This is a genomic window from Polaromonas sp., from assembly GCF_036676035.1.
In the GTDB taxonomy this organism is placed as follows: Bacteria; Pseudomonadota; Gammaproteobacteria; order Burkholderiales; family Burkholderiaceae_C; genus Polaromonas.
Genome location: NZ_JAKFDR010000011.1, coordinates 57,340 through 244,385 on the forward strand (window position 1 = coordinate 57,340; position 187,046 = coordinate 244,385).

At 63.0% G+C, this 187,046-nt stretch carries 186 protein-coding genes, 3 tRNA genes and 1 pseudogene (1 of these 190 running past the window's edge); 125 read left to right on the forward strand and 65 right to left on the reverse strand.

The window, feature by feature from the left end:
- The 11 genes from hisB to tatC form a co-directional block, all read left to right on the forward strand.
- Positions 1-493 carry the 3' portion of an imidazoleglycerol-phosphate dehydratase HisB gene (hisB, locus tag V6M61_RS02825; RefSeq protein WP_332775043.1) on the forward strand. 134 nt of this gene lie to the left of the window's left edge, so 493 of the gene's 627 nt are visible here — the last part of the coding sequence; its start codon lies off the left edge, out of view; its stop codon occupies positions 491-493.
- A 103-nt stretch (positions 494-596) separates the two neighbouring features.
- Complete coding sequence (gene hisH / locus V6M61_RS02830) at positions 597-1,277, forward strand: imidazole glycerol phosphate synthase subunit HisH (RefSeq protein WP_332775044.1); 681 nt, start codon at positions 597-599, stop codon at positions 1,275-1,277.
- 132 nt (positions 1,278-1,409) lie between these two features.
- Positions 1,410-2,150, forward strand: coding sequence for a 1-(5-phosphoribosyl)-5-[(5-phosphoribosylamino)methylideneamino]imidazole-4-carboxamide isomerase (hisA, locus tag V6M61_RS02835; RefSeq protein WP_332775045.1), 741 nt, complete (start codon positions 1,410-1,412; stop codon positions 2,148-2,150).
- Between the two features lie 108 nt (positions 2,151-2,258).
- Complete coding sequence (gene hisF / locus V6M61_RS02840; RefSeq protein ID WP_332775046.1) at positions 2,259-3,059, forward strand: imidazole glycerol phosphate synthase subunit HisF; 801 nt, start codon at positions 2,259-2,261, stop codon at positions 3,057-3,059.
- 303 nt (positions 3,060-3,362) lie between these two features.
- On the forward strand, positions 3,363-3,755 hold the full coding sequence (hisI, locus tag V6M61_RS02845) for a phosphoribosyl-AMP cyclohydrolase (protein WP_332775047.1): 393 nt from the start codon (positions 3,363-3,365) through the stop codon (positions 3,753-3,755).
- A gap of 4 nt (positions 3,756-3,759) precedes the next feature.
- Positions 3,760-4,128 (forward strand): phosphoribosyl-ATP diphosphatase, encoded by a 369-nt coding sequence (locus tag V6M61_RS02850; protein ID WP_332775048.1) that lies wholly within the window; start codon positions 3,760-3,762, stop codon positions 4,126-4,128.
- 50 nt (positions 4,129-4,178) lie between these two features.
- On the forward strand, positions 4,179-4,541 hold the full coding sequence (locus tag V6M61_RS02855; protein WP_332775049.1) for a DUF4870 family protein: 363 nt from the start codon (positions 4,179-4,181) through the stop codon (positions 4,539-4,541).
- A gap of 31 nt (positions 4,542-4,572) precedes the next feature.
- A complete protein-coding gene (locus tag V6M61_RS02860; RefSeq protein ID WP_332775050.1) occupies positions 4,573-4,932 on the forward strand; it encodes a histidine triad nucleotide-binding protein in 360 nt (119 codons plus the stop codon).
- Positions 4,933-5,119: 187 nt separating this feature from the next.
- Positions 5,120-5,365, forward strand: a complete 246-nt coding sequence (gene tatA, locus V6M61_RS02865) for a Sec-independent protein translocase subunit TatA (protein WP_332775051.1) — start codon at positions 5,120-5,122, stop codon at positions 5,363-5,365.
- A 125-nt stretch (positions 5,366-5,490) separates the two neighbouring features.
- Positions 5,491-5,943 carry a Sec-independent protein translocase protein TatB gene (gene tatB / locus V6M61_RS02870; RefSeq protein WP_332775052.1) on the forward strand — a complete coding sequence of 151 codons (453 nt, stop codon included), beginning with the start codon at positions 5,491-5,493 and terminating at the stop codon, positions 5,941-5,943.
- 113 nt (positions 5,944-6,056) lie between these two features.
- Positions 6,057-6,860, forward strand: coding sequence for a twin-arginine translocase subunit TatC (tatC, locus tag V6M61_RS02875; RefSeq protein WP_332775053.1), 804 nt, complete (start codon positions 6,057-6,059; stop codon positions 6,858-6,860).
- An 89-nt stretch (positions 6,861-6,949) separates the two neighbouring features.
- Here the strand turns inward: tatC and V6M61_RS02880 are convergent, their stop codons facing one another.
- Entirely contained in the window at positions 6,950-8,095 is a 1,146-nt protein-coding gene (locus V6M61_RS02880) for a S1C family serine protease (RefSeq protein WP_332775054.1), read from the reverse strand.
- 269 nt (positions 8,096-8,364) lie between these two features.
- Between V6M61_RS02880 and V6M61_RS02885 the strand changes: the two genes are divergently transcribed.
- Both V6M61_RS02885 and pdxA read left to right on the forward strand, forming a co-directional pair.
- Positions 8,365-9,159, forward strand: coding sequence for a Nif3-like dinuclear metal center hexameric protein (locus V6M61_RS02885; RefSeq protein ID WP_332775055.1), 795 nt, complete (start codon positions 8,365-8,367; stop codon positions 9,157-9,159).
- 151 nt (positions 9,160-9,310) lie between these two features.
- Positions 9,311-10,342, forward strand: a complete 1,032-nt coding sequence (gene pdxA / locus V6M61_RS02890; protein WP_332775056.1) for a 4-hydroxythreonine-4-phosphate dehydrogenase PdxA — start codon at positions 9,311-9,313, stop codon at positions 10,340-10,342.
- Positions 10,343-10,418: 76 nt separating this feature from the next.
- Here the strand turns inward: pdxA and mscL are convergent, their stop codons facing one another.
- Positions 10,419-10,841: a large conductance mechanosensitive channel protein MscL gene (gene mscL / locus V6M61_RS02895; protein WP_332775057.1), complete on the reverse strand. Its 423-nt coding sequence runs from the start codon at positions 10,839-10,841 to the stop codon at positions 10,419-10,421.
- A 305-nt stretch (positions 10,842-11,146) separates the two neighbouring features.
- On the opposite strand from mscL, the gene petA reads away from it, so the two are divergent.
- The 6 genes from petA to V6M61_RS02925 all read left to right on the forward strand — a co-directional run bounded on the left by petA (position 11,147) and on the right by V6M61_RS02925 (position 15,540).
- On the forward strand, positions 11,147-11,770 hold the full coding sequence (gene petA, locus V6M61_RS02900; RefSeq protein WP_332775058.1) for a ubiquinol-cytochrome c reductase iron-sulfur subunit: 624 nt from the start codon (positions 11,147-11,149) through the stop codon (positions 11,768-11,770).
- Positions 11,771-11,863: 93 nt separating this feature from the next.
- Positions 11,864-13,273, forward strand: a complete 1,410-nt coding sequence (locus V6M61_RS02905; protein WP_332775059.1) for a cytochrome b — start codon at positions 11,864-11,866, stop codon at positions 13,271-13,273.
- Positions 13,274-13,290: 17 nt separating this feature from the next.
- Entirely contained in the window at positions 13,291-14,058 is a 768-nt protein-coding gene (locus V6M61_RS02910; protein ID WP_332775060.1) for a cytochrome c1, read from the forward strand.
- Positions 14,059-14,142: 84 nt separating this feature from the next.
- Positions 14,143-14,754, forward strand: coding sequence for a glutathione S-transferase N-terminal domain-containing protein (locus V6M61_RS02915; RefSeq protein ID WP_332775061.1), 612 nt, complete (start codon positions 14,143-14,145; stop codon positions 14,752-14,754).
- A 141-nt stretch (positions 14,755-14,895) separates the two neighbouring features.
- Positions 14,896-15,435 carry a ClpXP protease specificity-enhancing factor gene (locus V6M61_RS02920; protein WP_332775062.1) on the forward strand — a complete coding sequence of 180 codons (540 nt, stop codon included), beginning with the start codon at positions 14,896-14,898 and terminating at the stop codon, positions 15,433-15,435.
- Between the two features lie 29 nt (positions 15,436-15,464).
- Positions 15,465-15,540: transfer RNA gene (locus tag V6M61_RS02925), tRNA-Thr, on the forward strand.
- 125 nt (positions 15,541-15,665) lie between these two features.
- Here V6M61_RS02925 and V6M61_RS02930 read toward each other — a convergent pair.
- Positions 15,666-15,983 carry a hypothetical protein gene (locus V6M61_RS02930; RefSeq protein ID WP_332775063.1) on the reverse strand — a complete coding sequence of 106 codons (318 nt, stop codon included), beginning with the start codon at positions 15,981-15,983 and terminating at the stop codon, positions 15,666-15,668.
- Between the two features lie 50 nt (positions 15,984-16,033).
- Between V6M61_RS02930 and V6M61_RS02935 the strand changes: the two genes are divergently transcribed.
- The 5 genes from V6M61_RS02935 to V6M61_RS02955 all read left to right on the forward strand — a co-directional run bounded on the left by V6M61_RS02935 (position 16,034) and on the right by V6M61_RS02955 (position 22,648).
- Positions 16,034-17,002 (forward strand): M23 family metallopeptidase, encoded by a 969-nt coding sequence (locus tag V6M61_RS02935; RefSeq protein ID WP_332775064.1) that lies wholly within the window; start codon positions 16,034-16,036, stop codon positions 17,000-17,002.
- A 144-nt stretch (positions 17,003-17,146) separates the two neighbouring features.
- Positions 17,147-19,921 carry a preprotein translocase subunit SecA gene (gene secA, locus V6M61_RS02940; protein ID WP_332775065.1) on the forward strand — a complete coding sequence of 925 codons (2,775 nt, stop codon included), beginning with the start codon at positions 17,147-17,149 and terminating at the stop codon, positions 19,919-19,921.
- A gap of 44 nt (positions 19,922-19,965) precedes the next feature.
- A complete protein-coding gene (gene argJ / locus V6M61_RS02945; protein WP_332775066.1) occupies positions 19,966-21,195 on the forward strand; it encodes a bifunctional glutamate N-acetyltransferase/amino-acid acetyltransferase ArgJ in 1,230 nt (409 codons plus the stop codon).
- Positions 21,196-21,206: 11 nt separating this feature from the next.
- Complete coding sequence (locus V6M61_RS02950) at positions 21,207-22,190, forward strand: ATP-binding protein (RefSeq protein ID WP_332775067.1); 984 nt, start codon at positions 21,207-21,209, stop codon at positions 22,188-22,190.
- Positions 22,187-22,648 (forward strand): NUDIX domain-containing protein, encoded by a 462-nt coding sequence (locus tag V6M61_RS02955; protein WP_332775068.1) that lies wholly within the window; start codon positions 22,187-22,189, stop codon positions 22,646-22,648. The genes V6M61_RS02950 and V6M61_RS02955 overlap by 4 nt, the downstream gene beginning before the upstream one ends.
- 93 nt (positions 22,649-22,741) lie before the next feature.
- Here V6M61_RS02955 and V6M61_RS02960 read toward each other — a convergent pair whose 3' ends face one another.
- On the reverse strand, positions 22,742-23,398 hold the full coding sequence (locus tag V6M61_RS02960) for a lytic transglycosylase domain-containing protein (RefSeq protein ID WP_332775069.1): 657 nt from the start codon (positions 23,396-23,398) through the stop codon (positions 22,742-22,744).
- On the reverse strand, positions 23,395-25,140 hold the full coding sequence (locus V6M61_RS02965) for a proline--tRNA ligase (protein WP_332775070.1): 1,746 nt from the start codon (positions 25,138-25,140) through the stop codon (positions 23,395-23,397). The genes V6M61_RS02960 and V6M61_RS02965 overlap by 4 nt, the downstream gene beginning before the upstream one ends.
- Positions 25,141-25,242: 102 nt before the next feature.
- Between V6M61_RS02965 and V6M61_RS02970 the strand changes: the two genes are divergently transcribed.
- Both V6M61_RS02970 and V6M61_RS02975 read left to right on the forward strand, forming a co-directional pair.
- Entirely contained in the window at positions 25,243-25,956 is a 714-nt protein-coding gene (locus tag V6M61_RS02970; RefSeq protein WP_332775071.1) for an RNA pyrophosphohydrolase, read from the forward strand.
- Entirely contained in the window at positions 25,949-26,455 is a 507-nt protein-coding gene (locus tag V6M61_RS02975; RefSeq protein WP_332775072.1) for a CNP1-like family protein, read from the forward strand. Before V6M61_RS02970 ends, V6M61_RS02975 begins: the two co-directional genes overlap by 8 nt.
- 42 nt (positions 26,456-26,497) lie before the next feature.
- Here the strand turns inward: V6M61_RS02975 and proB are convergent, their stop codons facing one another.
- The 4 genes from proB to rplU all read right to left on the reverse strand — a co-directional run bounded on the left by proB (position 26,498) and on the right by rplU (position 29,526).
- A complete protein-coding gene (proB, locus tag V6M61_RS02980) occupies positions 26,498-27,634 on the reverse strand; it encodes a glutamate 5-kinase (RefSeq protein ID WP_332775073.1) in 1,137 nt (378 codons plus the stop codon).
- Between the two features lie 97 nt (positions 27,635-27,731).
- The gene (gene cgtA / locus V6M61_RS02985) at positions 27,732-28,817 is read right to left on the reverse strand and encodes an Obg family GTPase CgtA (protein ID WP_332775074.1); all 1,086 of its coding nucleotides are present in this window, start codon (positions 28,815-28,817) and stop codon (positions 27,732-27,734) included.
- A 103-nt stretch (positions 28,818-28,920) separates the two neighbouring features.
- Positions 28,921-29,178 (reverse strand): 50S ribosomal protein L27, encoded by a 258-nt coding sequence (gene rpmA, locus V6M61_RS02990; protein WP_332775075.1) that lies wholly within the window; start codon positions 29,176-29,178, stop codon positions 28,921-28,923.
- A gap of 36 nt (positions 29,179-29,214) precedes the next feature.
- On the reverse strand, positions 29,215-29,526 hold the full coding sequence (gene rplU, locus V6M61_RS02995; RefSeq protein WP_332775076.1) for a 50S ribosomal protein L21: 312 nt from the start codon (positions 29,524-29,526) through the stop codon (positions 29,215-29,217).
- A gap of 161 nt (positions 29,527-29,687) precedes the next feature.
- Between rplU and V6M61_RS03000 the strand changes: the two genes are divergently transcribed.
- From V6M61_RS03000 to V6M61_RS03040, 9 genes are all read left to right on the forward strand, one after another.
- Complete coding sequence (locus V6M61_RS03000; protein ID WP_332775077.1) at positions 29,688-30,671, forward strand: polyprenyl synthetase family protein; 984 nt, start codon at positions 29,688-29,690, stop codon at positions 30,669-30,671.
- Positions 30,672-30,687: 16 nt separating this feature from the next.
- Positions 30,688-30,764: transfer RNA gene (locus tag V6M61_RS03005), tRNA-Pro, on the forward strand.
- Between the two features lie 155 nt (positions 30,765-30,919).
- Positions 30,920-32,656 carry a type IV-A pilus assembly ATPase PilB gene (pilB, locus tag V6M61_RS03010; RefSeq protein WP_332775078.1) on the forward strand — a complete coding sequence of 579 codons (1,737 nt, stop codon included), beginning with the start codon at positions 30,920-30,922 and terminating at the stop codon, positions 32,654-32,656.
- Positions 32,657-32,732: 76 nt separating this feature from the next.
- The gene (locus V6M61_RS03015; protein WP_332775079.1) at positions 32,733-33,947 is read left to right on the forward strand and encodes a type II secretion system F family protein; all 1,215 of its coding nucleotides are present in this window, start codon (positions 32,733-32,735) and stop codon (positions 33,945-33,947) included.
- Positions 33,947-34,804, forward strand: a complete 858-nt coding sequence (locus V6M61_RS03020; protein WP_332775080.1) for a prepilin peptidase — start codon at positions 33,947-33,949, stop codon at positions 34,802-34,804. The genes V6M61_RS03015 and V6M61_RS03020 overlap by 1 nt, the downstream gene beginning before the upstream one ends.
- A gap of 4 nt (positions 34,805-34,808) precedes the next feature.
- Positions 34,809-35,426, forward strand: coding sequence for a dephospho-CoA kinase (gene coaE, locus V6M61_RS03025; protein WP_332775081.1), 618 nt, complete (start codon positions 34,809-34,811; stop codon positions 35,424-35,426).
- Between the two features lie 42 nt (positions 35,427-35,468).
- Positions 35,469-36,224 (forward strand): cell division protein ZapD, encoded by a 756-nt coding sequence (gene zapD / locus V6M61_RS03030; protein ID WP_332775082.1) that lies wholly within the window; start codon positions 35,469-35,471, stop codon positions 36,222-36,224.
- 55 nt (positions 36,225-36,279) lie between these two features.
- Positions 36,280-36,486 (forward strand): DNA gyrase inhibitor YacG, encoded by a 207-nt coding sequence (locus V6M61_RS03035; RefSeq protein WP_442957717.1) that lies wholly within the window; start codon positions 36,280-36,282, stop codon positions 36,484-36,486.
- A 51-nt stretch (positions 36,487-36,537) separates the two neighbouring features.
- A complete protein-coding gene (locus V6M61_RS03040) occupies positions 36,538-36,804 on the forward strand; it encodes a hypothetical protein (protein ID WP_332775084.1) in 267 nt (88 codons plus the stop codon).
- An 89-nt stretch (positions 36,805-36,893) separates the two neighbouring features.
- On the opposite strand, the gene grxD is transcribed toward V6M61_RS03040, so the two are convergent.
- The 4 genes from grxD to hemA form a co-directional block, all read right to left on the reverse strand.
- Positions 36,894-37,214, reverse strand: coding sequence for a Grx4 family monothiol glutaredoxin (gene grxD, locus V6M61_RS03045; RefSeq protein WP_332775085.1), 321 nt, complete (start codon positions 37,212-37,214; stop codon positions 36,894-36,896).
- Between the two features lie 396 nt (positions 37,215-37,610).
- Positions 37,611-38,450 (reverse strand): peptide chain release factor N(5)-glutamine methyltransferase, encoded by an 840-nt coding sequence (gene prmC / locus V6M61_RS03050; RefSeq protein ID WP_332775222.1) that lies wholly within the window; start codon positions 38,448-38,450, stop codon positions 37,611-37,613.
- Between the two features lie 120 nt (positions 38,451-38,570).
- The gene (gene prfA, locus V6M61_RS03055) at positions 38,571-39,713 is read right to left on the reverse strand and encodes a peptide chain release factor 1 (RefSeq protein WP_332775086.1); all 1,143 of its coding nucleotides are present in this window, start codon (positions 39,711-39,713) and stop codon (positions 38,571-38,573) included.
- Positions 39,714-39,836: 123 nt separating this feature from the next.
- Positions 39,837-41,126, reverse strand: a complete 1,290-nt coding sequence (gene hemA / locus V6M61_RS03060) for a glutamyl-tRNA reductase (protein ID WP_332775087.1) — start codon at positions 41,124-41,126, stop codon at positions 39,837-39,839.
- A 126-nt stretch (positions 41,127-41,252) separates the two neighbouring features.
- Between hemA and V6M61_RS03065 the strand changes: the two genes are divergently transcribed.
- Positions 41,253-41,543 carry a hypothetical protein gene (locus V6M61_RS03065; protein WP_332775088.1) on the forward strand — a complete coding sequence of 97 codons (291 nt, stop codon included), beginning with the start codon at positions 41,253-41,255 and terminating at the stop codon, positions 41,541-41,543.
- A 168-nt stretch (positions 41,544-41,711) separates the two neighbouring features.
- Here the strand turns inward: V6M61_RS03065 and V6M61_RS03070 are convergent, their stop codons facing one another.
- Complete coding sequence (locus tag V6M61_RS03070; protein ID WP_332775089.1) at positions 41,712-42,617, reverse strand: LysR substrate-binding domain-containing protein; 906 nt, start codon at positions 42,615-42,617, stop codon at positions 41,712-41,714.
- A gap of 112 nt (positions 42,618-42,729) precedes the next feature.
- Here V6M61_RS03070 and V6M61_RS03075 point away from each other — a divergent pair, with 112 nt between their 5' ends.
- Together V6M61_RS03075 and V6M61_RS03080 are read left to right on the forward strand one after the other, a co-directional pair.
- Entirely contained in the window at positions 42,730-43,704 is a 975-nt protein-coding gene (locus tag V6M61_RS03075) for a tripartite tricarboxylate transporter substrate binding protein BugE (RefSeq protein ID WP_332775090.1), read from the forward strand.
- Positions 43,704-44,579 carry an N-formylglutamate amidohydrolase gene (locus V6M61_RS03080; RefSeq protein WP_332775091.1) on the forward strand — a complete coding sequence of 292 codons (876 nt, stop codon included), beginning with the start codon at positions 43,704-43,706 and terminating at the stop codon, positions 44,577-44,579. Before V6M61_RS03075 ends, V6M61_RS03080 begins: the two co-directional genes overlap by 1 nt.
- Here V6M61_RS03080 and ugpQ read toward each other — a convergent pair.
- The 5 genes from ugpQ to ugpB all read right to left on the reverse strand — a co-directional run bounded on the left by ugpQ (position 44,563) and on the right by ugpB (position 49,638).
- Positions 44,563-45,303, reverse strand: a complete 741-nt coding sequence (ugpQ, locus tag V6M61_RS03085) for a glycerophosphodiester phosphodiesterase (RefSeq protein ID WP_332775092.1) — start codon at positions 45,301-45,303, stop codon at positions 44,563-44,565. The genes V6M61_RS03080 and ugpQ overlap by 17 nt on opposite strands.
- Positions 45,304-46,308 carry a sn-glycerol-3-phosphate import ATP-binding protein UgpC gene (locus tag V6M61_RS03090; RefSeq protein WP_332775093.1) on the reverse strand — a complete coding sequence of 335 codons (1,005 nt, stop codon included), beginning with the start codon at positions 46,306-46,308 and terminating at the stop codon, positions 45,304-45,306. It lies immediately after the preceding gene.
- The gene (gene ugpE, locus V6M61_RS03095) at positions 46,308-47,162 is read right to left on the reverse strand and encodes a sn-glycerol-3-phosphate ABC transporter permease UgpE (RefSeq protein ID WP_332775094.1); all 855 of its coding nucleotides are present in this window, start codon (positions 47,160-47,162) and stop codon (positions 46,308-46,310) included. Before ugpE ends, V6M61_RS03090 begins: the two co-directional genes overlap by 1 nt.
- A 193-nt stretch (positions 47,163-47,355) precedes the next feature.
- Positions 47,356-48,237 carry a sn-glycerol-3-phosphate ABC transporter permease UgpA gene (gene ugpA, locus V6M61_RS03100; protein ID WP_332775095.1) on the reverse strand — a complete coding sequence of 294 codons (882 nt, stop codon included), beginning with the start codon at positions 48,235-48,237 and terminating at the stop codon, positions 47,356-47,358.
- Positions 48,238-48,333: 96 nt separating this feature from the next.
- Positions 48,334-49,638, reverse strand: a complete 1,305-nt coding sequence (ugpB, locus tag V6M61_RS03105) for a sn-glycerol-3-phosphate ABC transporter substrate-binding protein UgpB (protein WP_332775096.1) — start codon at positions 49,636-49,638, stop codon at positions 48,334-48,336.
- A 430-nt stretch (positions 49,639-50,068) separates the two neighbouring features.
- Here ugpB and V6M61_RS03110 point away from each other — a divergent pair, with 430 nt between their 5' ends.
- The 17 genes from V6M61_RS03110 to V6M61_RS03190 all read left to right on the forward strand — a co-directional run bounded on the left by V6M61_RS03110 (position 50,069) and on the right by V6M61_RS03190 (position 67,540).
- On the forward strand, positions 50,069-53,947 hold the full coding sequence (locus tag V6M61_RS03110) for an FAD/FMN-binding oxidoreductase (protein ID WP_332775097.1): 3,879 nt from the start codon (positions 50,069-50,071) through the stop codon (positions 53,945-53,947).
- Positions 53,948-53,982: 35 nt separating this feature from the next.
- A complete protein-coding gene (locus V6M61_RS03115) occupies positions 53,983-54,411 on the forward strand; it encodes an HIT family protein (protein ID WP_332775098.1) in 429 nt (142 codons plus the stop codon).
- 78 nt (positions 54,412-54,489) lie between these two features.
- Complete coding sequence (locus V6M61_RS03120; RefSeq protein ID WP_332775099.1) at positions 54,490-54,903, forward strand: DUF971 domain-containing protein; 414 nt, start codon at positions 54,490-54,492, stop codon at positions 54,901-54,903.
- A gap of 128 nt (positions 54,904-55,031) precedes the next feature.
- Entirely contained in the window at positions 55,032-55,763 is a 732-nt protein-coding gene (ubiE, locus tag V6M61_RS03125) for a bifunctional demethylmenaquinone methyltransferase/2-methoxy-6-polyprenyl-1,4-benzoquinol methylase UbiE (protein WP_332775100.1), read from the forward strand.
- Between the two features lie 25 nt (positions 55,764-55,788).
- A complete protein-coding gene (locus V6M61_RS03130; protein WP_332775101.1) occupies positions 55,789-56,742 on the forward strand; it encodes a Tim44 domain-containing protein in 954 nt (317 codons plus the stop codon).
- Between the two features lie 157 nt (positions 56,743-56,899).
- Positions 56,900-57,496 (forward strand): hypothetical protein, encoded by a 597-nt coding sequence (locus V6M61_RS03135; protein ID WP_332775102.1) that lies wholly within the window; start codon positions 56,900-56,902, stop codon positions 57,494-57,496.
- Positions 57,493-59,046, forward strand: coding sequence for a ubiquinone biosynthesis regulatory protein kinase UbiB (gene ubiB, locus V6M61_RS03140; protein WP_332775103.1), 1,554 nt, complete (start codon positions 57,493-57,495; stop codon positions 59,044-59,046). The genes V6M61_RS03135 and ubiB overlap by 4 nt, the downstream gene beginning before the upstream one ends.
- A gap of 318 nt (positions 59,047-59,364) precedes the next feature.
- Positions 59,365-59,724, forward strand: coding sequence for an FmdB family zinc ribbon protein (locus V6M61_RS03145; protein WP_332775104.1), 360 nt, complete (start codon positions 59,365-59,367; stop codon positions 59,722-59,724).
- Positions 59,724-60,344 carry a DUF502 domain-containing protein gene (locus tag V6M61_RS03150; protein ID WP_332775105.1) on the forward strand — a complete coding sequence of 207 codons (621 nt, stop codon included), beginning with the start codon at positions 59,724-59,726 and terminating at the stop codon, positions 60,342-60,344. The genes V6M61_RS03145 and V6M61_RS03150 overlap by 1 nt, the downstream gene beginning before the upstream one ends.
- 47 nt (positions 60,345-60,391) lie before the next feature.
- Positions 60,392-62,221: an aspartate--tRNA ligase gene (gene aspS / locus V6M61_RS03155; RefSeq protein WP_332775106.1), complete on the forward strand. Its 1,830-nt coding sequence runs from the start codon at positions 60,392-60,394 to the stop codon at positions 62,219-62,221.
- Positions 62,222-62,281: 60 nt separating this feature from the next.
- Positions 62,282-62,731, forward strand: a complete 450-nt coding sequence (nudB, locus tag V6M61_RS03160; RefSeq protein ID WP_332775107.1) for a dihydroneopterin triphosphate diphosphatase — start codon at positions 62,282-62,284, stop codon at positions 62,729-62,731.
- 137 nt (positions 62,732-62,868) lie between these two features.
- Complete coding sequence (clsB, locus tag V6M61_RS03165; protein ID WP_332775108.1) at positions 62,869-64,092, forward strand: cardiolipin synthase ClsB; 1,224 nt, start codon at positions 62,869-62,871, stop codon at positions 64,090-64,092.
- A gap of 133 nt (positions 64,093-64,225) precedes the next feature.
- Positions 64,226-64,951, forward strand: coding sequence for a GTP cyclohydrolase I (gene folE, locus V6M61_RS03170; RefSeq protein ID WP_332775109.1), 726 nt, complete (start codon positions 64,226-64,228; stop codon positions 64,949-64,951).
- A 2-nt stretch (positions 64,952-64,953) separates the two neighbouring features.
- Positions 64,954-65,376 (forward strand): BLUF domain-containing protein, encoded by a 423-nt coding sequence (locus V6M61_RS03175; protein WP_332775110.1) that lies wholly within the window; start codon positions 64,954-64,956, stop codon positions 65,374-65,376.
- A 3-nt stretch (positions 65,377-65,379) separates the two neighbouring features.
- Entirely contained in the window at positions 65,380-66,261 is an 882-nt protein-coding gene (locus V6M61_RS03180) for a DMT family transporter (RefSeq protein ID WP_332775111.1), read from the forward strand.
- Positions 66,262-66,268: 7 nt separating this feature from the next.
- Positions 66,269-67,087 carry a DUF429 domain-containing protein gene (locus tag V6M61_RS03185; protein WP_332775112.1) on the forward strand — a complete coding sequence of 273 codons (819 nt, stop codon included), beginning with the start codon at positions 66,269-66,271 and terminating at the stop codon, positions 67,085-67,087.
- Between the two features lie 84 nt (positions 67,088-67,171).
- Positions 67,172-67,540 carry a DUF2784 domain-containing protein gene (locus tag V6M61_RS03190; protein ID WP_332775113.1) on the forward strand — a complete coding sequence of 123 codons (369 nt, stop codon included), beginning with the start codon at positions 67,172-67,174 and terminating at the stop codon, positions 67,538-67,540.
- Here the strand turns inward: V6M61_RS03190 and V6M61_RS03195 are convergent.
- The 3 genes from V6M61_RS03195 to V6M61_RS03205 form a co-directional block, all read right to left on the reverse strand.
- Positions 67,533-69,200 carry a SulP family inorganic anion transporter gene (locus tag V6M61_RS03195; protein WP_332775114.1) on the reverse strand — a complete coding sequence of 556 codons (1,668 nt, stop codon included), beginning with the start codon at positions 69,198-69,200 and terminating at the stop codon, positions 67,533-67,535. The two genes, V6M61_RS03190 and V6M61_RS03195, sit on opposite strands and share 8 nt — an antisense overlap.
- Before the next feature lie 189 nt (positions 69,201-69,389).
- Positions 69,390-70,712, reverse strand: coding sequence for a sulfatase family protein (locus tag V6M61_RS03200; protein WP_332775115.1), 1,323 nt, complete (start codon positions 70,710-70,712; stop codon positions 69,390-69,392).
- A gap of 16 nt (positions 70,713-70,728) precedes the next feature.
- Complete coding sequence (locus tag V6M61_RS03205) at positions 70,729-71,736, reverse strand: tripartite tricarboxylate transporter substrate-binding protein (RefSeq protein WP_332775116.1); 1,008 nt, start codon at positions 71,734-71,736, stop codon at positions 70,729-70,731.
- Positions 71,737-71,817: 81 nt separating this feature from the next.
- Here V6M61_RS03205 and V6M61_RS03210 point away from each other — a divergent pair, with 81 nt between their 5' ends.
- On the forward strand, positions 71,818-72,357 hold the full coding sequence (locus V6M61_RS03210; RefSeq protein WP_332775117.1) for a MarR family winged helix-turn-helix transcriptional regulator: 540 nt from the start codon (positions 71,818-71,820) through the stop codon (positions 72,355-72,357).
- Positions 72,358-72,404: 47 nt separating this feature from the next.
- On the opposite strand, the gene V6M61_RS03215 is transcribed toward V6M61_RS03210, so the two are convergent.
- Entirely contained in the window at positions 72,405-73,673 is a 1,269-nt protein-coding gene (locus V6M61_RS03215) for a Y-family DNA polymerase (RefSeq protein WP_332775118.1), read from the reverse strand.
- A 117-nt stretch (positions 73,674-73,790) separates the two neighbouring features.
- Here V6M61_RS03215 and V6M61_RS03220 point away from each other — a divergent pair, with 117 nt between their 5' ends.
- Positions 73,791-74,456, forward strand: a complete 666-nt coding sequence (locus tag V6M61_RS03220) for a thermonuclease family protein (protein WP_332775119.1) — start codon at positions 73,791-73,793, stop codon at positions 74,454-74,456.
- 51 nt (positions 74,457-74,507) lie between these two features.
- On the opposite strand, the gene V6M61_RS03225 is transcribed toward V6M61_RS03220, so the two are convergent.
- Together V6M61_RS03225 and V6M61_RS03230 are read right to left on the reverse strand one after the other, a co-directional pair.
- A complete protein-coding gene (locus V6M61_RS03225) occupies positions 74,508-74,822 on the reverse strand; it encodes a BON domain-containing protein (protein WP_332775120.1) in 315 nt (104 codons plus the stop codon).
- Between the two features lie 349 nt (positions 74,823-75,171).
- Positions 75,172-76,530 (reverse strand): sensor histidine kinase, encoded by a 1,359-nt coding sequence (locus V6M61_RS03230; RefSeq protein ID WP_442957718.1) that lies wholly within the window; start codon positions 76,528-76,530, stop codon positions 75,172-75,174.
- Between the two features lie 140 nt (positions 76,531-76,670).
- Here V6M61_RS03230 and V6M61_RS03235 point away from each other — a divergent pair, with 140 nt between their 5' ends.
- Positions 76,671-77,303 carry a response regulator transcription factor gene (locus V6M61_RS03235; protein ID WP_332775121.1) on the forward strand — a complete coding sequence of 211 codons (633 nt, stop codon included), beginning with the start codon at positions 76,671-76,673 and terminating at the stop codon, positions 77,301-77,303.
- 17 nt (positions 77,304-77,320) lie between these two features.
- Here V6M61_RS03235 and V6M61_RS03240 read toward each other — a convergent pair whose 3' ends face one another.
- The 4 genes from V6M61_RS03240 to gpmA form a co-directional block, all read right to left on the reverse strand.
- Positions 77,321-77,701 carry a response regulator gene (locus V6M61_RS03240; protein ID WP_332775122.1) on the reverse strand — a complete coding sequence of 127 codons (381 nt, stop codon included), beginning with the start codon at positions 77,699-77,701 and terminating at the stop codon, positions 77,321-77,323.
- A gap of 198 nt (positions 77,702-77,899) precedes the next feature.
- Positions 77,900-78,649 carry a HesA/MoeB/ThiF family protein gene (locus tag V6M61_RS03245; RefSeq protein WP_332775123.1) on the reverse strand — a complete coding sequence of 250 codons (750 nt, stop codon included), beginning with the start codon at positions 78,647-78,649 and terminating at the stop codon, positions 77,900-77,902.
- A 78-nt stretch (positions 78,650-78,727) separates the two neighbouring features.
- Positions 78,728-80,164 (reverse strand): S41 family peptidase, encoded by a 1,437-nt coding sequence (locus V6M61_RS03250; protein WP_332775124.1) that lies wholly within the window; start codon positions 80,162-80,164, stop codon positions 78,728-78,730.
- 195 nt (positions 80,165-80,359) lie between these two features.
- The gene (gene gpmA, locus V6M61_RS03255; protein ID WP_332775125.1) at positions 80,360-81,103 is read right to left on the reverse strand and encodes a 2,3-diphosphoglycerate-dependent phosphoglycerate mutase; all 744 of its coding nucleotides are present in this window, start codon (positions 81,101-81,103) and stop codon (positions 80,360-80,362) included.
- 146 nt (positions 81,104-81,249) lie between these two features.
- Here gpmA and V6M61_RS03260 point away from each other — a divergent pair, with 146 nt between their 5' ends.
- From V6M61_RS03260 to V6M61_RS03295, 8 genes are all read left to right on the forward strand, one after another.
- The gene (locus V6M61_RS03260) at positions 81,250-81,660 is read left to right on the forward strand and encodes a rhodanese-like domain-containing protein (protein WP_332775126.1); all 411 of its coding nucleotides are present in this window, start codon (positions 81,250-81,252) and stop codon (positions 81,658-81,660) included.
- Positions 81,661-81,686: 26 nt separating this feature from the next.
- A complete protein-coding gene (gene grxC, locus V6M61_RS03265) occupies positions 81,687-81,947 on the forward strand; it encodes a glutaredoxin 3 (RefSeq protein WP_332775127.1) in 261 nt (86 codons plus the stop codon).
- A 138-nt stretch (positions 81,948-82,085) separates the two neighbouring features.
- The gene (gene secB / locus V6M61_RS03270; protein WP_332775128.1) at positions 82,086-82,553 is read left to right on the forward strand and encodes a protein-export chaperone SecB; all 468 of its coding nucleotides are present in this window, start codon (positions 82,086-82,088) and stop codon (positions 82,551-82,553) included.
- A gap of 37 nt (positions 82,554-82,590) precedes the next feature.
- Positions 82,591-83,640 carry an NAD(P)H-dependent glycerol-3-phosphate dehydrogenase gene (locus V6M61_RS03275; protein ID WP_332775129.1) on the forward strand — a complete coding sequence of 350 codons (1,050 nt, stop codon included), beginning with the start codon at positions 82,591-82,593 and terminating at the stop codon, positions 83,638-83,640.
- Positions 83,641-83,899: 259 nt separating this feature from the next.
- Positions 83,900-84,202 (forward strand): DUF883 family protein, encoded by a 303-nt coding sequence (locus V6M61_RS03280; RefSeq protein ID WP_332775130.1) that lies wholly within the window; start codon positions 83,900-83,902, stop codon positions 84,200-84,202.
- Between the two features lie 33 nt (positions 84,203-84,235).
- Positions 84,236-84,688 carry a phage holin family protein gene (locus V6M61_RS03285; RefSeq protein ID WP_332775131.1) on the forward strand — a complete coding sequence of 151 codons (453 nt, stop codon included), beginning with the start codon at positions 84,236-84,238 and terminating at the stop codon, positions 84,686-84,688.
- The gene (locus V6M61_RS03290; RefSeq protein ID WP_332775132.1) at positions 84,685-85,080 is read left to right on the forward strand and encodes a hypothetical protein; all 396 of its coding nucleotides are present in this window, start codon (positions 84,685-84,687) and stop codon (positions 85,078-85,080) included. The genes V6M61_RS03285 and V6M61_RS03290 overlap by 4 nt, the downstream gene beginning before the upstream one ends.
- Before the next feature lie 1,255 nt (positions 85,081-86,335).
- Positions 86,336-91,207 carry an NAD-glutamate dehydrogenase gene (locus V6M61_RS03295; protein WP_332775133.1) on the forward strand — a complete coding sequence of 1,624 codons (4,872 nt, stop codon included), beginning with the start codon at positions 86,336-86,338 and terminating at the stop codon, positions 91,205-91,207.
- Positions 91,208-91,307: 100 nt separating this feature from the next.
- Here V6M61_RS03295 and V6M61_RS03300 read toward each other — a convergent pair whose 3' ends face one another.
- Positions 91,308-91,529, reverse strand: coding sequence for a hypothetical protein (locus V6M61_RS03300; RefSeq protein WP_442957719.1), 222 nt, complete (start codon positions 91,527-91,529; stop codon positions 91,308-91,310).
- 137 nt (positions 91,530-91,666) lie between these two features.
- On the opposite strand from V6M61_RS03300, the gene V6M61_RS03305 reads away from it, so the two are divergent.
- Positions 91,667-92,710: a fatty acid desaturase gene (locus tag V6M61_RS03305; RefSeq protein WP_332775134.1), complete on the forward strand. Its 1,044-nt coding sequence runs from the start codon at positions 91,667-91,669 to the stop codon at positions 92,708-92,710.
- A gap of 6 nt (positions 92,711-92,716) precedes the next feature.
- Here V6M61_RS03305 and V6M61_RS03310 read toward each other — a convergent pair whose 3' ends face one another.
- Positions 92,717-92,917 carry a hypothetical protein gene (locus V6M61_RS03310; RefSeq protein WP_332775135.1) on the reverse strand — a complete coding sequence of 67 codons (201 nt, stop codon included), beginning with the start codon at positions 92,915-92,917 and terminating at the stop codon, positions 92,717-92,719.
- Between V6M61_RS03310 and V6M61_RS03315 the strand changes: the two genes are divergently transcribed.
- From V6M61_RS03315 to V6M61_RS03355, 9 genes are all read left to right on the forward strand, one after another.
- Positions 92,916-95,270: a heavy metal translocating P-type ATPase gene (locus V6M61_RS03315; protein ID WP_332775136.1), complete on the forward strand. Its 2,355-nt coding sequence runs from the start codon at positions 92,916-92,918 to the stop codon at positions 95,268-95,270. The two genes, V6M61_RS03310 and V6M61_RS03315, sit on opposite strands and share 2 nt — an antisense overlap.
- 6 nt (positions 95,271-95,276) lie before the next feature.
- Positions 95,277-95,456, forward strand: a complete 180-nt coding sequence (gene ccoS, locus V6M61_RS03320) for a cbb3-type cytochrome oxidase assembly protein CcoS (protein WP_332775137.1) — start codon at positions 95,277-95,279, stop codon at positions 95,454-95,456.
- 119 nt (positions 95,457-95,575) lie between these two features.
- Positions 95,576-97,027: a cytochrome-c oxidase, cbb3-type subunit I gene (ccoN, locus tag V6M61_RS03325; protein ID WP_332775138.1), complete on the forward strand. Its 1,452-nt coding sequence runs from the start codon at positions 95,576-95,578 to the stop codon at positions 97,025-97,027.
- 12 nt (positions 97,028-97,039) lie between these two features.
- Positions 97,040-97,645, forward strand: coding sequence for a cytochrome-c oxidase, cbb3-type subunit II (gene ccoO / locus V6M61_RS03330; protein WP_332775139.1), 606 nt, complete (start codon positions 97,040-97,042; stop codon positions 97,643-97,645).
- A 12-nt stretch (positions 97,646-97,657) separates the two neighbouring features.
- Complete coding sequence (locus V6M61_RS03335) at positions 97,658-97,795, forward strand: cbb3-type cytochrome oxidase subunit 3 (protein ID WP_332775140.1); 138 nt, start codon at positions 97,658-97,660, stop codon at positions 97,793-97,795.
- A gap of 11 nt (positions 97,796-97,806) precedes the next feature.
- Complete coding sequence (gene ccoP / locus V6M61_RS03340; RefSeq protein WP_332775141.1) at positions 97,807-98,751, forward strand: cytochrome-c oxidase, cbb3-type subunit III; 945 nt, start codon at positions 97,807-97,809, stop codon at positions 98,749-98,751.
- A 90-nt stretch (positions 98,752-98,841) separates the two neighbouring features.
- On the forward strand, positions 98,842-100,242 hold the full coding sequence (gene ccoG, locus V6M61_RS03345) for a cytochrome c oxidase accessory protein CcoG (RefSeq protein ID WP_332775224.1): 1,401 nt from the start codon (positions 98,842-98,844) through the stop codon (positions 100,240-100,242).
- A gap of 24 nt (positions 100,243-100,266) precedes the next feature.
- Entirely contained in the window at positions 100,267-100,560 is a 294-nt protein-coding gene (locus tag V6M61_RS03350) for a FixH family protein (RefSeq protein WP_332775142.1), read from the forward strand.
- Positions 100,547-100,801, forward strand: a complete 255-nt coding sequence (locus V6M61_RS03355) for a hypothetical protein (RefSeq protein WP_332775143.1) — start codon at positions 100,547-100,549, stop codon at positions 100,799-100,801. The genes V6M61_RS03350 and V6M61_RS03355 overlap by 14 nt, the downstream gene beginning before the upstream one ends.
- 8 nt (positions 100,802-100,809) lie before the next feature.
- On the opposite strand, the gene fnr is transcribed toward V6M61_RS03355, so the two are convergent.
- Positions 100,810-101,613, reverse strand: a complete 804-nt coding sequence (fnr, locus tag V6M61_RS03360) for a fumarate/nitrate reduction transcriptional regulator Fnr (RefSeq protein WP_332775144.1) — start codon at positions 101,611-101,613, stop codon at positions 100,810-100,812.
- A gap of 118 nt (positions 101,614-101,731) precedes the next feature.
- Between fnr and hemN the strand changes: the two genes are divergently transcribed.
- Positions 101,732-103,114, forward strand: coding sequence for an oxygen-independent coproporphyrinogen III oxidase (gene hemN, locus V6M61_RS03365; RefSeq protein ID WP_332775145.1), 1,383 nt, complete (start codon positions 101,732-101,734; stop codon positions 103,112-103,114).
- Positions 103,114-103,803, forward strand: coding sequence for a sulfite exporter TauE/SafE family protein (locus V6M61_RS03370; RefSeq protein ID WP_332775146.1), 690 nt, complete (start codon positions 103,114-103,116; stop codon positions 103,801-103,803). The genes hemN and V6M61_RS03370 overlap by 1 nt, the downstream gene beginning before the upstream one ends.
- A gap of 374 nt (positions 103,804-104,177) precedes the next feature.
- Here V6M61_RS03370 and V6M61_RS03375 read toward each other — a convergent pair whose 3' ends face one another.
- From V6M61_RS03375 to panD, 9 genes are all read right to left on the reverse strand, one after another.
- On the reverse strand, positions 104,178-104,753 hold the full coding sequence (locus V6M61_RS03375) for a GNAT family N-acetyltransferase (RefSeq protein ID WP_332775147.1): 576 nt from the start codon (positions 104,751-104,753) through the stop codon (positions 104,178-104,180).
- Between the two features lie 85 nt (positions 104,754-104,838).
- Complete coding sequence (locus tag V6M61_RS03380; protein WP_332775148.1) at positions 104,839-105,228, reverse strand: GNAT family N-acetyltransferase; 390 nt, start codon at positions 105,226-105,228, stop codon at positions 104,839-104,841.
- A 263-nt stretch (positions 105,229-105,491) separates the two neighbouring features.
- Positions 105,492-106,343 (reverse strand): pantoate--beta-alanine ligase, encoded by an 852-nt coding sequence (gene panC / locus V6M61_RS03385; RefSeq protein ID WP_332775149.1) that lies wholly within the window; start codon positions 106,341-106,343, stop codon positions 105,492-105,494.
- A gap of 177 nt (positions 106,344-106,520) precedes the next feature.
- Entirely contained in the window at positions 106,521-107,417 is an 897-nt protein-coding gene (gene panB / locus V6M61_RS03390; protein WP_332775150.1) for a 3-methyl-2-oxobutanoate hydroxymethyltransferase, read from the reverse strand.
- A gap of 58 nt (positions 107,418-107,475) precedes the next feature.
- Positions 107,476-108,546, reverse strand: a complete 1,071-nt coding sequence (gene bioB / locus V6M61_RS03395; RefSeq protein ID WP_442957720.1) for a biotin synthase BioB — start codon at positions 108,544-108,546, stop codon at positions 107,476-107,478.
- Positions 108,547-108,755: 209 nt separating this feature from the next.
- Positions 108,756-109,970, reverse strand: a complete 1,215-nt coding sequence (gene bioF, locus V6M61_RS03400; protein ID WP_332775152.1) for an 8-amino-7-oxononanoate synthase — start codon at positions 109,968-109,970, stop codon at positions 108,756-108,758.
- The gene (gene bioD, locus V6M61_RS03405) at positions 109,949-110,647 is read right to left on the reverse strand and encodes a dethiobiotin synthase (protein ID WP_332775153.1); all 699 of its coding nucleotides are present in this window, start codon (positions 110,645-110,647) and stop codon (positions 109,949-109,951) included. Before bioD ends, bioF begins: the two co-directional genes overlap by 22 nt.
- Positions 110,640-111,968: an adenosylmethionine--8-amino-7-oxononanoate transaminase gene (locus V6M61_RS03410; protein WP_332775154.1), complete on the reverse strand. Its 1,329-nt coding sequence runs from the start codon at positions 111,966-111,968 to the stop codon at positions 110,640-110,642. The genes bioD and V6M61_RS03410 overlap by 8 nt, the downstream gene beginning before the upstream one ends.
- 89 nt (positions 111,969-112,057) lie before the next feature.
- Positions 112,058-112,438, reverse strand: coding sequence for an aspartate 1-decarboxylase (gene panD / locus V6M61_RS03415; protein ID WP_068833101.1), 381 nt, complete (start codon positions 112,436-112,438; stop codon positions 112,058-112,060).
- A 137-nt stretch (positions 112,439-112,575) separates the two neighbouring features.
- Between panD and nadC the strand changes: the two genes are divergently transcribed.
- From nadC to pabB, 3 genes are read left to right on the forward strand one after another with little or no spacing between them, the layout of a single operon-like run.
- Positions 112,576-113,439, forward strand: a complete 864-nt coding sequence (nadC, locus tag V6M61_RS03420) for a carboxylating nicotinate-nucleotide diphosphorylase (protein WP_332775155.1) — start codon at positions 112,576-112,578, stop codon at positions 113,437-113,439.
- Complete coding sequence (gene nadA / locus V6M61_RS03425) at positions 113,439-114,563, forward strand: quinolinate synthase NadA (protein WP_332775156.1); 1,125 nt, start codon at positions 113,439-113,441, stop codon at positions 114,561-114,563. The genes nadC and nadA overlap by 1 nt, the downstream gene beginning before the upstream one ends.
- Positions 114,563-116,323, forward strand: coding sequence for an aminodeoxychorismate synthase component I (pabB, locus tag V6M61_RS03430; protein WP_332775157.1), 1,761 nt, complete (start codon positions 114,563-114,565; stop codon positions 116,321-116,323). Before nadA ends, pabB begins: the two co-directional genes overlap by 1 nt.
- 188 nt (positions 116,324-116,511) lie before the next feature.
- Here the strand turns inward: pabB and nadB are convergent, their stop codons facing one another.
- The 4 genes from nadB to V6M61_RS03450 all read right to left on the reverse strand — a co-directional run bounded on the left by nadB (position 116,512) and on the right by V6M61_RS03450 (position 119,997).
- Complete coding sequence (nadB, locus tag V6M61_RS03435; protein ID WP_332775158.1) at positions 116,512-118,128, reverse strand: L-aspartate oxidase; 1,617 nt, start codon at positions 118,126-118,128, stop codon at positions 116,512-116,514.
- Positions 118,129-118,140: 12 nt separating this feature from the next.
- The gene (locus V6M61_RS03440) at positions 118,141-119,013 is read right to left on the reverse strand and encodes a segregation and condensation protein A (RefSeq protein WP_442957721.1); all 873 of its coding nucleotides are present in this window, start codon (positions 119,011-119,013) and stop codon (positions 118,141-118,143) included.
- Between the two features lie 95 nt (positions 119,014-119,108).
- Positions 119,109-119,327, reverse strand: a complete 219-nt coding sequence (locus V6M61_RS03445; RefSeq protein ID WP_332775159.1) for a DUF3460 family protein — start codon at positions 119,325-119,327, stop codon at positions 119,109-119,111.
- 472 nt (positions 119,328-119,799) lie between these two features.
- Entirely contained in the window at positions 119,800-119,997 is a 198-nt protein-coding gene (locus V6M61_RS03450) for a CopG family transcriptional regulator (protein WP_332775226.1), read from the reverse strand.
- A 93-nt stretch (positions 119,998-120,090) separates the two neighbouring features.
- Between V6M61_RS03450 and V6M61_RS03455 the strand changes: the two genes are divergently transcribed.
- The 9 genes from V6M61_RS03455 (at position 120,091) to V6M61_RS03495 (ending at position 129,452) form a co-directional block, all read left to right on the forward strand.
- Positions 120,091-120,903, forward strand: a complete 813-nt coding sequence (locus V6M61_RS03455) for a YoaK family protein (protein WP_332775160.1) — start codon at positions 120,091-120,093, stop codon at positions 120,901-120,903.
- Between the two features lie 271 nt (positions 120,904-121,174).
- Complete coding sequence (locus tag V6M61_RS03460; RefSeq protein WP_332775161.1) at positions 121,175-121,930, forward strand: transferase; 756 nt, start codon at positions 121,175-121,177, stop codon at positions 121,928-121,930.
- 72 nt (positions 121,931-122,002) lie between these two features.
- A complete protein-coding gene (locus V6M61_RS03465; protein WP_332775227.1) occupies positions 122,003-122,137 on the forward strand; it encodes a hypothetical protein in 135 nt (44 codons plus the stop codon).
- A complete protein-coding gene (hyfB, locus tag V6M61_RS03470; protein WP_332775162.1) occupies positions 122,134-124,158 on the forward strand; it encodes a hydrogenase 4 subunit B in 2,025 nt (674 codons plus the stop codon). The genes V6M61_RS03465 and hyfB overlap by 4 nt, the downstream gene beginning before the upstream one ends.
- Positions 124,159-124,165: 7 nt before the next feature.
- On the forward strand, positions 124,166-125,113 hold the full coding sequence (locus V6M61_RS03475) for a respiratory chain complex I subunit 1 family protein (protein ID WP_332775163.1): 948 nt from the start codon (positions 124,166-124,168) through the stop codon (positions 125,111-125,113).
- Positions 125,114-125,215: 102 nt separating this feature from the next.
- Entirely contained in the window at positions 125,216-125,875 is a 660-nt protein-coding gene (locus V6M61_RS03480; protein WP_332775164.1) for a formate hydrogenlyase, read from the forward strand.
- 1 nt (position 125,876) lies between these two features.
- Entirely contained in the window at positions 125,877-127,331 is a 1,455-nt protein-coding gene (locus V6M61_RS03485) for a hydrogenase 4 subunit F (RefSeq protein WP_332775165.1), read from the forward strand.
- A gap of 4 nt (positions 127,332-127,335) precedes the next feature.
- Complete coding sequence (locus tag V6M61_RS03490; protein ID WP_332775166.1) at positions 127,336-128,892, forward strand: hydrogenase large subunit; 1,557 nt, start codon at positions 127,336-127,338, stop codon at positions 128,890-128,892.
- An 11-nt stretch (positions 128,893-128,903) separates the two neighbouring features.
- The gene (locus V6M61_RS03495; RefSeq protein WP_332775167.1) at positions 128,904-129,452 is read left to right on the forward strand and encodes an NADH-quinone oxidoreductase subunit B family protein; all 549 of its coding nucleotides are present in this window, start codon (positions 128,904-128,906) and stop codon (positions 129,450-129,452) included.
- 170 nt (positions 129,453-129,622) lie between these two features.
- Here the strand turns inward: V6M61_RS03495 and V6M61_RS03500 are convergent.
- Positions 129,623-129,805: pseudogene (locus V6M61_RS03500) on the reverse strand (SulP family inorganic anion transporter); the annotation flags it as partial.
- A gap of 241 nt (positions 129,806-130,046) precedes the next feature.
- Here V6M61_RS03500 and V6M61_RS03505 point away from each other — a divergent pair.
- Positions 130,047-131,792, forward strand: a complete 1,746-nt coding sequence (locus tag V6M61_RS03505) for a 7TM diverse intracellular signaling domain-containing protein (RefSeq protein WP_332775168.1) — start codon at positions 130,047-130,049, stop codon at positions 131,790-131,792.
- A gap of 5 nt (positions 131,793-131,797) precedes the next feature.
- On the opposite strand, the gene metG is transcribed toward V6M61_RS03505, so the two are convergent.
- Together metG and V6M61_RS03515 are read right to left on the reverse strand one after the other, a co-directional pair.
- Positions 131,798-133,891 (reverse strand): methionine--tRNA ligase, encoded by a 2,094-nt coding sequence (gene metG / locus V6M61_RS03510; protein ID WP_332775169.1) that lies wholly within the window; start codon positions 133,889-133,891, stop codon positions 131,798-131,800.
- A 39-nt stretch (positions 133,892-133,930) separates the two neighbouring features.
- Positions 133,931-135,193 (reverse strand): patatin-like phospholipase family protein, encoded by a 1,263-nt coding sequence (locus tag V6M61_RS03515; protein ID WP_332775170.1) that lies wholly within the window; start codon positions 135,191-135,193, stop codon positions 133,931-133,933.
- A gap of 156 nt (positions 135,194-135,349) precedes the next feature.
- On the opposite strand from V6M61_RS03515, the gene apbC reads away from it, so the two are divergent.
- From apbC to V6M61_RS03590, 15 genes are all read left to right on the forward strand, one after another.
- Positions 135,350-136,441 carry an iron-sulfur cluster carrier protein ApbC gene (gene apbC / locus V6M61_RS03520; protein ID WP_332775171.1) on the forward strand — a complete coding sequence of 364 codons (1,092 nt, stop codon included), beginning with the start codon at positions 135,350-135,352 and terminating at the stop codon, positions 136,439-136,441.
- A 62-nt stretch (positions 136,442-136,503) separates the two neighbouring features.
- A complete protein-coding gene (locus tag V6M61_RS03525; protein WP_332775172.1) occupies positions 136,504-137,091 on the forward strand; it encodes a DUF3305 domain-containing protein in 588 nt (195 codons plus the stop codon).
- Complete coding sequence (locus tag V6M61_RS03530) at positions 137,084-137,779, forward strand: DUF3306 domain-containing protein (protein WP_332775173.1); 696 nt, start codon at positions 137,084-137,086, stop codon at positions 137,777-137,779. The genes V6M61_RS03525 and V6M61_RS03530 overlap by 8 nt, the downstream gene beginning before the upstream one ends.
- Complete coding sequence (locus tag V6M61_RS03535) at positions 137,709-139,850, forward strand: 4Fe-4S binding protein (RefSeq protein ID WP_332775174.1); 2,142 nt, start codon at positions 137,709-137,711, stop codon at positions 139,848-139,850. The genes V6M61_RS03530 and V6M61_RS03535 overlap by 71 nt, the downstream gene beginning before the upstream one ends.
- 16 nt (positions 139,851-139,866) lie before the next feature.
- Positions 139,867-140,481: a TorD/DmsD family molecular chaperone gene (locus V6M61_RS03540; RefSeq protein WP_332775175.1), complete on the forward strand. Its 615-nt coding sequence runs from the start codon at positions 139,867-139,869 to the stop codon at positions 140,479-140,481.
- A 184-nt stretch (positions 140,482-140,665) separates the two neighbouring features.
- Positions 140,666-140,872 (forward strand): formate dehydrogenase, encoded by a 207-nt coding sequence (locus V6M61_RS03545; protein WP_332775228.1) that lies wholly within the window; start codon positions 140,666-140,668, stop codon positions 140,870-140,872.
- 33 nt (positions 140,873-140,905) lie between these two features.
- Positions 140,906-143,881: a formate dehydrogenase subunit alpha gene (locus V6M61_RS03550; RefSeq protein ID WP_332775176.1), complete on the forward strand. Its 2,976-nt coding sequence runs from the start codon at positions 140,906-140,908 to the stop codon at positions 143,879-143,881.
- Between the two features lie 4 nt (positions 143,882-143,885).
- Complete coding sequence (fdh3B, locus tag V6M61_RS03555; RefSeq protein ID WP_332775177.1) at positions 143,886-144,503, forward strand: formate dehydrogenase FDH3 subunit beta; 618 nt, start codon at positions 143,886-143,888, stop codon at positions 144,501-144,503.
- Positions 144,500-144,730, forward strand: a complete 231-nt coding sequence (locus V6M61_RS03560; RefSeq protein WP_332775178.1) for a hypothetical protein — start codon at positions 144,500-144,502, stop codon at positions 144,728-144,730. Before fdh3B ends, V6M61_RS03560 begins: the two co-directional genes overlap by 4 nt.
- Before the next feature lie 11 nt (positions 144,731-144,741).
- Complete coding sequence (locus tag V6M61_RS03565) at positions 144,742-145,929, forward strand: formate dehydrogenase subunit gamma (protein WP_332775179.1); 1,188 nt, start codon at positions 144,742-144,744, stop codon at positions 145,927-145,929.
- Between the two features lie 25 nt (positions 145,930-145,954).
- Positions 145,955-146,284, forward strand: a complete 330-nt coding sequence (locus V6M61_RS03570) for a hypothetical protein (RefSeq protein ID WP_332775180.1) — start codon at positions 145,955-145,957, stop codon at positions 146,282-146,284.
- Positions 146,285-146,455: 171 nt separating this feature from the next.
- Complete coding sequence (locus V6M61_RS03575) at positions 146,456-147,451, forward strand: formate dehydrogenase accessory sulfurtransferase FdhD (RefSeq protein ID WP_332775181.1); 996 nt, start codon at positions 146,456-146,458, stop codon at positions 147,449-147,451.
- 23 nt (positions 147,452-147,474) lie between these two features.
- Positions 147,475-148,998 carry a C13 family peptidase gene (locus tag V6M61_RS03580; protein ID WP_332775182.1) on the forward strand — a complete coding sequence of 508 codons (1,524 nt, stop codon included), beginning with the start codon at positions 147,475-147,477 and terminating at the stop codon, positions 148,996-148,998.
- Between the two features lie 34 nt (positions 148,999-149,032).
- Positions 149,033-151,579: an ABC transporter permease gene (locus tag V6M61_RS03585; protein WP_332775183.1), complete on the forward strand. Its 2,547-nt coding sequence runs from the start codon at positions 149,033-149,035 to the stop codon at positions 151,577-151,579.
- A 51-nt stretch (positions 151,580-151,630) separates the two neighbouring features.
- Positions 151,631-152,062 carry a group II truncated hemoglobin gene (locus V6M61_RS03590; RefSeq protein WP_332775184.1) on the forward strand — a complete coding sequence of 144 codons (432 nt, stop codon included), beginning with the start codon at positions 151,631-151,633 and terminating at the stop codon, positions 152,060-152,062.
- A 123-nt stretch (positions 152,063-152,185) separates the two neighbouring features.
- Here V6M61_RS03590 and V6M61_RS03595 read toward each other — a convergent pair whose 3' ends face one another.
- Positions 152,186-152,851 carry a Smr/MutS family protein gene (locus tag V6M61_RS03595; protein ID WP_332775185.1) on the reverse strand — a complete coding sequence of 222 codons (666 nt, stop codon included), beginning with the start codon at positions 152,849-152,851 and terminating at the stop codon, positions 152,186-152,188.
- Between the two features lie 10 nt (positions 152,852-152,861).
- Positions 152,862-153,536, reverse strand: coding sequence for a RadC family protein (gene radC, locus V6M61_RS03600; protein ID WP_332775186.1), 675 nt, complete (start codon positions 153,534-153,536; stop codon positions 152,862-152,864).
- Between the two features lie 177 nt (positions 153,537-153,713).
- Here radC and V6M61_RS03605 point away from each other — a divergent pair, with 177 nt between their 5' ends.
- The 5 genes from V6M61_RS03605 (at position 153,714) to V6M61_RS03625 (ending at position 157,702) form a co-directional block, all read left to right on the forward strand.
- On the forward strand, positions 153,714-154,196 hold the full coding sequence (locus V6M61_RS03605) for an FKBP-type peptidyl-prolyl cis-trans isomerase (RefSeq protein WP_332775187.1): 483 nt from the start codon (positions 153,714-153,716) through the stop codon (positions 154,194-154,196).
- Positions 154,193-155,194, forward strand: coding sequence for a 4-hydroxy-3-methylbut-2-enyl diphosphate reductase (gene ispH, locus V6M61_RS03610; RefSeq protein ID WP_332775188.1), 1,002 nt, complete (start codon positions 154,193-154,195; stop codon positions 155,192-155,194). The genes V6M61_RS03605 and ispH overlap by 4 nt, the downstream gene beginning before the upstream one ends.
- Before the next feature lie 10 nt (positions 155,195-155,204).
- Positions 155,205-156,146 carry a threonine/serine dehydratase gene (locus V6M61_RS03615; RefSeq protein WP_332775189.1) on the forward strand — a complete coding sequence of 314 codons (942 nt, stop codon included), beginning with the start codon at positions 155,205-155,207 and terminating at the stop codon, positions 156,144-156,146.
- A gap of 39 nt (positions 156,147-156,185) precedes the next feature.
- Positions 156,186-157,511, forward strand: a complete 1,326-nt coding sequence (serS, locus tag V6M61_RS03620; protein ID WP_332775190.1) for a serine--tRNA ligase — start codon at positions 156,186-156,188, stop codon at positions 157,509-157,511.
- A gap of 100 nt (positions 157,512-157,611) precedes the next feature.
- Positions 157,612-157,702: transfer RNA gene (locus tag V6M61_RS03625), tRNA-Ser, on the forward strand.
- Between the two features lie 53 nt (positions 157,703-157,755).
- Here the strand turns inward: V6M61_RS03625 and V6M61_RS03630 are convergent.
- From V6M61_RS03630 to V6M61_RS03640, 3 genes are read right to left on the reverse strand one after another with little or no spacing between them, the layout of a single operon-like run.
- Positions 157,756-157,929, reverse strand: a complete 174-nt coding sequence (locus V6M61_RS03630; RefSeq protein ID WP_332775191.1) for a hypothetical protein — start codon at positions 157,927-157,929, stop codon at positions 157,756-157,758.
- Between the two features lie 58 nt (positions 157,930-157,987).
- Positions 157,988-158,323, reverse strand: coding sequence for a hypothetical protein (locus V6M61_RS03635; RefSeq protein ID WP_332775192.1), 336 nt, complete (start codon positions 158,321-158,323; stop codon positions 157,988-157,990).
- A gap of 5 nt (positions 158,324-158,328) precedes the next feature.
- The gene (locus tag V6M61_RS03640) at positions 158,329-158,703 is read right to left on the reverse strand and encodes a helix-turn-helix domain-containing protein (protein ID WP_332775193.1); all 375 of its coding nucleotides are present in this window, start codon (positions 158,701-158,703) and stop codon (positions 158,329-158,331) included.
- Between the two features lie 94 nt (positions 158,704-158,797).
- Between V6M61_RS03640 and V6M61_RS03645 the strand changes: the two genes are divergently transcribed.
- Complete coding sequence (locus tag V6M61_RS03645; RefSeq protein ID WP_332775194.1) at positions 158,798-159,700, forward strand: XRE family transcriptional regulator; 903 nt, start codon at positions 158,798-158,800, stop codon at positions 159,698-159,700.
- A gap of 89 nt (positions 159,701-159,789) precedes the next feature.
- The gene (locus tag V6M61_RS03650) at positions 159,790-161,199 is read left to right on the forward strand and encodes a sensor histidine kinase (RefSeq protein WP_332775195.1); all 1,410 of its coding nucleotides are present in this window, start codon (positions 159,790-159,792) and stop codon (positions 161,197-161,199) included.
- Positions 161,200-161,247: 48 nt separating this feature from the next.
- On the opposite strand, the gene V6M61_RS03655 is transcribed toward V6M61_RS03650, so the two are convergent.
- From V6M61_RS03655 to V6M61_RS03690, 8 genes are all read right to left on the reverse strand, one after another.
- On the reverse strand, positions 161,248-161,835 hold the full coding sequence (locus tag V6M61_RS03655) for a response regulator transcription factor (RefSeq protein WP_332775196.1): 588 nt from the start codon (positions 161,833-161,835) through the stop codon (positions 161,248-161,250).
- A gap of 344 nt (positions 161,836-162,179) precedes the next feature.
- Positions 162,180-163,502 (reverse strand): tryptophan--tRNA ligase, encoded by a 1,323-nt coding sequence (locus V6M61_RS03660; protein ID WP_332775197.1) that lies wholly within the window; start codon positions 163,500-163,502, stop codon positions 162,180-162,182.
- A gap of 22 nt (positions 163,503-163,524) precedes the next feature.
- On the reverse strand, positions 163,525-164,193 hold the full coding sequence (locus V6M61_RS03665) for a site-2 protease family protein (protein WP_332775198.1): 669 nt from the start codon (positions 164,191-164,193) through the stop codon (positions 163,525-163,527).
- A 50-nt stretch (positions 164,194-164,243) separates the two neighbouring features.
- Entirely contained in the window at positions 164,244-164,879 is a 636-nt protein-coding gene (locus tag V6M61_RS03670; protein WP_332775199.1) for an L-threonylcarbamoyladenylate synthase, read from the reverse strand.
- A gap of 19 nt (positions 164,880-164,898) precedes the next feature.
- On the reverse strand, positions 164,899-165,804 hold the full coding sequence (locus V6M61_RS03675) for a DMT family transporter (RefSeq protein ID WP_332775200.1): 906 nt from the start codon (positions 165,802-165,804) through the stop codon (positions 164,899-164,901).
- Entirely contained in the window at positions 165,804-166,664 is an 861-nt protein-coding gene (locus V6M61_RS03680) for a 3',5'-nucleoside bisphosphate phosphatase (protein ID WP_332775201.1), read from the reverse strand. The genes V6M61_RS03675 and V6M61_RS03680 overlap by 1 nt, the downstream gene beginning before the upstream one ends.
- A 251-nt stretch (positions 166,665-166,915) precedes the next feature.
- Positions 166,916-168,682: a single-stranded-DNA-specific exonuclease RecJ gene (recJ, locus tag V6M61_RS03685; RefSeq protein WP_332775202.1), complete on the reverse strand. Its 1,767-nt coding sequence runs from the start codon at positions 168,680-168,682 to the stop codon at positions 166,916-166,918.
- A gap of 37 nt (positions 168,683-168,719) precedes the next feature.
- Positions 168,720-169,838 carry a hypothetical protein gene (locus V6M61_RS03690; RefSeq protein ID WP_332775203.1) on the reverse strand — a complete coding sequence of 373 codons (1,119 nt, stop codon included), beginning with the start codon at positions 169,836-169,838 and terminating at the stop codon, positions 168,720-168,722.
- Positions 169,839-169,871: 33 nt separating this feature from the next.
- Between V6M61_RS03690 and V6M61_RS03695 the strand changes: the two genes are divergently transcribed.
- The 3 genes from V6M61_RS03695 to V6M61_RS03705 are packed head-to-tail and all read left to right on the forward strand — an operon-like array spanning position 169,872 to position 172,806.
- Complete coding sequence (locus V6M61_RS03695; RefSeq protein ID WP_332775204.1) at positions 169,872-171,128, forward strand: lipoprotein-releasing ABC transporter permease subunit; 1,257 nt, start codon at positions 169,872-169,874, stop codon at positions 171,126-171,128.
- Positions 171,121-171,918, forward strand: coding sequence for a lipoprotein-releasing ABC transporter ATP-binding protein LolD (gene lolD, locus V6M61_RS03700; RefSeq protein ID WP_332775205.1), 798 nt, complete (start codon positions 171,121-171,123; stop codon positions 171,916-171,918). The genes V6M61_RS03695 and lolD overlap by 8 nt, the downstream gene beginning before the upstream one ends.
- Positions 171,919-171,951: 33 nt before the next feature.
- A complete protein-coding gene (locus tag V6M61_RS03705) occupies positions 171,952-172,806 on the forward strand; it encodes a DMT family transporter (protein ID WP_332775206.1) in 855 nt (284 codons plus the stop codon).
- A 54-nt stretch (positions 172,807-172,860) separates the two neighbouring features.
- Here the strand turns inward: V6M61_RS03705 and V6M61_RS03710 are convergent, their stop codons facing one another.
- On the reverse strand, positions 172,861-173,607 hold the full coding sequence (locus V6M61_RS03710; protein ID WP_332775207.1) for a TetR/AcrR family transcriptional regulator: 747 nt from the start codon (positions 173,605-173,607) through the stop codon (positions 172,861-172,863).
- 235 nt (positions 173,608-173,842) lie between these two features.
- Here V6M61_RS03710 and V6M61_RS03715 point away from each other — a divergent pair, with 235 nt between their 5' ends.
- The 8 genes from V6M61_RS03715 (at position 173,843) to V6M61_RS03750 (ending at position 182,847) form a co-directional block, all read left to right on the forward strand.
- Positions 173,843-174,712, forward strand: a complete 870-nt coding sequence (locus V6M61_RS03715) for an ABC transporter ATP-binding protein (protein ID WP_332775208.1) — start codon at positions 173,843-173,845, stop codon at positions 174,710-174,712.
- Positions 174,712-175,590 carry a branched-chain amino acid ABC transporter permease gene (locus V6M61_RS03720; RefSeq protein ID WP_332775209.1) on the forward strand — a complete coding sequence of 293 codons (879 nt, stop codon included), beginning with the start codon at positions 174,712-174,714 and terminating at the stop codon, positions 175,588-175,590. The genes V6M61_RS03715 and V6M61_RS03720 overlap by 1 nt, the downstream gene beginning before the upstream one ends.
- Complete coding sequence (locus V6M61_RS03725; protein ID WP_332775210.1) at positions 175,590-176,627, forward strand: branched-chain amino acid ABC transporter permease; 1,038 nt, start codon at positions 175,590-175,592, stop codon at positions 176,625-176,627. Before V6M61_RS03720 ends, V6M61_RS03725 begins: the two co-directional genes overlap by 1 nt.
- 49 nt (positions 176,628-176,676) lie before the next feature.
- Complete coding sequence (locus tag V6M61_RS03730; RefSeq protein WP_332775211.1) at positions 176,677-177,852, forward strand: ABC transporter substrate-binding protein; 1,176 nt, start codon at positions 176,677-176,679, stop codon at positions 177,850-177,852.
- Positions 177,853-178,038: 186 nt separating this feature from the next.
- Positions 178,039-178,857, forward strand: coding sequence for an ABC transporter ATP-binding protein (locus tag V6M61_RS03735; protein ID WP_332775229.1), 819 nt, complete (start codon positions 178,039-178,041; stop codon positions 178,855-178,857).
- Positions 178,858-178,997: 140 nt separating this feature from the next.
- The gene (locus V6M61_RS03740) at positions 178,998-180,809 is read left to right on the forward strand and encodes an AMP-dependent synthetase/ligase (protein WP_332775212.1); all 1,812 of its coding nucleotides are present in this window, start codon (positions 178,998-179,000) and stop codon (positions 180,807-180,809) included.
- 24 nt (positions 180,810-180,833) lie between these two features.
- Positions 180,834-181,637 carry an enoyl-CoA hydratase/isomerase family protein gene (locus V6M61_RS03745; protein WP_332775213.1) on the forward strand — a complete coding sequence of 268 codons (804 nt, stop codon included), beginning with the start codon at positions 180,834-180,836 and terminating at the stop codon, positions 181,635-181,637.
- A gap of 25 nt (positions 181,638-181,662) precedes the next feature.
- Entirely contained in the window at positions 181,663-182,847 is a 1,185-nt protein-coding gene (locus V6M61_RS03750; protein ID WP_332775214.1) for an acetyl-CoA C-acyltransferase family protein, read from the forward strand.
- A gap of 138 nt (positions 182,848-182,985) precedes the next feature.
- Here V6M61_RS03750 and V6M61_RS03755 read toward each other — a convergent pair whose 3' ends face one another.
- Positions 182,986-183,861 carry an EamA family transporter gene (locus V6M61_RS03755; RefSeq protein WP_332775215.1) on the reverse strand — a complete coding sequence of 292 codons (876 nt, stop codon included), beginning with the start codon at positions 183,859-183,861 and terminating at the stop codon, positions 182,986-182,988.
- Between the two features lie 104 nt (positions 183,862-183,965).
- Between V6M61_RS03755 and V6M61_RS03760 the strand changes: the two genes are divergently transcribed.
- Positions 183,966-184,472, forward strand: coding sequence for an Lrp/AsnC family transcriptional regulator (locus V6M61_RS03760; protein ID WP_332775216.1), 507 nt, complete (start codon positions 183,966-183,968; stop codon positions 184,470-184,472).
- 83 nt (positions 184,473-184,555) lie between these two features.
- On the opposite strand, the gene V6M61_RS03765 is transcribed toward V6M61_RS03760, so the two are convergent.
- Both V6M61_RS03765 and V6M61_RS03770 read right to left on the reverse strand, forming a co-directional pair.
- The gene (locus tag V6M61_RS03765; protein ID WP_332775217.1) at positions 184,556-185,608 is read right to left on the reverse strand and encodes a VWA domain-containing protein; all 1,053 of its coding nucleotides are present in this window, start codon (positions 185,606-185,608) and stop codon (positions 184,556-184,558) included.
- 18 nt (positions 185,609-185,626) lie between these two features.
- Entirely contained in the window at positions 185,627-186,577 is a 951-nt protein-coding gene (locus V6M61_RS03770; protein ID WP_332775218.1) for a DUF58 domain-containing protein, read from the reverse strand.
- Between the last annotated feature and the right edge of the window lie 469 nt (positions 186,578-187,046).

Consider the following 187,046-nt stretch of genomic DNA (forward strand, 5'->3'; position numbering starts at 1 on the left):
CATCGGTTTTTTTGACCACATGCTGGACCAGATTGCGCGCCACGGCCTGATTGACCTGGAGATCGACTGCCAGGGCGACCTGCACATCGACGGCCACCACACGGTGGAAGACGTGGGTATCACGCTGGGGCAGGCGGTGGCCAAGGCCGTGGGCGACAAAAAAGGCCTGCGCCGCTACGGCCATGCCTATGTGCCGCTCGACGAAGCCCTCTCGCGCGTGGTGGTCGACTTCTCCGGCCGGCCCGGCCTGGAGATGCACGTGCCGTTTACCAGCGGCATGATAGGCACCTTTGACAGCCAGCTCACCTACGAGTTTTTCCAGGGCTTTGCCAACCATGCCTTTGTGACGCTGCACATCGACAACCTCAAGGGCGTCAATGCGCACCACCAGTGCGAGACGGTGTTCAAGGCCTTTGCCCGCGCGCTGCGCATGGCGCTGGAAATCGATCCCCGCATGGGCGGCGTGATTCCATCGACCAAGGGCTCGCTGTGAGCCGCGCCGCGGCCTCATGACCCAAGCTTGAGCATGTTTTGCCCCTTCACCCTTGTTGCATGTGCGCAAGTAGCTATTAAATTTGTAGCAAATAGTCACTCAGATGGCAATCCTTAAAAAAGTCGCGGTGGTCGATTACGGCTCGGGCAATCTGCGCTCGGTCTCGCAGGCGGTCGCGCATGTGGCGCAGGACAGCGGCTTTGAGGTGCTGGTCACCTCGCGCGCGCAGGATGTGTTCGATGCCGACCGCGTCGTGCTGCCCGGCCAGGGCGCCATGCCCGACTGCATGCGCGAGCTGGCCGCCTCGGGTCTGCAGGAGGCGGTGCTGCATGCGGCCGCCCACAAGCCCCTGTTTGGCGTGTGCGTGGGCATGCAGATGCTGCTCGACCGCAGCCACGAAGGCGTGGCGGGGGCGAGCACGCCCGGGCTGGGGCTGATTGCCGGCGAGGTCGTCAAGTTTGAGCTGGCCGGGCAACTCCAGCCGGACGGCAGCCGCTACAAGGTGCCGCAGATGGGTTGGAACCAGGTTTACCAGGCGCTGGCGGATGACTCAAAGCCGCACCCGATCTGGGCCGGCGTGCCCGATGGCGCCTACTTTTACTTCGTGCACAGCTTTTACGCCCGTCCGTCGGATGCGCGCCACACTGCGGGCTTTGCCGATTACGGCGGGCGCTTTACCGCGGCCATTGCACGCGATAATATTTTTGCAACGCAATTCCACCCCGAAAAAAGCGCCGACCATGGCCTGGCCCTGTACCGCAACTTTCTGCACTGGAACCCATGACGCCATGATGGCTGCCGCGACTGGCATGGCATGGCATGGCATGGCTTGCCTGGCCTGACAACTGCACGCTAACTGCCTTCGCCCCTTTATCCTTTCCCCTTCTTCCATCCACTGCTTTTTCCCCACTGCAACATGCTACTCATCCCTGCGATTGACTTGAAAGACGGCCATTGCGTGCGCCTCAAACAGGGCGACATGGATCAATCCACAATTTTCAGTGAAGACCCGGCAGCCATGGCGCGCAGCTGGGTGGACAAGGGCGCACGCCGCCTGCACCTGGTGGATTTGAACGGTGCGTTTGCCGGCAAGCCCAGGAACGAGGCCGCCATCAGGAAAATCCTGACCGAGGTCGGCGGCGAGATCGATGTGCAACTCGGCGGCGGCATTCGCGACCTCGACACCATAGAGCGCTACCTGGACGCCGGCCTGCGCTACGTGATCATCGGCACGGCCGCGGTCAAGAACCCCGGCTTCCTGCAGGACGCCTGCACCGCGTTTGGCGGCCACATCATCGTCGGCCTGGATGCCAAGGATGGCAAGGTCGCCACGGACGGCTGGAGCAAGCTCACCGGCCACGAAGTCATCGATCTGGGCAAGAAGTTCCAGGACTACGGCGTCGAATCCATCATCTACACCGACATCGGCCGCGACGGCATGCTCTCGGGCATCAACATCGAAGCCACCGTCAAGCTGGCGCAGGCCCTGACCATCCCCGTGATTGCCTCGGGCGGACTGTCGAACATGGCGGACATCGACGCGCTGTGCGCGGTCGAGGACGACGGCGTGGAGGGCGTGATCTGCGGCCGCTCGATTTACAGCGGCGATCTCGATTTTGCGGCAGCGCAGGCGCGCGCTGACGAATTAAATGGGTAACCCCCCGAAGCGGCCTTTGGCCGCCTCCCCCCGAGGGGGCGCCACTGGTGGCCCGGCGAAGCCGGTTCCACTGTGGCCTCGGTTTAAAACTCTTTCCACTCCTACACTTTGCTAGCTAAAAGAATCATCCCTTGCCTTGATGTGACCGGCGGCCGCGTGGTCAAAGGCGTCAACTTTACCCAACTGCGCGACGCCGGCGATCCGGTGGAGATTGCCGCGCGCTACAACGAGCAGGGCGCCGACGAGCTGACCTTTCTGGACATCACCGCGACCAGCGACGGGCGCGACCTGATTCTTCACATCATCGAAGCGGTGGCCTCGCAGGTGTTCATTCCCCTGACGGTGGGCGGCGGTGTGCGCACGGTGGAGGATGTGCGCCGCCTGCTCAACGCCGGCGCCGACAAAACCAGCTTCAACTCGGCCGCGCTGGCCAACCCGCAGGTGATTGAAGACGCCTCGGCCAAGTACGGCGCGCAGTGCATTGTGGTGGCGATTGATGCCAAATGCCGCTCCGACGACGACGCCAGGCGGCTGACGCCCGCTGGCGTGCCCGTCGGCCCGGGTTGGGATGTGTACAGCCACGGCGGGCGCAAAAACACCGGCCTGGACGCCGTGGCCTGGGCCACCGAGATGGCGCGGCGCGGCGCCGGCGAGATCTTGCTGACCAGCATGGACCGCGACGGCACCAAATCGGGTTTTGACCTGGCGCTGACCCGCGCCGTGAGCGACGCGGTCAGCGTGCCTGTGATCGCGTCGGGCGGCGTCGGCAACCTCGATCACCTGGCCGATGGCATCCAGCTGGGCGGGGCAGACGCGGTGCTGGCGGCCAGCATCTTCCACTATGGCGAGTACACAGTGCAGCAGGCCAAGCAGCACATGGCCGCGCGCGGCATTCCCGTGCGCCTCTGAGTCCCAATTTCAAGCGTTTTCGGCCTCCAGCCCTTGAATAATGGGCGCAAGCAGCTCCTGAATTGATAGTGTTTCTCCGAGGCGCCCTTCCTTCGATACCTCAGGATGACCCTTCGACAGGCTCAGGGCGAGCGGAGATATGAAAAGTGTGGAGGCCCGTGCGCAGCGCAGGGCGGCTCCGCACGCCAGCAGGGGCCGCGGAACCGGCTTAGCCGGGCCGCAGGCGCAGCGGCCCCCTCGGGGGGCAGGAAGCCACACGCAGTGGGCGACCGTGGGGGCCCATTTTCAGGGGACAATACAAGCATGAATTGGCTAGACGAGATCAGTTGGGACGACCAGGGTTTGATCCCGGTCATTGCGCAGGAGGCCTCCAGCGGGGATGTGCTCATGTTTGCCTGGATGAACCGCGAAGCGCTGCAGAAAACCGCCGAGCTGGGCCAGGCCGTCTACTACAGCCGCTCACGCGGACGCCTGTGGCACAAGGGCGAAGAGTCCGGCCACCTGCAAACCGTGCATGAAATCCGGCTCGATTGCGACAACGACGTGATTTTGCTCAAGGTCACGCAGCTCGGCCATGAGCCCGGCATCGCCTGCCACACCGGCCGCCACAGCTGTTTTTTCCACCTTTACAAAGACGGCCAGTGGATCGTGACCGAACCGGTCCTGAAAGACCCGGCCCGCATCTACAACAAATAAACCCATGTCCTCCAACGACTCCCTGCTGCGCCTGGCGCAAATCATTGAAAGCCGCAAACCGGCCAACGGCGGCGATCCGGCCAAAAGCTATGTGGCGCGCCTGCTGCACCAGGGCCCGGACGCGTTCTTGAAGAAAATTGGCGAGGAAGCCACGGAAACCGTCATGGCCGCCAAAGACGTGGACCACGGTGGTGACAAGGCCAAACTGGTCGGCGAAATCGCCGATTTATGGTTTCACAGCCTGATTGCGCTGGCGCATTACGGCCTGAGCCCGGCTGACGTGATGGCCGAGCTGGAGCGCCGCGAGGGCACCAGCGGCATCGAGGAAAAAGCGCTGCGCAAGGCCCAGACGCGCGCAGCGGCTGAAAAATAAACCCGGGCCATCGACCCGGATAACGGAGACCAAGTGGAGACCAAGCAACCATGAGTGAAACTGACCTGGCCGAATTTGACGTGAAAAACAGCAGTGACCGCACCGTGATGCACGTGCTGTATGGCCTGCACACGGTCGCCTGGATGAGCATGGGCATGCTGGCCGTGATTGCGCTCATCGTCAACTACATCAAGCGCGGCGAGGAGCACGATGCGATCTACCTGTCGCACCACAACTACATGATCCGCACCTTCTGGTGGACCATCCTGTGGCTGGCGGTCGCGTCGCCGCTGTGGCTGCTGCTGTTCCTGCCGGGCGTGCTGGCCTACACCATCATTGGCCTGTGGTACCTGTACCGCTGCCTCAGGGGCTGGCTGCGGTTTACCAACGGCGACCCGATCCTGACTGACTGACTGACCCTTTACGACCTTGACACGGACCGACATGAGCACTGATCCCGCCTGCATTTTCTGCAAGATCATCGAGGGAAAAATTCCCTCGAGCAAGGTGTATGAAGACGATGAAATTCTCGTTTTCCACGACATCCACCCCTGGGCGCCGGTGCACTTCCTGATGGTGCCCAAGCTGCACATTCCGTCGCTGGCGCAGGTCGGCCCCGAGCATGCCGCGCTGCTGGGCCGTATGATGGTGCTGGCGCCCAAGCTGGCGCTGCAGGAGGGCTGCCGGCCCTATCCCGGGGGCGGGCACCGGGTGGTGGTCAATACCGGCGCGGAAGGCGGCCAGGAAGTGCACCACCTGCACCTGCATGTGATTGGCGGCCCCCGGCCGTGGCTCAAGGGCTAAAGGCTAGTGCAGTGTTGCTGCCTGCCGGGCGGGCCAAGTCGAAAATACGCCTACATTAATGCTGTCAGGTGGCCTGTTGCAGGCTGTCGGCCGTTTGAGCGCGTGGTTTGGATCCAAGTAAGGTTTTATTGAGTCTGGTCAAATACACGGACAGACTTAAAATTGTCAGATTTCCTAGGAGTAATTTATGGGTGGACTTTCCATTTGGCACTGGCTGATTGTGTTGTTGGTCGTGGTGTTGGTGTTTGGCACCAAAAAGCTCAAAAACATCGGCAGCGACCTCGGTGGCGCCGTCAAGGGCTTCAAGGACGGCATGAAAGAAGGCGGCCAGGCCGCCGCTGACGACAAGACCACGCCTGTGGCAGGCCAGGTGACCAACGCCGCTCAGGCTGACAAAACCACGATCGACGTGGAAGCCAAGCAGAAATCCTGAATGGCCCCCACGCTTGTCGCTTTCGCGTACTGCGCTGCCCCCCGAGGGGGCCGCTGCGCTTGCGGCCCGGCAAAGCCGGTTCCGCGGCCCCTGCTGGTATAGAACAACTCCTGTCTTAATGCTTCATGATTGACCTCGGCATCTCCAAAATGGCCCTGATCGGCGCCGTGGCGCTGATCGTGATCGGCCCGGAAAAGCTGCCGCGCGTGGCGCGTACTGTCGGCACCTTGCTGGGCAAGGCGCAGCGCTATGTGGCCGACGTGAAGCAGGAAGTCAACCGCTCCATGGAGCTCGACGAGCTCAAGAAGATGAAGGACACGGTTGAAGGCGCCGCCCGCGACGTTGAAAACTCGATCCAGACCAGCGCCAGCGATTTTGAAAAATCATGGGCTGAAACCACCGGCAGCGCGGAGCTGCCCGGCATGGAGAGCTTTCCCGAGTACAAGCACCCCAAAAAGAACTGGCGGCTCAAAGCAGGCGCCACACCGCAGTGGTACAAGGTCCGTGCGGGCGTGCGCACCAAGGCGCTGTCCGGTGCGGCCCGTGTCGCCCGCTATCGTCCCGCCAAATTCAATTGACGATACCGGGGCTTCCAGTCCGTTCGGGCTGAGCTTGTCGAAGCCCCCGCATGCCATCCAGGCCCTTTGACAAGCTCAGGGCGAACGCAAGCCAGATTCCCGCTAAAAGCCCAATGTCCGACCCGCAAAACAAAGAAGACGAACTCGCCGGTACCGAGCAGCCTTTTGTGCAGCACCTCATGGAGCTGCGCGACCGGCTGATCAAGGTCGTCATTGCCGTGGCAATTGCCGCGGCCGTGCTGGCGGTTTTTCCGGGGCCGGGTGCGCTGTACGACCTGCTGGCCGCGCCCCTGGTGGCCAACTTGCCCAAAGGCGCCACCCTGATCGCCACCTCGGTGATCTCGCCGTTTCTGGTGCCGCTGAAGATTTTGCTGATGGCCGCCTTCCTGATCGCACTGCCCGTGGTGCTCTACCAGCTGTGGGCCTTTGTGGCGCCCGGCCTGTACTCGCACGAGAAAAAACTGGTGATGCCGCTGGTGGTGTCGAGCACCGTGCTGTTTTTTGTCGGCGTCGCGTTTTGCTACTTTTTCGTGTTCGGCCAGGTGTTCAAGTTCATCCAGAGCTTTGCGCCCAAGTCCATCACGGCCGCGCCAGACATCGAGGCCTACCTGAGCTTTGTCCTGGGCATGTTTCTGGCCTTTGGCATGGCGTTTGAAGTGCCGATTGCGGTGATCGTGCTGGCCCGCATGAACATTGTGAGCATCCAGAAACTCAAGGACTTCCGCGGCTACTTCGTGGTGCTGGCCTTTGTGATCGCCGCCATCGTCACGCCGCCCGATGTGGTGTCGCAGCTGGCGCTGGCCATTCCCATGTGCCTGCTGTACGAGATCGGCATCCTGGCCGCGCAGGTGTTCATCAAACACACCCAGGCGCCGGATGCCGAGGCAGACGCCGACACGACGGCGGCCAAGCCTTGACCTGTTTTTTTAAGCCAAGCCAGGCTTAAGCCCTTGTTGATACTGCGTAGGCAGCTATTGAATCAATAGCGGATTGATGCAGGCGCTTTTCAGCGCGGGAGCCTGGGCCGCTGGCGCTTGCCCGGCGTCACGGCAATCTCGGTCTTGCTGTCCTTGCGCAGCACGGTCATGGGCGCGGCCACGCCGGGCTTGAGGGCTGCCACGGCGCCGAGCAGCTCGGTGACATTGGCGACCGATTTGCCGTCCACGGCCACAATCACGTCGCCGGGCCGGATGCCCGCCTGGGCGGCCGGGCCGTTTTGCAGCACGCCGGTGATGATCACGCCATTTTTGGCCTTGATGTTGAAGGTCTCGGCCAGCTCGGGGTTGAGGTCCTGCGGCTCCACGCCAATCCAGCCGCGCGTGACCTGGCCGTCCTTGACGATGCCCTCCAGCACCTGTCTGGCAGTCGAGACGGGAATGGCAAAGCCGATGCCCATGGAGCCGCCCGAGCGCGAGTAGATCGCGGTGTTGATGCCCAGCAGGTTGCCCTGGGTGTCAACCAGCGCGCCGCCCGAGTTGCCGGGGTTGATGGCCGCGTCGGTCTGGATGAAGTTTTCAAAGGTGTTGATGCCCAGCTGGTTGCGGCCCAGCGCGCTCACGATGCCGCCCGTGACGGTCTGGCCCACGCCAAACGGGTTGCCAATGGCCAGCACCGGGTCGCCCACCTGCAGCGCGTCGGAGTTGCCCAGCACGATGATGGGCAGCTTGTCGAGGTCGATCTTGAGGATGGCCAGGTCGGTGTCGGGATCGGTGCCAATGATTTTGGCCCTGGCCCTGCGGCTGTCGTTGAGAACGACCTCGATGTCGTCCGCGCTCTCGACCACGTGGTTGTTGGTCAGGATGTAGCCGCTGGGGCTCACGATGACGCCGCTGCCCAGTCCCACTTGGGGCTCGCTGCGGCCGGCCTGGTCGCCAAAGAAAAACTTGAACCAGGGATCGTCGGCATAAGGGTGGTTGGCCGCCGCCTTGCTGGTGATGATGCTGACCACCGCAGCCGAGGCGACCTTGGCGGCGGCGCTGAAACTGCCCACCGGGCCGGTTTTGGGCGAGCCGCTGGCAGGCGCTTCCAGCACGGAGACGGCGTTCAGCGACGGCCGCTGGTTCAGCCACTGGGGCTTGAGCGTGGCCACCACAAAATAGGCGGCGAGAAAAACCGTGACGGCTTGGGAAAACAGGAGCCAGAATTTGCGCATGGTGTGCAGTGAGTGCGGATAAAACGGAATAAGCGGGTAGTTGGGGGCGCCTGGGCCATTCCCAACAGGGCCAACAGGCCGACAGCCGACAGATGGGATTTTCGCCCAGAAAGCGCCAGGCGATGACCAAGCATGGTTATCGAAACCCAAGTCCGACAGGCTCCCAGGGAGGCGATAATTTGCAGCACCACCATGAAAACCTGCCGCTTTCCCTTTTCTTTTGACAGCCATCAGCGGGCAACTGCCGGGCGAACGCCCTGGGGCTTGCCATGAGCCCGGCCGACCCGGGGCCGGCAATACCCCGCAGCCAGTTGCTTGCCGCCTTTGACCAGTTGCTGCAACCGGAGCGCTTCAAGGACTATGGCCCCAACGGCCTGCAGGTTGAAGGCAAAGCCGACATTCGCAAAATCGTCTCGGGCGTGACGGCCAGTCTGGCGCTGATCGAGGCCGCCATTGCCGCGCAGGCTGACGCCATTTTTGTGCACCACGGCCTGTTCTGGCGCGGCCAGGATGGCAGGAACAATGGCCCGATCGTCGGCTGGATGAAGCAGCGCCTGGCCCTTCTGCTGGCGCACGACATCAATCTTTTCGCCTACCACCTGCCGCTGGATGCGCACCCCGAGCTGGGCAATAACGCGCAACTGGGGCGCCAACTGGGCCTGCAAGCCGACCGGCGCTTTGGCGGCAACGAGCTGGGCTTTCTGGGGGGACGCCGGGACGGCGGCCAGTTCGACAGCGCCGAAGCCCTCGCCGCAGCCATCAGGCAGGCATTGAATCGGCCTGTGGTCCTGGTGGGTGGGGCGCCGGCAGCTATTAAAAACATAGCGTGGTGCACCGGCGGGGCGCAGGGCTACTTCGAGGCGGCGATTGCCGCCGGGGCCGACGCTTTCATCACCGGCGAGATTTCCGAGCCCCAGGCGCACTACGCCCGCGAGATGGGCGTGGCTTTCATCGCCTGCGGCCACCACGCGTCCGAGCGCTACGGTGCGCCCGCGGTGGCGGCCCATGTGGCCGCGCAGTTCGGGCTGGCGCACGAGTTCATTGATATTGACAACCCGGCCTGACACTTGAAGCCACCTGAAAAGCCTGAAGAAGCCATGAGCCGCCGGGCCGCTCCCAAGGCGAATACCGCAGCGCGTAGCGCGGAGGTTGCCCAATGAGCCGCCGGGCCGCTCCCAAGGCGAATACCGCAGCGCATAGCGCGGAGGTTACCCAATGAACCGCAAGCCCTTACTCATCACCATGGGCGACCCCGCCGGCATCGGCCCGGAGATCATCGCCAAGGCCTTCCGCGATGCGCCGGCCGAGCTGGCCGGCTGTGTGGTGGTGGGGGATGTCGCCACGCTGCGCCGGGCGGCGGGCTTGACGGGCGCACCCATGCCCCTGGCCGTGGCCTGGCTCGATGCGCTGGCCGACTGGCCGACGCTGCCTCCACGCTGCATCGGTGTGCTACAAAAATGTGAGCTGCCAACGCCCGTTCCTTATGGGCAGGTCAATGCTTTGGCCGGCAAGGCCGCGGCCGACTGCATCGTCTGGGCGGCCCGCGCGGTGCTGGCCGGCGAGGCCGCGGCCTTGGTGACCGCGCCTATCCACAAGGAAGCGCTGGCGGCGACGGCCTATGCCGGCTTTCCCGGGCATACCGAGCTGCTGCAGGCCGAGGCGGCCGCGTTTCTGGGCAAAGAGCTCAAAGACCTTCCCGTGCGCATGATGCTGGCCAATGACGAGCTCAAAACCGTGCTGGTCAGCATTCACCTGTCCTTGCGTGAGGCCATCGAGGCCGTGACCCTGGACAACGTGCTGCAAACCCTGCGCATCACGCATGCGGCGGTGGGGGCCGGCCTGGGGCGCCCGCCCCGCATCGCCGTGGCGGGCCTGAACCCGCACGCGGGGGAGGGCGGCCTGTTTGGCCGTGAAGAGCAGACCATCATTGGGCCGGCCATCGCCGCAGCCCGCGACCAGGGCCTGGATGTGAGCGGCCCCTTCTCGCCTGACACCGTCTTCATGCGGGCCCGCAACGCGCCGGGCAAGCCCGGCGAGTTTGACGTGGTGGTGGCGATGTACCACGACCAGGGCCTGATTCCGGTGAAATACCTGGGGGTGGAGCAGGGCGTCAATGTCACGCTGGGCTTGTCGCTGGTGCGCACCAGCCCGGACCACGGCACGGCATTTGACATTGCGGGCACCGGGCAGGCCGATCCCGCCAGCCTGATCGCGGCCATCCGCATGGCGCGCCAGCTCGCGGGTTAAGCGTCAAAAGCGGCTCAACCCAAGCAAAGCATCCGCGAGCAACTATTAAATTGATAGCAAATTAGCGCGGGCGGGCTTATTTTTTCAGGCTGTCTCGAATTTCCCGCAGCAGCAGCACGTCTTCGGGCGCGGGGGCTGGCGCTGGCGCGGGCTGGGCGCGCTTGAGGCGATTGATCTGCTTGATCATCAGGAAGATGACGAAGGCCAGGATCGTGAAGTTGACGGCGACGGTAATGAAGCTGCCATAGGCAAAGACCGGCACGCCGGCTTTTTTCAGCGCATCCAGTGTGGTCGCCGTGCCCGGGGGCACCGCGCCCAGCACCACAAACAGGCTGGAAAAATCAAGTTTGCCGAAGACGGCGCCGACGACGGGCATGATCAGGTCGCCGACGACCGAGTCGACGATCTTGCCGAACGCGCCGCCGATGATCACGCCGACGGCCAGGTCGATGACATTGCCCTTGACGGCAAATTCCTTGAATTCCTGCATCATGCCCATGAAGTTCTCCTGTTCCTGTTTCTGTTATTGCTCGGCTATGGGTTGTGCCAGCAGGTGGCTGGCAGGCCCGATTATCTGTCTGGCGCGTTGGATGGCCCCCACGTTCGCTCACTTCGTGTAGCTCTCTGCCCCCCCGAGGGGGCTGAACTTGCTCGGGGCGGCCCTTCGCGGCGTTCGTTGGCCTCTACGCTTGCCACTGCGTGTGCTGCACTGCCTGCTGCTGTTGAAAAGCGCTCGCGCGCTCCGTTACAATGCCGGGTTGACCCCAATAAAGCCTTTTTCAAGCCAGTTCTTGAAGGAATTTCATGACCCAAGCAAGCGTTAATGCACCGGATGGTGCGCCTGTCGACAAAGATAAAAGAAACTGGATCGTGACGACCTGCGCCGTGGGTGGCGCTGGTGCTGTCGCTGCCGCTGTGCCCTTTGCCTGCAGTTTCCAGCCCTCTGAACGAGCCAAAGCCGCAGGCGCTGCTGTTGAGGTCGACATTTCGGCCCTGAAACCGGGTGAAAAAGTCACCGTCGAGTGGCGTGGCAAACCGGTGTGGATTGTCAAACGCACGCCCGAGCAACTGGCCACACTGCCCAAAGTCGATGCCTTGCTGGCCGACCCCAAGTCCGAGCGCAAACTCTCGGAGCTGACCCCCGAATACGCTCGCAACGAAAACCGTTCCATCAAACCCGAAACGCTGGTGGTGGTCGGTATCTGCTCCCACCTGGGCTGCTCGCCCATCGACAAGTTCCAGTCCGGCGCCCAGCCTTCGCTGCCCGACGACTGGGCCGGCGGCTTTTTGTGCCCCTGCCATGGTTCGACCTTCGACCTGGCCGGTCGCGTCTACAAAAACAAGCCCGCGCCAGACAACCTGGAAGTGCCCCCCCACATGTACCTCTCAGACACACGCTTGCTGATTGGTGAGGACAAAAAAGCCTGAAGCTTTGCAGGACCTTTGCAAGACCCACTAGCCGGCGCCCCCTGCCACGATGCATGAGCGCTGCCAAAGGCCCCCACCGAACTAGGATCTGTTATGGCTGAATTCAAAGAAATCTCCCCCGATGCGCCCATCGCCGCCAAGGCGATGAACTGGATCGACAACCGCTTCCCGGCGACCCAGCTCTACAAAGAGCACATGAGCGAGTACTACGCGCCGAAGAACTTCAACTTCTGGTACATCTTCGGCTCGCTGGCCATGCTGGTGCTGGTGATCCAGATCGTCACCGGCATTTTCCTGACCATGCACTACAAGCCCGATGCCGCACTGGCGTTTGGCTCGGTCGAGTACATCATGCGCGACGTGCCCTGGGGCTGGCTGATCCGCTACATGCACTCCACCGGCGCCTCGGCCTTCTTCGTCGTGGTCTACCTGCACATGTTCCGCGGCCTGATTTACGGCAGCTACCGCAAGCCGCGCGAGCTGGTCTGGATTTTCGGCTGCGCGATTTTCCTGTGCCTGATGGCCGAAGCCTTCATGGGCTACCTGCTGCCTTGGGGCCAGATGAGCTACTGGGGCGCCCAGGTGATCGTCAACCTGTTTGCCGCCATTCCCTTCGTCGGCCCGGACCTGGCCCTGCTGATCCGTGGCGACTACGTGGTCGGCGACGCCACGCTGAACCGCTTCTTTGCCTTCCACGTGATTGCCGTGCCGCTGGTGCTGCTGGGCCTGGTGGCCGCGCACATCATCGCGCTGCATGAAGTCGGCTCCAACAACCCCGATGGCGTGGAGATCAAGGGCCCCAAGGCGCCGAAAGACGCCCAGGGCCATCCGCTGGACGGCGTGCCCTTCCACCCCTACTACACGGTGCACGATATTTTCGGCGTCAGCGTGTTCCTGATGGTGTTCACCGCCATCATCTTCTTTGCACCCGAGTTCGGTGGCTACTTTCTGGAATACAACAACTTCATCCCGGCTGATTCGCTGAAAACGCCCGCGCACATTGCACCGGTGTGGTACTTCACGCCTTACTACTCCATGCTGCGTGCCATCACCAGCCAGATGATGTATGCGCTGATCGCCTGTGTGCTGGCGGGTGCCATCCTGGGTGTGGTCAAGGCCAAAATTGCCCATGCACTCAAAGCGGCCATCGTCGGCGCCGCGGTGGTGCTGGTCGCCGCCATGCTGATGATTGATGCCAAGTTTTGGGGTGTGGTGGTCATGGGCGGCGCGGTCATCATCCTGTTTTTCCTGCCCTGGCTGGACCACAGCGAAGTCAAGTCCATCCGCTACCGTCCGGGCTGGAACAAATTCCTGTACGGCATTTTCGTGATCAACTTCCTGGTGCTGGGCTACCTGGGCGTGCAACCGCCGTCGCCCGTCGGCGAGCGCGTGTCGCAAATCGGCACCCTGTTCTACTTCGGCTTCTTCCTGCTGATGCCCTGGTGGAGTCGCCTGGGCACTTTCAAGCCAGTCCCCGACCGCGTGACTTTTGCTGCCCACTGAGCCGGAAAGTTGTAACAATGAAAAAACTGATTTCCAACGCGATTTTTGCCCTGGTTACCGCGGTCGGCCTCGTGGCCGGCGCCCAGGCGTCAGAAGGTGGCATTGTCCTGGACAAGGCGCCCAACAAGGTCAATGACCTGGCGGCCCTGCAAAACGGCGCCAAGTTGTTCGTCAACTACTGCCTGAGCTGCCACTCGGCAGCCTACATGCGCTACAACCGCCTCAAGGACATCGGCCTGAGCGAGCCGCAGATCAAGGACAACCTGCTGTTCACCACCGAAAAAGTCGGCGAGACCATGAAGGCCGCGATTGACCCGAAACAGGCCAAGGACTGGTTTGGCGGCAACCCGCCCGACCTGAGCGTGATCGCCCGCTCGCGCTCCGGCGCTGGTGGCTCCGGTGCCGACTACCTCTACACCTACCTGCGCACCTACTACCGCGACGAGACCAAGGCCACGGGCTGGAACAACCTGGTGTTCCCCAGTGTGGCCATGCCGCATGTGCTGTGGGAGCTGCAGGGCGAGCGCAAGCCGGTGTTTGAAGACAAGGAAGAGCATGGCCACAAGGTTGCTGTGTTCAAGGGCTGGCAGCAGCTCACGCCCGGCACCATGACGCCGCTGCAATACGACGAGGCCATGGGTGACCTGGTGGGTTATCTGCAGTGGATGTCTGAGCCGTCACAAAATAGCCGTGTCCGGATTGGCGTCTGGGTGCTCTTGTTCCTTGGTGTGTTTACCCTGGTCGCCTGGCGCCTGAACGCTGCGTTCTGGAAAGACGTCAAGTAATTTTCTCGCCGGGCAGATTGTCCCGGCCTTTCGGAGTGGATGGCTTCAATGCATCCACTCTTTTGTATTTAGGAGTTCTCCACCATGATGGTCCTTTATTCAGGCACGACCTGCCCCTTCTCGCACCGCTGCCGCTTTGTGCTGTTTGAAAAAGGCATGGACTTCGAGATCCGCGATGTGGACCTGTACAACAAGCCCGAAGACATCAATGTGATGAACCCGTACGGCCAGGTGCCTATCCTGGTCGAGCGCGACCTGATCCTGTACGAATCCAACATCATCAACGAGTACATCGACGAGCGCTTTCCGCACCCCCAGCTGATGCCCGGCGACCCGGTCGACCGCGCCCGCGTTCGCCTGTTCCTGCTGAACTTCGAAAAAGAGCTGTTCGTGCACGTCAGCACGCTGGAGTCGCGCGCCTCCAAAGGCAACGAGAAGGCACTGGAAAAGGCCCGCTCGCACATCCGCGACCGCCTGACGCAGCTGGCCCCGGTGTTCCTGAAGAACAAGTTCATGCTGGGTGACAACTTCTCCATGCTGGACGTGGCGATTGCGCCGCTGCTCTGGCGCCTGGACTACTACGGCATTGACCTGTCGAAAAATGCCGCGCCCCTGCTCAAGTATGCCGAGCGCATTTTCTCGCGCCCCGCCTACATTGAGGCACTGACGCCGTCCGAGAAGGTCATGAGAAAATAATGGCCCCCACGCTTGCCACTGCGTGTGCTGCGCTGCCCCCCGAGGGGGCGCTACGCCTGCGGCCCGGCAAAGCCGGTTCCGCGGCCCCGGCTGGTGAAGAGGGTGCCCGCATGCTGGTTCGGGTTTAACTTGACTGAATTCATGAACGCGCTGGACGCCACGTCAACGCGCCCGTACCTGATACGGGCCTTGTATGAATGGTGCACCGACAACGGTTTCACGCCTTACGTGGCCGTGTCGGTGGATGACACCGTGCAGGTGCCGCGCGAGTATGTGAAGAACAACGAAATCGTGCTCAACATCAGCTTTGATGCGACCAGCTCGCTCAAGCTGGGCAATGAGTTCATCGAGTTCAAGGCGCGTTTTGCGGGCAGCGCCCGTGAAATCATGGTGCCCGTAGGCCGGGTGATTGCCATTTACGCGCGCGAAAATGGCCAGGGCATGGCTTTTCCCATGCCGGTCATGTCCTCGGCAGGCCCCGAGTCACCGGCGGCGCCTGCCGCCAGTGGTGTTGCGCAGGCGACGCCGGCTTCGGCCGGCCAGGGGCAGGCTGCGGACGGCAAGATCATGCAGCTGGTGCCGACGGAGCCCGCCGCGTCCGCAGAAGAGGGAGAGGGTGTGCCGCCAGAGCCTCCCAAGTCGCCCAAGGGTGGCCGTCCTTCGCTCAAACGGGTCAAGTAAAATAGCAAACAGTATTTGTTAGCATTTGTGCCGATTTAGCTCAGTTGGTAGAGCAACCGCCTTGTAAGCGGTAGGTCGTCAGTTCGATTCCGACAATCGGCACCATTCATGCAAATAAAGCCTCAAGCCCTTGCCTTGTATGCGAAGGCAGCTATCAATTTTGTAGCTAACTCAAGGGCCTCTCCGGGCGCTTGAACCATCTCCACCTCGATAATCGCACCGGCAGATTACTACTTCCGGTTTATTAGTACCTTCAGCCGAATTGAGGTAACCTTCGAACCTTTGCCCCGCAGGCGGGCCTGGATGAGCGGAACGAGTTGCCTGATTTTTGCAGCGGCTGCGTTGCCACTGACCAGCAGGCACCAGGTGTCGCCGTCAATCGGTCCGGCCTGGACCGCTTGGCGCAAGGCTTCAGGAATCAGCGGCTCGACGGCTTTGAGCCACTCGTTGGACTCCCTGACCAGCTCGGTCAGGCGTGCCAGAGAAGGGGAGTTCTCGGCCGCCTGGCTGAGGGTGACAGCCCGATGCGGGCGGTGGGGTGAGTTCACGATGGGTGGGCGCAGGTCTTGATGAGCGCAAGCTTTGGAGAGGTAGACAAGTGCATTTGATTATCACGGATGCGTGGCTGGCCAAAAGCCGTGCCGTTTATTTAAGTGGCACCAAACTGGTTTTGGCAGGCTTTGTCGCCGCGCTGGCCCTGATGCTGGTTGCGGCGGGCATGTACCACTGGGTCTTCCTCAAAGGCGCCCGCGAAGGCTGGCCGGTCATTGGCTCACTGGTCAAATTGATGGTCAAGGACGAGTTTGAGCAGCGCGACCGCTTCATGCGCGAAAACCTCGACGTCATGGCCAAACGGCTGGGCGAGATGCAGGCCAAGATGATGCAGCTCGAAGCGCTCGGTGAGCGCGTCTCCGGGCTGGCGGGCGTCAATCCCAACGACATCAAGACCATGCCGGGCCGCGGCGGTGCGCTGGTCACAGGGCGGTCGCTGACCATGGAAGAGCTGCAGGCCACGCTGGCCGATCTCGACAAGCTGACCAATCAGCGGGTGGATTTGATGACGGTGATGGAGTCGCGCCTGTTTGACCAGAAGATCAGGAAAATGATGGTGCCGACCCAGCAGCCCGTGGCCGGGGGTGTTCTCGGCTCCGCGTTCGGCTGGCGCATTGACCCGCTCAACGGCCGCTCGGCCTTGCACACCGGGCTGGATTTCCCGGCGGAGCCCGGCACGCCGATTCTGGCGGCGGCCGGGGGGGTGGTGGTGACGCAGGAGTACCACTCGGCCTACGGCAATATGGTGGAAGTCGATCACGGCAACCAGCTGGTGACCCGCTATGCGCACGCCTCCCGGGTGTGGGTCAAAAAAGGCGATTTGATCAAGCGCGGCCAGAAAATTGCCGACGTGGGCACCACCGGGCGCTCCACCGGGCCGCACCTGCACTTTGAAGTGCTGGTGCAGGGCGTGCTTCAGGACCCGCAAAAATTTCTCACCGCCGGCCAGAAACTGCCCGGGCCTGGTGTGGCCACGGCATCCGCCCCGGCCACGCAACTGCCCCGCCCGAAATAAGCGTCGGGTCAGAGGTAAAATGCGAGGTTTGCGCACAGTTGAACTAACTGCAAGCGCCCCTACGTAAGTCCGTATTCACGTATTCAATAAGGGATTTCGGCCACCCTGTCAGTGCACGAGCGCTGACAGCGTGGCTTCGCATTTATGGCCTCCAACATCCTGACCCAAATCTTCGGCAGTCGCAACGACCGGCTGCTCAAAAGTTACCGCAAAACCGTGGACCGCATCAATGCGATGGAGGCGGAGTTTGAAAAGCTGGATGACGAGCAGTTGCGTGCCAAAACCCAGGAATTCAAAGACCGCGTGACGGCCGGCGAGGCGCTCGACGCCATCCTGCCCGAGGCCTTTGCGGTGGTGCGCGAGGGCAGCAAGCGCGCCATGAAGATGCGGCATTTCGATGTGCAGTTGCTGGGTGGCATGGCGCTGCACTACGGCAAGATTTCTGAAATGGGCACGGGTGAGGGCAAGACGCTGACGGCCACGCTGCCGGTCTACCTCAATGCACTGACCGGCAAGGGCGTGCATGTGGTCACCGTCAACGATTACCTGGCGAACCGCGATGCGCAGTGGATGGGCAAGCTCTACAACTTCCTGGGTCTGTCCGTCGGCATCAACCTGCCGAACATGTTGCGCGAAGAAAAGCAGGCCGCCTACCGCGCCGACATCACCTACGGCACCAACAACGAGTACGGTTTCGACTACCTGCGCGACAACATGGTCTATGAAGTGGCAGACCGTGTGCAGCGCGGACTGAACTACGCCATCGTCGACGAGGTGGACTCCATTCTGATTGACGAGGCCCGCACCCCGCTGATCATCAGCGGCCAGGCCGAAGACCACACCGAGCTGTACCTCGCCATGAACCGGGTGGTGCCCTCGCTCACGCGCCAGGAGGGCGAGGCCGATCCGCGAACCGGTGAAGGCATCATCACGCCGGGCGACTTCACGCTGGACGAAAAAACCAACCAGGTATTTCTGACCGAGCAGGGTCATGAAAATGCCGAGCGCATCCTGTTCAACCTGGGCCTGATTCCCGAAGGGGCCACGCTGTACGACCCGGCCAACATCACGCTGGTGCACCACCTGTATGCGGCACTGCGGGCCAATCACCTGTACCACCGTGACCAGCACTATGTGGTGCAGCAGGGCGAAAACGGTGGCGAGATCGTGATCGTCGATGAATTCACGGGCCGTCTGATGTCGGGCCGCCGCTGGAGCGATGGCCTGCACCAGGCTGTCGAGGCCAAAGAGGGGGTGCCCATCCAGGCTGAGAACCAGACCCTGGCCTCGATCACTTTCCAGAACTATTTCCGCCTGTACGGCAAGCTGGCCGGCATGACCGGCACGGCCGACACCGAAGCCTACGAGTTTCAGGAAATCTATGGCCTGGAAACCACGGTCATTCCGCCGAATCGTCCGAGCCGGCGCGACGACCAGCTGGACCGGGTCTACAAGACCACGCGGGAAAAGTACGAAGCTGCGATCAAGGACATCCGCGAATGCCACGAGCGCGGCCAGCCCGTGCTGGTGGGAACCACCTCGATTGAAAACTCCGAGATCATTGCCCAGCTGCTGCAAAAGGAAAACCTGCCGCACCAGGTGCTCAATGCCAAACAGCATGCGCGCGAGGCCGAGATTGTGGCGCAGGCCGGGCGTTCGAAAATGATCACGATCGCCACCAACATGGCCGGTCGCGGTACCGACATCGTGCTGGGCGGCAATGTTGAAAAACTGGTCGAAGCCGTGGAGGCCGACGAGTCACTGGACGCCGCGACCAGGGAAAAGGAAATCGCCCGTTTGCGCGCCCAGTTTGCACAGGACCACGAGCAGGTCAAGGCACAGGGCGGCCTGCGCATCATCGCGACCGAGCGCCATGAGTCGCGCCGCATTGACAACCAGCTGCGCGGCCGCTCGGGCCGCCAGGGGGACAACGGCTCTTCGCGCTTTTACCTGAGCCTGGACGATCCGCTGATGCGCATCTTCGCGGGCGAGCGCGTCAAGGCCATCATGGAGCGGCTCAAGATGCCCGACGGCGAGGCGATCGAGGCCGGCATTGTGACGCGCAGCATCGAAAGCGCACAGCGCAAGGTGGAAGCGCGCAACTTTGACATCCGCAAGCAGCTACTCGAATACGACGATGTCGCCAACGATCAGCGCAAGGTGATTTACCAGCAGCGCAGCGACATCATGGATGCCGCCAGCCTGCAGGAGCAGATCGCTTCCCTGCGTGAAGGCTGCTTTACCGACCTGACCCGGCAGTATGTGCCGGCCGAAAGCGTCGAGGAGCAATGGAATATTGCCGGACTGGAAAAGGTGCTGGCCGACGAGTGGCAGATCGAGCTGCCGCTGCAGCAGGAGCTGGAAGCAGCCACTGCCATCACCGATGATGAGGTGCTTGAAAAAGTCATTGCTGCCGCCGACGCCGCCTTTGCCGACAAGGTGGCCCAGATTGGCCAGGACAACTTCACCCAGTTCGAGCGCATCGTGCTGCTGCAAAGTATTGACACCCACTGGCGTGAGCACTTAAGCGCACTCGACTACCTGCGCCAGGGCATTCACCTGCGCGGCTACGCCCAGAAGCAGCCCAAGCAGGAGTACAAGCGCGAGGCTTTCGAGCTGTTTGGCCAGCTGCTCGACAGCGTGAAAAATGAAGTCACCAAAGTTCTGATGACAGTCAAGGTGCAGTCCAGTGCGCAGCTGGAGCAGGCTGCCGAGGCCATGGAGACCCAGGCTGAAAGCATTTCCAACGTGACTTACACGGCCCCCACCGAAACCGGCGGGGTCGAGACCACCGTGGACGAGGAATCGCAAAGGCGGCAGGCGCTGCCTGCATCGGCCGTGCCACGCGTGGGGCGCAATGAGCCCTGCCCCTGCGGCTCCGGCAAGAAGTACAAGCACTGCCACGGCAGGCTCAATTAACTGACAGCTGACGGATTTTCACCCGCCTTTCTGGAGTCAAGAACATGCCTGTGAATCTGGTTGCCACACCCGCTGCCGATTTGTACCCGGTCCCCGGCGTCCGCTGGGGCATCGCCGAAGCGGGCATACGCAAGGCCAACCGCAAGGACCTGGCCGTGCTGCTGCTGGAAGACGGCGCTTCGGTGGGGGCCGTGTTCACGCAAAACCGGTTTTGCGCCGCGCCCGTGCAGATTTGCCGTGAGCACCTGGGCAAAAAATCGGGCATCCGGGCCATGCTCATCAACACCGGCAATGCCAATGCGGGCACCGGCGACGATGGTTTGAGCCGGGCACACGCCAGCTGCATTGCGCTGGCCCGTGAACTCAATCTCTCCCCTGAGCAAATTCTGCCGTTCTCAACCGGCGTGATCATGGAGCCGCTGCCCAACGACCGCATTGCCGCGGGCCTGCCGGCCGCGCTGGCCGATGCCAGGGAAGACAACTGGGCCAACGCCGCCGAGGCCATTATGACCACGGACACCGTGGCCAAGGCGTTTTCAAGCCGCATCACGCTCGGCGGCGCGCAGGTCACCATCACCGGCATCAGCAAAGGCGCCGGCATGATTCGACCCAATATGGCGACCATGCTGGGCTTTATGGCGACCGACGCCTGTGTGTCGCAAGGGCTCATGGCGCAGCTTGCCAAAGAACTGGCTGAAGGCTCTTTCAACCGTGTCACGATCGACGGCGACACTTCGACCAATGACTCCTTTGTGGTCGTGGCCACCAACCAGGCCAGGCATTCACCCGTGACCTCGCTGGACAGTGACGACGGCAAAGCATTGCGTGCCGCCATGCTGGACATCGCGCGCAAGCTGGCGCAGGCCATCGTGCGCGATGGCGAGGGTGCCACCAAGTTCATGACCATTCAGGTCGAAGGCGGTAAAACCGGCGAGGAATGCCGCAAGGTGGCTTATGCCATCGCCCATTCACCGCTGGTCAAGACGGCTTTTTTTGCCAGCGATCCCAACCTCGGTCGTATTCTGGCCGCGGTGGGTTACGCCGGCATTGACGATCTGGACCAGACAAAAATTGATTTGTACCTGGACGATGTGCTGGTCGCCAAGAACGGAGGCCGCCATGCCGGCTACGCGGAAGAAGATGGCCAGCGTGTGATGAAGCAAAGTGAAATCACGGTGCGTGTCGTGTTGGGACGAGGTATCGCCAGCGACACGGTATGGACCTGTGATTTGTCCTACGACTACGTGAAAATCAACGCCGATTACCGCAGCTGAGGCCTCAGAGCATGAACGAGCAATTTGAGCGGCTGATGGCGCGGGTCGAATCCCTGGTGACGCGTATTGAATCCGTTTTGCCGCAAGCTTTGTCGGCACCTGACTGGAATGCTTGTGTCGCTTACCGTTACCGCAAGCGCAGCTCCGGCCACGGCGTGCTGGAGCCGGTGAAACATCTGGGGGTCATGCGTCTGACGGATCTGAAGGAAATTGACGGCCAGAAAGAAAAAATCCGGCGCAACACCGAACAATTTGTCAGCGGCAAGCCCGCCAACAATGTGCTGCTCACCGGCTCACGCGGTACCGGCAAGTCCTCGCTGATCAAGGCTTGCCTGAACGAGTACGCGCCCGGTGGCTTGCGCCTGATTGAAGTCGACAAGGCCGATTTGACCGACCTGCCCGATATCGTCGATGTGGTGTACGACCGCCCTGAAAAGTTCATCGTGTTTTGCGATGACCTGAGTTTTGACGAGGGCGAACCCGGCTACAAGGCGCTCAAGTCCATTCTCGATGGCTCGGTGGCGGCGGCCACGCCCAACGTACTGGTTTACGCCACCAGCAACCGGCGCCACCTGCTGCCCGAATACATGGCGGAAAACCTGACCTACACCCACACCGAAGACGGCGAAGTGCATCCCGGCGAGGTCGTGGAAGAAAAGATTTCGCTGTCCGAGCGTTTCGGTCTGTGGGTCAGTTTCTATCCTTTCAGCCAGGACGAATACCTGGCCATCGTGGCGCAATGGTTGTCTTCGTTTGGCGTGGGGCCGGCAGCCATTGTGGCCGCACGAGCCGATGCGCTGGTCTGGGCGCTGGAGCGTGGCTCGCGCAGCGGCCGTGTCGCCTACCAGTTCGCGCGCGACTACGCCGGCAAAAATGAAGCCCCCACGCTCGTCGCTTCGCGAGCCTCCGGCGATACGCTGCCCCTTTCACCTGGAAAAGGGGCTAATTCTCCTAGGGGCGGCCCGTCGGAAAATTCTCAGGATCATCCGGCATGAGTTTTTTGGTGGCCGATGCCGGTCAACCGCGTGAAGGCGGTGCCGACCGCAAGGTGGTGGACGTGGCCGTGGGCGTGCTCATTTTGCCCAATGGCGACTTTCTGCTCACCTCACGCCCGCCCGGCAAGGTGTACGAACACTATTGGGAATTTCCGGGCGGCAAGCTCGAAGCCGGGGAAACCGTGGAGCAGGCCCTGCGCCGCGAGCTGCAGGAAGAAATTGGCATCACGATAGGCGCCGTGCACCCCTGGAAGGTCGAGCTGGTGGACTACCCCCACGCGCTGGTGCGCCTGAACTTCTGCAAGGTGTTTGAGTGGACGGGTGAACTGCACATGCATGAGGGCCAGTCATTTGCCTGGCAGTCCTTGCCGGTCACTGTGCAGCCGGTGTTGCCGGGAACGATCCCCGTGCTGGCTTGGTTTGCCCAGGAGCGGGGCTTTTCTGGGGCGACTCGGTGATCGCTGGGGCGGTTCGATTTTTGCTATCTAATTCATAGCTACTTTCGCCCGAATTTATTGGGTGGGCGGATTTTTTGATGCATGAAAACGGCCTTAACCGTTAAATTCCCACTGCTTGCGGGCCCCCAGCACGGCATGGGGATAAGGCGCTTTTCCGCGTGAGCCGTTGTAGCGGCCCAGGCCCATGAAAAGATCACCTTTTTCCCTGTCCAGGTAATGGCGCAGGATGACGCAGCCAAAGCGCAGGTTGGTCTGCATGTGAAACAGTTTGCCGGCGTCGCCATCGCCAATCACCCGCGTCCAGAAAGGCATGACCTGCATGTAGCCGCGCGCGCCCACGCTGCTCACGGCAAACTTTCGGAAGTTGCTTTCAACCTGGATCAAGCCCAGCACCAGGGCCACGTCCAGGCCGGCGCGTTTGCTTTCGTACCAGACGGTCTGCAAAAACTCCTTGCGGACCAGCCACTCCGGTTTTTTCTTTTTGAGGCGCTCGCTCATGGCTCCTAGCCAGCGCAGGTAGGCGAGACGGCTTTCGGTGTCACTGAACTCGGGCACAGGCGGCGCGCGCTTGGCAATGGCCGAACTCAGCGCCGTGCGGACGGAGTCCATCAAGGGCTCCTCAATCTGGGCGCCGGCGCTCGCTTGCTCTGAAAATAATAGCGGTATACAGCCGACAGACAGGGACTGCAGGCATTTTCTTCTTGAAACTTGCCTGGGATCCGTTGCAGGTGCGATGCCGGGCGCAGTCACAGGGCCAGTTTTCCCTTGAGGAAGTCAAACGCAGTCGCTGCAGCTATCTTGCTGGAAGTCGCATCACGGCGGTGCTGGTATTCGAGCTGCCCCTCTTTCAGGCCACGCTCGCCAATGGTGACGCGGTGTGGCACGCCGATCAACTCCCAGTCGGCAAACATGGCGCCGGGGCGCTCGCCACGGTCATCCAGGATCACGTCCACGCCGGCGGTGAGCAGCTCGTCATGGAGCTTGTCGGCGGCGGCCTTGACGTCGGGGAAGCGGTCCGGGCTGATCGGGCACAGCACAACGGTAAAGGGCGCAATCGCGTCGGGCCAGATGATGCCGCGCTCGTCGTGGTTCTGCTCAATGGCAGCTGCCGGCAGGCGGGTGATGCCGATACCGTAGCAGCCCATTTCGAGGAACTGCGGCTTGCCGTTTTCGTCCAGGAAGGTCGCGTTCATATCCTTGGAATATTTGGTTCCCAGCACAAAGATGTGACCAACCTCGATGCCGCGTTCGATCGCGAGCACGCCTTTGCCGTCGGGAGACGGGTCGCCGGCCACGATGTTGCGCAGATCGGCCACCAGATCAGGCTCGGGCAGATCGCGGCCCCAATTGACGCCGGTGGTGTGAAAGTCTTCCACGTTGGCGCCGCAAATCCAGTCGCTCATCACGGCGACTTCCCGGTCGGCCACGATTTTCACCGGCTGCTTGAGCTGGACCGGCCCGAGGTAGCCGGGCTTGCAGCCGAAATGCGCTTCGATTTCGGGCGCGGTGGCAAAGCGGAAACCCGCATCCAGGCCCGGCACCTTGCCCACCTTGACTTCATTCATGTCGTGGTCGCCACGCAGCAGCAGCAGCCAGATCTGGGACTTGACGATTTCGCCGGCTTCGTTGGTCTGGTCGGTTGCCAGCACCAGCGATTTGACCGTGGTCTGCAGCGGCACGCCCAGCAGTTCGGCGACATCGGCGCAGGTGGCCTTGCCCGGCGTGGGCGTTTGGGTCATGGCCTGAGCCGGGGCCTTGCGCGGCCCCTGGGGGGGCAGTGCCTCGGCTTTTTCCATGTTGGCGGCGTAGTCGCTGGTCGGGCAGTAGACGATGGCGTCTTCGCCGGTGGCCGCAATCACCTGGAATTCCTCGCTCAGGTCACCGCCAATCGCGCCGCTGTCGGCCGCCACGGCGCGGTAGGTCAGGCCAAAGCGGTCGAAAATCTTGCGGTAGGCCTGCGCCATGACCTGGTAGCTGGCTTTGGCGCTGGCCTGGTCGCGGTCAAAGCTGTAGGCGTCTTTCATGGTGAACTCACGCCCGCGCATCAGGCCGAAGCGGGGGCGGCGCTCGTCGCGGAACTTGGTCTGGATCTGGTAGAGGTTTTTGGGTAACTGTTTGTAGCTTTTGATGTCCTGGCGCATCACGTCGGTGATGACCTCCTCGCTGGTAGGCTGCACCACGAAATCGCGGCCGTGGCGGTCCTTGATGCGCAGCAGCTCGGGCCCCATTGCTTCAAAACGGCCGGTTTCCTGCCAGAACTCGGCCGGCTGGATCACCGGCATGGTCAGCTCGATGGCCCCGGCGCGGTTCATTTCTTCGCGAACAATGGCTTCGACCTTGCGGATCACGCGCAAACCCATGGGCATGTAGTTGTAGATGCCGGCGCCGAGCTTTTTGATCATGCCGGCGCGCATCATGAGTTGGTGGCTGACGACTTCGGCGTCCGCGGGGGCTTCCTTAAGCGTGGAAATGAAGAACTGGGAGGCTTTCATGGGTATTTTTCAGGGTTTGGTCACTGCAGTCGCGCCACGCGCTTGGCGCTGGGGCCTTCGCTGTGCATAATGGACTCAGTTTAAAAAATTTGAGGTTTGATTATGCTTGACCGGGACGGCTTTAGGCCCAACGTCGGCATCATCTTGCTCAACCAGAAAAGCCAGGTGTTCTGGGGCAAGCGCATACGCACCCACTCGTGGCAGTTCCCGCAGGGCGGCATTGACCGGGGTGAAAATCCCGAGCAGGCCATGTTCCGCGAGTTGCATGAAGAAGTGGGGCTGATGCCGCAGCACGTACAAGTGATTGCCCGCACCCGGGACTGGTTGCGCTATGAGGTGCCTGACCGGTTCATCCGCCGCGATGCGCGCGGACATTACAAAGGCCAGAAACAGATCTGGTTCCTGCTGCAGCTGGTCGGTCACGACTGGGATTTGAACCTGCGCGCCACCGATCATCCGGAGTTCGACGCCTGGCGCTGGAACGACTACTGGGTGCCGCTGGACGTGGTGGTGGAGTTCAAGCGCGGGGTTTACGAGATGGCTTTGACCGAGCTGTCCCGTTTCGTGCCGCGCTTTGATGCCCGCCAAGTGGCCCACTTTGAGCGCCCCGACCATCGCAACCGCTATTTGCGCGGAGGCATGCGCCAGCGTGACTTCCCGCCAGTGAGCGACAGCCCGCCCGGGCAGGCTGGTCTGGCGCCGCACCGTGCCGCCATGCCCGGCGCCTCGTTTGAGCTGCCACCGGGCGCCACGTTTGAGCCTGATCCGCAAACCAGCCTGGGCCTTACCCCCGGGGATAACAAGCACAATGTTTAAGAAATTCTGTCTGGTGGTGGTGTTGGGGCTTGCCTGTGCGGCCTGGGCTCAGCGGGCTGCTGATGACCCGGACTGGAAGGAGTCGGAAGTGCCGCCACCGCCGGCCTTTGATGTGAGCCGGCTGGTGACTTTCGAAACCTCTCCCAACTCATCGCTGGTGTTTGCCGTGGACCCGGCCACCCTGCACATCAACCAGGTCGATGGCGTGCTCCGCTATGTGATGGTGGCGACCAGTGCCACCGGGGTCAGAAACATATCGTACGAAGGCATCCGCTGTGTCACGGGCGAGTTCAAGACCTACGCACGCTACAGCCCGAGCGGCCAGTGGAACAAGGTAGCGAACCCGCAGTGGCGCTCGGTGTTCGACCCCATGCCGTCCCAGCATGCCCTGCGCTTTGCGAAGGCCGGCGCCTGCGACAACAGCGCCCGCGCCAGTTCCGTGGAGGCGATTGTCCAGCAGCTCAAAATCACCAGCGCGCAATCGCAGTCCTTGCGCTGAAAGCGCGCAGCCTGGGACGCAGGGCCGGGTGGCCCGGCCTGCTCAGCGGCTAAGCACCAGATTGGTGCGATGTACCATCTCGGGCTCGCCGGTGTAGCCCAGCAGTTTCTCGAATTCCGCCGAGGCCTTGCGGCAAATCAGCCGCGCCTCTGCACTGGAATAGTTGGCCAAGCCGCGGGCGATTTCTATCCCGTCGGGAGAGCGCACCGCAATCACATCGCCCCGGGAAAACTCGCCCTGAACGGCCGTCATGCCGATCGGCAGCAGGCTTTTGCCCTCGTCACGGACTTTGGCCGCCGCGCCGGCATCGACGGTGACAGCGCCGCGCAGCTGCAAATGATCGGCCATCCACTGCTTGCGTGCCTGCTGCTTCTGGGTCTGGGCCACCAGCAAGGTGCCGATGGCTTCGCCCCGGGACAGGCGTATCAGCGCCTCGGGCTCGCGGCCCCAGGCAATCACGGTGGAGGCGCCCGAGCCGGCCGCACGCTTGGCAGCCAGGATTTTGGTGATCATGCCGCCCTTGCCGATGCTGGAGCCTGCGCCCCCGGCCATGGTTTCCAGCGCGGGGTCGCCTGCCTTGGCTTCATGGACAAACTGGGCGGCCGGATCCTTGCGCGGGTCGGCGGTGTACAGGCCCTTCTGGTCGGTCAGGATGACCAGCGCGTCGGCCTCCACCAGGTTGGCCACCAGTGCGCCCAGGGTGTCGTTATCGCCAAACTTGATCTCGTCGTTGACCACGGTGTCGTTTTCGTTGATGACCGGCACCACGCCCAACTGCAGCAGGGTCAGCAGGGTAGAGCGGGCATTGAGGTAACGCTCACGGTCGGCCAGGTCCGCATGGGTCAGCAGCACCTGGGCGCTGCCCATGCCGTTTTCACGCAGCTTGGATTCATAAACCTGCGCCAAGCCCATTTGCCCCACAGCGGCAGCGGCCTGCAGCTCATGGATGGCTTTGGGCCGCGCAGTCCAGCCCAGACGCTTCATGCCCTCGGCGATCGCGCCGCTGCTGACCATGATGACCTCGCGCCCGTCCTGAACCAGTGCGGCCAGCTGCTGGCACCATTGGCCAATGGCGGCGGCATCGAGTCCCCGGCCTTCGTTGGTGACCAGGCTGGAGCCGACCTTGACGACGATGCGTCTGGCGTTGAGCAGAACCGTGGAACCTGGTTTATCTTGCATATTCAGGTGTTTTAGTGCTCTAGCCCTTTAAATATGGGCGCAAGCAGCTATCGTTTATATAGCGAATCGATGAGGTGCCGGGCTTGTGGGAACGCAGCTAGGACGCAGTTGGCGACTCGGGCGGCATGCTGGCAAAGCGCGGGTCAATCTCTTCAGGCGGCTGCTCGCTTTTTTGCACCGTCTTGACGTGCTGGTAAATGGCCTTGACCAGGGGCTCGCAGCCCTCACGGGTGAGCGCGGAAATTTCGAACACCGGCCCCTTGAACTTGAAGCGTTTGACAAAGTCCTTGACGACGGCCGCGCGCTGGTCCGCTGCCACCATGTCGAGCTTGTTCAGCACCAGCCAGCGCGGCTTTTCAAACAGCCATTCGTCGTATTTTTTGAGCTCGCCCACGATGGCCTTGGCTTGTGCCACGGGGTCAACCCCTTCGTCAAACGGGGCCAGATCCACGATGTGCAGCAACAGGCGGGTACGCTGCAGGTGCCGCAAAAACAGATGGCCCAGGCCGGCGCCTTCGGAGGCGCCTTCAATCAGCCCCGGCAAATCCGCCACGACAAAACTCTGTTCCGGGCCGACCCGCACCACGCCCAGGTTGGGGTGCAGGGTGGTGAAGGGGTAATCGGCAATTCGGGGGCGGGCATTGGAGACCGCGGAAATGAAGGTGGATTTGCCGGCATTGGGCATGCCCAGCAGGCCTACGTCAGCCAGCACCTTGAGTTCGAGTTTCAGGCTTTTGCGCTCACCGGGCCAGCCGGGCGTCTTGGTTCTGGGCGCACGGTTGGTCGAGCTTTTGAAGCGCAAATTGCCAAAGCCGCCATCACCGCCCTTGGCGATCAGGATTTGCTCGCCGGGCACCAGCAGTTCGTAAAGCACCTCGCCGGTCTCGGCGTCGGTCAGTATGGTGCCCACCGGCATTTTCAGGAGGATGTCGTCACCCTTGGCGCCAAACATGTCCGACCCCTTGCCGTGTTCGCCGTTCCTGGCTTCGTGGCGGCGCGAAAAGCGGAAATCCACCAGCGTGTTGAGGTTGATGTCGGCCACCGCGTAGACGTGGCCGCCGCGCCCGCCATCCCCCCCGTTGGGGCCGCCGAATTCCTTGTATTTTTCGTGGCGGAATGAGACGCAGCCACTCCCGCCATCGCCTGCGGCAATGTCAATATAGGCTTCGTCAACAAATTTCATGATGGAGTGCGCCGCTGCAAAGGATGCCGGGGTTGGGAAGATAGTTTAAACAAACAAAAAAGCCCCGACAGGTCGGGGCTTCGATGCCATCGAAGTGATCAGCTTATGCCGGGGTCACGTTGACGGTGTGTTTGCTCAGGGGGCCCTTGACTGAAAAGCTGACCTGGCCGTCAACCAGCGCAAACAGGGTGTGGTCCTTGCCGATACCCACATTGGTGCCGGGATGGAACTTGGTGCCACGCTGGCGCACGATGATGCTGCCTGCGTTGATCACTTCGCCGCCAAACTTTTTGACACCCAGCATTTTGGGCTGTGAATCACGCCCGTTTCGCGTAGAGCCGCCGCCTTTTTTCTGTGCCATTTTCCGTTACTCCTGGTATGGGACGACTAGCCGGCCTCAGCCTGCGATTGCACCGATTTGCAGCTCGGTGAAGTTTTGCCGGTGACCCTGGCGTTTTTGATAGTGCTTGCGACGGCGCATTTTGAAAATGCGCACTTTGTCGTGCCTGCCGTGTGCCACCACAGTGGCTGTAACAGTAGCGCCGGACACCAAGGGCGTACCAACCTTGATTGCACTGCCTTCGCCGACAGCCAATACCTGGTCAATAACGATCTCTTGGCCTACGTCCGCAGCAATCTGTTCTACTTTAATTTTTTCTCCAGCAGCAACCTTGTATTGTTTGCCGCCGGTTTTTATGACCGCGTACATGTAAGACCTCGTAAATTGAGTTCTGCGGACGGATTTCCACAGAGCTTTCCATTCTAGCACGAACCCCCAAAAAGGTCGACTGCCCGGCTTTCTCCCTGGCCCGACCCCTTGGGGCGGCCCTGAAGTTTCTATAATTCCCAAAACTTAACGTCTGGATCGCCTTGTCTGTCAATTCTTCAAGTACCGCTGCTGCCCTGGCCCTGATTGCTGACGACATGCGCGGGATGGACGCGGTGATTGAGCATCGCCTGAGCTCCAGCGTCCCGCTGGTCAGCCAGGTTTCGCAGTACATCATTGCGGCGGGCGGAAAACGGCTCAGGCCGGCCCTGCTGTTGCTGGCGTGCGGCGCTTTGGGCTACCGGGGCGAGCAGCGTTTCAACCTGGCCGCCGTCGTGGAGTTCATCCACACGGCCACCTTGCTGCATGACGACGTGGTGGACGAATCCACCCTGCGCCGCGGACGGGCGACGGCCAACGAAGCATTTGGCAATCCGGCCAGCGTCCTGGTCGGTGACTTTTTATATTCCCGGGCTTTCCAGATGATGGTTGAGGCCGGTGACATGCGCATCATGCAAACCCTGGCCGAGGCGACCAACGTGATTGCCGAAGGCGAAGTGCTGCAGCTCATGAACATGCATGACGCGTCATTGTCCGAGGACGGCTATTTGCTGGTGATCCGCTCCAAAACGGCCAAGCTGTTCGAGGCCAGCGCCCGGCTGGCCGCCCTGCTGGCGCAGGCCTCCCCGGAGGTCGAGCAGGCTTGCGCCGATTACGGCCAGGCATTGGGAACCGCATTTCAGGTGATTGACGATGTGCTCGATTACGACGGCGATGCCTCGGAAATGGGCAAAAATCTCGGCGACGACTTGCGTGAAGGCAAGGCGACGCTTCCGCTGATTGTGGCCATGCAGCGCGCAACGGCGCTGGAGCGGGACCTGATCCGTCAGGCCATCGAAACCGGTGGGACGGACCAGATGGCGCAGATTATCGCCATCGTCCAGCAGACCGGGGCGTTGCAGGTCACACGTGATGCGGCGGCGGCGGAGGCGCAGCGCGCGGTCAATGCACTGGCGGCGTTTCCGGCCAATCCCTACAGCACTGCTTTGCTACAATTGGCCTCGCAACTGCTGGAGCGACGCTTCTAGGTCGGCCTCTGGCCAGCGGGGTGTAGCTTAGCCTGGTAGAGCGCTACGTTCGGGACGTAGAGGCCGGAGGTTCGAATCCTCTCACCCCGACCAGCTTCCCCCCTCCCGCCCCCTTGTCTCCCGATTCCCCACCCTGTTACTTTTTTGTTTTCCCTTCGTACCAACACTGGGCGGGGGCAGGGCCGTTTTCGATTTACACCCATGAATCTATCGGCGATGATATTTATTTGAGCTAGATTTACGGAACTATGGCGGCTGTCGACACTGTTATCAATCAACCTCCTTCCCTGGCCTTGCCCGGACTGGGCCGGGCCCTGGTGGTCGCGGGCAAGCTGGGCCAGAAGGCGGCTGAAGACATTTTCCGCAAGGCTCAGAGCGGGCGAACCAGCTTTATTGCGGAGCTGATGGGCTCCGGGGCGGTTTCCCCGTCCGATCTGGCGCATACCATGTCGACTGCTTTTGCGGCGCCTTTGCTGGACATGGACGCGATTGATGTCCAGCGCCTGCCCAAAGGGCTGATGGACGCCAAAATCTGCCAAGCCTACCGGATTGTGGTGCTGAGCAAGCGCAACAACCGTCTGATTGTGGCCACGGCCGATCCGTCCGATCAGGCGGCTGCCGAAAAGATCAAGTTCTCCACGCAAATGGGCGTGGACTGGGTGATTGCCGAGTATGACAAGCTGAGCAAGCTGGTGGAGGCGTCGGCCACCACGGCGACCGAAGCCATGGACAGCATCATTGGCGATGACTTCGAGTTTGACGAGACCAGCGCCGAAGCCGCCAGCATCGACACCGATGACGCCAGTGTGGCCGAGGTTGACGACGCGCCCGTCGTCAAGTTCTTGCACAAGATGCTGCTCGATGCGTTTAGCATGCGGGCCTCGGACCTTCACTTCGAGCCGTATGAGCATACCTACCGCGTGCGCTTCAGGATTGACGGTGAGTTGCGCGAAATCGCGTCGCCGCCGATTGCCATCAAGGACAAACTCGCCTCTCGCATCAAGGTGATCTCGCGGATGGACATCTCGGAAAAGAGGGTCCCGCAAGACGGAAAAATGAAGCTGAAGGTCGGGCCCGACCGTGTGATCGATTTCCGGGTCAGCACCCTGCCCACGATGTTTGGCGAAAAAATCGTGATCCGTATTCTGGACCCCAGCAGTGCCAAACTGGGTATTGATGCACTGGGTTACGAGCCGGAGGAAAAAGAACGCCTGCTCAATGCCGTGCAGCGTCCTTACGGCATGGTGCTGGTGACTGGCCCCACCGGTTCCGGAAAAACCGTGTCTCTCTACACCTGCCTGAACATTCTGAACAAGCCGGGTGTGAACATTGCGACGGCCGAAGATCCGGCCGAGATCAATTTGCCTGGCGTGAATCAGGTCAGCATGAACGACAAGGCCGGACTGACATTTTCCGTGGCACTGAAAGCGTTTCTGCGCCAGGATCCGGACATCATCATGGTCGGCGAGATCCGTGACCTGGAAACGGCGGAAATCTCCATCAAGGCCGCACAAACCGGCCACCTGGTGCTGTCTACCCTGCATACCAATGACGCGCCGGCCACTCTGACGCGCCTGCGCAACATGGGCATCGCGCCCTTTAACATCGCGTCGAGCGTGATTCTCATCACCGCCCAGCGCCTGGCGCGGCGCCTGTGCCCCAACTGCAAAGCGCCGGCGGATATTCCGAGTGAGACCTTGCTGGACGCAGGCTTCAAGGAAGAAGAGGTCGATGGCTCGTGGACGCCCTATCGGCCGGTCGGCTGCTCCATGTGTAACAACGGTTACAAGGGCCGGGTCGGTATCTACCAAGTCATGCCCATTACGGACGAAATTCAGCGAATCATCCTGCGTGACGGCAGTGCCCTGGAAATCGCCGAGCAGGCAGAACACGAAGGCGTTAAAAGCCTGCGAGGGGCCGGTTTGCAAAAAGTTAAGATCGGCATGACTTCCCTCGAAGAAGTGTTGGGCTGCACCAATGTGTAAGGTGGCAAGTCTGGTCCATCGCGTTACTGAGCGCTTTAATTTTCAAACATCACGTCCGCACTAGCAAGAAGGCATCATGGCAACTGCAGCAAAAGACATCAAAGAGTTCGTCTTCGAATGGGAAGGCAAGGACCGCAATGGCAAGCAGGTGCGCGGAGAGACCCGGGCGGCTGGTGAGAACCAGGTCAAGGCCGCGTTGCGCCGGCAGGGCGTGCTGCCCAGCAAAATCAAGAAGCGCAGCATGCGCTCGGGCAAATCCATCAAGCCCAGGGATATTGCCATTTTTACCCGGCAACTCGCCACCATGATGAAGGCCGGCGTGCCCTTGCTGCAGTCGTTTGATATTGTGGGGCGCGGCAATGCCAATGCCAGCGTGACCAAGCTGCTCAACGATGTCCGCACCGATGTGGAAACCGGCACCTCGCTGAGTGCCGCTTTCCGCAAATACCCGATGTACTTCAATGCGCTTTACTGCAACCTGGTGGAAGCGGGCGAGGCTGCCGGTATTTTGGAGTCGCTGCTCGATCGTCTGGCGGTTTACATGGAAAAAACCGAGGCGATCAAAGCCAAGATCAAGTCCGCCCTGATGTACCCGACTTCGGTGGTTGTGGTGGCCTTTGTGGTGGTCGCTGTGATCATGATCTTTGTGATCCCTGCGTTCAAGCAGGTGTTCTCATCGTTTGGTGCCGACTTGCCGGCGCCCACGCTGTTCGTGATTGCCGTCAGCGAGTTTTTTGTCGCCTACTGGTGGCTGATCTTTGGCGGCATTGGTGGGGGTATTTATTTTTTCATGCAGGCCTGGAAGCGCAGTGAAAAAATGCAGAAATTCATGGACCGGCTGCTGCTCAAGGTGCCGGTGTTTGGGGCCTTGATCGAAAAATCGTGCATTGCCCGCTGGACGCGGACCCTGTCGACCATGTTTGCCGCAGGCGTGCCCTTGGTCGAGGCACTCGATTCCGTGGGGGGCGCTTCCGGCAACTCGCTTTATGCGGATGCCACTGAAAAAATCCAGCAGGAAGTCTCGACCGGCACCAGCCTGACCGCCGCCATGACCAATGCCAACCTGTTTCCGACCATGGTGCTGCAGATGTGCGCCATCGGTGAGGAGTCAGGCTCTGTGGATCACATGCTCGGCAAAGCTGCTGACTTTTATGAGGCGGAAGTCGATGAAATGGTGGCCGGCCTGTCCAGCCTGATGGAGCCCATCATCATCGTGTTTCTGGGTGGTCTGATTGGCGGCATTGTGGTGTCCATGTACCTGCCCATCTTCAAGCTGGGCCAAGTCGTTTGATGCTCGGCGAGGTGACGCCCGAAGTCGGTGTAGTGGCGGCCGGTATTTTCGGCTTGCTGATCGGCAGCTTTCTGAATGTCGTGATCTACCGTTTGCCGAAAATAATGGAGCGGCAATGGGCCCGGGAATGCGCCGAACTGACGAGCAAGCCCGCTGATGCAGAAGCCACGGAAACGTTCAATCTGCTGGTGCCGCGGTCGCGCTGCTCCAGCTGCGGCCATGCCATTCGCTGGTACGAAAACATTCCCGTGTTCAGCTACATCTTCCTGCGCGGCAAATGCTCGGCGTGCGGTACACCGTACGGGCTGCGCTATCCGGTCGTGGAGCTTGTCAGCGGGGCGCTGTTTTGTTTCTGCGCCTGGCGCTGGGGCCTGACGGTCACGGCACTGCTGTGGTTCGGGTTTGCTGCCGCCCTGCTGGTGCTGGCGCTGATTGACTGGGACACCACCTTGCTGCCTGACGACATTACCCTGCCGCTGCTGTGGGCGGGCCTGATCGTGGCGGCCCTGCAATGGAATCCATCGGTCAATCTGGGCAATGCTTTGTGGGGCGCCGTGGCGGGCTACCTGTCCTTGTGGCTGGTGTACTGGGCGTTCAAGCTGGTCACCGGCAAAGAAGGCATGGGTTATGGCGACTTCAAGCTGTTTGCGGCGCTGGGGGCCTGGTTTGGCTGGGCAGCGCTGGTCCCCATGATCCTGATGGCCTCGGTGATCGGTGCGGTGGTGGGTATAGCCATGAAGTTTTCAAGCGGGCTGCGTGAGGGCGGTTATGTGCCGTTTGGCCCATTTCTGGCCGGTGCCGGCTTGACGGCCATGGTGTTTGGCCCTCAATCCATTTTGCGTTTCATCGGCCTGTGATGCCATGCCGGTTTTTCCAGCGCAACGCATAGGGCTGACGGGCGGCATTGGCAGCGGCAAAAGCACCGTCGCGAAAATGCTGGCTGACTGCGGCGCCACGGTGGTGGACGCCGACGCCATTGCGCGCAGCGTCACGGCCCCGGGCGGCGCTGCGATCGCAGGGATTGCCCGGCAGTTTGGCGCTCATTTCATCACGCCCGAAGGTGCGCTGGACCGTGAGCGCATGCGGGCGCTGGTGTTTGCCGACCCGGCGGCCAGGCAGCAGCTCGAAGCCATTGTTCATCCTCTGGTGAGCCAGGAAACGGCGCGCCAGGCCGCACTATCCCAAAGTGCCTGCATGGTGTTTGATGTCCCCTTGCTGGTGGAGTCGGGCCGCTGGCGGCAGCAGGTCGACCAGGTGCTGGTGGTGGACTGCAGCGAGGCCACACAAATCAGCCGGGTCATGGCCCGGGAGGCAGGGCGCAGCGGCTGGACGCGCGAGGCGGTTGAAAAGGTCATGGCCGGACAAGCCAGCCGCGCCCAGCGGCGCGCGGCCGCGGACATCTGCATCTACAACGACCAGTTGTCGCTGGACGAACTTGAGCAGATGGTCCGGCAGATCGCGGCCCGCTTCGGGCTATGATGCGCAAACCGTCACCACCAACCAGCTGATAAAGATAGCGCAGTGATTCTTTACGAGTATCCCTTCAACGAACGCATACGCACCTATTTGCGGCTTGAGCACCTGTTTCACCGCCTGCGCGAACTGGTTGTGCGGGAGCATCCGACGGACCATCACTACGCGATCACCACCATTTTTGAGGTGATGGATGTCGCTGCACGAGCCGACCTGAAAACCGATGTGCTCAAGGACCTTGAAAAGCAGAAGCACATTCTCAACGGCTACCGCGGCAACCCGGCCATTTCCGAGGCGGTGCTGGATGAGGTCACGGCCCAACTGGACGGGTGCTTTGCCGCCCTGAACGGCTTGCATGGCAAGGCCGGCCAGTCGCTGACCGAGAACGACTGGCTCATGGGCATTCGCAGCCGCATCGGCATTCCGGGGGGCACTTGCGAGTTTGACTTGCCGGCTTACTTTGCCTGGCAGCACTTTGATGCCGCAACGCGCCAGCAGGACTTGCAGCGCTGGATTGCCACGCTGGTGCCGCTGGCCGAATCGGTCCACGTGCTGCTCAAGCTGCTGCGTGACTCCGGCTCACCGCAAAAAGTGGTGGCGCCCGGCGGGCAGTACCAGCAAACGCTGCCCCAGGGCCGGACTTTCCAGTTGCTGCGTTTGCGCATTGATCCGACCTTGGGCCTGATTCCAGAGATTAGCGGCAACCGCCTGATTGTTTCAGTTCGCCTCATGCGCCATGGAAGCGACGATCGTCTGCATCCCTGCACTGACGATGCCGCGTTTGACCTGACGCTGTGCTCCTGAGCGGAGCCAGCCGGCTTTCAAGTTTTCAAGACCAGCCTGAAGCAACATGTCGACGATGAATCCCAACCAGCCAGTCACCAAAACGGTGGTTTGCCCCAACTGCGGCGGCAAAAGCATTTATGCCCCCAGCAACCTGTTCCGGCCTTTTTGCAGCGAGCGCTGCAAAAGCATGGATCTGGGCGCCTGGGCCAGTGAGGGGTTTCGCCTTCAGGCCGAGGCCCCGCCGGATGATCAGGTTTATGGCGATGCCAAGCTGCAGTGATTTTTAAAAAGAAGCGGTCTCAAGCCGCGAACCAGGGAAAGGAAAGAGAACATGACCGTGAAGTCCATTTTCCGATCGACAGGGGCTGTGTTGGCTTGCCTCGCCATGCTGCTGGCGGCCAGTCAGGCGCAGTCTGCGGATGAGGTGGCCGCCAAGCCGAAAAAAGCCAAGACGACCAAAAGTGTGAAAACCGCGAAGGTCGCCAAAGTCAAATTCATGCCAGGCTCGCAGGAAACCACGGCAGAGCGCGTCGCCCGCCTCAAGCGCGAATGCAAGGGACGTGTGAACGCCGGTGCCTGCGAAGGCTATACAAACTGATCACACGGATGTTCAGGCGGGGCTTGCCGCTGGCTTGAGCGAGCGGGGCGGCTTCACATCATTGCAGCCCGCTGCGGGCGCGGGCCGTGTCAGGCGGCCGTTGTGCCCAGTACCTGCTGCAATTCGCCGCTCTGATACATCTCCATCATGATGTCGGAGCCGCCGATGAACTCGCCCTTCACATACAGCTGCGGGATGGTGGGCCAGTTGCTGTATTCCTTGATGCCCTGGCGAATTTCCTCGTCTTCCAGCACGTTCACGGTGGCGGGTTTGTTCACGCCGCAAGCCTTGAGCACCTGAATCGCGCGGCCTGAAAAGCCGCACATGGGAAATTGGGCGGTGCCCTTCATGAAAAGCACGACGTCGTTGGATTTGACGATCTGGTCAATGCGTTGCTGGGTGTCGATCATAGGGGTTCCTCTGGAATGGGTGGGTCAGCGCGGGTTAAAAAGCCGGGTTTGGCGTGACCGTTCTGACGTTCTGAATAAATGGCATTCAAAAACTGCAATTCAATGCCTTGATTATCCCGCTGTTTGGCTTAGGGCCTGTTCACCCTATTTTTACAAATGCGAACGGGGTGAAAACAGCGCCAATCAAGGCGCGCGACGACGCCCAGACTGGGCGTCTGGGCTAGGAGCGCAACGCCGAGTGGCGCCGTTTTCACCCCGTTCCCTTCGGGTTGCGATCAAAAAGGCCCTGCGCGGCGTTGCAAAGCCTTGTCGGGGTCTACCCCGACGGCGTTTTGCGCCTTGCTCATGGCCTTTTTGACTCGCAACGCATCTTGCAAAAATAGGATGAACAGGCCCTTAGGTGCCGGGGCGCCCTTGCCATTGGCCACCCGAGCAGCGGGCAATGCCGGCCAGGTCCGGACGGCTTTGCACCTGCGCAAAGCCGCGCTGGTGCAGCAGAGTGCAGACGGCGGCAGCCTGGTCGTAGCCATGCTCCAGCAGCAGCCAGCCGCCGGCGTGCAGGTGGGTTGGGGCCTGCGCAACGATTTGGCGAATGTCGTCCAGCCCATCGCTGCCGGCTGTCAGCGCTTGCAGGGGCTCGTGTTTCAGGGCCGCCAGATGTGGGTCAAGATTGGCAATGTAGGGCGGGTTGCTGACAATCAGGTGAAAGTGGCCGCTAACTCTTTGCAGCCAATGACTTTCAAGAAACTGCACCGGCAACTGGAGCCGGGCGGCGTTGGCGCTGGCCACGGCCAGTGCGTTGGCGCTGGCATCGACGGCCAGGACTTGGGCGTTGGGGTGGCTGCGCTGTAAGCGGTGGCAAATAGCCAACGCAATCGCGCCGCTGCCGGTGCCCAGGTCCAGCACCTGCAGGGTGGGTGTGGTGGGCGGCATGGCCGGCTGCTGCAACACTTCGAGCGACCATTCCACCAGCGTTTCGGTATCCGGGCGCGGGATCAGCACGCGCGCATCGACTTGCAGTTCCAGACCGAAAAACTCCTTGCGGCCCACGATGTAGGCCAGCGGTTCACCTGCCGCCCGGCGCAGGCTGAGTTGGCGGAACTGCTGGGCGACCGCGTCAGGCAGCTCATCGGCGTCGTGCGCCAGCAGCCAGGCGCGGTCATGGCCGGGTTTGCCGAGCGCGTGCAGCAGCAGCAGCTGGGCATCCAGCCGTTCCAGGCCCAGGGTTTGGGCCATTGCCAGTGCTTGCACGCAGGTCGGCTGGTTCAAGGCTGGGCTCCCAATTTGCTATAAAAATAATAGCTGTTCGTGCACATTTTGAAAGGGCTGGAGGCCGATTTTGCCTGCAACATGGATTCAATTTGAATACTGGCCATTGGAGGCGGATTCCAGCTCGGCCAGCTGTTCGGCGCCGCGCGCCACCTGCAGCGCCGTGATCACGTCGCCGAGGTCACCTTCCATGATGAAGCTGAGCTTGTACAGCGTCAGGTTGATGCGGTGGTCGGTCAGGCGGCCCTGCGGGAAGTTGTAGGTCCGGATCCGGTCCGAACGGTCGCCGCTGCCGATCAAGCCCTTGCGCGTGGCCGCATCCTTGGCGGCGCGCTCGGCGCGGTCTTTTTCCACGATGCGGGCCGACAGCACCTGCAGCGCCTTGGCCTTGTTGCGGTGCTGGCTGCGGTCGTCCTGGCATTCGGCCACGATGCCGGTCGGCAGGTGCGTGATGCGCACGGCCGAGTCGGTTTTGTTGATGTGCTGGCCGCCGGCGCCACTGGCGCGGTAGGTGTCAATGCGCAGGTCGGCCGGGTTGATCTGGATGGCCACGGCTTCGTCGGGCTCGGGCAGCACGGCCACGGTACAGGCGCTGGTGTGGATGCGGCCCTGGGTTTCGGTCGCCGGCACGCGCTGCACACGGTGGCCGCCCGACTCAAAGCGCAGCTTGCCATAAACGCCAACGCCCATCGCATCGGTGGGCCCGTCTATGCGCAGCACCACTTCCTTGTAACCGCCCAGCTCACTGGCCGACTCGCTGATGATCTCGGTCTGCCAGCGGTTGCGCTCGGCAAAGCGGGTGTACATGCGAAACAGGTCGCCGGCAAACAGGGCTGATTCGTCGCCGCCCGTGCCGGCGCGGATTTCGATGAATGCCGCTCGCACATCGTCCGGGTCTTTGGGAATCAGCATCAACTGCAGGGCTTCGTCAAGCTGCGCAATATCGGCTTTGGCGGCCGCGATCTCTTCTTCGGCCATGGCGGCCATTTCAGGGTCGCCATTGGGGTCATCTTTGGCCTCGGCCAGCATGCTTTCGGCGTTGGCCAGGTCGGCCTCGCGGCTGGTGAGCCGGGTGTACTGTTCGGCCACCACACTGGCCTCGGCATGTTCCCGGGTCAGCGTGCGAAAGCGTGCCAGGTCGCTCACCACGTCGGTGGCAGACAGCAGCGAGTCGAGCTCATGCAGGCGGAGAAGCTGGCGGTCCAGGGTCTGGCGGAGAAAAGGTTTCATACGGGGTTCATGAAAGCGGGCCCGAAAAGCGAAGGGGGCGAAAAGGCGAAAAATCTGCGGAATGGGGCAAAGCGGCGGGGCAAGGGGGCGGTACCGCGTGCGGTCGCGCCGGCTGCAGCAGCGCTAACGTTCCCTGTGCTGCTTGTGCTGCTTGGGCAGTTGGCCGCGCAGAAACAGTTTGGAGACGGTTTGCGCCGTGGCTTCACGGTTGTTGGCATCGCCGGCATGCAGCTCGGCCAGGGTGCCGTGCAGCAGTTTTTGCGTGAGGCCGCGCGACAGCGCATCGAGCACCGCGTCAATCGGCTCGCCCCTGGCGAGCAGTTTCTTGGCACGGGCAATCTCGGCGGCACGCCACTCGTCCGCCTGGGCGTTGAGCTGCTGGATCAGCGGCACGGTGCGCCGCTGGCTGAGCCAGTGCATGAAGTTCTGCACGCCGGCGTCAATGATGACTTCGGCCTGCGCCACGGCGGCCTGCCGGTTGTCCTTGCCGGTCTGCACCACATGCGCCAGGTCGTCCACGGTGTAGAGGTAAATATCCGGCAGCGCCTTGACTTCAGGCTCGATGTCGCGCGGCACCGCCAGATCCACCATGAACATGGGGCGGTGCTTGCGCGCCTTGATGGCCCGCTCCACCGCGCCCAGACCAATGATGGGCAGGGTGCTGGCGGTGCAGCTGATGACCGCATCAAATTCGTGCAGGCGGCTGGGCAGGTCGGCCAGGCGCATGACTTCGGCGCCAAAGCGGCTGGCGAGTTTTTCGCCGCGCTCCAGCGTGCGGTTGGCAATCGCCATGGATTTTGGATTTTTGGCGGCAAAGTGGGTGGCCGCCAGGTCGATCATTTCACCGGCGCCGACAAACAGCACCCGGATGTCGCTCAGGTCCTCAAACAGCTGGCCGGCCAGCCGTACTGCGGCCGCCGCCATGCTGATGCTGTGCGCGCCGATCTCGGTGCTGGTGCGCACTTCCTTGGCCACGGCAAACGAGCGCTGGAACAGCTGGTGCAGCGTGCTGCCCATGGCGCCGGCGTCCTCGGCGGCGCGCACCGCGTCTTTCATCTGGCCCAGGATCTGCGGCTCGCCCAGCACCATGGAGTCGAGCCCGCTGGCCACCCGGAAGGCGTGGCGCGCAGCCTGGTCGTCTTGCAAGGTGTAGGCGTGTGAGCGCAGCAGGGCCGGCGAGACGCCGCCGTTGTGCGCCAGCCACTCCAGCGTGTGGTCCAGGTCGGGCTTGTCGCCGGCGCAGTAAATCTCGGTGCGGTTGCAGGTCGACAGCAGCGTGGCCTCGGGCTGGCGTGCCAGCGACTCGCGCAAAGCCCGCAAAGTCGGCTCAATCTGGTCGATGGCGAACGCAAAGCGTCCGCGCAAATCAAGCGGTGCGGTGTTATGGTTAATGCCTAAGGCCCAGACTGACATTGCCGGATTATAAAATTTACCGACTGACCGGGTATTTGACCGGGCATTGGGCTGGCGCCAATGACCTCCAAACACCGCCAATGACCGGTTTTTGAGCCGGATATTCGACTCCTTTGAACTGCTGCCATGACTGCTTACCACCTGACCAACCACCTGTTCAATTTCATGGCGCCGGCCGCTTTTGTTGCTGTGCTGGTGGTGCTGTTGTCGCGTCTTTTTGGCCGAGTCTTCAAGTCAAAAAAGCCCTTGGCCCTTGGCTTGTATGCGCAAATAGCTATTGTTTTTATAGCAGGTTTGGTGGTGCTGCTGGCCGGGCTGGTGTTTTTCGGGCGCGACGGCAAGATGGCCACCTACACCGCGCTGGTGCTGGGCGCGGCGACTTGCCAGTGGGTGCTGCTGCGCGGCTGGAAAAAGTAAGGGTTCGTTCTGGAATAAGTTGTGCATTTGGCCGTCGGATTCGGGATGCAATGCTAGGCGTGAAGCGCGCCGTGTGGCCCAGCCACACAAGCGATTCGCAACAACGCAGTGCGCCCGAATCTGACGAGACAAATGTGCAAGTTATTTCTGAACGAGCCCTAAGGGCGGTCACGTCGTGGCCGGTGTGTCCCGGCCTTGCTCCAGCAGCCATTGCCTGAAGCTGGCCAGCGCCCGAAAGTCGCTCTTGCTCGCGGCATAGCAGAGATGGTAGCCGCGGTTGCTCTGCACCGGCCGGTCCAGCGCGATCGCAATGCGGCCGGCCGCCAGATCGTCTTCCACCAGGCAGCGCTGCACCACGGCTACGCCCAGGCCGGCAATCACGGCCTGCACCAGCAGGGCCACCCGCTCGAAATCGGCGCTGGCGTGCAGCGGTGCGTGCGGGCAACCCACCGCCTTGAACCAGAGGACCCAGTTGTCCGGGTAATGGGTGTGAAACAGCAGCGGCCGCGTCAGCAGGTCCTGCGGCCCGCATATGGCCTGCGGGCCTTGCAGGTCGGCTGGGCGGCAGATCGGCACCAGCTCGCGCCCGACCACATAGTCGGCTGCGATGTGCTGCGGCCAGTGGCCATCGCCGCCGCGCAACCAGGCGTCGATGTCGGAGGCATCCAGCGCATCGTCGCGCTGGTAGGGCGCAAACGACAGGGTGATGTCCGGGTGGCGCTGCCGGAAATCGGGCAGGCGCGGAATCAGCCAGTGGCTGAACAGCGTGGGCGTGACCGACAGCCGCAGGTGGGCGCTGCCACGCTGGGCCTGGACCCGCACCGTGGCGGCTTCGATGCTTTGTATCGCCGGGGCGATAGCCTCCAGGTAATTGCGGCCGGCGTCGGTCAGCGCGCTGCGCCGGCCCTGGCGCGTGAACAAGGTGATGCCCAGATGTTCTTCCAGCCGGGCGATGGCGCGGCTGATCGCGCCCTGGGTCACGCACAGCTCCTGGGCCGCCTTGGAGAAGCTGTCATGCCGGGCGGCTGCCGCAAAGGCGTGCAGTTCGGGCAGGGAGGGGGAGCGAATGCGCATCGAACTAACTATGAGCGTTGGTAATGAGTTGACGCTATTTTGTCCCTTTTCTGGCGCCCGCCGGCTGCCCACAATGGCGCTGGTTATTTTTCAATTTGTTTGGAGTTTTTCCATGGTCCATCGACGTTGCGTTCTGGCTGCTCTGGCGGCCGCCCCTTTTGCCCATCCGCTGTCGGCGCTGGCCGCCGATTACCCGGATCGCCCGATCAAGCTGATCGTGCCGTTCCCAGCCGGGGGCTCCACCGACATGGTGGCCCGGCTGCTGGCCGACAAGATGGGCGCCTACCTCGGCAAGGCCGTGGTGGTGGATAACCGCGGCGGCGCCGGCGGTTCGCTGGGTGCGGACGCCATCGCCAAGGCGGCGCCGGACGGCTACACCATCGGCATGGCCACGGTCAGCACGCACGGCGCCAACCCGGCGATCTACGCCAAGCTGCCCTACGACCCGATCAAGGATTTCCAGCCCATCACCAACGTGATGGCCGTGCCCAGCGTGTTCTTCGTGCACCCCAGCGTGCCGGCCAAGAGCATGAAGGAGTTCATTGCCCTGGCCAAAGCCAGCCCCGGCAAATACAGCTTCGCCTCACCGGGCAATGGCACGATGGGCCACGCCAACATCGAGCATTTCATGGACCTGGCCGGTATCCAGCTACTGCATGTGCCCTACAAGGGCGCGGGCCCGGCCATGAACGACGCGCTGGCCGGCGTGGTCAGCGCCATGAGCGATAACCTGCCCTCCGCCCTGCCGCACATCAAGGCCGGCAAGCTGCGGGCCCTGGCCGTGCTGTCGCCGCAGCGCGCGGCCGTGCTGCCCGAGGCGCCGACCTACCGCGAATTGGGCTTTGAGGAAATGAGCGAAGGCGGTTGGTTCGGCCTGGTGGCGCCGATGGGCACGCCCGCGCCCATCGTCAAAAAGCTGCATGAGGCAGCCCACAAAACCATGGCCAGCTCCGAATTCAAGGAAAGGGCCGCGTCGATTTCCGGTATCGTGATGGCCAATTCGCCCGAGCAGTTCGCGCTCCAGATCCAGACCGCGATCGAGCGCTACCGCCGCATCGCCAAGGCCGCCAACATCCGGATCGAATGATGGCGTCTTGCCTGGACACGCCGGTGCGGCTGACGCCGCCGGCCACGACACGCCTGCCCCTGGTCTGCGACTCGCCGCACAGCGGCACCGACTACCCGGCGGATTTCGGTTTTGCCGTGCCGCTGGCCGTCTTGCGCCGGGGCGAAGACACCCATGTCGACACGCTGTGGGCCGATGCGCCCCAGCATGGCGCCACGCTGCTGGCCGCCACTTTTCCGCGCACCTACATCGACCCCAACCGCGCGCTGAGCGACCTCGACCCGGCGCTGCTGGACGGGCCCTGGCCCGAGCCGCTGGCGCCGGGCGAGAAGTCGCGTCTGGGCTACGGCCTGGTCTGGAGCCGGCTCGACGCGCAGACGCCGCTGTACGACCGCCGGCTGAGCATCGCCGAGGTGCGCTCACGCATAGCGCGCTGCTGGCGGCCCTACCACGCGGCCTTGCAGCAGGCGATTGACGCCAGCGTGCGCGACTTCGATGCCGTGTGGCACCTGAACCTGCACTCCATGCCCAATGATGCGCATGCGCGGCTGGGTAAGGTCAGCGCGCAGCCGCTGGCCGATTTCGTGCTGGGCGATCGCGACGGCACAAGCTGTGCGCCGGAATTCGTGGGCCTGGTGGCCCAGACTCTGCGCGGTTTTGGCTACAGCGTGGCCGTCAACGACCCCTACAAGGGCGTGGAGCTGATAGGGCGCATAGGCCGGCCTGCGCTGAACCGCCACAGCCTGCAGGTCGAGATTCGCCGGCCGGTCTACATGGACGAGGTCACGCGCGAGCCCCACGCCGGCTTTGCACCGCTGCGTGCTCATCTGTCAGAACTGATGGGCGTGATTGCCACCCATGTCAGGGAGTCGCTGGCGCTCAGGACGCCGGGCTGAACAGGTCGACCCGGTCGGTGATGATGCCGTCGGTGCCCAGGTCCCACAGGCGCTGGGCGGCCGGCTCGTCGTTGACGGTGTAGCTCAGGGTTCTGAAACCGGCGCTTTTGGCCTGCGTCACACTGGAGCTGTCCCAGAGGGTGTGCTGGCAGACGATGGCCACGCAGTCGAGCCGCAGCGCCGTTTCAAGCCAGCCCGTCCAGAGAGAGTCAAGCAGCAGTCCGCGCGGCAGCTGCGGCTGGGCGGCCAGGGCCGCTTCCAGGGCTTCGGGCTCAAACGAGGTGAGCAGCGGCGGCACGGCGGCGTCCTCCCAGAGCCGTGCCGCATGCTCGGCCACCACTTCACCAGTGCGGCGCTCCAGGCCGGGCGTGGGTTTGATCTCGATATTAAGGAAATAGCCCTGGTCCAGGCAATAGCGGGCAATGCTCTCAAACGTCGGCAAGGCTTCGCCCGCAAATTCTGGCGAATGCCAACTGCCCGCGTCGAGCCTGGACAACGCTGCCCAAGGCTGCTCGCCGGCAATGCCCTGGCCGGTGCTGGTGCGCTCCAGCGTGGCGTCATGCAGCAGAAATGGCACGCCGTCGGCACTCAGTTTCACGTCGCACTCAAACATGCGGTAGCCGTGGCTGGCCCCCAGTTTGAAAGCCGCCAGGGTATTTTCGGGCGCCAGCTTGCCAGCGCCGCGGTGCGCGATCCAGCGCGGGTAGGGCCAGGGAGTGGTCATTCAGATGCGTTTGCCGCTGGCGGCGTCGAACCAGTGCAGACGGTCTTCGCGCGGGGCCACGTGGATGATGGAATCGGTTGCCGGTGCCGGATGGTGCTCGTCGGTCCGCACGATGATCTGGTCATCGCCGAGGCGGCAGTAGACGAGGCGCTCCGCGCCGAGCAGCTCAACGGTTTCCACGCGCAGTTCCCAGCCGGTGTGGCCGATGTCCAGGTGCTCGGGCCGGATGCCCATGATGGCGCCCGCACGGCCGCCGGGCGCATTCCTCAGCAGGTTCATCGGCGGCGAGCCGATGAAACTTGCGACAAAGGTGGTGGCCGGCCGGTTGTAGACCTCTTCGGGGGTGCCAAACTGCTCCATGCGCCCGGCGTTCATCACGATCATGCGCTGCGCCAGGGTCATGGCCTCGACCTGGTCGTGCGTGACAAACAGGGCGGTGATGCCCAACTCGCGGTGCAGCTTCTGGATTTCGAGGCGGGTCTGCACACGCAGCTTGGCGTCCAGGTTGGACAGCGGCTCGTCAAACAGAAAGACCTGCGGCTGGCGCACGATGGCCCGGCCCATGGCCACGCGCTGGCGCTGGCCGCCCGAGAGCTGGCGCGGCTTGCGCTCCAGCAGGTGGCCCAGCTCCAGAATCTTCGCGGCCTTGTCGACGCGAATCTTGATCTCGTCAATCGGCACTTTCTTGATCTTCAGGCCATAGGCCATGTTGTCGAACACGCTCATGTGCGGGTACAGCGCGTAGTTCTGGAACACCATGGCGATGTCGCGTTCGGCCGGCTCTAACTGGTTCACCACCCGGTTGCCGATGGAGATCTCGCCGCCGGAGATTTCCTCCAGGCCCGCGACCATGCGCAGCAAGGTGGACTTGCCGCAGCCCGAGGGCCCGACGATCACGATGAACTCGCGGTCGGCTATTGTCGCATTGACGCCGTGGATCACCTGCAGCGCGTGCTTGCCATTGCCGTAGCGCTTGATGACGTTGTTGAGTTGGATTGAAGCCATTATTTTTCGGTGTCCACAAGACCTTTGACAAACCACTTCTGCATCAGTATCACCACGAGCGCGGGCGGCAGCATGGCCAGGATGGCGGTGGCCATCACGACGTTCCACTCGATGTAGACCTCGCCGAAGATCAGGCGCTTGATGCCCATCACGATCGGGTACATCTTTTCGTCGGTGGTCACCAGCAGCGGCCACAGGTACTGGTTCCAGCCGTAGATGAACTGAATGACAAACAGCGCCGCGACCGAGGTCTTGGACAGCGGCAGCAGCACGTCCTTGAAGAAGCGCATCGGCCCGGCGCCGTCCATGCGCGCGGCTTCGACCAGCTCATCGGGCACCGTCAGAAAAAACTGGCGAAACAAAAAGGTGGCGGTGGCCGAGGCGATCAGCGGCACAGTGAGGCCCGCCATGCTGTTGAGCATGCTCAGGTCCGACACCACCTCGTAGGTCGGGCCGATGCGCACTTCGACGGGCAGCATCAGCGTGACAAACACCATCCAGAACACCACGTTCTTGAGCGGAAAGCGGAAGTAAACGATGGCAAACGCCGACAGCAGCGAGATCGCGATCTTGCCGATGGCTATGATCAGGGCGCTCGCCAGGCTGATCGCCATCATGGGGGCGGCGGGCGCAATCGTCGCGCCCGCACTGGTCTTGCCGCCGAACAGGGCCAGGCGGTAGCTTTCCAGCATGTTGCTGCCCGGCAGCAGCGAAATCGGGTTGCTGGAGGATATCTGCTGGGCGGTCTGGGTGGAGCCGATGAAGGTCACGTAGATCGGGAAAAACACGATCAGCACACCGACGATGAGAATGACGTGCGAGAAGAAATCGAGGATCGGGTTGCGTTGAATCATCAGTCAAGCCTCCGCTGGGCCGCCATGGCGCAGGCTGGTCCTGCGCTCCGCTTGGACGAGCAGGCTTGGACCCCTGAGGGGCTGAGGCCTGCGGCTCCGAACCTGCCTGCGCAGGTTTGGACAGGCCGAAGAGCCGCCGCATCTTGCGGCGACTCGTTCAGCGCAGCGACGAAGTTGCAAGCGTGGGGGCTCATCAGTATTGAACCTTCTTTTCAACGAAGCGGAACTGGATCACCGTGAGCACGATGACGATGAACATCAGCACCACAGACTGCGCAGCCGAGCCGTTGATGTCCAGGGCCTTGAAGCCGTCGTAGTACACCTTGTAGACCAGGATCGAGGTTTCCTTGCCGGGCCCGCCGTGGGTGGCCGCGTCGACGATGGCAAAGGTGTCGAAAAACGCATACACCACGTTGATGACCAGCAGAAAGAAGGTCGTGGGCGAGAGCAGCGGAAACACGATGCTCCAGAAGCGCCGCCAGGGCGAGGCGCCATCGATGGTGGCCGCCTCGATCAGCGAATGCGGGATCGACTGCAGGCCGGCCAGGAAGAACAGGAAGTTGTAGGAGATCTGCTTCCACACCGCGGCCATGACGATCAGGGCCATCGCATGGTCGCCGTTGAGCACGTGATCCCATGGGAAGCCCATTTCCCGCAGGGCATGGGCCACGGTGCCGTAAGGCGAGGCAAACATCATCAGCCACAGGACGCCGGCCACGACGGGGGCCACGGCGTAAGGCCAGATCAGCAGGGTTTTATAGATGGCGGCGCCACGCACCACCCGGTTGGCCATCACGGCCAGCAGCAAGGCAATGGCCAGTCCCGAGACGGCAACCAAGCCGGAAAAAAGGGCGGTGGTCTTGAAGGAGTCCAGGTAGCTCGGGTCGGCAAACAGGCGCTCGAAGTTTTCCAGGCCGACAAACTCGGTGGAAGACCCAAAAGCGTCCTGCAGCAGCACGCTTTGGTACAAGGCCTGCCCAGCCGGCCAGAAAAAGAACACCAGGATGATCGCCATCTGGGGTGCGATCAGCACCCAGGGCAGCCATGTTGATTTGAAGAGGACCCGTTTTTCCATTGTCACGCATTATCACGCCCTCCCCGCTGGGCGGGGAGGGGCAGGGGAGAGGGGATGTCAATACGGCGCCAGCAAGGCGCCAGGCGAACAAAGGCGTCAGCCTTTATTCGCTTTCTGGAAGCGCTCAAGCTGCTCGTTGCCGCGCTTGATGGCCGTGTCCAGTGCTTCCTTCGGAGCCTTCTTGCCGCTCCACACGCCTTCGAGCTCCTCGTCGACGATGGTGCGGATCTGCACGAAGTTGCCCAGGCGCACGCCACGCGATTTTTCGGTGGTCTTGCGGATCATTTGCGTCACCGAGACGTCGGTGCCGGGGTTTTTTTTGTAGAAGCCGGATTTGTCGGTGACTTCAAACGAGGCCTTGGTGACCGGCAGGTAGCCGGTACGCTGGTGGCTCTTGGCGGCGACTTCAGGCTGTGACAGGTAGTTGAAGAACGAGGCAACGCCCTTGTACTCTTCGGGCTTCTTGCCACTCATGGCCCACAGGCTGGCGCCGCCGATCACGGTGTTTTGCGGCGCGCCCGGAACGTCAGGGTAGTAGGGCAGGGTGCCAATGCCGTAGCTAAACTTGCTGTTGCGCACCACACTGCCGTAGAGTGCCGAGGAACCGGTGGCCATGGCGCATTCGCCGGAGACAAAGGTGGCATCCGCCGCATTGCCGCGGCCTTTGTAGACAAACAGGCCGGATTTGGCCATGTTGGCCAGGTTTTCAATGTGGCGCACATGCAGCGGCGTGTTGAAAGCCAGGCGCGTGTCCAGGCCGCCGAAGCCATTGTTTTTGGTGGCAAACAGGACGTTGTGCCAAGCCGAGAAGCTTTCCAGCTGGGTCCAGCTGATCCAGCTCGTGGTGAAGGGGCACTTGTGGCCCGAGGCCTTGAGCTGGGCGGCGGCCAGGGCCACTTCCGGCCAGGTCGTGGGTGGCTTCTCGGGGTTCAGGCCGGCGGCCTTGAACGCGTCCTTGTTGTAATGGAATACCGGTGTCGAGCTGTTGAACGGAAAGCTCAGCATCTGGCCGTTGGGGGCGGTGTAGTAGCCCGCGACAGCCGGCACGTAGGCCGCCGGATCAAAGGGCAGGCCCGACTGCTTCATCACTTCGCCCACGGGTTTGATGGCGCCCTTGGAGGCCATCATGGTGGCGGTGCCCACCTCGAACACCTGCAAAATGTGCGGCGCATTGCCGGCGCGGAAGGCGGCGACCGCAGCAGTCATGGATTCGTCATAGCTGCCCTTGAAGGTGGGCACGATCTTGTACTCTTTTTGACCGGCATTGAAGTCCTTGGCCAGGTCGTTGACCCATTCTCCGAGCGCGCCGCCCATCGAATGCCACCACTGGATTTCGGTTTGGGCCTGGGCCGTCAGGGACATAGCCGCTGCGAGGGCAGCGACAGCATATTTCAATTTCATGGTTGCTCCTTGTGTTGAAGCCTTGAGCCTGGATAGGGCTTTAAGGGCGGTCAAAGTTTCGATTTTCTTGTATGGTCGAAATTTATTTCCAATCTTGAGAATTATTGTTCTTTTAAATTCCTTTTATCTTGGTGCTTACCCTGAAAATGTTCTTTTTATTTCGTTTTTGCGGCTGTGGTCTTTCCTGTTTGGGTTGGACATACAAGGTCGGACATAAAACGGTCTGCTCGGCGTCCCATGGGGCGGCAGCGTATCAAATCGACATGTCAGGAATAAGTCCAATTCATTGGACCAAGATTTCCAGCTGACCTGGACTGGGGTTTTCAGCATGTGTCCTTGGGTCCAGTGTGTGAATGCCGCACTGCGGTAACATTCCGGTCCAGCCGCTGTGTCCTGTCGTCCGGCGTTCTGGCCGCACAATCAGAACCCGATGAACGCCCCACATACACTTCACGAACTGAACGTTTTCGCGGATGACGCGAAAGACGTTGAAGCGCACGAACAGTCACGCATCCGCGAGATTCCCTACAACTACACCTCGTTCTCGGACCGCGAAATCGTGATCCGGCTGCTGGGCTCCCGGGCTTGGGACGTGCTCAAGCGCCTGCGCCAGGAGCGCCGCACCGGCCGCTCGGCCCGCATGCTTTATGAGGTGCTGGGCGACATCTGGGTGGTGCAGCGCAACCCCTACTTGCAGGATGACCTGCTGGACAACCCCAAGCGCCGCCGCCTGCTGGTCGAGGCCCTGAAGCATCGGCTGGGCGAGATCGAAAAACGCCGCACGCCCGACAGCGATGCCGAGCGCGACACTCTGGTGGGTGAATTGACTGTGGCGGCCGGCCAGGCCGTGCAGGCATTCGATGCCGCATTCACCGCAGCCGCCGACCTGCGTCGCAAGACCCTGCGCCAGCTGCGCAAGTTCACGGCCAGGGACAACATCAAGTTCGACGGCCTGAGCCGCGTGTCCCACGTGACCGACGCGACCGACTGGCGCGTCGAATACCCCTTCGTGGTGTTGACGCCCGATACCGAAGCCGAGATGGCCGGCCTGGTCAAGGGCTGTATCGAACTGGGCCTGACCATCATCCCGCGCGGCGGCGGCACCGGCTATACCGGCGGCGCGATCCCGCTGACCTGGAAGAGCGCGGTCATCAACACTGAAAAGCTCGAAGCCATGACCGAGGTGGAAATGGTCTCGCTGCCCGGGCTGGACCGGCCGGTGGCCACGGTCTGGACCGAGGCCGGCGTGGTCACGCAGCGCGTGGCTGACGCGGCCGAGCGCGGCGGTTTCGTGTTTGCCGTGGACCCGACCTCGGCCGAAGCCTCCTGCATCGGCGGCAACATCGCGATGAACGCCGGCGGCAAGAAGGCGGTGCTGTGGGGCACGGCGCTGGACAACCTGTCCTCGTGGCGCATGGTGACGCCGCAGGCGCAGTGGCTGGAAGTCACCCGGCTGGACCACAACCTGGGAAAGATTCACGATGCTGAAGTTGCCAGCTTCGAACTGAAATATTTCGAGGCCGACGGCAAAACCCCGGTGCGTACCGAGCGGCTGGACATTGCCGGCAAGGTTTTCCGCAAAGAGGGCCTGGGCAAGGACGTCACCGACAAGTTCCTGAGCGGCTTGCCGGGCATCCAGAAAGAAGGCTGTGACGGCCTGATCACCAGCGCGCGCTGGATCGTGCACCGCATGCCGGCCCACACCCGCACCGTTTGCCTGGAGTTTTTCGGCAACGCCAAGGACGCCGTGCCCAGCATTGTCGAGATCAAGGATTTCATGTTCGCCGAGCAAAAGCGCGGCGGCGCCATTCTGGCCGGGCTGGAGCATCTGGACGACCGTTACCTGAAGGCGGTCGGTTATGCCACCAAGTCCAAGCGCGGCGGTCTGCCCAAGATGGTGCTGGTGGGGGACATTGCCGGCGACGATGCCGACGCCGTGGCGCGCGCCACCTCCGAGGTGGTGCGCATTGCCAACTCGCGCAGCGGCGAGGGTTTCATCGCGATCAGCCCGGAGGCGCGCAAGAAATTCTGGCTGGACCGCAAGCGCACCGCCGCGATCAGCAAGCACACCAATGCCTTCAAGATCAATGAAGACGTGGTGATTCCGCTGCCACGCATGGCCGAGTACACCGACGGCATCGAGCGCATCAACATTGAGTTGAGCCTGCGCAACAAGATCAAGCTGTGTGACGCGCTGGAGGCCTTTTTCACCAAGGGCAATCTGCCGCTGGGAAAATCCGACGACGCCAACGACATTCCTTCGGCCGAATTGCTGGAAGACCGGGTCGGTCAGGCCATTGCCCTGATCAGTGAGGTGCGTGCGCTTTGGATCGGCTGGCTGCAGGGCATCGACGAATTTTTCCCGCAATTGCAGGACCACAGCCTGCGTGCCAGCTGGAAAACCCAGATCCGGGCCCGCCTGCAAGCGATTTTCAATGGCGCTGCGTTCGAGCCCATTCTCAATGAGTGCAATGCCATTCACAAGCGCGTGCTCAAGGGCCGCGTCTGGGCGGCGCTGCACATGCATGCCGGCGACGGCAATGTGCACACCAATTTGCCGGTCAACAGCGACGACTATGAAATGCTGCAAACCGCGCATGAAGCGGTGGCCCGCATCATGGTGCTGGCGCGCTCGCTGGACGGCGTGATTTCAGGCGAGCATGGCATCGGCATCACCAAACTGGACTTCCTGACCGAAGAAGAACTCCAGCCGTTTACCGATTACAAGCAGCGGGTCGACCCCGAGGGCCGCTTCAACAAGGGCAAACTGCTCAGGGATGTGCGCTTTCCTGCCGACCTGACCAACGCCTACACCCCCAGCTTTGGCCTGATGGGGCACGAGTCGCTGATCATGCAGCAGTCCGATATTGGCGCGATTGCCGACAGCATCAAGGATTGCCTGCGCTGCGGCAAGTGCAAGCCGGTGTGCGCGACCCATGTGCCGCGTGCCAATCTGCTGTACAGCCCGCGCAACAAGATCCTGGCGACCTCGCTGCTGATCGAGGCCTTCCTCTACGAAGAACAGACCCGGCGCGGCATCAGCATCAAGCACTGGGAAGAGTTTGAAGATGTGGCCGACCATTGCACGGTGTGCCACAAGTGCCTGACGCCCTGCCCGGTCGATATCGATTTTGGCGATGTGTCGATGAACATGCGCAACCTGCTGCGCAAGATGGGGCATAAGTCTTTCCGCCCCGGCAATGCGGCGGCGATGTTCTTCCTCAATGCCACCAACCCGCAGACCATCAAATTCATGCGTAGCGCCATGGTGGATGTGGGCTTCAAGGCCCAGCGCGCGGCCAACGACCTACTGCGCACGCTGACCAGGAAGCAGACGGCCAAGCCACCGGCGACCGTGGGCAAGGCCCCTGTGAAAGAGCAGGTCATCCACTTCATCAACAAGAAGATGCCCGGCGGCCTGCCGAAGAAAACCGCACGGGCCCTGCTGGACATTGAAGACAACGATTACGTCCCCATCATTCGCAACCCGAGAAACACCACGGCTGAAACCGAAGCGGTGTTTTACTTCCCCGGTTGCGGGTCGGAGCGCCTGTTTTCCCAGGTGGGACTGGCCACGCAGGCCATGCTCTGGCACGCCGGCGTGCAAACCGTGCTGCCGCCGGGCTACCTGTGCTGCGGCTACCCCCAGCGCGGCTCGGGTCAGTATGACAAGGCCGAGAAAATCATCACCGACAATCGGGTGCTGTTCCACCGCGTGGCCAATACGCTGAACTACCTGGACATCAAGACGGTGGTGGTCAGCTGCGGGACCTGCTACGACCAGTTGCAGGGCTACGAGTTTGAGAAGATTTTCCCGGGGTGCCGCATCATCGACATCCACGAATACCTGCTGGAGAAAAGCATCACGCTGCAGGCCGGCCAAGGCTATCTGTACCACGATCCCTGCCACAGCCCGATGAAGCTGCAGGAGCCCATGAAGACGGTCAAGGCACTGCTGGGCGACAAGGTGATGAAAAGCGAACGCTGCTGCGGGGAGTCCGGCACGCTGGGCGTCACGCGTCCCGATATTTCGACGCAGATCCGTTTTCGCAAGGAAGAAGAGCTGCAAAAAGGCGAGGCTGCATTGCGGTCATCGGGCGCCCTGGGCGAAAAAGAAAACGTCAAGATCCTGACCAGCTGCCCCAGCTGCCTGCAAGGCCTGTCGCGCTTCGGCAATGACCTGCAAAACGGATTGCTGGAAGCCGACTACATCGTCGTCGAAATGGCCAACCAGATCCTGGGCAAGGAGTGGCTGCCGGCGTATGTGGAAGCGGCCAACCATGGTGGCATCGAACGGGTTCTGGTTTAACGGGGCCGGGGCCGGGTCCGGGTGGTATGCGAATCATGAAATCCAGCGGCTGTCCTCTCTGTGAAACCGATGGCGGCTTGCTGGTTTTCCGTAATGACAGCTTGCGCATCATTCAGGCCAGCGAGGCGGGTTTCCCGGCGTTTTACCGCGTCATCTGGAACCGGCATGTGGCGGAATTCTCCGACCTGACGCCTGCCGAGCGTGAGGTTTGCATGCAGGCGGTGGTGACGGTGGAGCAGGTGCTGCGCACGCAACTGCAGCCGGCCAAGATCAATCTGGCGGCGCTGGGCAACATGGTGCCGCACCTGCACTGGCATGTGATTGCCCGGTTTGACTGGGACAGCCATTTTCCGGCGTCCGTCTGGAGCACGCCGCAGCGCGAGGCCGACGCATCGAAAGTCGCTGCCATGGCGGCGCGCTCGCCGGATATCAACCGCTTGATCGTGCAGGATATGTCGCGCTGACGATCCACGGGCTGCCTGAAGCAGGCAAACTCGACAGCAGGTCAACTTTATTCATTTTTCAGGAAACAAGGTATCACCATGGCAGGTCTTCAAGCCGGGGCGCCTACCCCCACGGCGCTCACCGTGCACAAGCAGTCGCGGATTCTGGAGATCGCGTTCTCGGATGGCGCCCAGTTCAGGATTCCGTTTGAGCTGATGCGTGTCTACTCGCCATCGGCGGAGGTGCAGGGCCATGGGCCGGGTCAGGAAGTGCTGCAGACGGGCAAGCGCGACGTGAATATTGTGGAGCTGGAGCCGATTGGCAACTACGCCGTCAAGCCGGTGTTTTCGGACGGCCACGAGAGTGGAATTTTTTCCTGGGATTACCTGTATTTTCTCGGCTCGGAGCAAGAGCGCTTGTGGTCCGACTACGCCCAGAGGCTGCAGGCGGCAGGCCGGGAGCGCGACGCGCCCATGGTCGTTGCGGCCGGACACGCCTGCGGCAACCACTGATCCGCAACTTGGTAGCTGGCAGCTTGCCAGGTCCGGTGTTGTTTTTCCAGCATAAAAAGGCGGCAATGCCCTGAACCTGTGCAGGGTTGTCGCCCCAATACGGGGCTTTGCCCTCTAGCATTAAGCCTATGACAAGCACTCATTTCGGTTTCGAATCTGTCGACGAGCAGGACAAGGCCCGCCGCGTGCGCGGCGTGTTTGACTCGGTGGCGCCGAAATACGATGTGATGAATGACCTGATGTCTCTGGGCATGCACCGTGCCTGGAAGGCCTACACCGTGCTGGTGGCCAATGTCAAGGAAGGCGATCAGGTGCTGGACATTGCCGGCGGAACCGGTGACCTGGCATTGGCTTTTGCGCCCAAAGTGGGCAGTACCGGGCGTGTGGTGCACACCGACATCAACGAAGCCATGCTCAGGGAAGGCCGTAACCGGCTGCTCGATGCGGGTGTGGCCTTGCCGACGCTGGTGTGTGATGCCGAGTACCTGCCGTTTCCCGACGCCAGTTTTGATGTGGTGAGCGTGGCGTTTGGCCTGCGCAACATGACGCACAAGGACGGCGCGCTGAAGGAAATGAATCGTGTGCTCAAGCCCGGCGGCAAGTTGCTGGTGCTGGAGTTTTCAAAAGTGGCCAAGCCGCTGGAAAAAATCTACGACTGGTATTCGTTCAAGGTATTGCCCCGCCTGGGCAAGCTGGTGGCCAATGATGACGCAAGCTACCAGTACCTGGCGGAGTCGATTCGCATGCACCCAGGCCAGGAAGAGCTTAAAGCCATGATGCACAAAGGTGGTTTTGGTCATGTGGACTATCACAACCTGACGGGCGGCGTCGTGGCATTGCATGTTGGAATCAAGTGTTGAAATTTATCAAATTAAAGGGGACGTTATGAAACTTTGGTCTGCGATTCTGGCGGCTGTATTGACCGCCACCATGCTCTTGGCCGGCTCGCCTGCCGAAGCGAAACGTCTGGGTGGCGGCGGCTCCGTCGGGCGACAGTCGTCCAATGTGACGCAGCGCCAGGCGACGCCACCGGCGCAGCAGGCGGCACCGGCACCCGCTGCGCCGGCGCCCAAAAAACCATGGGGCGCGATGCTGGGCGGCCTGGCCGCTGGCTTGGGGCTGGCCTGGCTGGCATCGTCACTGGGCTTGGGCGGTGCGTTCGGCCAGATCATCATGTTCGCCTTGCTGGCTCTGGTGGTGATGGTGGTGGTCGGCTTCATCATGCGCAAGCTCAAAGGTGGCAACGCGCAGAACCAGGCGCCGTATGCGCTGCAGGGGGCGGGTAACGCGACAACACCCCGCAATTACAGCCCCGAGAATGTCGGCAACGATGCGTCGGCCCGGCCTTGGGAGCGCAGCAGCATGGCTTTTGATGCCAACAAGCCAGGCGCCGGTACAGCGGCCACAGGCTCGATGATCGGCTCCGCGTTGATCGGTTCGCAGTCCTGGGGTGTCCCTGCCGGATTTGATGCCGAGGGCTTTCTGAAGGCCTGCAAGACCAACTTCGTGACCCTGCAGGACGCCTGGGACCGTTCCGACATCAACAGCCTGCGCGCCATGATGACGGATGAAATGCTCGCGCAGATCAAGACGCAGCTGGCCGACCGCGAATCTCACACCGGTGGCGTGGCCAATAAAACCGAGGTGGTCATGCTCAATGCGCAGCTGCTGGGTATTGAAGAGCTCAGTGATGTGTACATGGCCAGCGTGGAATTCTCCGGCATGATTCGCGAGGACGCCTCGGCAGGCCCCAGCCCGTTCCGCGAGGTCTGGAACATGACCAAGCCCCGCAACGGCGGCAGCGGCTGGCTCGTGGCCGGTGTTCAGGCTCTCCAGTAATCCGCGAGCTGCATTAAAAAGCGCGGGTTCCAACTTCCAGCAGGGGCCGCGGAACCGGCTTAGCCGGGCCGCAGGCGCAGCGGCCCCCTCGGGGGGCAGGGAGCTACACGAAGTGAGCGACCGTGGGGGCCACATTACCTGTCAAAATCGGGGACGTATGAATACCACGTCCCCTTTTTCTTTTCTGGAGTCTGTTGCAAGCCGTTTTCAACCCCCGGCCTGGGTGGTGGATGAAGGGCAGCAAAAGCTGGTGCTGCTGCTGAATCATGTGTTGATGCAGGAGCAAGAGGCGCAAGACCGGCTTTTGCGTAGAAAAGGCAGTGTGATCCATGTTCGCTGGGGTTTGTTTGCTATAGATTTAATAGTAACACCGGCGGGGCTGCTGGATCGCGCACCACCCGCAGCCAAGCCCGACTTGCTACTGGCCGTGGTTGCCGATTCACCGGCGGCCGTCGTGCAGTCGGTGCTGGCCGGCAAGCCGCCTCCCGTGAAAATCGAAGGGGATGTTCAGCTCGCTGCCGAGCTGGGTTGGCTGGCCGAAAATCTGCGCTGGGATATCGAAGAAGACCTGTCCCGCCTGATCGGCGATGTACCGGCGCACGCCCTGGCTGATGTGGGGCGGCGCACGGTGGCTGGTTTAAGGCAGTTTCTGGCGCAGGGGCCCGTGGCGTCCCCGGCGTCTTCAGCAGCGCCAGCTTCCACACCCGCGTCCCCCACCGCGACGGGACCTGATGCCACAAAGGCTGGCGCATGACCCGGGTTTTCAGGGGCATTTTCATCGCCTGGACGGTACTGCGCTTCGGTCTGGATGAGTTGCTGCTTTCCAGCTTTGACAAGCCGTGGAGCCGTCGGCTGACTCGCATGGTGTCGACAGGCCGCAACCTGAAAGCGCCGCGCGGCGAGCGTTTGCGTGAGGCCCTGGAGAGTCTGGGGCCCATTTTTGTCAAGTTTGGCCAAGTCATGTCGACCCGGCGCGACTTGTTGCCGACGGATATTGCCGATGAACTGGCCAAGCTGCAGGACCAGGTGCCGCCGTTTGACTCCAGTCTTGCTATAGGCATCATCGAAAAAACATTTGGCAAACCGCTGACCCAGATCTTTGCAAGCTTTGATCAGAGCCCCGTGGCCAGTGCCTCCATTGCACAGGTCCACTTTGCCACGCTGCCCAACGGGCGGGAGGTGGCGGTCAAGGTGTTGCGCCCCAACATGCTGCCCGCGATTGAAAAAGACCTGGCGCTGATGCGCATGATGGCCGGGTGGGTGGAGGGCCTGTCGGCGGACGGCAAGCGCCTCAAGCCTCGCGAAGTGGTGGCGGAATTTGACAAATACCTGCATGACGAGCTGGATCTGCTGCGCGAAGCCGCCAACGCCGCGCAGCTGCGGCGCAACATGCAAGACCTCAACCTGGTGATGATTCCGGAGATGGTCTGGGATTACTGCATGCCCGAAGTCATGGTGATGGAGCGCATGAACGGCGTGCCCATCGGACAGCTTCAACGCCTGCGCGATGCCGGTGTGGACATGGGCAAGCTGGCACGCGATGGCGTCACCATTTTCTTCACGCAGGTGTTCAAGGATGGGTTTTTCCATGCCGACATGCACCCTGGCAATATCCAGATCAGCCTGGAGCCGTCCACATTTGGACGCTACATTTCGCTGGACTTCGGCATTGTGGGTACGCTCACGGCGGTTGACAAGGAATACCTGGTCCAGAATTTCACGGCGTTTTTCCAGCACGATTACAAGCGCGTGGCAGAGCTGCACCTCGAGTCGGGCTGGGTGCCCGCCGGCACGCGGGTCGACGAGCTGGAGGCGGCGATACGCGCCTGTTGCGAGCCTTACTTTGACCGGCCGCTCAAGGAAATATCGCTGGGCATGGTGCTGATGAGGCTATTCCAGACCTCGCGCCGTTTCCATGTTGAAATCCAGCCCCAACTGGTCTTGCTGCAAAAGACCCTGCTCAACATCGAAGGCCTGGGCCGTGAGCTGGACCCCGATCTGGACTTATGGAGCACGGCCAAACCCTTTCTTGAGAAGTGGATGCTGGAGCAGGTGGGGCCGGAAAGACTGCTGGAACAGCTCAAGGCGGAGGCGCCGGCCTATGCCAAATTGCTGCCGGGTTTTCCGCGCCTGCTGGCGCAGTACCTTAAAAATGCCCAGGGGGGAAACCGGCGTGAGCTGGAAGAGCTGCTGGTGGAGCAGCGGCGTACCAACAAGTTGCTGCAAAAACTGATTTATGGCGGCCTGGGTTTTGTGCTGGGGCTGATCGCCATGCAATTCGTTCTCAGAATCCGCGTTTTCTAGCCCCCACGCTTTTCACTTTGTGTAATGCGCTGGACGTGCCGCTGCGAGACGCTGCGGCTCTTCCGTCCGTCCAAGCCTGCGCAGGCAGGCTTGGAGCCGCGGACGTCAGCCCCGAGGGGGCCGTCGCTTGCTCGGGGCGGCCCTTCGCGGCGCTAGTCTCGGGCAGCCCCGGTGACCGGCCTTCGGGAGGGGGTTGGTGCAAGGAGGGGGAATCGCTCAGCGCTGCGCAGAGGGTGGCGGGCAGCGCCTATAATTTAAGGTTTTGCATCCTGACGCCCGATTCAGGGGCAAACCCCCTCACTAAAAACCTCTAGCACTATGCCAATCTACGCCTATAAATGCGAGTCCTGTGGGCATACCAAGGACGTTTTGCAAAAGATTTCGGATGCGCCCCTGAGCGACTGCCCCCAATGCGGGGCGCCCAGCTTTAAAAAACAGGTGACAGCGGCTGGTTTTCAGCTCAAGGGCTCCGGCTGGTACGTGACTGATTTCCGCGGTGGCGCCTCCTCAAGCTCGACGCCCAGCCCTGCCGGCGATTCTGCCGCCAAAGCAACCGAAAGCAAGACGGCCGAGTCTGCTGCCGGCATTGCCGTGGACAGCGCCAAACCCAGCTCAACGGCAGCTGCTGCAGCCCCGGCGCCCAGCGCCAGTGCGGGCGCTGCCGACAAGGCCGCTTGATGGCCGCGATACGCAAATGGCTGCTGGCCGGCCTGCTGGTGCTGGTGCCTCTGGCCATCACGTTTTGGCTGTTGAACTGGTTTATTGCAACGCTGGACCAAACCCTGCAGATTTTGCCGGTCTCCTGGCATCCGGACAAGTTGCTGGGTTTTCACATTCCCGGTTTTGGCGTTTTGCTGGCGCTGGTCATTGTGTTGCTGATTGGGGCCGTGGCCACCAACTTCTTCGGCAAAAAGCTGGTGCTCTGGTGGAATGTCCTGCTCCACCGAATTCCCATCGTCCGGTCGATTTATTCCAGCGTCAAGCAGGTTTCCGACACGCTGTTTTCCGAGAACGGCAACGCTTTTCGCAAGGCGCTGCTGGTGCAATGGCCGCGGGAAGGCGTCTGGACCATTGGTTTTCTGACCGGCACGCCGGGCGGCGATGTGGTCAATCACCTGCAGGGTGAATACCTCAGTGTTTACGTGCCCACCACGCCGAACCCCACAGGTGGCTACTTCGTGATGCTCAAAAAGGCCGATTGCATTGAGCTCAAAATGAGCGTCGACGAGGCGCTGACTTATGTGATTTCCATGGGTGTTGTGGTGCCCGGGAATGGTCCCGGCTCCAGATTCAGGTAAATCCATCCAAGCAGGGCGCGCAGGCGCTGAAAGTACGAGTGTTTCTTATGTCTATGGCTTCCCAAATGCGTTCACATTACTGCGGTCTGGTGACCGAGGGCCTCATGGGCCAAACCGTCAGCCTGTGCGGCTGGGTCAACCGCCGTCGCGATCATGGTGGCGTGATTTTTGTCGACCTGCGTGACCGCGAGGGCTATGTGCAGGTGGTGTGCGACCCCGACCGTGCCGACATGTTCAAAACCGCCGAAGGCGTGCGCAACGAGTTTTGTGTGAGGGTCGTGGGTGTTGTGCGTGCCCGGCCTGAGGGCACGGTCAACGACCATCTGAAGAGCGGCAAGATTGAAGTGTTGTGCCACGAGATGATCGTGCTCAACCCCAGCGTCACGCCGCCGTTCCAGCTCGATGACGACAACCTGTCGGAGACCACGCGGCTGACACACCGCGTGCTCGATTTGCGTCGCCCTTACATGCAGAACAACTTGATGCTGCGCTACCGTGTGGCCATGGAAACGCGCAAGTTTCTCGACGCCCACGGCTTCATCGACATCGAGACCCCGATGCTGACCAAAAGCACGCCTGAAGGCGCGCGCGACTACCTGGTGCCCAGCCGTGTCAATGAAGGGCAGTTTTTTGCGTTGCCCCAAAGCCCGCAACTGTTCAAGCAGCTGCTGATGGTGGCCGGCTTTGACCGCTACTACCAGATCACCAAATGCTTTCGCGACGAAGACCTGCGCGCAGACCGCCAGCCGGAGTTCACGCAGATCGATATCGAAACGTCCTTCATGGGCGAGCAGGATATCCGCGACATGTTCCAGGGCATGATCAGCAACATCTTCAAGACCGTGCTCAATACCGATCTGGGCGAGTTCCCGGTCATGACCTACAACGATGCCATGCACCGTTATGGCTCGGACAAGCCCGATTTGCGCGTGAACCTCGAGTTCACCGAGCTGACGGACGTGATGGCCGATGTCGACTTCAAGGTGTTCAGCGCACCGGCGACCACCCAGGGCGGCCGCGTGGTCGCCCTGCGCGTACCGGGCGGCGCCGAGATGAGCCGTGGTGAGATCGATGGCTACACCGAGTTCGTCAAGATTTACGGCGCCAAGGGGCTGGCCTGGATCAAGGTCAATGATGCGGGCAAAGGCCAGGGAGACAAGGCCCTTCGGTGGCCGGGCCTGCAAAGCCCCATCGTCAAGAACATCCACGACGCCGCCATTGCCGAAATCCTCAAACGCACGGGCGCGCAGAGCGGCGACCTGCTTTTCTTTGGCGCCGACAAGGCCAAGATCGTCAACGACAGCATCGGCGCGCTGCGCCTCAAGGTCGGGCACAGCGAGTTTGGCAAAAAAGCCGGCCTGCTCACCGCAGGCTGGAAGCCGCTGTGGGTGGTTGACTTCCCGATGTTCGAGTTTGACGAGGACGGCCAGCGCTGGAGCGCCGTGCACCACCCGTTCACGGCCCCCAAAGACGGCCACGAAGACTGGATGGACACCGACCCCGGCCGCTGCATCTCCAAGGCCTACGACATGGTGCTCAACGGCTGGGAGCTCGGCGGGGGCTCGGTCCGTATCCACCAGGCCGATGTGCAGAGCAAGGTGTTCAACGCGCTCAAGATCGGGCCGCAAGAGGCTCAGGAAAAATTCGGCTTCCTGCTCGAGGCCCTGCAGTACGGCGCGCCGCCGCACGGCGGCCTGGCCTTTGGCCTGGACCGCATCGTGACCATGATGACCGGTGCGGAGTCCATCCGTGACGTGATTGCCTTCCCGAAAACCCAGCGCGCGCTGTGTCTGTTGACGCATGCACCGAGCCCGGTGGACGAGAAGCAGTTGCGCGAGCTGCACATTCGCCTGCGCAACAATCCGCAACCGGCTTAAGTCGCTGGTCCGAGTGATTCAGCGCCGCTAAGAGGCTGCGAAAAGACGACAGGGGATGTTTTGAAAGCCTTCAAAATCCCCGAGTCGGTGCTGGTGGTCATTCACACGCCAGCGCTTGAGGTGCTGTTGATCGAGCGCGCCGACCATCCCGGCTTCTGGCAAAGCGTGACCGGCTCCCAGGATACGGTGGGTGAAGCGCTGCTGCAAACCGCGGTGCGCGAGGTGCGGGAGGAAACCGGCATCTCGGCCGGGCCCGATCAATTCCGTGACTGGGCGGTTTCCAATGTCTATGAAATTTACCCGGTTTGGCGCCATCGCTATGCGCCGGGCGTGACGCACAACACCGAGCATGTCTTCAGCCTGTGCGTTGCGCCGGGCACCGCCATCCGGCTCAGTGCCCAGGAACATACCGCCTACCAGTGGCTGCCTTATCTGGCGGCGGCCGATCTGTGCTTTTCTCCTTCCAATGCCGAAGCGGTCCTCATGTTGCCTCGTTTTGTGGCTGGCTAGCTGTGACGGGGTTAACCATCATGTCATGGTGAATTGCGAGGGTGTGACCAGCTCGCCGTGGCAAACTCCGGGTGTCGCAACAAGCCTCTGAACTGGTCCAACCGTCAAAGAGCCCCCAGGCAACATTACTTTCTGCCATGACCTCACCTCACAAGCCCCAGGTATTGCAGTTGCTGCAGGGCGGGCAGGCGTTTTTTCCGGCGCTGGTGCAGGCACTGGATGCCGCGACCCAATGGGTGCAGCTGGAAACCTATATTTTTGACTTTCACGGCGCGGGTGCCGAAGTGGCCGACGCCCTGGTCCGGGCTGCACAGCGCGGTGTGACGGTGCAGGTTCTGGTCGATGGCATAGGCACCGAAGCCTTGAGCCCTGAATGGCAGAGAAAGCTGGCCGAGGGCGGCGTCCAGTGGTGTGTGTATTCGCCCGTGGCCGCTGGCCTGGGGGGGCTGGGCTTGCTGTTGCCGGACCGTTGGCGGCGGCTGCACCGCAAGCTGTGCGTGATTGACCAGCGCCTGGCGTTTTGCGGCGGCATCAATGTACTGGATGATTTTTACGACCCCAACCACGGGGCCTTGCCGGCCCCGCGGTTTGATTTTTCGGTCGCCGTCACCGGCTCGCTGGCGGCCGATGCTGCGGATGCCATGGCCTTGCTGTGGTGGCGCGTGCAGGCCGGCCACAGTGCGCGCCAGCGGCATCTCAGCGCAGCCTGGAAAAAATTCAAGGCCGCTGGCTACGGCGGGCGCACCGATGCGAGGCAGCTGGCCTTGCGCGCCACGGGCTTGCCCGGTGCCCGGGCGGCGCTGGTACTGCGCGACAACCTGCGCAACCGCCGCAGCATCGAGCGCGCCTACCGCAAGGCGATTGGCCGGGCGCGTGAGGAAATCATCATTGCCAACGCCTACTTCCTGCCCGGCGGCAAGCTGCGCCGCGCCCTGATCCAGGCGGCCCGGCGCGGCGTGCGGGTCACCCTGCTGCTGCAGGGCAAGTACGAATACTTCATGCAGTACCACGCGTCATGGCCGGTGTATGGGGCCTTGCTGGCGGCGGGCGTGGAAATCCATGAGTACGAACCGAGTTTTCTGCACGCCAAGGTGGCGGTGGTGGACGGCCATTGGGCAACGGTCGGCTCGTCCAACCTGGACCCCTTGAGCCTGCTGCTGGCGCGGGAAGCCAATGTGGTGGTCGAAGACCGGGTGTTTGCCCGGGATTTGCGGGACCGCTTGCGCCAGGCCATGGCCAGCCACGGGCGACGCATGGACCCGGCCATTTACAAGCAGCGCCCCTTGGGCCAGCGCATTCTGGCCCGGATTGCCTACGCCCTGATGCGGCTGGCCTTGCTGGTGATCGGGCAGCGCTACTGAATCAAGGTCTGGCAAGGTCTTAATTTGCTACTGAATTGATAGCTGCCAGCGCATATTCGACAAGGACAAGAGGTCAAAAACCCTTGAAAAAAATGGACAAGACTGTTTGGGTGCGGGCTGGTAACATCTTGGCATGCTCATGAAATCCACGACGCCTATGCCGCCCGATTCAACTGACGAGGGAACGCCCGTCTCCGTCAAGATCCGTGAACGTCTGGAGCAGGCGCGCAAACGCTTCCATTCCAACGACAATATTGCCGAATTCATCCAGCCCGGCGAGCTTGAAAAGCTGCTCGATGAAGTCGAAGAGAAAATGAAGGGCGTGCTCGACAGCCTGGTGATTGACACCAGCAGCGACCACAACACCCACAACACGGCGCGCCGTGTGGCCAAGATGTACCTCAACGAGGTGTTCAAGGGGCGCTACGTGATGGGTCCCACCATCACCGAATTTCCCAATGCCGAGCACCTCAACGAGCTGATGATCGTCGGCCCCATCACGGTACGCAGCGCCTGCAGCCACCATTTCTGCCCGGTGATCGGCAAGATCTGGATCGGCGTGATGCCCAACGAGCACACCAACGTGATTGGCCTGTCCAAATATGCCCGGCTGGCCGAGTGGGTGATGGGCCGGCCGCAAATCCAGGAAGAGGCGGTGATCCAGCTGGCCGACCTGATCCAGGAAAAAACCCAGCCCGACGGCCTGGCCATCGTGATGGAAGCCAGCCACTACTGCATGGCCTGGCGCGGCGTGAAAGACATGGACAGCAAGATGATCAACTCGGTCATGCGCGGCGTCTTTCTCAAGGACCCCACCCTGCGCCGGGAATTCCTGTCGCTCCTTCCAAGAAGGGACTAGCCATGCTGGTACGCCTGCTTTACGCCAGCCGCGCGGTCGATCCCCGGCCCGAAATCATCGAGGCCATCCTGACCCAGTCACGGCATTTCAACCCCACCTGCGGCATCACCGGCATCCTGTGCTACGGCGGTGACATCTTCCTGCAGGCCATCGAAGGCGGCCGCATGGCGGTCAACGAGTTGTATGGCCATATCCAGAGAGACCCGCGGCACAAGGACGTGGTGCTGCTGCATTACGAAGAAATCACCGAGCGCCGCTTTGGTGGCTGGACCATGGGCCAGGTCAATCTGTCCAAGCTCAACCAATCCATCCTGCTCAAATACTCCGAAAAACCCGTGCTCGACCCGTATGCCGTGTCGGGCAAGGTCTCGTTCGCGCTGCTCGAAGAACTGATGGCAACTGCCTCCATCATTGGCCGTGCCTAGGGCATGCCCGCTTCGGCGCTTGCCCTTGTCATCCTCGCCGGACTGATTCACGCCAGCTGGAACATCGCGGCCAAGAAAGCCGGCGGCGATTCGCGTTTTGCCGCTTTTACCGGGCTGGTGCTGCTGGTGGCATGGGCGCCGCTGGGCATCTGGTTCGGCATCGACCAACTGCCGCGCTGGGGCCGCGCTGAATGGCTGCTGCTATGCGCCAGCGCCTTGCTGCACACCATCTACTACATCGTCCTGCTGCGCGGCTACCGCAAGGCCGACCTCACCGTGGTCTATCCGCTGGCGCGGGGTTCGGGACCGCTGCTGTCGTCACTGGCCGCCATTGTGTTGCTGGGCGAGCACATTTCCGCGCTGGGGCTGGCCGGCATTGCGGGTGTTGTGGGCGGTGTTTTTCTGGTCGCCGGCGGGCCGGGCCTGTGGCGTGCCTCGCACGACCCGGTGCAGCGCCAGCGGGTGCGCAAGGGCATGGTCTACGGTTTGCTGAGCGGCGCCTTCATTGCCAGCTACACCGTGGTCGACGGCTACGCGGTCAAGTTCATGCTGATGTCACCGATCCTGGTGGACTACATGGGTTGCCTGCTGCGCATGCTGGTGCTGGCGCCCGCCGTGCTGCGCGACCCCGCTGCGGCCAGGGCGCTGTGGAGGAAGCAGTGGAAGTACGCAGTGTTTGTCGGCGTCGTCAGCCCGGTGTCCTACGTGCTGGTGCTGTACGCCATGCAGACCGCGCCGCTGTCGCATGTCGCGCCGGCGCGCGAGGTGTCCATGCTGTTCGCCGCGCTGGTCGGCGGGCAACTGCTGGGCGAAGGCGATCGCCTGTTGCGGCTGCTGGGCGCGGCCTTCATCGCGGCGGGCGTGATGGCGCTGGCGCTGGGTTGAGGCCGCGATGACCGCGCCCTTGCTGCTTGGCTGCGATTTCTCAAGCAGCCCTAACCGGCGAAAACCCATTGTTCTGGCACTGGGGTCCTCGTCGGGAGCGCGTGTCGTGCTGTCGAAACTGGAGCGCATCGACACGCTGGAGGCGTTCGGCCGCTGGCTGGCCGAGCCGCGCGAGTGGACAGGCGGCTTCGACTTTCCGTTCGGCCTGCCGCGTGAGCTGGTCGAGCAGTTGGGCTGGCCCCTGCAGTGGGAAGACTGCATGCGCCACTACGCGGCCTTGAGCCGCGAAGACATCCGCGCCACCTTTGCCGCCTTCTGCGATGCGCGGCCGGTGGGCGGCAAGTTCGCGCACCGCGCCACCGACAAGCCGGCCGGCTCCAGCCCGTCAATGAAGTGGGTCAACCCGCCGGTGGCCTACATGCTGCATGCCGGTGTGCCACGGCTGCTGGCCGCGGGCGTGCACCTGCCCGGCCTGCACGACGGCGATGCGCGGCGCGTGGCCCTGGAGGCCTACCCCGGCCTGCTGGCGCGCGAACTTCTGGGTCACCGCAGCTACAAGAGCGACGAGCGCGCGAAGCAAACCCCCGAGCGGCTGATTGCGCGCAAGGACCTGATCACCGCGCTGGAGCATGGCCAGACCCGGCTGGGCCTGCGCCTCAAGCTCAGCCATGCGCAGCGCGATGCCTTGATCGACGACGCCAGCGGCGACAGTCTCGATGCCGTGTTGTGCCTGCTCCAGGCCGCCTGGGCGCAGCAGCAGGGCGCGCCGCGCTACGGCCTGCCGGCGCAGATGGACCCGCTCGAAGGATGGATCGTCACGGCCTGAGCAGGGGTTCTGCCTAAATTTTTGAAGGAAATCTGGCTCCAGCCCTTGTTCTATGTGCGCAAGCAGCTATAAAATTAATAGCAAATGATTTACGGACTACTCGCCGACCTGGTGCTTGGGCTTCACTTCCTGTTCATCGTGTTCGCGGTGGCCGGCGGCGTGCTCGCCTTGCGCTGGCGCTGGATGCCCTGGCTGCACCTGCCGGCGCTGGCCTGGGGCGCCACCGTGGAGTTCACGGGCGGGATCTGTCCGCTCACGCCGCTGGAAAACGCGCTGCGCCGGGCCGGGGGCGCGGCAGGCTATGCGGGGAGTTTTATCGAGCGCTACCTGGTCCCTCTGATCTACCCCGGCGAGCTCACGCGCGAGTGGCAGTTCGTACTGGGCGGCGTGCTGCTCCTCATCAACGCAGCGATTTATTTTCTGGTCTGGCGCCGTCGCGGGGCCATTAGCTGAGAGTGCCCAACACCGCCAGCGCTTCGGCATCAGTGCGGTACATGCGCAGCAGCGGGCTGTCGTCGAGTGCGCCGGCATTCTTCAGCACCTTTTCCACCGGCAGCTTGATGCCGCTGATGTGCAGCGTGATGCCGCGCGCTGTCAACAGGCGGCGCACCTGGCCAAAGGTTTCCACGCCGGTTGCGTCGATGCGGTTGATGGGCTGGGCGAACAGGAAAACATGGCGGCTCTGCGGGTGCGCCGCCAGGTGTTCGACGATGGCGCGCTCGAAGGCGCTGGCCGAGGCAAAGTCCAGTTCGGCGTCCATGCGCAGCGCGTACAGATCGGGGGCCAGCGGCGGCAGCTGCCAGAGGTGGCGGTCGCGCAGGCTGCCGTCGGGGTGCAGGCCGACTTCGATGATGCGTGGGTGCAGCCGGTGGTAGAGAAAGTGCGACAGGCCCATCAGCACGCCGGTGAGCACGCCCCAATAGATGCGCGGTGCGGTGAGCAAGGTGACGCCGAAGGTCACCAAAGCCGTCCCCGCCTCGACACGGTTGACCTGCCACAGGCCCAGCAGCCAACGCGGTTTCAAGAGGCCTGCCACGGCGGCCACGACCACGGCGGCCAGCACGGCGCGCGGCACGTGGTACAGCACTGGCGTCAGCAACAGCAGGGTCAACACCACAAAGAAGGTCGCGGCAATCGTCGCCCAGCCGCTTTTGGCGCCCGCGTACAGTGTGATGGCAGAGCGCGAGAACGAGGTGCTGGTCGCAAAGCTGCCGCTGAAGGCCGAGGCGAGCTTGCCCAGGCCCTGGCCGATCAGGTCCTGGTTTTCGTTCCATCGCTTGCCGTCGCGCTGCGCCTCGATTTTGGCGCTGGCGGCGGTCTCCAGTGAGGTGACGAGCGCGAGCACCAAGGCGGGCACGACGAGGGTGCCAAAGGTGTCCCAGGCGGGCAGCCCGGGCCAGTAGGGCGCCGGCAGCCCCGCGGGCAGCGGGCCGATGATTGCGCCATGCGCCGAGTAGCCGGCCAGCTTGCTCACCAGCGCCGAGCCCGCGACCACCAGCATCATCATTGGCACGCGCGGCAGGTAGCGCTTGCCCAGCACCAGGGCGGCCACGCTGCCCAAGCCAAACGCCAGCGCAGCAAGATCAAGCGGCGGCCCATTGAGCAAGGTAGTCAAAGACCCGTTCAGGCCGATGAGTGCCGGCAGCTGCGAGGCGATGATCAGCAGCGCCGCCGCCTGCGAAAACGCCGCCAGCACCGGCGAGCTGACGAGGTTGAGGACCCAGCCGTAGCCGCCGGCCCCCAGCGTGAACTGCACCAGGCCCGTGAGGATGGCCAGCCATACCGCGAGCGAGACCCATTGCGTGCTGCCCGGTTCGGCCAAGCCGGCCAGCGAAGCCCCCACCAGCAGGCAGCTCAGCGCCGAGGGCCCGACACTCAGCCGCGTCGAGCCGCTGAAGAGCACCGCCACCAGCGCCGGCAGCAGGGTCGCGTACAGGCCGGTGATCAAGGGCATGCCCGCCAGGCCCGCATAGGCCACGGATTGCGGCACCATCACCAGGGCCACGGTCATGCCAGCGGCGATTTCGCCACGCAGCAGCGTTGCGTCGGGGCGCGGCCAGTGGAGAAACGGGAGCCAGCGCTGCAGGTCGATTTTCTGAATTTTCTGAAACATGCCCAATGTTAGTGTGGTGTTGCACGCTATCCGGTACATAAAACCGCGTCTTTTTGCCCAGGGCGGCGTTGCAAATCCTCGCCATAGTCTGACTATGGCTGCGGTTTGCGCCTTGCCCTGAACAAAAATCCATCGGTTTTATTTGTACCGTCAAGCATGCAACACCACACTACGGGTACCGTCAGGCTCCTAACGCTGCGGCATGTCCTTGACCGAGTAGCCCAGGCTTACCGTGGCATCCACGGGGATGGGCGGCACGCTGGCTTCCCAGGCTTGCCAGGCGGCGCGCATGGCATCGAGGCGCTCGGGCTCGCGCCCGGCCAGGTTGGCGCGTTCGCGCTCGTCGGCAGGCAGGTTGAACAGGTAGTCGTTGCCGTCCACCTGCAGGTACTTCCAGTCGCCGTCGCGCAGGGCGCGCTGGCCGCGGTGGTTCATGCGCCAGTGCAGCGGCCGGTGGAAGCGGTGGCCCGCATCGCGCAGCACCGGCAGCAGCGAGACGCCGTCCAGCGGGTAGCCGGGGTCGGCCGGCACGCCGGTGGCGTCCAGCAGGGTGGCCGACCAGTCCATGGTCATGCAGTGCTGTTCGCTGACACCACCGGCGGCTATCACCGCCGGCCAGTGCGCGATCCAGGGCACGCGGATGCCGCCCTCGGTCAGGTCCATCTTGCCGCCGACCAGCGGCCAGTTGTCGGAGAAGCGCTCGCCGCCGTTGTCGCTGGTGAACACCACCAGCGTGTTGTCAGCCAGGCCGTGCTGTTGCAGTGCCTGCATCACCCAGCCTATGCCTTCGTCCATGTGGTGGATCATGCGGCGGTAGGTGTGGATGTTGCCGCCGCTCAGGTGGAACAGGTTGTCCTTGACCTGGGAGGCCAGCGCCTCGTCGTCGCGCGTTTCCCAGGGCCAGTGCGGCGCCGTGTAGTGCAGGCTCAGGAAGAAGGGCGTGCCATTTTTGGCGCCGGGTGCCATGCGCTGCACATAGTCCACCGCGCGCTTGGAGATCAGGTCGGTCAGGTAGCCGTCTTCCTTTTTTTCTTCCGCGCCAAACCAGAGGTCGTGCCGGCCGCTCGAATCGCAGTGGCTGAAGTAGTCCACACCGCCCGACATCGGGCCGAAGAATTCCTCATAGCCCGAACGCAGCGGGCCGAAGGACGGCGGGTAGCCCAGGTGCCATTTGCCGATCAGCGCGGTGCGGTAGCCGCTGTCCTTGAGCAGCGAGGGCAGGGTGGGGTGCTCGGGCGGCAGGCCCAGCACGGTGCTGCCGCGGCTCTTGCTGTTGATGGGCTCGTCGGCGCCGCCGCGCAGCCGGTACTGGTAGCGTCCCGTCATCAGCGCAAAGCGCGTGGGCGAGCAGACCGGCGAGTTGGCGTAACCCTGGGTGAACTTCAGGCCCTTGGCGGCGAGTCCGTCGAGCACCGGCGAGACCGGAGTCCGGCCGCCGTAGCAGCCGAGGTCGGCATAGCCGAGGTCGTCGGCGACGATGAAGATGAGGTTGGGGCGTTGCGGGCTGGTCAATTGCGTCAACCCCGGTTCAGGATTCGGGCTTGAAGCCGGAGCGCCGAATCACCGGGCTCCACTGCGCATTGAACGCCGTCAAGGCCGCCGCCGTCTGTGCCTGCGTCATGGCGACGGGCACCATCTTGGCAGCCGTGAATTTGGCGCGTAGTTCGGGCTCCGACATGATCTGGAACACCGTCCGGCCCAGCAACTCCACGGTAGCCTTGGGCGTGGTGGCCGGTGCAAACAGGGTGTTCCAGCCGGTTGCGGCGATCGGCAAGCCCTGCTCCCTGAAAGTCGGCACATTGGGCGAGAAGGGCGAACGCTTGGCGCCTGAGGTGGCCAGCACGCGCAGCTTGCCGCCTTCGTGCTGCGGCAGCAGCGAGTCCAGGGTGTCGAAGGCCAGCGGAATCTGGCCACCGATCAGGTCGTTGAGCAGTGGCGCTGAACCCCGGTAGCCGACGACTTCTATTTTTATCTGCACCATGTAGCTGAGCATCAGCGCAAAGAAGTGGGGCAGGCTGCCGGTGGCAGGCACGCCGGCATTGGCCTTGTCGGGGTTGGCGCGCAGCCAGGCCAGCATGTGCGTCACCTCCTTGACCGGCAGGCCGGTGCCGACCGCCACGCCGAAGTCGTAGTCGGTCACGGCGGCGACCGGCACGAAATCCTTTTGCGCGTCAAACTTGAGGTCTTTGTAGATGAGCGGCGCCACGCTCATCACCGCGGGGTTGCCCATCATCAAGGTGGTCTGGTCCGCCGGTGTGTTGACCAGTTGCTGTGCGGCCAGCCGGCCGCCCGCGCCCACGCGGTTGTCCACAATCACCGGCCTTTGCAGCAGTTGCTGCAGCCGCTCAGCGACCAGGCGAGCGGCCCGGTCCGAGGCGCCACCCGGCGGGTAGCCCACCACAATGCGCACCGGCCCGGCTTGGGCGCGAGCCCAGCGCGGCAAGGCGACGCTGGCGGCGAGCGCGCCGGCAGCGGTGTGCAGCAGGACTTTTCTGCGGTTGGGGGCAGGCGCAGCGGGCAAGAGGGGCTGTGGCATGATGATTCTCCGAGTTTGAGCCCCGATTGTTCCTGCACCACCATCGATTGCAGAAATCAATCATTGCCGGTAGTAACCCTGATGCCCAGTTCTCCTCCCGCCGCGCCTGGCCTGTCCTGGCCCGAGGTTCTCGACGACCTCCTGCTGTACCGGCTCAGCCGCCTGCAGGCGGCCGCCGGCGGCATCGTGGTGCGCTACTGTGAAGGCCGGTTCGGCATCACCCGGCGCGAATGGCGCATCCTGGCTTCGCTGGCGGCGCGCGGGCCCATGGGCTCGTCGGAGCTGGCAGAGCATGCTCACCTGGACCGTCCACGCACCTCCAAGGCCGTGACGGCGCTGGCCGGCAAGAAGCTGGTCAGCCGCACCAGCCGCGCCGGCGATGCGCGGCATATCCGGCTGGCGCTCACGCCGGCGGGCGTGGCCTTGCATAGCGAGTTGTTCCCGCTGGTCAGCCAGATCAACCGCGATGTACTGGCTGCCCTGGCACCGCAGGAGGTGGCACTGCTGGACGACATGCTGGAGCGCCTGCAGCAGCGCGCCGACGCCATGGCCGCCCAAGGCGGCTTGCCGCTGGCCGACCGCCGCCGCGGGGGCAGCACCCGCTATCGTGAGCGGCCATGACATCTGTCGCCCCATTCGCGCGGAGCCGTGACTGGTCGCGCGCGGTGTCAGCGCTCGGTTTCGATGTCGGGAATGCGGTTGAACGCAATGCGCATGGGGGCATGGTTCAGCGCGTTTTGCGAGGTGGCAAAGTACACCGCATTCTTGCCAAAGGTTTTGTTCATCTGGTCCACGGCCGCCAACAGCCGTGAGCGGTCACGGGCGGGTGCGCTGGCGCTTGGCTGCGGGGCCATGTCAAAAAGAGAGGGCGTGTGCTGCGCCACAGGCACCAGGCCGTGCAGGGTCACGTTCACGACCTTGGGTTCGCGCAGCTGCGCCAGGCCGGTGTGCCACAGCTGAGCCAGCACATGCAGCAGGTAAGCCGTGTCCTGGGTTTCGCCAAAGCGGGTGTCGCGGCTGCCACCGGCTGAACCGGCCGAAGCGCTGTAACGATGGCCGCAGTGCACGCTGACCGACATGGCGCTGGTGTAAAACCCCTGCTTGCGCAGCCGCATGGCGGCCTTTTGCGCGAGCCGGTTCAGCACGTCAAAGGCGCCCTGCGGGTTGCGCATGTCGGGCGGCAGCACGTGCGAATGGCCCAGCGAGCGGGTCACCCCACCGGCGCCCAGCGGCTCCTGCCATTGTCCGCGTAGCTTGTCATACATCTCGATGCCGGCCATGCCGCCCCATGCCGTGCGCAGCACGTCGCGCGGGGCCGCGTACAGGTCTTCCATGCTCTGGATGCCGCAGCCTTGCAGCCGCGTCAGCATGCGCCGGCCAATGCCGTTGATAGCCGAGAGCGGGAGGTGGTAAAGCCCGTGCGGAATGTCGGCCAGCTCCAGCACCGTCAGGCCATTGGGCTTGTGCATGTCGGACGCGAGTTTGCCCAGCAGGGTGTTGGGCGCAATGCCGATTGAGCTGCCCAGGCATTCACCAAGCGTGGACTGGATCTCTTTTTTGATGCGCTCTGCAATGGCCACGGCCTTGTGGCGCTCGCGCCAACTGCCGGTCAGTTCGCACTCCATCTCGTCAATCGACAGCACCTGGCGCACCGGGGCAATGCGTTCCACGGTCGCCACGGCACGCTGGTGAAACTCCACATACACCTCGTGCTCCGCCACGACAAAAATGATCTCCGGGCACAGCTGGCGCGCCTGGGCCACGCTGGTGCCGGTACGCACGCCGAAGCGCTTGGCCTCATAGCTCGCGGCAATGCAGCAGGTGGTGTCGGCCATCAGCGGCACCACGCCCACCGGCTTGCCGCGCAGGCGCGGGTTGATCTGCTGCTCCACCGAGGCGAAGTAGGAATTGAAGTCGACGAAAAGGCTGCGCAGCATGAGAGGGGGTTTCTCTGACTGAAGAAGAGAAAAAGAGGAGGGGGCGGGTTGAAGTGCAGCGATATACTGTATGAATAACCAGTATATTCTTGCGCCCTCAAAAGGACAATCCTTCGCATGACCCCCAAAATCTCCGTCTTCATCGCCACAAGCCTGGACGGCTACATTGCCCGCCCCGATGGCGCCCACCCCGTCAAAGCACGGCTTGGCCATATGCTTTTTTTGGTTGTAGCCCTTGTACTGATTGAGCGAGCAGCTATTAAATTGATAGCTAATTGGCGAGCCAAGCGGTGGCTCCTTCGCGCCATGGTGATGGCCGCCTGCCTGCTTCTGGCGGGCACCCCGGCGCACGCTGACCGGCCGTGGCGGGGCGTCGTTACCTACACTGTGGACGGCGACACGCTCTGGGTGCGTCCTGCCTCGGGCGGCAAGCCGCGCAAGATTCGCCTGGACGGTGTCGACGCGCCAGAGATCTGCCAGCGCGGCGGGGCCGCCTCGCGCGAGGCCCTCAAACAGCGTTTGCTGGGCCAGACCGTCACCGTGTCCATACGCCGCTACGACGACTATGGACGCGCCCTGGCCAGAATTGACCTGAGGGGGCAGGACGTGGGCGGCCAGATGGTGGCCAGCGGCCATGCCTGGTCTTACCGTTTTCGCCGCAACCCCGGGCCCTATGCGGCCCAGCAGGCCAAGGCGCAGGCCGCCCGGCGCGGCCTGTTTGCGCACGGGGGCGCTGAAAACCCGCGCGCTTTCCGCAAGCGCCACGGGAGCTGCCACGCCTGAGCAGGCTTCGCGCCTGCTTGCTGCTGACGCAAAAGGTCAGCGCTTTCTGGTTCAAGGACGGACAACGATGTTGTTGTGGACTTCCCGGACGTTTTTGACGCTGCGGGCCAGGGACTCGGCCTGTGATTTCTCGGCACCCGATTTGGCAAAGCCCGACAGCTGGACCGTTCCATTGAGCGTTTCGACATTGATCGAGGAGGCTGCCACCGTTTTGTCTTCGATAAACTTGGCTTTCACGGCGGTGGTGATGGTGGTGTCATCGACATAAGCGCCAGCCGTCTCCTGACCACGCACCACGGCGCAACCCGTGCTGATGACGGTGATGCCGGCCAGGGCCGCGAATGCAATTGCGCGAGCGTATTTCATGTTGCTCTCCTCTTGAAGTTGATAGGGCTGAACTGGTGCGGGGTTCATCAAGGCCGGCCGATCGGCGGCACCACGCCAACCGGCCAGACGTCAGGGTATCAGCGCCCGGGCCAGCCATTGCGCCGGGCCGAAAACCATTCCGGGTGCAAAAAATCGAAAAGACATGGCTTATGTTCTTTTTTAGCACGCGGATGACGAAACTGACAATCGTCATGACAGCTTAGGGCGTAGGCCGGGTTTTGCGCATCGGCAAGAGGCGTGTGCCGGTGTCAGTGGCCGGGATGCCCCCCTGTAGGTGTGCGCCGACAGCCGGCTTGCCGTGCTGGCCGCCAGCGACAACCCGTGGCAATCAGCGTGCTGGCTGCGCCGGCGTGGTCTTGGGCAGCACCGCCGAAATGCGTGTGCCTTTGCCCACCGCTGAGGTGACGGTCAGGCGCCCCCCGGCGGCTTCGACGCGGTGCCGCATGCCGGCCAGGCCGTGGCTGCTGGGCCGGACCTGGCTGGTGTCAAAACCCCGGCCATCGTCCTTGACCTCGACGGTGATGTAGCGGTCAAAGTTTTCCAGGCTGATGTCGGCCTGGTGCGCCTGCGCATATTTTCCGATGTTGGTCAGCGACTCCTGCACCAGCCGGTAAATGGTCAGCTGGGCCGAGCCGGCCAACTCAACCGGCTCCAGGTCCGTGGTGATGTGCAGGCCGGATCTTTCTCCAAATTCCTGCGCCAGAATTTCGAGCGAGGCCACCAGACCCAGGTGCGACAGGGAAGAAGGGCGCAGGTCTTCCACAATCCGGCGCTTCAGGGCGATGCCGCTGTTCAGCGTATTGGTCAGGTGCTGCAAGCGCTCTGTCGCTTCGGGCGGACTGCCCCCCAGGCGGGACTTGAGCCGGGCGACATCCAGCTTGGCGGCCGTCAGCAGGGCGCCCAGTTCATCGTGCAGCTCGCGGGCCAGATGGCCGCGTTCGTCTTCGCGCACCTGCTGCAAATGGGTCGCCAGCTCGGCCAGGGTGGCCGTCCGTTCGCGCACCTGTTTTTCCAGCATGTCGCGCTCGCGCTGCAGGGATTCCTGTTCGCGTTTGCCGGCCGACAGCAAGGCTTTGGTTTGTATCAGGTACATGTAAAACGCCAGCAGGCCGGCCAGCGCCATGGTGGCGATGCCGATTCTCGACAGCTGCAGCGATTTCTTGATCTGGGCCTGGCCCTGCTCCATCTTGATGATGTTGCTGGCGATCAGCTTGGCCGACTGCTCACGAATGGCCTCCATGTGCTCTTTGCCCACATCCGTGGTCAGCACAAACTTCCAGGCATCTTCGTTGCCCTGCTTGCGCATGCGCACGCTCAAGTCCATTTCGGAGAGCTTGCGTGAGATGTGGTTTGCCAGAATGCTGAACTCGGCGAGTTCGTCCTTGTAGGGGCTGAAAAGCTGGCGCAGGGTCTCCATGTTCTGGTTGATGTCGGCCGTTGCCGTGTCGTAAGGCTCCAGATAGCGGGGATCGCCGGTCAGCAGGTAACCCCTTTGCCCGGTTTCGGCATCCAGCATGTGCTGCAGCAATTTGTTGACCGCTCCCCGGGTTTGCTGGGCTTCCTCGATACTGGCGGCCGCCCGGGTCGATTGCTGAAAGCTGGTTTCATTGATGAAGATCAGGGCGGCCGCCGCCAGCACGGCCAGCGGCAGGCTGATCGCCATTTTGGGGATTGAAAACCATTTCACGCTCATCTCCAGTCAATCACTTGGTGAATAATTCGTCAATAATGGGCCATGAAGACCAAGTGCCAAGTGGGTGCCTGTGACAGACACCTTTTCACGCATTGTGCAACCTGCCGGTGCCGACACCCTGGAAAGGCAGTGAAATGATCAGAATTGGAATTGTGGATGACCATGCCATCGTGCGTTCGGGGCTCAGGCAGTACTTTTCCGAGCAGGTCGATCTGCGCGTGGTCGGCGAGGCCGCCAGTGGCCGCGAAGCGATAGACCTGGTCCGCAATGTCGAGCTCGACATTCTGGTGATGGATCTTTCCATGCCGGGGCAAAGCGGCATCGATGCGCTGGCCATGATCCGGGCCAAGGCGCCGGATGTCGGCATCCTGATCCTCAGCGGCTACCCCGAAGCGCATTACGCCGTCAATCTGATCCGCCAGGGGGCCAGCGGCTACCTCAACAAGGAATGCGATCCTTCGGAAATTCTCGATGCGATCCGTGTCATTTCGCTGGGCAAGCGCTACATCACGCCGACGGTGGCCGAGCTGCTGGCACAGCAGCTCAACCGCCCAGGCAATGTGGCCGCCCATGAACTGCTGTCCGAGCGCGAGTTTCAGGTGTTTCTCAAGCTGGCCAAGGGCGAGACGGCGAGCGACATTGCCAAGGCGCTGTCCCTGAGCGTTAAAACGGTGAGCACCTACAGAACCCGGGTGATGGAGAAAATGAGCCTGGCCTCCAACAGCGACCTGACCTACTACGCGCTGAAAAACAAGCTGATCGACTGATTGATTAACTAAGCGTTTCAGCCGGGCGTGGCGCATTGCCGGATGCAATAGTCCACCAGCGCATCGATTTCATTGGATTTGTCGAACACCGCATCGACGCCGAGTTGAGCGCAGCGCTGGCGAATGTCCGGTGTGGCGTAATTGCTGAGCACCACCACCTTCTGGGCGGGCTGCCGGCCGCGGCAGGCGGCCAGCACGCCCAGGCCACTGCCTTGCCGGAGAAACAGGTCCACAATGGCCAGATCCCATTGCTGGCCGCTTTCAGTCAGCCACGCCTTGCCTTCATTTTCGGTTTCAGCCGTTCCCACGGCGCTGATGCAGGCCAGCTCTTCCAGCGTGCCAATCAGGTTCTCACGTATCGTGGGATTGTCTTCGACGATGTAGGTTTTAAGTCTCATGATTCAAGCTGGAAATCACAGCTGACCGCTCATTGACCGCTGGCTGAAGGACTGCAAATTTTCACGTGCCATGTTTCTTAATGTATCCGTGGCCGGGGCTTTATTCTGCCAGTCAGCGGGTCGCCTGCATGTAGGAGGTTTCCTACCCCATCGCTGCAGGCACTGGCCGGCAGCCAGCCAGGGTGCCCGCCTATCGGCTCAGTGCTGGCCGCAGACGCTGCAGCGGGCATCGCGCGCCGTGCGCATTTCGCTCCACTCCATGCTGCGTCCGTCCAGCATCAGCAAGCGGCCTGTCAGCGGTTGTCCAACGCTGCAAAGCAGCTTGAGCGCTTCCGCGGCCTGGATGCTTCCGATGATGCCGACCAGTGGCGCAAACACGCCCATGGTGGCACAGCGTGTTTCTTCAAACTCCTCGGACTCGGGGAACACGCAGGCATAGCAGGGCGAAGCGGCCTGGCGCAGGTCATAGACCGCCACCTGCCCGTCAAAGCGGATGGCCGCACCGGACACCAAGGGCTTGCGATGCTTCACGCACGCCCGGTTGAGGGCGTGGCGCGTGGCAAAGTTGTCGCTGCAATCGAGCACCACGTCCGCCTGCCGGACCAGTTCGTCGAGCAGGGCCGCATCGGCCCGGCGCATGATGGGCACCACCTCGACATCGGGGTTGATGGCGGCGATGGACTGCTGCACCGACTGCGCCTTGAACTCACCCACCCGCGACAGGTTATGGGCAATCTGGCGCTGCAGGTTGGTGGTGTCCACGCGGTCATCGTCCACCATGGTGATGCGCCCGACCCCGGCACTGCCCAGGTACAAGGCCACTGGCGAGCCCAGTCCGCCCGCGCCCACGACCAGCGCATGCGAGGCGAGCAGCTTGTCCTGCCCCTCCACCCCGACTTCATCGAGCAGAATGTGCCGGGAATAACGAAGCAGCTGGGTGTCGTTCATGGGCATCGAAGGGGCACAGGCGCCGCCTGCCGGCCCGGGCTGATCAGCCGGCAGGGCAAGCAGGCTGCACCGGGACGGTCAGTTTTCTTTTTTCTCTTCCTTGCGCTCAACCATCGTTTTGCTGACCATCACGGGACGGCCCTTGAGATGGTTGATGGCCTGGGCCAGCTGGAAATCCTTGTCGCTGCCAAATTCCGGCGGGCGACGCTGCTCGGGGGGCTTTCTGGACTCTTCTTCCAGCTTTTTGAGGGCTTCTTCACGGGCTTTTTCGCGGGCCTCGTCTTTTTTCTCGACACCCTGGCCGTTGTTCAGGTGCTTTTCCAGATCCGTTTCGCGGGTGCGCAAGATCGCGAAAGGGCTGCCTTCCAGCGTTTCATCCACCATCACATCCGGCACGATGCCTCTGGCCTGGATCGACTTGCCACTGGGGGTGAAGTAGCGCGCCGTGGTGAGCTTGAGGCCGGTGTCGGGGCCGAGCGGGCGCACCGTCTGGACCGAGCCCTTGCCAAAGGTCTGGTTGCCCATGATGGTGGCGCGTTTGTAGTCCTGCAGGGCGCCGGCCACGATTTCGCTGGCCGAGGCCGAGCCTTCGTTGACCAGCACCACCAGCGGCACATTCTTGATGGCGGCCGGCAGTTTTTTCAGCGGGTCGGCACTGCTGCGGCGCTGGTAAAACTCGGGCGAAGCCTTGTAGATGAATTTGCTTTCGGCGAGCTGGCCGTTGGTGGATACCACGGTCACGTTTTCCGGCAAAAACGCAGCGGACACCGCCACGGCCGCATCCAGCAGGCCACCCGGGTCGTTGCGCAAATCAAGCACCAGGCCCTTGAGCTTGGGCTCCTGCTTGTAGATGTCCTCGACCTTCTTGACGAAGTCTTCGACCGTGCGTTCCTGGAACTGGCTCAGGCGAATCCAGGCATAGCCCGGTTCCACCACTTTGCTGCGAACCGACTGCGTGCGGATTTCCTCGCGCGTGATGGTCACCGGGAAGGTGCGGTTTTCGTCCTTGCGGAAAATCGTCAGCAAGACCTTGGTTTTGGGCTCGCCGCGCATTCTCTTGACGGCTTCATTGAGCGTCAGGCCCTTGACAAAGGTGTCGTCAATTTTGGTGATCAGGTCGTTGGGTTTGAGGCCGGCGCGGTCGGCGGGCGAGCCTTCAATCGGTGAGACGATCTTGACCAGGCCATCTTCCTGGCTGATCTCGATGCCCACGCCCACGAAGCGGCCGCTGGTGCCTTCGCGGAATTCCTTGAACGACTTTTTGTCAAAATAAACCGAGTGCGGATCCAGGCTGGCTACCATGCCGGAGATGGCGTCGGTGATGAGCTTCTTTTCGTCCACCGGCTCGACATAGTCGGTCTTGACCATGCCAAAAACGGCCGCCAGCTGTTGCAGCTCTTCGAGAGGCAGGGGCGCCAGCCCGCCCCGGGCGACGGCCTGCAGCTGCACGGTTGTGAGTGCGCCGGCAATGGCACCAATCGAAATCCAGCCTGCTATCCTGAGTTTTTGCCCCATAAACACCTTCTTTGGCCCGCGCTGCGGGCCTGAGTACGCACCATCGTGAGTGCTGTTGCCAGCATTTCAAGCAATATACACCTTGGAGAAAAGCCCCATTCAGCAGTTCCGCGGCTGGCAGCCGCCAAGCCGGCCAAAACGGCAAAAATATGCAGTTTTGGCCGACATTTACCGGACTTTTACATGAAACTGGGGTCAACCCTTGCCCTGCGCCGCCACGGCCGCAGCGGCCTTGGCCACCGCATCGCTGTCGCCCAGATAGTAGTGGCGCAGCGGCTTGAGGTCCGCGTCCAGCTCATAGACCAGCGGGATGCCGTTGGGGATGTTCAGGCCGACGATGTCGGCGTCGGAAATGTTGTCCAGGTATTTCACCAGGGCACGGATGGAGTTGCCGTGGGCGGCGACCACGACGCGTTTGCCGGCCTTGATGGCCGGGGCCATCGATTCGTTCCAGAACGGCAGTACGCGCGCCACGGTGTCCTTGAGGCACTCGGTCAGCGGCACCTGGCCGGGCTGCAGCTTGGCGTAGCGTGGGTCGGAGCGCTCGCTGCGCGGGTCGTTGGCTGCCAGCGGCGGTGGCGGCGTGTCGTAGCTGCGGCGCCAGAGCAGCACCTGCTCGTCGCCGTATTTCTTGGCGGTTTCGGCCTTGTTCAGGCCCTGCAGGTCGCCGTAGTGCCGCTCGTTGAGCCGCCAGCTGTTCATCACGGGCAGCCAGGTGCGGTCCATCTCGTCCAGCGTGTGCCACAGGGTGCGCGTGGCACGTTTGAGCACGCTGGTGTAGGCCATGTCAAAGTCATACCCCTCGCTTTTGAGCAGCTTGCCGGCGTTGATGGCCTGGGCCACGCCGGCGGGGGTCAGGTCCACATCGGTCCAGCCGGTGAAGCGGTTTTCAAGGTTCCAGGTCGATTCGCCGTGGCGGATGAGCACGAGTTTGTACATGGTGTGAAGCGGTGAGAGGGTGTTTAAGGTAAGGGAAAACCGGCCGGAAGCGGCGCCAATCAACCTTAAAAAGGGCTGGAAAAGCGTTGCCTACCCCCTGCATTCTAAAATCACGGGTTACGTGAAAAACACACAAAGGGTTCAAATTGAAATTTCTGATCGATAACTGGATGCTGATTTCGGTAGCGCTGGCCTCGGGCGGCATGCTGCTCTGGCCCCTGATTGCCAGCAGCGCCAGTGCCGGCGCGCTGACGGCCAGCGGGGCCGTGCAGCTGATGAACCGCGACAAGGCGGTGGTCATTGACGTGAGCGAGGCCGAGGAGTTTGCCGCGGGCCACGTGGTGGGCGCCAAAAACATACCTTTCGCCCAACTCGAGGAAAAACTGCCCCTGGTGGTCAAAAACAAGGCCCTGCCCGTGATCTTGGTGTGCGCCACCGGCGCGCGCTCCGGCCGTGCCGTCGGGGTCGCCAAAAAACTCGGTTACGAGCAGGCCCAATCGCTGGGTGGCGGGCTCAAGGCCTGGAAAGACGCTAACCTGCCTCTCGAAAAAGCCTGAAAACGCTGCGCGCCCCCAAAGAAACCATGCAAACCGTCAAGATGTACACCACGGGCACCTGCCCTTACTGCATCCATGCCAAACAGCTGCTCAAGCAGCGCGGCGTGGTCGAGATTGAAGAGGTCCGTGTCGACATGGCGCCCGACGAGCGCCAGAAGATGATGGACATCACCGGCCGGCGCACCGTGCCCCAGATTTTCATTGGCAGCACCCACGTGGGGGGCTGTGACGACCTGGTGGCGCTCGATGGCCAGGGCGGCCTGATGTCTTTGCTCAATGCCGGCTGATGGCGCGACGCGACTGATGGTGCGGTGGTTCGCCCACTGGCCGGGCCGCCCGTCCTGAGATAATCCACCCAACCTTCCCTGTACCTGCCTGACAAGCCGCGGCAGGTTTCGTTTTTCAAAGCAATCCGAAAGATCACCATGGCCGAAGCCAACCTTGACCCTGTATTTCAGATCCAGCGCGTTTACCTCAAAGACGTGTCGCTGGAGCAGCCCAATTCGCCCGAGATCCTGCTCGAGCAGGAGCAGCCTGGCGTGGACATCCAGCTCGGCGTGGACGCCACGCCCGTGGCCGAGGGCATTTTCGAAGTCACCGTGACAGCCACCGTGCACACCAAGATCAAGGACAAAACCGTGTTTCTGGTCGAAGCCAAGCAGGCTGGCATTTTTGAAATCCGCAACATGGAGCAGGACCAGCTCAGCTCCATCCTGGGCATTGCCTGCCCGCAAATCGTCTACCCCTACCTGCGCGGCAACGTGGCCGACGTGATCCAGCGCGGCGGCTTCCCGCCCGTGACCCTGGCCGAAATCAACTTCCAGGCCATGTACCAGCAGCAGCAAGCGGAAGCTGCCGCTGCACACAGCGGCGCCACCACGACGGTTCAGTAAACCTGCCAAGGTGCCCATCGGCCATGCGCAAGCCGCTATGAAAATTGTAGTGATTGGCGCCGGCGCCTGGGGAACGGCACTGGCCGTCAGCGCCAGCCGCCAGGCCGCCCACCAGATCACCCTGTGGGCGCGCGATGCCGCGCTGGTGGCTGCGCTGCAGACCCAGCGCCTCAATACCCGCTACCTGCCCGGCATCGCCTTGCCCGACGCGCTGCGCATTGAAGGCGGCTCGGACGCGTCGCTGGACGCGGCCCTGAAAGGCCAGGACCTGGTGATGCTTGCCACCCCCATCGCCGCCGCCCGCAGCCTGCTCCAGCGCCTGCAGCACGTCCGCGTGCCGGTGGCATGGCTCTCCAAGGGCTTTGAAGCGCCGGTCACCGCGTCAGGCGTGTCAGGTGCGTCTTCGGGCGCATCTTCAGAGCCTTTTGGGCTGCTGGTCCATGAAATACGTGCGCAGGTAGCTATCAATTTGAGAGCGGGCGTGCTCAGCGGCCCGAGCTTTGCACTGGAGGTGGCCCGCGGCCAGCCGACCGCGCTGGTGGCCGCCAGCGAGCACGCCGACGTGCGCGACGCGCTGGTGGCCGCGTTTCACAGCCCCACGCTGCGGGTGTACGCCAATGACGACATCGTCGGCGTCGAAGTCGGCGGCGCCGTCAAAAACGTGCTGGCGATTGCCACCGGCCTGTGCGACGGCCTGAACCTGGGGCTCAACGCCCGCGCCGCCCTGATCACCCGCGGCCTGGCAGAAATGACGCGCCTGGGCGTGGCCCTGGGCGCCCGGGCCGAAACCTTCACCGGCCTGTCCGGCCTGGGTGACCTGGTGCTCACCGCCACCGGCGACCTGAGCCGCAACCGCAAGGTCGGCCTGCTGCTGGCGCAGGGCAAGACCTTGCAACAGGCCGTCGATTCACTGGGCCATGTGGCCGAAGGCGTTTACTGCGCCCGCACCGTGGTGCAGCGCGCCCGCAGCCTGGGCGTCGAGATGCCGATTGCCCAAGGCGTGGTGGCTCTGCTCGACGGCCAGCTCAAACCGGCGGATGCCGTGGCCGCGCTGATGGGGCGGGAGCCGACGGCCGAACTGAGTTAAAGGCTAAAGGCGCACTAGCCCGGCCTGCCTTCACAGGCCTGGCTTGAGCATTAAATTGGCCCCTGGCCCAATCAATACGGGCGCAAGCAGCTATCAAAAGTAGAGCGACTGCGGGTGCGGGCCGGTCGCGCCGGCATGCTGCGGGCAGATTGTTTTTGACCCCGCAGCCGATTCTGGTTAACCTGATCCCTCCCGGCGGGCAAGGGGCTCGCACCGCGCCCGACCTTCACCAACAACACTTAACACTTGGGAGCACTCGATGGAAAACACCAGCAAAGACAAGTTGATCACCGATATGAAAGTGGTGCTCGCTGACGTGGAGGACCTGCTCAAGTCGGCGGCTGCGGCCACCGGCGAAACCGCCGTGGCCCTGCGTGAAAAAGCGGCCGGCAAGCTCAAGCTGGCCACCGAAAAACTGTCCGGGCTGCAGGAAGCGGCGCTGCTCAAGGGCAAAGAGGCGGCCAAGCTCACCGACGACTATGTTCATGCGAACCCCTGGAAGGCCGTCGGTATTGCCGCTGCGGTCGGGTTTCTGATTGGCCTGCTGGTCAACCGCAAGTAATCACGGCTACCGCCTGATGGGCCAATCCGCAGCATGAACGCACCCCGGCCGGAACCCCAAAACGCAGACGCCCCGGGTGCGGACCAGCCGCCGCGCCTGTTCGCATCATTGCGCCAGTTGCTCGTCACGGCGCTGGGCATGGCGCACACGCGCATGGCCTTGGCGGGCGTGGAGCTGGAAGAAGAACTGCAGCGGCTGATCAGCCTGTTGCTGAGCGTGCTGGCCCTGCTGGTTTTTGGCCTGGTGGGCGTGCTGATGCTCACGCTGCTGGTGGTGCTGGCCGTTGACGCGGCGCAGCGTGTGGCGGTGCTGGCGATCTTTGCGGCGGGCTACCTCGGCCTCGGCGTTTGGTTCTGGTGGCGCATCCAGCGTGCGCTGGCGACGCGCCCGCCTTTTTTGCAGGCAACGCTGGCTGAAATGGCGAAAGACCGTGAGGCCCTGCAGGCCGCTTCGGCACCCGCCGCGCAGCGCGAAACCGCACCATGAGCGACACCGCTGCCAACGCCACCAGCCAACGGGCGCTGAGAAAGCAGCTGTTGCTGATGCGCGCTGCGACGGAGCGCGCCGAGATGGTCGGCACCATCGACGCAGCACGGCAGTCTGCAAGCTTTTTCAAAAGCGGCGTTCCGGGCCTGGCCCTGGCCAAAGGTTTGCCGCTGGCCCTGGGGCTGCTCAAGCGCGCACCCCTGGTCAGCTCGGTGCTGTCGCTGGCCCTATCGGGCGCGCGCCGGCCCTTGCTGCGCTATGGGCTGCTGGGCGCGGGCTCGGCCCTGCTGCTGTGGAAGGGCTACCAGTGGCTCGCCGGCCGGTCTGGGCAGCCTTCAGAGCCGCCCCCCGGACCAGCCCAGCCTGCAGACGCCGACGCGCCGCCGGTGTAGGTGCCTGGCAAGAGCTGGTGTACGACGAAGCCATTTGCAAGCTGCAGGCGCTTCCCCAACAGCCAAACTATCGGTCAGTTTCTTGCGCTTGTGGGGGAGTCCGTATACGGCTGGTTAGGAGTTTCCGTGTTCATGACAAAGAACACCTTTTGCAACACTCAGATGGCCCATGGGTGGGGCATTAAAGGTAACTGACCATTCCGGATCGGATGAGTCGGAACGCTCTGTGATTAATCGGTCAGAAGTAGAGAACACAATCTCCAACTCCTTGCCGTTGGAACGTAGCCCAATCGAGGTAATTGACGCTCCCCGAAGCCGTTCGATCAGTGCTTTGTACTGGATGGGCCTAGTTTGGCTCGTGACGATGGGCTCCATATTTCGCTCAATCGTCCAACCGAAGCCGGCATAGACCGTAACGTCGCCGATTGAGTTTCCAAGCGAACCGTTGGGACGAGGGCGTCCTGGGGTCAACTTGCCCAATTCAAGGTACAGCGCTGAATAGTCTCCAAACCAAACGTGTGAAGTTGGCATTCCGATTAGCAGGCTCAGGGACGGCAAGATGCTGATCGGAAACTCCTAACGCAATGCAGACCGCAAACCTTTGCGGTATAAACCAGCCGCCTGCGGCATAAGCTGGCCAACACCGCAGCCGCAACTTCTTGATTCAAAACAGGAGTCGGACATTTTGTTGTTTATCTTTCACGGATAAATTAGGCCACAAACCTCGCTACCGGTTCAACCCCGCACCCTGTCAATGCCGCTCGAGCTTGGCAAGCAGCGTCTTGCCGGGCTTGGGCGCGGTGTTTCCGGGCTCGATTTACTCAGCAGTCCGAAAGGAGTGCGACATATTTTGTCATCCTGAGCGCAGCGAAGGATCTCGGTATGCTGGCAGGATTCTTCGCGTTGCTCAGAATGACAGCATGGGTGGCGTCGCCTTCGTTATGGACTGCTGAGCAAGAAGAACTATAAACAAAATTGGCCATCTGCCCTTGTGGAATGGTCACCTGGTGCTACAAATAAAGTAGCAAATTAACCGTGACGACTTGTGCTGCGGTGGCCGGGGGCAGGCCTGCAGTCTCCCAAAATTTCTGCCCCGGCGCTGCCCCCAAACCTGATGCAAAAAAGCATAATGCGATGAGAAAACAGCATTGGCCAGCGCTGCCGACCGTTCGTCCGATCGACTATTCTGAAGGCCTGCGGCTGGCGCAAGATGGAACGCGCCGATACGGCCAGCCCTGAAATTGGAGGGGACATCATGCTAGCCAGAACCGAAGACAGAGTCACGCGCTTGTTCGATGACGTGGTGGCGCTCGCGCGCGAGCGCCTGCCGGATGCGGCGTTTGCGGCGTTCGAGCCTTTCCTGCGCCACTACTACGGGCAGGCCGATGCGGAAGATGTGCTGAGCCGCAGCATCGCCGACCTGTACGGCGCCGCGATGGCGCACTGGCAGTTTGCGCGCAAGTTCTCGCCGGGCAGCGTGCGCGTGCGCGTGTACAACCCGACTCTGGAGCAGCACGGCTGGTATTCGGAGCACACGGTGATCGAGATCGTCAACGACGACATGCCCTTCCTGGTCGATTCGGTGACGATGGAGGTCAACCGGCTCGGCCTGACGCTGCATGCGGCAGTGCATCCGGTGTTCCGTGTCTGGCGCGAGGCCGGCGGCCAGATCTCGAATGCGCGGGCGGCCAGTGAGCAGGCCGAGGCGCAAGCGGACGGTTCGCGGCTGGAGTCCTACATCCACCTCGAGGTCGACCGCCGTACCGAGGCGACGCGCCTGGAGGAACTGACGGCCGGTCTGATCAAGGTGCTGGGCGACGTGCGGGCGGCGGTGGAGGACTGGCCGCAGATGCTGGAGACGGCCCGGCGCACGATTGCCGACCTGGCCGCACGCGAGCAGACCGCGGCGCAGGCGGACGTCGCGGAAGTTGCGGAAGCGAGGGCTTTCCTCGAATGGATGGCCGACGATCATTTCACCTTCCTCGGCACTCGCGACTACCAGTCGTTCGAGCGGGACGGCGCCTACTATCTGCAGGGCGTCGTGGGCTCCGGCCGGGGCATCCTGCGCGAGGCCTTGCGCGACCCTGTCACGCCCGATCTGACCCGGCTGCCGACCGGCGTGCAGCACATCGTCGACTCGCCGTCGCCGATTTTCGTGACCAAGGCCAATTCGCGCGCAACCGTGCACCGGCCGGGCTATCTCGACTACATCGGCATCAAGCTGTTCGACGCCGATGGCCAGCTGTTCGGCGAACGCCGCTTCATCGGCCTCTATACGTCGACCGCTTACACGACCGCAGCCGGCGAAATCCCGATGGTGCGGCGCAAGGTGGCCAACGTCATGAGCCACGCCGGCTTCCTGCCCAAGGGCCACCTCGCCAAATCGCTGGCCACGATATTGGAGCAATACCCGCGCGACGAGTTGTTCCAGATCGATGACAGCGACCTCTACGAGATCGCGCTGGGCATCCTGCGCTTGCAGGAGCGCCAGCGCACCCGGCTGTTCGTGCGCCGCGACCGTTTCGACCGCTTCGTGTCCTGCGTGGTGTTCGTGCCGCGCGAGAAATTCAACACCGACCTGCGCCTGCGCATCCAGAACCTGTTGCTGGAGGCCTTTCGTGGCGTGAGCGCCGAGTTCACGCCGCAGCTGTCCGATTCGATGCTCGCGCGCATCTACATCATGGTGCGCACCCAGCCGGGCAATGTCCCGGAAGTCGACGTGCGCGAGCTGGAGGCGCGCATCGTCCAGACCACGCGCCGCTGGCAGGACGAGTTGGCCGAAGCACTGCTGGAAGCCTGCGGCGAGGAGCACGGCAACCGGCTGCTGCGCCGCTGGGGCGACTCCTTCCCGGCCGGCTTTCGCGAGGACTATGCGGCGCGCACTGCGATGCGCGACATCGAGCTGATGGAAAGCGTGCAGAGTGGCTCGCACGATGGCGCGCAGGCCGCGCTCGCGATGAATCTGTACCGGCCGATCGAGGCGGCGCCGGGGTCGCTGCGCTTCAAGGTCTACCGTGCCGGGCAGCCGGTCGCGCTGTCGCAGAGCCTGCCCATGCTCGAGCACCTGGGCGTGCAGGTGAACGAGGAGCGCCCCTACTGCATCGAGCCGCGGGATGCGCAGGCCGTGTGGGTGCACGACTTCGGCATGGAGCTCGCCGACGGCGTCGAGATCGAGATCGAGCGCATCAAGGCACTGTTCGAAGACGCGTTCGCGCGTGCCTGGGTCGGCGAGATCGAGAACGACGACTTCAACCGGCTGGTGCTGCGCGCGCAGCTGACCTGGCGCGAAGTCGCGATCCTGCGCGCCTATGCGCGCTACCTGCGCCAGGTCGGCTCGACCTTCAGCGACGCCTACATCGAGCGCGCGCTGGCCGGCAACCCGGCGATCGCGCGCAAGCTGGCCGAGCTGTTCCTCGCGCGCTTCGACCCCGCGCAGGGGGAGGGGCGCGACGCGCGGGTGCAGGCGCTGCACAAGGACATCGAGGGCGCGCTCAATCAGGTGCCCAACCTCGACGAGGACCGCATCCTGCGCCAGTTCCTTGGCGTGATCACGGCGACCACGCGCACCAACTACTTCCAGCGTGCGGCCGACGGTGGGTTCAAGCCCTATCTGTCGTTCAAGCTCGACCCGGCGCGCGTGCCCGGCCTGCCCGAGCCCAAGCCGATGTTCGAGATCTGGGTTTATGCGCCGCGCGTCGAGGGCGTGCATTTGCGCGGCGGCCGCGTCGCGCGCGGCGGGCTGCGCTGGTCCGACCGGCGCGAGGACTTCCGCACCGAGGTGCTGGGGCTGGTCAAGGCGCAGATGGTGAAGAACACGGTGATCGTGCCGGTCGGCTCCAAGGGCGGCTTCGTGGTGAAGAATCCGCCGCCCGTGACCGACCGCGACGCGTATCTGAAGGAAGGCGTCGCCTGCTACCAGACCTTTCTGCGCGGGCTGCTCGACCTCACCGACAACCGGCTCGGCATGCAGGTGGTGCCGCCCGCGGACGTGGTGCGCCACGATGCGGACGACCCCTACCTGGTGGTCGCGGCCGACAAAGGCACGGCGACCTTCTCCGACTACGCCAATGCGATCTCGGCCGACTACGGGTTCTGGCTCGGCGACGCGTTCGCCTCGGGCGGCTCGGTCGGCTACGACCACAAGAAGATGGCGATCACCGCGCGCGGCGCCTGGGAGTCGGTCAAGCGGCACTTCCGCGAAATGGGTGTAGACACCCAGAGCAGCGACTTTTCGGTGGTCGGCATCGGCGACATGTCGGGCGACGTGTTCGGCAACGGCATGCTGCTGTCGCGCCATATACGGCTGCTCGCGGCCTTCGATCATCGCCACATCTTTCTCGATCCGAATCCCGATACCGAAGCGAGCTTTCGCGAGCGCGAGCGCCTGTTCGCGCTGCCGCGCTCGAGCTGGGCCGATTATGACAGCGCGCTGATCTCGGCCGGCGGCGGCGTGTTCGCGCGCAGCGCGAAGACGATTGCGCTCAGCTCGCAAGTGCGCGCGGTGCTCGAGCTCGAAGACGACGAGATCGCGCCGAACGAGCTGATACGCGCGATCCTGAAAGCACCGGTCGACCTGCTTTACAACGGCGGCATCGGCACCTATGTGAAGGCCGGCCGCGAGACCCATGCGCAGGTCGGCGACCGCGCGAATGACGCGATCCGCTTGAACGGCGCCGAGCTGCGCTGCAAGGTGGTCGCCGAGGGCGGCAACCTCGGCTGCACCCAGCTCGGCCGCATCGAGTACGCGCAGCACGGCGGTCGCATTCATACCGACGCCATCGACAACTCGGCCGGCGTCGACTGCTCGGACCACGAGGTCAACATCAAGATCCTGCTGGGCCTGGTGGTCGGCGACGGCGAGATGACCGGCAAGCAGCGCAACAAGCTGCTCGCCGAGATGACCGATGAGGTCGGCCAGTTGGTGCTGACCGACAACACCTACCAGACCCAGGCGCTGTCGGTTGCCAACCGGCGCGCGGCCGCGCTGCTGGAGCCCGAGGCGCGGCTGATCCGCCACCTCGAGCGCGCCGGGCGGCTCAAACGCAAGATCGAGTTCCTGCCGAGCGATGAGGACATTGACGAGCGCAAGGCCGCGAAACAGGGGCTGACCTCGCCCGAGCGCGCGGTGCTGCTGGCCTACAGCAAGATGTGGCTGTACGACGCGTTGCTGGCGTCCGACCTGCCGGAAGACCCCTTCGTCGCCCATGTGCTGGCCGACTACTTCCCGCAGCCGCTGCGCGAGCGCTTTGGCGACGCAATGCAGCGCCATCCGCTCAAGCGAGAGATCATCGCGACCTATCTGGCGAACACGCTGACCAACCGCGTCGGCGCGACCCTGGTGCACCAGCTTGCGGAAGAAACCGATGCTGCCCCGGCCGACATCGTGCGCGCCTGCATCATCGCGCGTGCGGTGTTCGGGCTGGAGGACATCTGGCAGGGCATCGATGCGCTCGACAACCAGGTGCCGGACGCGCTGCAGGCGCAGATGCTGATCGAGACTGGCCGGCTGATCGAGCGCGCCAGCCTGTGGTTCCTGCGGCACCGGGTCGAGCGCACCGCGATCGAGCAGGCGGTCGCGCGCTTTCGCGCGGCGGCCGACCAGGTCGGCCCCCAGCTGGCAACCCTGCTCGCGCCGGCCGATGCGGCGGCTCAGGGCGCCCGGCGTGACGAGCTGATGCAGGCAGGGGTGCCGGCCGAACTCGCGCGTCGCGTCGCGGGCGCGGACAGCATCGCCGCCGTGCTCGACATCGCGGAAGTCGCGGCCGCCTGCGAGCGCCAGCTCGAACTGGTCGCCAGCCTCTACTTCGCGCTGGACCTGCACCTGAACCACGGCTGGCTGCGCGAACGCGTGAGCGCACTGCCGGTCGACACCCACTGGCAGATGCTGGCGCGCGCCGCGCTGCTCGACGACCTGGCCGCGCTCAAGCGGGCGCTGACGACCAGCGTGATCCGGCTCTCGCCGGCACTCGAGACGGCCGATGCGCTGATCGCCGCCTGGCAGACGCACAACCAGGTGCCGCTGGAGCGCTACCGGCGCTTCCTCGCCGAGCAGCAGGCGGCGGGCACGGTGGACCTGGCCATGCTGTCGGTGGCGCTGCGCGAGATGCGGATGATCGAGGGAGCGTGAGGCGGGGCACGCAGCCCTGAATCGCTATTGTTTTAATAGCTGCTCGTGCTTATTTGGCAGGGACCAGAGGCCACTTTCGCTCATAAAAATTCAATTTCACTCACGGTGAGAAAGCAGCTCTCGCGCGTGATCGCCACAAAGTCCGCCAGCCAGGGCCGGCCGGACGTGCCGTCACATAGCCGCGGTCCAGGTAGCTTTGCACCGCCCACAGCTGCAGCATGGCAATCGCCAGCTCGGTGGTGCGGCGCGCCGGCTTGATGCCGGCGGGCTCCAGCACCTGGCGCACCAGGTCCACTGTCTCGCCCGCGTCCTGCTCCGACACGATGGCAATGTCGGGCCAGTGCCGGGCACATTGTGCAACCGCCCGTATGGCCTCAGCAGTACTTGACGTGGATCAACGTGCAGCGAGCTCCCGACGCTAAGCTCAAAAGCTTCGCCCTGGACGCTCATATTCAATTTATGCACCAAGCTACCGTCATCCCGCACCGTAAAATAATTCGAGAATGGCTTGCGCCAATCGTCACCAAAAACACGGCTTACGCCATCTGCCTGGTGGTGATGGATCTGCTGCTGTTTGGATTGGCGCTCAGCGCGGCCGTTTTGCTGGCCCAGCCCGCGCTGCAGGTGCTGGCCGGCATCGTCACAGGCCTGGTCATAGGTCGGCTGTTTATTTTGGGTCACGATGCCTGCCACCAGAGCCTTACCCCGCACCGCCGGCTCAATCGCTGGCTGGGGCGGCTGGTGTTCCTGCCCTCACTCACACCCTACAGCCTGTGGGACATGGGCCACAACGTCGTGCATCACGGCTACACCAATCTCAAGGACTTCGACTTTGTGTGGCAGCCGTATACACTCGACGCTTACCGGCGCCTGCCCGTCTGGCGAAGAGTCCTGGAACAGGTGTACCGCAGCGGCTGGGCACCGTGGCTTTACTATGGGCTTGAAATCTGGTTCAAGCGCATGTACTTCCCGTCAAAAAAACTGATGCCGACACGCCGAGGCATATTTACGGCCGACTGCTTGCTGGTCACTGCCGTAACAGTGGCCTGGGTTACCGCACTGGTCTACGCGGCCTACGCCACCGGCCAGTCGCCGTGGTGGCTATTAAGTGTCGCGTTTTTTCTGCCCTTGCTGGTGTGGAATGCCTTGATCGGCTTTGTTGTCTATGTGCATCACACCCACACCCGCGTGGCTTGGTACGCGCAAAAGAAAGACTGGTCAGCGGCCAGCCCCTTTGTTTCGACCACCGTCCACCTGACCTTTGGTGCAGGCATTGGCAACGCGCTGCACCACATCATGGAACACACGGCGCACCATGTCGACATGAGCGTGCCGCTGTATCGCCTCAAGCAGGCACAGGCGCTGCTGGAAGCCAAACTGCCCGGCCACATCGTGATTCAGCCCTTTTCCTGGGCCTGGTATTTTGAGACGGCCAGACGCTGCAAACTCTACGATTTTGAGCAACAGTGCTGGACTGACTTCGCGGGCCAACGAACGAGTTAACTCTTTTTACGCAACCTCATCGGCTCCGCGCATGGTGAATACTTGCCCTACGTCTGGGGAAAAACGCTGCCTGAGATAGACGCTTGAGGCAGCAAATCGGCGGTCTCCGTTCCGAGGCATTTCAGCAGCCTGCCAGACCTCCTTGATGACCCGGTCCTTGATCCATGTCAAGGTATCCGGTTTGTGCTGCCGGTAGGCTTGGCTCATGCCAGCCGCTGTCCTCCTAGCTAACTTGTCCGAGCCCGGTCCTGGGGCGATCCGGGAAACCGGGCCCGGCCATCTTGCCGTGTTTGACGACCCCGGAGAGTGGGCCACTTTCAGCCAACCCGCCGAGCCAACCCCGGGCAAAGCGTCAGCAGACACCACGGACTTGTGGGAGTCGCAGGTAGTGGTGCGCGGCATGCACTGCGCGGCCTGTTCGCTCACGCTGGAGCAGGCGCTGCTGGGTATTCAGGGCGTTGTTTCCGCCCAGGTCAGTGCCGCGAGCCAGCGCGCCAGCATTGTCTGGTCGGCGGCGCTGACCCGGCCTTCCAAGTGGATGCGCGCGCCGCTGGCGCTGGGCTACCGCCTGTTGCCGGCTTCCGATGCATTTAGCTCCGACCACGGTCGCAGGGCGGCGCGTCTGGCGTTGTGGCGCTGGCTGGTGGCCGGGTTTTGCATGATGCAGGTCATGATGTACGCCACACCGGCTTACGTGGCAGGGCCGGGCGACATCACGCCAGACATCCAAAGCCTGCTGCGCTGGGCCTCCTGGGTGCTGAGCCTGCCCGTGGTGTTCTTTTCCTGCACGCCGTTTTTTGCCAATGCGCTGCGCGATTTGAGGCGGCGCCGCATCAGCATGGATTTGCCGGTGGCGCTGGGCATTGTCATCATTTTTGCCGTCAGCAGCGCCGCCACCTTTGAGCCCCAGGGCAGGTGGGGGCAAGAGGTTTATTTTGATTCGCTGACGATGTTCGTCTTTTTTTTGCTCACCGGCCGCTGGTTGGAACAGCGCCTGCGTGCGCGCACGGCAGGGGCGCTGGACAGCCTGATGCAACGGCTGCCCGACAGCGTGGAGCGGCAACAGGCCCACGGCGGGTTTGAACGGGTAACCGTGCGCCGACTGGTGGTCGGCGATCTGGTTCGTGTGTTGCCCGGTGAGGCCTTTCCGGCCGACGGCACGATTGTCCTGGGCGACACCTTTGTCGATGAAGCGCTACTGACCGGGGAATCCCGTCCCGTCACCCGTCCGCTAGGAGCCTCGGTGCTGGCCGGTAGCCACAACCTGTCGGCGGCGGTGCAGGTGCGCATAGAAAAAATCGGCGAGAGCACCCTTTACGCGCAGATTGTGGCCCTGATGGCGCGGGCCGCGGTGGACAAGCCGCGGCTGGCGGTGCAGGCCGACCGGGTGGCCAAGCCATTTTTGGGTTTTGTGCTGTTGGCAGCAGCCCTGGCCGCCGCGTATTGGTGGGGCACAGATCCCGCCCGAGGACTGATGGCAGCGGTAGCCGTGCTGGTGGTGACCTGCCCCTGCGCGTTGTCACTGGCCACGCCCACCGCCATGCTGACTTCCGCAGGCCTGCTGGCGCGGCATGGTGTGCTGGTGCGCCGTTTGCGGGCGCTGGAAGATCTCGCCAGCATAGACACCGTGATATTTGACAAAACCGGCACCTTGACCGAAGCCCGCATGGGTTTGCGCGGCGTGAGCACCCGCGCGGGCGTGACAAGCGCAGAGGCGTTGCAACTGGCGGGGGCGCTAGCGCAGCACTCGCTGCATCCGGTGTCGCGCGCTTTGGTCACTGCAGCCAACAGCGCGCGACTTGATCATGCCGACACGGTTGCGATGCCGGATGTGGCTGGTGTGCGGGAGATCCCCGGATGCGGGCTTGAAGGCCGACTCGGCACAGCGCCCGGGTTTGGCTTCTGTGGTCTGCTTCGTTTGGGCTCGGCCCGGTTTTGCCAGCTTGACAGCGCCGCGCACGACAGTCTGCAGGTTTACCTGACGGATGAGTCGGGCTGGCTGGCCGGGTTTGATCTGGACGAAGTAATTCGCCCGGATGCCCATGAGGCCGTCACCCGCTTGCACAAGGCGGGGCTTGAGGTGCAGATGCTGTCGGGCGACAGCCATGCGGCGGCCAGCAGCGTGGCGAGGCGGCTGGGTATCAAGGAAGTGCAGGGCGATTGCACACCCCAGAACAAGCTGGAGCGCTTGCAGGCCTTGCAGCAACAGGGCCGCAAAGTGCTCATGGTGGGGGACGGCCTGAACGACGGGCCGGTGCTGGCCCGTGCCCATGTCTCTGTGGCGCTCGGGCAGGCCGTGCCGCTGGCGCAGGCCCAGTCCGACCTCGTCATGCCGGGCGGGCAGTTGCTGATGCTGCCCAAGATGCTGGCTCACGCGCGCCACACGCTGCGCATCGTGCGGCAAAACCTCTGCTGGGCTGCCGTCTACAACGCGGTCTGCGTGCCTTTGGCCTTGATGGGCTGGCTGCCCGCCTGGCTGGCGGGGCTGGGCATGGCGCTGAGTTCCTTGCTGGTCATTGCCAACGCCGCCCGCCTGTCGCGCCTGAAAGAAAAGAGTTGAGTCGCGATGGACATTTTGTTTCTTCTGGTTCCCCTGTCGGTGTTGCTGGCGCTTGGCGTACTTGGGGTATTGGCCTGGGCGGTCTGGTCGGGTCAGTTTGAAGACATGGAAAGCGAAGGGCAGCGCATTTTTCAGGATGAAACGATGAGCAGCCTGCAGAAACGCCCGGTGGACACAACGGCTTGAAGCAAGGCTTGATCTCTATTGATCCATATCAACACCTTCATCAAGCCCCAGCGGCACACTGCCTGTCAATTCAGGTCACAGAGGACTTCTTGATGAGTGCCGTACTTTCAACCCCCGCGATGCGTACATCCCAATCTGGCTGGGCCGCTTCGCATGCCACGCAGTACAACGACAAGATCGTGCGCCAGTTTGCCGTGATGGCCGTGGTCTGGGGTGTGGTCAGCATGCTGGTCGGCGTGTTCATCGCGGCGCAAATGGCCTGGCCCGAGCTCAACTTTGGCATTGCCTGGCTGTCATTCGGGCGCCTGCGCCCTTTGCACACCAATGCCGCCATCTTTGCCTTTGGCGGCTGCGCGCTGTTTGCCACCAGCTATTACGTGGTGCAGCGCACCTGCCAGGTGCGGATCATTTCGGACAAGCTGGCGGCCTTTCATTTCTGGGGCTGGCAGGCGGTGATCGTCGGGGCCGCCATTTCGCTGCCCATGGGATTTACCCGCGGCAAGGAATACGCCGAGCTGGAGTGGCCGATTGCGATTTTGATTGCCCTGACCTGGGTGGCTTATGCGATGGCGTTTTTCGGCACGATAGGTCTGCGCAAGGTCAGGCACATCTACGTCGCCAACTGGTTTTATGGCGCGTTCATCATCGCCGTTGCGTTGCTGCATATCGTCAATGGCGCGGTGGTTCCTGCCGGCTGGATGAAGTCCTACTCGGCCTATGCCGGCGTGCAGGACGCCATGGTGCAGTGGTGGTATGGCCACAATGCCGTGGGCTTCTTCTTGACGGCCGGTTTTCTGGGGATTGTGTATTACTTCATTCCCAAGCAGGCTGAGCGGCCGGTGTATTCCTACCGCCTGTCCATCGTTCATTTCTGGGCGCTGATTTTCACCTACATGTGGGCCGGCCCGCACCATTTGCACTACACCGCGCTGCCCGACTGGACGCAGTCGATTGGCATGGTGTTCTCGCTCATTCTGCTGGCGCCCAGCTGGGGCGGCATGATCAACGGCGTGATGACCCTGTCGGGTGCCTGGCACAAGCTGCGCGAAGACCCGATCATCCGCTTCATGATTGTGGCCCTGTCTTTCTATGGCATTGCCACCTTCGAGGGACCCATGATGTCCATCAAGACGGTCAATGCCCTGTCGCACTACACCGACTGGAATGTTGCCCACGTGCATGGCGGCACCCTGGGCTGGGTCGGTTTCATTTCGATGGGTGCGCTTTACTTCCTGGTGCCGCGCCTGTTTGGGCAAACCAAAATGCACAGCGTCAAAGCGATTGAGGCTCATTTCTGGATGGCCACCATAGGCATCGTGCTGTACATCGCCGCCATGTGGATTGCCGGCGTGATGCAGGGCCTGATGTGGCGGGCCATCAATGCCGATGGTTCATTGACCTACACCTTTGTCGAAAGCGTCAAGGCGAGTTATCCGTTTTATGTGGTGCGCTTCTTGGGCGGTCTGCTGTACCTGAGCGGCATGCTGCTGATGGCCTGGAACGTCGCCATGACGGTGCTGGCCGGCAAGCCGTCCAGCACCACGATTCCACGCAGCCTGGCCCACGCCTGAAAGAAGCCTCTTATGTCTTTCTCACACGAAAAAATTGAAACCAGCAACTGGTTGATGATTGTTCTGGTTCTGATCGTCGTAGCCGTAGGCGGTCTGGTTGAAATTGTTCCCCTGTTTTTCCAGAAATCCACCACGCAAGCGATCAAGGGCGTGGTGCCGGACTCGCCTCTGAAGCTGGTGGGTCGTGATATTTATGTGCGCGAAGGCTGCTACAACTGCCACTCGCAGATGATCCGACCGCTGGTCGCCGAAACCCTGCGTTACGGCCACTATTCGGTGGCCGGTGAGTTTGTCTACGACCGACCTTTTCAGTGGGGCAGCAAGCGCACCGGCCCCGACCTGCACCGCGTGGGCGGCAAGTACAGTGACGAATGGCAACGCCTGCACCTGGTGAGCCCGCGCGATCTGGTGCCCGAATCCATCATGCCGGCCTACCCCTGGCTGGAAAAAGCCCCGGCCGATGCCGAGTCGATTCAACGCCGCATGAAAGCCCTGCGCTCGGTGGGCGTGCCGTACACCGATGCCGAAATCGCCAGCGCACCTGCAGAGGTCAAAGGCAAGACCGAACTCGATGCGCTGGTCGCCTATTTGCAAGGCCTGGGCCTGGCACTGAAATAAGAGGACCTCACCATGGATATCAATGTATTGCGCAGCCTGGTCACCGTGGCTGCATTTGTCGTATTCATGGCGATTCTGGTGTGGGCCTGTCTGCCCGCCAGAAAAGCGCAGTTTGACGATGCGGCACAACTGCCCTTCCGGTCTGAATAGGAGCGGCCCCCATGAGTGACTTTACAAACGGTTTCTGGCCCTGGTATGTGGCGGCCATCAGCCTGGTGTCGATTCTGGCCTGCGCCTGGTTGTTGTGGGTGGCCGGCAAAGCCAGGGTCAGCGCGCATCCGGGGCAGGTCAATGACAGCACCACCGGCCATGTGTGGGACGAGGACTTGCGGGAGCTGAACAACCCCCTGCCGCTGTGGTGGATGTGGCTGTTCATTTTGACGGTCGTTTTCGCGTTGGGCTATCTGGTCGTTTTCCCCGGCTTGGGCAGTTTTCCCGGGCTGTTGAAATGGTCTGCCGAGGCTGAGCACAGTCAAGATGTCACCCAGATACGCAGCCAGGTCGCACCACTCTATGCCGGGTTCACCGCGCAACCGGTTGAAGCGCTGGTGAAAGAGCCGCGCGCCATGGCCATTGGCGAGCGGCTGTTCATGAACAATTGCGCGCAGTGCCATGGCTCTGATGGGCGCGGCAGCAAGTCCTACCCCAATCTCACCAATGCCAATGCGGCGTGGCTGGGTCAGCGCGGCGCGGAGCACATCGTGCAGACGGTGACGAATGGCCGCACCGGCGTGATGCCGCCCATGGGGGCGGCCATTGGTGGGGAGGCCGAGATCAGCGAGCTGGCCAATTACGTGTTGTCGCTGTCGGGCAGCCCGCATAACGAGATCAAGGCCTTCAGCGGCAAGAAAAAGTTTTCGGCCTGCGCGGCCTGCCATGGCGTGGACGGCAAAGGCAACAAGGCGCTGGGCGCCCCCAACCTGACGGATGATTACTGGCTGCATGGCTGGGGCGAGGCCGCGATTGCCAACATCGTCAAAAACGGCAAAAACAACGTCATGCCGGCCCAGACCTCCAAGTTGACGGCCGAGCAGATTCATGTGGTGTCGGCTTATGTGCTGAGCCTGTCGGGCAGCAGCTTTGCGACGGCTGCCAAAACGCAATAAGGGGCGGTTGGCGTGGCATCTCCCGGCAGCACTCCGCGCACGCCGAAACGGGTCATTCCGATCATCGCGGTGGGCGGTGCGGCTGCCGGCATGGCAGCAGAAGACGATTCTTCGGCCGTGGTGTCGCTGTACCAGTCCGAGAAAAAGATCTATGCCCGCAGTGTCTCAGGCTGGTTCAACCAGTGGCGCTGGGCCATGGTAGGGGTGACGCAGCTGGTGTTTTATGGGTTGCCCTGGCTGTCCATGAATGAGCGGCAGGCCATGCTGTTTGACCTGGGTGCCCGGCGGTTCTACATTTTCAATCTGGTGCTGTACCCGCAGGATTTGATTTACCTGACGGGCTTGCTCATCATCAGCGCGCTGTCGCTGTTTCTGTTCACGGCGGTTGCCGGTCGGCTGTGGTGCGGCTACGCCTGTCCGCAAACGGTGTACACCGAGATCTTCATGTGGGTGGAGCGCAAGATCGAGGGCGACAGGGTGGCCCGGATGCGGCTGGACAAAGCTCCGCCAAGCGCTGTCAAGCTGGCCCGCAAAGGCGCCAAGCACCTGGCGTGGATTGCGATTGGCTTATGGACGGGCTTTACCTTTGTCGGCTATTTCACGCCCATCAAAGAGCTGTCGAGCGCCGTCGTCAACTTTTCGCTGGGGCCGTGGGAGTTGTTCTGGGTGCTGTTTTATGGCTTTGCGACCTACGGCAACGCGGGCTGGATGCGCGAGCAGGTGTGCAAGTACATGTGCCCCTACGCCCGCTTTCAGAGCGCCATGTTTGACCGCGACACGCTGATCGTCACCTATGACGCAGTGCGGGGAGAAGGCCGCGGCTCACGTCCTCGCAGTGACACCCCCGCCGACTACCACGCCAAAGGGTTAGGGGACTGCATTGACTGCGGCCTGTGCGTGCAGGTGTGTCCGACGGGCATAGACATCCGCAACGGCCTGCAGTATGAATGCATCAGTTGCTCGGCCTGCATTGATGTGTGTGACGGTGTCATGGCCAAAATGCAGTACCCGCGTGGCTTGATTCGCAACAGCACGCAAAACGGCATCAGCCAGAAGCTGTCCCGCTCGGCCATGTTTCGCCGGGTGCTGCGTCCCAGGGTGCTGATCTACACCGCTGTTCTCGGGGCGATCAGCCTGGGGCTGCTGGGGAGCCTGCTGACCCGCGCCAGCTTCAAGGTGGATGTGGTGCGCGACCGCGGGGTGATGGCCCGCATGGTGGGGCAGGGCCAGATTGAAAACGTCTACCGCCTGCAAATCATGAATGCCACTGAACACAGCCAGCAGTATGAGATTCGTGTGAACGGGATTGATGGGGTCCGGATGGTGTCGGACGCGGCGGTGGTGGTGGATGCCGCCAGTTCACGCTGGGTGCCGGTGCGCGTGCAGGCACCGCCCAACGCGGCTACGGCCGGCTCGCACCCGATTGAATTCGTGATCACCACGCCGGACGATGAGGTGACTGAAAAAGCAGTCTTCCTGGTTCCCCGTTAGACATTTGGCTCAATAAGGCAAAACATGAATCCTGTTAACAAGGTCACCCGTAATGTTTCGCAGATCTCCACGGCCCGCCCCTGGTGGAAGGAGCCTTATGTCTGGCTGGTGATTGCCGGGCCACTGTCCGCGGTGCTGGCTTGCGTCGTTACGGCGGTCTACATCATGCGGGGGCCGGACGCGCTGGTCTCGGACGACGCCTACCGGGAAGGAATCGCGATCAGCCAGCAGGTGCAGGCGGCGCAGCCTCCCATGCAGCCCGCGCAGATGGGGCGCAACCACAGCGCGACGGGAGGCAAACGCGATGAACAACCTTGAGTCGAATGAGGTGCCGAAAGTCAGGCATGGGCTGCTCATCATCGGGCCGGCCTTCCTGGCGGCCTGCCTGCTGGAAGCGCTGGTGTTTGCCATGGTTGACCCCGGCGAGGTGCATTGGCCGGGCCATACCTCCCAACCGTCGCGTCAGGGGGTTTACACGATGGCGTTTTTCAGCTTCTGGCTGATCAGCATGGCTTGCAGCGGGCTGGTTTTATGGCTGGCTAAAACAGATCGGAAATAGGCGAAAAATCAGCGACAAACTTGCGGGTTGACGATGCGCTTGAGTGCCTCGGCATCCCGTATCTGGATATGGCGCTGCTTGACCTCGACCAGGCCATCGTCTGAAAACTTCGAGAAAGTGCGGCTCACCGTTTCAAGCTTCATGCCCAGGTAACTGCCGATTTCTTCGCGCGTCATGCGCAGCACCAGCTCTGATTTTGAAAAACCACGCGCCTGCAGGCGCTGCACCAGATTCAGCAGGAAGGCCGCCAGCCGTTCCTCGGCCCGCATGCTGCCCAGCAAGAGCATCACGCCATGGTCACGCACAATTTCGCGGCTCATGATTTTGTGCACATGGTGCTGCAGCGCGTTGACCTCGCGTGAAATTTCCTCGATGCGGTCAAAAGGCATGACGCACACTTCGGCGTCTTCAAGGGCAATGGCGTCGCAGGTGTGCTGCTCGTTAACGATGCCGTCCAGGCCAATGATCTCGCCGGCCATCTGAAAGCCCGTGACCTGGTCACGCCCGTCTTCCGTGGTGACGTTGGTTTTGAAAAAGCCGGTTCGAATGGCATACAGCGAGGCGAACTTCTCGCCGTTGTGGAACAGGGACATGCCGCGCTTGACGCTTCGCCGCGTGGCAACCAGTTCGTCCACCCGAATCAGCTCTTCGGCGCTCAGGCCCACAGGCATGCACAACTCGCGTAAATTGCAGTTCGAGCAAGCTACCTTGACCGATTCCTTGTTCATGCGGCTTATTTTGACGGAGCGGGGTGATTTTTCAAAACTTTCCGCTTCGGCGCTGGTGGCGGGGACTATGGCGCTATCGAACATGACGGACTCCTGAGAATTTTCGATTGTCCTCTTGCCTGCCTGCCCGGGGCTTGATCCATGTCAAGGTATGACTTGGCGATTGGCGGCAGAGTAGAGTGCTAGCCCAAGGGATTTGTTCATGAGTGTTGTTTCGCCTGACTTGCTGCGCCAATTTGACCTGACCGGGCCGCGGTACACCTCGTACCCGACGGCCGACCGGTTTGTCGAGGCGTTTGCTGCGGACGACTATGTGCAAGCGCTCAAACAGCGTCGCAGCGGCGTCGCCGCGATGTCCTTGCCGCTGTCGCTGTATGTGCACATCCCGTTTTGTGAGTCCCTGTGCTACTACTGCGCCTGCAACAAAATCATTACCAAACACCACGAACGGGCCGAGCCGTATTTGCGCTACCTGAGCCGCGAGGTCGACCTGCACACGGCCCACGTCGGCTTGGGCCAGGTGGTCAGCCAGTTGCACCTCGGCGGCGGCAGCCCGACTTTTTTAAGCGATGACGAGTTGCGGGCCTTGATGGCCATGCTGCGCCGCAGCTTTTCCCTGGCGCCTGGTGGTGAGTATTCGATCGAGGTGGATCCACGAACCGTGGATGAAGGCCGGCTTGCCGTGCTGGCCGAACTGGGGTTCAACCGTTTGAGCTTTGGCGTGCAGGACTTTGACCCGGCGGTGCAAAAAGCCGTACACCGTGTTCAGCCCACAGAGCAGGTGTTTGCGTTGGTTGAAACGGCCCGGAAGCAGGGTTTTGAGTCGATCAATGTGGATCTGATTTATGGCTTGCCCCAGCAAACACCGGAATCATTTGATCGCACCCTGGCCCAGGTAACGGCACTGCGCCCGGACCGGGTGGCCTTGTACGCCTATGCGCATTTGCCGGAACGTTTCAAGCCGCAGCGCCGCATTGTGACGGCCGAGCTTCCTTCTGCTTCTGCCAGAACGTCCATGCTGGCCCGTTCGCTGGCCGCGTTTGATGCGGCGGGCTATGTCTATGTGGGCATGGACCATTTCGCTTTGCCCAACGATGCGCTGGCGGTTGCCAAGCGCCAGGGTCGCCTGCACCGTAACTTCCAGGGTTACAGCACCCAGCCCGACTGCGATTTGATCGCGCTGGGTGTCTCGGCCATCGGCCGGCTGGGTGCTACTTACAGCCAGAATGCCAAGACCCTGGCAGAGTACTACGACCATCTGGACCAGGGGCGGCTGCCGGTCGTGCGCGGCCTGGCCTTGTCGCGCGATGACTTGGTCAGGCGTGCGGTGATCATGGCCTTGATGTGCCAGGGCGAATTGCAGTTTGAGTCGATTGAGCTGGCTTACCTGATCGATTTTCGGACTTACTTTGCGCCAGAGCTCGAAGCGCTGGGCGTGCAGGCCGGGCAGGGACTGGTCAGCCTGAATGATTCCGGTATCGAGGTGACAGCCAAGGGCTGGTTTTTTGTGCGGGCCGTTGCGATGGTGTTTGACCGCTACTTGCAGGCAGACCGCAACCGGGCGCGGTTTTCGAAAATCATCTGATGCAAACCACGCTCGCCGCAACCGCCTTGCTCATGGGGCTTGCCGGCGGGCCCCACTGCATTGCCATGTGCGGCGCCGCATGTGCCGCTGCATCTGCCGGTAATGGGCGCGCTGGCGGTGGCAAGAGCACGCGCTCGCTGTGGATTTTTCAGGCGGGCCGGGTCGTGGGCTATTCAAGCCTGGGCGGTATTGCCGCGGCTTCGATGCAAGGCCTGGGCTGGCTCAGCGTTCAATCGGCGGCGCTTCGGCCGGTGTGGACGCTGTTCCACGTGGCCGCCGCGCTGCTGGGCATGATGCTGCTGTGGCAGGCGCGCCAGCCGGTCTGGCTGGAAAACACCGCGCGCAAGGTCTGGGGCAGGGTGCGCGCAGTTACCGAGGGTTCGCGTGGCGCGGCCCCGCTGCTGCTGGGCGTTTTGTGGGCGTTGCTGCCTTGCGGGCTGCTGTACTCTGCCTTGCTGGTGGCGGCGCTGACCAGCAGCATGCTTGAGGGGGCCGCCGTCATGGCGCTGTTTGCCCTGGGCAGCAGCGTTTCCCTGATGGCCGGGCCATGGCTTTGGCTGCGACTGCGGGGCCAGGGTTCGGGCCAATGGGCTGTGCGTCTGGCGGGTCTGGCCTTGTCCGTGACATCCTTGTGGGGGCTGTGGGTGGGCTTGGTGCACAACACAGCACCTTGGTGCCTGCCCCCATGAGTTAAGCGACCCTGAGTGAAACGACCCGCGAACCGCTTACTGCGGCCCGCGCAGCGCGGGCCGCAGGCATGAGCCGACAGGTCGTCGAGCTTCAAGCGCACTCCCGCTGTAGGCAAGGATGAGGTGCAGATGCTTTTGGGGTCGATTTGTTTTCGTTGTCAATGTCGCATCGGGCCTGGCAATCAGCGCCTTGCCGGGCTTGGCGCGGTGGATCTGACCATGCTGTCGGTGGCGCTACGCGAGATGCGGGTGATCGAGGGAGCGTGAGGCTGACAAGCGGGCGCTGACCATCGCCTCTTTGTCATTAGCTATCTATTTGATAGCTTAGTGCGTATGTTACATGCGGGCTGAGGCCGATTTTTTCGATGGAGAGCTTAGCCACCACTCGGCTGCGGCTGTGGCGAGCCTTGAGTGGAAGCAAGGTCTTCTGGGATAAGTGAATTGACGAAAGCCTCGTGAGGTTTGCCGTGAAAGTACAAACGGTTCCTTGCTTTACCTTCAAGTCGGGCGCCAACAGCCTGCGCAACCCGTTGGCTTGCAGGATTGTTGCTGAGAACGACGATTTCAAGCCTGGTGAACTGACGGTCCTTGAAACCAATATCAGCCACCAATCGCGCTGCGGTCCTGGCGACGCCTCGGTTGGTGAATAAACTGCTTACCCAGTACCCGATGTTTGCAATTCGGTAGACTTTATTGATGTGGTTGAGTCCGGTTCCGCCAACCACTGCGCCGCTGCGGACATCGAAAATACCGAGCGGATACTCAGTACCCGATGCCCAAGCTTTCTCGGTGAACTGAATCCACGCCTGAGCATCTGCCAAAGAGTAAGCTGGGTAGCACCAAGGCATCCAGTAGGAAAGCTCGTCAATCGACGCACGCACGGCCGCGTAAAACGACTCCACGTCTGAGGGATTGAAGCGGCGAATGAGGATTGACTCGGTGCTGCGCATGAGGGGCGGGTTTTGTGGTGGCTAACGAAAGTAAGCCGACGCCGTAGGCAGTCGGCTCTTGACTGGCCAGTCCAGCGCCCTGAGGCTACACACGGCGGCGCTCCATTGCAACGGTGGATACGCTGAACCCGAGTTTTTCGAAGAACTCCTGCGCACCCTCGCGCCCGGCGCGAAGCACCCACGTGACACCTGAACTGTCCCCTGTGATGTGACGCACAAGAGCACTACCGATCCCCCGGCGCTGATGCGGGGGCGAGACAACGACCATCGAGAGATAGCCGTTAGAAAAACCATCAGTGATGCCGCGAGCGAAACCAAGGATTTGAGCGCCGTTCAGCGCAATGGCGGTTCGCTGGGTGTTGGAGAGAAGCGCCGCGAACTGCGCTGCGTCACCCACGCGATGCGCCCACCCATTGGCACACAAGAACTGGCGCACAGGTTCAACTTCGGAAGGGTGGATGTCGTGCACTTGCATGGCTCTTGCCGTTGAGGGGGAGTCCATATATGAATTGTTAGGGGGCTTTGTCATCCTGAGCGCAGCGAAGGATCTCGGTATGCTGGCAAGATTCTTCGCGTTGCTCAGAATGACAGCATAGGGGGCGTCGCCTTCGTTTCGGACTGCTGAGTAAGAAGCATTATGAGTAAAATTGACCTCCAGCCCCAGTCGAATATGCGTGATATGCTATCAAAAAGAGAGCGTATTGAGAGGCCGCCAACCCACCCCTTGCCTCGGGCCGCTCAGATTTCCAGGTTGTCGATCAGCCGTGTCGTGCCCAGCCGGGCCGCGCCCAGCACGACCAGTGGCTCGGCCGTTGCGGCGCCGCCACGTGGCGGCTGCAGGTCGGCGCGGCGGCGCACTGTCAGGTAGTCGGGTTTCCAGCCGCGCCGGGCCAGGGTCTGCATGGCCTGCTCTTCCAGGCTGGCCAGATCGGCGGCGCCGGGGGCTTTGGCGGCTTCGCCGAGGGCCTTGAGGGCTATGGACAACTGCACGGCTTCCAGGCGCTGTTCGGGGCTCAGGTAGCCGTTGCGCGATGACAGCGCCAGGCCGTCGGGTGCGCGCTGGGTTTCGCCGGCCATGATTTCAATTGGCAGCGCAAACTGCTGCACCATGCGGCGGATCACCATGAGCTGCTGGTAGTCTTTTTTGCCGAAGGCTGCCACGCCTTCGGGCTTGCCGGCGAACACGCAGGAAAACAGCTTGAACACCACGGTGCTCACGCCGATGAAGAAGCCGGGGCGAAAGTGCCCTTCCAGAATGTCGGCCAGCTCGGACGAGGGGTGCACCTTGTAGGTTTGCGGCTCGGGGTAGAGGTCTTTTTCGCGCGGTGCAAACAGTACGTCGCAGCCGGCCGCCTTGAGGCGTTCGGCATCGGCGTCCAGCGTGCGGGGGTAGGTGTCAAAGTCTTCGTGCGGCGCAAACTGCAGCCGGTTCACGAAGATGCTGGACACCGTGACGTCGCCCTGCGGCTTGGCCTGCGTGACGAGCGCGATGTGGCCGTCGTGCAGATTGCCCATGGTGGGCACGAAGGCGGGGCGCTTGAAGGTGCTGAGGCAATCACGCAGCTCGGCAATGGTTTGAACGATTTTCATGACATGGTGTGAAATGACGGGCTCAGCCGGAAGGGGCGACTATACAGACAGGCGAGTTTCGACGCCGGGCCAGAGTGCGCAGCGCAGGGCCGCCCCAAGCAAGGGCAGCCCCTCTTCGCCGTAAAAGGGGCAGCGTACCGCCGAAGGCACGCGAAGCGACAAGCGTGGGGGCCATATCTACCAGGCGTGCTGCGCATCGACCGGGAAGGTGCGATTTTTGACCGCCTGCACATAGGCTTCCATGGCGCCGCGCACGCTGTGGCTGTCTTCCATGAAGTTGCGTACAAACCTGGGCATCTTGCCCAGGTTGATGCCCAGCATGTCGTGCAGCACCAGCACCTGGCCCGAGGTGCCCACGCCTGCGCCTATGCCGATGGTGGCGCAGTGGCTCAGTTCCTGGGTCAGCGTGGCCGACAGGGCGGCAGGCACCATTTCCAGCACCAGCATGGCGGCGCCGGCGTCTTCGAGCTCGTGCGCCTGTTGCTTCAGCAATGCCGCGGCCGCTTCGCTTTTGCCCTGCACGCGGTAGCCGCCCAGTGCATGCACGGTTTGCGGCGTCAGGCCCAGATGCGCGCAGACCGGCACGCCGCGCTCCACCAGGAAGCGTACCGTCTCCGTTGTCCAGCCGCCGCCTTCCAGCTTGACCATGTGGGCGCCGGCCTGCATCAGCACCATGGCGCTGCGCAGGGCCTGCTCTTTCGATTCCTGGTAAGTGCCAAAGGGCAGGTCGCCAATCAGCCAGGCCGTACCTTGCGAGCGGCGCAGGCCGCGGGCCACGCAGTCGGTGTGGTGGCGCATGGTCTCCAGCGTCACGCCGACGGTGCTGGTCAGGCCCTGGCAGACCATGCCCAGCGAGTCGCCGACCAGAATGCACTCGACCCCGGCGGCATCGGCCACGGCGGCAAAGGTGGCGTCGTAAGCGGTGAGCATGGTGATTTTTTCGCCCTGCACATGCATTTCGCGCAGGCGCGGCAGGCTGATGGGCTTGCGCGTCGAGGGCACGGACGACGGCGGCAGCGTGCCGTAGGGCGTGGCTGAACCGCTGGCGGGGGCGTTGGCAGGGGTGGGCGTCATGGGTGCTCCTGAAAATTAGCGAGAGTCTAATTACCTTCGCAGGTTCTTTCAGCGCATTTCAGCGTACATCGGGGGCCGAACGCGTCATGCCCAGGCGCGCCAGCAGCGCCACGTCGGCGTCGGTGTCGGGGTTGCCGGTGGTCAGCAGCTTGTCGCCATAAAAAATGGAGTTGGCGCCGGCCAGAAAGCACAGGGCCTGCACCGCGTCGCCCATCTGCTGGCGGCCCGCCGACAGGCGCACGCGCGCCTTGGGCATGGTGATGCGCGCCACGGCAATGGTGCGCACAAACTCAAACGGGTCCAGATCGGCCTGGTCGGCCAGCGGCGTGCCTTCGACCTTCACCAGATGGTTGATGGGCACCGACTCGGGGTAGGGGTCGAGGTTGGCGAGTTCGGCCACCAGGCCGGCGCGCTGGCGGCGGGTTTCGCCCATGCCCACAATGCCGCCGCAGCACACCTTGACGCCCGCGCTGCGCACGCGCGCCAGGGTGTCGAGCCGGTCCTGGTAGTCGCGCGTGGTGATGATGTCACCGTAAAAATCAGGCGCGCTGTCCAGGTTGTGGTTGTAGTAGTCGAGCCCGGCGGCCTGCAGCGTTTGCGCATGGCCGTCTTCCAGCATGCCCAGGGTGGCGCAGGTTTCCAGCCCCAGGCCTTTGACGGTGCGCACCAGCTCGGCGACTTTTTCAATGTCGCGGTCTTTGGGGGCGCGCCAGGCCGCGCCCATGCAAAAGCGCGTGGCGCCGGCGTCTTTGGCGCGCTGGGCGGCTTCCAGCACCGCTTGCGGCTCCATCAGCTTGGAGGCTTGCACGCCGGTGTCGTACTGGGCGGCCTGCGGGCAGTAGCCGCAGTCTTCCGGGCAGCCCCCGGTTTTGACCGACAGCAGCGTGGCAAATTCAACCCGGGTCGGGTCAAAGTTCTCGCGGTGCACGGTCTGCGCCTGGTGCATCAGCTCCGGGAAAGGCAGGTTGAACAGCGCTTCAATGGCGTCGACCGTCCAACGGCCCTTGTCTTGCGGCTGAGGAGCCCGGCGTGGCGGGTGGAAGGCGAGAGGTTGTTCCAAAACGGAAGACATGGACGTGGGGCTCCTAAGGTATGCAGATGTGCTGTCACGAACGCGACACGGATTCAATCGCTCAGTCTATCGATGCTGTTATGCATTTCAGTTATGAAGAATGTCTTTGATTCGCCGCCAGACATCGCTGGCTTGGGGTCGGCTCAAGGTGTGCGTGCCGGTCAATTTTACCGGTCATCGTTTAGAGCCCCCACGCTCGTCACTGCGTGTACTTCGCTGCCCCCCGAGGGGGCCGTGCTTGCTTGGGGCGGCCCTGCGCTGCGCACCTAGCGGGATGCCGCAGCCAGTTCGGTGAGCGCCTGCACCAGGCGGTCGATGTCGGCCTCGGTGTGCGCGGCTGACAGGGCGATGCGCAAACGGGCCGTGCCCTCGGCCACCGTGGGCGGGCGAATGGCGGGCACCCACAGGCCGCGTGCGCGCAGGCCATCCATCACGGCCAGCGCCGCGTCGTTGGGGCCAATCACAAGGGGCTGGATGGCGGTGGGTGACTCACCGAGTTGCCAGGAACTGCCTTGCAGGCCTTGGGTCAAGCCTTGGCGCAAGCGGCTGATGAGGCCTTGCAGGTGCTCGCGTCGCCATTCTTCGTGCTCTATCAGTTGCAGGCTGGTTCGCAAGGCGGTGGCCAGCAAGGCGGGGGCGGCGGTGGCAAAAATATAGCTGCGGGTTTTTTGCAGCAGCCATTCAACCAGCGCATCGCTGCCCGCCACAAACGCCCCGGCCACGCCGGCCGCCTTGCCCAGCGTGGCCATGTAGAGCACGCGTGGTGAGGCGTTTTCACCAGACAGGCCAAAGTGGGCCAGGCAACCCCGCCCCTGCGGGCCCAGCACGCCAAAACCGTGTGCGTCGTCGAGCAGCAGCAAGGCGTCATGGCGTTCGCACAGGGCCAACAGGGCAGGCACGTCGGCCAGGTCGCCGTCCATGCTGAACACGGCGTCGCTGATGATGAGCTTGCGCCGCGCCGGGCTGTTGATGAGCTCCCGCTCCAGCGCCGCCAGGTCGGCATGCGGGTAGCGGTGAATCTGTGCGCTTGACAGCCTGGCGCCGTCAATCAGGCAGGCGTGGTTCAGCGCGTCTGAAAAAATCGCATCGCCCTTGCCCACCAGCGCGGGCACGATGCCGATGTTGGTGGCGTAGCCGGCGTAGAAGTACAGGGCGCGCGGCTGGCCGACGAAGCGCGCCAGTTCGTGCTCCAGCGCGTCGTTGGCCGCGCTGTGGCCGCTCACCAGTGGCGAGGCCGCTGCACCGACGCCGAAAGCGCGGGCACCGTCGCAGGCCGCTTGCACCAGCGCGGGGTGGCCGGCCAGGCCCAGGTAGTCGTTGCTGCAAAACGCCAGCATGCGCTGCCCGTCAATTTGCAGGTGGGCGCCGTCTTCGGGCACCACGACGCGGCGCCGGCGGCGCAAGTGCGTGCGGTCCAGCTCGGCGATGCGTGCCGGGAATTCAGCCAGCCAGGAGCTGCTTAGTGGAGTGTTGATTGCCATGCCAGGGGAAGCTCCATCTTGATGGTTTGGGGGTTGGGCAGCGGCTGGTGCGCAATGCTGGCCAGCAGCGGCGCAGCGAGCCGCTGCTGCAAAAAAGCGATGTTGTCGTTTTGCGCCAGCATGGTGGGATCGACATGGTTGGCGACCCAGCCCGCCAGCGTGAGGCCGCGTGCGCGAATGGCTTCGGCCGTCAGCAGCGCGTGGTTGAGGCAGCCCAGGCGCAGGCCCACCACCAGTACCACGGGCAGGGCCAGCGCCTGCGCCAGATCCGCGCCGGTTTCCGTATCCGACAGCGGCACCATGAAGCCGCCCGCGCCTTCCACCACCACGGCGTCAGCCAGTTGCAGTAATTGGCGGTGGCAGGCCACGATATGGGCGATGTTGATGTCAACGCCGGCGCGCGCAGCGGCAATGTGAGGCGATACCGCGTCGGGCAGCAGCACCGGGTTGTCGAGCTCGGGGGGTACGCGGCAGTTTGATGCGGCGCGCAGGGCCAGCACATCGTCGTTGGCTTGCAGGCCGTCTATCAAGGTGGTGCCCGCCGCCACGGGCTTCATGCCGACGACACGCGGGTAGTGCTGGGCCAGCGCATGCAGCAGCGCCGCACTGACCAGGGTTTTACCGACGCCGGTGTCGGTGCCCGTCACGAAGAAGGAGATTTTTTGACGCTCAGCCATGCGCATTTTCTTCGGCCAGCGTGGCCTCCAGGGCCGCCAGCGCGCCGCGTGCCAGGTGCCCTGCCGTGTCTTCGTTCATCACATAGGGTGGCATGGCATAAATCGTGTTGCCAATCGGCCGCAGCAGCACGCCGTGCGCCAGGGCGTGCTGGTGGTAGCGGCGTGAAAAGTGCGGCAGCGTGGTGGCTACATCCCAGGCCCAGATCATGCCGAGCTGCCTGGCGTTCTTGATGCGCGCATGGGTGCTTAATGGCGCGAAGGCCTGGCTGATGGTGTGGGCCAGCGTGACGTTGTGGGCCAGCACCTCGTTTTGCTCGAACAGCTCCAGCGTGGCCAGTGCGGCGCGGCAGGCCAGCGGGTTGCCGGTGTAGGAGTGCGAATGCAGAAAGCCGCGCGCCACATCGTCATCGTAAAAGGCTTGGTAGACCGTGTCGGTGGTCAGCACCGCAGACAGGGGCAGGGTGCCGCCGGTCAGTCCTTTTGACAGGCAAATGAAGTCGGGCCGGATACCGGCCTGCTGGTGGGCAAACATTGTGCCGGTGCGCCCGAAGCCGGTGGCGATTTCGTCCACCACCAAATGCACCTCGTGGCGGTCGCACAGCGCGCGCACCTGGCGCAGGTAGCTGGCATCGTGCATGGCCATGCCGGCGGCGCACTGCACCAGAGGCTCGACGATGAGGGCTGCGGTGCTGGCGTGGTGCTGTTGCAGCCAGGCCTCCAGAGCGCTGGCGGCGCGCTTGGCCACGTCTACGGAACTTTCACCCGGCTGCGCTACGCGCGCATCGGGGCTGGGCACGGTGGCCGCCAGCCGCACCAGGGGCGCGTAGGCCTCGCGGAAGAGGGCGATGTCGGTCACGGCCAGCGCGCCCACGGTCTCGCCGTGGTAGCCGCCGGCCAGTCCCACAAAGCGGCATTTCTCGGGGCGCCCGGTGTTGCGCCAGTAGTGCGCACTCATCTTGAGCGCGATCTCGGTGGCCGAAGCGCCGTCGCTGCCATAAAAGGCATGGCCCAACCCCGTCAACTGCGCCAGTTTTTCTGACAGTTCCACCACCGGCTGGTGCGTGAAACCGGCCAGCATCACGTGGTCGAGCTGATCAAGTTGCGCCACCAGCGCGGCCTTGATGTGCGGATGGCCGTGGCCAAACAGGTTGACCCACCAGGAACTGATGCCGTCGAGGTAGCGACGGCCTTCAAAGTCGTGGAGCCACACGCCTTCGGCCCTGGAAATCGGAATCAGGGGCAGTGACTCGTGCAGCTTCATCTGCGTGCAGGGGTGCCACACGTGCTGCAGGCTGCGCTGAATCATCGAGGGGTTGTCCATGGGGGCTCCCATTTAGAAAGGGCGGGGATGCTCAACGTGGCGCTTTCGCCTGTGCGTGCCAGGGCCAGGCTGCTGGTGATATCAGGCGATCAGGCCATTTGCACCGGAATGGTCGAGCGCTCTTCCTTAATGCGGTTGTCGGGGTTGACGAACACCAGCTTGGGCGCAAAACCCGCCACTTCCTTTTCTTCAACCTGCGCGAAGGCGGCAATGATGACGAGGTCGCCCACCGCGGCCCGGCGTGCGGCCGAGCCGTTGACCGAGATGATGCGGCTGCCGCGCTCGGCGCGGATGGCGTAGGTGATGAAGCGCTCGCCATTGTTGATGTTCCAGATGTGGACCTGCTCGTTCTCGCCCAGATTGGCGGCGTCCAGCAGGTCTTCGTCGATGGCGCATGACCCTTCGTAATTGAGTTCGCAATGGGTGACGGCGGCGCGGTGGATTTTGGATTTGAGCAGGGTGCGGAACATGAGAGGGCCTGGTGGTATCTGCAGAAAAAAGGGGGGCGAAAAACAGGCGGGACAATGGGGCACCGGCTGCCCTGAAATCAGTAACAATTAACCTGTTGAGCCACTAGTCTAGGCGAGTCCTTATTCAAATTAGTTATATGAAAAAATCCGTTGATTTCTCTGTGGAAACGCTGGCCCGGTTGGCCGAGGCCGATGTGGTGCGTGCGCTGGCCGAAGATGTGGGGGCCGGCGATTTGACGGCCGGCCTGATTGACCCGAACCGCAATGCCAGGGCGCAGGTGTTGGCGCGAGAAAGCGCCGTGATTTGCGGCCAGGCCTGGGTGCAGGCTGCCGTCATGCAACTGGACCCCCAGGCCCGTCTGATCTGGCATGTGCGGGACGGCGAGCGCTGCGCGGCCAACCAGGTGGTGCTGGAGTTGCAGGGGCGGGCACAGGCCCTGCTGACGGCTGAGCGCACGGCACTCAATTTTCTGCAGCTGCTGAGCGCTGTCGCAACCAAGACCGCGACCTATGTAGAAGCCGTCAAGGGCACGCGGGCGCGGATTGTGGACACGCGCAAAACCCTGCCCGGCCTACGCCTGGCGCAAAAGTACGCGGTGCGCATGGGCGGCGGCACCAACCACCGCATTGGCCTGTTTGATGCCGTGCTGATCAAGGAAAACCACATCGCGGCGGCGGGCGGCGTGACGGCGGCGCTGCAGGCCGCGGCGCGCGTGGGGCGCCAAGCGAACTTTGTCGAGATCGAAGTGGAAACACTGGCCCAGCTCGAAGAGGCCTTGGGCGCGGGCGCGAAAATGGTGCTGCTCGACAACATGGATCTCCCCACACTGCGTGAGGCTGTGCGCATGAACGCGGGACGCGCGATACTTGAAATATCGGGTGGCGTCACGCTGGACGGCCTGCGGGCCCTTGCAGAAACCGGCGTAGACCGCATCTCCATAGGAGGCCTGACCAAGGACGTCAAGGCGACGGATTTCTCGATGCGTTTTCAGGAGTTTTGATGAGTCCCGTTATCGATGTTGAATACGACCTGCCGCACCCGGAGGCAGTGCCTGGTGCGTCGGCCTGCGACACCAAGCATGCCTGGGCCCGTGTGCCGCAGGAACCGGGGCCCGACGAGCGCGCCGCGCTCAAAGACAAGATCCGCCGCTTGCTGAAAGAGCGCAACGCGGTCATGGTCTCGCACTACTACGTGCACCCCGACCTGCAGGATCTGGCCGAGGAAACCGGCGGTATTGTCAGCGACTCGCTGGAGATGGCGCGCTTCGGGCGCGACCATGCGGCTCAGACGCTGGTGGTCTCGGGCGTGCGCTTCATGGGTGAGACCGCCAAGATCGTTTCGCCGGAAAAGCGCGTGCTGATGCCTGACCTGGACGCGACCTGCTCGCTGGACCTGGGCTGCCCGATCGATGAATTCAGCGCATTTTGCGATGCCCACCCGGACCGCACGGTGGTGGTCTATGCCAACACCAGCGCGGCCGTGAAGGCGCGCTCCGACTGGCTGGTGACCTCGAGCTGCGCGCTCGACATCGTGCGGGCACTGACAGAAAAGGGCCACAAGATTCTGTGGGCGCCCGACAAGCACCTGGGGGGCTACATCCAGCGCGAAACCGGCGCCGACATGGTGCTCTGGAACGGCTCGTGCATCGTGCACGACGAATTCAAGGCCTTCGAGCTGCAGGCGCTGATGAAGGACCACCCCAAGGCCAAGGTGCTGGTGCATCCCGAGTCGCCGGCCGACGTGGTGGCGCTGGCCGATGCCGTGGGCTCGACCTCGGCCATCCTCAAGGCCGCGCACGAGCTGGACGCCCCGGAGTTCATCGTCGCCACCGACAGCGGCATGATGCACAAGCTGCGCACGCTCAACCCCGGCAAAATCTTCATCGAAGCGCCGACCGCGGGCAACAGCGCCACCTGCAAGAGCTGCGCGCACTGCCCCTGGATGGCCATGAACAGTTTGGCGGGCCTGGCCCAGGTGCTGGAGACCGGCCGCAATGAAGTTCACGTCGATCCGGCGCTGGGCGTTCGTGCCCGTATGCCGATTGATCGCATGCTGGCGTTTACTGCGGCGCTGAAGGCCGGCCAGCCGGCAGGCGCGCTGGTGCCGAACATCGGCGCTGCCTGATGGCGGCCTTCTCGGCCCTCATAGACTTCTCCAACCCAGAGCATCCCGACGGGCCGCGTCTGCGCCAGGCCTTTGGCGCTGCGCGCAAGGTGCTGGTGGCGCGCGAGCTGGCGCAGGTGCGTCCCGTGCTGAATGCCGTGCAGGAGGCCGCGCAGCAGGGCGCCTGGTGCGTGGGCTACCTGCGCTACGAGGCGGCGCCGGCCTTTGACGCGGCGTTGGCCGTGCATGCGGCTGAGGGGCCATTGGCCTGGTTCGCGGTGTACGACGAGGCGCTGCCGTGGCCCCGGGATGAAGCGGATGCGGCCGCCCAGGTACAGTGGCAGGAGGCCTGTCCCCGCCCCGTCTTTGATGCGGCGCTGGACCGCATCCAGCGCGCCATTGCCGGGGGTGAGTTGTACCAGGTCAATTTCACGGCGCAGATGTCCGGTTCGCTGTCCGGCGAGGCCGTGGCTGAGCCGGCCCGCGCCCTGTTTTCCGCCCTGCAGCGCGCCCAGCCCGGCGGCTATGCGGCCTTTCTGGACACCGGCGATGAGCAGGTGCTGTCGGTGTCGCCCGAGCTGTTTTTCGACTGGCGTGCAGGTCGCATCCTGACGCGGCCCATGAAAGGCACGGCAGGGCGCGGCGCTACTGCGCACGAAGATGCCGCGCAGGCCGAGGCCCTGCGCACATCGGCCAAGGAGCGTGCCGAGAACGTGATGATCGTGGACCTGCTGCGCAACGACCTGTCGCGCATTGCCCAGCCTTTCAGCGTGCGCGTGCCGCACCTGTTTCATACCGAGGCGCTGCCCACGGTGTGGCAGATGACTTCGGACGTGGAGGCGCGAACACGTGCGGGTTGTTCACTGGCCGATGTGTTTGCGGCCTTGTTCCCCTGCGGCTCGGTGACCGGGGCGCCCAAGGTGCGCGCCATGCAGACGATCCGCGCGCTGGAGCCGCAGGCGCGCGGTGTGTACTGTGGCGCTTTGGGTGTGGTGCAGCCGGGCGAACACGGCATAAAGGCCACCTTCAATGTGCCCATCCGCACCGTGACCCTGCGCGGCACGGCGCTGCGCTGTGGCATTGGCAGCGGCATCACCGCGGACGCCAGGGCCGATGGCGAGTGGCAGGAGTGGCAGCACAAGCGCGCCTTTGTGGAGCGGGCGAGCAGGCCTTTTGACTTGCTGGAAACCATGGCGCTGGAGGATGGCAGCCTGCGCGACGCACCCGCGCATCTGGCGCGCATGGCCGCTGCGGCCGCGCATTTTGGCTACCCTTGGCAGCAACCGTCCATCGAGCGGTGTTTGCAAGAACTGGCGCAGACTCATCCGCAGGGAATGTGGCGCGTGCGCCTGCTACTGGATGCGCAGGGACGTGCCAAGGTTGAAGCCCATGCGCTGCCGGCCTCGCCGCAACGCGTGCGGCTTGAACTGGCAGACCATGCCATCGAGGAAGCGCACGGTGAATTTGTGCGCTTCAAGACCACGCGCCGCGCGCACTACGATGCCTTCACGCCCAGGCAAGCCGATATGTTCGATAGCTTGCTGTGGAACCCGGAAGGCGAGATCACCGAATGCACGCGCGGCAACGTGGCGCTGCTGCTGGACGGTCGCTGGGTCACGCCGCCGCTGCAATGCGGTTTGCTGGGCGGCGTTGGGCGGGCCAATGCATTGCGTGATGGCCGTGTGGCTGAAGCCGTGGTGCGGCTGGACGACCTGCCACGCGTGCAGGCCCTGGCCTTCGTCAACAGCCTGCGCGGCTGGATTGCGGCGGACCTAGTGTGATGTTGCATGCTTGATGGCACAAATAAAACCGATGAATTTTTGCCTAGGACTAGGCGCAAACCACAGCAATAGTTCCACTATTGCGCGGATTTGCAACGACGCCATGGGCAAAAAGGCGCGGTTTTATGTGCCAGATAGCGTGCAACATCACACTTGACCGCCGCACCGTGTGATGCGGGCCTGCGGTGTCAGGCCGCGGGCGGCACGAGGATGGTGGGCACCGCCGGGCTTAGCAGCGCCGGGTAGTCCCGGCTGAAGTGCAGGCCGCGGCTTTCATGCCGGGCCTGGGCCGAGCGCACGATGAGTTCGGCCACCTGCACCAGGTTGCGCAGCTCCAGCAAGTCGCGCGTGACATGAAAGTGCGCGTAGAACTCCTGGATTTCGCCCTGCAGCAGTGTGATGCGGTGCGCCGCGCGATCCAGGCGCTTGTTGGTGCGCACTATGCCCACGTAGTCCCACATGAAGCGGCGCAACTCGTCCCAGTTGTGCGAGATCACCACCGTTTCGTCGGCATCGGTGACGCGGCTGTCGTCCCAGGCCGGCAAGGCGGGCGGCTGGGCACGTGGAGTGTGAAGGATGTCCTGCGCCGCGGCGCGCGCAAACACCATGCATTCGACCAGCGAGTTGCTGGCCAGCCGGTTGGCGCCATGCAGGCCGGTGCAGGCGGTCTCGCCTATCGCGTACAGGCCGGGCACATCGGTGTGGCCGTCCAGGTCGGTCAGCACGCCGCCGCAGGTGTAGTGCGCGGCGGGCACCACGGGAATCGGCTGCTTCGAGATGTCTATGCCCAGCTCCAGGCAGCGGGCGTAGATATTGGGGAAATGCGCCAGGATGAAGCTCAGCGGCTGATGCGAAATGTCCAGGTGCACGCAATCGAGGCCGTGCTTCTTCATCTCGAAGTCAATCGCGCGCGCCACCACGTCGCGCGGCGCCAGTTCGGCACGGGCATCGTGGTGGGGCATGAAGCGGGTGCCTCCCGCCGATTCAGGCAGCAGCAGGCGGCCGCCTTCGCCGCGCACCGCCTCGGTGATCAAAAATGATTTGGCGTGCGGGTGGTACAGGCAGGTCGGGTGGAACTGGATGAACTCCATGTTGGCCACACGGCAGCCGGCGCGCCAGGCGGCCGCCGTGCCGTCGCCGGTGGCGGTGTCGGGGTTGGTGGTGTACAGATAGACCTTGCCCGCGCCGCCAGTGGCCAAAATGGTGTGCGGTGCGCTGAAGGTGAGCACCTCGTCGGTGGCTTCGTCCAGGGCATACAGACCGAGGCAGCGGTCAGGCTCATCCGCTGGCTTTTCCCCCAGCTTGCTGGCGGTGATCAGGTCCACCAGCGTGTGGTGCTCAAACAGCGTGATGTTGGGCGTGCGGCGCACCTGTGCTATCAGCGTGCGCTGCACGGCAGCGCCCGTGGCGTCGGTCACATGCACGATGCGCCGGGCGCTGTGGCCGCCTTCGCGCGTCAGGTGCAGGTGGCCGTCTTCCTGCGAGAACGGCACGCCCAGCTCCTGCAGCCAGGCAATGGTTTGCGGGGCGTTTTCCACCACAAAGCGGGTGGCGGCCGGATCGGACAGGCCGGCGCCGGCCACCAGCGTATCGTCCACATGCGCGTCAAAGCTGTCGTCCTCGGCCAGCACGGCGGCAATGCCACCCTGGGCCCAGCCGCTGGAGCCGTCGCTCATGGCGCGCTTGGTCAGCACGGCCACACGGTGGGTGGGGGCCAGCTGCAGCGCCGCCGTCAGGCCGGCCAGGCCGCTGCCAATGACCAGCACATCAAAGGCGTGCTGCGTCGGGGTGGGTGAATGGGACATGGGTTTAAGGCCTTAGGCCGGGGTATAGGCCAGCCGCACATAAATCGGGGCGTAGGCCTCGGCCTGCGTGACTTCCAGCAGGCCTTCCTTGGACAATTCGAGCAGCGCGATGAAGGTCACCACCAGCACCGGCATGCCGCGCGTGGCGTCAAACAGCTCTTCAAATTCGACGAATTTGCGGCCCTGCAGCTTGCGCAGCACGATGCTCATGTGCTCGCGCACGCTGAGTTCTTCGCGGCTGATGACGTGGTGCTGTACCAGCTTGGCGCGCTTGATGATGTCGCGCCAGGCCTCCTGCAAATCGACCACGTTCACATCCGGGAAGCGCGGCTGCAGCGATTGCTCCACATAGACCTGGGCGCGCAGAAAGTCGCGGCCAAATTGCGGTAGTTCGTTGAGCTTGTGGGCCGCCAGCTTGATCTGCTCGTACTCGAGCAGACGGCGCACCAGCTCGGCGCGCGGGTCTTCGGGCTCCTGGCCCTCGGCGGTCTTTTTGGGCGGCAGCAGCATGCGCGACTTGATCTCGATCAGCATCGCGGCCATCAGCAGGTATTCGGCGGCCAGTTCCAGGTTGGTGGCACGGATCTCGTCGACATAGGCCAGGTACTGGCGCGTGACCGCGGCCATCGGGATGTCCAGAATATTGAAGTTCTGCTTGCGGATCAGGTAGAGCAGCAAGTCCAGCGGGCCCTCAAAAGCCTCCAGAAACACCTGCAGCGCATCCGGCGGGATGTACAGGTCGTGCGGCATCGCAAACAGCGGCTCGCCGTACAGGCGGGCCAGCGCCACCTGGTCAATCACGGCCGGCATGCCCGGCAGCGCCTGCACGACGGTCGGCAGGCCCGGCTCGGACGGCGAGGGCGGCAGTTCGGTGATCGAGGGCATGGGCTTGGGACAATCCGGCGATGCTATAAAAAATATAGCTGCTTGCGCACTACCAGTGCGGGCTGAAGGCCTTTTTGATTGTTATTTTTTTGAGCCTATTTGCTGTTTGGGTGGCCGCTGGTACCGTAGACATAAGGCTGCTGCGGCACGCTGGCATCCTGGTAATCCGCCTGCTCCGAGAGGTCGAGCTTTTTGTCCCAAAAAATCGCGCGCCCCTGGCGCTGCTCGGCTTCCAGCGTGGGTTTCTTCGCTTTGAGCGCGTCAATGAGTTGGGTGGCTTCAGAGGTGTAGTCGGGACGGCGAAAGATGGACATGGAATTAAACGGCCTCAAACATGGAGTTGACTGATTTTACCGGGCTCCACCCGACGCCTTTCCTGGAGCAGATTTCCCACATGCCGATCTCGAAAAATACCCCTTTTATTCTTCACCGCGGTGTTCGACCAGGACCTCAAAGTGCGCAGCACCGGCTCGGTGACGACATCCGGCAGGAAGCGGCGCATGGAAAGCGCTGAGCGTTGCCGCAGTATTTTTTAAATAAAAAGTGAGCTTTACCGGCGCAGAATATGCGCAGACAGCTATTGTTTTTATAGCGACTTCCATGCGGACTGTGGCTCGGTGAGCTGGCGAGGCGCACGGGGCTGTCGTGCAACGCGGTCAAGAAGTGGCTTAAAGTGGCTCAAGGCGCCCAAGGCGGCGGTGCCCAAATGCCAGTGCCGTTACGCTTTGGGCAAACTGACCGTCTTCGAGGTGAAATTGGTGCAAGCCCTCTCTCGCTTGCCGATCTTCAAGATGTGCGCCCTTTTCTGGACGATTTTGAAGTCCCGGACGGCTGGAATTCGACACCATGCTCGGCCAGATACTCGCGAATGAGCCTTCGTACGACTTGGGAGGGGGTGACATCCTGTCTTGCACACAAGCCCTCGAACGCCAGTTTCTTTGCCGGATCAATCAGAACCGTCAGTCGTGCCGTCTTTAGCTCCATGGATGCGCCCATATTCATGCTCCCATAGTCATCGGACGTTATGATAATCAAATTATAATTGCAATTGAATTGAATGCAAACTATATTCAATTTATGAGTAACGAGGTCGACGGGCTCGCAAAGCTCATCTTTTTTACGCCCGCAAACTTCCTTCACGGCCTGACCCATCGAGTCAGAACGCGACGGAGCAATCGCCAATTGGGCGGAATGCTTGCGCTTATTGCCGGCGCCATCAACGCTGGGGGGTTTCTTGCGGTGCAGCGCTATACCTCTCACATGACCGGGATTCTGTCTGCCATCGCTGACGACCTGGTTTTGGGTCACACCGTTTTAGTTTTCGCGGGAGTTGCGTCGCTGGCCGCATTTCTTTGTGGAGCCGCGACGACCGCGGTACTGATTAATTGGGCGCGGCGGCGGCAGATGCATGGCGAGTTCGCACTGTCGCTCATGCTCGAAGCGGTCCTGCTTCTGGTCTTTGGCCTGCTGGGGGCCAATCTTCAGCTTTTCAGTGAATTGTTTGTGCCGTCCACCGTGCTGCTGTTGTGTTTCATCATGGGATTGCAGAATGCGATCGTCACCAAAATATCAAAGGCCGAGATCAGAACCACACACATGACGGGTGTGATCACGGATCTCGGAATTGAGCTGGGACGGCTGATCTACTGGAACCGCACGCGGGAAACCAATATCGAGCACTTCGTGAAGGCCGATCGCGACAAGCTGGCTATCCACACGGTCATTCTCGGGTTGTTTTTTGTTGGGGGCGTGATCGGCGCGGTGGCGTTCAAGGCTTTGGGCTTCGCGGCAACAGTGCCCGTGGCCACCTTGCTCATGGTATTGGCGGCACCTCCGCTCCTGAAGGATTTCTGGTTACTTGGCAAGAAAATCCAAAGGGAAATGCCATGAGCCGCCGGGCCGTTCCCAAGGCGAATACCGCAGCGCGCAGCGCGGAGGTTACCCAATGAGCCGCCGGGCCGTTCCCAAGGCGAATACCGCAGCGCGCAGCGCGGAGGTTACCCAATGAGCACTGGGCCATCGAACAAGCCAACGGATCCCGTGCCGGCACATCCGGCTCCCGGGGCTTGGGCTCAACGGGCGTCCAACCTGTCGAGGGTCAAAAAGGCAGCCAGGCGGCAGGATCGAGAAACCCTGCAACAGCCGGTTTAGCAGAGAAGAGATGCTCAATACCTTCAAAGCCCTGCAGCACGCCGAGCCCTTCGTGATCGAGACACCGGGTAGCCGGTCACTGCATTTCACCCGTCTGGAGATGCAAAGCCGGATGTTTCTTGAACAGCCGGACTGGCTGAGCCTGGAATACACGCGCTTAATGATGGGATTCCTGCTGTTCATGAGCCAGCCCGAACATATAGCCATCATCGGGTTGGGCGGTGGCTCGCTGGCCAAGTTCTGCCATCGTTACCTGACGGAATCGCGAATCACCGCGGTGGAGGTCAATCCGCACGTCCTCTCGCTTCGCGACAAATTCCATGTTCCACCCGATGACGAGCGCTTCTCCGTGGTTCTGGGCGACGGGGCGGACTTCGTCAGGACCGCCGAGGACTCGCTCGACACCTTGCTTGTAGACGGCTTTGCGGCAGAGGGGATTCCTCCCCAGCTGTCATCGCAGAGCTTTTACGATGACTGCTTCGCAGCGTTGCGCCGCGACGGGATTGCGGTTTTCAACCTGGACGGCGATGACAGCGATTCTGAGCAATACATCGAACGAATCGTCCGAAGCTTTGGCACGCCAGTCTTGCGAGTCAGCGCCGCTGCTTGCATGAATGTCGTGGTTTTCGCGTGCAAAGGCGATCTGATACTCAATCATTCCATAGGCACGGAAGCATTGCCGCAAGCGTTCAAGTCCGATGTGCGTGCGCATCTTCTTCCGGCATTCAACCGCGTCCGCCTGGCGCTGAGATATCAGCGGCGTTAGGCGTTTGTTGATCCCATGGCATTCATGTACGATGTGGCGCATGTAATCGTCGCACTGTCATGCCGAGGATGTATGGAGTTCAAGACCGCACGGCTAGCGCTGCTCATTGATCCGAACAAGAAGGCGGCCTTGGAGCGCCTTTGTGCGCAACGGAGCGATAAACCACCTCCTGAGAAGCGACGTGTGGCGCGCCGGCCTGGGGCATGAGCAACCCGCTCACCGTCGCGCAATGGCTCATCCTCGACTGGATGCTCGTGGCCGTGCTGGGCTGGCTGATCGTGGGGGCCGCAGGGGTCATCGCCCTGCATCGTCTTGCCCTGGTGTCCCGCGTGCTTTTCCCGGTCGGCGGCTTGCTCGGGCTGGCGCTTTTCGGCTTGGCTCTCGGCGCGGTGCTTGGCACGCCTGAAGTCGCCGTGCTGCCCATCGGTCTGCCGGCCTTGCCATTCCATCTGCGACTGGACAATCTTTCCGCCTACTTCCTGATGGTGATCGGCGCGGCGTCGGCCGGCATCTCCACGTTCGCGGCAGGCTACTTCCGCAAGGGCGAAGGCACGCCGCCGGGCCTGCTGTGCCTGGAGTACCACGTCTTCCTGGCCAGCATGGCGGGGGTCGTGCTGGCCGACGACGCCTACTCGTTCATGGTGATGTGGGAGACGATGGCGCTGGCGTCGTTCTTCCTGGTAACCGCGAACCACCGCATCCCGGAAGTGCGCAGCGCCGGCTACCTCTACATCACGATGGCGCGCATCGGCGCGATCGCCATCCTGCTGTGCTTCGGCGTGCTGCAGGCCAACACCGGCGACTACACCTTCGCCAACATGCGGGCGCAGGCCCTGACACCCTTGTGGGCCTCGGTCGGCTTCCTGCTCGCCGTGTTTGGCTTCGGCGCCAAGGCCGGCATCCTGCCCTTGCACGTATGGCTGCCGGAGGCCCACCCGGCTGCACCCTCGCCGGTGTCGGCCCTGATGAGCGGTGTCATGCTCAATACGGCCATCTACGGTCTGTTGCGCGTGTCTTTCGACTTGCTGCACATGCGTCTGTGGTGGTGGGGCGGGTTGCTGCTGGCCGCCGGTTTGGCAACCGCCCTGTTCGGCGTGGTTTTCGCGGCTGTTCAGACCGACATGAAACGGTTGCTGGCCTATTCGTCGATCGAGAACATGGGCCTGCTGTTCGTCGGCATGGGCCTGACGTTGATCTTTTCGGCCTACGACATGAAGCCGATGGCCGCGCTGGCCCTGACGGCGACCCTCTATCACGTCGCAAGCCATGCCTTCTTCAAGAGCCTGCTTTTCCTCGGCACCGGCAGCGTGCTGCACGCCACCTCCGAGAGAAACCTCGGCAAACTGGGGGGCCTGATCCGGACCATGCCCTGGGTGGGATGGCTCACGCTGTTCGGCGTGCTGGCCAGCGCCGGCCTGCCGCCGCTCGGTGGGTTCGTGTCGGAGTGGCTGCTGCTGCAGAGCTTCCTGTTCACGCCAGGCTTGCCTTTGCCGCTGCTGACCATGCTGATCCCGGTGGTTGCCGCGTTGATCGCCCTGGTGGCGGCACTGGCCGGCTACACGATGGTCAAGTTCTTCGGTGTGATCTTTCTCGGCCAGCCGCGCGAGGACAAGCTCGCCAGCGCCCAGGACGCCGGCCCCTGGGAACTCGCGGGCATGGTGTGGCTGGCGCTCGGCTGCGTCGTCCTCGGCCTGCTGCCGACGCAGTTCATCCAGCTGATCGACCCGGTGACGCAGCAGCTCGTCCAGTCAGGCCTGGGTGCCAAGGTGGCGGCCAGTGGCTGGCTTCTGGCGCCGAACAGCCTGGAGCAGGCGAGCTACGGTCCTGTGATCTTCCTGCTCGGCATCTTGGGGAGTTTTGCGCTCGCTTACCTGCTGGTGCGCTGGTTCTACCACGGCCGGGTGCGTCGCGGCCTGCCGTGGGCCTGCGGCTTTCCGTGGGGCAATGCGCGCATGCAGGACACTGCGGAGGGCTTTGGCCAGCCGATCCGCCAGATCTTCGAGCCCTTCTTCCTGATGCGGCGCGAGCTGCCGACGCCCTTCGACGAGAAACCGCGCTACCGCGTGACGGTCGAGGACCACTTCTGGCGTTGGCTGTACGTACCGATCGCCGATCTGGCGGCCTACCTGGCGCGACTGGTCGGCCTGATGCAGCAGGGGCGCATCGCGGTGTACCTGCTGTACAGTTTCCTGACCCTGGTCGCCACGCTGTTGGCGGTGATGCGATGAGGTTCCCATGAGCTTCACCGGCTTTCTGTCTCAGTTACTCGAAATCGGCATCGCGATCGCGATCGCGCCGCTGCTGACCGGCTGGGTCAACCAGTGGCGTGCCTGGCTGCAGAACAAGTCCGCGCCCAGCCTCTGGCAGCCCTACCGGATGCTGCACAAGCTGTTCAACAAGGAGTCGATGGTGGCCGACAACGCGTCGCGGCTGTTCGGCACGGCGCCCTACGTGGTGTTCGGCTGCATGGTGCTGGCCTGCGCCATCATCCCCACGCTGTCCACCGACCTGCCGCTGGCGCCGGCGGCCGATGCCATCGCGCTGGTCGGCCTGTTCGCGCTGGCCCGCGTGTTCATCTCGCTGGCCGCCATGGACATCGGCACGGCCTTCGGCACCCTGGGCGCGCGGCGCGAGATGCTGATCGGCTTCCTGGCCGAGCCGGCGCTGCTGATGGTTCTGTTTTCGGCTTCGCTGATCTCCAAGTCGACCTCGCTCACCACCATTGTCGAGACGCTGGCCCATCGCGAGCTGGCGATCTACCCTGGCCTGGCCTTTGCCGGTGTCGCCTTCACGATGATATCGTTGGCCGAGAATGCGCGCGTGCCGGTGGACAATCCGGCCACGCACCTGGAGCTGACGATGATCCACGAGGCCCTCATCCTGGAGTACTCGGGCCGCCACCTGGCGCTGATCGAGTGGGCGGCGAGCCTGAAGCTGTTCGCCTACTCCTGCATCGGCCTGGCGCTGTTCTTTCCTTGGGGCGTGGCCGAGGCGCAGGCGCCGCTGGCCATGCTGCTGGCCTTGCCGGTGCTGCTTCTCAAGCTGGCGGTGGGCGGCTTCCTGCTCGCCATGCTGGAGACGGCGAGCGCCAAGATGCGCATTTTCCGCGTCCCCGAGTTCCTGGCCACCGCCTTCCTGCTGGCGGTCATTGGCATGCTGGTGCAGTTGATGCTGGGACAATGATGCAATGCCCCCAAGCCCACTTCGTTCGCCGCCCTCCAAGGGGGCTGAGTGCCGCTGCCTGCAAAGCCTCAGTGCCCTTAGTGCAGCCGGGCGGGTACTGACATGAGCACTCTGCTGACCCAGTTCGTCAACCTGCTCGGCGCGGTGCTGCTCATCCTCGCCTTCGCGATGATCTCGCAGCGTCGCATCCTGTCGCTGATCCATCTGTTCACGATGCAGGGTGCGACGCTGGTGCTGGCGACCAGCGTGGTCGGCTACGCGACCCACCAGCCGCACCTGTACCTGTCTGCCGGCGTGACCTTCGTGCTCAAGGTGCTGTTGATCCCGTACCTGTTGCACCGCGTCATCAACCGCCTCGATATCCGCTGGGACGTCGAGACGCTGATCAATATCCCGACGACCATGCTGATTGGCATCGGGGTCGTGATCTTTGCCTTCAACCTCGCGATGCCGATCGCGCGGCTGTCGTCGGCACTTGCCAGCGGCACGCTGGGCATCGCATTGGCCTGCGTTCTGCTGTCCTTCCTGATGATGATCACGCGCGCCAAGGCGGTGCCGCAGGTGATTGGCTTCCTGGCGATGGAAAATGGCTTGTTCTTCGCCGCCACCTCGGCCACCCACGGCATGCCGATGGTGGTGGAGCTCGGCATCGCGCTGGACGTGCTGATCGGCGTGCTGATCCTGGGCGTGTTCATGTTCCAGATCCGCGAGCAGTTCGACAGCCTGGACATCAGCCACCTCGAAAAACTCAAGGAGGACTGACTTGCTTGCCCTGGCCTTCCTCCTCGCAACCCCGCTCGCCGGCGGCCTGGTGCTGGCGCTGGTCGGCCATCGCGACGACGCGCGCGACGTCAACGTCGCCTTCAGCCTGGGCACCTTTATCGCGGCCTGCGTGCTCACGGTGCAGATCATCGAAGGCGGGCCGGCGCTGGTGTGGGACCGCGAGTTCTACATCGACCCCTTGAACGTCTTTCTCGTGACGCTGACCGCGTTCGTCGGCCTCACCACCTCGATTTTCTCGCGGCCCTACATGCGCGTGGAGCGCGACCACGGCAAGATGACCCCGCCGCGCCTGCGCCTGTACCACAGCATGTACCAGTTGTTCAGCTTCACGATGCTGCTGGCGCTGACGACCAACAACATGGGTATTCTCTGGGTCGCGATGGAGGCTGCCACGCTGACCACCGTGCTGCTGGTCAGCGTCTACCGCACTGCGGCCAGCCTGGAGGCCGCGTGGAAATATTTCATCTTGTGCGGCGTGGGCATCGCCCAGGCGCTGTTCGGCACGGTGCTGCTCTACATGGCGGCCGAGAAGGTCATCGGCCCCGAGGGCGGCGCCCTGCTCTGGACCAGCCTCGATGCGGTGAAGGGCCAGCTCGACCCGAACATCATCACGCTGGCTTTCGCCTTCCTGTTCATCGGCTACGGCACCAAGGTCGGCCTGGTGCCGGTGCACAACTGGCTGCCGGACGCACACGCCGAGGGCCCGACACCGGTGTCTGCCGTGCTGTCGGGCCTGCTGCTGAACGTGGCGCTCTACGCGGTCCTGCGTTGCAAGGTCCTGACGGACGGCGCGCTGCAGAACCATCTCACCGGTCGCCTGATGATGGGCTTCGGCCTGGTCTCGGTGGTGGCGGCCGTGTTCTTCCTGATCCGGCAGAAGGACGTGAAGCGCATGTTCGCCTACTCGTCCATCGAGCACATGGGCATGATGACTTTTGCCTTCGGCATGGGCGGGCCGATCGCCAACTTCGCCGGGTTGCTGCACATGACGGTGCATTCGCTGATCAAGTCCGCGATCTTCTTTGCCGTCGGCCATGCGACGCAGAAGGCCGGCACACAGATCATGGACGACATTCGCGGGCTGATCCGGGTCAGCCCCATGGTCGGCTGGGGCCTGATGCTGGGGGCGTTGGCCATTCTGGGCATGCCGCCGTTCGGGGTTTTTGCCAGCGAGTTCCTGATCGTCACCACCGCGATGCGCGAACAGCCCTGGGCGACGCCGTTCCTGTTGATCGCGCTCGGCCTGGCGTTCGCGTCGGTGTTCAGTCGGGTCCAGCCGATGGTCTTTGGCGAAACCACCCTGAAGCCCCTGGCCCACCCGCCGGCGCTGATTCCGGTGTTCGTTCACCTCGTGCTCGGACTGATGCTGGGCCTGTACATCCCGCCCTATCTCGACGCCTGGTATCGCCAGGCGGCTGCCATGCTGGGGAACTGAACGTATGGCACTGTCGGACCTCGGACTCGACCTGCAGCGCCTGCCGGCGCCCTTGCCAATCTGGCGCGCGTTGGTCGCTCGCGACGTCTGGAGCACCGTGGCGCGCACCATCGCGGCCGGGGGCGGGCGACTGGTCTCGGTCTGGGGCGTCGACCGCCGGGCGTCAGGCAACGGGATGGCCGCGTGTGCAGCCTTTGCCGTGTTCGAGGGGCTGGTCTGGCTCGAATTGCGGCAGGGCGACGAGACACCGCGCTTTCCGGATCTGTCGGGCGCGTTCCCGTGCGCGGGGCGGATGCAGCGCGCCATGGCCGACCTGTCGGGCCTCCCTGCAGAGGGCAGCCTCGATGACCGCCCTTGGCTGGACCATGGTTTGTGGTCGGGCGGGCCCTCGCCGCTGCGACACGAGTCCCAGCCACAGGCAGCCGCCGCCGGCACGCTGCCCGCCGACTACCCCTTCGTGCGCGTCGAAGGCGACGGTGTGCACGAGATCGCCGTCGGACCGGTGCATGCCGGCATCATCGAGCCCGGACACTTCCGCTTCTCGGTCGTCGGCGAGAAGGTGCTGCGGCTGGAAGAGCGCCTGGGCTATACGCACAAGGGCATCGAGCGGCGCTTCACCGAACTGGCGCCGCAGGACGCCCACCGGCTCGCCGGCCGCGTGTCGGGCGACTCGACGGTGGCCTACGCCTGGGCCTATTGCATGGCGCTCGAATCGGCCTGGCGCTGCGAGATTCCCGTCCGGGCAGTCTGGCTGCGCGCCCTGATGCTGGAGCGCGAACGCGTGGCCAACCACCTCGGCGACCTGGGCGCCCTGGGCAACGACGCGGCCCTGGCCTTCGGCCTGGCGCAGTTCTCGCGCCTGCGCGAGGACTGGCAGCGGCGTTCCTTGGAGGCGTTCGGCCACCGCTTCATGATGGACGCGGTGGTCCCTGGGGGCGTGGCGATCGACCTGGCGCCGCCGATGCTGGACCGCCTGCGCCAGCAGTGCGACGACATCGAGCAGGACGTGCGCGCGCTGAAGGCTGTGTACGACGAGCACGCGGGCCTGCAAGACCGCTTCCTCGCCACCGGGCGGGTGACCCCGCAGTTGGCCGCCCAGCTCGGTCTCACGGGGCTGGCAGGGCGTGCCAGCGGGCAGGTGGCCGACCTGCGTTGCGACCACGCATGGGCGCCCTACGACCGGTTCGCCGTTGCGATGGCCACGCATCGCAACGGCGATGTCGCAGCGCGCGTGACGATGCGGTTCGAAGAAACGTTCGAGTCCTTGAGGCTCATTCGCGCCATGTGCTCGGGCTTGCCGGACGGCGCCGTGCGCGCCGACCTGCAGCCGCCGGCGGCGGCGGCTGCATCCATGGGTGCGGGCTGGGTGGAAGGCTGGCGCGGCGAGGTTTTCGTCGCCCTCGAGATCGGGAGCGACGGCCGCATCGTGCGCTGCCACTGCCATGACCCGTCGTGGCAGAACTGGCCGGTGCTCGAGCATGCCGTGATCGGCAACATCGTTCCGGACTTTCCGCTGATCAACAAGTCCTTCAATCTCAGTTATTCGGGGCACGACCTCTAAAGAGCCCTGACATGTGGTACATCCTCAAGCAGATCGCCCGAACCGGCATCGTTACCGAGCCAGCGCCGCAGCTTGTCGATGCAGATGGCGCCGCGATTCATCGCATCCACCAGGACATTCTCGACATTCTCGGTCAGGCGCTGACGATCCGGGAGGTCGATGCGGGCTCGTGCAATGGCTGTGAGCTGGAGATACACGCGCTCAACAACCCCTACTACAACATCGAGGGGCTGGGCATCAAGTTCGTCGCCAGCCCGCGCCACGCCGACATGCTGCTGGTGACCGGCCCGGTATCGCGACATATGGAGGAGGCATTGCGGCGCACCTATGACGCGACGCCAGAGCCGAAACTCGTGGTCGCGGTGGGGGACTGCGGCTGCACAGGGGGTATTTTCGGCGAGAGCTACGCGAGTTGTGGCCGCGTCGCCAACGTGATTCCCGTCGATGTCGCCGTGCCTGGCTGTCCGCCGCCGCCCATCGAGATTCTGCGGGGAATCCTGACCGCGGTGCGGCAGCGCGCCAGACCCAGTCCGGCGGGAGACAGCCATGCAGGCAGCTGATGGGTTCTTGCTGGGCTAAAGCCAGGTCACTGACGCGAGCGATCCCAAGCACCTCGTTTCTAGGTTGATTTGCGACAGGGCAATCAGGACCGCAATGCTGACCGGCACATAGCGCTCCAAAAAATGCCGTCAACAATGACGATGAAAGCGCCCACCGGGCCGCCAATCTACACCGCCGAGCCGCCCAGCGATGAAATCAGGGCGCTGGCAATGATGGCGGTCCAGATGCCGGCTTCACAGGCTTCAGGCTTGAGACCGGAGGCAATCGCAAAGGCCATGGCCAGCGATAGCGCCACGATGCCCGCCGTCAAAACGGAGCCCATGTCCTTGAGCAGCCGCTCAAGGGCTTGGATTCAACCGGTCGATGCAGCAAACAGACGGGGCGAAAAGGGGGGCAAGGTGGAGCGGTAATCGCATGGCTGGAGCATAGTTCAGGGGTGATTGTGATCAGGCGGTAGTCAGTCGTCGAAACATTTGTTACAGTGTGTATCAATTAATTAAAATTAGTTAGTTTGACTTATTGCTCCTGTCCTCCTGCCGTAACTGTCTGTGACGTTCAATATGTACCATCAAGGTGAGCGTTTACTTTCTGTTTTGAGCCGTAGTTGGCTGATTGGGCCGGTCCTGCTGGGCCTGTTTCTGGTGCTGCCCAGCTCCCAGGCCTTGTCCCAGAACGGCCAGATGTTTCAGGTAAGCCCTAACGTTCAAACTGTTCCGGCGCTGGCGCCAAGGTGGCAGCACATCCCGGGGGAAGCGGCGGTTCTGGTCGACGCGTCGGGTGCGCAAACAGTGGATCAGGTCCGTGCCCGCTTCGAGGCCGGTCAGGGGCGGGCCGCCAACCCGGACCAGATCATGCCCACGGGCGGGGGGCGCGCCCTGTGGTATCAGCTCAAGCTGCCCGACGTGAGCGCCGCGACCGCACTGACGCTGGCCCTGCCTCACCCGGGCATGGACAGCGTGGAGTTGTACCGGCCCGGCGTTCAGTCTGACCAGGGTGCCAGCTGGCAATTGCAGCGCTCGGGCGACGGGGTGGCGGTGGCGCAGTGGCCGGTGCGCCATCTGCATCCGGCTTTTGAGTTTGTGCTGCGACCCAACGAAGCGCAGCCGACCTATCTGCGCGTGCAGCACAGCCAGCCGATCGGGGTGCATTGGGTGTTGTGGGACGCGTCCAGCTTTCAGGAGGACAGCAAACGCTGGCACCTGCTGCTGGGCGGCTACATCGGGCTGGTGGTGCTGATGGTGCTGCTCAGTGTCGCCAATGCCTGGTCGTGGCGCGATTCGATACATGTTTATTTCGCGGCCTATGTGCTGGTCATTACGCTGGCGCAGTTGTCCTTGATGGGTTTGGCGGGCGAGTATTTCTGGCCCCACAACCCCTGGTGGAATGACCGGGCCTCGACGACGCTGTCGGTCGCTTCGGTGGCCTTGCTGCATCCGCTCCTGCGCCAACTGGTGATGGAGCGCAGCGCGCGGTGGCTGTCTTACTGGCTGCTGGTCATGACGGGGCTCGGGGCCATCGTGGTCGTGGGTTTTCTGGCGATTGGCCGCAAGCCGTTTTTTACCCTGTCGGCCCCTTACTACCTGGCGAGTTTTGCCTCCTACCTGGGTGTGGCGGCCTGGTACGCCTGGTACCGGCCCCGTGTGGGTTGGTGGGTGCTGGCGGCCCTGGCTGCCCTGGTGGGGGGCGCCATCTTTCCGGTTTTACGCAACCTCGGTCTGATGCCCATGACCCTGGCCACGCAATATGGCGCCCAGATGGGCATAGCCATTGAGATTCCGCTGCTCCTGATCGCTCTTTATCTTCGCGGGCAGGCGTGGAGCGACAACCCGACGCACGTGAACGCCCTGACGCGTGTCGACCCTCTGATGGGCGTTGCCAGCCACCGGGTGATGATGGAGCAACTGGCGCAGCTTGTTCTTCGCCAGCAGCGTGACCCGGGCGTGGGCGCGGTGCTGCGCATCCGCGTGAACAATGCACAGGCCATCCGGCAGGACTACGGCACGCAAGCCGCGCAAAGCGCGCTGGTTCAGGCGCTCGCGTGCGTGACCAGCGTGGCCAGGGAAGGCGATACCGTGGCGCGTCATCGCGACGGCGATTTTGTGCTGATTCTGCAGAGCCGCATCACGCATGAACAACTGACAGACATCGGGCAGCGTCTGATCGCGCACGGTCTGGCCGAAAATACGAACTTGCCGCCCGGCGCCGTGCTCCAGCTCAATATAGCGGTGGCGCAGGCGCCGTTCAGGGCGCCGGATGCCAGCTCGCTGCTGCAGACCCTGGGTGCGGTGCTGGCCGAACTGGGCTCACGCCCGGGCACGGCGCTGCGGTTTGTCAGCTGAGGCGTTCAGTGAATGCGCATGCCCGGCTGCGCGCCCGCCGTGGGCTCCAGCACATAAATGCCGGGCTGGGCTTTTTCGTCGGCGTGGCTGGCGGCCAGCACCATGCCCTCGCTGATGCCGAATTTCATCTTGCGCGGCGCGAGGTTGGCGACCAAGACCGTGAGCTTGCCCACCAGGTCCGCAGGCTGGTAAGCCGAGGCAATGCCGCTGAAAACGCTGCGCATCCTGCCTTCACCCGCGTCCAGCGTCAGGTGCAGGAGCTTGGTCGAACCAGCGACTGCCTCGCAGTTGACGATCCGGGCAATCCGCAGATCGATTTTGGCGAAATCGTCAATGCTGATGGTGGGGGCCAGCGCTTCGCCGCCGGGCAGTACCGAATCTGCTATCGATCCAGTAGCTGTTGGAGTAGATTCGACGGGGGCCGGAGGCTCAAACAAGGCATCAAGCTGCTTCATGTCGACACGCTGCATCAAATGCTTGTAGTCACCGATGGCATGGCCCTTGCCCAGCGCGCGTGAGGCGCTGCCAAAGGTGAAGCCATCGACCTTGAGGAATGCTTCCACCTGGGCGACCAGTGCCGGCAGCACGGGCTTGAGGCAAATGCTCAGCAGGCGGAAGGCCTCGATGCAGACCGTGCAGACGTCGTGCAGGCGGGCCTCCATGCCCGGCAGCTTGGCCAGCTCCCAGGGCTTGTTCTGGTCCACGTACTCGTTCACGCGGTCGGCCAGCAGCATGATCTCGCGCAGCGCCTTGCCGAACTCGCGCTCGGCGTAGAGCTCCTGGATCGTCGGCACGGCGCCACGCAGCAGTTCGAGCAGCGCGTCGCCGTCGGCCGAGATCTCGCCGAGCTGGCCGCCAAAGCGCTTGCTGATGAAGCCGGCCGCGCGGCTGGCGATATTGATGTACTTGCCCACCAGGTCGGCGTTGACGCGCGCCACGAAATCGTCGGGGTTGAAGTCCAGGTCTTCGTTGCGGGCGTTGAGCTTGGCCGCGATGTAGTAGCGCAGCCACTCGGGGTTCATGCCGATCGAGAGGTACTTGAGCGGGTCGATGCCGGTGCCGCGGCTCTTGCTCATCTTCTCGCCGCCCACGGTCAGGTGGCCGTGCACGAAGACGTTGTTGGGCGTCTTGCGGCCGCTGAAGTGCAGCATGGCCGGCCAGAACAGAGTGTGGAAGGTGATGATGTCCTTGCCGATGAAGTGGTACTGCTCGACTTCGGGATCGTTGATGTAGGCCTCGTAATCGACGCCCTTTTTCGTGAGGTAGTTCTTCAGCGAGGCCAGGTAACCGATAGGCGCGTCCAGCCAGACGTAGAAGTACTTGCCCGGCGCGTCGGGGATCTCGATGCCGAAGTAGGGCGCGTCGCGGCTGATGTCCCAGTCGTTGAGGCCGCCCCCGCTTTGCCCATCTTCGCCTTCGTCCTTGTCCAGCCATTCCTTGATCTTGTTGAGCACCTCGGGCTGCAGGCGGCCCGGCTCGCTGGTCCATTGCTGCATGAAGGCCGCGCAGCGCGGGTCCGACCAGGTCAGGAAGAAATGCTCCGATTCCTTCATCACGGGCGTGGCGCCGCTCAGGGTGGAGTAGGGGTTTTTCAGGTCGGTGGGCGTGTAGACCGCGCCGCAGACCTCGCAGTTGTCGCCGTACTGGTCCTTGGCGCCGCATTTGGGACATTCGCCCTTGATGTAGCGGTCTGGCAGGAACATGGCCTTGACCGGGTCGTAGAACTGCTCGATGGTGCGCCGGGCGATCAGCCCGGCTTTTTTCAGATCGAGGTACATCGCTTTGGCCAGCGCATGGTTTTCCGGCCCGTCGGTCGAGTGCCAGTTGTCGAAGCTGATGTGGAAACCGTCGAGGTACTGCTTGCGCCCGGCCGCGATGCCGGCCACGAACTCCTGCGGTGTCTGGCCGGCTTTCTCGGCAGCGATCATGATGGGGGCGCCGTGGGCGTCGTCGGCGCAGACGAAGTTCACCTCATGGCCCTGCATTCTTTGATAACGCACCCAGATGTCGGCCTGGATGTACTCCATGATGTGGCCGATGTGGAAATTGCCGTTGGCGTAGGGCAGGGCGGTGGTAACAAACAGGCGGCGCTGGGACATAGGGGTGCTTTGAAGGCTTTGGTGGGCTAACCCGCGATTTTAGTCGGCCCGTTCAGGCGGAGCGCTTGAAGACCGCAATCCCCCCAGTGCGTCCGGGTCGGGTGCCCAGCCGAAAAACCGGGTGACCTCGTTGATTTGCGCCAGGGTGTCGGCATAACCCAGCTGGATCAACTCGCTGGTGTAGCCCGATTCAAACAGCAGGTAGCTGGCCAGCGCAGACCCTTTGATGTCGGCCGCTTTGGACGACACCCCCACGCCGCCGAGCAGGCTTCGCAGTGCTTTGGGTAGGGCGCGCACGTGCCGGGCGGCAATCACATCCAGCCGCTGCGACGGGGCGATCACGAGCAGGTCGATGGGCTTGAGCGGGCTGGCATGCCTGGCCTCGGGCGGGATCAGGGCCAGGGTCTTGTTGATGCGAGTCGCCCGTTCGATATCCACGGCCAGTGTGTCCAGGAAAATACTGGACAGGGCATGCCCGGCAATCTGCGCCAGGGACGGGTAGCTGCGAGTGGTGTGCATGTGCGCCTCGTTTTTGGGCTCCAGCATGCGCCCGGCACCCACCACCAGAATGCGCTGGGCGCCCAGGTGAATGGCGGCCGCCACCGGGGCGGACTGGCGCATGGAGCCATCGCCAAAATACTCGGTTTGCCCCCTGATCTGCAGCGCCGTGGCGGGAAAGATGAACGGAATCGCGGAGGAGGCCAGCAAGTGGTCGTGCGTGATGCGGTCGCGCATGCTGTGGCGCTGGGAGCGCACCCAGGGCGTGAGCTGCTCCACCCCTTCAAAAAACGTCACATGCTCGCCCGAGCTGTAGCTGGAGGCGGTCACCGCCAGCGCCTGAAGGTGTCCCTGGCGTATGAGTTCGGGCAGACGGTCCAGTGGCACGAAATGGTTCAGCAAATCGTGCGTGGGCGTGTTGTCGAGCAGGGAGCGGGGATTGAGGCGACGCCATTTGGCCACCAGCCAGCCCAGCGACAGCGAGGTCAACCATCGGGCGCCCGATCGCAGCACGCTCAGGGAATCGGCCCGGTACACCTGGCCCACATGAAAACTCTTCCAGACACCGACAATGCGACGGACGGTGCCGTCAAAATCATCGGCGCCACAGGCCAGTGCCGAGGCGTTGAGCGCCCCGGACGAGGTGCCCGTGATGATGGGAAACGGATTGGGCCCGCCGCCAGCGCCACTGGCCCGCCGGATGTCGGCAATCGCTTCCAGGACCCCGACCTGGTAGGCCGCGCGGGCACCGCCCCCGGTGAGCAGAAGCCCGGTCTTTGACCCCTGTGGCGCTTGGTTTGGCATGGGAGTCATTATCTGTGGCAGGCAAGCGTTTCAGGGCAAAAAAAAGCGCCCAGGTGCGGGGTGGACGCAACAGTGGGGCGGAGATCAACCGGATTTGTCCACACACCCTCGTACCCGGGCAGTCTTCGCTAGACTACTTGTCTTCAGGAGTAATCAATGGCAGTGACAGAACAAGCGCTGATGGACGCCCTCAAAAGCGTCGTCGATCCCAATACCGGCCACGATTTCGTGTCCTCGAAGTCCATCAAACACCTCACCCTGACCGGCAGTGACGTGGCTTTCGATGTGGAGCTCGGCTACCCCGCCAAAAGCCAGATCCCGGCTTTTCGCAAGGCCCTGATCGCGGCCGCCAAAGGGGTGGCAGGCGTTGACAATGTTTCGGTCAATGTCAGCATCAAGGTCGTCAGCCACAGCGTGCAGCGGGGCGTGCAGCTGCTGCCCAATGTCAAAAACATCATCGCTGTGGCGTCCGGCAAGGGCGGCGTGGGCAAGAGCACCACGGCCGTCAACCTGGCGCTGGCATTGGCCGCTGAAGGCGCCAGCGTGGGCCTGCTCGATGCCGACATCTACGGCCCCAGCCAGCCCATGATGATGGGCATCGAGGGCCGGCCCGAGAGCCTGGATGGCAAGAGCATGGAGCCCATGGAAAACTACGGCATTCAGGTCATGTCCATCGGTTTCCTGGTGGCGCAGGACGAGGCCATGATCTGGCGCGGCCCCATGGTCACCCAGGCGCTGGAGCAACTGCTGCGCCAGACCAACTGGAAAGACCTCGATTACCTGATCGTCGACCTGCCGCCCGGCACCGGCGACATCCAGCTCACGCTGAGCCAGCGCGTGCCCCTGACCGGCGCGATCATCGTCACCACGCCGCAGGACATTGCCCTGCTCGACGCCAAAAAAGGCATCAAGATGTTCGAGAAGGTCGGCGTGCCGATTCTGGGCATCGTGGAGAACATGGCGGTCCATGTGTGCAGCCAGTGCGGTCATGTCGAGCACATTTTTGGCGCTGAGGGTGGCAAGAAGATGGCGGCCGAGTACGGCATGGACTACCTGGGCGCGCTGCCGCTGGACATCAACATCCGCCTGCAGGCCGACAGCGGCCGGCCCACGGTGGTGGCGGACCCGGACGGTGAAGTGGCGGCCATCTACAAGACGGTGGCGCGCAAGATGGCGGTCACGGTGGCGGCCAAGGCCAAAGACTTCTCGGCCAAATTCCCGACCATCAAAATCTCCAAAGACACCTGATCCGGCGCGCTGGCGCGCGGACCGGTATAGGCATGCAGGCATGTCGCAGCTACACTGCGGGCATGCCTGGTTTCCTGATGCAGCCGCCCGACGACAACGGGCCCCATCGCCGCCCCAGCACGCAGGTGGCAGTGGTCATGCGCCGTGAGCGCATAGCCAACCGCTGGCAGCCCTGGCGTTGGGCGCTGGCCGATATCGTGCCGCACGAGGACAGCTTTGGCACGCAGCCGCGCCTGCTGTTCAAGGACGAACACGAGGAGCGCTGGCTGTATCCCCACTTCAAGGTCGAGCTGTTTACCGACGACGCGGAAGGCTACTACCTCAATGTCACGACGCCGCAGCCCTGCTTCTGGGTGGTCTGGCGCATGGAAGAGGAGGCCGCGCTTGCCGACGAGCCGGTAGCCGTGCCGCAGACCGTCACGCTGAGTTACCACGATGCCGGCCGCTGGCTCGATGCGCAGGAAACCGTGGAGCAGGTGCCTGCACCGCCGGACGTGGTGCAGTGGTTGCAGCATTTTGTAGAGCAACACCATGTGTTGGAGGCCAAGCGCCGCCAGCGTCCGCAGAGCTTCAAGCCCTTGCTGGATCGTTTTGGCAACCCTGCGCGGGTGAGCACTGAAAAGAAATTTGGCGAGGGCGGCCATGGCTAATGGTTTCCTTGGCCGCTGGTCCGAGCGCAAGCTGGCAGTCAAGGAGGGCAAGCCGGTAGAGGCCGAACCGGCGCACCCGGAAGTTGTCATTGCGGCGAAAGCCGCAATCCACGATGCGAACACCAAGCCCGTGGCCGAAAGCGCCGGTGCCCACGCAATGGATCCCGGCCTGCGCCGGGATGACAGCCCGCCGCCGGTCACCCTGGAAGACGCCCAAGCCCTCACGCCCGACGCCGACTTCAAACCCTTCATGGCCGGCAACGTGGGGCCTGAAGTCCGGAACGCAGCGATGAAAAAACTGTTTGCCGACCCGCACTTCAACGTGATGGACGGCCTGGACATCTACATTGACGACTATTCCAAGTCCGAGCCCCTGCCCGAGTCCATGCTGCGGCAGATGGCCAGCGCGAAGTTTCTCAAATTATTTGACGACGACGAAGATTCTGAAAAGCAGAAAGACCCGACTTTTTCACCGCGGGAAAATGCGAATAACCCCGACGGTGAAACCGTGGCACAGTCTGATCAAAATCCAGAGCGGCCTCCACTGGACCCCGCTCCCCCCGAGATTGCCAGCCAGCCCGAAACCCTGACCGGGTCCGGACGTAGCCAGGAAGACCATGCCCACACTGATTTGCGACTGCAACCAGACCATGCCGCTCCAGCCCCAGACGCTGGGTGCGGCACTTAATGAAAATCTGACGCTGCATTCGGCGCTGTGCCGGCGCGAAGCGGGCGCCTTCCAGAAGGCGGTTCAATCCGGCGATGACGTCGTGGTGGCGTGCACGCAGGAGAAGCGCCTGTTTGCCGAGGTTGGGCAGCAGACCGAAGGCACGACCTCGGTTGTCAAGTTCGTCAACATACGCGAGACCGGCGGCTGGAGCAAGGATGCTGTCAGCGCCAGCCCCAAAATCGCGGCCTTGCTGGCAGCGGCCCATTTGCCGGACGCCGAACCCGTCGCGACCGTGACGTACAAAAGCACGGGCCGCCTGCTCATCGTCGGCGCACTGGACCAGGCTGAGCAGGTGGCGGTGCTGGTCGCCGATACGCTGGACGTGACGATTTTTGCGCAGGGCGTATCCAGCCAGGCGCAGTTCGGCTTTCCCGGGCAGGAGCGCAAGTACCCGGTCATCAGCGGTGCCGGGCTCACCCTCAAGGGCTGGCTGGGCGCTTTCGAAGCGAAGTGGGAAAAGAGCAACCCGATTGACCTCGACCTGTGCACCCGCTGCAATGCCTGTGTGGCCGTTTGCCCGGAAGGGGCGATCGATCTTAGCTACCATATTGATAGCAAAAAGTGCACGTCGCACCGGGACTGCGTGGCAGCCTGCAAAGTAGCCGGCGCGATTGACTTTGGCCGCGAGGCGCAGGCAGTGACCGAGGCGTTTGACCTGGTGCTGGATCTGGGGGCCCAGCCCTTGATCGCGCTGCATGCGCCGCCGCAGGGCTACTTCGCATTGAATGCGTCGGCGGGCCTGGTGTCCCCTGGCTTGCTGGCCACCGTGGTCAAGCTGCGCGACCTGGTCGGTGAATTTGAAAAGCCCAGGTTTTTTGCCTACAAACAAAAACTCTGCGCACACAGCCGTAATGAAACTATCGGTTGCAATGCCTGCGTGGACATCTGCTCGGCAGGCGCGGTCAGCAGCGAAAAAGAGCGGCAACAAATCAAAGTCAACCCCAACCTGTGCATAGGTTGCGGTGCGTGCACCACGGTCTGCCCGACCGGTGCGCTGACCTACGCTTATCCGCGTACCAGCGAACAGGGTGTGCGGCTCAAAACCATGCTGACGACCTATGCCAAAGCGGGCGGCACGCACGCCACGCTTCTTTTTCACAGCCAGGGCAGCGGCCAGCAGGCAGTGGACGCGCTGGGCCGTGCTGCCCGGTTGCAAAAAACGGTGCAGGGTGTTCCGGCCAACATGATCCCGCAGCCTTTGTGGCATACCGCCAGCCTGGGGATCGATGTCTGGCTCAGTGCGATTGCGTTTGGTGCAAGCCAGATCGCCGTACTGGTGACTGACGAGGAGGCGCCTGCCTACCTGGAGGGGCTGTCTGAACAAATGGCCGTGGCGCAGGCTGTGCTCAATGGCCTGGGTTATGCCGGTGTGTACTTTCACCTGGTGCGCGCGCCAATGCTTGAAGGTGCTCAAGGCCTTGCCAGCCTGGACGCCAGCCTGCAAAAACTGGCCCGCAACCAGGTCGTCGTCCCTGCGGCGGCGGCGCGCTTTGCCGTGGCGCAGGAAAAACGCAGCACGCTGGACATGGCGCTGGACCACCTGATGGCCCATGCACCAGCCGCCTTGCCCGAGGCCATTGAGCTGCCGAGGCAGGGTTCGCCCTTTGGCAGCCTCATCGTCAATGCCGATACCTGCACACTGTGCCTGAGCTGCGTCAGCGCCTGCCCGGCCAGTGCGCTGCAAGACAACCCGGAGCGGCCCCAACTCAAATTCATCGAAAAGAACTGTGTGCAGTGCGGCCTGTGTGCCACCACCTGCCCGGAAGACGCCATTACCCTGCAACCACGCCTGCTGCTTACGCCCCAGCGCAAGGAGGCGCGGGTGCTGAACGAGACCCAGCCCTATCAGTGCATACGCTGCAGCAAACCCTTCGGCACCCTCAAGGCGATCGAGTCCATGCTGGGCAAGCTGGCCGGCCATGCCATGTTCCAGGGCGCGGCGGCGGATCGTCTGAAGATGTGCAGCGACTGCCGGGTCATCGACATCTACTCCGCAGACAACGAACTCAAGATCACCGATATTCGCTAAACCTGACGCAAACACCATGCAAGCCCAACTCGTGCTGTCCACGCTTGACGAAGAAACTGCCCGCGCTGAAGTCTATGGCTTGCTGGCCGCGCTGTATTACGCGCCGCCTTCGGCCGAACTGCATGAAAACATGCGTGTTGCCGTCACCGAAGCGCCTGCTTCGGGCGCCTTGCTCGAGAGCTCGTGGGGAGAGCTGGTGGCTGCGGCACGCGCGCAAACCCTGGCAGACATCGGCCAGGAGTACGACGCCCTGTTCGGCGGCGTGGGCAAGCCCGAGGTGTACCTCTTTGGTTCCCATTACCTCAGCGGATTCCTCAACGAAAAGCCGCTGGCGGCCTTGCGCACCGACATCGCGGCATTGGGGCTGGCACGTGACGAGGCCATGCCGGAAACAGAAGACCATGTGGCCTACCTGTGCGAGGTCATGCGCTACCTGATTGCCGGCGATGATGTGGAAGTGGCCAACCTGACACGCCAGCGCGAGTTTTTTTCGCGGCATGTGCAGCCCTGGGTGCCCATGCTGTGCGAAGCCATTGCGCAGCACCCCAAAGCCCGTTTTTACCGCGCACTCACGGCCTTCACGCAAGCCTTCATCAGTGTCGAATCGCAAGGGTTCGACATGCTGGCCTGAAATGGGTGAAGGTCTCAAATTGAAACACCCTGACCCCGGGCAGTCAACCGCCCATCAATAAGATAACTTATCGTTTTCCCTAGTCCGCATGTTTGAACGATGCAACCCATTGTGGTGCACCACGCTCTGACGTACAGTGCGTATGCAAACCGTTGCATACGAGCAAGCTTCCTTGGAGACAAAGATGCAGGACAGCCAGCCAAAACCCTCGCGCCGGGGCTTCTTCTTCGGCGCCGCCGTCACGGGCGCGGCCGCCGCGGCGATTGTGGCCTTGCCCGGTGCGCCGGCACCGCAAGCCGAACTCCCCCAGTCCAGGCCGGCCCCTGAAAAAGGCGGTGGCTACAGCCTCTCCGATCACGTCAAGCGCTACTACAAGACCGCGCGCGTCTGATCCAACCCGCTTTCATTTCTACGGGAGAGCCTCATGCTGCTCACGAAAAAATCTCACGGTATCCACGGCGATCCAGCGCATCGCGCCGGTTCTGCGCGCTTTGTGCAAAGCCTTTCACGGGGCCTGTCTGGCGCGCTGCCGACCATGGACCGCCGTGCCTTCCTGCGACGCTCGGGCCTGGGCGTTGGGGTCGGTCTCGCGGCCACGCAGTTGACGCTGGTTAAAAAAGCCAAGGCGGCGACGCCTGGGGCGGGCGACGGCAGCGGAAAAATTGAAGTCAAACGCACCGTGTGCACCCACTGCTCGGTAGGCTGTGCGATTGATGCCGTGGTTGAAAACGGCATCTGGGTGCGCCAGGAGCCGGTGTTTGATTCGCCCATCAATCTGGGCGCCCACTGTGCCAAGGGTGCTGCCGTGCGCGAGCACGGTCATGGCGAGTTCCGCCTGCGCTACCCCATGAAGCTGGTGGGCGGCAAATACGAACGCATCAGCTGGGATACCGCACTTAACGAGATCAGCGCAAAAATGCTGGAGCTGCGCAAGGCCAGCGGCCCCGATTCGGTTTACTGGGTAGGCTCATCGAAGCACAACAACGAGCAGGCGTATCTGATGCGCAAGTTCGTGAGCTTCTGGGGCAGCAACAACTGCGACCACCAGGCCCGTATCTGCCACTCGACCACGGTGGCCGGCGTAGCCAACACCTGGGGCTACGGCGCCATGACCAACTCGTACAACGACATGCAAAACAGCAAGGTCGCCCTGTACATCGGCTCCAACGCCGCCGAGGCGCATCCGGTCAGCCTGCTGCACATGCTGCACGCCAAGGAGACCGGCTGCAAGATGATCGTGGTGGACCCGCGCTTCACGCGCACCGCCGCCAAGGCAGACGAGTACATCCGCATCCGTTCCGGCTCGGATATTCCGTTTATTTTCGGCATGCTGTACCACATCTTCAAGAACGGCTGGGAAGACAAGAAGTACATCAGCGACCGTGTCTACGGCATGGACAAGGTCAAGGAAGATGTGATGGCCAAGTGGACGCCCGACAAGGTGGAGGAAGCTTGCGGCGTGCCAGAGGCCCGGGTGTACATGGCTGCCGAAATGATGGCCAAGAACCGGCCGTCAACCATCGTCTGGTGCATGGGCCAGACCCAGCACACCATTGGCAACGCCATCGTTCGTGCGTCCTGCATCCTGCAGCTGGCTTTGGGCAACGTCGGCACATCGGGTGGCGGCACCAATATTTTCCGCGGCCACGACAACGTGCAGGGCGCCACCGACGTCGGCCCCAACCCCGATTCGCTGCCGGGTTACTACGGCCTGGCGGAAGGATCGTGGAAGCATTTTGCCAAGATCTGGGGCGTTGATTTCGACTGGATCAAGGGGCGTTATGCCTCGCCCGCCATGATGGGCAAGCCCGGCATCACGGTGTCACGCTGGATCGATGGCGTGATGGAGAAAAACGAACTGATTGACCAGGACCCCAATCTGCGCGCCGTCGTGTTCTGGGGCCATGCGCCCAACTCCCAGACCCGTGGCCTGGAGATGAAGCGCGCCATGGACAAGCTGGACTTGCTGGTGGTGGTGGATCCCTATCCTTCGGCCACAGCGGCCATGGCAGCGATGCCCGGCAAGGCCGAAGACCTCAACCCCAACCGTGCGGTGTACCTGTTGCCGGCTGCGACCCAGTTTGAGACCAGCGGCTCGGTGACGGCCTCCAACCGTTCGCTGCAGTGGCGCGAAAAAGTGATAGAGCCGCTGTGGGAAAGCCGCAGCGACCACATGATCATGCATCAGCTGGCCGAAAAGCTTGGCTTTGCCAAAGAGCTGTCCAGGAACTACAAGATGCAGAAGGTCAAGGGCATGGACGAGCCCATGCCGGAAGACATCCTGCGCGAGATCAACAAGACCTGCTGGACCATAGGCTACACCGGCCAGAGCCCGGAGCGCCTGAAAGCGCACATGCGCAATATGCATTTGTTTGACGTGAAGACGCTCAAAGCCAAGAGTGGCAAGGACAAGGAGACCGGCTACGACTTCACGGGCGACTACTTCGGCCTGCCGTGGCCCTGCTATGGCACCCCGGAGATGAAGCATCCCGGCTCACCCAATCTCTACGACACCTCAAAACATGTCATGGACGGCGGCGGGAACTTTCGCGCCAACTTCGGGGTCGAGCGCGAGGGCAAGAACCTGCTGGCCGAAGATGGCTCGCACTCGCTGGGCGCGGACATCACGACCGGCTACCCCGAGTTTGACCACCTGCTGCTTAAAAAGCTGGGCTGGTGGGACGAACTCACCGATGCCGAAAAAACCGCGGCCGAAGGCAAAAACTGGAAGACCGACTCGTCCGGCGGCATCATCCGTGTGGCGATGAAGAACCACGGCTGCCACCCGTTTGGCAATGCCAAGGCGCGTGCGCTGGTCTGGAATTTCCCGGACGCAATCCCGCAGCACCGCGAGCCGCTGTACGGCAACCGCCCCGACCTGATGGCCAAGTACCCGACGCACGATGACAAGAAGGCCTTCTGGCGCCTGCCGACGCTGTACAAAACCATTCAGCAGAAAAACATCGCCGACAAGGTGCATGAAAAGTTCCCGCTGATCATGACTTCCGGCCGCCTGGTCGAGTACGAAGGTGGCGGCGAGGAAACCCGCTCCAACCCCTGGCTGGCCGAGCTGCAGCAGGAGATGTTCATCGAGATCAATCCCAAGGTCGCCGCTGACAAAGGCATTCGCAATGGTGAGCGGGCCTGGGTCAGCACCCCGACCGGCGCGCGCCTCAATGTGCAGGCCCTGGTGACCGAGCGTGTGGGCCCCGACACCGTGTTCATGCCCTTCCATTTCTCGGGACGCTGGCAGGGCGCTGACATGCTGGCCTATTACCCCAAGGGGGCAGCGCCGGTGGTGCGCGGTGAGGCCATCAATACCGCGACGACTTACGGTTACGACAGCGTCACGATGATGCAGGAAACCAAAACGACTGTTTGCAACGTGGAAAAGGCATAACACCATGGCACGCATGAAATTTGTCTGTGACGCCGAGCGCTGCATTGAATGCAACGGCTGCGTCACCGCCTGTAAAAACGAGAACGAAGTCCCGTGGGGCGTGAATCGCCGCCGCGTGGTCACGCTTAACGACGGCGTTCCCGGCGAAAAATCCATCTCGGTCGCCTGCATGCACTGTAGTGACGCGCCCTGCATGGCCGTCTGCCCCGTCAACTGCTTTTACCGCACCGACGAAGGCGTGGTGCTGCATGACAAGGACGTTTGCATCGGCTGCGGTTACTGCTCCTATGCCTGCCCCTTCGGCGCACCGCAGTTTCCTTCGCAGGGCACCTTCGGCGTGCGCGGCAAGATGGACAAGTGCACCTTCTGTGCTGGGGGGCCTGAAGTCAACGGCAGCCAGGCTGAATTTGAAAAATATGGCCGCAACCGCCTGGCCGAGGGCAAATTGCCGGCCTGCGCCGAGCAGTGTTCCACCAAGGCCCTGCTGGCCGGCGATGGCGACGTGGTTGCCGACATCTTCCGCAACCGGGTCGTGCAGCGCGGCAAGGGCGCCGAGGTCTGGGGCTGGGGCACCGCCTATGGTTCCAAACAAGCAGGCCAGCCCGCAGGAGGAAAATCATGATGCGCCTTGTTGTACTCATCATGGCCTTGGCCGGCTTGTCCGCCTGCGGTGAAAAACCTCAAACGCCGAGCACACTGAGCGCCGCCAAGAGCGATGTCGCGCCCTTTCAGGGCACGGAAAACCAGTTTTCTGCACCGGGCTGGAAGCCGGGCGACAAGACCAGCTGGGAGCAAGGGCTCAAAGCCCGTGCGCAGAATACCCAGAACGAGTATTCCAGGGTGAAGTGACTGGAGGCCTTATGGAACGTGCGCAATTAGCTATATTTTTAATAGCAATCGGCCTCGCCGGGTTTGCAGTAGCGCAGACGCCTGCGGCCCAGCCAGCTCCATCGGCACAAGCATCAGGCGTCGTCACGCCTGCGCCTGCAGCGACTGGCGGCATCCAGGGCCAGAACATTTTTGCGGTCAAGCCCGATGCCAGTGCCGACCCCAACTACGCCAAGCAGACCAACGCCGAGCGCGCCAAGGTCCAGCCGGGCAACAATGCGCCCCTGTGGCGCCAGGTTGGCGAGGGTGTCACCGGCTACAGCAGCCTGCCCAAAAGCGAAGCGCCGGAAGCCGGCAACCTGATTCAGCCTTTTGTGCAATACCCGGGCTCGCGCCTGACCAACGCCGGTGAAGCCTGGCGGCAGGTCCGCAACAACTGGATCATTCCTTACGGTGGCTCCCTGTTTCTGATCGTGCTGGGAGCCATTGCCATTTTTTACTGGCGCAAGGGTGCCATCAAGACGCATGGCTCTGAAACCGGTCGCAAGATCGAGCGCTTCACACCCTTCGAGCGCTCGGCGCACTGGACCAATGCCATTGCTTTTTCCATTCTGGCCATTTCTGGCCTGGTCATGGCTTTCGGGAAATTCTTCATGCTGCCGGTGATCGGCGGCACGCTGTTTGGCTGGCTGACTTATGTGCTTAAAAACATGCACAACTTCGCCGGCCCGCTGTTTGCCGTGTCCCTGGTGATCGTGTTCCTCACCTTCTTGCGTGACAACCTGCCGCGCCGCGGCGATCTTACTTGGTTACGCAAGGGCGGCGGCCTGCTCTCGGGCAAGGAAGTGCCTTCGCACCGCTTCAACGCCGGTGAGAAGGTGGTGTTCTGGGGCGGCGTGTTTTTCCTCGGCATCATCGTCGTGGCCTCGGGCCTGGTGCTCGACAAGCTGGTGCCGGGCCTGGTCTACGAGCGCAGCACCATGCAGGTGGCCCATATGGTTCACGCCGTGGCCACGGTGCTCATGATGTGCCTGTTCCTCGGCCATATCTACATCGGAACGCTGGGCATGAGCGGCGCCTTCAGCGCCATGCGCACCGGCTATGTCGATGAAACCTGGGCCAAAGAGCACCATGAGTACTGGTACGACGATGTGAAGGCGGGCCACATCCCTGCCCAGCGCACGCAGCCTGCGCCGCCCAGCCAGACCGTACAGGCCTGAAGCGAGTTAAAGCGAGGAGATTCGTATGAAAAGAATTCTGATGGCCAGTTTGCTGTTGACAGCTTCGGTCATGACGCTGGCCAAGCTGCCTCCGCTGAGCGATGAGGCCAAGGCCAAAGCGGCGGAAGCCGCGGCCAAGGCGGCCTGGAGCGGCAAGGTGGATGCTTATTTGCTGTGCAAGTCGCAGGACAAGGCTGCGGCCAGCTATTACAAAACTGCCAAGGCAGCGGGCAAGGAGACCAAACCAGCCAAGGAAACGCCTGCCTGTGCCGACCCGGGTGCCTTTGTGTACACCCCACCCGGAGCCGCCAAGCCGGCTGAAGCCGCCGCCGGCGCACCCGCCAAAAAATCCTGAGCCCGCATCCCTGCTAGGTGCGCAGCGCAGGGCCGCCCCAAGCAAGCACGGCCCCCTCGGGGGGCAGCGAAGTACACGCAGTGACGAGCGTGGGGGCTAAAAAGGCCGGCCCGACAGGGGGCGGCCCCTTCGGCAAGCTCAGGACAGGCTTTTTTGTTGTAGTCTTCATGCATGTCCCTGCCCTACCTGACCCAAGCCCAGGCGCCCTTGACGTGCGACATTGATACTGTCAACGAGTTTGGCGAGCACCACCAGGTTGCCATTCCTGCCGAGCGCGCACTGACGGTCTATGTGGACAAGCGCGAGCTGGTTACGCTCATGACGCTGGGCGCACATCCGGAGTTGCTGGTACTGGGCTATCTGCGCAACCAGCGGCTGGTCAGGTCGATCGGGGACATCGAGTCCATCACGGTCGACTGGGATGTTGGCGCCGCCGCTGTCAAGACGCGCCACGGCATTGAAGATGTCGAAGAAAAAACCGCCAAGCGCGTGGTCACCACGGGCTGCGGGCAGGGCAGTGTGTTTGGCGGCTTGATGGACGAGGTGGACCAGATTGTTCTGCCGGCCAGCGCGCACATCACCCAGGGCCAGCTCTACGGGCTGGTCAACACCATACGACTCAAGGAGACCACTTACAAATCGGCCGGGTCGGTGCATGCCTGTGCGCTGTTCGACATGAGCGCCGCTGAACCTGTCATGTTGTTGTTTGTCGAGGACGTGGGCCGCCACAACGCCATCGACACCATCGCTGGCTGGATGTGGATGAATATGGCCCCCACGCTTGTCGCTTCGCGTACTGCGCTGCCCCCCGAGGGGGCGCTGCGCCTGCGGCCCGGCAAAGCCGGCTCCGCGGCCCCGGCTGGTGAAGACGGTGCCTCCACGCTCGACGCTTCACCTACGGATCTCGGCTCGGAAGGTCTGGTGTTCTACACCACCGGCCGTTTGACCAGCGAGATGGTCATCAAGTCGGCCCAGATGGGCGTGCCGATTGTTGTTTCCCGCAGCGGCATCACCCAAATGGGGCACCAGGTGGCGCAGGCGGTGGGCCTGTGCGCGATAGGCCGCGCGACCAACAAGCGTTTTGTCTGTTATGCCAACCCGCAGCGACTGCATCTGCAGCCCGAACTGGCCGGCCCCAGGTTGCGTGTGTCCGCTGCAGAGTCCTGAATCTGGCATGGCATGATGCCGCCATGAACGAGCATCAAATTCAGTCCACGCTGCCGGGTATCCCGGAAATCCCTGCCAGTCACAGCCAGACGTTTGATTCGTCCAGCTATTTGCCTGCCACCCGCTGGTTGGGGGAAGGGCTGCGTACCGCTTTTTTCCTGTTCCCCAGAGTGGCCGGACGTGCGCCGGTGCCTTGGCAGGTGTTCATCATTGCCCTTGTGGTTTTTACGATAGAGGCCACCGCGCCGCGTGTTGAGATTGTCGGTCCTGCCCGCTTTGATCTGCAGGTCTGGTTGTCAGGTTGGTGGAGCTTGGCCATTTTTATCGGCTTGGCCTGGTGGGCCTTTCCAGCGCAGGCAACCCAAGATGTTTCCGCGACGCGAACGGGCCCGCGCCTGACCGGCGTGGCCACGTGTTTTGTGCTGTGGCTGGTGGCGTCCCTGCCCAATACCCTGGTGTATGAAGCCTTGATGGCTGCCATCGTCCATGGCTGGATCACGGGCAAGGTGTTCTCGGCGCCCTGGTTGTACTGGGTTTTTTACCTCGTCTTTACCGCATGGTCGCTGGGCGTCAGCTTCTTTCTGATTGTGCGTTTCGCGGGTTGGACCTGGCGTGCCGCGGTGTTTGCGCTGGCATTGATCGCGACCACAGGCCTGACGACCTGGCAATTCGACGCCCGTGCCTGGGAGCGGGATTACGCACGCAACGCCAGCGCCGAAGACGACAAGCCCAAGCTGCGCCTGACCCAGCAAACCATGGAAGAGCAGCAGGCCTTGTGGCAGAGCACCGTTGCCGCCATCGCGCCCGAACGCCCCGGCGTGGCCGATGTGTACGGGCTGGTGTTTGCACCTTATGCCTCTGAAGATGTTTTCCTGCGTGAAAGTACCATGGTCAGCCGCGTGCTTGCCGAGCGTTTTGATGCGGGTGGCCGCGTGATCCACCTGCTCAATCACGGCAGCAGCGCCAAAACCCATCCCTGGGCGACCACTCTGAACCTGCAGCGGGCCATTGAGGCGCTGGCCCAGCGCATGGACAAGGACAACGATGTGCTGGTGGTCTACCTGACCTCGCACGGTGCCCGTGACTTCAAGCTTGCCGCTTCGCATTGGCCGCTGGAGGTCGAACCGCTGAGCCCCACCGAACTGCGCGAGGCGCTGGACAAGGCCGGCATCCGCCACCGCGTGATTGCCGTGTCGGCCTGCTACTCGGGCGGCTGGATTGATGCACTGGCCGGTGACACCACGCTGGTCATGACAGCGGCGGACGCCACCCACACCTCTTACGGTTGCGGGCGGCTCTCCGAGCTGACGTTTTTTGGCCGGGCCATGTTTGACGAACAGCTGCGCAAGACACATTCTTTCGAGCAGGCTTTTGCCCGGGCTGTTCCGCTGATCCAGCAGCGCGAGATCGACGCCGGCAAGGACGATGGATTTTCGAATCCCCAGATCAGAGTGGGCGCCAACATCGGCCCCGTGTTGCGTGTGCTTGAGCAGCGGCTCGCAGCCTTGCCGCCGACCGACCCTTCTGGCAGCAAAACCCGGCCATGAGCCAAGGGCGTTGACTTTGCGTTAAGGTCAGTTCATGAGCACACTTTTCCTGAAACTCGGCTGGCGCACGCTGTGGCGCGACCTGCGCGCGGGCGAGTTGCGCCTGCTGATCGTGGCGGTGACCCTGGCCGTGGCGGCGCTGACGGCCGTCGGTTTTTTTGCCGATCGTCTCAAAGGCGGCTTGCAGCGCGATGCCAGGCAACTGCTGGGCGGCGATGCGGTGGTGCGCAGTGACAGCGTCACGCCGGCTGCCTTCATTGCCAGGGCGCAGGCCCTGGGTTTGCAGGCCATCTCAACGGTGAGCTTTCCCACCATGGCGCGGGCCCGTGACGAAGAGGGCGGCGCCAGCAAGCTGGTGGCCTTCAAGGCGGTGCCGGCTGGCTACCCGCTGCGCGGCAACATGAATGTGGCGGACAGCCCGCAAGCGCGCGGGGCCGACACGCGCGACATCCCCGCGCCGGGGACTGCCTGGGCCGATGCGTCCCTGTTCGATGCACTGGACCTCAAAATCGGCCAGACCCTGCTGATGGGCGAGGCCCGCTTCACGCTGAGCCGCATCATCGTCCAGGAGCCTGACCGGGGCGCCGGCTTCATCAATTTCTCGCCGCGAGTGATGGTCAACGCGGCTGACCTGGCCGCCACCGGCCTGATACAGCCCGCCAGCCGCACCAACTACCGGCTGGCGGTGGCCGGCAGCGACGAGGCCGTCAAAACCTATGTCCAGTGGGCCACGCAAGAGGTCAAGAAGCCTGGCGTGCGCGGGGTCCGGCTGGAGTCGCTGGAAAGCGGCAGCCCGGAGATGCGCCAGACGCTGGACCGGGCCGAAAAATTCCTCAACCTGGTAGCCTTGCTGGCCGCACTGCTCAGCGCCGTGGCGGTGGCCATTGTGGCGCGCGGCTTTGCCGCCAAACACCTGGACGACTGCGCCATGCTGCGCGTGCTGGGCCAGCCGCAGCGCACCATCGCGCTGGCCTACACCTTTGAGTTTGTGCTGGCCGGCATGGCGGCCAGCGCCCTCGGCGTGGTGATTGGTTTTGCCGTCCACTACGGTTTTGTGCTGCTGCTGGCCGGCCTGGTGGAAACGGCCTTGCCGGCGCCCACCTTCTGGCCGGTGGCGTTTGGCATGGGTATGGGGCTGACCCTGTTGCTGGCGTTTGGCCTGCCACCGGTGTTGCAGCTGGCCCAGGTGCCGCCGCTGCGCGTGATCCGCCGTGATGTGGGCAGCCTCAAACCGGCCTCGCTGGCCGTGCTGGGGGTGGGGGTGGCTGGCTTTGCGGCCCTGCTGCTGGCCGCCAGCAGCGATCTGAAGCTTGGCCTGATTGCTGTTGGTGGTTTTCTAGGCGCCGTGCTGGTGTTTGCCGTGGCCAGTTTTGCGGCCGTCAAGCTGCTGCGCGCGAGTGTTCACGAAACCACGGCCCCGCGCTGGCTGGTGCTGGCCACCCGCCAGCTGTCTGCCCGGCCCGCCTACGCCGTGGTGCAGGTCAGCGCGCTCGCGGTCGGTTTGCTGGCCCTGATGCTGCTCGTGCTCTTGCGCACGGACCTGATCAGCAGCTGGCGCAATGCCACACCGCCCGATGCGCCCAACCGTTTCGTGATCAATGTGCAGCCCGAGCAGGGCGAAGCGTTCCAGCAGGCGCTGCGCGATGGCGGGGTGAAAAAATTTGACTGGTACCCCATGATCCGCGGCCGGCTGGTCGCCATCAATGGCAAACCGGTGGCGCCCGATGACTTCGGCGACGACCGCGCCAAGCGCCTGGTGGACCGCGAGTTCAACCTGTCGACCAGCATGCAGCAGCCCTTGCACAACCAGGTGGTGGCCGGGCGCTGGACGGCCGACGAGAAAAATGCCATCAGCGTGGAAGAGGGGCTGGCCGGCACCCTGGGCCTCAAGCTTGGCGACAGCCTGCGCTTTGATATCGCCGGCCAGCTCAGCGACGCCAAAATCACCAGCCTGCGCAAGGTGGACTGGGGCTCGATGCGGGTGAACTTTTTTGTGATGTACCCGGTCGCCGCGCTGGCCGACGTCCCGGTGTCCTACATCAGCGCCTTCCGCGCGCCGGAGCGGGGCGCCGCGCAGGGTGGCCAGGGCAAGCCCCGCAACTTCGACAACGAGCTGGTCAAGGCCTTTCCCAACATCACCAATGTCGACATGAGCAGCACCCTCAGCCAGGTGCAGCGCGTGCTCGACCAGGTGATTCGCGCGGTCGAATTCCTGTTTGGCTTCACGCTGGCCGCCGGGCTGGTGGTGCTGTTTGCCGCCATCACGGCCACGCGGGACGAGCGGGCGCGCGAGTTTGCGATCATGCGGGCGGTCGGTGCGCGGGCCTCGCTGCTGCGCCAGGTGCAGCGCGCCGAACTGGCTGGCGTGGGCCTGCTGGCGGGCTTTTTGGCCTCCATCGTGGCGGTGGCCGTGGGCTGGGGCCTGGCCAAGTACGTGTTTGACTTCAGTTGGGCCGGCTCCTGGACGACACCGCTGTTCGGCAGCCTGGCTGGTGCGGTGCTGGCGCTGATGGCGGGCTGGTGGGGCTTGCGTTCGGTGCTCAACACCCCGGTGGTCGAAACCCTGCGCAAGGCGCAATAAGGCAATAGCCCTGCAAGTCATTGGCCTCCTTGAATTCCTTGAAAATTCCGTATGCAGATCGAAGAGAAACCACCGGGCAACCCGCCCTTTGAAACCCCGTTTGCCTGGATAGGCGGCGAAGAGCGTATCAAAGCCCTCGTTGAGCGCTTTTACGACCTGATGGACCTGGAGCCCGGCTATGCGGCGCTGCGCGCCGCGCATGGCAGCACGCTGGACAACGCGCGCCAGCGCCTATTCTGGTTTTTGTGCGGCTGGATGGGCGGGCCGCAACACTACACCGATCGCTTTGGCCATCCGCGCCTGCGCATGCGCCACATGCCGCAGCAAACCGGCGGTGGCTCCATTGGCATTGCCGAGCGCGACCAGTGGCTGGCCTGCATGGACCAGGCGATGAGGGAGACCGGGGTGGATGAGGCCTTGCGCGTGCGGCTCAATGCCTCGTTTTTCCAGACCGCGGACTGGATGAGAAACCGCGGGGAGTGAACTCCTTGATTCGGTGGCGCCTGCTTTATGCTATTAAAACAATAGCTGTTTGCGTATATCTTGTGCGGGCTGGAGCCTTTTTTATCTATAAAAAACTTGAAGAGGACGAGCCGGCCAAAAGTCCTAGCTCTGCGCCAGCAGCACCACCAGCGCCCCCGCGCCGCCTTCCGCCGGCCGCGCCTGCACAAAGGCCAGCACTTCCTGCTTCTGGATCAGCCAGCTCTGCACCTTGCCTTTGAGCACGGGTGTCTTGCCCGGTGAGCCCAGCCCCTTGCCATGCACCACGCGCACGCAGCGCCAGCCGGTCTTGTGGGCGTCGCGGATGAACTGCGACAGCGCTTCACGCGCATCTTCGCGGCGCAGGCCGTGCAGATCGAGCTGGCCCTGGATGCTCCAGCCGCCGCGGCGCAGCTTGCGAACCACATCGGGCCCCATGCCGGGCCGGCGAAAGCTCAGGGCTTCATCGGTGTCGAGCAGGCTTTCCACGTCAAATTCGTCGGAGATGGCTTCCTGCATCACCGCCAGCTCGTCGCGTTGCTGCTGCACGGGAATGGGCGCCGGCTGGGCCAGCGGCAGGCGGGCCCTGTGACCTGGATTGCCGGGCAGGTGTTTGGCCGGCAAGGCTTTCACCGGGCCAACGGCGCGTGAAAAGAGTTCCTTTTCTGCCCTGGCTTTTGCCGCGGCGGCCAGGCGTGCGGCTTCCTGCTCCGCTGCCAGCTGTGCGCGGGTTTCAATTTCCAGCTTGACGGCCTTGAGGCCTTGCAAATCCTTGATGACGGGGCGCCGCATGCCATTCACCTTACAGCATGCCCAGCTCGGCCATCGACACCGCCTGGGTACTGGTCACCACAAAATGGTCAAGCACGCGCACATCGACCAGGCCCAGGGCGGATTTGAGCGTTTGCGTCAGCGCTTCGTCGGCGCGCGAGGGCTGAGCAGTCCCGCTCGGGTGGTTGTGCGCCAGCACCACGCTCGCGGCATTGAGTGCCAGCGCCCGCACCACCACCTCGCGCGGGTAGACGCTGGTTTGCGTGAGCGTGCCGCGAAATAGCTCTTCCAGCGCAATCAGCCGGTGCTGGCTGTCGAGGAACAGCACGGCAAAGATTTCGTGCGGCCGGCTGCCCAGCTGCAGCTGCAGGTAGTCGCGCACGGCTTGCGGCGTGGCAAGCAGGGCTTTTTCCTTCAACTCTTCGGCCAGCGCCCGCCGCGCCAGCTCCAGCACGGCCACCAGCTCGGCGCGCTTGGCCGGGCCCAGGCCCTTGATGCTTTTGAGGGCATCGGGTCCGGTGTGCAGCAGCCCCGCCAAGCCGCCGAAGGTATCGACCAGTTCCTGGCCCATCTGCAGCGCGTTTTTGCCGGGCAGGCCGCTGCGCAGCAGCAGGGCCAGCAGCTCGGCATTGCTGAGCGCGCCGGGGCCGCGGGCCAGCAGTTTTTCGCGTGGGCGGGCGTCGGCGGGCAGGTCTTTGAGTAGCATGGAGGGGAAGGATGGATAAGAGATGAGAAGGGTGAAGGGGGCTGAAAGGGGTTAAAAGGCCTGAAACAGTCCGGGTAAGCCCAGCTTTCTACAATAGAGGCAGTTTACAAACACTTGCCAGCCGCAAGGCTGGCGATACAAACACCCGTCAGCCGCCCGGCTGGCCCAGAGAGTCTTATGCCCACCGTGCAAGCCCCGCCCCCAACACTCGTCCAGCCAGGCTCTTTCCTGACCCTGCATTACCGCATGGCCGGGCCTGACGGCGCCGACATCATCAACACCTTTGGCGGCAAACCGGCCACGCTGAGCCTGGGCACGGGCGAGTTGTCGCCGGCCATCGAGCAGCGCCTGCTGGGCTTGGCCGAAGGCACGCGCACCCGCTTTGAGCTGGCCGCCGGCGAGGCTTTTGGCGAGCGCAATCCCGAGCTGGTGCAGTGGGTGGCGCGCAAGCTGCTCAATGAGCTGGGCGACCCGGACGAGCAGTACAAGGTGGGCGATGTGGTGCAGTTCCCCACGCCCGACGGCATGGGTCGGTACGCCGGTGCGGTGCAGCAGGTCAAAGAAGGCGAAGGGTCCGATGGGGCCGTGCAGTTTGACTTCAACCACCCCCTGGCCGGCCAACCGGTGGTGTTTGAAGTGCATGTGATCGGGATCTTATGAGCAGCGCAAGCAAACTGCCTCAAGAAATCTTGCTGGCGGAGCCGCGCGGCTTTTGCGCCGGGGTAGACAGAGCCATCGAAATCGTCGAGCGGGCGCTGGCCAAGTTCGGCGCGCCGATTTACGTGCGCCACGAAATCGTGCACAACACCTATGTGGTCAACGACCTCAAGGCCAAGGGCGCCATCTTTATTGAAGAGCTGAGCGACGTGCCGCCGGGCGCCACGCTGGTGTTCAGCGCGCACGGCGTGAGCAAAGCCATCCAGGAAGAAGCCCGGGCGCGGGGCTTCCAGATTTTTGACGCCACCTGCCCGCTGGTGACCAAAGTGCATGTGGAGGTGGCCAAGCTGCACAAGGAAGGCTACGAGTTCATCATGATCGGCCACAAGGGCCACCCCGAGGTCGAGGGCACCATGGGCCAGCTCGACAGCGGCATCCATCTGGTGGAAGACGTGGCCGATGTGGCGCGTATAACGCCCTCGCAAACCGAGCGGCTCGCGGTGGTGACGCAAACCACGCTGAGCGTGGACGATGCGGCCGAGATCAGCGCTGCCGTGAAAGCGCGCTTTCCGCAGGTGCGCAGCCCGAAGCAGCAGGACATTTGCTACGCCACGCAAAACCGGCAGGACGCCGTCAAGGTGCTCAGCCCGCAGGTGGATATTTTGATCGTGGTGGGCAGTCCGACCAGTTCGAACAGCAACCGCCTGCGCGAGTTGGCGGCCAAGCTGGGCACCGAGGCCTATATGGTGGATGACGCCAGCGAGCTGCAGGAGCAGTGGTTCGAGGGCAAGGGCCGCGTGGGCCTGACGGCCGGCGCCTCGGCCCCGGAGGTTCTGGTCAAGCAGGTGATTGACCGCATCAAGTCACTGGGCGCGGTGTCGGTGCGCAAGATGGACGGGATTGAAGAAACCATCAAGTTCCCGCTGCCCAAAGGCCTCAAGGTCGACACGCAGGGCCATATGCTGGCCGTCAGCGACAGCCAGCTCCATCAACTGACCTGACCCGCCATTCATGAGTAATCGCTATCAAATTGAGAGCTGTTTGCGCTCATTCAACAAGGGCTACAGCCACTTTATTCATCAAACACCGCTCTGGAAGCTGCCCGGTCAAGCGCTGGGTGTGGCTTGTGCCGAGGTCTGGCTCAAGCTCGAGCATCTGCAGACCGGCGGCAGTTTCAAGGCGCGCGGCATGCTCAACCGTCTGTTGTCCAACCCGATTCCGGCCAGCGGCGTGATTGTGGCGTCGGGCGGCAATGCGGGCATTGCCACGGCCGCAGCGGCCAAGGCGCTGGGGGTGCGCTGCGAGGTGTTTGTGCCGCAAGTGTCCAGCCCCGCCAAGCGGGCCAAGCTCGCCGCGCTGGGCGCCCAGGTAGTGGTCACCGGCGCCGCCTACTTTGAGGCGCTGCAAGCCTGCCTGGTTCGCCAGCAGGAAACCGGCGCGCTGCTCACGCATGCCTACGACCAACCCGAAGTGCTAACGGGCGCCGGCACGATGGCGCTGGAGATCGAGCAGCAGGGCGGCGTGCCTGATGCGGTGCTGGTCAGCGTCGGCGGCGGCGGTTTGATTGGCGGGGTGGCCAGCTGGTTTGAACAGCGCTCCAGAGTGGTGGCGCTGGAGCCTGAGCTGGCTCCGACGCTGTTCAGGGCCAGAGAGGCCGGCCAGCCGGTGGACGTGACCGTCAGCGGCATCGCCGCCGATTCTTTGGGCGCCAAACGCATTGGCAGTTTGGCGTGGGACGCCACGCAGGCCCATGTGCGCGATGCGCTGCTGCTCACCGACGAGTCCATCCGCGCCGCGCAGTTGTGGCTTTGGAAGGAGTTGAAACTGGCCGTCGAGCCCGCGGCTGCCTTGCCGCTGGCGGCATTGCACAGCGGCCGCTACGTGCCGCGCGCCGACGAGAAGGTCTGCCTGATCATTTGCGGCGCCAACCTGGACCCGGCCAGCCTGAACTGAATCTGCCGCCGCCGATGCGGCCCAAAATACAATCACCCCATGTTAGACATCAACCTGCTCCGCAAAGACCTGCCCTCGGCCATCGCCCGTTTAGAGGCCCGCAAGAACCCGCAAACCTTCCTCAATGTGGAGGCGTTCCAGGCCCTGGAAGCCGAACGCAAGGCGCTGCAAATCCACACGGAAGAGCTGCAGAACCAGCGCAACACCCTGTCCAAGCAGATCGGCCAGCTCAAGTCCAGGGGCGAAGACGCCAGCGCCGTGATGGCCCAAGTAAGCAACTCCAAGGCCGAGCTGGAGTCGTCTGCGGTACGGCTCGAGCAGATCCAGACCGAACTGCAAAGCCTTTTGCTGGCCGTGCCCAATCTGCCGCACGAATCGGTGCCCGTGGGCGCCGACGAGCAGGGCAATGTGGAGGTGCGCAAGTGGAGCCCGATGGAAGGCCCGGGCGGCAAACCGCCGGTCTTTGCGTTTGAGGTCAAGGACCATGTCGACGTGGGCCAGCCGCTGGGGCTGGACTTTGAACTGGGCACCAAGCTGACCGGTTCGCGCTTTACCGTGATGAAAGGCCCGCTGGCGCGCCTGCACCGGGCTCTGACCCAGTTCATGCTCGACCTGCAAACCCAGGCGCACGGCTACACCGAGTGCTATGTGCCCTATATCGTCAATACCGACTCCTTGCGCGGCACCGGCCAGCTGCCCAAGTTTGAGGAAGACCTGTTTGCCGCCAAAAAGGGCGGGCAGGAAGGGGAGGCTGAAAATGCCGCGCTGTACCTGATCCCCACCTCGGAGGTGCCGCTGACCAACTTCGTGCGCGACGAGATCGTGCCCGAGGCCCAGCTGCCGCTCAAGTTCACCGCGCACACACCGTGCTTTCGCTCCGAAGCCGGCAGCTATGGCCGCGACACCCGCGGCATGATCCGCCAGCACCAGTTCGACAAGGTCGAGATGGTGCAGATCGTCCACCCTGACAAGAGCTACGAGGCGCTGGAAGAGATGGCGGGCCACGCCGAAGCGGTGCTGCAAAAGCTGGGCCTGCCTTACCGTGTGGTGCTGCTGTGCACCGGGGACATGGGCTTTGGCGCGACCAAGACCTATGACCTCGAAGTCTGGCTGCCGGCCCAGAACACTTACCGCGAAATCAGCTCGGTCTCCAACTGCGAGGCCTTCCAGGCGCGGCGCCTGCAGGCCAGGTACAAAAACGCCCAGGGCAAAAACGAGCTGCTGCATACCCTGAACGGTTCCGGGCTGGCGGTGGGCCGAACCCTCGTGGCGGTGCTTGAAAATTATCAGCAGGCGGATGGTTCGGTGAAGATACCCGAGGTGCTGCTGCCTTATATGGGCGGCATCACGGTGCTCAAGCCCTGACCGGGCGGCCGACGGGAACGGGTCTTTGGCCTGCTGGTAGAATCATGGGCTTGCCGCGCACCGGCTTTAGTGGCTTTGGTGGGTGTGCAAGAAAAACTCTGGAGAGATGGCAGAGTGGTCGAATGCGCCGGACTCGAAATCCGGTATACGGTAACCCCGTATCTAGGGTTCAAATCCCTATCTCTCCGCCAAATACAACGGCCTGATGCTATTAAAACGATAGCTCAGGCCGTTTTCCTTGCCGTTAAATAAACTCGATGCGCATCAGGCCGATGGGGTGAACCTGCTCTTCGGATACGTTGGCCTTCAACATCGCGGCTTTTTCAATGTCTTCGCTTTCCAGCTCAACAAAAACGCTTTCGCCATCATGGGTGCGTAGATCAATGCAGAGCTTGATCCTGGTTGTGGAAAGCAGCATGTCGTTTTCCTTGCGTGTTTAACTTCAATTGCAGCCAGCCGAAGCTGATGGGGCTGCCTCATTTTTGCCCGTTCGTGAGGCGCTTACCTGCCTCTGCGGATTGACGGACGGGTTCAAGATCGGGCAGCACCTTGCAGTCCGAAGTGATGCCGTAGGCCAGCTGGGTCGCATGGTCGCGGCTCTCCACGAAGCCGGCAGCCTCCAGCGCATCCATGGCGTACTGGGCTTCGTGCAGTACGCAGGTCGGTCGCCAGTGAGGCGCGAGCATGTCCAGCGTCCACCAGCCGCCGTCCTGGCGCAGCAATAGCCAGAGTGCGCGCAGGTCTTGCGCTGAAAGCCCATTCAGAGCGCTGCCGTGCATCCCCAATCCCCGCTCCTGCTGTTTCGTGGTCATTGGCGCTATTGGTTGGGGTGGGTAAGCCCGTCGCTTTGCGGGCCGAAGCTGCCGGCAGCCACCTCATGCGTGAGCTTTTGGGGCTGTTGCTTGCGTTTGTGCGGCATGGTCACCGCGATCTTGCGGGTCTGCTGAAAGGCAAGGGCACGGTCGGCGGGATTGAGGTAGCGTGAAGGCCAGAGATCTTCTGGTTTCCTGCCCAGCGCTTTGGCTACAAGCTGCTCGGCGGCCAGCCACGGGCTGGTGAGGACGCGCTGAATATGGCTGTAGCCGTTCTCAATGGCTATTTTTCGAAGACTGGTGCCGCGCTTGCGTAGGGCAGCAATGACATCGGCGGGATGCATATCTTCTTGTACTGATGTCGATTTTTTTGTCGCCATGCCCATTATTGTGAGCACAAATAAATTGAAGTCAATAAGTTTTTTACTTGTAATTTGTGCTTGATGACAAATCCGTGGTTATTTTTAATGAGTTTTGAAGCTGGATTTGCATTTTTTTGTTGGTGCACACAGAATAGTGTTCATGGACACAAAAGAAATAGCGCCGGTGCCACCGGAAAGCGCCAAGCCTTATTCGTTCGAGCCGGCGTCACCGCTCAGCGTTGAAGAGCCCATTGCCTGGTATCTCCACCACGCCGCTGCAGCTGCTGACAAAGCGGGTCTGAAAACGGTGCGCACGCAAGCCCGGGTCGCCTTCATGCGCCAGTTCGGCCAGCGCTGCAAGGTGGCGCGGGGCGCGCGCGAGATCAATGATGTGGCCGCGACGGTCGGCGTTCATCGAAATACCATCTGGAACATTGAGCGCGGCGATAGCCTGCCGGATGCATTCGAGCTTGAAGTGCTCGCCAAGGAATACAACACCACGCCAACCCATTTGCTGGGGGGTGAGCGGCATGAAAAGGCCCCGCCCATCGGGATGGTGCCCAGGAGCGTGCAAGCGGTGCAGGTGGATGCGTTTGTTTATGTTCCCTTGTTCGATGCCAGATCCTCGGCCGCTAGCGGCGCGTTCAATGACATCGACGCTGTGATTGCAATGCGTCCCTTTGATGCCCATTTCATCCGGTACGAGCTGGGCATCTCCCACAATGACATTGCCATGTCAGTCATGGTGGGGGTTTCCATGGAGCCGTGGCTGCATTCAAAAGACACCCTCCTGACGGATTTGAAGGACCGCGACGCGCTGACCGAGGGCATTCACGTTGTCAGGCTCGACGGCGCCTTGCTGGTCAAGAAGCTGCAGAGGCTGCCCGGGAAAATACTGCGCGTGAGCAGTTATAACCAAGCCTATGAGCCGTTTGACATTCACAGCCATGAAGATACTGGCCGGGATTTTGCCGTGCTTGGCCGGGTGCGCTGGGCCGGTGTGGCTTTTAACTGATCTGCGCAGGCGTTGAAAGCGACTTTGGATCTGGCACTGGCCAGCTGCGAGATTTAGGGCTGACATCAGGCGCGACTAAACTTGCCGCCATGCATGCCCAGCCACTGTCTTTACCCGGCGACAACAACAAACCACCTTCCGTGACCGATCTGCAGGCGCGCGATGAATGGGTGAATGCGCAGCTGATCCGCACCTTCATGCGCTATGCCGGGCCGGCCCAGCGCTCGGCCAGCATCTCGATCATGGCGACGGTGGCCATTTTGTATGGTCACGTGAGCATGGTGGGCTTGGGGTTCTGGACCTTGGCTTCGGTGTTTGCCACGCTGGTGCGTTACCGCGTCATTGATAGCTACCGGCGTGAATTTTCCGACGTCAGCGGTGCGCCGCTGGAGGCCTTTTTTTCACGTCATTCCTGGGCCTGGACCTTGAGTGCCATCGTCTGGGGCTCTTCCATGTTCCTGTTCTTCCTCAAGGCGCCGGTCTACGTCCAGTTCGTCTGCATGGTCATGCTGGCCAGCATGGCGGCGTTTGCCGTGGGCATTTTTTCGTCCTGCCTGTCCTGCTTTATCGCTTATCTGAATGGCCTGGCTTGCACCGTGCTGCTGGCCATGATTTACCCGCTGGTGATGGCGCGTGGTGTGCCTTCGGGCTTCAACATCTATGCCATGGTGCTGCTGGTGCTGGTTTACTGGAGCGTGGTGCGGGTGGCCGGGCGCCGCTTTCATGAGGTGCAGCGGGCCACGCTGGAACAGCAGTTTGCCAACGCCGAGCTGATTGCCTCATTGACCGAAAAAAGCCGGGCCGCCCTGGAGGCCGTGGAAACCAAAAACCGCTTTCTTGCCAGTGCCGCCCACGATTTGCGCCAGCCGGTGCATGCCCTGGGCCTGTACGCGGACTGGCTGCAGTCTGAACCGCAGCTTGTCGATCAGATTGCTCCCAAAATCGTGCAATCGACCAAAGCCGTCAACGAGCTGTTCAATTCGCTGTTTGATCTGGCCCGGCTCGATTCAGAGGCCCTGCAGATCAACTGGCAGCCGGTGGACCTGGCGAGGCTGGTAGATGAGCTGGAGCTGCAATATGCGCCCCTCGCGCTGCAAAAGGGGTTGACCTTGCGCACGCATGTGCTGCCCGCTGCCCTGGCCTGGTCCGATCCGGTGCTGCTCAAGCGGCTGGTGGGCAATCTGCTGTCCAATGCCGTGCGCAATACCCTGCGGGGCGGCGTACTGCTGGCGGTTCGCCCAAGTGGGGCGGGCTGGCGCATCGAGGTGTGGGACAGCGGCGTGGGCATTGCGCCGGAGCACCAGCAGGCGGTTTTTCAGGAGTTTTACCGGGTCACCCTGCACGAAGGGACCGAAGATGGTTTTGGCCTGGGGCTGGCGATTGTCGCGCGACTGAGCGTGGCACTGGCCCATCCGGTCAGCCTGTCTTCCCGCCTGGGCCGGGGCACGGTGTTCAGGCTGGAACTGCCTGCCGTTAAAGACCAGGCTGCTGCAGCCTGACGGCGTGCAATGCGTCCGCACGCACACCGCAGAGACACGCAGAGCCCTTTAGAGCAGGCCTTGCGTGCGGGCCAGATGGCTGGCTTGTGAGCGGCTTTTGACGTTGAGCCGGCGAAACAGACGCCACAGGTGAACCTTGACCGTGTGCTCGCTGATCTCCAGGGCTTCCGCGATATCGCGGTTGCTCATGCCCTTGTCCAGCATGACCAGCAACTGCTTCTGGCGTTTGGAGAGTTTTTCAGGCGCTGCGCCGGCTTCAGATTCGCCTTCTTCGCCCAAAAGAAATACGCGCAGCACATTGGAAATTTCGGTCGCGCCGGCTGACTTCTGGATGTAGGCGTCAGCACCTGCCTCGATCGACAAGTCTTCATAGTCCTGGGCCGGGGCCGCCGAGAGCACGACGATGGGGACATCGGGAAACTGCTGTTTGAGTTCGCGAACGCCGGACACGCCATTGGTGTCGGGCAGTTTCAGGTCCAGACAGATGAGCTCAGGCGTGCCATGGGCTTCAACCGCCGGTGCGACGGCCGCGATCCTGTCCAGCTCGATCACGCTGGTCTTGCTGCTCAGGCGGCGAATCAGCATCACCACCGCTTCGCGCATTAAAGGGTGGTCGTCAATTACAAAAATACTCATGAGTCAGGCTTGTCAAGGTAATTTTTTACAACTATTGAGCATAACCCTCAAAAGTCAACTTTTGGGCCAAAGTAAGGCTAAAGGTGCAGTATTTTTCATGTGCCAGCAAATCAGGGAAAACCATGGACCCAGCATGGATCAACTCGCGCCTGCCCGGCGCGCGACCGTGATGCTTAGGGCTCGTTCAGAAATAACTTGCACATTTGTCTCGTCAGATTCGGGCGCACTGCGTTGTGGCGAATCGCTTGTGTGGCTGGGCCACACGGCGCGCTTCACGCCTAGCATTGCATCCCGAATCCGACGGCCAAATGCACAACTTATTCCAGAACGAACCCTTAGCCGGTTCAGGCTTTGGCGTCGGCCAGCTGCTGCAAGGCCGCAGCCACTTCATCGGACGTGACGCCTGCGGGGGTGTGCAGCCTGTTTTCAGGCTGGGCCAGCGCGGCCGCCCCCTGCGTTTGCAGGCCGGCAATCGTCTGTGCAGCTTCTTTGGGGTTGTCAAAGCCATCGCTTTGCAGCAAAAGGCGGCCATGGGCGTCGAGCAGCTTGAAATAGAACTTGCCGTCGCTTTCCCGGTATTGCTTGAACACCGGTGCGGCGGCTTTGCTGATCTTTTCTTTTTTGGCTGAACCGGTTTGCGCGCCGAGCTTGCGCAGGCCCACGGCCTGGCGCAGTTCGCGCATGAACGGTGTGGCCGTCTGGCGCGCTTTGTCGGCGCCGGCCTGCAGGATCTGCTCTATCCTGGCCGGTTCATTGATCAGCGCCAGGTAGTGCTCGCGCATGGGGGCCACTTCCTGGTCGATGCGTTCAAACAGGACCTGCTTGGCGTCACCCCAGCTGATGCCATCGGCGTAAGCCTGGCGCAGCGCGGCAGTCTCGCTGGCGCTGGCAAAAGCCTGGTAAATCTGGAACAGCGCCGAACCTGCGACGTCCTTGGGCTCGCCGGGCGCGCGCGAATCGGTCACGATGCCGGCGATCAGCTTGCGCAACTGTTCGCGCGGCGCAAACAGCGGGATGGTGTTGTCGTAGCTCTTGCTCATCTTGCGGCCATCCAGGCCGGGCAGGGTGGCGACGGACTCCTCGATCACCGCCTCGGGCGGCACCAGGTGCTCGCCATACAGGTGGTTAAAGCTGTGCGCCATGTCGCGCGCCATCTCGATGTGCTGGATCTGGTCACGCCCCACGGGCACCTTGTGCGCCTTGAACATCAAAATGTCGGCGCCCATGAGCACCGGGTACATGAACAGGCCGGCGGTCACGTCCGAATCGGGGTCGTTGCCGGCGGCCGTGTTCTTGTCAACCGAGGCCTTGTAGGCATGGGCGCGGTTGAGCACGCCCTTGCCGGTGACGCAGGTCAGCAGCCAGGTGAGCTCGGGGATTTCAGGGATGTCGGACTGGCGGTAAAAGGTCACGCGCTCCGGGTCCAGCCCGGCGGCCAGCCAGCTGGCCGCGATCTCAAGCGTGGAGCGCTGGATGCGCGAGGGCTCATCGCATTTGATCAGGGCGTGGTAGTCGGCCAGAAAATAAAAACTCTGCACACCGGCCAGACGGCTGGCGGCCACCGAGGGCCGGATGGAGCCGACGAAATTGCCCAGGTGCGGCGTGCCGGTGGTGGTGATGCCGGTCAGGAAGCGCTGGACAGGGATGGCGGGGCTGGAAGAACTCATGGCGGCGGTGCAGGTTGACGGATTAGCTGAAAAGAGCGAGTAGGGGAGTGACCAGGATATTGATCACGCCATAGCCCAGTGACATCAAGGGCTGCAGCCACAGGGTGCCGACCACGCCGGCGATCACCAGCCCCATGACAATAAAAAAGCCCCAGGGCTCGATGCGGGAGACCAGTTGTGCGTGCTTCCAGGGCAGCAGGCCCACCAGGATGCGGCCGCCGTCAAGCGGCGGCAAGGGAAACAGGTTGAAGGCCCACATCACCAGGTTGACCAGAATGCCGGCCTGCGCCATGGCCATGAAAAAGCGTTCCTGCACGCCCAGGCCGGCCAGCAGGACCAGCACCAGGGCCCAGGCGATGGCTTGGACGAAGTTGGACGCCGGCCCGGCCAAAGCCACCCACACCATGTCACGCTTGGGATGGCGCAGCTTGCCAAAGTTCACGGGGACCGGCTTGGCGTACCCGAACAGGAAGGCGCCTGAGGTTGCGAAATACAGCAACAGCGGCATCAGGATGGTGCCCACCGGGTCGATGTGCTTGAGCGGGTTGAGCGTGATGCGGCCCATCATGGCGGCCGTGTTGTCGCCAAAATGGCGCGCCGCATAGCCGTGGGCCGCTTCGTGTACGGTGATGGCAAACAGCACCGGCAGGGCATAAATCGCAACAGTCTGAATCAAGTGGGCAATATCCATGGCCTGATTGTCTCAGACGCTGGCGGACAGGCTTGCAGACGCTGTCGGGGCTACAAACCCAGGGCCGAGAGCTCGCCACGGCCCCGGCGGACGACCACCGGATCACCCCCGACACCCATCTCGGTCAGATCAATCACCGTGGTCGGCTGCAGCGGGCAGGCGCCGGCGTCAATGACGGCCGCCAGCTCATGCTCCATGCGCTCGCGGATGTCCTGGGCGTCGTTGAGCGGATCGGTTTCTCCGCGCGGTATCAGCGTGGTGGCCAGCAGTGGGGCGCCATGCAGCTCCAGCAGCGCCTGCAGCGTTTTGTGCTCGGGCACGCGCAGGCCTATAGTTTTGCGCGAAGGGTGGCTCAGGCGGCGCGGCACTTCCTTGCTGGCTTCCAGAATGAAGGTGTAAGGCCCGGGCGTGGCGGCCTTGAGCAGGCGGAACTGCTTGTTGTCGACCCGCGCATAGTTGGCCAGCTCGCTCAGGTCACGGCACAGCAGCGTGAGGTGGTGCTTGTCATCCACGCCGCGGATGCGCCGCAGGCTGTCGGCGGCGGCTTTGTCGTCCAGCTGGCAGACCAGGGCGTAGCTGGAGTCGGTGGGAACCGCAGCAATGCCGCCGCGTGCCAGCAGGCTTACGGCCTGTTTGAGCAGGCGGGCGTGCGGGTTGTCGGGGTGAACTTCAAAATACTGGGCCATGCAAGGTGTCCTTTGAGTCTCAGGATTCGAGTGGCTCAACAGCGACGCGGCTCTCGCGCACGGCAAGCCAGGCGCCTGCCGCCCCGCAGACCGCAATCATGGCAATGCCCAGCATCGACCACTGATCGGGAACATGGGAAAACGCCAGCCACCCGCCGACCATGGCAAAGCCGATCTGGGCATAGAGGAAGGGCGTGAGCGCGGATACCGGCGCCCGGGCATAGGCCAAAATCATCATGAAATGCCCCACCGTGCCCATGAGGCCCATGAGGGCCAAGCCGGCCCAAAGTGTCCAGGAGTCCAGCCAGGCCCAGGCAAAAGGCAGGGCCAGCGAAGCAATCAGCGTTCCCACCCAGCCGGTATAAAAATGCATGGTGACCGGATCTTCGGTCTTGGCCAGCCGGCTGGTCAAAATCTGGAACCAGGCATGCGATGCCACCAGACCCAGCGGCAGCAGCATGGTCCAGTCAAATGCGTCGCCGCCGGGGCGGATGATGATCAGGGTGCCTGCAAAGCCGCCAACCACCAGTGCCCAGCGCAGCAGGGAGACTCGCTCGCCCAGCGTGAGCGACGCCAGCAGGGTAATCACCAGCGGTGTGATCATGACAATGGCCGTGAACTCGCCCACCGGCATGTACTTGAGGCTGAAAAATGCGAAAACGCTGGCGCTGAGCAGCAGCATGCCGCGCAGGCACTGGAATTTGGGATGGGCCGTGCGCAGCAGTCCCCAGCCGCGCACGGGCAGCACGGCCACCGTGGTGGCTACCGCCTGAAACGCGTAGCGAAACCACAGCGCCATCAGCACGGGCACGCTTAAGGAGATGAATTTGGTGGTGGTGTCCAGCACGGCAAAGCAGGCCACGGCGGCCACCAGAAGCGCGATGCCTGTCAGAGCGTGGGGGGAGGTTTTTGCGGGGCCGGCCATCACTGGATGCGGTCCGCCAGCAGTTCCCACACCGGCGTGAGCTCACCCGGTAAATACGGCAGGGTGCCCAGGTCGGTGTGGCTTTCGTCGGGGCTGTGAAAGTCGCTGCCGCGCGAGGCGGCCAAGCCGAATTCCTTGGCCGTTTCAGCGTATTTCACGTATTCCTGGGGGGTGTGGCTGCCGGTGACGACTTCCACCGCCTGCCCGCCGTGCGCCTTGAATTCGGTGAACAGTGCGTACTCTTCATTGGGCGTGAACTTGTAGCGGCCCGGGTGGGCGATCACGGCCACGCCTTTGGCTTGGGTGATCCAGGTCACCGCGTCGCGCAGGCTGGCCCAGCGGTGCGGCACGTAGCCGGGCTTGCCTTCGGTCAGGTATTTGCGAAACACTTCGGAGGTGTCCCGGCAAACGCCCGACTCCACCAGAAAGCGGGCAAAGTGGGTGCGCGAAATCAGCGCAGGATTGCCGACAAACTTCAAGGCGCCTTCGTAAGCGCCCTTGATGCCGACCTTGGCCAGGCCCTCGGCCATTTCATGGGCGCGCTGGCCGCGTCCACTGCGGGTGTTCTGCAGGCCTTGCTGCATGCCGGCGTCGTCGGCATCAAACCCCAGGCCGACGATGTGCACGGTAACGCCTGCGAAGGTGACGGAAATCTCGGTGCCCGTGAGGTAGTGCATGCCTTGGGCCTTGGCCGCGGCGGCGGCGCGATGTTGGCCGCCAATTTCATCGTGGTCCGTCAGGGCCCAGAGCTCCACGCCGTTGGTCTTGGCGCGCTCGGCCAGTGCTTCTGGTGTCAAGGTGCCGTCAGAGACGACCGAGTGGCAGTGGAGATCGGCGTTAAGAATGGATTTAAGACTCACAGCCCCATTTTAGGCGCTGTGCAGTGTTTGCGCTGTTGCAGGCGCGAAGCCCGCAAACCCTCACGCCGGCGCGGCGGGGCGATCTTCACGTCATTCCTTGCCGTCTCTGCCGGTCGCCAGATCCGTGATGTCTTCTTATAAGCATATAAGGGTTCCATCCCTCGTTGAATATGCGCAGACAGCTATTGAATTGATAGCTAATTTGCCGTTCAATCCATCCCCAAGACGGGTGCAGCACGCTTAGACCAGCGTCAAATCTCCGCGCCTTCGATCAGAAACCGCACCCGTTTGACACCCTGCCACTCATCGGCATCCAGCCGAAAGGCCAGCTTCACGCGTGCCGGCAAAGACTCGGTATGGCCGAACCAGATGCCGTCGACCAGCTGCCCCTGGTGCTTGAGCTTGAGGGCCAGGTGTTTCTCGCCGACCAGCCGCTGCGACACCACTTCGACCTCTTCGCTGAAAGTCGGTGCCGCAAAGCCCTGGCCCCACACCTCTTTGTGCAGGGTGTCGACCACGTCGGCGCGCCGGTACTCGGCCGCCAGCGGGCCGTCGGTCTCCAGCCGGCGCGTCAGGGTGGCCGCGTCCAGCCACTCGTGGGCGACCTGCTGCAGCGCCTGCTCGAACACATCAAAGTGCTCTTCGGCAATGGTGCAGCCGGCCGCCATGGCATGGCCGCCAAAGCGCAGCAGCACGCCCGGGTGGCGCTTGGCGACCAGATCCAGCGCGTCGCGCAGGTGAAAACCGGCAATCGAGCGGCCCGAGCCCTTGAGTTCGTGCTCCTTGCCGGGCGCCTGGCTGGCGGCAAAGACAAAGGTCGGGCGGTGCAGCTTGTCCTTGATGCGCGAAGCGACGATGCCGACCACGCCTTCGTGAAAATCGGGGTCGAAGATGGCGATCGCCGGGGGCGGCGCTTCATCTTCGTCAATCATCGCGTCGGCCGCCAGCTGGGCTTGCTCGCGCATGTCGGCCTCGATGTCGCGCCGCTCGCGGTTGATGCCGTCCAGCGTTTTCGCCAGTTCGTCGGCGCGGCCCGGGTCGTCGGTCAGCAGGCATTCAATGCCCAGCGTCATGTCGCTCAGGCGCCCGGCGGCGTTGATGCGCGGGCCGAGGGCAAAGCCAAAGTCGAAGGTGGTGGCCACGGTGGCGTTGCGGCCGGCAGCGGTAAACAGGCTGGCCACCCCTGCAGGCAGAGCGCCCGCGCGTATGCGCTTGAGGCCTTGCGCGACCAGCCGGCGGTTGTTGGCATCGAGCTTGACGACGTCGGCGACGGTGCCCAATGCCACCAGTGGCAGCAGTGAGTCGAGCCGTGGCTCCGTTCGCCCTGAGCTTGTCGAAGCCAGCCCTTCGACAGGCTCAGGGCGAACTGTGAAGATGCCTCTGGTACGCAATTCGGCTCTCAATGCCAGCAGCACATAAAACATCACGCCCACGCCGGCGATGGCCTTGCTTTCAAATGCGCAGCCGGGCTGGTTCGGGTTGACGATCACATCGGCGGCGGGCAGTGTGATCTGCCCGTCTTTCAGGGCGGGCAGGTGGTGGTCGGTGACCAGCACCTGCAAGCCCAGCGCCTTGGCGCGTGCCACGCCTTCCACGCTTGCGATGCCGTTGTCGACGGTGACCAGCACATCGGCCCCGGTGGCCTTGACGCGCTCGGCGATCGGCGCGGTCAGGCCGTAGCCGTCGATCACGCGGTCGGGCACGAGGTAGCTGATGTTCTGCGCCCCCAGCAGCCGCAGGCCGCGCAAGGCCACGGCGCAGGCGGTGGCGCCGTCGCAGTCGTAGTCGGCCACGATGCACAGCTTCTGGTTCGAAGCGATGGCATCGGCCAGCAGCACGGCGGCTTCACGCGCGCCCCGCAGCGAGGCGGGGGGCAGCAGCCGGGCCAGACCATCGTCGAGCTCGTCGGCCGAATGGACGCCGCGCGCGGCATAGAGCTGCGCCAGCAAGGGGTGAACGCCGGCTTGCTGCAGCGCCCAGACGCTGCGCGGGGGCACGTCACGTACTTGTATTTTCATGGGGTGGTTTTTTGAAGACTGTTGTTTACTATGATTTTCATAGCTGCTTGAGCACATTCCATAAGGGCTCTGGCTTGAAAAGGCTTGAGATTTTGCTGAACAAGCCGGAATGGGCGGTTTCAAAGGTCTGCGCGCCGCGCTCGCCGCACAGGGTCAGCCGGACCGCTTCGCCGCTGCGCTGGCGTTGCAGCAAGTCGGCCACCTCGCCGGCATCGAGCGCTGCCCAGGCCTGGGCGTAGGCGGCCCAGTCGTCGTTGAAAGCGGCCTGAGCCAGGCCGCGCGGCACCTGGACGTCGGGGAGTGCTTCCCGGTGAAAAGACGCCGGCAGCGCGCCGGTGCCGCTGATCCAGAATGAGTTGACGGTGAGCAGTCCTTTGGCAGCGCGTGCATCGTTGATCGGATGCGTGTACAGCAGCATCTGCATTTCGTTTTGCAGAAGGCGCATGGATCTGGCCCCCACGCTTGCCACTGCGTGTGCCTCCGGCGTTACGCTGCCCCTTTCACTTGAAGAAGGGGCTGTGCTTGCTTGGGGCGGCCCTTCGCTGCGCACGGTGGCCTCAGCGGAAAATTTCTCGGCCTTCACGTTCCCTGCTCCGGGCAGCCAGGCATCCACATTGCGGCCCAGCACGCGGTCCAGCGAGGCGCTGGGCAGGGTGCGGAACACCTCTCCTTGCGCCAGCCAGCGCGTGGGCTCCACATAGTGCAGCGTGATGTTGCCGCTTTCAAAATAAGGCTGCATGGCCGCCAGCAGCGTGCGTGACTCGGCCTCCTGCAAGCCCAGCGCCGCCGGGTCGGTCAGGGTGGCGTGTTCGCGGCCCATGGCCCAGCAGCAGGGCGTGATGTGGGCCCAGGCCTTGCCGGCTGGCTCGCCGCCGGCCTGAAGATGCTGCCAGGCCGCCCAGGGAATCAGCCCGTCGGCGATCGGCAGACCGAAGGCCTGGGCCAGCACTCGCTCATGCGGTGTTGACAGCGAATGGACGTCGCCGTGGTCGGTGTGTGCCGGTTTCATGCCCTGCAGCAGCTTGCCCAGGTGGCGCAGATGGTCGGGCGGCAGGTCTTGCATGGCCTGCGGCCAGGCCTCGGAGGCGCAGGCGGCAAACGGGATCAGCAGATGGTGCGCGGGCGGCGACGGGCGGGGAGAGGGGGCAGCAGACATGGCGCTATTGTCCGGGATGCCACAATCACGCGTATGCAAATTCCCTACGAGCTGATTCTGGGCTGGCGCTACACCCGCGCCGGCCGGGCCACGCGGCGCAATGGCTTTATTTCCTTTATCTCGGGCGTGTCCATGCTGGGCATCGCGCTGGGGGTGGCGGCGCTGATCATTGTGCTGAGCGTGATGAACGGCTTCCAGAAGGAAGTCCGTGACCGCATGCTGGGCGTGATTTCGCACATCGAGGTGTTTGCGCCCGGTGGCGCGGCCCTGCCGGATGTGCAAAAGACCCTGGCCGAGATCAAGCGCAACCCGCAGGTGACCGGCGCGGCCAGCTTTATTGCGGCGCAGGCGCTGCTGGCGCGTGGCGAAGACATGAAGGGCACGCTGGTGCGCGGCATCGACCCGGCGCTGGAGGGCCAGGTGACGGATCTCGCGGTGCAGCTCAAGGACACGGCGTTTCCGCGCCTGGTCAGCGGCGAATTTGGCGTGGTGCTGGGCGGCGAACTGGCGCGCGCCATGGGCGTGCGCGAAGGCGACACGGTGACGCTGATTGCGCCCAGCGGCCAGGTTACTCCGGCCGGCGTGGTGCCGCGCCTGAAGCAGATGACGGTGGTGGGCACCTTTGACTCCGGCCACTTTGAATACGACTCGGCGCTGGTGCTGATGCACCAGGACGATGCCGCCAGGATTTTCCGCCTCGAAGGGCCGACCGGCATCCGCATCAAGCTCAAGGACCTGCACCAGGCGCGTGAAGTCGCGTTCGAATTGTCCAGAAGCCTGAGCGGTGACTTGCTGATCCGCGACTGGACGCGGCAAAACAGAACCTGGTTTGCCGCCGTGCAACTGGAAAAACGCATGATGTTCATCATCCTCACGCTGATCGTCGCGGTGGCGGCCTTCAACCTGGTCAGCACGCTGGTGATGACGGTGACCGACAAGCGCGCCGACATCGCCATCTTGCGCACCCTGGGCGCCAGCCCGAAAAGCATCATGGGTGTTTTTGTGGTGCAGGGCGCCATGATCGGCGTGATCGGCACGCTGTCGGGCCTGCTGCTGGGTCTGGGCATTGCCTTCAACATTGATGTCATCGTGCCGGCGCTGGAGCAACTGCTCAACGCCAGCTTTCTGCCCAAAGACATCTACCTCATCAGCCGCATGCCGAGCGAGCCGCAATACGCCGACATCATGCCGATTGCCCTCATCTCGCTGGCGCTGGCGTTTCTGGCCACCATCTACCCCAGCTGGCGCGCCAGCCGCGTGAACCCGGCGGAGGCGCTGCGTTATGAATAACATGGCCCCCACGCTCCCCTCTTCGAGTGGTTCGCTGCCCCTTTCACATGGGGAAGGGGCCGCTGCGCCTGCGGCCCGGCAAAGCCGGTTCCGCGGCCCCGGCTTGAATGGGGAAATCGTCCTCAGTGCCCAGGGCCTGACCAAGCGCTTCCACGAAGGCCTGATCGACCTGACCGTGCTGCACGGCGTGGACCTGCAGGTGCATGCCGGCGAGACGCTGGCCATCGTCGGCGCCTCGGGCTCCGGCAAGAGCACGCTGCTGCATCTGCTGGGCGGCCTGGATGCCCCCACCGCCGGCAATGTGCAGCTCAAGGGGCAAGACTTCTCGCGGCTCGACGCCGAGCAGCAGGGCCAGCTGCGCAACCAGCACCTGGGGTTTGTCTACCAGTTCCATCACCTGCTGCCCGAGTTCAGCGCGCTGGATAACGTCGCCATGCCCTTATGGATTCGGCGTCAAACCCCTGCGGAAGCTGCGCAGGTGGCTACCAAAATGCTAGCAAATGTGGGCCTGATGGATCGCATCCACCACCGCCCGTCCGAACTCTCGGGGGGCGAGCGCCAGCGTGTCGCCATCGCGCGTGCGCTGGTCACGCAACCGGCCTGCGTACTGGCCGATGAACCCACCGGCAACCTGGACCGGAGCACCGCCGATGGCGTGTTTGAGCTGATGCTGCAGCTGGCGCGGGACCAGGGCACGGCCTTCATCATGGTGACGCATGACGAGGGGCTGGCAGCGCGTTGCGGGCGGCAGCTCAGGCTGGTGTCGGGTCGCTTGTCGGCCCCGGTGTAAGCTGGGGGGCTCGAATTTCCCGGAAATTTCTTGATGTCACGCACGCAGGCACTTCTCCTGACATTGCTGGCGATGATTGCTTTCGCGGGAAACTCCTTGCTCTGCCGGTTGGCATTGCAGCGCACTGGAATAGATCCAGCGAGCTTCACGTCAATTCGAATCATCTCCGGTGCCCTCGCGCTTTGGCTGATCGTGCGGCTGCGTGGCGGGACAGGGGGCGCCAAGAGTGCATCGGGCAATTGGCCGTCTGCGCTTGCACTGTTTGCCTATGCGGCAGCCTTTTCTTTTTCCTATGTCAGTTTGCCGGCGGGCACCGGTGCCCTCTTGCTGTTCGGCGCCGTGCAAGCCACGATGATCGGCTACGGACTATGGACCGGAGAGCGTCTGGGAAGGCGGCAGACCCTTGGCCTCATCGCAGCGTGCTGCGGACTCGTAGGCCTGTTGCTGCCGGGGCTCTCGGCACCGCCCCTGCATGGCGCTGTTTTGATGCTCGCCGCCGGTGTTGCCTGGGGCATCTATTCCTTGCGAGGCAAAGGAAGCGGGGATCCCACCCGCGTGACGGCTGGCAATTTTCTGCGGGCAGCGCTTTTCACGGCGGGCCTGAGTGCGGCGATGCTTCCCTGGGCGTCGCTGGATAGCTCGGGTGTTGGGTACGCGGTGTCGTCAGGGGCGCTGACTTCCGGGGTGGGATATGCCGTGTGGTACACGGCCTTGCGGGAACTAAGGGCAACCAGTGCTGCCACCGTTCAACTCAGTGTGCCAGTCATAGCGGCCCTGGGGGGCATTGTTTTTCTCGGTGAACCCATCACGCAACGCCTCTTGGTCGCCTCCGCTGCCATTCTCGGTGGCGTCGCGTTGGTCGTTGCCGGCAAACAGTCCGTCAAATGACGAAGGTCCTTGGCAACGCATGGCGCGCGCGTGGTGACAGGCTGATCCAGGCGATCAACGCGAGGTTGTTTTGCGTGAGGAGGCGCTTTTTGCCGCCACGGCCCGGCCGGCGGTCCGCCGGGTCGGCGCGATGCGAGTGACAGGGGCGTCTGGCTTGACAATGCTCCCCAGCAGGGTATTCATGATCTGATCCACGATGTCTTCGGCGGAGTATTCTCCGTCTGGCTGGTACCACCGCCCGATCCAGCTCAAAGCGCCGGCAATCGCGAAGGCGGTGATTTTCGGATCGCACGGCACCAGCGAACCCTCGGCAACCCCGGCCGTGATGAGGCGGCGAAATTCCAGGTCGATCGCCGATTTCAGCCGGCGCAGCTCCCTGCGGCTGTCCGGGGGCAGAGGATCTTCGCCAATGCGGATCAGGCACATGCCAAAGTCCATGGTGACAATCCGCCCGTAAATGCGCATGCACGCCATCAATTGCTCGATGGCGGCTCCGCCATTGCGGCGCGTCTCTTCAATGCCGGCCTGCATCATGTGCAGGCCGGCGCGTACGCACTCAAACAGGATCTCGTCCTTGTTCTTGACGTAGTAGTAGAGCGTGGGCTTGCTGACATTCAGCCTGGCGGCAACGTCATCCAGCGAGGTGGCATGAAAGCCGCGTTCGTTGAACATCTGCGCAGCCGTCTGCAGCACGGCATTGCGCTTGGCCTCGCGCTGCTGCTCACGCGCTGAAGCTGGGGCCCAAGGCGATGCCGGTGCCGCAGTGTGTGGGGGTGTGGATGCGTTTGGTTTTTTTGTCATGGCGGATGGATCCGGGAGCCTGCCGGACTTGGGAAGTGTCGCTTGCAAACGGGCTGAAAACGCAGTCTTCGCGGCCCAATTCTCGCTGTCGACGTCCCAAGTCCCAAGTCCGACAGGCTCCTAGGGAAAGACCTGATGTTGGGATTGTTGGTGAAATCTAGAATCTACTCACAAGTAAGTATTTTACGTAAAAGTAGAAATTTTCCGCTTCGCACAAACCCGCATAAGAAAGCCGATGGAGACAACACTTCAAAGTGGCCTTTTCACCGCCTCGCCCCTGCTGCAGGTGGAGGGCGTCACGCTGGCCTTCGGCGGCGTGCGCGCGCTCAGCGGTGTGGGCTTTGATGTGGCGCCAGGCTCCATTACCGCAGTCATCGGGCCCAATGGCGCGGGCAAGACCTCGCTGTTCAACACCATCTCGGGCTTCTATCGCCCCACCGGTGGCCGCGTGCGTTTCAAGGGTCAGGACATCACGCACCGGCCGGCGCCGCAGCGCGCGAAAATGGGCCTGGGCCGCAGCTTCCAGAACATTGCGCTGTTTCGCGGCATGACCGTGCTCGACAACATCAAGCTCGGCCGCCACGCGCACCTGAAGTCCAACGTGCTCGACGCCCTGTTCTACCTGGGTCGCGCGCGCCGCGAAGAGGCCGCGCTGCGCGCCGACATCGAAGAGCGCATCATCGATTTCCTCGAGATCGACCACATCCGTCACGCGCCGGTTTCCGCGCTGTCTTACGGCCTGCAAAAGCGTGTGGAAATGGCCCGCGCGCTGGCCATGCAGCCCGAAATCCTGATGCTGGACGAGCCCGTGGCCGGCATGAACCGCGAGGAAACCGAGGACATGGCACGCTTTATCCTCGATGTGCGCGAGGAGTGGGGCGTGACCGTGCTGATGGTGGAGCACGACATGGGCATGGTGATGGATTTGTCCGACCATGTGGTCGTTCTCAACTTCGGCCAGGTGATTGCCCAGGGCGCACCAGCCGCTGTGCAGGCCGACCCCGAGGTGATCCGCGCCTACCTCGGCTCCGGCGACGTGGGTGACCTGCGTCGCAAGCTGCAGGCCGGCACCACCGCCAACGTTGATGCCCAGGGAGCTGTCTGATGGATTGGGCCTACCTGTTTGAAATCAGCCTGACCGGCATTGCCGGCGGCGGCCTGTATGCGCTCGCGGCGCTGGCCTTCGTGATGGTGTACAAGGCCACGCGCGTGGTGAACATCGCCATCGGTGAATTGCTGATGGCCGGCGCCTACCTGTTCTTCACCTTCGCTGCCACGTTCGCGCTGCCCCTGTGGCTGGCCATTGCGGCCGCCGTGCTGGGCTCGGGCCTGCTGGGTGCCGTGATCGAGCGCACCATGATCCGTCCGCTGTTGGGGGAGCCGCCGATCTCGGTATTCATGGTCACGGTGGGCCTGGCCTCCGTTCTGGTGGGGCTGGTGGAAATGATCTGGACCGCGGACCAGCGCCGGTTGCCGGAATTCATGCCGAATACGCCGGTGATGATTGGCGAGGCATTCCTGGCGCCCAAGGTCTTTTACGGCGCCGTGATGGCCGTCCTGTTCATCGCGGCGGTGCTGCTGGTGTTCCGGTTCTGGCGCGGCGGCGTCGCCCTGCGCGCCACGGCATCGGACCAGGCGGCGGCGTACTCCATGGGCATCAACGTGCCGCGGGTATTCTCGCTGGCCTGGGTGGTCTCGGCCATGATCGCCGCCGTCTCCGGAATCATCGTGGGCTCGATCGGCGGTATTTCTTCGTCCATGGGCGTCTTCGGGCTGTCGGTGCTGGTGGTGGTCATCGTCGGCGGGCTCGACAGCGTGTTCGGTGCGCTGGTGGGTGGCCTGTTCATCGGTCTGGTCGAAGCGCTGGCGGGGGCCTACCTGGGTGGCGAATACAAGCTGTTGGCCACCTTCATCGTGCTGGTCGTCGTGCTGATGATCCGCCCGTACGGGCTGTTCGGCACCCATGAAATTGAAAGACTCTGATGCGCATCGGCACTCTCAAGGAAACCTACGTCGCCGACGCCGCGCTGTTTGACTCGCGCACCCAGCAGGCCTGGCTCGCCATGGCGGCGGCACTCCTGCTGCTGTTCCCCTTCGTGGCGAGCGACTACTGGCTGTACCTCGCCTGTCTGGTCAGCATCAACGTCGCCAGCGCCACCGGCCTGAACATCCTGACCGGCTACACCGGCCTGGTGAGCCTGGGGCAAGCCGCCTTCATGGGGCTGGGCGCTTACACCGTGGCCATCCTGCAAACGCGCGCAGGAACCCCGTTTTTGCTGAACATCTTCGCCGGGGGCGTGGTTGCCATGCTCGGTGGGCTGGTCGTGGGCATTCCCTCGCTTCGGGTCAAGGGCCTGTACCTCGCGATCGCAACGATTGCCGCCTCCTTCATCGCCCATTTCATTTTTGCCAACATGAAGTTCACAGGCGGCACGGGGGGCATCACGGTCCCACCCGCGAGTGTGCTCGGGCTCGTGCTGGACACGTCGTTCCGCCTGTACTGGGTGATCGTGCCGATGACGGTGCTGATGCTGCTGGGGGCGGCCAACCTGTTTCGCACCCGTGTGGGCCGGGCCTTCATTGCCATCCGCGACCGCGACATTTCCGCCGAGGTACTGGGCATCCCGCTGCTGCGCTACAAGCTGCTGTCGTTCGGCCTGTCCTCGTTCTACGCGGGCGTTGCCGGCGGCTTGTGGGCGTATTTCTTCCGCGTGGTGACTCCCGAGAGCTTCCCGCTGCTGATGTCCATCTTCTTCCTGGCGGCGATCATCGTTGGCGGCATGGGCTCCATCGTGGGCGGCATTCTCGGCGCTGTCTTCATGACCATGGTGCCCGAGTTGCTGAAGCTGGCCGTCGACCTGCTGCCCGGCGGCAGCGAACTGACCGTCTTTCTGTCGCCCGTGCGCACCATGGTGTTCGGGCTGCTGATCATCGGATTTCTGGTGTTCGAGCCGCATGGGCTCGCAGAAGTGTGGCGGCGCATTCGCCGTTTTTTCCATCTGTGGCCGTTTCGAAATTAGTGTGAACAGGCCCTAGGCCACGGGCAACTCAAGAAACTAGGAGACAAGCATGCAGAAACCAACCACTTCCTCACGCCGGCGCGCGCTGCTGCTGGCCGTCGGTGCGACGCTCGCCGCGCCGCTGGTCAAAGCCCAGGCCAATGAAGACATTGTCATTGGCGGCTCGATTCCGATGACCGGGGTGTTCGCCTTTGCTGGCGTGGGGATCAACGCCGGCATTTCCGACTACGTCAAGATCGCCAACGATGCCGGTGGCATCAAGGGACGCAAGTTGCGCTATGTGCCGGAAGACACGGGGTACAAGGTTGACGTGTCGGTGGCCGCCTTCAAGAAGATCACCAGCCAGAACAAGATCCATCTGTACTACGGCGACTCCACCGGTTTTTCCAAGACCATCAACCCCGAACTCGACCGCAGCGGCAGCATCATGATGGCGGGTGCGTCGTTTGCCACCGAGTTGAACGATCCGAGGAAGTACCCCAACCAGTTTTTGGTGGGACCCGACTACACCGAGATGTTCGGCATCCTGCTGCGCCACATCGCCAAGGAAAAGCCCGGCGCCAAGGTGGCTTTCGTCTATTCCGACTCCGAGTTCGGCCGCGACCCGATCGAGGCCAGCGAGGCCATGGCGAAGAAGCTCGGGCTGGCCGTGTCGGCGAAGATCATGACCCCGGCCGGCAGCGTGGATGTATCCACCGAGGTCATCAAACTGCGCCGGGCTGAGCCCGACTACACGATCTTTCACGGCTACGTCCTGGCACCGATTCCCGAGTTCATCACGCAGGGCAAGCAGATGGGCATGAAGAGCAAGTGGATGGGCACTTTCTGGACCATGGACAGCTCCACCGTCATGAAGATGGGCGAGGCAGGCGACGGCTTCATGGGCGTCATGCCCTACCGCTACTACTACGACACCTCGGCCAAGTCGCCGATGCTCGACAAGATCCGCCAGCTGCGCCCCGACTACCAGAGCACGGCCTACATCCAGGGCTTTCTGGCGGCCATGCTGTTCACCGAGGCCGCCAAGCGCACGCTGGACGCCGGCAAGGAGCTCAACGGCAAGAACCTCAAGGCCGCGCTCAACAGCATCAAGGACTTCGACACCGGCGGCCTGATCGGCGTGCCGATCACCATCAAGGGCAACTCGATCCCCATCGGCCGCGTCTACAAAGCCGACATGAAGGCGCAGAAGATGGTGCCCGCGTCCGACTGGATCACCCTGTGAAATGACACACCCCCGTTGCTTGCTCACAACGCGCAAGCCGCCTCCCCCTCAAGGGGGCGACGCCAGCGGCCTGGCAAAGCCAGTTCCGCGGCGTCTGCTGGTACTGCGCCGCGCCAGTTGCATGCCTATGTCGCAGGTCGCGCGCCAGCGTGGTGGAAAACTGAAATGCAGATGAACATTAACGCCATGGCCAGCCAAGCTGCGGACCACGTCCTCGAAGTCAACAACATCGAGGTCATCTACAACCAGGTGGTGCAGGCCCTGCGCGGCCTGTCGCTGGCCGTGCCTCGCGGTCAGATTGTGGCCCTGCTGGGCAGCAACGGGGCGGGCAAGTCGACCACGCTCAAGGCCATCTCGGGTCTGCTGGCGCTGGAAGACGGCGAGCTGGAGAGCGGCAGCATCCTGTTCAATGGCCAGCCCACCACACGGCAGGCGCCCCAGCAGCTGGTGCGCCAGGGCCTGAGCCATGTGATGGAGGGGCGCCGGGTGTTCGAGGACCTCACCGTGGAAGAAAACCTGGTCGCCGCCACCTACGCCCTCACGGGTCGCGGCGCTGTCAAGCCTGACTTTGACCTCGTCTACACCTACTTCCCGCGCCTGCACGAGCGACGCAAAGGCCTGGCCGGCTACCTGTCGGGTGGCGAGCAGCAGATGCTGGCCATAGGCCGTGCGCTGATTGCCCAGCCGCAGCTCATCCTGCTGGACGAGCCCTCGCTGGGCCTGTCGCCCAAGCTGGTGGAAGACATCTTCGCCATCATCGCGCGCATCAACGCCGAGCGCGGCGTGTCCATGCTGCTGGTGGAGCAGAACGCCACCGTGGCGCTGGCCGTGGCGCACAGCGGCTACATCATGGAAAACGGCAAGATCGTCATTGACGGCAGCGCCGAGCGGCTGGCCAGCGACCCCGACGTGCGCGAGTTCTACCTCGGCGTGGGCGGTGGCGGCGAAACCCGAAGTTTTCGCGAAATCAAACACTACAAGCGCCGCAAGCGCTGGTTGTCATGACCCACCCCCGTTGCTTGCTCACAACGCGCAAGCCGCCTCCCCCTCAAGGGGGCGACACCAGCAGCCCGGCGAAGCCGGTTCTGCGGTGTCACTGGCATGGCGCTGCGACCGTTGCATACGCCTGCGCGTGAAGATCCGATATGCCTGCTTTCAATTCTCTTCCCGACCTCACTTTGCCGCAGATGTTGCGCGAACGCGCGCGCACTGATGGCCAGCGCGTTGCCATCCGGCAAAAAGACTTCGGCATCTGGAAGCCCGTGCGCTGGGACAGCTACTACCGCCGCGCCTGCCATTTCGGCCTCGGCCTGCGTGCCATGGGTCTGCCCGCCGGTGGGCATGTCGGTGTGATTTCCGAAAACCGCATCGAGTGGGTGCTGGCGCAGATGGGCGCCGGCCTGGTCGGGGCCGTCACCGTGGGCGTCTATCCCACCAGCCCTACGACCGAAGTGGCCTATGTGGTAGGCCATGCCGACATCGAGATCATGGTCTGCGAAGACCAGGAGCAAACCGACAAGGTGCTGGCCGCACTCGACCAGCTGCCGCGCCTGCGCAAGATCGTCGTCATGGAAACCAAGGGCCTGCGCAGCTTTGCCCCCGAAGCACGCCGGCTCATCGCCACCTTTGATGAGGTGGAACAGTCCGGCGCCGCCGCCGGCAAGCTGGCGCTCATCGACGAAGCCCTGTCGCGGCAAACGCTGGACGACATCGGCCTCATGATCTACACCTCGGGCTCCACCGGCAAGCCCAAGGGCGCCATGATTTCCTACCGCAACATCCGCGGCGTGGTGCCTGGCATCGTGGAGCGCTTGGGCCTGTCGGCCGACACCAGCCACCTGTCCTACCTGCCGCTGTGCCATGTGGCCGAGCAGATGCTCACCACCTTTGTGCCCATCTATGCCGGCTCGCAGGTGAACTTTGGCGAGTCCATTCGCACCGTGCAAGAGGATTTGCGCGAAGTGGCGCCCACCATGTTCCTGGGTGTGCCACGCATCTGGGAAAAGATGCACGCCGCCATCAGCATCAAGCTGCAGGAAACCGGCGGCCTGCGCCGCGCGCTGTTCCAGAAAGCCTGGGCAACCTGCAAGGACCTGGCCGAAAAGCCCCGTTCGGCCTGGACAGCCGGCGAAAAACTGGCTTACTTCGCCAGCTACTGGGCTGTTTTTCGCGCCCTGCAAAATTTCATCGGCCTGCGCAAGGCGCAAGTGGCGCTCACCGGCGCCGCGCCCATACCGCCCGATGTGGTGCGCTTTTTTCGCGTGCTGGGCGTGCCGCTGGTGGAGGTGTATGGCCTGACCGAGTCCAGCGGCATGGTCACCGGCCACCGGCGCGACCAGGTGGTGGTGGGCACGGTGGGCATTCCCACGCTGGGTGTGGAGCACCGTATCGGCCCCGACGGCGAGCTGCTGCTGCGCGGCGACATGGTGTTCGCCGGCTACTACAAAAACCCTGAAGCCACGGCTACCAGCATCCAGGGCGGCTGGCTGCACACCGGCGACGTGGTGCGCGAGGAAGGCGGCCAGCTGCGCATCGTGGACCGCCTCAAAGACATCATGATCACCGCCGGCGGCAAGAATCTCACGCCCTCGGAAATCGAGAACACGATGAAGGGCAGCCCCTACATCAAGGAATGCATCATCGTGGCCGAGGGGCGCAAGTTCGTCGGCGCCCTGGTGCAGATCGATTATGAAATCGTGGGCAAATGGGCCGAGGCGCGCCGCATCCCCTTCACCCATTTCCGCTCGCTCGCCGAACACCCGCAGGTGCGCGAGCTGATTGACGCGGAAATTGGCCAGGGCAACCAGCGACTGGCCCAGGTGTCGCAAATCCGCCAATTCCACCTGCTGACCAAGGAACTGGACCACGACGATGGTGAAGTCACCGCCACCATGAAGGTGCGGCGCTCCAGCATCTACAAGACCTACGCCGCGGAAATCGAGGCCCTGTACCACTGAAAGGCCTACACCGAAATGACTGCCATGACCACCGAAATATCACCTCACACCACCCAAGCACCCCTTCAACTCGAACGCGCCGGCGCTGTCGCCACGGTTCGCTTTAACCGTCCTGAGGTGCTCAATGCGATCGACGTGCCGATGGCGCAGGCGCTGCTGGCCGCTGCGCGCGAGCTCGCTGATGACCGCTCCGTTCGTGCCATCGTGCTATGCGGTGCCGGCAAGGGATTCATGGCAGGCGGCGACCTGGCGACGTTGCGGGCCGACCCCGTGCAAGGGGCCATCGACCTGATCACGCCGTTTCATGAGGCCCTGGCCGTCCTGGCGACCATGAATGCGCCATTGATCGCCCAGGTGCACGGCGTGGCAGCCGGCGCAGGCCTGAGCCTGATGATGCAGTCCGACTTCGTGCTGATCGCCGAGGGCACGCACCTTAACCTGGCCTTCGTCAACCTGGGCGCCAGTTGCGATTCCGGCTCTTCATGGGTGCTGCCCCGTTTGGTGGGGCTGCGGCACGCACTGGAAATCGCCCTGCTGGGCGAATCGCTCACCGTTGCCGATGCCGAGCGCCTGGGGTTGGTCAACCGGGTCGTGCCTGCAGACCAGCTCGAAGCCGAGACCTGTGCGCTGGCGCAGCGCGTGGCGTCCGGCCCGACCCTGGCCTACGGTGCGATGAGGCGTCTGATGCGCGAGTCGTTCGACCGCAGCCTGCCCGCCCAGCTCAGCGCCGAAGCCACAGCCTTTGCACAATGCGCGGGCACGCAGGATTTCAGAGCCGGCGTGGAAGCCTTCTACGCCAGACAGGCCGCGCAGTTTGCCGGCCACTGACGGATCTACTACCTGGAGAAAAACCATGTCCCTACGCGACATCTATGTGGTCGGCACCGCCCGCACCGCCATCGGCACCTTCGGCGGCGCGCTCAAGGATGTGCCCAACACCCAGCTGGCCACCACCGCGGTGCGCGCCGCGATCGAGCGCAGCGGCGTCGCGCCCGACGCAATCGGCCACGTGGTGATGGGCAATGTGATTCCCACCGACACCAGGGACGCCTATCTGAGCCGAGTAGCCGCCATCGACGCGGGCTGTCCGATCGACACACCGGCCTTCAACGTGAACCGCTTATGCGGCTCGGGCCTTCAGGCGATCGTATCTGCAGCCCAGGCGATTGCGCTGGGCGACTGCGACATCGCGATTGGCGGCGGCTCCGAATCAATGAGCCGCGGCCCCTACTTCGATACTGCGGCGCGCTACGGCGCACGCATGGGCGATGCACAGCTCATCGACTACATGCTCGGCATCCTGCACGACCCGTGGGAGAAGATGCACATGGGCATCACGGCCGAGAACGTTGCGGCGCGCTATGGGATCTCGCGCGAGCAGCAGGACGGGCTCGCAGCCGAGAGTCAGCGCCGGGCCGCCGCAGCCATCGCCGCTGGTCGCTTCAAGGCGCAGGTCGTCCCGGTCGAGGTCAAGACACGCAAAGGCGTGGTCCAGTTCGATACTGACGAGCATGTGCGTGCCGATGCAACGTTCGAGACGCTGTCGAAGATGAAGCCCGCATTCAGGAAGGATGGCCTGGTTACGGCCGGCAATGCCTCGGGCATCAACGACGGCGCGGCCGCCGTGGTGCTGGCCGAGGGCAGCCGCGCGAAGGCGCTTGGTCTGAAGCCGCTGGCGCGCCTGGTTGGCTATGCGCATGCGGGTGTCGAGCCCGCCTACATGGGCATAGGCCCGATTCCGGCCACACGCAAGGTGCTGGAGCGCACCGGGCTGAAGGTGGCCGATCTCGACGTGATCGAGGCGAACGAGGCGTTCGCGGCGCAAGCCTGTGCCGTGATCAAGGAACTGGGCTTCGATCTCGCAAAGGTCAACCCCAACGGCTCGGGCATCTCGCTGGGCCACCCCGTCGGCGCCACCGGCGCGATCATCACCACCAAGGCAATCGCCGAGCTGCACCGCACCGGCGGCCGCTACGCCCTGGTGACGCTGTGCATCGGTGGCGGGCAGGGCATTGCTGCGATCTTCGAACGAGTGTGAGCTTGACGAAGCCGGCGTTGAAGATCACGCGCCGTTTTGTCGTTCACAAATGGTCTGCCCGAAGAGGTGCCCGTAGGCATCGGCGGCCCGAATGTGGATCAAAGGATGCGATGCAGCTGGCGCGCACACCATACAGTGCTACGCCGTTTTCGGAGGTTTATGCGCCGCAACCCCGATCATGACGAGGGCAACACCGAAAACGTCCCGAAGCGTGGGTATCTGGGCCAGGACAATGGCGGCAATGATGGTCGCGGTCGCGGGCAGCAACGCCAGCAAAAGCGCGAATGTCACCCTGGGAAGGCGTGACATCGCGAGCTGATCGCACACGTAAGGTATCACCGATGAACAGATGCCGACGCCGATGCCGGCAAGTACCAACTCGACGGCGCCGAACGCCTTGATCGCTTGGGCCAGGCCTATCGGCATGAGAAAGACAAGTGCAATCGCCATGGCTGCACCGAGGCGTTCAACGCCGCCACTCGCCCCGCCTTCGGCTGCCTTGTGGCCGAGGATGATGTAGCCCACAAAAAGCGCACCGTTCAGGGTCGCCCAGAACAGGCCCAGCGGGTCGGTAGACCATTTCACATCGATCAGGATGAAGACACCAAGAATGGCCAGTGCGAGCGCGATCACATTGCGACGACTGCGCAGACCGTAGAGGGCTATGCCGATCGTGCCGACAAACTCCATCGCCGCAACAAGGCTCATCGGCAAACGGTCCAGCGCCAGGTAGAACGACGTGTTCATCACCGCAAGGCACGCGCCAAGCCCTACGAGCAGGAGCCGCGCTTTGTTATCCGCATCCCGTATCGTCCTCCAGGGTTTTGTGAACGGCGCGAAAACAAGAGCAGCGGAGGCTATGCGAAACCATGCGACGCCCAGAACGCCAACAGCTGGAAAAAGAAGCACGGCGAAGGATGGCCCGAGATAGTGAAATACGGCGCTTACCCCAAACCAGGAATGGGGCGGGAGGACTTCAGCGGCGCTGTTGAACGTCCATTTGGATGGTGGCATTGAACTCTCCTTTTGTGATTCAATTGTGAGAGCTGGATTGGCTATTTTCTATATGCGTTATTCGGGATAATCGAAAAGCACTTGTGTTTAGAAAGGTAAAAACAATGAAACGCCTTCGATATGAAAACGACCAGCTTGACGCGACAGATGTGAAGCTGCTTGAGGCCCTTATCGCCGATGCGCGCATCAGCATTGCCGAGTTGGCCCGTGTGATGGGTCTTTCGCCGCCGAGCGTATCGGAGCGCATCAAACGGCTGGAAGAGGCCGGCGTGATCGAGGGCTACACCATCAAGATCAATCCAAAGGCACTTGGCCTGCCGGTCGCCGCATGGCTTCGGATCAGACCGATCCCTGGCCAGCTTCACAAGGTTGCCGACACGCTTCGAGGTTTGCCGGAAATCGTCGAATGCGACCGGATTACCGGGGAAGATTGTTTTATCGCGCGCGCCCACCTTCGATCAGTGGAGGATTTGGAACGTTTGATAGATAAGGTGATTCCTTATGCCATGACGAATACGTCCATCATTCAGTCGTCCCCGGTTGAGCGACGATTGCCTCCGATTACTCAGCAGTCCGTAACGAAGGCGACGTCCCCCATGCTGTCATTCTGAGCAACACGAAGAATCTTGCCGGCATGCCGAGATCCTTCGCTGCGCTCAGGATGACAAAGTATGTCGCACTACTTTCGGACTGCTCAAAGAATCCGGTTAAACCACAGCAATGACAGCCCCGCCGACAGCAATGCCAAAGCGGCTGCAGCCAGTGCCAGCAAGCCGGAGATTTCGGTTTCCTTTTTCTCGACGGCCAGCCGCGAGCTCAGCCTTTCGTAAACCTTTTTCAGGTCAGTCGCCGTGCCTGCGTAAAAGTACTCGGCCTGCGTCGTTCGGGCGATGGCCTTGAGGGTTTCCTCGTCGAGCCGCACGCGCATGGACCAGCCTTCAAAGCCTATGGTTTCGCCATCGACCGTCCCGACCCCCACCGTGTAGATGCGCACCCCGCGGTCGGCGGCCATTTTGGCGGCCTCGAGCGAGTCCACGCCGGTGGTGCGCTGCCCATCGGTCAGCAAAATGATGGCGGCCGAGGTGTAGGAGCCCGGCGCAACCGGGATGAAATCCTTTTTTGCATCCTGTCCTTCCTTGGAGGACTGGTCGATCGCGACGCCGCGCTGGCGCTCCCGGCCATAATCCATGGAAGCCAGGTCAATGCCGGCGTTGGGAAACAGCTCGGCCAGCGACACCACAATGCCGTTGCCGATCGCGGTGCCGCGTTGCAGCTGGAATTTGTCAATGGCGGCAGTCAGATCTTCCCGGTTGACGGTCGCGGGCTGCACCACGGAGGCGGTGCCCGCGAACGCCACGATGCCGACCTTCACGGTGCGTGGCAATTCCGCCAGAAAGGCCTTGGCGGCATTCTGGGCCGCGACCAGGCGGTTGGGCAGCACGTCGGTCGCGCGCATGCTGCCCGAGACGTCCATGGCCAGCATGATGGTTTCCTGCTGCGAGGGCAGGGTGACCACGGCAAGGGGCCGGGCGGCTGCCAGCAGCATGGTGGCCATGGCCAGCAAAAACAGCAGAGGCGGCAGGTGCCGGCGGATGCTCTGGCCCGGGCCCATGGCCTCGCGCACGATGGACAGGCTGGCATAGCGCAGGCTTGTTTTTTTCTTGCGGCGCAGCAACCAGACATACATCGCCACCAGCAGGGGCAGCAGCAGCAGCATCCAGAGGAGTTGGGGCCAGAAGAAAGTCATGTCGATTCCTTGGGGCGATCAGGCTAACTGCTGGAGGTGCGTGGGGAATTTGACGCTTGCGCCGCTTCCGCTGACGGCCCGGCTGCGATGTTTGCGCAAATCCGTGAACCGCATGATGGCATCCACCAAATCGTCGTCGGTGGACAGTTCCAGCGTGTCCACGCCGGCCCGTGCCAAGGCCTGGCGCAACTCGGCCTCACGCTGCGCTGCAATGCGTGCAAAGCGCTTGCGAAACCCTGCATCATGGGTGTCGACCAGCAACTGCTCGCCGGTTTCGGCATCGCGCAGGGGGACCAATCCCAGATCGGGCAAGTCAAGCTCCAGAGGGTCCAGCAGGCGCACGGCGATCACGTCGTGGTGCAGGGCCAGCATACCCAGGGGCTTTTCCCAACCCGGCTCGCTGATGAAGTCAGACACGACAAAGAGGGTCGAGCGGCGGCGCACCAGATTGCCGGCAGATTCCAGCAGCTCATGCAGCCGGGTGGTCATGGCTGCGGTGGCTTCGGGGTGTGTCTGCATGGTGTGCAGCAGGCGCAGCACGTGGCGGCGGCCACCACGTGCCGGAACGACCGCATCCACACCCGAGCCGTACAGCAGGGCGCCGACACGGTTGCCGTGGCGCGTCAGCAGGCGTGCCAGCACGGTGACGAACTCGACCGACACGTCGCGTTTGCGCTGGCTCCCCGAGCCAAAGTCGATTGACGGGCTCAGGTCGAGCAAAAACCAGGCGCTCATTTCACGGTCTTCGGTGAACACGCGTACATGCGGCGTCGACAGCCGCGCCGTCACGTTCCAGTCGATGTGACGCACGTCGTCATGGTGCTGGTACTCGCGCAGATCAGCCAGGTCCATGCCGGTGCCGCGCAGCAGCGTGCGGTAGTCGCCCTGCAGCAGCCCGTCGAGCCGGCGCAGCACGGTCCACTCGAGGCGTCTGAGCAACTGCTCTGCGTCGGATGAAGGCCTGCTCATGGGCATGCTCCTGACGGCCGCAGCGCCGAGGGCGCTTTATTCAAGCCGGGGCCGCGGAACCGGCTGTGCCGGGCCGCAGGCGCAGCGGCCCCCACGGGGGGCAGCGACGACACGTCAGTGCGGAGCGTGGGGGCCAGCGAACGCAGCGCCGGGCCGCCCCAAGCAAGGCCAGCCCCCCCGGGGGGCAGCGACGACACGTCAGTGCGGCGCGTGGGGGCCAGCGAACGCAGCGAAGGGCCGCCCCAAGCGAGGCCAGCCCCCTCGGGGGGCAGCGACGACACGTCAGTGCGGCGCGTGGGGGCCAGCGAACGCAGCGAAGGGCCGCCCCGAGCAAGTTCAGCCCCCCCGGGGGGCAGCGACCCGCGTAGCGGCGGAGCGTGGGGGCTCATTCTAGGCGGCGAGCTTTTCATGTTCAAGCGGCTTGGCGGGGGCTGGAATTTTGGCCATGATCTTGCTGACCAGCGTGTCG

Bases quoted from the DNA above. Each gene is read 5' to 3' on its own strand.
- V6M61_RS03245 (WP_332775123.1), bottom strand. From the start codon at position 78,649: ATGAACGACACCCAGCTGCTTCGTTATTCCCGGCACATTCTGCTCGAT.
- V6M61_RS03195 (WP_332775114.1), bottom strand. From the start codon at position 69,200: ATGTTTCAGAAAATTCAGAAAATCGACCTGCAGCGCTGGCTCCCGTTT.
- ccoS (WP_332775137.1), top strand. From the start codon at position 95,277: ATGGACATTTTGTTTCTTCTGGTTCCCCTGTCGGTGTTGCTGGCGCTT.
- ubiB (WP_332775103.1), top strand. From the start codon at position 57,493: ATGACCCGGGTTTTCAGGGGCATTTTCATCGCCTGGACGGTACTGCGC.
- V6M61_RS03515 (WP_332775170.1), bottom strand. From the start codon at position 135,193: ATGCCAAACCAAGCGCCACAGGGGTCAAAGACCGGGCTTCTGCTCACC.
- V6M61_RS03205 (WP_332775116.1), bottom strand. From the start codon at position 71,736: ATGCCACAGCCCCTCTTGCCCGCTGCGCCTGCCCCCAACCGCAGAAAA.
- aspS (WP_332775106.1), top strand. From the start codon at position 60,392: ATGTCTATGGCTTCCCAAATGCGTTCACATTACTGCGGTCTGGTGACC.
- rplU (WP_332775076.1), bottom strand. From the start codon at position 29,526: ATGTACGCGGTCATAAAAACCGGCGGCAAACAATACAAGGTTGCTGCT.
- V6M61_RS03455 (WP_332775160.1), top strand. From the start codon at position 120,091: ATGAGTAACGAGGTCGACGGGCTCGCAAAGCTCATCTTTTTTACGCCC.
- V6M61_RS03670 (WP_332775199.1), bottom strand. From the start codon at position 164,879: ATGGCCCAGTATTTTGAAGTTCACCCCGACAACCCGCACGCCCGCCTG.
- V6M61_RS03130 (WP_332775101.1), top strand. From the start codon at position 55,789: ATGAAACTTTGGTCTGCGATTCTGGCGGCTGTATTGACCGCCACCATG.
- ccoN (WP_332775138.1), top strand. From the start codon at position 95,576: ATGCGTACATCCCAATCTGGCTGGGCCGCTTCGCATGCCACGCAGTAC.
- V6M61_RS03735 (WP_332775229.1), top strand. From the start codon at position 178,039: ATGGCCAGCCAAGCTGCGGACCACGTCCTCGAAGTCAACAACATCGAG.
- V6M61_RS03570 (WP_332775180.1), top strand. From the start codon at position 145,955: ATGAAAAGAATTCTGATGGCCAGTTTGCTGTTGACAGCTTCGGTCATG.
- ccoG (WP_332775224.1), top strand. From the start codon at position 98,842: ATGGCAGCAGAAGACGATTCTTCGGCCGTGGTGTCGCTGTACCAGTCC.
- V6M61_RS03285 (WP_332775131.1), top strand. From the start codon at position 84,236: ATGAACGCACCCCGGCCGGAACCCCAAAACGCAGACGCCCCGGGTGCG.
- secB (WP_332775128.1), top strand. From the start codon at position 82,086: ATGGCCGAAGCCAACCTTGACCCTGTATTTCAGATCCAGCGCGTTTAC.
- V6M61_RS03650 (WP_332775195.1), top strand. From the start codon at position 159,790: ATGCATGCCCAGCCACTGTCTTTACCCGGCGACAACAACAAACCACCT.
- V6M61_RS03720 (WP_332775209.1), top strand. From the start codon at position 174,712: ATGGATTGGGCCTACCTGTTTGAAATCAGCCTGACCGGCATTGCCGGC.
- hisA (WP_332775045.1), top strand. From the start codon at position 1,410: ATGCTACTCATCCCTGCGATTGACTTGAAAGACGGCCATTGCGTGCGC.
- V6M61_RS03725 (WP_332775210.1), top strand. From the start codon at position 175,590: ATGCGCATCGGCACTCTCAAGGAAACCTACGTCGCCGACGCCGCGCTG.
- V6M61_RS03115 (WP_332775098.1), top strand. From the start codon at position 53,983: ATGAAATCCAGCGGCTGTCCTCTCTGTGAAACCGATGGCGGCTTGCTG.
- secA (WP_332775065.1), top strand. From the start codon at position 17,147: ATGGCCTCCAACATCCTGACCCAAATCTTCGGCAGTCGCAACGACCGG.
- V6M61_RS03185 (WP_332775112.1), top strand. From the start codon at position 66,269: ATGACCGCGCCCTTGCTGCTTGGCTGCGATTTCTCAAGCAGCCCTAAC.
- tatA (WP_332775051.1), top strand. From the start codon at position 5,120: ATGGGTGGACTTTCCATTTGGCACTGGCTGATTGTGTTGTTGGTCGTG.
- ugpQ (WP_332775092.1), bottom strand. From the start codon at position 45,303: ATGACCACTCCCTGGCCCTACCCGCGCTGGATCGCGCACCGCGGCGCT.
- pabB (WP_332775157.1), top strand. From the start codon at position 114,563: ATGGCGGCCTTCTCGGCCCTCATAGACTTCTCCAACCCAGAGCATCCC.
- V6M61_RS03525 (WP_332775172.1), top strand. From the start codon at position 136,504: ATGCCTGGTTTCCTGATGCAGCCGCCCGACGACAACGGGCCCCATCGC.
- V6M61_RS03530 (WP_332775173.1), top strand. From the start codon at position 137,084: ATGGCTAATGGTTTCCTTGGCCGCTGGTCCGAGCGCAAGCTGGCAGTC.
- V6M61_RS03180 (WP_332775111.1), top strand. From the start codon at position 65,380: ATGCCCGCTTCGGCGCTTGCCCTTGTCATCCTCGCCGGACTGATTCAC.
- ubiE (WP_332775100.1), top strand. From the start codon at position 55,032: ATGACAAGCACTCATTTCGGTTTCGAATCTGTCGACGAGCAGGACAAG.
- apbC (WP_332775171.1), top strand. From the start codon at position 135,350: ATGGCAGTGACAGAACAAGCGCTGATGGACGCCCTCAAAAGCGTCGTC.
- bioF (WP_332775152.1), bottom strand. From the start codon at position 109,970: ATGGCAATCAACACTCCACTAAGCAGCTCCTGGCTGGCTGAATTCCCG.
- prfA (WP_332775086.1), bottom strand. From the start codon at position 39,713: ATGAAACCTTTTCTCCGCCAGACCCTGGACCGCCAGCTTCTCCGCCTG.
- V6M61_RS02915 (WP_332775061.1), top strand. From the start codon at position 14,143: ATGATGGTCCTTTATTCAGGCACGACCTGCCCCTTCTCGCACCGCTGC.
- V6M61_RS03315 (WP_332775136.1), top strand. From the start codon at position 92,916: ATGCCAGCCGCTGTCCTCCTAGCTAACTTGTCCGAGCCCGGTCCTGGG.
- grxC (WP_332775127.1), top strand. From the start codon at position 81,687: ATGCAAACCGTCAAGATGTACACCACGGGCACCTGCCCTTACTGCATC.
- V6M61_RS02880 (WP_332775054.1), bottom strand. From the start codon at position 8,095: ATGCGCAAATTCTGGCTCCTGTTTTCCCAAGCCGTCACGGTTTTTCTC.
- nadA (WP_332775156.1), top strand. From the start codon at position 113,439: ATGAGTCCCGTTATCGATGTTGAATACGACCTGCCGCACCCGGAGGCA.
- V6M61_RS03540 (WP_332775175.1), top strand. From the start codon at position 139,867: ATGCAAGCCCAACTCGTGCTGTCCACGCTTGACGAAGAAACTGCCCGC.
- fnr (WP_332775144.1), bottom strand. From the start codon at position 101,613: ATGTTCGATAGCGCCATAGTCCCCGCCACCAGCGCCGAAGCGGAAAGT.
- V6M61_RS03070 (WP_332775089.1), bottom strand. From the start codon at position 42,617: ATGCGCATTCGCTCCCCCTCCCTGCCCGAACTGCACGCCTTTGCGGCA.
- ugpE (WP_332775094.1), bottom strand. From the start codon at position 47,162: ATGATTCAACGCAACCCGATCCTCGATTTCTTCTCGCACGTCATTCTC.
- hemN (WP_332775145.1), top strand. From the start codon at position 101,732: ATGAGTGTTGTTTCGCCTGACTTGCTGCGCCAATTTGACCTGACCGGG.
- V6M61_RS03705 (WP_332775206.1), top strand. From the start codon at position 171,952: ATGTCACGCACGCAGGCACTTCTCCTGACATTGCTGGCGATGATTGCT.
- recJ (WP_332775202.1), bottom strand. From the start codon at position 168,682: ATGAAAATACAAGTACGTGACGTGCCCCCGCGCAGCGTCTGGGCGCTG.
- V6M61_RS02910 (WP_332775060.1), top strand. From the start codon at position 13,291: ATGAAAAAACTGATTTCCAACGCGATTTTTGCCCTGGTTACCGCGGTC.
- V6M61_RS03065 (WP_332775088.1), top strand. From the start codon at position 41,253: ATGACTGCTTACCACCTGACCAACCACCTGTTCAATTTCATGGCGCCG.
- ugpA (WP_332775095.1), bottom strand. From the start codon at position 48,237: ATGGAAAAACGGGTCCTCTTCAAATCAACATGGCTGCCCTGGGTGCTG.
- V6M61_RS03545 (WP_332775228.1), top strand. From the start codon at position 140,666: ATGCAGGACAGCCAGCCAAAACCCTCGCGCCGGGGCTTCTTCTTCGGC.
- V6M61_RS03770 (WP_332775218.1), bottom strand. From the start codon at position 186,577: ATGAGCAGGCCTTCATCCGACGCAGAGCAGTTGCTCAGACGCCTCGAG.
- gpmA (WP_332775125.1), bottom strand. From the start codon at position 81,103: ATGTACAAACTCGTGCTCATCCGCCACGGCGAATCGACCTGGAACCTT.
- pdxA (WP_332775056.1), top strand. From the start codon at position 9,311: ATGAACCGCAAGCCCTTACTCATCACCATGGGCGACCCCGCCGGCATC.
- V6M61_RS03235 (WP_332775121.1), top strand. From the start codon at position 76,671: ATGATCAGAATTGGAATTGTGGATGACCATGCCATCGTGCGTTCGGGG.
- V6M61_RS03750 (WP_332775214.1), top strand. From the start codon at position 181,663: ATGTCCCTACGCGACATCTATGTGGTCGGCACCGCCCGCACCGCCATC.
- metG (WP_332775169.1), bottom strand. From the start codon at position 133,891: ATGTCCCAGCGCCGCCTGTTTGTTACCACCGCCCTGCCCTACGCCAAC.
- V6M61_RS02975 (WP_332775072.1), top strand. From the start codon at position 25,949: ATGTTTAAGAAATTCTGTCTGGTGGTGGTGTTGGGGCTTGCCTGTGCG.
- V6M61_RS03355 (WP_332775143.1), top strand. From the start codon at position 100,547: ATGAACAACCTTGAGTCGAATGAGGTGCCGAAAGTCAGGCATGGGCTG.
- V6M61_RS03280 (WP_332775130.1), top strand. From the start codon at position 83,900: ATGGAAAACACCAGCAAAGACAAGTTGATCACCGATATGAAAGTGGTG.
- V6M61_RS03745 (WP_332775213.1), top strand. From the start codon at position 180,834: ATGACCACCGAAATATCACCTCACACCACCCAAGCACCCCTTCAACTC.
- petA (WP_332775058.1), top strand. From the start codon at position 11,147: ATGACCCAAGCAAGCGTTAATGCACCGGATGGTGCGCCTGTCGACAAA.
- V6M61_RS02885 (WP_332775055.1), top strand. From the start codon at position 8,365: ATGAGCCCGGCCGACCCGGGGCCGGCAATACCCCGCAGCCAGTTGCTT.
- V6M61_RS03535 (WP_332775174.1), top strand. From the start codon at position 137,709: ATGCCCACACTGATTTGCGACTGCAACCAGACCATGCCGCTCCAGCCC.
- V6M61_RS03480 (WP_332775164.1), top strand. From the start codon at position 125,216: ATGAGCACTCTGCTGACCCAGTTCGTCAACCTGCTCGGCGCGGTGCTG.
- V6M61_RS03665 (WP_332775198.1), bottom strand. From the start codon at position 164,193: ATGGATATTGCCCACTTGATTCAGACTGTTGCGATTTATGCCCTGCCG.
- ccoP (WP_332775141.1), top strand. From the start codon at position 97,807: ATGAGTGACTTTACAAACGGTTTCTGGCCCTGGTATGTGGCGGCCATC.
- V6M61_RS03690 (WP_332775203.1), bottom strand. From the start codon at position 169,838: ATGTCTGCTGCCCCCTCTCCCCGCCCGTCGCCGCCCGCGCACCATCTG.
- V6M61_RS03150 (WP_332775105.1), top strand. From the start codon at position 59,724: ATGGCCGCGATACGCAAATGGCTGCTGGCCGGCCTGCTGGTGCTGGTG.
- bioD (WP_332775153.1), bottom strand. From the start codon at position 110,647: ATGGCTGAGCGTCAAAAAATCTCCTTCTTCGTGACGGGCACCGACACC.
- V6M61_RS03040 (WP_332775084.1), top strand. From the start codon at position 36,538: ATGACCGTGAAGTCCATTTTCCGATCGACAGGGGCTGTGTTGGCTTGC.
- V6M61_RS02860 (WP_332775050.1), top strand. From the start codon at position 4,573: ATGAGCACTGATCCCGCCTGCATTTTCTGCAAGATCATCGAGGGAAAA.
- serS (WP_332775190.1), top strand. From the start codon at position 156,186: ATGTTAGACATCAACCTGCTCCGCAAAGACCTGCCCTCGGCCATCGCC.
- prmC (WP_332775222.1), bottom strand. From the start codon at position 38,450: ATGGCCCAAACCCTGGGCCTGGAACGGCTGGATGCCCAGCTGCTGCTG.
- V6M61_RS03305 (WP_332775134.1), top strand. From the start codon at position 91,667: ATGCACCAAGCTACCGTCATCCCGCACCGTAAAATAATTCGAGAATGG.
- V6M61_RS03755 (WP_332775215.1), bottom strand. From the start codon at position 183,861: ATGCCACCATCCAAATGGACGTTCAACAGCGCCGCTGAAGTCCTCCCG.
- grxD (WP_332775085.1), bottom strand. From the start codon at position 37,214: ATGATCGACACCCAGCAACGCATTGACCAGATCGTCAAATCCAACGAC.
- panB (WP_332775150.1), bottom strand. From the start codon at position 107,417: ATGACGCCCACCCCTGCCAACGCCCCCGCCAGCGGTTCAGCCACGCCC.
- V6M61_RS03595 (WP_332775185.1), bottom strand. From the start codon at position 152,851: ATGCGGCGCCCCGTCATCAAGGATTTGCAAGGCCTCAAGGCCGTCAAG.
- nadC (WP_332775155.1), top strand. From the start codon at position 112,576: ATGAAAAAATCCGTTGATTTCTCTGTGGAAACGCTGGCCCGGTTGGCC.
- tatB (WP_332775052.1), top strand. From the start codon at position 5,491: ATGATTGACCTCGGCATCTCCAAAATGGCCCTGATCGGCGCCGTGGCG.
- V6M61_RS03715 (WP_332775208.1), top strand. From the start codon at position 173,843: ATGGAGACAACACTTCAAAGTGGCCTTTTCACCGCCTCGCCCCTGCTG.
- pilB (WP_332775078.1), top strand. From the start codon at position 30,920: ATGGCGGCTGTCGACACTGTTATCAATCAACCTCCTTCCCTGGCCTTG.
- V6M61_RS03655 (WP_332775196.1), bottom strand. From the start codon at position 161,835: ATGAGTATTTTTGTAATTGACGACCACCCTTTAATGCGCGAAGCGGTG.
- panC (WP_332775149.1), bottom strand. From the start codon at position 106,343: ATGAAAATCGTTCAAACCATTGCCGAGCTGCGTGATTGCCTCAGCACC.
- V6M61_RS03275 (WP_332775129.1), top strand. From the start codon at position 82,591: ATGAAAATTGTAGTGATTGGCGCCGGCGCCTGGGGAACGGCACTGGCC.
- tatC (WP_332775053.1), top strand. From the start codon at position 6,057: ATGTCCGACCCGCAAAACAAAGAAGACGAACTCGCCGGTACCGAGCAG.
- mscL (WP_332775057.1), bottom strand. From the start codon at position 10,841: ATGGGCATGATGCAGGAATTCAAGGAATTTGCCGTCAAGGGCAATGTC.
- V6M61_RS03290 (WP_332775132.1), top strand. From the start codon at position 84,685: ATGAGCGACACCGCTGCCAACGCCACCAGCCAACGGGCGCTGAGAAAG.
- V6M61_RS03375 (WP_332775147.1), bottom strand. From the start codon at position 104,753: ATGCGCAGCACCGAGTCAATCCTCATTCGCCGCTTCAATCCCTCAGAC.
- V6M61_RS03175 (WP_332775110.1), top strand. From the start codon at position 64,954: ATGCTGGTACGCCTGCTTTACGCCAGCCGCGCGGTCGATCCCCGGCCC.
- V6M61_RS03675 (WP_332775200.1), bottom strand. From the start codon at position 165,804: ATGGCCGGCCCCGCAAAAACCTCCCCCCACGCTCTGACAGGCATCGCG.
- V6M61_RS03310 (WP_332775135.1), bottom strand. From the start codon at position 92,917: ATGAGCCAAGCCTACCGGCAGCACAAACCGGATACCTTGACATGGATC.
- V6M61_RS03190 (WP_332775113.1), top strand. From the start codon at position 67,172: ATGATTTACGGACTACTCGCCGACCTGGTGCTTGGGCTTCACTTCCTG.
- V6M61_RS02855 (WP_332775049.1), top strand. From the start codon at position 4,179: ATGAGTGAAACTGACCTGGCCGAATTTGACGTGAAAAACAGCAGTGAC.
- V6M61_RS03145 (WP_332775104.1), top strand. From the start codon at position 59,365: ATGCCAATCTACGCCTATAAATGCGAGTCCTGTGGGCATACCAAGGAC.
- V6M61_RS03660 (WP_332775197.1), bottom strand. From the start codon at position 163,502: ATGAGTTCTTCCAGCCCCGCCATCCCTGTCCAGCGCTTCCTGACCGGC.
- V6M61_RS02850 (WP_332775048.1), top strand. From the start codon at position 3,760: ATGTCCTCCAACGACTCCCTGCTGCGCCTGGCGCAAATCATTGAAAGC.
- V6M61_RS03020 (WP_332775080.1), top strand. From the start codon at position 33,947: ATGCTCGGCGAGGTGACGCCCGAAGTCGGTGTAGTGGCGGCCGGTATT.
- V6M61_RS03490 (WP_332775166.1), top strand. From the start codon at position 127,336: ATGGCACTGTCGGACCTCGGACTCGACCTGCAGCGCCTGCCGGCGCCC.
- V6M61_RS03350 (WP_332775142.1), top strand. From the start codon at position 100,267: ATGAATCCTGTTAACAAGGTCACCCGTAATGTTTCGCAGATCTCCACG.
- V6M61_RS03080 (WP_332775091.1), top strand. From the start codon at position 43,704: ATGGCGTCTTGCCTGGACACGCCGGTGCGGCTGACGCCGCCGGCCACG.
- V6M61_RS03565 (WP_332775179.1), top strand. From the start codon at position 144,742: ATGGAACGTGCGCAATTAGCTATATTTTTAATAGCAATCGGCCTCGCC.
- V6M61_RS03695 (WP_332775204.1), top strand. From the start codon at position 169,872: ATGCAAATTCCCTACGAGCTGATTCTGGGCTGGCGCTACACCCGCGCC.
- V6M61_RS03380 (WP_332775148.1), bottom strand. From the start codon at position 105,228: ATGCAAGTGCACGACATCCACCCTTCCGAAGTTGAACCTGTGCGCCAG.
- V6M61_RS03335 (WP_332775140.1), top strand. From the start codon at position 97,658: ATGGATATCAATGTATTGCGCAGCCTGGTCACCGTGGCTGCATTTGTC.
- V6M61_RS03075 (WP_332775090.1), top strand. From the start codon at position 42,730: ATGGTCCATCGACGTTGCGTTCTGGCTGCTCTGGCGGCCGCCCCTTTT.
- V6M61_RS03605 (WP_332775187.1), top strand. From the start codon at position 153,714: ATGCCCACCGTGCAAGCCCCGCCCCCAACACTCGTCCAGCCAGGCTCT.
- V6M61_RS03225 (WP_332775120.1), bottom strand. From the start codon at position 74,822: ATGAAATACGCTCGCGCAATTGCATTCGCGGCCCTGGCCGGCATCACC.
- ccoO (WP_332775139.1), top strand. From the start codon at position 97,040: ATGTCTTTCTCACACGAAAAAATTGAAACCAGCAACTGGTTGATGATT.
- V6M61_RS03550 (WP_332775176.1), top strand. From the start codon at position 140,906: ATGCTGCTCACGAAAAAATCTCACGGTATCCACGGCGATCCAGCGCAT.
- V6M61_RS02950 (WP_332775067.1), top strand. From the start codon at position 21,207: ATGAACGAGCAATTTGAGCGGCTGATGGCGCGGGTCGAATCCCTGGTG.
- V6M61_RS03730 (WP_332775211.1), top strand. From the start codon at position 176,677: ATGCAGAAACCAACCACTTCCTCACGCCGGCGCGCGCTGCTGCTGGCC.
- V6M61_RS02965 (WP_332775070.1), bottom strand. From the start codon at position 25,140: ATGAAAGCCTCCCAGTTCTTCATTTCCACGCTTAAGGAAGCCCCCGCG.
- argJ (WP_332775066.1), top strand. From the start codon at position 19,966: ATGCCTGTGAATCTGGTTGCCACACCCGCTGCCGATTTGTACCCGGTC.
- panD (WP_068833101.1), bottom strand. From the start codon at position 112,438: ATGTTCCGCACCCTGCTCAAATCCAAAATCCACCGCGCCGCCGTCACC.
- rpmA (WP_332775075.1), bottom strand. From the start codon at position 29,178: ATGGCACAGAAAAAAGGCGGCGGCTCTACGCGAAACGGGCGTGATTCA.
- V6M61_RS03580 (WP_332775182.1), top strand. From the start codon at position 147,475: ATGAACGAGCATCAAATTCAGTCCACGCTGCCGGGTATCCCGGAAATC.
- V6M61_RS02970 (WP_332775071.1), top strand. From the start codon at position 25,243: ATGCTTGACCGGGACGGCTTTAGGCCCAACGTCGGCATCATCTTGCTC.
- V6M61_RS03445 (WP_332775159.1), bottom strand. From the start codon at position 119,327: ATGTCCATCTTTCGCCGTCCCGACTACACCTCTGAAGCCACCCAACTC.
- V6M61_RS03135 (WP_332775102.1), top strand. From the start codon at position 56,900: ATGAATACCACGTCCCCTTTTTCTTTTCTGGAGTCTGTTGCAAGCCGT.
- V6M61_RS03240 (WP_332775122.1), bottom strand. From the start codon at position 77,701: ATGAGACTTAAAACCTACATCGTCGAAGACAATCCCACGATACGTGAG.
- cgtA (WP_332775074.1), bottom strand. From the start codon at position 28,817: ATGAAATTTGTTGACGAAGCCTATATTGACATTGCCGCAGGCGATGGC.
- V6M61_RS03765 (WP_332775217.1), bottom strand. From the start codon at position 185,608: ATGACTTTCTTCTGGCCCCAACTCCTCTGGATGCTGCTGCTGCTGCCC.
- hisI (WP_332775047.1), top strand. From the start codon at position 3,363: ATGAATTGGCTAGACGAGATCAGTTGGGACGACCAGGGTTTGATCCCG.
- V6M61_RS03440 (WP_442957721.1), bottom strand. From the start codon at position 119,013: ATGCCCTCGATCACCGAACTGCCGCCCTCGCCGTCCGAGCCGGGCCTG.
- V6M61_RS03015 (WP_332775079.1), top strand. From the start codon at position 32,733: ATGGCAACTGCAGCAAAAGACATCAAAGAGTTCGTCTTCGAATGGGAA.
- V6M61_RS03410 (WP_332775154.1), bottom strand. From the start codon at position 111,968: ATGGACAACCCCTCGATGATTCAGCGCAGCCTGCAGCACGTGTGGCAC.
- ugpB (WP_332775096.1), bottom strand. From the start codon at position 49,638: ATGAAATTGAAATATGCTGTCGCTGCCCTCGCAGCGGCTATGTCCCTG.
- V6M61_RS03635 (WP_332775192.1), bottom strand. From the start codon at position 158,323: ATGACCACGAAACAGCAGGAGCGGGGATTGGGGATGCACGGCAGCGCT.
- V6M61_RS03465 (WP_332775227.1), top strand. From the start codon at position 122,003: ATGGAGTTCAAGACCGCACGGCTAGCGCTGCTCATTGATCCGAACAAG.
- hyfB (WP_332775162.1), top strand. From the start codon at position 122,134: ATGAGCAACCCGCTCACCGTCGCGCAATGGCTCATCCTCGACTGGATG.
- V6M61_RS03760 (WP_332775216.1), top strand. From the start codon at position 183,966: ATGAAACGCCTTCGATATGAAAACGACCAGCTTGACGCGACAGATGTG.
- V6M61_RS03215 (WP_332775118.1), bottom strand. From the start codon at position 73,673: ATGCTGCGCAGCCTTTTCGTCGACTTCAATTCCTACTTCGCCTCGGTG.
- proB (WP_332775073.1), bottom strand. From the start codon at position 27,634: ATGCAAGATAAACCAGGTTCCACGGTTCTGCTCAACGCCAGACGCATC.
- V6M61_RS03560 (WP_332775178.1), top strand. From the start codon at position 144,500: ATGATGCGCCTTGTTGTACTCATCATGGCCTTGGCCGGCTTGTCCGCC.
- V6M61_RS03615 (WP_332775189.1), top strand. From the start codon at position 155,205: ATGAGTAATCGCTATCAAATTGAGAGCTGTTTGCGCTCATTCAACAAG.
- V6M61_RS03210 (WP_332775117.1), top strand. From the start codon at position 71,818: ATGCCCAGTTCTCCTCCCGCCGCGCCTGGCCTGTCCTGGCCCGAGGTT.
- V6M61_RS03630 (WP_332775191.1), bottom strand. From the start codon at position 157,929: ATGCTGCTTTCCACAACCAGGATCAAGCTCTGCATTGATCTACGCACC.
- V6M61_RS03120 (WP_332775099.1), top strand. From the start codon at position 54,490: ATGGCAGGTCTTCAAGCCGGGGCGCCTACCCCCACGGCGCTCACCGTG.
- fdh3B (WP_332775177.1), top strand. From the start codon at position 143,886: ATGGCACGCATGAAATTTGTCTGTGACGCCGAGCGCTGCATTGAATGC.
- V6M61_RS03450 (WP_332775226.1), bottom strand. From the start codon at position 119,997: ATGGAGCTAAAGACGGCACGACTGACGGTTCTGATTGATCCGGCAAAG.
- V6M61_RS02905 (WP_332775059.1), top strand. From the start codon at position 11,864: ATGGCTGAATTCAAAGAAATCTCCCCCGATGCGCCCATCGCCGCCAAG.
- ispH (WP_332775188.1), top strand. From the start codon at position 154,193: ATGAGCAGCGCAAGCAAACTGCCTCAAGAAATCTTGCTGGCGGAGCCG.
- lolD (WP_332775205.1), top strand. From the start codon at position 171,121: ATGAATAACATGGCCCCCACGCTCCCCTCTTCGAGTGGTTCGCTGCCC.
- V6M61_RS03295 (WP_332775133.1), top strand. From the start codon at position 86,336: ATGCTAGCCAGAACCGAAGACAGAGTCACGCGCTTGTTCGATGACGTG.
- coaE (WP_332775081.1), top strand. From the start codon at position 34,809: ATGCCGGTTTTTCCAGCGCAACGCATAGGGCTGACGGGCGGCATTGGC.
- radC (WP_332775186.1), bottom strand. From the start codon at position 153,536: ATGCTACTCAAAGACCTGCCCGCCGACGCCCGCCCACGCGAAAAACTG.
- V6M61_RS03475 (WP_332775163.1), top strand. From the start codon at position 124,166: ATGAGCTTCACCGGCTTTCTGTCTCAGTTACTCGAAATCGGCATCGCG.
- V6M61_RS02920 (WP_332775062.1), top strand. From the start codon at position 14,896: ATGAACGCGCTGGACGCCACGTCAACGCGCCCGTACCTGATACGGGCC.
- V6M61_RS03220 (WP_332775119.1), top strand. From the start codon at position 73,791: ATGACCCCCAAAATCTCCGTCTTCATCGCCACAAGCCTGGACGGCTAC.
- clsB (WP_332775108.1), top strand. From the start codon at position 62,869: ATGACCTCACCTCACAAGCCCCAGGTATTGCAGTTGCTGCAGGGCGGG.
- V6M61_RS03090 (WP_332775093.1), bottom strand. From the start codon at position 46,308: ATGGCTTCAATCCAACTCAACAACGTCATCAAGCGCTACGGCAATGGC.
- folE (WP_332775109.1), top strand. From the start codon at position 64,226: ATGCTCATGAAATCCACGACGCCTATGCCGCCCGATTCAACTGACGAG.
- hemA (WP_332775087.1), bottom strand. From the start codon at position 41,126: ATGTCAGTCTGGGCCTTAGGCATTAACCATAACACCGCACCGCTTGAT.
- V6M61_RS03110 (WP_332775097.1), top strand. From the start codon at position 50,069: ATGAACGCCCCACATACACTTCACGAACTGAACGTTTTCGCGGATGAC.
- V6M61_RS03495 (WP_332775167.1), top strand. From the start codon at position 128,904: ATGTGGTACATCCTCAAGCAGATCGCCCGAACCGGCATCGTTACCGAG.
- V6M61_RS03590 (WP_332775184.1), top strand. From the start codon at position 151,631: ATGCAGATCGAAGAGAAACCACCGGGCAACCCGCCCTTTGAAACCCCG.
- V6M61_RS03710 (WP_332775207.1), bottom strand. From the start codon at position 173,607: ATGACAAAAAAACCAAACGCATCCACACCCCCACACACTGCGGCACCG.
- V6M61_RS03740 (WP_332775212.1), top strand. From the start codon at position 178,998: ATGCCTGCTTTCAATTCTCTTCCCGACCTCACTTTGCCGCAGATGTTG.
- nadB (WP_332775158.1), bottom strand. From the start codon at position 118,128: ATGTCCCATTCACCCACCCCGACGCAGCACGCCTTTGATGTGCTGGTC.
- V6M61_RS03575 (WP_332775181.1), top strand. From the start codon at position 146,456: ATGTCCCTGCCCTACCTGACCCAAGCCCAGGCGCCCTTGACGTGCGAC.
- V6M61_RS03460 (WP_332775161.1), top strand. From the start codon at position 121,175: ATGCTCAATACCTTCAAAGCCCTGCAGCACGCCGAGCCCTTCGTGATC.
- V6M61_RS03250 (WP_332775124.1), bottom strand. From the start codon at position 80,164: ATGGGGCAAAAACTCAGGATAGCAGGCTGGATTTCGATTGGTGCCATT.
- V6M61_RS03585 (WP_332775183.1), top strand. From the start codon at position 149,033: ATGAGCACACTTTTCCTGAAACTCGGCTGGCGCACGCTGTGGCGCGAC.
- V6M61_RS02955 (WP_332775068.1), top strand. From the start codon at position 22,187: ATGAGTTTTTTGGTGGCCGATGCCGGTCAACCGCGTGAAGGCGGTGCC.
- V6M61_RS03370 (WP_332775146.1), top strand. From the start codon at position 103,114: ATGCAAACCACGCTCGCCGCAACCGCCTTGCTCATGGGGCTTGCCGGC.
- V6M61_RS03035 (WP_442957717.1), top strand. From the start codon at position 36,280: ATGAATCCCAACCAGCCAGTCACCAAAACGGTGGTTTGCCCCAACTGC.
- hisH (WP_332775044.1), top strand. From the start codon at position 597: ATGGCAATCCTTAAAAAAGTCGCGGTGGTCGATTACGGCTCGGGCAAT.
- V6M61_RS03640 (WP_332775193.1), bottom strand. From the start codon at position 158,703: ATGGCGACAAAAAAATCGACATCAGTACAAGAAGATATGCATCCCGCC.